Origin of the sequence: Ramlibacter sp. WS9 (assembly GCF_003797765.1) — a bacterium.
Classification (GTDB): domain Bacteria; phylum Pseudomonadota; class Gammaproteobacteria; order Burkholderiales; family Burkholderiaceae_C; genus Ramlibacter.
Window position 1 is genome coordinate 1 of record NZ_RKMB01000008.1, and the last position, 228190, is coordinate 228190.

A 228190-nucleotide genomic window follows, 5' to 3' on the forward strand; every position below is an offset into this window, starting at 1 on the left:
ATCTTCCCCACGCCCCCATCCGCCTTCGCTACAAGGCGGACCTGCGCTATGACGTGCGCTCCGCCGCCTGCGACTTCGTCTTCAACGTCCAGGCGACCCGCACGCCGCACCAGCGCATCGTGTCGGAGCGGCTGGAGATCAGCCCGCCAGTTCAGACCCACACCTACGTCGACCCGGTGAGCCAGGCGCAGTACCTGCGCTTGCGTGCCAACGAAGGCCCTCTGCGGGTTGTCTGCGAAACCGTGGTCGACTTGGCGCATCACCGCGCGGCGCCCGCGTCGCTCGGCGAGGTCTGGATCAGCGAACTGCCCGCCCCGGTGTTGCCTTATCTCTACCCGAGCCGCTATTGCGAATCGGACCGGTTGCAGCGCGTCGCGTTCGCGGAGTTCGGGCACCTGAGCCAGGGCTACCAGCGCGTACAGGCCATCCATGACTGGGTACTGGCGCATGTCGCCTTTCTGTCGAACACCTCCGACGGCAACACATCCGCGTGCGACACGCTCGTCACCAAACAGGGGGTGTGCCGCGACTTCGCGCACCTGATGATTGCGCTGTGCCGCGCGGTGAACATTCCGGCGCGGTTCGCGACCGGCATCGACTACGGCGCCGACCCGAACCTGGGGCCACCGGACTTCCATGCGTATGTGGAGGCGTATGTCGGGCACCGCTGGTACCTGTTCGATCCTTCCGGCACGGCCATCCCCATGGGCTTCATCCGGCTGGCCACCGGCCGCGACGCGGCCGATGCCGCGTTCGCATCGATCTTCGGCGGCGTGGAATGGCAAAGGCCGCTGATCGAGATCGAGGCTATTGCGGGGGAAGACGGGGTGCGGCGAGTGCCTGTGCGGTGTGACGATGCGTTGTCTACGGATGCCGGGCCGGCGGAGCAGCTCACTCAGCCTTGAACTCGACTCGCAAGGCAGACTGCGGCACCAGCACGAGATGGCCAGGATAGACAAACAGATGAATTGCGCAGCACTCTTCCTCTGGATACTCCCCCAAGCGGCTGCAATCGCGCGGGAAACTGAAATATACGAACGTGCTGACCAGTAGTCGACCTTACAGGCGCGTTGAGCACATTCACTCCGTCCACCCGGTGACCTTGGCAACGTACCAAATCAAAAGCGTTACCGCGGGCAGGCCGACGAAGCAAAACAACAATACATAAATCGCGGGGTGACGGCTCGACTTTGCAGCATGGTACGCACGTTGATAGGCCTGCTGGACTTCTGCGGCGAGGCTCTCGCTACCCGGCTGAAGTGGAAGGCGCAATACCATGTGCAGCGGCGGACCATCGGCCTTGGGGATGATCTGATAAAACTCGATCCAATCGGCGCGGACGGTGATCCCGACATCCTTCTCCAATGGCCGGAAGTCCTCGCCGATCAGGATGCCGTCTCGGGTGACGACGACTTCGATACCGGCCTGGCCAGGAGGTTGTGCGAGGTCGGCATCGTTGGGGCGCACGTTTTCCAGCTTGTCCCACTCGTTGCTGTGATGACGAAACCACGCCCATCGCGCCGGATCGATCATCCATCGCGCGAGCACGCCCTCGCCGGAGCGAAGGCGCATCAGCCGCCTCGCTTCGTCCCACCGAACGATCAGCCACACCCCACTGATCAACATGGCGCCGAGACTCAGGAACAGGATCATCTTCCTGACCACGAGATCCTCACCCGACCGCGGCATGACAAGCGCCGGCACAAACACGGCCAGCGAAATCATGAAGACCACTGCTGCCCGGTTGCGAGAACGGATGTAGTCAAACATGAAATGGATCTGCCTTTGACGAGTCGGGATGACAAGAAAAAGCCCCCACCTGTTGCCAGAGCGGGGGCCTTGTGCGTGTCACCCCGGCGAACCGGGGAGCCGTCTTGCCTTTACAGGAAGAAGGTGTCGTCGGTGAAGTCCTTCTCGTAGCCGAAGTCGGCCACACCGATCAGCTGGACCGTGTCGTCAGCAGCGCCGGCCACCGTCGACGTCACCAGGCTGATGGTGTACACGCCGTCGTTCGTTGTGCTTTCGGTCATGGTGATCCAGCGGGTTGCCACGCCGTTCGCCGTGCCGACGATGCCATTGGCTTCGCTGCCGCGGATGTCGTTGACCTGGTTGCTGTCGTTGATCACAACGCCCGTGACATCGTACGACGTGAAGTCGATATAGTCGAAGTTGGGTGCCTCGCCAGGCGGAATCACCACCAGCTCACCAGGCGTGGCGTCCACACCAACCGTGCCTGCCACAGTGCCAACGATGTTGTTGGTACCCAGGTCAAAGTCAGCGGCGGTGCCGATCGGCTCGTCGCCAACCACGGTCGACTGGAACGCAACAGCCGTGCCGTCACCCGACAGAGAAACCGACCAGCCAGCAACCGCAAAGGCCGCTGCGTTTGCTACCAGCGTCGCAGCCAGGGTCACCGAGCCGTCGCCAGCCAGATACGGGGTGTTCACACCGTCGAAGACGAAAGCACCAGCAGCAGCAGCAGCCGTACCAGCCGTGTCGAAGTCGACGATGAAGTTGGAGAACGTGCCCGGCACCACGGGGTCAACACCCTCCGAGATTGTGCCGACCAGCACCGTACCGTTGCCGTTCGCGGCGCCGAAGTAGGTACCCGTGAAGTCCGCGGGTGCCATATTGGGCGTGACGTCCCCGTACAGCTTGGCCACGAGGCTGACCGAGGTGCTGACACCCGGCGTGAACGGACCATCAAATTCCCAGTTGGCCGAGCCGTTGCTCGCCGTCCACTGCTGGTAGAACTGGAACGCGACGTCTTCGGCGGGGATGACACCCATGACCGCCGGGGCAGCCAAGGTGACGGTCTTGCCGTCGAAGATGATCGTCTGAGCAGCCGGGCTGCCATCCGAGTCGCTGAAGGTGACCGTGATTGCCTCACGGACACCGCCCGAGCCGGTCTGGTATTGGCCGCCCGGAAAGTAGTTGTCCTGGAAGTTGACGATGCTGTCGGTGCCGTTGGCAAAGCCGTTGTACACCAGCGTGTCGTTGCTCCAGATGCCGGTGGCCAGCACGATGACGTCGTTGCCCGTGCCGCCTTCGACCTCGTTGTCGGCCACGTTGTCGCTGTCGGCGCCGTCAAGGATGATGCTTTCGTCCGAACCGTACGTCGCGTCCGTCGTCGGGTTGTAGCCGTCCAGCAGCGCGCCGGTCGGGAGAGCAGCAGCCGAGAACAGCACCAGGGCCGGGTTCGTCTGAGCAGCCGTCAGGGAAGCGGTGGAGAAGCGGACCGTCAGCTGGTCGACCGCGTTGGTGGTCAGCGAATCGATGCCGTAGTCAGCCCAGCCGTCGTTCATCTGGCCGTCGATCAGCGAACGCACGATCAGGGTGTGGGCCGGGCCGTCTTCCGCCACCAGCAGCTTGCTCAGCACCGGGTCGGAATTGATGGCCAGCTTGATCGCCTGGTTGATGTGCAGGTCGGTGATCGCGACGTTGGCGAGCTTGCCCACGCTGTCGGCGATCGCAACCTTCTTGCTGTAACCCATGAAGTTCACGGTCAGTTCGGCATTGACGGCCGAGACGCTGGCGCCGTTTTCCGACAGCAGGTCATTGACCTCGGTGTTGACCGAGTTGAACACCCAGGTCGCCTTGCCGTCGTTGAACACGTCGCTGGTGGCCAGCACGCTCACCGAGTCATCGCCGAAGGGGGGCGGGAAGATAGAGAAAACGTCCTCGCCACCGGTGTTGTCGAGGTAGATGGCGTCGTTGCCGGAGCCGCCGTCGATCACCCAGTTGCCGCTGGCCAGCGTGCGGATCGTGTCGTCGCCTGCATCGCCGTTGATGTTCAGGTTGGCGTTGATCGCGCTGTTCAGGTACCAATTCTCGAAGGTGGGGCCAATGACAATCGCGGCCTGTTGTTCGATCTGGAAGGTTGCGGCGCCGTCGCCGATTCGTGTCACGATTTCGTCGTTGCCGGCGCCGCCGTTGATGGTCAGTTCGAAGTCTTCGCGGGTCGTGGAACCGGCCTTGGCCAGGTTGTAGTCGCTCAGCCACAGGTTGATGTAGTCGTTGCCCGTACCGCCGGTGTACACGAACTCGACGTTGTCCAGTTCAGGCGCGTCATTGGCTTCGTCCACCAGCGTCATGTACTTTTCGGTCACGTCGTTCGTCAGGCCCGCGTACAGCGTCAGGTCACCCTTCAGGCCGCTTGCGTCGAAAATACGCACGTCCTTCAGAGCACCCTGGTTGCGCCAGCTCGGATCCACCACGTCGCCCAGTTCCATCGAGTCAGGCAGGCTCAGGAAGGGGGAGTTCTGGTTGCCGATGGTCAGGTCGGCGTAGCTGCCGGTCTGGGCTGCATTGGTGTCGACATAGACTTCGCGCAGGTTGTTGCCCGTGGAGTGCATGTAAGACAGCGAGCTCGGCTTGTCGGCTGCGCCGGAAACCGTGACGTCGAAAATGTCGATGCCCTTGCCGGCGTACTGGTCGGTCCACTGGTTCTGGCCGTCCTTGTACATGCTGCCGATGAGCAGACCGCCGCCGTCACCTGCCAGGCCGACCTTCTCGAGTTCGACGTTGATGCGCAGCTCTTGGCTTTGATCGGACGGGGTGGCATCAGCGCGCTCGTAGCGGTTGGAGTTACCGATCGGCAGGCCGGTGTCGGGGTTGATCGGCGAGTTGTTCGCCTTGAGCAGCTGCAGGTCGTCTTCACCGACGATCAGCGTGTTGGCGACGCCGCCCGTGGTGCCTTCAACGCTCAGCGTGACGCTTTGGCCAACGCGTTGCATGCCGGTGGAGGGGCTGATGTCCGACAGGAAGTCGGCGCCGAATTCGGCCGTGACGGATTGCAGGGCCAGGTCGCCCGGGTTGGCGGCCTTCAGGACCACGAGGGCGTCCTGGATTGCGGCCAGCAGCTCGTCGTACGTCTCGATGTCGGTGCCACCGTTGTTGAAGTCTTCGTCGATGATTTCGTCGAGGTCGTAGCTCACGCCGTTGAGCGTGAAGTTCAACTCAGCGACGTAAACACCGGTCAGCGGACGGAAGTCGGCGGTGTTGACGGTTTCGTCGTACGCGTCTTCGTTCATCAGACGGATGTCGATGCTGGGACGGGTGCGCACGATCGACGGGTTCAGGTAGTCCTGGTCGAAGTAGACGGACAGGTCGGACTCGGCCCAATGCGAGTCACGGTTGCCGGTGTAGCCCATCACGACCGTGAGGTCGGACAACTCACGGGCGGTGCCGGTGTTGTCTTGGGTCGTCATGTTCTGGATGACCAGGTTGGCATCGGAGTGCCAGGAACCGATCATGTCCACGCCCAGCATGTCCTTGGCGTTGATGTAGACGTTGGTCTCACCCAGGCCGAGGTTGCCGAGTTCGCCCAGGCCGGGGATGTTCAGGCCCATGATGCCGATGCCGGAGTTGACGGCTTCGATCTTCACGTTCTCGATGCCGGTGGTCATCGGCTGGATGGGCATGGTCTGCGAGCCCAGGAGGCCGCCTGCGCTGCCGGCGAAGACGCCTGCAGTGACCTTGGCATTCAGCGCGTCGGTGCCGGCGCCGCCGGCCAGGACGTCGCCAGAGCCCAGCGTGTTGACCTGGTGGCCCAGGGAGTTCTGCACCACGAAGGAGGTGAAGGTGTCGTTGGCGTCGCCGCCGGCCTTCACGTCTTGGCCCACTTCCAGGAAGATGGACTGGGGCGTGTCGGGCGATTCACCCACGGTGCCTGCATCGATGTCGGCGATGGCTGCGTCGACGGTGGCCGGGTCGGCGGTGACGTCAGCCAGGACGATGGTGGCGTTGCCGGCGGTGCCGCCGTCTTCAGCGTAGTACTGGGCGACTTCGACCTTGTTGTTGAACAGGGCCGCGCTTGCCAGGCCGTCCGGATCGGTGCCGTTGTAGTTGGCGATGGCCGTGATCATTTCGGTGATGACGGAACCGGGGGTTGCACCGGCGGCGTTGAGCTTGCCGGTCCAGAAGGCCAGGCCTTCGGCGTCAGCCGTGCGGCCCAGAACGTTCGAGTAGAACGAACCGATGATTTCCTGGTTGGTCATCCAGGTGGGGAAGTAAGCGCGGGCGGGCGCCGTCGCGAACATGGCGTCCGCGATCTGCGTCATCGACTGACCGCTGTTGCGCTGCGAGACCCAGAAACCCAGGCCCTCGCTGTCGGGTGCACGCCCAAACAGGGCGACGTACAGCTGAGAGACTTCTGTACGCATTGCTACGGTGATTGCCATTCAAAACTCCTGAAGAAAAGGGATGTGTCTGGGATATCAGAGCAAATGCACCCAGCTCTGCCATTGCGGAGTATAGGTCTTACGGATGCACTTCTTGTGATGCGCATCACACTCATCAAAAAGACTTGCTTCGGCCCGGATTGCGGGATCGAGCCCGCAACGACGATTTCAAACCTCAACTGACCGCTGAAAAAGTCGGAATTCGGGCGTTGGGCAACGGCCGGTAGCCTGTGTGCTCAGCAAACAAACCGAGCCCGGCGGAGGCGACGAGTGTTCGCAGCGCAGCCGCGGCAATCTCGACGGCGATCGACTCCCCGGGGCAAGCATGCGCACCGGCACCAAAGCCCAGTCCGCGGCGAACGGCGCGGTGGGCATCGAAGGCATCGGGATCGTTGTTCAGTCCCGGGTCGCGGTTGGCGCTGGCCAGCAGCACCAAGACGCCCTGCCCTTGCGTGATGGTCTCGCCAGCCAGCACCAGGTCGGTTGCCGCAAAACGCCGTGTGTTCTGCACAGGCGGGTCCCAGCGCGCGACTTCGGAGACGACGGCCCGCCACTCTTCGGGTCGCGCACCGGGCGCCAGCACTTCCGGCCGGCGCCGCAGGGACAGCACCGTGTTGCCGATCAAGCCGGCTGTCGCGTCGAGCGATTGCTGCATCAGCGCGATCCGGTTGGCCGAACGCACCGGGTCCAGGCCCTGCGCTTCGCCTTGCGCCACCAGTTCCGCCACGGCGTCGTTCGCGAGTGCAATCATCTGCCCGCTTGCATTTGCACCGATGCCTTGCACAAACGCCTCGACGCAGGCGACGGTGCGATCCAGCGATGCCGGCGGCACGCCGAGCAGCCGTGCGATGCTCTGCACCGGTACCGCGCTGAGGAAGGCATTGGCATTGACACGTGGCGCCAGGTCACGCACCGCCTCCTCCGCCGCCCCGGCCACGTCTGCCAACGTGAACCGCGCTGCAGCCCGCTGCACATCCGGCCTGTGCCGTGCGTGAAACTCACCGTCATTCATCCGAACCAGCCGGGCAAACACTTCGCCCACCGGCGTGCCCACCAGCGCCTTCGGCACCGGCTCAGCCGCCGGGCGCACGCGCAGCGCCGGATGCGCCAATGCGGCTTGCACCGCATCGGCGGTGGCTGCGACCCACAAGCCCAAGCCGGAGTCGTAGCCCACCGGGCTTTCCCGCCGCAGGCGCGCGTAATACGGGTACGGATCGGCATGTGTGGCCGCGGCGACGGGATCTCTTGGAATCATGAAGTGGGTATCGAAGTTGTCTGGACCCAAGTGTCGGCAGCAACGCCCCACTTGTCGAGCATCTGAAGCGCTTGCTCGAAGACGGCCTGCTGGAGTCCGCATCGCAAGGCCGCCACAAGTACTTCCGCTTCGCGTCGGAACATGTCGCGCAGCTCGTCGAATCGCTCATGCGTGTGGCACCGCCGCGCAAGACTGCGGCGGCCGCGAAGGCACCCGAGCCGATCCGCGCCGCACGTTACTGCTACGACCACCTGGCCGGAAGTTTGGGCACGGCACTGCTGGCGGCGATGCTGCGCAAGAGCTGGGTGAAGGATGCGGGCACCGACGCAAAGCAGCTGGAACTCACCGCCAAAGGCGAGAAAGCATTGGCGCTGCTCGGCCTCGACGTCGAAGCAACGCGCAACCGCCGTCGCCAGTTCGCCTGCCGCTGCCTCGACTGGTCCGAGCGTCGCGACCACCTGGGCGGTGCGCTCGGCGCGGCGTTCGCGGAACATTGCAGGGGCGCGGACTGGATCGAGCGGCAAAAACACAGCCGCGTGGTGCGCGTCACCGAACTGGGCGGCGAGGCGTTCAGCCGCCTCGGCCTGAAGCTCGGCTGACCAGGCTCAGAAGCCGAGCCGCGGATCAGGCAGCCTTGGTGCGGCCGCCCACTGTGCCCGTGCCTCTGCAAGCCGGGCATTCGTTCCCGGCGCGGCGGCCCGTTCCGCCGCATTCGGAACACGGCTTCTTCTCCGCACTCGGCGCAACGGCCACCACGTCCATGGCCGCCCCCGGGTCTTCTTCACCCGCGGCGGATTGCGACAGGTCTTCAGGCTTGGGCAAGGGCGTATTCATGATCAGCCCATGTTATGCAGCAGCAGGTGTCGCCCATGTAGGACGCCACCGGCTTCAGGATCAACGGCCGCGCCAAGCGGGGCCGCGCTTTTCGGAGAACGCTGTCACGCCTTCGCGGAAATCCTCGCTGCCGTAGGCGCGCACGATCAGGTCTTGTGCATCAGGCAAGTCCCGCAACACCAGGCGACGCAGCGCTTCCTTGGTGACTGCTTGGGTCACGGGCGCGAACGAAGCGAGCCGTCGGCACAGGTCCGCGGCCGCGCTGTCCAGCGCATCCGGCTCGACCACGTCAGCGAGGTAGCCGCAGCCTCTTGCCTCCTCGGCCGTGAGAATCTCGGCACCGACCAGCATGCGCTGCACGCGGGGCTTTCCGAATGCGGCCACCAGCCTCGCGATATTCGCCATCGACAGGCAATTGCCAAGCGTCTTGGCGATCGGCACCCCCAAACGCGCCGTGGGTGTGCCGATCCGGATGTCGCAGGCCGTAGCAATCGCCAGCCCGCCGCCCACGCACCAGCCTTCGATCACGGCCAGCGTCGGGATGGGCAGCGCTTCGAGGCGCCCGATCCCTTCGTCGATACGCTCCTCGTAGGCAACGCCGTCCTGCCCGCCTTGGAAGACCTTGAACTGCTCGATGTCGGTTCCCGCCACGAACGCTTCGCCGCCAGCGCCGCGCAAACACGCAACGCGAACAGTGGGCTCGTTGCGCAGGCGATCGCAGATTGCCGCGAGCTGCTCGTACATCGTCCACGTCATCGCGTTGCGCGCCGCGGGACGGTCGAACACGATCGACGCAATCGCGCCATCGATCGAAAGACGCACAGCTGCCTCGCTCATGCCGCGAACGCGCCTTGCGCCTCCAGCTGGGCACGCTCTTCATCGCCGATGCCGAGTTCCGCCAGCACCTCGCTGTTGTGCTCACCCAGGAGCGGCGGATGCCGGCGCACCTGCTGCGGCGTGCCCGACAGCTTGACCGCGAAGCCGATGTTGGGCACCTTGCCCTCGATCGGGTGGTCGATCTCCATCTTCATGTGGCGAGCGGTGCCGTGCTCGCCTTCGAACGCCTCCGGGTAGCTGAGGATCGGCCCGGCCGGGATGCCCGCTTCGAGCAGCGTTTCTACCCAGTAGTCCTTGGGCTTCTGGCGGAAGGACTTCTCAAGTTCCACTTCGAGCGCGTGGCGGTTGGCCAAGCGCAGTGAAATGGTCGAGAAGCGCTCATCGGCCAGCAGCTCCTTGCGGTCCATCAGCGTGCAGAGCTTGTCCCAGAGCTTCTGGTTATTGGCGCCCATCACGAAGTAGCCGTCCGACGAAGCCATCGCCTGGTACGGCGCCGTCATCTTGTTGGAGGTGCCCAGCGGCTCGGGCGGCTTGCCCGTACCCCAGTAGTCGCAGATGTCCCACACCGAAAACGCGAGCGCCGAGTCGAAGAGCGATGCGTCGACGTACTGCCCCTGCCCGCCCGCCTTCACGCCGATGTAGGCAGCCAGCGTGGCATAGACCGCGAATAGCGCGCAGCCGATGTCGGCAACGGGGACACCGGCCTTCACCGGCGGGCCACCCGGATAGCCGGTGACACTCATCACGCCCGACATCGCCTGCGCCATCAGGTCGAAGCCCGGCCGGTCGGCCCAGGGGCCCGTTTGGCCGAAGCCCGAGATGCTCGTGTACACGAGCTTCGGGTTCACCGCCTTCAGATCTTCGTACCCCAGGCCCAGCCGCTTCATCGCGCCGGGACGGTAGTTTTCGACCAGGATGTCGGCGTCCTTCGCCATGCGCAGCAACAGTTCGCGCCCGGCTTTGCTCTTGAGGTTGAGCGTGACGCTGCGCTTGTTGCGGTTCATGTTGAGGAAGCCCATGCTGTCGGGCCCCTTCATCTTGAACCCCATGGAGCCGCGCGTCTGGTCGCCCGCACCCGGCGGCTCGATCTTGATCACGTCCGCACCCAGGTCGGCCAGCAACATGCAGGCGTAGGGTCCCGCCATCACCTGGCTGATGTCGAGGACGCGAACGCCCTCCAAAGGAAGCTTGTTCATGTGACGTGCCGGTCAAGCTTCGCCCTTGACCCCGCCGTCCTTGATGATCTTCGCCCACTTGATCTGTTCGGCATGCATGAACTCGCCGAACTTCTCCGGGGTGCCACCGCCGTCTTGCGCACCGGACGCCGCAAGCTTCTCCATCACGTCGGGCATCTGCATCACCTTGTTGATGTCCTCGTTCATGCGCTTGGCCATCGCGGGGGGCATCTTCGCCGGCCCCGCCAGGCCGTACCACGTCGTCGCCTCGAACCCGGGGAAGCCCGACTCGGCCATCGTTGGCACGTTCGGATACGCCGGCACGCGCTGCTGGCGCGTCTGCGCGATGGCGATCGCCTTGCCGCTCTTCACGTGAGGCGTCGCGGCCGTCATCGTGTCGAAGCTGTACTGGATGGTGCCGCCGATCAGGTCGGTGAGCATCGGGCCCGATCCCTTGTAGGGCACGTGGATCGCCTTGACCTTGGCGGCCAGCATGAACATTTCCAGCGCCAGGTGTTGCGCGCTGCCGGTGCCGGCCGAGCCGAAGCTCACCTTGCCCGGGTTGGCGCGGCACAGCTCGACGATGTCCTTGACGGTCTTGGCGGGCTGGCTCTCGTTGCAAATCAGCAGGTTGGGCGTCACGCCCACGAGGATGATCGGAGCGAAGTCCTTGGCCGGGTCGTAGTTCACTTTCTGCAGGCCGGGCGTGATGGCCTGGCTATTGATGTGCGCCATCAACAGCGTGTTGCCGTCGCCGGGCTGCTTGGCCACGTAGTCGGCCGCGATGGTGCCCGAGGCGCCCGCCTTGTTCTCGACGATGACCTGCGTTTTCCACATGTCGCCGAGCTTCTGCCCGATGACGCGCGCAAGGATGTCGGTGCCTCCGCCGGGCGCGAAGCCGACGATGATGCGCACCGGCCCCGGCGGCAGTGTCTGGGCGAAAAGCATGGGAGCGGCGAGCGTCGCCGCGGTGGCGATGGTGAAGGTTCTTCGTTGCATATGTCCTCCGGACAAGGAGAAAACGGGGTCCCTTCGGGACGCCCGTCCTTGGGGTTAAGCCGCCTTTTGCAAGGCGACCGGCGCCGGATGCCCGGCAAAGAAGTCCATCGCCGCCTGCACACCCGACCCCGCGAGCTTCACGCCCGCGAGCTTCAAGCCCATCTCGCAGCCGGCCAGTGCGCCCATCAGCGTGAGGTCGTTGCAGTCGCCGAGGTGGCCGATGCGGAACATGCGGCCCTTGACCTTGCCCAGGCCGGTGCCCAGCGAACAGTCGAAGCGCTCGTAGATGAGGCGGCGCACCGCGTCGGCGTCCACGCCGTCCGGCACCATCACGCCCGTCAGCACCGGCGAATACACGGCCGGGTCGGCGCACTGGATTTCGAGACCCCAGGCTCGCACCGCCGAACGAACGCCCTCGCCCCAACGCACATGCCGCGCGAACGTGCCCTCCAGGCCGCCGTTCTCGGGCGCGAGCAGCATGTCGCAAGCCTCCGCCAGGCCGTACAGCAGGTTGGTGTTGGGCGTGTAGGGCCAATAGCCCGTCTTGTTCATCTCGATGATTTCGTCCCAGGCCCAGAACGCCTTGGGCAGCTTCGCGGTCTTGCTCGCCTCGATGGCCTTGGGCGACACCGCGTTGAAGCTGATGCCGGGCGGCAGCATCAGGCCCTTCTGCGAGCCGCTGATGGTCACGTCCACGCCCCATTCGTCGTGCTTGTAGTCGGCAGAGGCCAGGCCCGAGATGGTGTCGACCAACAACAGGGCCGGATGCTTCGCCGCATCGATGGCCTTTCGCACGGCAGCGATGTTGCTGGTGACGCCGGTCGATGTTTCGTTGTGCACCACGCACACCGCCTTGATGGCGTGCTGCGTGTCGGCTTTCAGGCGCGCTTCGATCATGTCGGCCTGCACGCCGCGGCGCCAGCCCGCTGCGTCGGGCAGCCTGTCGTCCTTGCCGGTCAGCGTGAGCACTTCGGGCTTCAAGCCCAGGCGGGCCGCCATCTTGATCCATAGCGACGCGAAATGGCCGGTCTCGTACATCAGCACGGGGTCGCCGGGGCTCATCACGTTCGCGAGCGCCGCTTCCCATGCGCCGGTGCCGGACGCCGGATAGATGATGACCGGGTGCCGGGTCTGGAAGATCTGCGCGATGCCCTTGAGCACGCGCAGACCGAGCACGCCGAATTCCGGACCACGATGGTCGATGGTGGGCAGGCTCATCGCACGCAGGATGCGGTCGGGCACGGGGGACGGGCCGGGAATCTGCAGGAAGTGCCGGCCGGTGGGATGGAAATCGAGCGTCAGCATGGTGCGGGTCCAAGTTGCAAGGTCGCCATTTTTTGCATACAAAATGCAAATGTCAAGCTATTCCCTACTGAAGAGTGAATTTGACGGGCCTTCTTTTTGAATACAAAATACCGGCATGACTGCTGAAATCATTTCCATCCCGCGCGCGAACCTGCACGAGCAGGTCACGCGCCGGCTGCGCCAGATGCTGGTGGAAGGCCGCATCGCGCCGGGTGCCAAGCTCAATGAGCGCGAGCTGTGCGAGGCGCTAGACGTGTCCCGCACGCCCCTGCGCGAAGCGATCAAGATGTTGGCCGCCGAGGGCCTGGTGGAGTTGTTGCCCAACCGCGGAGCGATCGCGGTGCAGCTGACCGAAGACGACGTGCGCAACACTTTCGAGGTGATGGCGGGGCTGGAGGGGCAGTCGGGCGAACTGGCGGCGCAGCGCATCACCGACGCCGAACTGGCCGAGATCCGCGCGATGCATTTCGAGATGCTGGCCGCCTACACGCGGCGCGACCTGTCGAACTACTACCGCCTGAACGCACTCATCCACAGCGCCATCAACGCGGCTGCCAAGAACCCTGTGCTCAGCGCCACCTATGACCGCGTCAATGCGCGGCTGCAGGCGCTGCGCTTCCGCTCCAACCAGAACGAGGAGAAGTGGAAGTCCGCGATGCGCGAGCACGACCAGATGATCGAAGCGCTGACCGCGCGCGATGCCGGCGCCATGCGTGCGGTGCTGGCAAGCCACCTGAAGAACAAGCTCGACGTGGTGCTGGAGCAGTTGCGCAACGGCACTGGCGATATGCCGGGGGAGAAGGCACGATGAACGCGCCCCTGCCTCTCAAGGTGGCCCGCGATGTTCCGGGCAACCCCTACGACACCGTCGCGCATGCCAGCAACGAGGTGGCGGGCCGGCTGGCGCAGCGCCTGGCGGCGGAAACTCGGGGCCAGGTCTTGTTCTCCGCCGCTGACCGGGGCCGCTACGCGACCGACGCCTCGATCTACCAGGTGATGCCCGTCGGCGTCTTCGTGCCGCGCGGCAGCGACGAAGTGAAGACCGCGCTGGACATCTGCCGCGACCTGCGCGTGCCCATCGTCCCACGCGGCGGCGGCACCAGCCAGTGCGGCCAGACGGTGGGCGCCGGGCTCGTGATCGACCATTCCAAGCACGTGCGCAGCATCGTGCATTTCGACCCGGCAACTCGCACCGCCGAGGTCGAACCCGGTATGGTGCTGGACCACCTGAACCTGGCGCTCAAGAAGCTCGGCCTGTGGTACCCCGTGGACGTGTCCACCAGCGCGCAGGCCACGCTGGGCGGCATGGCCGGCAACAACTCGTGCGGCAGCCGCAGCATCGCTTACGGCAACATGGTGCACAACGTCCTGGGCGCCAAGGCCTGGACGGCCGATGGCGAGTTGCACAGCTTCGAGCGCTACGAGAACTGCACCGGCAAGGCGCGGGAAATGGGGCGGCGCGTCAGAGATCTGGCCGCGGCGTTGGTGCCCGAGATCGAACAGCGCTGGCCCAAGGTGATGCGCCGCGTCGGCGGCTACAACCTCGACATCTTCCACAACCAGAGCGAGCGGCCGTGCACGACCGACGGCGACGTCAACCTGGCGCACCTGCTGATCGGCAGTGAAGGCACGCTCGCGCTCACGAAATCCCTGACGCTGCAGTTGGCGGAATTGCCGAAGGCCAAGGTGTTGGGCGTCGTGAACTTCCCCACCTTCTACAAGGCGATGGACACCGCCCAGCACATCGTGAAGCTGGGGAACGGAGGCGGCGCCGGCGCCGCGGACGGCACGTTGACGGCGGTGGAGCTTGTCGACCGCACGATGATCGACCTGTCGCTGCAGAACCCGGCGTTCGCTCCGATCATCCGCACTGCCGTCATCGGCAAGCCCGATGCGGTGCTGCTGGTGGAATTCTCGGGCGCGGACAAAACGGCCCTTGAAGGCAAGCTGCGCCAACTGGTGGAACTGATGGGAGACCTCGGCCTGCCCGGCTCCGTCGTCTGCATGACCGACGAGGCATCGCAGAAGAACCTGTGGGAGGTGCGCAAGGCGGGCCTGAACATCATGATGAGCCTGAAGGGCGACGGCAAGCCCGTGAGCTTCATCGAAGATTGCGCCGTTCCGCTGGAGCACCTGGCCGAATACACCGACGCGTTGACGCAGGTGTTCCGCCGGCACGGTTCGCGCGGCACGTGGTACGCCCACGCGTCGGTCGGCACGCTGCACGTGCGGCCCATCCTCGACATGCGCACCGACGGCGCGGGCAAGATGCGCGAGATCGCGGAGGAAGCCTCGGCCCTCGTGCGCCAGTTCAAGGGCGCGTACAGCGGCGAGCACGGCGACGGCTTGTGCCGCGGCGAGTGGATCGGCTGGCAGTTCGGCCCGAAGATCAACGAGGCCTTCGCCGAGATCAAGACCCTGTTCGATCCGGCCAACCTGCTGTGCCCGCAGCGCATCATCGACCCGCCGCGCATGGACGACACGCGCCTGATGCGCTTTCCGCCCAGCTACCGCGTCATTCCGCTGCAGACCGCGCTCGACTGGAGCGCCTGGGACGTGCAGAACGATCCGGTGACTGAGCGCACCACCCCGCCCGGCACGGGCGGCGACCCGGCGGGCGGTTTCGCCAAAGCGGTGGAGATGTGCAACAACAACGGCCACTGCCGCAAGTTCGACGCGGGCACGATGTGCCCGAGCTATCGCGTGACGCGTGACGAGCAGCATCTGACGCGCGGCCGCGCCAACACGCTGCGGTTGGCGCTGTCCGGGCAACTGGGTCCGGACGGGCTGGACAGCGAACAGGTACGTGAGGCCATGGACCTGTGCGTCGGCTGCAAGGGCTGCAAGCGCGAGTGCCCCACGGGCGTGGACATGGCCAAGATGAAGGTGGAGTTCCTGCACCACTACAAGACGAGGCATGGCTACACGCTCAAGGACAAGCTCGTTGCGCGGTTGCCCGACTACGCACGCCACGCCAGCCGCATCGCGGGACTGTTGAACCTGCGCAACCGCAGCCCTTTGCTGAGGGCGTTGAGTGAAAAAATGCTGGGCTTCTCCGCCAAGCGCCGCCTGCCCGCATGGAAGTCGGCACACTTCTTCAACGCCGGACACGCGACGGCCTCGGCCGACGAGGTGATGGCGGCGGCAAAGCCCGTGGTGTTGTTCGTCGACACTTTCAATGGCTTCTTCGAATCGGCGAACGCCGCCGCCGCGCTCAAGGTGCTGCGCGCCGCGGGCTATACGGTGCACGTCGCGGCCAAGCGGCAGGCGGACGGGAAGCACCTGTGCTGCGGCCGCACCTACCTGGCCAGCGGAATGGTCGAAGAGGCGAAGGCCAAGGCACGTGAGGTCATCGATTCGCTGTTGCCCTTCGCGCAGAAGGGCATTCCCATCGTCGGCCTGGAGCCCTCCTGCCTGCTGACCCTGCGCGACGAGACGCTCTCCATGGGCCTGGGCGCCGCTGCCCACACGGTTGCCGGACAGGCGCTGCTGCTGGAGGAATTCCTCGCCCGCGAAGCACAGGCCGGCCGGCTGGACCCGTTGAAGTCGAGACTGCGTCCGCTCGACAAGCGGGTGCTGCTGCACGGCCATTGCCACCAGAAGGCGTTCGGTGCGGTGCCGGCCATCGTCGATGTGCTCAAGCTGATCCCGGGCGTGCAGCCCGAGCTGATCGAGACGAGCTGCTGCGGCATGGCGGGCAGTTTCGGCTATGAGGCCGCGCACCACGACGTGTCGATGCAAATGGCCGAACTGAGTTTGCTGCCCGCCGTGCGCAAATACCCCGGCGCGATCGTGATCGCCGACGGCACCAGCTGCCGCCACCAGATCGCCGACGGCGCGCAACGGCAGGCGGTGCACGCGGCGGTGTTGCTGGCGGCGCAGTTATAGCCACGGCACAATACGGGCGATGGATGCCCCGACGACGATACGCTCTGCCCTGCCTGGCGACGAAGCCGCCTGGCGCGGGCTCTGGCACGGCTACTGCGAGTTTTACGGCGCGAACCTCGGCGAGGAAGTCACCGCCCGCACCTGGAAGCGCATCCTCGACCCCGACTCCGCCGTGATGTGCATCGTCGCGGAAGTGGACGGCCAGGTGTACGGCTTCGCCAACTGCGTCGTGCACGAAAACACGTGGGAGATCCAGCCGGTCTGCTACCTCGAAGACCTGTTCGTGCTGCCCTCGGCACGTGGCCACGGCATCGGCAAGGCTCTGATCGAGTGGCTGCGCAACTCGATGCGCGCCGAAGGCTGGGCCCGCCTCTACTGGATGACTCGCGAAGACAATGAGCGCGCGCGCCGACTCTACGACCAGTTCGCCGAGGCCGACGACTTCGTGCGCTACGTGATCAAGCAGCGCCAGCCCATCACCTGAGACCCCATGGACCAACCCCACCCCGCTCATTCCGTCCGTACCCTGGAGCAGCTGCAGTCGCTGTTCGGCCCGGTCGCCCAAGCCTCGTCGCGCAAGGAAGTGGACTTCATCCACCCGAAGTACCGCGCCATGATCGAAGCGTCTCCGTTCGCGATCCTGGCCACAGCCGGCCCCGACGGCCTGGACGCATCGCCGCGCGGCGATCCGCCCGGCTTCGTCATGGTCCAAGACGACAAGACATTGTTGATGCCCGAGCGGCGCGGCAACAACCGCATCGACAGCTTGCGCAACATCCTGGTGGACCCACGCGTCGCGCTGATCTTCCTCATCCCCGGCGCCGGGGAAACCCTGCGTGTGAACGGCAAAGCCACGATCACCACCGACCCTGCTTTGATGCAGCGCCTTGCCATGAACGGCAAGCCACCGCAGTGCGTGATCGAGGTGAAGGTCGACACGGTGTTCTTTCAGTGCGCGCGAGCCATCCAGCGGTCCAGGCTCTGGCAGGCACCGCCCGCCGAAAGGGCGATTCCGACCGCGGGCGCGGTGCTGGAAGCGCTCACCGATGCAGCCATCGACGGCGCGAAGTACGATGCCGACTTGCCCGCGCGCCAGCGCGCCACGCTGTACTAACCGGAGCCACCCTGATGCCCATCGACACCCTCGCCGCCTGGCACCGCCTGGTCGAAACCCAGAACGCAAACGGCCTGGACATGTTGCTGGCCGAAAACGCGACATTCCATTCGCCTGTGGTGCACAAGCCGCAGGTGGGAAAGGCGCTGACGAAGATGTACCTGGCGGCGGCGTTCCAGGTCTTCTTCAATCCCACGTTTCGCTATGTCCGCGAGATCGCCGGCGCGCGCGACGCGGTGCTCGAGTTCGCGACCGAGATCGACGGCATCGCCATCAACGGCGTCGACATGATCCAGTGGGACAGCGAAGGCCGCATCACCGACTTCAAGGTGATGATCCGGCCGTTGAAGGCCGTCAACCTGATCCACGAAAAAATGGCCGCCATGCTGCAGGCGGCACAGCAACAACAGCAGTAACACAAGGGAGCCCATGTACCGCCTGCACTGCTTCGCCCAATCGGGCAACAGCTTCAAAGTCGCCTTCCTGCTGCGCGCGCTGCGCCAGCCCTGGGAGGCAGTGTTCGTCGATTACATGAACGGCCTCACGCGCGAAGCGTCGTGGCGCGACCAGACCAACGAGATGGGCGAAGCGCCCGTGCTCGACGACGGCGAAAAGAGGCTCACGCAGTCCGGCGCGATCATGACTTACCTGGCGCGCAAGCATGGCGCCTTCGGTGGCCGCAACGAGGACGAGCAGCTCGAGGTGCTGCGCTGGCTGCTGTTCGACAACCACAAGTTCACCAGCTACTTCGCGACGTACCGGTTCACGAAGTCCTGGGGCGCGGCCGAGCCGAATCCGGCGGTGATGGCCTGGCTCAAGACCCGCATCGACGGCGCCTTTGCGATCGCAGACAAGCACCTGGCCACGCGCCAGTTCATGGTGGGCGACGCACCCACCATCGCCGACATCTCGATGAGCGCCTACCTCTGCTACCCGAAGGAAGAAAGCGGCTACGACCTCCCCGCGCAGTTCCCCAGTATCGCAGCCTGGCTGCAGCGGGTCCAGGCAATCGACGGTTACGCGCCGCCGTACGAGGTGTTGCCGGGAGAGCGCATTCCGCCGAAATGGTGAACGCGGCCTGTCATGCCGGGCTTGACCCGCCATCCATGGGACGCTGGGCAAGGTGCTGGTTCACGTGGCATGGAAGTTGGATCGTGCGAGGGTGTCAAGCGCTGCCTTCGTGACGGTTCCACGGCCGCCGGGTGGCCGTGGAGCGGGGCAGGCTCGTTGTTCATCACTGTGCAACATCGTAGGGTGGGCAACTTGTTGCCCACCCTACGGGATCTGGTGGAACACCACCGCTGTGTCCTCATGCGCCGCCTTCCTCGAATCAGGAAGTGCCGGCGGGCCAGGTGAAGGTGGCCTGCACCGGTTTGCCGGAGCCTGCCGTGATCTGCTTCTGCCGCGTCTGGCCGTTGGATTGCGCTGTCACGTTCCAGGTGCCGGCCGAAGGCAGGTCCACCAGCATGATGGGGCCACCGCATCGGGTGGACAGCACCGTGGCGCCCTTGCTGTCGCGGATCTGCACGTCCACATCGGCAAGGTAGGCACCGCTGGAGAGCGCGAACGTGAGCATGAGGTGATGTTGCGGCGCCTGTGCCTTGATGGCCTTCTGGTCGGCATCGCCCACACCGCCACACACGAACGTGGCGGAGTTCTGCGCAAAGGCCGATGTACAGGCCTGGCAGGCAAGCAGCAGGAGTGCGGCTCTGATCATGGTGCGTCCCTTTTTGGATGAGAGGGCACCCCAGTGGGTGCCAGGCTCGAGCGTTGCGCCGCGGACGAGCGCGAGGCGTCAGTGACGCTCAGGGATCGCTGTAGGACGAAACGGAATCTGCGGTGGCCCGCTTGTTCAGGCCGGCACAGCCAGGCACCCCATCAGCGCGGTGAAATCCACCGGTTTGACGAAGTGGAAGTCGAAGCCCGCCTGTTCGGCCAGCCGCCGGTCGGCGTACTGCCCCCAGCCGGTCAGCGCGATCAGGGTGATGCGGTTGCCGCCGGGCTGGCTGCGGATCTGCCGGGCGGCCTCGTAGCCGTTCACCCGGGGCATGCCGATGTCCATCAGCACGACGTCGGGCGTATCTGCGCGCGCGGCTTCGACGGCGGCCGCGCCGTCATACGCCAGCGAGACCGAAATGCCCTGGAGCGTGAGCAGCGTGCCCAGCGTGTTGGCGGCGTCGACGTTGTCGTCCACCACCAGCACGCGGGCGGGCATGCGAGCCGCACCTTGCAGCGGCGCGCCTTGGCTGACAGGCGGTGGCTCCGCTCCGCTCACGACCGGCAGGCGCAGCACGAATTCGCTGCCCCGCCCCAACCCTTCGCTGGTGGCGCCAAGCGTTCCCCCGTGGAGTTCCGCGAAGCGTTTGGCCAGATTCAGGCCGATGCCCAAACCCGTGCCGGGTTCGCCCGGCGATCGCGCCTGGGCGAACATCTCGAAGATCGTCGAAAGCGATTCGGCCTCCAGGCCCCTGCCGTTGTCACGCACGCGGAACTCGACGCAGGGGCCATCGATTCGAACGCGCAATGAAATCGTTCCGCCGATGGGCGTGAACTTGGCCGCGTTCACCAGCAGGTTGGCCAGGCTCTGCACCACACGCACGTGGTCCGCGTGCAGCCGGTACTCGTCGCGGGGCTGCTCGACCACCAACTCATGGTTCTTCTCGGTAATTGCCGCACTCGCGATCTCCGTCGCGTTGGTCACGATCGAGCGCACGCTCGTGTCCTGCAGTTGAAGCACCACCTTGCCGTTGCTGATGCGTGCCATGTCCAGCAGGTCATCCACCAGCCGGGTGAGGTGAGCCACCTGGCGTTCGACCATCGAGATCAGTTTCACCAGTTCCGGCGACAATTTCGTCCGCTCGAAGATCGACATGGCCGTGCGGATCGGCGCGAGCGGGTTGCGCAACTCATGCGCCAGCGTCGCGAGGAACTCGTCCTTGCGGCGGTCGGCCTCACGCACCTGGTACTGGCGGTCGCGCGCGCGCAGAGCCGAGCGGGCCGCGCTCACCAACGCCATGGTTCGCACCGGCCGCTCCAGCAGCGTGACATTGCCCAGCAGTTCAACGGCACGCTGCGCTTCCACCGAATCGGAGCCGTGCTTGGTCAGCACCAGGATCGGCAGGTCGGACCAGGGCGGCTGGCGTTCCAGAAAGCGCAGCAACTGGGGCGCAACGCCGGTGATCATCTCCTCGACGATGAGCAGGCCGCCCGCGCCGCCTTCGAGCTGGTCGAAAAGCTCCGCCGCGCTGCGGCACAGCGACGTTTCGATCCCCATGCCGCCCAGCACCTTGCCGGCCAGCACGCCATCCTGTTCACTGAAGGAATGGATCAGGATGCACCGTTCCCGTCCCGCCATCAGTGGGCTCCGCGCGCGTCGGATGCCTGCGTGAGCGGAACCGGCACGCCGGTGAGAATCCCCCGGTAGCCGCGCAACGTCTGGCCCACGTGGATCCCCTTGGAAGACATCGAGAACGCGCGGATGGTTCGTTCGTGCACGCTGCCCCGCTTCTTGAACACCGACACCGCCTGCTTCACTTCGCCGTCGTGCTCGTAGTAGCGCAGCATCAGCACGTTATCGGCCAGGTAGCTCGCGTCCAGCGCGCTGCTCATGGGGCCGCCGAGCATGCCCTGCTGCACTCCCACCAAAATGGTCACCACGCCTTGCTGGCTCAGATAAGTGAGCAGTTCGCGCAGGTGCGTGGTCATGAAGCGCTCGTCCGGTACGGCGTTCATGTATCCGTTGAGGCTGTCGATCACGACAACGCGGGCGCCGTTTTCGGCAGCCGAGCAGGCCGCGCTTGCGAACTGTCCCGGCGAAAGCTCGGCCGGGTCTACTTGCTGCAGGGCCAGTTGGCCCGCGCTCATGGCTCCGCGCAGTTCCATGTTCAGGCCGTCGGCGCGGTGCAGCAGGTTGCTGATCGACTCTTCGAAAAGGAACATGGCCGCCTTGTCGCCACGCGCCAGCGCGGCCGAAACGATCTGCGCGGCGAGCGACGATTTGCCCGTGCCCGGCGGGCCAACGACCAGCGTACTGGTGCCTTCTTCGAGCCCGCCGCCCAACAGGGTGTCGAGCTCTTCCAGCCCGGTGCTGAGCTGTTGGCGGTCTTGCAGGGAACGCGTGCCCGCGGCCACCAGCCGCGGATGGATCACGAGGCCTCCCTTGACGATGTTGTAGTCGTGCAGCCCGCCCATGAAGTCGCGGCCGCGGAACTTGATGATCCGGACGCGGCGCCGCTCCGCGCCGTAGTCCTTGACGGACTGTTCGAGCTGGATCACGCCGTGCGCGATGCTGCGCACCTGCAGGTCGGCTGACGACGAAGTGCGGTCGTCCAGCAGCATGACCGTGCAATGGCGCGTCGAGAAGAACTGCTTGAGTGCCAGCACCTGGCGCCGGTAGCGCAGGGCCGTGTCGGCCAGCAGCTGCAGCTCGGAGAGCGAGTCGAGGACCACGCGGGCGGGCTTGCACTGTTCGACGCCGGCCAGTATCTGCTGGAGCGTCCCCGCCATTTCCACTTCGGAGGGGTGGAACATGGTGTATTGCTGCTCGGGCCTGAGCATCTCCTGCGACGGCAGGACTTCGTGGATGTGGATGCCGGTCATGTCCCAGTCATGAGAGCGGGCCACGGCACGCACTTCCTCTTGGGACTCGGCCAGCGTGATGTAGAGAACGGACTCGCCGTGCCGCACGCCCTCCTGCAGGAACTGCAGCCCCGTGGTCGTCTTGCCGGTGCCGGGCTCGCCTTCGACCAGGTAGATGCGGCCGGGCGCGAGGCCGCCACCGAGGATGGTGTCGAGTCCGGGAATGCCGGTGCCGAGGAAGCGCTCGGCGGTCGGGAGTGACATGGACTTCCTTTCAGAGTCTCGGGGCCGGCCACCGCGGGAACGCGGGTGGCAACCGAGAGGTTACAAAGCTCGACCGTACGTGCGTGTAGGCGAAGGCCTCAACTTGGGCCCTGTACCGCAAGCGGCAAGGCGCCGCACGTCCGAAGCAGAGTTCGATGCACACCTGATCAAGCCGGTGGAACTGGCGTCGCTCATCAACCTGCTCGAGCAGCTGCCCAGATAGGCGCCTTGCGCTTTCCTCGCTACCATTGCCCAGGAAGAAGGGGTGTCGCATGAAATTCGACCCGAACGGGCCGCGGCGGGCCGTGCCGTGAGCATTGCCCTTCCCGCGGCCATCGGCAAATACAGCGTGGAGCGCGTGCTCGGGCGGGGTGCTAGCAGCACTGTGTACCTGGGATACGACCGTTTCAACTCGCGCCCCGTCGCCATCAAGCAGATCCACGCCCACCTGCTGCAAAACGTGCAAGAGGCCGCGCGTTACCGCCGCCGGCTGCGCAACGAGGCCGCTATGGCGGGCCAGCTCGATCACCCCTGTGTCGTGCGATTGCTGGACGCCGACGAAGACGCCGACCCGCCCTACCTCGTGCTCGAATTCGTGGACGGCCAGCCGCTTGCCGATTTCACCGAGGGCGACAAGCTGCTGCCTGTCGCCCAGGTCCTGGACGTGGCGTTCAAGGTCTGCAGCGCCCTGGAGCATGCACACCAGCACGGCCTGGTGCACCGCGACATCAAGCCGGCCAACATCATCCTGCAGGAGGGCGGCGGCGTGAAGGTGACGGACTTCGGCACCGCCCTGTCGTCGCGCACCGATGTCACGCAGCTGGCCGGCCTGGTGGGCTCGCCTTCCTACATGTGCCCGGAGCAGGTGAGCGAGCAGGTCTGCACCCATCGCAGCGACATGTTCTCGCTGGGCATCGTGCTGTATCAGCTGCTGACGGGCCGCAACCCGTTCGAGGGCGACACGGACTTCACGACGATGTTCAAGATCAGCACCGAGATGCCGGTGCCGCCCAGCCTGCTGCGGCCGGAGCTGCCGCCGTCGGCCAACCAGGCGGTCATGCGGGCCCTGGCCAAGGACCCGATGGAGCGATATGCCGACTGGTCCGACTTCGCCGATGCCCTGCTGGACGCGAGCAAGGTGCTGCCCCGGCGCCGCACCCAAGACCGCCAGGGCGAGCATTTCGCGCAGATGCGTTCATTGCCGTTCTTCGGCGAGTTCCACGACTCGGCGGTCTGGGAAGCGCTGCGGCTGGGGACGATGCTGCATTTCGGGCTGGGCGACGTGCTGATGCGCGAAGACAGCAAGGGCAACTCGTTCTACGTGATCCTCGAAGGGCACGTCGCCGTCCGGCGCGCCGGCATCCAGCTCAGCGTGCTCGGGCCGGGCGTGACTTTGGGCGAGATGGCCTACCTGCGAGCCGAGAAGCCCGTGCGCACCGCAACCGCCGTGGCTGCGTCGGACGTGCTGGTGCTGGAAATCCGCAACGACGCGCTGCACGAGGCCTCCGAAGGCCTGCGCACGCGCTTCGATCGCGCGTTCATCAAATTGCTGGTGAACCGCCTGATCGCGACCAACGAGCAGGTCGGTCACTGAAGCCGATTTGTCATTGCGGACTCGTTCCGCAATCCATCCTGCATTGACAACGACTGCTACTCGGTCGGGCTCGGCCGGCTTGGCATCTCGGGCAGCGGCTGCATCTGAATCATCGGCGTTACGGGCATCGCCGGCCCGGCCCCCGCCTCGCCCGTCTCCGGCCTCTCCGGCCTCTCCGGCCTGAGCACCGGGCGCTCACCCGCCGCGCGCGGCGCCACGTCCACCTGTTCGCGAGGAACGACGACGACCTGCCCTTGCCGGTCGCCGCGCAGCGTCACCGGGCCGCGGGCGGTCTCCGGCAAGCGCTGGATCTCGGGCACGTGCTGGAAGGACGGCGGCAGCGGCGGTGGGCTCCCCGGTTGCGCCATCACGGCAGATTCCGCCGGCAAGGATGGCACGGTCACGGCCGGCGGCTCGGCGACCACGGCCGGCTCGGGCAGCGGCTGCTGCATCTGCGACCCGCTGCTGCCGAACATCCCCTGCCACCAGTCGTTCATCTTCCCCATCAACGGGTCCAGCACGCCCTGGTCGCGCGGCGCGGAGAACTTCGCCTTGGCGTCGACCACCTTCGCCTTGAGCGATTGCTGGAAGAAGTCTCCGACGACGTGGAGCGCGTTGTGCGCGCCCTGCCCCCAGGCATCGCCCGTCATCGTGACGCGGTTGTCGTTGAAGCCGACCCACGCACCGCCCACCAGCCGCGGATGCATCAGGATGAACCAGCCGTCGGTGTTGGACTGCGTGGTTCCGGTCTTGCCCGCCACGTCGCCCTGGATGCCGAAGCGGCTGCGGATGCCCGCACCCGTGCCCTTGTCGATCACGCCGCGCATCACGTCGAGCAGGGTCTCCGCGGCTTGCAGCGACAGCGCCCGCTCCGGCGGCTTGGAGCCGAACTCCTCGATCACGCGGTGGTTGCGGTCTTCGATGCGGCTTACCACCACCGGCTCCATGTAGCTGCCTCCGTTGGCGATGCTGCCGAAAGCCGTGACCATCTCCTTGAGCGTGACGGGGCTGGTGCCCAGCGCCAGCGAAGGTACCTGGTCGAGTTTGCTCTGCCGCACGCCCATGTCCCATGCCAGTTTGGCCACGCGCTGCGGGCCGACGCGCTGCATCAGCTGGCTGGTGATCGTGTTCTTTGAATACGTCAGGCCGTCGCGCAAGCTCGTCGGCAGGCCGGTCGGCTCGCCCACGTCGCCCGGCTTCCACACGGTGCGCTCGTCGATGCGGATCTCCACCTCCTGGTCGATCAGGGTTTCGGCCGGGCTGATGCCCTGCTCGAAAGCCGCGCCGTAGACGAAGGGCTTGAAGGTCGAGCCCGGTTGCCGCCGGGCCTGCTGCACGTGGTCGAACTTGTCGTCGTTGAAGTCACGGCTGCCCACCCACGCCTTCACGTGGCCGCTCGTCGGGTCCAGCGCCATGAAGCCGGCTTGGAGCCGCGTCTTCTCTTCCCAGAGCTTGTCCATCACCTGTGCATCGGCCAGCACTTTCTTCACGGCATCACCGTCGGCCAGGCCCGTGCCGACCGCGGCCCGGTATTCAGCGCTCTCGCGCACGAAGGTTTGCGCCAGTTCCTTGTGCGCCTTCCAGCCGCCACGACGCCACGCGGCATCGGCCGATTTCTGCAGCCTGTCGGCCTGCCGCGTGACGGCCTCGGTCGCCATGGTCTGCAGGCGCGAATCGATGGTGGTGCGCAGCACCAGCCCGTCGGCATAGATGTTGTAGCCGCGCCGGTCGGCCCATTCGATCAGCCAGCGCCGCAGTTGCTGTGTGAGGTGCGGCGCCACGCCGATGTCTTCGACCTGGCGCTCGAACTCCAGGTTCAGCGGGCGGGTCTTGAGGGTGTCCAGTTTGGCCTGCGCCAGCTTGCCTTCTCGCGCCATCTGGGCCAGCACGGTGTTGCGGCGCTGGAGCGACCGCTCGGGGTTGAGCACGGGGTTGTAATGGCTGGTGCCCTTGAGCATCCCGATCAACGTGGCGCTTTGCAGCTCGTCCAGCTCGCCGGCCGATTTGTCAAAGTAGGTGCGGGCCGCCATCTCGATGCCATAGGCGTTGTAGAGGAACGGTACGGTGTTGAGGTAGGTCTCCAGGATCTCGTTCTTGCTGTAGACCGACTCGATCTTGAAAGCCGTGATGGCTTCCTTGATCTTGCGTGTGATGGTGGGCGCGCGGCCGATCTCCTCGGGGAAAAGGTTGCGGGCCAGCTGCTGCGTGATGGTCGAGCCGCCCTGAAGGTTGCCGCGGGCGGTGTGCAGGGCGGCGCCGAGGGTGCGGCGAACGTCGAGCCCATGGTGATCGAAGAAGCGGCGGTCCTCTGTCGCGATGAGCGCGGCCAGGACATGGGGAGAGATGTCCGCGAGTTTCACCCACTCGCGATTGGCGCGCTTGAAGACGGCCAGCTCCTGCCCGTCGGCCGACAGCACGACGGTCGGTTGTTCGGTCCGGGCCTTGCGGATATCGCTGATGCCGGGTGTGAAAGGTATCCACGCCAGCACATAAACGACCGGCAACAGCACCAATGCGGTGGCGATCTTCCAGGGGTGCCTGCGCAACCACGCCCACAGGCGGCGGCAGAAATCGGCGAAGGCGGCGGTCATACGGTCCAAGCTCATGCGCGCATCTTCGCGGTGCACTCACGCTCGGGCTGTAGGACTTTGGCGCGACGGGCATGCCTGTTTGGCGCTGAACGCCCTCTCCTGCGCAGCACCCGACGGCCTGCACGCGGATGCGGCCTTGTCCTACACAGCTCTGCAATGGCTGAGCTAACAATTTGAGACCCCTCCAGTGGAGTTCGTTCAATGGCTACTGCAACCGATACCTCTTTCCTGCCGCCCCTGCCCCGCCGGGCGGAACGGCCCGGTATGGACGTGCGCGAGCACCCTGGACGCATCGCCGGGCGCGGTACGGCCGGCCGCATCGTTTACCTGCGCGAGGTTCAGCGCGTCATCATGGAATCCAGTCTGCGCGACCTAATGGCGCAGCGCCGCGAGCACTGAGCGCGGCGGGCGCTTCCATCGTGGCGGCCTAGAATCGGCCGATGACCCCTGACGAGCTGGCGCGTCTTACCCAACAGGTCCTCTGGGCTTCTTTTTTCGTGGCACTTGCCCTGGGTGCGGTGGTGCAGCGAACCGGCTTTTGCACCATGGGCGCGGTCGCGGACGTCGTGACCATGGGCGACTGGAATCGCCTGCGTCAATGGGGCCTCGCCGCCGGCGTCGCGATCATCGGCTTCGGCGTGCTGGCCTGGGCCGGCCTCATCAACCCCGCACACGCTCTCTACGCATCCAACCGCTGGATCTGGCTGTCCGCACTCGTTGGCGGCGCCGTCTTCGGCTTCGGCATGGTGCTGTCGTCGGGCTGCGCCAGCAAGGCGCTGGTGCGGGTGGGCGGTGGCAACCTCAAGGCGCTGGTGGTCGTCATCGTCTTGGGAGTGGCAGCCTTCGCGACCTTGAAAGGGATCACGGCCGTGTGGCGCACCCAGACGGTGGATCGCGTCGCGCACGAGTTCAGCACACCGGCGAGCCTGCCGGGCTGGGCCGCGCAGGCCCTGGGCGCGCAACCGTCCACGATCGGGCTGGTGCTGGCGCTGGCGATCGGTGGCGCGCTTGTCGCCTGGGCGCTGGCGGCCCGCGACTTCCGCAGCGCCACCAACCTGCTAGGCGGCATCGGTGTGGGTGCCACCGTGGTCGCGATGTGGTGGATCAGCGGGCACGTCGGGTTCGTGACCGAGCACCCCGAGACATTGCAGGAAACCTTGTTGGCAACCAACTCCGGCCGCGCCGAAGCCTTCAGCTTCGTTTCGCCTATCGCCTACACGTTGGACTGGCTGATGTTCTACAGCGACACCAGCAAGCGGGTCACCATCGGCATCGTGTCGGTGTTTGGCGTGGTGACCGGCTCGGCGATCGTCGCCCTCTTGCAGCGCAGCTTTCGCTGGGAGGGTTTCGGCAGCACCGCCGACCTGGGGCACCATCTCACAGGCGCGGTGCTGATGGGGGTCGGCGGCGTCACAGCGATGGGCTGCAGCATCGGCCAGGGCGTCTCTGGCGTGTCCACCCTCAGCGCCACCAGCATCGTCGCTGTGGCCGCGATGATCGCCGGGGCCGTTGCGGCGCTGAAGTACCAGAGCTGGCGGCTGGAGCGGGACGCCTGACATGTTCCCCTGGTTGTAGGGTCCGCCCCCATCGCTGCCGAATCGCACTTGCCTTATATTGGCGAAGACCGATAGATCAATCCAGGAGCAAGCGATGAAAGCCGTGAACCGATTACTGCTGGTGCTGGCCGCCGTGTGGCTCTTTGCCGGAGCGGCGAATGCGCAGGACAAGGTGGTCTATCACATCGACAACACCGAAGCCCAGGCCACCAAGGGCCTGCGCAATGTCCGCAACCACCTGGACGTGGCGCCCGACACGAAGATCGTCGTGGTGACGCACGCCGAGGGCGTGGACTTCCTGATGGAAGGCGCCAAGGACAAGAAGAACCCCAACATCGACTATGCGTCGCTGGTCAGCGCTCTGAAGGCGCGCGGCGTGAAGTTCGAGGTCTGCGACATCACCCTCAAGAACCGCAGCCTCAAGCGGGAGCAGTTCATCATGGACGCCGAATTCACGCCTTCGGGCGTGGTGCGCATCGGACAACTGCAGCTGCGGGAAAAATTTGCGTACATCAAGCCCTGAGCGAGCAAGGATGGCCAAGCGCTCCGCCAGCCCCGCACCGGCCCCGGCCCCAGGCCCGACGGAAACCGACGAGGTGTTCGAACTCGCGGCGGAGGTCTTTCGCGTGATGTCGGCGCCGATGCGCCTCAAGATCATCTCCAGCCTGTGCAACGGCGAGAAGAACGTGAGCGAGCTGCTGTCGGAAATCGCCACCACGCAGCCCAACATGTCGCAGCACCTCAACACGCTCTACCAGGCCGGCGTTCTGGGCAAGCGCCGCGAAGGTGTGCAAATCTACTATCGCATCATCAACGACCGCGTCGTGACGCTGTGCCGCGCGGTCTGCACGCAAATTGCCATCGAAACGGACGTTGTCCGCTGAGCTGAAGTACCCCAACCGCAAGGAGAAGCAATGAGAAGAACGAATCTCGCGCTGGCGGCGCTGACGCTGGCGCTGCCGATACTGGGCCATGCCCAGGCACCCGATGCGCTGCACGTGCGCAGCTGGGCCGCCGCGTGCGCCAACTGCCACGGCACCAATGGCAACGCGCAACCCGGCAACGTGGCGCTGGCCGGCATGGGCCAATCCGACATCGTGCAGAAGATGATGGACTTCAAGAATGGCCGCCGGCCGGCAACCATCATGCACCAGCTCGCCAAGGGCTACAGCGATGAACAGATCGCTGCCATCGCCGGCTACTTCGCCGCGCAGAAAAAACAATAAGGGGCGCATCATGAAAAGACGTCAATTCGTCCAGGCCGCCGGTGCGGTGGGTTCGCTCGGCACCGCTGCCCTCGTCGCGGGTTGTGCCGGCATCGGCGGTGCATCCGGCCCCAAAGTCGTCGTGATCGGTGGCGGCTACGGCGGTGCCACCGCCGCCAAGTACCTGCGTATGTGGTCGGACAACACGCTGAACGTGACGCTGGTGGAACCGAACGCCGCCTTCGTCTCGTGCCCCATCTCCAACCTCGTCCTGGGCGGCAGCAAGACGCTGGCCGACATCACCACACCCTACGACAACCTGTCGCGCCGCCACGGCGTGAAGGTCGTGCGCGACATGGCCACCGCCATCGACCCCGACAAGCGAATCGTCAAGCTGGCGAGCGGCACCGAGCTCCCCTATGACCGCGTGATCGTTTCGCCCGGCGTGGACTTCATGTGGGAGACGGTGCCCGGCATGAACCGGCCCGGCGCGCAGGAGCGCGTGCTGCACGCCTGGAAAGCCGGGCCGCAAACGGCAGCACTGCGCCGCCAGCTGGAGGCCATGCCCGACGGCGGCGTGTACGCGCTGACCATCCCGCTCGCGCCCTACCGCTGCCCGCCCGGCCCCTACGAACGTGCCTGCCAGGTGGCGCACTATTTCAAGACGGCCAAGCCGCGCAGCAAGGTGCTGGTGCTGGACGCCAACGACGACGTCACGTCCAAGGGCGCGCTCTTCAAGAAGGCCTGGGCCGACCGCTACGCCGGCATCATCGAGTACCGCCCGAAGCACAAGGTGGTGGATGTCGATGCCGCCACCGGAACGCTGAAGTTCGAGTTCAACGACGACCTCAAGGCCGCGGTGCTGAACGTCCTGCCCGACATGCGCGCCGGCGACATCGCCGCGAAGACCGGCCTGGCCACCGCCAACAAGCGCTGGTGCGAGGTGGACTTCCTCACGTTCGAGTCCAAAGCGGTGAAGAACGTGCACGTGCTGGGCGACGCGATCCAGATCGCGCCGGGCATGCCCAAGTCGGCCCACATGGCCAACCAGCATGGCAAGACGTGCGCGGCAGCCGTGATCGCGCTCCTCGCGGGCAAGGCCGTCAATGCGCAGCCGCTGTACAACAACACCTGCTACAGCTTCGTCAGCGACAAGGACGTGATGCACGTGGCCAGCGTCCATCGCTACGACGCCGCGCAAAAAACCATGGTGACCGTTGCCGGCTCGGGCGGCGTCTCCGCCGCGGCCAGCGAGCAGGAAGGCGGGTACGCCATGGCCTGGGCGCGCAACATCTGGGCCGATACGCTGGCATGACCGTGGCCGTGCCGCGCACCCGCCGGTGGCGCGGCTGGCTGGCGGCCGTGGCGTGCGCCTGGGGCGCGACGCTCGCTCACGCCCAGACGCCGGCACCGGCACCGGCACCGAGCGAACCGGCGATGGTCGCCCGGCAGCTGTCGGCCTCGGCGTGGGCGGTGGAGGGTTTGTCGGCCCTGGGCTCGGCCACCAACCGCAACTTCATCTCCAACGCCGGCTTCGTCGTGACACCGGACGGCGTCATCGTGATCGACGCACTGGGGTCACCCGCCCTCGCCCTGCGCCTGCTTGCGGAGATTCGCAAACACACGGGCAAGCCCGTCACCCACGTCATCGTCACGCACTACCACGCCGACCACATTTATGGCCTGCAAGCCCTGAAAGCGGCCGGCGCGAAAATCATCGCTCACCAGGCGGCGCGCGAGTACCTCAACTCCGACACCGCGCGGCTGCGCCTGGAAGCGTCGCGCACCGAGCTCGCCCCATGGATCGACAAGGACACGCGCCTCGTTCCCGCAGACGAGTGGCTGGACGGCGAGCGCGAGCTGGTGATCGGCGGCGTGACCCTGCGGATCAAACCAGTCGGGCCGTCGCACACGCCCGAAGACCTGGTGGTCTACCTGCCGCAAGAGAAAGTGCTGTTCGCGGGCGATCTGGTCTTTCGCAATCGCATCCCGTTCGTAGGCCAGGCCGACAGCCGCCAGTGGATAAAGGCGCTGGACGCCCTGCTCTCTTTCGACGCCTCGGTGATCCTGCCGGGCCACGGGCCGGTGTCGACCGACGCGCGCAAGGACATGGAACTGACGCGTGACTACCTCGTGCACCTGCGCGGCATGATGGGCAAAGCCGCGAAGAACCTGGAACCGTTCGACGACGCCTACAAGGCCGCCGACTGGAGCCGTTTCGAACAACTTCCGCTGTTCCGCGTGGCGAATCGGATGAATGCGTACAACACGTACCTGCTGATGGAGCGCGAGGGCGATTGATGCGGGTCCTGTCTCGCTGCGCGCGGTGGTCGCGGGCGTTGATTGGATGCGACGCCCGAAAACCGGAGATGCTTCCTGGATCGGGGTGGTAGGGCGTTCCCTGCAGCGAAGTAAAGGAGGAGGCGCCCTCCCGGCGCCGGGGGACATGAGCGGAGGGGAGCGCCCTGCCGCCCCGATCCCGCCCACCCGCTCCGAGCAACAGCGCCCCGCGACCTCGCGTAAACCCCAACGCACAACAGCACCGCCGCGTATATATTCGTGAATCTGCATATACGAATTCTTACGCTACAATGACCCACGGCCGGCTGCGCAAGGCGCCCGAAAACTTCCTCGACCGCGATGGCGTGTCGCAGGTGTTCGCGCAGGCGCGCAATGGGCGGCGCGACTTTCTGCGCGGGGCTTTTGCCGCGGCTGCCGCAGGCGCGGCGATCCCGACAGCCCGCGCGGCGCAGGGCGATCCCAACATCCTGGAACTGCCTGAACATTCCAAAGGCCTGGGCCAGGCCGTCGCCACGGACGGCTACGGCAAGCCTTCGAAGTACGAGAGCAATGTGCAGCGGCGGCGCAGTCCGGGCTTGACCCAGACGCCGCAGGCTTCTGTGTCTTTCGCTCCGCTGCAATCGCTCTTCGGCATCGTCACGCCCAGCGGGCTGCACTTCGAGCGGCACCACCAGGGCTGGTGGGACATCGATCCTTCCAGGCACCGCTTCATGATCAATGGCATGGTGAAGACGCCGAAGGTCTTCACCATGGACGAGCTGATGCGACTGCCGGCCGTGTCGCGTTTTCATTTCATCGAGTGCGGCGCCAACACCGGCATGGAATGGGGTAACGTGGCCGTGCCCACGTGCCAGTACACCCACGGCATGCTGTCGTGCAGCGAGTTCACCGGCGTGCCGCTCATCAGGCTGCTCGAGATGGCGGGTGCCGATTTCACCAACGGCAAGTTCGTGCTGGCCGAAGGCGCGGACGGCTCCTCGATGACGCGCACCATTCCCATGAGCCTGATTCGCTCCGGCGAAGTGCTGGTGGCGTACGGCCAGAACGGCGAGATGCTGCGGCCCGAGAACGGCTATCCGCTGCGTTTGATCGTTCCCGGCGTGCAGGGCGTGAGCTGGGTGAAATACCTGCGCCGCATCGAGGTCGGCGACCAGCCGTACGGCACCAAGGACGAGGTGATCCACTACGTCGATCTGATGCCCGACGGTTTGCACCGGCAGCACAGCAGCATCCAGGAATGCAAGAGCGTGGTCACGACGCCTTCCGGCGGCCAGGCGCTGCTGGACAAGGGTTTCTTCAGCGTGACGGGCCTGGCGTGGTCCGGCCGCGGCAAGGTCAAGCGCGTCGACGTGTCTGTCGACGGCGGGCGCAACTGGCGCGCGGCGCGGCTGGAAACGCCGGTGCTCAGCAAGTGCCTGACGCGCTTTTCGTGCGACTGGGTGTGGGACGGCAAGCCCGCGATCATCCAGAGCCGCGCCGTCGACGAGACCGGCTACGTGCAGCCCACCTATCGGCAATTGCGTGCGGTGCGCGGCAAGGGCTCGATCTATCACAACAACGCGATCCAGTCGTGGCTGGTGGAGGAAAGCGGCGAGGTCAAGAATGTCCAAATGGGATAGCTCCCCCCCGAAGCGGGCTGCGCCCGCCCCCCCCTCAAGGGGGCGCCACCAGCGGCCCGGCGGAGCCGGTTCCGCGGTGGCCCCGAAAGCGATCGCGGCCGTCATCGCCTGTATCGCGGGCATGGCCTTGGCGCAAGGTAAGTCGTACCCCGGCATCGGCCGTGCCGCGACACCACAGGAAGTTGCGGCCTGGGACATCGACGTGCGGCCCGACTTCAAGGGGCTGCCCACCGGTTCGGGCAGCGTGGCCAAGGGCCAGGAAGTGTGGGAAGCGAAGTGCGCGTCGTGCCACGGCGTGTTCGGTGAATCCAACGAGATCTTCAATCCGCTGGTGGGCGGCACGACGGCGGAAGATGTGAAGAACGGGCGCGTGGCCAGCCTGAGGCCCGGTGGCTATCCGGGCCGCACAACGCTGATGAAGGTCGCGCACGTGTCGACGCTGTGGGACTACATCAACCGGGCGATGCCATGGACGCAGCCCAAGTCACTGACCGTCGAAGAGGTGTATGCAACCACCGCCTACTTGCTGCACCTGGGCGGGGTGTTGCCCGCCGACTATGCGCTCTCCGACAAGAACATCCGCGACGTACAGCAGCGGCTGCCCAACCGCAACGGCATGACGACCGCACATGCGCTGTGGCCGGGGAAGGAATTCGGTGGCAGCGCAAAGCCCGACGTCGCCGCACAAGCGTGCATGAAGGATTGCAGCGCGGAGACAAAGGTGGCCTCGGCGCTGCCCGCATTCGCCCGCAACGCCCACGGCAATCTTGCCCAGCAGAATCGGCTTGTCGGCGCGCAGCGCGGCGTAGACACCACCGCTGCCGCGCCGGAAACACCTGCGCTCGCCGTGAAATCTGCCGATGCTGCCTCTCCCGCTCCAGCGGAGGACGTGCAGGCTTTGGCGCAGAAGAACAGTTGCACCGCCTGCCACGCACCCGACCGCAAACTGGTGGGCCCCAGCTGGAGGGACATCGCCGCCAAGCACCAGGGCAAGGCGGATTACCTGGCTGAGAAGATTCGCACCGGCGGCTCCGGCACCTGGGGCGCCATTCCGATGCCGCCGCAGCCGCTGAGCGAAGCCGATGCGCGCACGCTGGCCAGCTGGCTCGCCAGCGGCGCAAAACCCTAACGAAATAATGCCGCAGGGATATCCCCCATGCGGTGCATCCGGCCATATATTAGTATCGACTTAACCATAGGAGAGCCCATGAGAACCCGTCGCGAAACACTCAAGCAAGGCGCCGCGGTGGCCGGCCTGTTGGCAGCTACCGGCCTGTTCCCACGCTACGCTTCGGCTGCGTGGAACAGCAACGCGTTCGAAGCCAAGACCGTCGCGGACGTGATGAAGGCTTTCGGCGCAGGCGCACCCGCTGCGAGCACCGCGGTGACGCTCACCGCACCGGACATCGCCGAGAACGGCGCCGTCGTGCCGATGGGTGTGGCCACCACCCTCACGGGCGTGAAGCATCTTCTGGTGCTGGTCGAGAAGAATCCCAGCCCGCTCGTCGCCAAGTTCGACGTGAGCGACGCGGTCGACGCCAACTTCCTCACGCGCGCCAAGATGGGCCAGTCGTCCGACGTGTATGCGGTCGCGATCACGACTGACGGCAAGGCTCTCTTCTCCAAGAAGGAAGTGAAAGTCACCCTCGGCGGCTGCGGCGGCTGATTGCAACCCACAAAAGATTCAGGAGCACACCATGTCCGACCCGATGCGCATCCGCGCCCAAGCAGCCGGCGCCAACGCCACCGTCCGCGTGCTGATGAGCCACGAAATGGAAACGGGCCAGCGCAAGGACGCTGCCGGCAAGACCATTCCCGCATGGCACATCACCGAAGTCACGGCCAGCCACAACGGCAAGGCCGTGCTCACGGCAGAATGGGGCCCGGCCGTTGCCAAGAACCCGTTCCTCCAGTTCACCGTCAAGGGTGCCAAGGCCGGCGACAAGATCGCCGTGACCTGGAAGGACAACAAGGGCGACACCCGCACCGACGAAGCCGTGGTGACCGCATGAGGCGGGCACTGCTCGCGCTGGCGCTGGGCGGCCTGGCCCTCGGCGCGTTTGCGCAGAAATCGGCCACGCAGTCGATCGAGGAATACCGCGCGATGCTGGCGGACGGCAACCCGGCCGACCTGTTCGAGGCCAAGGGAGAGGCGCTGTGGAAACAAAAGCGCGGGCCGAAGAACGCGTCGCTCGAAGCCTGCGACCTGGGCAAGGGCCCCGGCGTGGTGAAAGGCGCTTTCGTCGAACTGCCACGCTACTTCCCTGATACGCAGCGGGTGCAAGATCTCGAGTCGCGCCTCGTGTCGTGCATGGAAACGCTGCAGGGCCTGGACGGCAAGCAGATCGCCGGGACGCCGTTCGGCCGCGGTGAGCAGGCCAATGTGACGGCACTTGCAACCTACGTCGCCGCCGAGTCGAAAGGCATGAAGTTCAACCTGCCACAAGCCCATGCACAGGAACGCGTGATGTACGAAGTGGGCAAGCGGGTCTTCTACCTGCGAGGCGGCACGCACGACTTTTCGTGCGCGTCCTGCCACGGTGAGGACGGCAAGCGCATTCGCCTGCAAGACCTTCCCAACCTCACCAAGAACCCGGGCGCGGGCCAGGGCTTCGGCGCATGGCCTGCCTATCGCGTCTCCAACGGACAGATGTGGAGCATGCAGTTGCGCCTGAACGACTGCTATCGCCAGCAACGCTTCCCCTACCCCGGCTTCGGCAGCGACGCCACGATCGCACTGGGCGTCTTCCTCGGTGTCAACGGCCAGGGCGGCGTTTCCACCGCCCCCTCCATCAAGCGCTGAGCATGAACCACACCATGAAGATCAGAACGCGCCACATCGCCACCAGCCTCGTCATGGCAGCCGCTGTGGCGGGCTGCGCATCGCTGCCCGGTTCGGCCGAGCTGGACCAGATCACCGCGCAAACCGTCAAGGCATCGTTTCGCGACGAAGGCTGGGTCAAGGTCGACCGGCTGGTGCAGGACGACTCCAATCGCGAGTGCAGCGCCGCCGAGGTCGCGGGCAAACCACTGGCACCCGCACGCGCCAAGGCCATCGAAGAGGCGAACCTCAAAACCGTCAAATGGCCCAGCGACGGCAAGTTCCTGGGCGACTGGAAGGCCGGCGAGCAGATCGCGCAGAACGGCCGCGGCCTTACCTGGACCGACACCGCCACTGCGGCCAACGGAGGCAATTGCTACAACTGCCACCAGATCAGCAAGGAAGAAATTTCCTTCGGCACCATCGGCCCGAGCCTCTACCAGTACGGCAAACTTCGCGGCGTTACCGACCCGAACAGCGCCGCTGCCAAACCCATCGTCGAATACACCTGGGGCAAGATCTGGAACGCCAAGGCCTACAACGCCTGCTCGAACATGCCGCGCGCAGGCCATGCGGGCATCCTGAACGAACAGCAGGTCAAGCACATCGTCGCGCTGCTGCTGGATCCGCAGTCGCCGGTGAACAAGTAAGCACGCAGTGAACCTGACCAAGCGCGAGTTCCTCCAGGTCCTCGGCGCGGCTTCGGTGTGCGGCATGGCTCTGGGCCGCTCCGCCGGTGCCGATGCCGCAACCGCCGCCGAACAGCTGTACGACATCCCGAAATTCGGCAACGTGTCGTTCCTGCACATGACGGACTGCCATGCGCAGTTGAAGCCCATCTACTTCCGCGAGCCCAGCGTCAACCTGGGCATCGCGGGCATGGAGGGCAGGCTGCCTCATCTCGTCGGCGAACACCTGCTGAAGATCGCGAAGGTCCCGGCCGGCTCCGACTATGCCCACGCCCTCACGTGCCTGGACTTCGAACAGGCCGCGCGCCGCTACGGCAAGGTCGGCGGCTTCGCGCACCTGGCCACGCTGGTCAAGCGCCTGAAGGCGAGCCGTCCCGGCGCGCTGCTGCTCGATGGTGGCGACACCTGGCAAGGTTCGGCCACGGCGTTGTGGACGAAGGGCCAGGACATGGTCGACGCCGCCAAGCTGCTCGGCGTGGACATCATGACGGGCCACTGGGAATTCACGCTCGGCATGGACCGCGTCAAGGAGATCGTCGAGAAAGACTTCGCGGGCAAGATCGAATTCCTGGCGCAGAACGTCAAGACCAACGACTTCGGCGATGCGGTGTTCAAGCCCTATGTCATGCGCGAAATCAACGGCGTGCCCTGCGCAATCATCGGCCAGGCCTTTCCCTACACGCCGATCGCGAACCCCCGCTACCTGATGGCCGACTGGGGCTTTGGCATCCAGGAAGAGAGCATGCAGAAGGTGGTGGATGAAGCGCGTGCCAAAGGCGCGCAGGTGGTCGTCCTCCTGTCGCACAACGGCATGGACGTGGACCTGAAGATGGCGGGCCGTGTGACCGGCATCGACGCCATCCTGGGCGGGCACACGCACGACGGCATGCCGGTCGCCACCGTCGTCAAGAACAAGAGCGGCCAGACGCTGGTGACCAACGCGGGCTCGAACGGCAAGTTCGTCGGCGTGATCGATTTCGACGTCAGAGACAAGAAAATCCGCGACTTCCGCTACCGCCTGCTGCCGGTGTTCGCGAACATGCTGCCGGCCGATAAAGAGATGGACGCGTTGATCACGAGAATCCGCGCGCCGTACGAAACCAGGCTGGCCGAAAAGCTCGCTGTGACGGAAGGAACACTCTACCGCCGCGGCAACTTCAACGGCAGCGGCGACCAGCTGCTGCTGGATGCGCTGATGGACGTGCAGGGCGCCGAAATTGCTTTCTCGCCAGGCTTTCGCTGGGGCACGTCCCTGCTTGCGGGCCAGCCCATCACGCGCGAATGGCTGATGGACATGACGGCGACGACGTACTCCTACGCCACGGTCAGCATGATGTCCGGCGAGACCATCAAGACCGTGCTGGAAGACGTGTGCGACAACCTGTTCAACCCCGACCCGTACTACCAGCAAGGCGGCGACATGGTGCGCGTGGGCGGGCTGGAATACAGCTGCAATCCCCTGGCCACGATGGGCAAGCGCATCGACAACCTGCGCCTGAACGGCAAACCGCTGGAGGCATCGCGCCAATACAAGGTGGCAGGTTGGGCGCCGGTGGCCGAAGAAGCGCGCAACGCCGGCAACAAGCCGGTGTGGGAACTGGTGGAGCAATGGCTCAAGGCGCGGGGCGGCGTGGTCGCGCAGCGCCGCGTCAACATGCCGCAGCTCACGGGCGGACTGCCCAACCTCGGCTACACGGCGGCGCAGGCATGAAAGCCTTGGTCGCGGCCGCCGCCCTGCTGTTTTGCGCAGCCGCGAGTGCGCAGCAAGCCACGCACGCCGTGCGCACGCTCACGCCCGAAGCGGCGTTGCGCGCAGCGCGGGCCGCGATGGCCAGCTGCGTCAAAAGCGGGTATCAGGTGGCGGTGGTGGTGACGGACCGGTCGGCGATCCCGCTCGTGATGCTCAGGGACCGCCATGCCGGACCGCACACGCCCGATACAGCCAAGAACAAGGCCTACACCGCGCTGACTTTCAAGACCGACACCCTGGCGCTGGCGCGAGTCACCCAGGCAGGCCAGTCCATGTCGGGCATTCGCGAACTGCCGGGCGTCGTCACGATCGGCGGCGGCCTGATGATCGAATCGGCCGGCTCGCTTGTCGGCGCGATCGGCATATCCGGCGCGCCGGGCGGCGAGGCCGACGAAGCGTGCGCACGCGCCGGCATCGCCGAGATCCGCGACGACCTGGAACTCTGACTGTCGCGTGCTAATCTGGAGCCTCGCCATGGATCCAGACCTCACCTCTCCCATCGACCCGGCCGTCACCGCCCCTTGGGCCGCGACGCTGATCCAGCATCGCCAGACCATCCTGCCCAAGCGCCTGGCCGAACCCGGCCCGGACGCCTTGCAGCTGGAACAGATCTTTCGCGCCGCCGCCGCGGCCCCCGACCACGGCGAGCGCCTGCCATGGCGCTTCGTCCTGATCCCCGCAACGGCGCGCGAGCGCCTGGCCGAAGTGTTTGCCGCTTCCTTGGTGGAGCGCGACGCGCAAGCCACAGCCGAACAGGTCGCGCAGGCGCGGGAGAAAGCCTTCCGCTCGCCGACGCTGATGCTGGCCGTGGTGGATGCCGGCCCCGCCGGTGACGAGATCCCATTCGTAGAGCGGCTGGTCTCCGCGGGATGCGCCATCCAGAACATGCTGCTGATGGCCACGGCGCTGGGCTTCGGGTCGGCGCTGACCAGCGGCAAGGCCATGGAGTCGAAGGGCCTGCGCGGGCTCTTCGGGCTGCAGCCGCACGAACATGCAGTGACCTTCATCAGCGTCGGCACGGCGGGCAAGCGCAAGGCCGCACGGCTGCGTCCCGAGCCGGTCCGGTTCGTGACGACACTGAGCAGCGGCTGACGGTCAGCCTCAGATGGGACTCTTACGCTGCTTCGACCAATTGGCGTACGTGCATGTAGTGGTCGTCCAGCATGACGCCGCACCTCTTCAGGAAATCGATGATGCCTACCAGCTCACCCTTCATCTTCACGATCTGTTCGGTCAGCTGTTCTTCCGTGATCGCGTTGACCAATGGGTCCTGTGAGGCGTCCTTCTTGGCATAGACGGCCTTCCATCTCGCGAAGTACTTGTTCATGCTCTGCTCGTAGGTCTGCACCAACTCGAGATCCGCGGGCGACAGCACCTTCGACAACTCAGCGGCCGTGACCGTCTGCACGGTCCGATCTTCCTGCTTGACCACGATGGCCGTCCCCTCGGGGCGGACCTTGAAGCGCCACCGATCGTCATCCCCCTCCGCCTCCTTGGGACGCTTCGTCAGGACGGTCTTGATCTGGCCGGCGATCTTGTCGAAGATGTCGACGGCGCCCTTGGTCGCGGCAATGAGCGCTGCAATTTCAACTGGACTCAGCATAGAACCCTCCTTTGCGAAAGGCCCGAACTTACCGCATCGCGCCGGCGGTCGCCTCCCCAGTGTTGGGGAGGCACCAGCCCGCCGCCGCTAGTCTTTCAGCCGCGTGATCTGCACGCTCGCCACACGCCAGACGCCGTTCTTGCGGACGTAGACGTCGATGTACCGGTAATGCGTGTTGAACGCTTTGCCGTCGTACGCCCCCGTCATGCGCGTGCGCCCGCTGAGCAGCGCCACGTCGCCATAGACCCGGACTTCGAAGTCCTCCACCGTGTACGGATCGATGCGCAGCTGGGGCGACAGCACATCTTCCAGGAACGAGGCCTTGTTCTCGATGTTGCCGGCCGCATCGATCTGGCGGAAGTCTTCCGTCATGTTGCCGGCAATCGCTTCGCGGTCCTTGCGGACGATCGCCTTGTCCCATGCGTCCGCCTGGCGAGTGAGTTGGTCGATCAGCGCCTTGGCGGCGGCGTCGGCCGCGACGGCGGCTCCGGCTCCCGCTGCGGCAAACGCGAAGACGGAAGTGAGGATCAGGCAGCGAAAGAGATGGGACAAGGTGTTGCCTTCCGGGAAGCGGTGTTTGAGATGGCGGCCCTCACCGCTTCCTGTGATAGGTGAGCGCCGCGGCAATGCAGAAGCGAAGCGCATCCACCGGGACAGACTCGCGCTCATCGAACACGATCGCACGGTTTCCTTCGTACTTGAAGTCTTTCGGGAACAGCGTCCGAAAGGTCTCGACCAGGTTCGTGTTGCAGTTGAAGTACATGGCGTACTGCGCGGGCTGGGCCTTCTTCCAGTCGATGCGCACCGTGCTGCCGCTTCGCGTCTGCGAGGTGACGTACGCCGGCTCGCTCCACTTCAGCGTCTCTTCCAGCTCGCCCACGCCATCCGTGGCAGCCGCCGTCTCGAAGATCAGCGCGCGAAGCACCAACATCTTGCGGCGGATTTTCGGCGGATAGGCTTCGAACTTGCTCGCCACACCCGGATTCTGGAACGGCTTCATGTTTCCATGTCTCGTGCCTCGGTCGGCCGAATCTACCATTTCGCGCCGCGCCATTTCCGCTCAGGTCCGCTCGGCCTTCTCGTCGGCCGGCACCGATTGCTCCTGGCGGGCTTTGGTCGCCTGAGGCGGCGCAAAAGGAGGCGGAAAGCCGACGAACGCCAGGAACACCAGGATCGGGAGCAGGCAGTAGAACAGCGGTCGCTTCCAGTTGAGGTTCATTGCAACTGAAGCTGAGGGCTCCGTTGCGCCGTTCAAGCAGGTCAGAATTCAAGTCAGGGTTTGCCTGGGTTCGTTCGAACTTGCTTGCTGATTCCAATGGCCTCCCCCATGAACCCCGGCACTGCCTTGCGAAACTCCTCCATGAATCCCTCGCGAAGCCAGAAACGAAACGCCCGTTCGTTCATGGAGTCGACGGCGGCCGAGATCGCCGCGCAGCGCCAACCTCGTGCCTCCTCTTCGATGCGCCTCAGGACGGCACGTCCCAGCGATTGGCCTTGCGCCGAATCGATGATCAACAGCAATGCCAGGTAAGCAGTCTGCACATCCGGATATCCCCGCACCAGGACATAGCAGCCGATGAGGTCAGTTCCATTCGATATCGAGTAGGCGTACATCTCATCCGCCGACAGCTGCCCGGGAACGCGGCCGAGCATCTCCGCGACCTCTTCATCGGTGGCCGGCCTGCCCCCGGTGGGATAGACGAATGACGGCGCCATGCGAAAAACCCACTGGCACTCCGTCAGGTCGGCAGGGTCAGAAGGATTGAAGCGCCTGTAGGTCAGCATGGTTTGCGAGGCCCTGATCGGTCCCCCGTACGCCTAGCGACCGTTTCGAGTCCGTCCGGCCGCCAGCGCGGCGAACCACTGCGCGCCCGCGCCGGTGAACAGCATCCAGCACGCCACAGCTTCCACCGGGATGCTGATGGCGTCGATGATCGCGGCGATGGGCGAAAGGTAGAAGTCGTCGGCCAGGCTCGGGCCGGCCAGGGCCCAGCCGGCGCCGAGATACACGAGCATGGCCCACCTCGCCCAGTTCCGCCCTTGCAGGATGCGTGAAGCCAGCAGGAGCGTGAGCCCGCCGAACACCACGACGAGCACCAGCGTGAACAGGAACGGCACCTCCGCGTCGCCGGCCGCCGGTTCGCGAACGCCCGGGAACAGCGTGATGATGCCGACCACCAGCGTCGCGATGATCATCTGGCAGGCGAGCTTCACCTGCGGCGGCACCGGGAGTTGTTGGGAGACCGGATCGGCGACTTCAGCGCCAGGGGGAGCAAAGGGGTTGCGGGCCATCGCGGAGTTATAGCACTGCACCCGCTGCGCCATTCAAGCCACGACAGTCACCCGCACATCCGCGTCCTCGCGCATCACCTCGATGCCGACATTGCGCTCATAGCGCTGCAGCAGCAGGTCGACACTCGGCCCCGGCGCACCCAGCCGCGTGATCTGGATCCAGTCGATGAAGCGCGGAAGGCGCGGGCGATGCAGCACGATCTCGGACTGCCGGGCGCGGATGTCGAGTCCCAGGCAGGCCTGCAGCATGCCGAACACCGCCGCCGCGGCCCAGGCCTGCGGCGAGCAGGCGACGGGATACAGCGTCGGCCCCGCGCCCGGCCGGCGCGGGAAGCCGCAGAACAGCTCCGGCAGGCGATGCGAATCGAAATGCAGGCTGGCATCGAACGTCGCCGACAGCAACTCCATCGCGCTTTCGGTACGGCCGTAGCGTGCCATGCCTGCCGCGATCAACGCGTTGTCGTGCGGCCATATCGAGCCGTTGTGGTACGACATGGGGTTGTAGCGCGCGGCGCCGGCCGCGATGGTGCGGATGCCCCAGCCGCTGAAGAACGCCACGCCCATCAGGCTGTCCATCATGCGGGGCGCATGCTCGGGCGACGCGATGCCGTTCCAAAGCGTGTGGCCGGCGTTCGAAGACGGCACCTTGCATTGCCGCTTGCCGCCATCCAGCGCGATCGCATAGCTGTCGATCTCGTCGCACCAGAAGGCGGCATGAAATCGCTCCCGCAGTTCCTTCGCCTGCTGAACCAATCGATCGGCCAACGCGGGCTCGTCCATCATGCGGGCCAGCCCGGCCGCCGCGAGCTTGCCTTCGTAGACGTAGCCTTGCACCTCGCACAGCGCGATGGGCGCCTGCGCCATCGTTCCATCGGCATGGAAGATCGAATCGTGCGAATCCTTCCAGCCCTGCTGCACAAGGCCTTCTTCGCTGCGGCGCGCGTATTCGACGAAACCATCGCCGTCGGCGTCGCCCCATTGGTCGATCCATTGCAGTGCCGCGAGGATGTTGGGCCAGATCGCGCGGATCAGGCCAGCGTCACCGGTGCGGTGCAGATAGGCCCCGGCCAGCACCAGGAACAGCGGCGTCGAGTCCACCGAACCGTAGTAGCGGCCGAAAGGGATTTCGCCCGTCAGCGCCATCTCGCTGTGGCGCGCCTCGTGCAGGATCTTGCCCGGCTCGGCATCGTTCTGCGGGTCCACGGCCTTCGCCTGGGTCTCCGCCAGGAAAGTGAGCACACCGCGGGCCAGCGCGGGATCGACCCACAGGTACTCCAGCGCGGTGATGATGCCGTCGCGCCCGAACGTCGTCGAATACCACGGCACGCCGGCGAACGGATAGGGCCCTGTGGGCAGCATCGTCGTCAGCATCGACAAGTCCGACACGGAACGATCCAGCCACAGGTTGACCAGCGGGTTCGACGTCACCACCGTGCAGTGCCCCCCGCGTGAGGTGCGGCGCGCGGCATTGTTCTGGCGCAGGGCATCTTCGTACGAGATGCGAGCGCGGGGCGCGTCATTTTCCGTTTCGCAGATCACAGTGCAGTAGAGATGGTGCTCGGTGCCCGGGTCCAGGTCCAGGTCGAAGGCGGCGCGGCCAACGTCGATGGCCGTAGGCACTGGCTCGAAGTGCAATCGCGTGCGCCGCAGCAGGTGGTCCAGCCCGCCGTAAGGCAAAACGACTTCGGCCGTCCCCACCTCCGGCGGCAGCCGATCTCCACGCTTGTCGCGCTTCATGCCACGGACTTCGAACAGGTCGACGAAGTCCCCGTCGAACGTGAACTCCAGCCGCACCTGAGTGGACTCGCTGCCGTGGTGCGTCACGCGGATGTGCTCGTGGCATACACCGTGCCACAACAGCTTGGCGCGGAAAATGTGCAACGTGCCCTTTGCCAGCGGAGCGCGGCCTTCACGGGCCGGCAAGTCCGGGTTCATCAGGTCGATCACCAGCAGGCTGTTGGACTCTTCTACCGACGAGCCCAGATGCAGCGGGCGCACGCCGTCGATCGTCAGCTCCTGGTGCGACAGGTAGCGCGTGTCGTTGTGGTACAGGCCTTCCTTGCCCGGAGCGAGCACCTGGATGTCGCCGAAGCGGTCGAACATCGCGAAGGTCTGGTCGTTCTTCAGGACCTGCGGCTGCTCCTCGGCACTGGCCGCGGTGGCCGCGACGTACCACTTGTCGCCGATCTGGATCTTCTTGGGCATGCGTATCGCTTTCCGCCGGATCGCGCCGGCTCAGGCCGCTTGGGCAGGCGCTCGCGTGTTGACCAGCTCCCGGTAAACGTCCAGGTAATGCCGCGCCATCACCGGGGCGGCGAAACGCTGCTCGAACTCCTGGCGGCAGCGGCGCCGATCGATGCGGTCGATGTTCTTCGCCATTGCAATGGCGTCTTCCTGGTTCTCCACGACGAAACCCGTGATGCCGTGATCGACGATCTCCGGCACCGAGCCGTGCCGATATGCGATCACCGGCGTGCCGCAGGCCATCGCCTCGATCATGACCAGGCCGAATGGTTCGGGCCAGTCGATGGGCATCAGGAGCGCCCGCGCGTTGCCGATGAAATCGTTCTTCTCGTGGTCCCCGATCTCACCGACGTAGGTCACGAGCGCGTCGTTCAGCAGCGGCTCGATGGTGGACTCGAAGTAGGCCTGGTCGGCGGGGTCGACCTTGGCCGCGATCCGCAGCGGCACGCCGCACGCCTTGGCGATCTCGATCGCGCGGTCGCAACGCTTCTCAGGCGAGATGCGGCCGACGAAGGCAAAGTAGTCCTGCGGCTCCAGGTGCAGCGAGTACAGGCCCAGCGGAAGCCCGTGGTGCACGGTGGCGCGCCAGTTGACCCAGGGCGCGGGCACGCGCTGGCTGTTGGAGATCGACGTCATCGGGTGGTTGCCGAAGCGCTGGAACAGCGGCTTCAGGTCGGGCAGGTCCAGCCGGCCGTGCGGTGTCGACACGCAGGGCGTGCGGCACTGGCCCACCAGCGAGAGTTGCAGCACGTCGGTGTGGAAGTGGATGATGTCGAAGTCGGACGCTTCCTTGAGCACCATGTCCATCATGATCGTGTGCCACACCAGCGGGTCGGGCTTGCGCTTGTCCAGCCGCAGGCCCATCGGCACGACGGCGACGAGGTCCGCCATGGTGACCGAATCGCCGCTGGCAAACAACGTCACGTCATGCCCCATCTCCACCAGCGTCTCGGTGAGATAGGACACCACACGTTCGGTGCCGCCATAGGCGCGGGGAGGCACGCTCTCGTACAGGGGAGCAACCTGGGCAATCTTCACGGCAGTCCTCTCCTTGCGGGGTGCTGCTGTTCAGCCAATGAATGCTGCGCAGCACCATGACTGCCCACCATAACTTTGGGGGGAATTCGAAGCTGTAGGACAGGTTCTTGAGTCGAGCGCCTTCGCGAGACCCAGCCATTGCCCAGTGATGAGCTACGTGTAGAGCTGCTTGTGCTGCTCGCGCAACAGATTCTTCTGCACCTTGCCCATGGTGTTGCGCGGCAGTTCCGAAACCACGAAGCAGCGCTTGGGAATCTTGAAGTTCGCGAGCTGCGCCTTGAGTTGGGCGACGATCTGGTCGCCATCGATGGTCGCGCCCGGTTTGGCGATGACCACGGCGATGCCGACTTCGCCGAAGTCGGGGTGCGGCACGCCGACCAGCGCGCTCTCGGCCACGCCCGGCATGTCGTTGATGTACCCCTCGATCTCGGCCGGGTACACGTTGTAGCCGCCGCTGATGATCAGGTCCTTGCTGCGCCCGACGATGGTGACGTAGCCGCGCTCGTCGATCTTGCCGACGTCGCCGGTCTTGAACCAGCCGTCGGCGGTGAATTCTTCCTGGGTCTTTTCGGGCATGCGCCAATAGCCCTTGAAGACGTTCGGGCCCTTGACCTCGATGGCGCCGATCTCGCCGGTGGGCAGGTTGTTGCCGTCGTCGCCGCGCACCCGAACGCCAACGCCCGGCAGTGGGAAGCCCACGGTGCCGCCGCGCCGCTCGCCGCCTTTGGCTTCATAGGGGTTGGACGTGAGCATGATGGTCTCGCTCATGCCGTAGCGTTCCAGCAGCGTATGGCCGGTGCGCTCCTGCCACGCAGTGAACGTTTCGAGCAGCAGCGGAGCCGAGCCGGACACGAAGAGGCGCATGTGCTTCGTCGACTCACGGTTCAGCGACGGCTCTCCGAGCATGCGCACATACAGCGTCGGCACGCCCATGAACACCGTCGCCTCGGCCATCTTCTCAATGGCGAATTTCGGGTCGAACTTCGCCATCCAGATGATCTTGCTGCCGTTCAGCAGCGCGCCGTGCAGTGCCACGAACAGGCCGTGCACGTGGAAGATGGGCAAGGCGTGGATCAGCACGTCGCCCGGCTTCCAGCCCCAGTAGTCCTTGAGCACGCGCGCATTCGACAGCAGGTTGCCATGCGTCAGCATCGCACCCTTGCTGCGGCCGGTGGTGCCACTCGTGTAGAGGATGGCGGCCAGGTCGTCGGGCGCCCGGTGCGCGATCTCGTGCCGGTCGCCGCAATGGGCGGCGCGGTCCAGGAGCGAGCCGGTGCGGTCATCGTTCAACGTGAAGACATGGCGCGTGCCGGCCTTGAAAGCGATCTTGCTCACCCAGCCGAAGTTCTTGCCGCTGCACACCACCACGGCCGGCTCCGCGTTGCCGATGAAGTATTCGATTTCGGCGCTCTGGTAGGCGGTGTTGAGCGGCAGGAACACGTAGCCCGCGCGCAGCGTCGCGAGGTACAGCATCATCGCCTCGACCGATTTTTCCACCTGCACCGCGATGCGCGAGCCTTCGGGCAAATTCAGGCCAGCCAGCAGGTTGGCGATCATGGCGGTGGCCCGCTCGAGGTCGCGCCACGAGTAGTGAAGGCCGGCATCGGTCTCGACGGCGGCCGCATCGATGCTTTGAGGGAATGCGGCCCGCAGCGCGGCAAAGAGGTTTTCGTTTTTCATGAGGCGTCCGGAAAGACCGGTTTTCTTTTTTGGAGGAAGGCGGAGATGCCTTCATTGTGTTCGTCGCTGTCGGCATAGCGATACGCATCGACGATCGCCGGACCGTCCTGCCACAGTTGCCGCAGCGACTGCTTGTTCAGCCGCGCCGCCTGCGGGGCCAGCGCCGCGATGCGCTGCGCACTGGCGATGGCCTGGCCAGCCACCTCGCCATCGGCGGTGACGCGGTTGAGGAACCCGCGAGCCTTCATCTCGGCGGCCGAGAGCACGGCGGCCTCCAGCAGCATTTCGCGCGCGGTCAGTTCGCCGGCGGCACGGGCCACGACTTGTGCCTCGCGCGGCGCCATGGGAAAGCCCAGCTTCGCAATCGGCGCGCCGAAGGTGGCCGATTCGCCGGCGATGCGGATGTCGCAGCAGCTGGCGATTTCCATGCCGGCGCCCATGCAGGCGCCTGCTATTTGCGCGACCACCGGAACGTCGCACTGCAGCATGGCGTCCAGGCCGCCCCAGACGTCCTCTTCATGGAACGCCCGCAGCGTCGCTTCGTCGAAACGGAAATCGGGATACTCGGAAATGTCGCCGCCGGCGCAGAACGCGCCGCCCTCGCCGCGCACCACCACGCAGCGCCACTCGCGGCTGGCCTGGATGCGCGTGAACAGCGTGCGCAGCTGGCGCCACATCGCGCGCGACATGGCGTTGAGCTTGCCGGGATGGGACAGCGTCACCAGCGCGATGGCGCCTTCCGCGGCGAAGTGGACTTGTCCCCCCATGGTGGATTAGTCCAGCTTGGCGCCGGCCGCCTTGACCACCGCGGACCAGCGGGCGACCTCGGAGCGGATGAACGCCGCGAACTGCTGCTGGCTGAAGTTGGGAAAGTCCGCGCCGTTGTTGGCCCAGATCGCCTTGAGCTCGTCGGAAGTCACGGCCTTGCGCATCTCGTCGACGATGCGGGCCTGCGCATCGGGGGGTGTGCCTTTGGGCGCCCACAGGCCGTACCAGGTGGTGACGGTGTAGTCCGGCAGGCCCACTTCGGCGGCGCAAGGCACGTCCGGGAACGCGGCGTTGCGCTTGGTGCCCGACACCATCAGCGCCTTGATGCGGCCGCCCTTGATGTGGGCAGAAGACGAGCCGAGGCCGTCGAACATCATGTCGACGCTGCCGGAGATCAGGTCCTGCAGCGCCGGGCCGGCGCCGCGGTAAGGAATGTGCGTGATGAAGGTCTTGGTCTGCTGCTTGAACAGCTCACCGGCGAGATGATGCGACGTGCCGCTGCCGGCCGAGCCGTAGTTGTAGCGGCCCGGGCTCTTGCGCATTATTTCGATGAACTGCTTGTAGTCCTTCGCGTCAACGCGCTTGGGGTTCACCACCAGCACCTGCGGCACGTTGGCCAGCAAGGTGAGTGGGATGAAGTCTTTCTCGAGGTCGTAGTCCAGCTTGGGGTACATCGACGGCGCGATGGCGTGGTGCACCGCGCCCATGAAAAGCGAATACCCGTCCGGCGTCATTCGCGATGCGAGGCTCGCACCGACGGTGCCGCCCGCGCCGCCCTTGTTGTCGATGATCAGCTGCTTGCCGGTCTGCTTGGCGAACTGCGCGGATAGTGGACGTGCGAAGGCGTCGGTGCCGCCGCCCGCAGGGAACGGCACGATCATCATCACGGGCTTGCTCGGCCAGGTGGATTGCGCGTGCAGCAATGGCGAAACGCCGGCCGCGCTGGCGGCTGCGAAACGAAGAATCTCGCGACGGTTGAGCAGGTTCATGGTTTTGTCTCCAGCTAGTTGTTGGTTAAAGCACGATCATTGTCGGACAGCCCCGCGGTCAGCGCAGCACGGCGCTGGCCTCGGCCGCCTTGACCAGGCGGGCCGCGTCCTCGGCCAGCAAGAATCCCTGCGCCTGGGCGTTGTCGGCGGCCTTGCGCACCGCGGCGACATAGCCGTCGTGCGAGCCGTAGCGCTCCTCCAGCGACAGGCGCGGATCGCCGCTGGCCTGGCGCTGCGCCGCCGTGCGGGCGAACGGCACCATCCCGCCCACGTAGTTGCAGATCTGGCCCTGGTGGAACGGCCGCGCGCCGCCTGCGGTGATGTTCCAGCCCAGGTAGGTGCCCAGCGGGGCCGCCAGCAGCACCACCGGCACGCCGCCCAGTTCGTTGCCGTCGGCGTCTACCCGCGGCGCATACATCGGCAGCACCTGGCGTATCGGCGGCGGCGCCTTCGAAGCGACGCCCGAGCCGTCGGCCGCATTGAAGCCGGGACCCCAGTCGTAGTCCAGCACCGGCATGATGAAGTCGGGCTCGGGCACCGTCGCGCGCAACTGCGGCAGCGTCGGAAAACCCAGGGCCTCCTTGTGGGCCAGGGCCAGCGCGCCACGCGCCTCGCCCGGGCGAGCGGCCAGGGTCGGCCAGCGGCTGGCCGGCGGCTCGGTCCCGCGCATCACCCAGTTGCGAAAGTGGACGCGCAAGGCGTTGACGGTCTCGGTGTGAGGCACCGGATTGGCCGGCAACAGGCCCGCACCGTAGTTGTTGCCGGGGCAGGAGGGACCGGTGGCCGGCAGGCCGACCCCGGGCAGGCTGGAATCGAAACCGCCCGCGCCGCCACCGTGGTTGGAGCTGGCGATGTAGTAGCGGCGCACGTTGGCCGGCAAGGGCAAATCGGCCTTGCCATCGGTGCCCACCCACTCGGGCGTGAGCTTGAGCGCCCAGACCTCGGCCGAACCGAAGTGCTCGATGATTTTGGGGCAGGTGCGGGTGGCTTCGCAGCGGTCGAGGATGCCGGCGGCCGGTCCGCCGCGCACCGGGTCGGGGTGGCGCGACCACCACTGCGGCCCTTCGCTGCCGGCCTGGTACAGCTCCAGCACGCCGTCGGGTTGGGCCCAGCGGAAATTCAGCGCGATGCGGCGGCCGGCGATGATGGGCCACAGGCCGTCGTGCACCTGGCGGCCGGCCTCGTCGCGGTTGAAGCCCAGATGCAGCCAGCCGCGCAAGAAATTGCCCGACTGCGACACGCCTCGGCCGATGCTGTGGGTCACGGCCCGCGCCACGGGGTTGGGCGTGCCGGCGTCGTCGGCCTGCGCGGTCTTGAAGAACTGGCCGAGGTCGCGCCAGGCAGCGAAGCCGATGCCCAGCACATGGGGATCGGCGGCCTTGAACACCACCTGGTAGAGCCTGGCGGCGTCGAAGCCGTTCTTCAGGCAAATGTGGGTGGCGTCGGGCGTGCCGGGAAACGGGTTGGCCGCGTCGCATCGAGCCCAGGCCCAGTCGGTGGCGGCAATCTCGGTCTCGCCGATGGCTTCGCCCCGGGTCGATTCGGCAGTGCGCATCACCAGCTTCGACTGGCGCGTATCCAGGCTGACCGGCTTGTAGGGCACGGGATTGGTCTGCACGATCAGTGGCTGCGAGGCCGGGCCGGCGCGGTTGACGATGCGGCCGAACACCTCGCCGGTGACCGGCGAGCCGTCGGCGTTGCGGGCCACCGGCAGCTGCAGCCAGTGCGGCTGGGCCGCCGCGGCGGTAGGCCGCACGCGGGTGGCCCCGGCGTTGTCGCCCTGCCAGGCGCTGGTCAGGTCGATGTCGCCGAAGGCGCGCTCGGCGGGCACGTTGGGCCGCCGGTTGCCGCGATTGGGCACCTCGTGCCACATCAGGCCGCTCGCCTTGGCAAGGTCGACCGGCTTGGTCAGCACGAAGGTGGCGACATAACGCACCTTGCCGTCGGCGCCCTTGGCCAGGTCGATGTCCTGGATCAGCGCGTTGGCCGCATGGCGCGGATCGAGCTCGCCGAAGGCGCGGCCGGCCACTTGCTCGAAAGCGATGCCGCCTGAGGCTTCAGGCGGCAGCGGCAAGGTTTCGTCGATCACGATGCGCGTCACGCGCGCCTGCGCCGTGCCGGCCAGTACCGCCGCCGTGGCAATGGCCAACGCGGTTCTTGCAGCGGCCTGCCAATGGGCCTTCCACCCGTCTTTCATGCTTGTCTCCAGTCGTTGTGTTCTTCTCGACGGGCCGGACCGTCACCCTTTTGCCTCAGAACAACAGGTCGCCGACCGCGCCGGACACCGCCGCCTCGCCCTGTGCCAACTGCACTCGGTGCCGGTCGAGGCGCTTGAGGTCGTACAGGTAATTGACCATGAGGCCATGCGACTGCTTGAGCCCCTTGGGCGAGGGATCGCCGGCCCAGTTGAGGCGTTCGACACGCGCGCCATTGCCGAGGTGAAATCGCGCGACCGCGTCCACGGGCTTGCCATCGTGAAGCTCGCGGCCAAGGTACTGCGCCGCGCAACGCAGCAGCATTTGGCGCACCGGCGACTTGGCATCGAGCTCCAGCGGTTTGTCGAAAGCGGCGAGCAGCAGCTCCGCCGTGGCTTCGCCGCCCAATGCGCGGCCCAGCTCCGAAAGCTGCCTCGCCGGCAGCCGCTCCAGCATCGCCGCGGCGTTCTTGTGGAGCCAGGCCCGCAGCCCGGGGATGGGCGACAAGGTCGCAAAGCACTTGAGCTTGGGGAACTCCCCCTTGAGCGTTTCCACCACCCTCTTGATGAGCGAATCGCCGAAGCTCACGCCGCGCAGGCCCGACTGCGTGTTGCTGATCGAATAGAAGATCGCAGTCGTGGCTCGGGCGAGATCGCTCGGCGCCGCAGCTTCGTCGAGCAGCGGCGTGATGCAGTCCGCGATCTCGTCCATCAACGCCACCTCGACGAAGATGAGCGGCTCGTCCGGCAGGCTGGGGTGAAAGAACCCATAGCAGCGGCGGTCGCTGTCGAGCCGGTTCTTCACGTCCGCCCAGCTGCGGATGTCGTGCACCGCCTCGTACTTGATCAGCTTTTCCACCAGCGATGCCGGGGAATCCCAGCTGATGCGGCGCAAGTCGAGAAAGGCCACGTCGAACCAGGTGGAGAACATGTACTCCATCTCCACGTCGAGCGCGCGCAGCCGGCGGTCGGATCTGAGCTGGTGCTGCATGTCCGCGCGCACGTCAACCAGGAAGCGGATGCCGCCCGGCGCGGCGCTGAACCGCTGCAGCAGGCGGCGGCGCGGCGACACCGTGGCGCGCCGGAACAGCACTTCCGCCGCCGCTTCGTCGGGCGTGCCCACGGCACGCGCATACTGCGCCTGCGCCGCCTTGACCTGCTGCGGGTCCGAGGTGAACTGCTCGCTCATCAGCAGCCACATGTCGTGACGTTGCTCCGGGGTGGCACGCGCATACCAATGCATCACGCCCTCGGCCCGGCGCCCGCCTTCCACCTCGCTCACGGCCGGGTCGATGACGGCCTGCAGCTCCGTCAGCGTGCGCCGCAGCACCCGGGGCGAAAGCGCCTCCGCGTTGCGGCGCAGGGTGGCTTGCAGGCGCTCGCGGGTCGAGCGCGGGACCACGGCAGTGTCCATCGCGATTCCAATCATGGTGTGAGTCTCGAGCGTTGGTTGCGGGCCAGCTCTCGCAGCGCGTCTCGCTGACGCGTGAGGTGCGTGCGCATGGCCGCGTCGGCGCCTTCGGGGTCGCGCGCCTTCAGCGCGGCAAACACGGCCATGTGCTCCGACAGGCTTTGGTCCAGGCGGCCTGGCGCGTGCAGCTGCTGCAGGCGGGCCAGCTTGACGATCTTGCGGAGATCGCCGATCACCTGGGCCAGCCAGCGGTTGTTGGCCAGCGTGATGATGGCTTCGTGAATCGCGAAGTTGACCGCGTAGTAGTCGTTGATGCGCTTGGCCTTGGCGTGGCGATTGAGCTTGTCGTGCAGCACTTCGAGCGTCGCGAGATCGGCGTCGCTGGCATTCACCGCGGCCTCCCGCGCACACCGGCCCTCCAGCAGCGCGATGACGGGAAAGATTTCGTCCAGGTCTTGCGCCGTCACCTCATTGACGAAGCAGCCGCGGCGCGGCTCGTGGCGCACCAGGCCTTCCGCCGTGAGGACCTTGAGCGCCTCGCGCAGTGGCGTGCGCGAGATGCTCAGCTGCTCGGCCAGGCGCGCTTCGTCCAGGAACGTGCCGGGCATCAACTCCCCCGCGAAGATGCGGTCGCGCAGCTGGGCGGCGACTTCGTCGTGAAGGGAGTTGTGGACCAGGCGCATCGGGTTCGGCTCTCGTAATTTTCAATAATTACGGATAATTATGAACCTGTGCAGGCGCGCTGTGAAGTGTTCGGGGCTGTGGAAACTACCTAGCGGCGGCGGGAATGGCGGCCGACCGGCGGCCGAACCATATCCACAGCGCGATGCCGACGGCGATCATCGGCACGCACAGCCACTGGCCCATCGAGAGGCCGGTGGACTGCTGCAGCCAGACGAGGTGGCTGTCCGGTTCGCGAAAGAACTCGGCGATGAAGCGCAGCACGCCGTAGCCGATGAGGAACACCGCGGCCACCTGCCCTTGCCTGCGCTCTTTGCGGGCATAGATCCAGAGCACGATGAACAGCAGCAGGCCTTCCAGCAGGAACTGGTAGACCTGCGACGGATGCCGCGGGATCATCTGGCCGCTTTGCGGGAAGATCATGGCCCACGGCAGCGAAGGATCGGCGGCGCGGCCCCACAGTTCGCCGTTGATGAAGTTGCCCACCCGCCCTGCAGCCAGGCCCGTCGGCACGCAAGGCGCCACGAAGTCCATCACCTGCCAGAACGGCTTGCCGCGGGAGCGCGCGAACCACCATTGCGAGAAGATCACGCCGAGCATCCCGCCGTGAAAGCTCATCCCGCCCTGCCACACGTAGAAGATTTCGAGCGGATGCGTCGCGTAGTACGCGGGCTTGTAGAACAGGCAATAGCCCAGGCGCCCACCCGCCACCACGCCGAGCACGCCCAGGAACAGGATGTCTTCGACGTCCTTGCGCGTCCAGGCGCCTCGCCCCTGAATGGATGCAAAAGGCTCCTGCCGCAGCCGCCACATCGCGAGCAGCATGAAGAGGCCAAAGGCCGCAAGATAGGTCAGGCCATACCAGTGGATGGCGATGGGGCCCAGGCGCAGGGCCACCGGATCGATATGAGGGAACGTCAGCATGCGGCGTATTGTGCTGCAAGCCCTGGCGCGGCGCAGCCCATCAATGGCGGGCCGCGCGGGTGCGTGCGAACTCCACGAAGCGATCGCGTGTGGGGTTGGCGCGGGCCGGCCAGACCAGAGTGGTTTCGCACCCCGGCACCTCCTGCGCATGCTTCGCCGCAACCTGGCGGTACATCACCCCCGGCCGCTGGAACTGCCGCACGCTGTCCGGCACCCAGGCCAAGCCCAGCCCGGCGGACACCAGATTGACGATGGTTTGCATCTGGATCGCTTCCTGCGCGATGCGCGGCGCGCGGCCGGCGGTGTGATACATGCCGAAGATGGCGTCGTGCAGCGACGGCAGGATGCGGCGCGGAAAGATCACCAGCGGCTCCTCCAGCACGGCGCTGAACGACAGGCTGCGCGCCTGGGCCAGCGGATGCTGCTCCGGCAGCGCGACCGCCAGCGGCTCGCGCGCGATCCGCAAATGCTGCAGCCCTTCCGGCGCGAACCCCGGCGAGTGCAGCATGAAGCCGGCATCGACATCGCCGCGTTCGATGGCCTGCAGTTGCACGTCGCCTGTTGCTTCAATCAGCTCGAACTCGACCTGCGGATAGAGCGCGCGGAACGCCTGCACCCATTGCGGCAGCAGTCCGAAGCCGACCGTAGAAACGAAGGCGAGGCGCAGCCGCCCCACTTCGCCGTGCGCCGCGGCGCGTGCGTGGGCCGGCAGCGCCAGCGCGCGCGCCAGGAGGTCGCGCGCCTCCGGCACCAGCGCTTCGCCCGCAGGCGTCAGCTGCACGCTGCGCTTGGTGCGGTCGAAGAGCCGCACGCCCAGCGACTGCTCCAGGTTGGCAATGGCCTGGGTCAGCGGCGGCTGCGTCATGTGCAGGCGCACGGCCGCGCGGCCGAAGTGCAGCTCTTCGGCCAGCGCAAGGAACTGGCGCCACAAACGCAGCTCGATCAAGGGTTGACTCATATGCTGGACATATTAATACAGGCATGAAAACGGATTGGAAAGAATCACCGGCCCGGCGCATACTCGTGGCCTTTCCCCGTTCCGGAGACCGCCATGGCCACGAAAATCATCCCCATCAACAGCCGCAGCAAGACCATCACCGAAGGCAAGTCGCGCGCCCCCAACCGCTCGATGTACTACGCGATGGGCTATGAGGAAAGCGACTTCAAGAAACCCATGGTCGGCGTGGCCAATGGTCACAGCACCATCACGCCGTGCAACAGCGGCCTTCAGAAGCTCGCCGACGCCGCGATCGCCGGCATTGAAGAAGCCGGCGGCAACGCCCAGGTGTTCGGCACGCCGACCATCTCCGATGGCATGGCGATGGGCACCGAAGGCATGAAGTACTCGCTGGTGAGCCGTGAAGTGATCTCGGACTGCATCGAGACTTGCGTGCAGGGCCAGTGGATGGACGGCGTGCTGGTGGTGGGCGGCTGCGACAAGAACATGCCCGGCGGCCTGATGGGCATGCTGCGCGCCAACGTGCCCGCGATCTACGTGTACGGCGGAACGATCCTGCCCGGCCACTGGAAAGGGCAAGACCTCAACATCGTGAGCGTGTTCGAAGCCGTGGGCCAGAACGCGGCCGGCAACCTCTCCGATGCAGACCTGCGCGAGATCGAGATGCGCGCCATCCCCGGCACCGGCTCCTGCGGCGGCATGTACACGGCCAACACCATGTCGTCAGCCTTCGAGGCGCTGGGCATCTCCCTGCCCTACTCTTCCACCATGGCCAACCCGCACGACGAGAAGATGAACTCGGCCAAGGAATCGGCCAAGGTGCTGATCGAGGCGATCAAGAAGGACATCAAGCCGCGCGACATCGTCACCAAGAAGGCGATCGAGAATGCCGTGGCCGTGATCATGGCCACCGGCGGCTCGACCAACGCGGTGCTGCACTTCCTGGCCATCGCCCATGCAGCCGAAGTGGAGTGGACCATCGACGACTTCGAGCGCGTGCGCCAGAAGACGCCGGTACTGTGCGACCTGAAGCCCAGCGGCAAGTATTTGGCGGTGGACCTGCACAAAGCCGGCGGCATCCCGCAGGTCATGAAAATCCTGCTGAAGGCCGGCCTGCTGCACGGCGATTGCATCACCATCAGCGGCCAGACGATTGCCGAAGTGCTGAAGGACATTCCCGACGAGCCGCGCACGGACCAGGACGTGATCCGCCCCATCACCAAGCCGATGTACGAGCAAGGCCATCTGGCCATCCTCAAGGGCAACCTGTCACCGGAAGGCGCGGTCGCCAAGATCACCGGCTTGAAGAACCCTGTCATCACCGGCCCGGCGCGCGTGTTCGACGACGAGCAATCGGCGCTGCAAGCCATCCTGGACGGCAAGATCAAGGCCGGCGACGTGATGGTGCTGCGCTACCTCGGCCCCAAGGGCGGGCCCGGCATGCCCGAGATGCTGGCGCCGACGGGCGCGCTCATCGGCGCGGGCCTGGGCGAAAGCGTGGGCCTGATCACCGACGGCCGCTTCTCCGGCGGGACCTGGGGCATGGTGGTGGGCCACGTCGCGCCGGAAGCGGCCGCAGGCGGCACCATTGCGTTCGTCAACGAAGGCGACTCGATCACCATCGACGCGCACAAACTGGTGCTCGAACTGAACGTGCCGGAAGCGGAAATCGCGAAGCGGCGGGCGGGCTGGAAGGCCCCCGCGCCGCGTTACACCCGCGGTGTGCAGGCCAAGTTTGCCTTCAATGCTTCCAGCGCCAGCAAGGGCGCGGTGCTGGACAACTACTGAAGCCGCACGCCCCCGTCAGCGCTTTTGACGGGGCTTAAGCCCCAGCTTTTCGCGGCTCTTGTCGATGCGCGCCTGCTTGCGCGCTTCTTCCTTCTGCATCGCTTTCTTCTTGGTGTAGCCCGACCAGTCGGCCCACCACCACCAAGCCACGGCCAGGCCGAACGGCGAAAGAACGACCCACCAGTCCCACAGCGCGACCGGCCCGTACTCGAAGTACTTCAAGCCCATGAGGATGATTCCGAGTACCAGGAACAGCATGGTGTTGACTCCGACGATGAGGGCAATAGGGCGATGGGCCCGGGTGGCAACAAGCGGGTCAACCGCGGTCACTACAATGGCGTTAATTGACTGTAACCCAACTCATGAGGACGAATCGATGAAACGTGCCCTGTTTGCGCTCGTCGCCGCCGCGGCCTGCGCCCCGGTGCTGGCCGACCAGGCGCTGGCCACCGCCAAGAACTGTATGGCCTGCCACGCTGTCGACAAGAAGCTGGTCGGACCGGCCTATAAGGACGTAGCCGCCAAGTACGCGGGCCAGAAAGACGCCGCGGACAAGCTCGCCGTGAAGATCCAGAAGGGCAGCACCGGCGTGTGGGGCCCCGTGCCCATGCCGGCCAATGCGCAGGTCAATGAAGCCGAGGCGAAGAAGCTGGCGGCTTGGGTGTTGGGCCAGAAATAAAGCCGGCTCCCCAACGCAAAAGGCCCGCATCGCGGGCCTTTTTGTTTTACAGCTTCTCGGCCAGCTGCTCCAGGATCGCCGGGTTCTCCAGCGTGCTGGTGTCCTGAGTGATCGCCTCGCCCTTGGCGATGGAGCGCAAGAGGCGGCGCATGATCTTCCCGCTGCGGGTCTTGGGCAGGTTGTCGCCGAAGCGGATGTCCTTGGGCTTGGCGATCGGGCCGATCTCCTTGGCCACCCAGTTGCGCAACTCGTTGGCGATCTGCTTGGCTTCTTCGCCGGTGGGACGCGAGCGCTTCAGGACGACGAAGGCGCACACCGCCTCGCCGGTCAGGTCGTCAGGGCGGCCCACGACTGCGGCTTCCGCCACCAGGTCGGTTTTGGACACGAGCGCCGATTCGATCTCCATCGTGCCGAGGCGGTGGCCCGAGACGTTCAGCACGTCGTCGATGCGGCCCGTGATGCGGAAGTAGGCGTTGTCCTTGTTGCGTACGGCGCCGTCGCCGGCCAGATAGAGCTTGCCGCCCATCTCTTCGGGAAAGTAGCTCTTCTTGAATCGCTCCGGATCGCCCCAGATCGTGCGGATCATGGAGGGCCAGGGGCGCTTCACCACAAGCATGCCACCGGCGCCGTTGGGCACGTCCTTGCCCACCTCATCGACGATGGCCGCCATGATGCCGGGCAGCGGCAGCGTGCAAGAACCCGGCACCGTGGGCGTCGCGCCCGGCAGCGGCGTGATCATGTGGCCGCCGGTTTCGGTCTGCCAGAACGTATCGACGATGGGGCAGCGCTCGCCGCCCACGTGCTTGTGGTACCACATCCAGGCTTCCGGGTTGATCGGCTCGCCCACCGTGCCCAGGATGCGCAGGCTGGTGAGGTCGTAGCGCGCCGGGTGGATCTTCTCGTCGCCTTCGGCGGCCTTGATCAGCGAGCGGATCGCCGTGGGCGCGGTGTAGAACACCGTGACCTTGTGCTTCTGGATCATTTCCCAGAAACGGCCCGCATGGGGGAACGTGGGGATGCCTTCGAAGATGACTTGGGTTGCGCCCGCGGCCAAAGGCCCATAGGCAACGTAGGTGTGGCCAGTGATCCAGCCGATGTCGGCGGTGCACCAGTACACGTCGGACGGCTGGATGTCGAAAGTCCAGTCCATCGTCAGCTTGGCCCACAGCAGGTAGCCGCCGGTGGAATGCTGCACGCCCTTGGGCTTGCCGGTGGAGCCGGAGGTGTAGAGGATGAACAGCGGATGCTCGGCGCCGACGGTCTCGGGCTTGCACTCGCTGGACTGGCCCTGCAGCACTTCGGTGAAGGTCTGGTCGCGGCCCGCCTCCATATTGCAAGCAGTGGCCGTGCGCATGAAGACCAGCACGCTCTTCAACGTGTCGCAGCCGCCCATCGCGATGCCTTCGTCCACGATGGCCTTGAGCGGCAGTTCCTTGCCGCCACGCATCTGGTAGTTGGCCGTGATCACCGCCACGGCGCCGGCGTCGATGATGCGTTCGTTCAGCGCCTTGGCCGAGAAGCCGCCGAACACCACGCTGTGGGTGGCGCCGATGCGCGCGCAGGCCTGCATGGCGATGACGCCTTCGACGGTCATCGGCATGTAGATGATGACGCGGTCGCCCTTCTTGATGCCCTGCGCCTTCAGCGCGTTGGCGAACTGGCTGACCCGGCCCAGCAGCTCCTTGTAGCTGACCTTTGTCACGGCGCCGTCATCGGCCTCGAAGATGATCGCCGTCTTGTTCTCCACCGGCGTGCCGACGTGCTTGTCCAGGCAGTTGGCCGACGCGTTGAGCTCGCCGTCCTCGAACCATTTGTAGAAAGGCGCCTTCGACTCGTCCAGCGTCTTGGTGAACGGCTTGGTCCACACGACGTTGTCGCGTGCCAGGCGGGCCCAGAATCCTTCAAAGTCCTTGTCGGCTTCCTCGCACAGGGCGTTGTACGCCTCCATGCCCGAGATGCGCGCCGCCTTCATGGTGGCCTCGGTGGGAGGGAACACACGGTTTTCGACCAGGACCGACTCGATATTGCTGCTCATGACGAATGTCTCCGCTGGGGGTTGGGTTTCGCGGTAATGTCAGGGTTTGCACTTACAGTGCACTGACGCTGGGCACGCCGCCCTGTTTTGAATTTAACCCCAACCGGGCCGGTGCGCCACAAATCTACAATCGCCCACACCCGTACAAACCCCCTTCCGATGCAAGACCCGAACATTCCGCCCCGCTCTCCCCTGCGCCCCCTGCCCGGCCTCATCTTCGCCAGCCGCTGGCTGCAGTTGCCGCTGTACCTGGGCCTGATCGCCGCGCAGGCGGTTTATGTCTTCCACTTCTGGGTCGAGCTGGTCCACCTTCTGGAGGCCGCATTTGGCAGCCAGACCGCGCTGCAGCAGTTGATCACAAGCATCGGCTACAAGCAGAACGTGCCGATCACCACGCTGAACGAAACGGTGATCATGCTGGTGGTGCTGGCGCTGATCGACGTGGTGATGATCTCCAACCTGCTGATCATGGTGATCGTCGGCGGGTATGAAACCTTCGTGAGCCGCATGGGCCTGCAAGGCCACCCCGACCAGCCCGAGTGGCTCAGCCACGTGAATGCGTCGGTGTTGAAAGTGAAGCTGGCGACGGCGATCATCGGCATCTCGTCGATCCACCTGCTGAAGACGTTCATCAACGCCGACAACTACACCGACCGTGTGCTGATCGCGCAGACCGCCATCCACATCACCTTCCTGCTCTCGGCCATCGCCATCGCCTACACCGACAAGATCATGTCGGGCATCGCGGAGCGCAAGCACTAGACCCGTTCGCTTCCGCACCAACGCGAAGCGCTCCGGGCCTTCGTCAACCGGCTCTCCGGCCAGGCGCCTGCTGGCCGGAGAGCCCGACGCCGCAGCCTAGGATGCGGGTTCCGGCCAGCGCAGGATCCGGTTACCGTCGTACGCCCAGTTTTCCTTGACGGGGTGGAACAGCAGGGGTCCCACTCCCCGGCCGATGAACTCGCCTAGCGCGATCTGCGGCCGCCAGCGCATAGTCGACTGCCGCGCCTGGTCGGCGCATCGATCCTGGCTGTCGCCTAGGTAGCAGGCGGTGGTGGCGCACAAGTCCTGTGCCAAGAGCCCGAGGCGATGGACAACAGTCGGGATCAACGCTTCGAAGTGCCCCTCCCACCCGTCGCGGTGGGCTTGGTCAAGGGCCTCGAGGGCCTGCCGTGAGATGCGCAGGATAGGGAAGAACGCCCGGCGCAGGTCATTGGCGGTCAACGCCGCGGCCACCGGCACGCGCAGGGTCCTCCACCAGGGCCACCGGGGCCAGTCGGCATGGCGGCGGAAATGTGAGGCCAGCAAGTCGGCTTCGCAATTCCGGTAGGCGCCGAGCAATGACCGCCAGTCGCCCCGGTACTCCACGTCCGATTCGATCTGCCAGTAGTGGCCATACTCGTGCGTCTTCGAAAGATGCAGCAAGGGAAAGTGCGTGCTGCCCATGATGCTGCGGTCGAACCACCGGTAGCCCAACCGCTGCAGCAAGTCGTCCGGATCGAACGGCACCAGGGCCTGCGGCGTTCCCCGCCCATCGAGGAAGGCCTTCCATTGCGCGGTGACGCCGCCGTGGTCGTCCTGCAGAAGCACAAAGCAGTCGGCATCCGCACCAAGCTCGCGGCGCAGCCGGTCGAACCGGTGGGCGATCGACTGGCTCCACAGGTGGGTCAGGTAAAAAACCGCGACCGGTGGCCGCAGTGGCGAAGCGGCTTCCAGGCTCGAGGCTGGCGTCACAGAGGGCCGGTCCGCACCATCATTTCCGGCCGCACCCACTGGTCGAACTGCTCGGCAGTAACATAGCCCAGTCCCACCGCCGCCTCGCGCAGGCTGGTGCCTTCCTTGTGTGCCTTCTTCGCGATCTGCGCCGCCTTGTCGTAGCCGATGTGCGGGTTCAGCGCCGTGACGAGCATCAGCGAGCGATCCACCAGTTCGGCGATGCGCTCGCGATTGGCGGTGATGCCCACGGCGCAGTGGTCATTGAAGCTGGCCATGCCGTCGGCCAGCAACCGCACGCTTTGCAGGAAGTTGTGCGCGATCATCGGCCGGAACACGTTCAGCTCGAAGTTGCCCGAGGCGCCGCCGAAGTTGATGGCGACATCGTTGCCGAAAACCTGGCAGCACAGCATCGTCACGGCTTCGCTCTGCGTCGGGTTGACCTTGCCCGGCATGATCGACGAGCCGGGCTCGTTTTCCGGGATGCTCAGCTCGCCGATCCCGCTGCGCGGGCCACTCGCCAGCCAACGCACGTCATTGGCGATCTTCATCATGGCGGCCGCGAGCGTCTTCAACGCGCCGTGGGCGTGCACCAGCGCGTCGGCAGCCGCCATCACTTCGAACTTGTTCGGCGCGGTGACGAAAGGCAACCCGGTGAGCCGCGCGAGTTCCGCCGCCACCTTTTCGGCATAGCCCGCCGGCGCGTTCAGGCCGGTGCCGACGGCCGTGCCGCCCAGCGCCAGCTCGCACAGGTGCGGCAGGCTGCCGTGCAGGTGCCGGTCGGCCTGCTCCAATTGCGCGACATAGCCGGAGAACTCCTGGCCCAGCGTCAAGGGCGTGGCGTCCTGCAGATGCGTGCGGCCGATCTTGACGATGTCCTTGAACTCGTCGGACTTCGCCGACAGCGTGGACCGCAACTTCATCAGCGATGGCATCAGCTTGTTGCGGATGGCTTCCACGGCGGCGACGTGCATCGCCGTGGGAAAGACGTCGTTCGACGACTGGCTCTTGTTCACGTCGTCGTTGGGATGCACCAGCCTTCCTTCGCCCCGCTGCCCGCCCAACAGTTCGCTCGCACGGTTGGCCAGTACCTCGTTGACATTCATGTTGGTCTGAGTGCCCGAACCGGTCTGCCAGACCACCAGGGGGAATTCCTCGCCGTGCTGGCCGGCCAGCACCTCGTCGGCCGCGGCGACGATAGCCGAGGCCTTGTCCTGGTCCAGCAGGCCCATCAGGTGGTTGACCACGGCCGAGGAGCGCTTGACCTGCACCAGCGCCCGGATGATTTCCCGGGGCTGCCGCTCCCCCGAAATGTCGAAGTTTTGCAGGGAGCGCTGGGTCTGGGCGCCCCACAGGCGCTGCGCCGGCACCTCGATGGGGCCGAATGTGTCGCGTTCAATGCGGGTGTTCATGGTCAGCTCGATGTATAGCGCCCCGGGGCCGTCAGCCACCGTAACAGAGTCGCGCCGGCTTGTGTGGCGGCGGTCGATTTGACCTGCGTCAACACATGCCCGTCTTGCGCGCAGTAGCCTGAGCTTGGCGATGTTGCCTGCTGGAGGTTCTCATGAAATCGATTGAACTGGCGGCTTTCCTTGGCGGCCTCGTCCTGTGCAGTGCGGCCGCGGCCAGCACCGAACTCGCGCAGGCCAAGCAGTGTATGCAATGCCACAAGGTGAAGGAAGCCTTCGCAGGCCCGTCCTTCCACGAGATCGCGCAAGCCCGCAAGGGCCAGCGCGATGCCATGACGAAGATGGTGGTCACCATCCGGCGAGGGAGCAATGCCACCGGCGGCCCGCACTGGGGTGCGGCCACCATGCCCGATATGAAGGAGCGCCCGGAAGTCAGCCAAGCTGAAGCGAGGACGCTGGCGAAGTGGATCCTCAAGCAATGAGGTGCCGGGCCGAAGCGTGAACGAAGGTGCTCAACAGGGTCTGGGATAATGGAGGCAAGCCCCCTCCCCTACCGTCCCGAGACCATGACGACAAGCATCAAGTACAACGATCTGGTGGAATCGATCGCCGCCGCGCTTCAATTCATCAGCTACTACCACCCCGCCGACTACATTGCCCACCTCTCCCGCGCCTACGAGCGCGAGCAGAGCCCGGCCGCAAAGGACGCCATCGCGCAGATCCTGACCAACAGCAAGATGAGCGCGACCGGGCACCGCCCGATCTGCCAGGACACCGGCATCGTCAACGTGTTCATCAAGGTCGGGATGGACGTGCGTTTCGAGGGCTTCACCGGCAGCCTGGAAGACGCCATCAACGAAGGCGTGCGCCAGGGCTACAACCACCCCGACAACACGCTGCGCGCCTCCGTCGTGGCCGACCCGCAGTTCGACCGCAAGAACACCAAGGACAACACGCCGGCCGTGATCTTCACCGAGCTGGTGCCGGGCAACAAGGTGGACATCACCGTCGCGGCCAAGGGCGGCGGCAGCGAAAACAAGAGCAAGATGATCATGCTCAACCCGAGCGACTCGGTGGTCGACTGGGTGCTCAAGACCGTGCCGACGATGGGCGCCGGGTGGTGCCCGCCCGGCATGCTGGGAATCGGCATCGGCGGCACCGCCGAGAAGGCGATGCTCATGGCGAAGGAGTCGTTGATGGACGACATCGACATGTACGAGCTGCAGGCGCGCGGGCCGAAGAACAAGACGGAAGAGCTGCGCCTGGAACTGTACGAGAAGGTCAATGCGTTGGGCATCGGCGCGCAGGGCCTGGGCGGCCTCACCACGGTGCTGGACATCAAGATCAAGATGTACCCCACGCACGCGGCCAGCAAGCCCGTCGCGATGATCCCCAACTGCGCCGCGACGCGCCACGCGCATTTCGTGATGGACGGCTCGGGCCCGGTGTACCTGGACCCGCCGAGCCTGGACCTGTGGCCCAACGTCAACTGGACGCCCGACTACGTCAAGAGCAAGAAGGTCAACCTGGACACGCTGACGAAGGAAGAAGTGGCCAGCTGGAAGCCGGGCGACACGCTGCTGCTCAACGGCAAGATGCTCACCGGCCGCGACGCCGCGCACAAGCGCATCGCCGACATGCTGGCCAAGGGCGAGAAGCTGCCGGTGGATTTCACCAACCGCGCCATCTACTACGTCGGCCCGGTGGACCCCGTCAAGGGTGAAGCAGTGGGCCCGGCCGGCCCCACCACCGCCACGCGCATGGACAGTTTCACCGACATGATGCTGTCGCAAACTGGCCTGATCACCATGATCGGCAAGGCCGAGCGCGGGCCGGTGGCCATCGAGGCGATCAAGAAGCACAAGAGCGCCTACCTGATGGCGGTGGGCGGCGCGGCCTATCTGGTGTCCAAGGCCATCAAGACCGCCAAGGTGGTGGGCTTCGCCGACCTGGGCATGGAAGCCATCTACGAATTCGACGTGGTCGACATGCCGGTGACGGTGGCCGTGGACGCGGGCGGCACCAGCGCCCACATCACCGGCCCGGCCGAGTGGCAAAAGAAGATCGCCACCGGCGAGTTCAAAAACATCCCGGTTGCGGCCGCGTAACTTGGCTTCACCCATCGGCGTTTTCGACAGCGGCGTCGGCGGCCTGAGCATCCTAAAGGCGCTGCGCGCCGAGCTGCCGGCTGAAGACTTCGTCTATCTGGCCGATGCCGGCTTCGCGCCCTACGGTGAGCGCGGTGACGCCTTCGTGATCGACCGCACCCGCGCCATCGTGCAGCAACTGCGCGACGAGCACGGCATCAAGGCGCTGGTGGTCGCGTGCAACACCGCGACGGCGGCGGCCATCCATCTGGTGCGGGTGGAGCATCCGGACCTGCCCCTGGTCGGCGTCGAGCCGGCGCTCAAGCCGGCCGTCGCGCTGAGCAAGACCGGCCGCATCGGCGTGATGGCGACGCGCGTCACGGTGGGCAGCGCCAAGCTGCGCGCCCTGCACGATTCGTTAAAGGACCAGGCCGAATTCGTCCTGCAGCCCTGCGATGGCCTGGCCGATGCGATCCAGAACCACGACGACGCGCAGATCGGCGCACTGTGTGCCCAGTACACGCGAGCCATTGGCCCCTTCGGCATGCAGCCCGGCCAGATCGACACGCTGGTGCTGGGCTGCACGCACTACGCCTTCGCGTGGGACGAATTGCAGGCGCTGGTGGGGCCCGACGTGCGCTTGATCGAGACTGGCGAGCCGGTCGCGCGCCAGACCCGTCGCCTGCTCGAAGCCGCCGGCCAATTGCGCCAAGGCGCCATGCCCGGCCGAGTCACGCTGCTGACCACCGGAGAGCAAGCGGCGCTGGAAGCTGCCGCGCTGCGTTGGCTCTCTTTGTAGCGAGTTACGGGGGGCAACCGGCCGCCGGCGGCGCCGGCTGGAAAGTCTCCACCTGCCCCAGCGCCCGGGGCCCGACCAGCACTTCGCCGGCCGGACCAATGACCGTGACCGTCACGGAAGGCCTGAATTCCGGGGTGCCGCTGAACTGCAGCCGCAGCGTCGCATTGACGGCAGGCCCGCCCGCGTGGCTTTGCAGCGAGCCCGGCAGCACCGCCATGCCGTTCGCGTCGATTTCCCAAGCGCCCGCGAAAGCAAATCGGCCGCAAACGGTGACCAGTTCCACCGAACCCTCGTCGAGCCGCAGGTCGATCTGAGTGCAGTCTGTCGTGCACTGGGGCGGAGACCCCGGCTGCGCCCCACCCGGAGGGATTCCATCGCTACTGCCTCCCGTCACCGAGGCGGTGCTGGAATAGCTGGTGGGCCCCGTGCCCGTCCCCCCGCTGCCCGGACCGCAAGCGGTCAACACGAGGATCAGCAGCACGCCGATGAAGGTGAAGCAGGAGACGCGGAGCAGGCGCTCAAGCAGAAGTTTGGTCATGATCGTTGCAAGAGTAGAAGTAGCTCCCGAAGCGGACGCGGTGGGTACGCGCCTGCTCCGGGGCATGGGATCGGTCGTGGTCATAGCGCTCTTGCGCCTCTCGCATCACCGTGTCGAACGCCTGGCGCCAGGCGCGCGCCGCGGCGGCATGGAGGTGCCGAGCAGACTCTTCGGTCAATTCATCTGAAAAGATCGCCTGCTCCAGGTAATTGTGCCCGCCATCGAGGTTCAGGCTCGCGGCCGCGGCGTGGTCGTGCAGGTTGTCTGCAAGCAGCGACGCCATTTCGGGGAAGCCCTGACGGGGCACGAAGCCCGGCGCCAGCAGCCGGACACGGGCTTCTGTTTCTTCCGCGATGCCCAGGCGCACCAGTTCGTCGAGCACGGCGCGCGGCCGCACGTCACTGCTGATGGCCGTAACCAGGGTGTCGATGCTCGGCGCATCGCCGGATCGAGGCAGCACGCGCGGGCGGCCCTTCTTGTCCCGGTACGCAGGGTCGCTCAGCCAACGGGTGACAACCTGGCTGGCCATGTTCATGGGCGCTTCCATTGCCAGCGCAGCGCCGCCCGACAGCGCGAGGTTGCGCACGTCCCGCCGGTGCACGCCCGACAACAGGCTGAGGGCACTGTCGGTTTGCTTCTTGCCTGCGCTGCGCAGTTCTTCGACTGCCGCTTCCAGGAACACCTGCTTGAGCGCCGCGGCGAATGCCGGGTAAGCGACACCGTGGCGCAGCAGCAGGCGCACCAGCGGCCTGCAAGCGCGCAGCACACTGGCGAGGACGACGGCGGGTCGAGACGACATGCGTGGATTGATCTTCCGGCTATCTTGTGGGATATTATCCCACAAATCAAGGAGAAACACCATGCAGATTCGTACGACCCTGCGCGCATTCGCGGGCCGCGCAGCACCTTTCGTGGCGGCCGCCCTGCTGTTCGCTTGCGGCGGCGGCGGCTCGGCGCCCCCGCCGCCTACGGCCGGCAGCGAGGCGATGCGCGCCGCGCAACCCGGAGAACTCGTCGCCTACTTCAGGACGAGCCTCGCCACCCGGAATGCCCAAGGGGCTTACCCGCTCTACGGCGGCATCGGCGGAGGGCTGTCGCCGGTGCCCGCCACCGCCGATGACGCCATTTCAGGAACCCTCCTTCAGGAAGCCGGCGTCGATGAGGACGACCTGCTCAAGACCGATGGCAGCGCCGTCTACTCTTTGCACATCGGGGCGACGACGCCTCGGCTCGAATCGCGCCCCATCCGACCAGACGGCAGCCTCGGTGCGCCGGCGGGCGTGGCACTGGACCCGCAAGCGCAGCCCAGCGGCATGTACCTGGCAGAAGGCGGCGGGCGCATCGCCGTCATCGGCAGCAAGCAGGGCAAGGTGTCTCTCGACACGTTCAACGTGTCCGGAGGGCAGCCCGCGCACGCTACGCAGGTCCTGATCGACGGCTACCTGGTCAGCACGCGCCGGATCGGCAACGTGCTTTACCTCGCCAGCACCTGGACGCCGGATTTGTCCGCGTACTGGTTTCCGGCCGGCACGCCCGCCCCGCAGGTCGAAGCGAGCCTCGCGGGATTGAACGCCTCCGCAGTGCTGCCGACCATCCGCGTGGGCAGCGCGCCGTCTCAACCGCTCGTCGAGGAAAGGGATTGCCAGCTGCAGCCCGCAACCGCTTCGCTGAGCTTGCAACTCACGACCATCACGGCCATCGACCTGTCGACGCCCACGCTGGAGCGGCGCAGCGTGTGCTTCGTCGGCAACGGCGACACGCTCTACATGTCGCCGTCGGCAGCGTATGTGGCCACGTCGAGAAATTATTGGCTCGCGGCCGACATCATGACGTCCGTGCTGCCTCAGCAGACCACGACCGACATCCACAAGTTCGCACTTCAAGGCTTGCAGGTCAGCTACCGCGGATCGGCGGAGGTTGCCGGCCACCTGGGCTGGGACCGCGAGAAGACGCCCTACCGCATGAGCGAGCATCAAGGCAACCTTCGCGTGCTCACCTTCACCGGCAGCACGGGTTGGATCGGCATACCCACGACGGCAGCTTCCACCGCCGCCACCTCAACCCACCCCGAACCGGCTTCACCCGCAACGCTCACCGTGCTGCGCGAGGCGTCCGCATCGGGCGGACTGGTCCAGGTGGCACAGTTGCCCAACCGGCAAAGGCCGGCGCCCATCGGCCATGAAGGCGAGCAGGTGTATGCCGTGCACTTCGCCGGGCCGCTTGCCTACGTGGTGACGTTCCGGCGCACCGATCCGCTGTACGTGCTCGACCTATCGGATCCTGTGGACCCGAAGCCGGTTGGCGAGCTCGCGGTTCCCGGTTTCTCCGACTACCTCTTCCCCCTCGCGAACGGCAAGCTGCTCGGGATCGGCAGGGATGCGACTGAGAGCGGGATGATGCTGGGCCTCAAGATCGCCTTGTTCGACGTCACCAACCCGGCGCATCCGGCGCTCCTGTCCAGCCGCACCCTGGGCGACCGCGGCTCGTCCAGCACGCTGGACTACTCGCGCCACGGCATCAACATCTACGCGCAGGACACTCAGGCACGCATTGCGTTGCCCGTGGAACTCGTGACAGGTCCTCTGGGTGGGCAAGCGACCCAGCGAGGGCTGGCACGCTTCGTGGTGGACACGGCGGCGGGCACGCTCGAGGAGCGCGCGATGATCCCGGCAACCACTTCGGTGGGTGAATTCTTCAGCCCGGCGTACGAGCGGAGCATCCAGTCCGCCAATGCGACGTACTACCTGTCCGGCGGACAGGTGCAGTACATTCCGCAGCCCTGATCAGGCAGGGGCGCCGGCGGCCGCCGCGCGCCCCCGCTGCACGTCCACCTTTTGCAGCAGCAGCAGGCCGACGACGAACAGCACGGTGGTGGACATGATGGCCATCCGCTGGTTGCCACCAGTCGCCCAGGTGATGGCTCCGTAGGTCAGCGGGCCGACGATGCTCGCCAGGCGAATCGCGAACGTCCACAGGCCGTAGAACTCGGCCAGCTGCTTTTGCGGTGCGAACAAGCCCGCCAATGCGCGGCCTGCGGACTGGCTGGAGCCCATGCACAGCCCGGCGATGGTGGCCGCCCACCAGAACTGGCCCTTGGTGGTGGACGACGCGGCGATGACGCACGCGGCAATCCACCCGACCAGCGTGCTGCCCAATGCGATCTTGTGGCCGATGCGGTCCTGCAGGTAGCCCCAGGCGAATGCGCCGCCCGCGGCGGCGAGGTTCAGCACGAAGATCAGCACCATGGTCTCCTGCTGCTGGAAGCCGATCACCGTTTCCGCATAGATTGCGGCCAGCGTGATCGCCACGGCCACGCCGCCCTGGTAGAAGACCGCGCACACCAGCAGCCACATGAAGTCACTGAACTGCCGCGCCTGCGCGAAGGTCCGCTGCAGCTGCTGCAGCGACGCTTTGAAGCCGTTTTCGCGAAGCGCACGGGGATTGGGCTGTGCCCTTTCCTTGAGCAGCAAGAACGTCACGAGAGCCGCCGCGCCGTACAGTGCGGCGGTGATGACCATGGTGACCGGCACGAAGCTGTCGGCCTTGATGCCTCGTCCCTGCGCCCAGATGACGTAACCCAGGCACAGCCCCAGCGCGAGCATGCCGCCGAAGTAGCCGAAGCTCCAGCCCCAGCCGCTGACCTTGCCCATGCCGTCGGGCCGCGCCAGCTCGGGCAGAAAGGCCGCCGTGAGCGACTCACCGTAGGAATAGAACGTGTTCGAGATGATGATGAGGAGAATCGCGAGCGGCACGCTGCCCGGCCCCGCGAACGCGAGCGCGGCGGTGGACAGCACGCACCCCACGGTAAAGATCGCCAACAGCCGCTTCTTGGCGGCACGCAGGTCGGCATAGGCGCCGATGCTGGGCATGGTGAGCATCACGATGGCGTACGAAGCGCTGAGCGCCGCCGTCCACGCGAAGGTCGCCCATTCGGCTTTGCCGGCGATGCCGCCCACGAAGTACGCGGCGAACACCGCCGTGATCACCACCGTGGTGTAGCCCGAGTTGGCAAAGTCGTACATGGCCCAGCCGAACACCTCGCGCTTGCGCACGCCTGGGTTCAGGGCGTCCTGGGAAAAAAGTGCCACGATGACCTCGCTCCGCTCGATGAACTGCGGCGCTGCGCGCCTGCAATGACAAATGACAAATGACCTCAGCGGATCATTTTGTCATTGATGCGCAGCGAGGTCATGCGCGAAGCGCGTCATTTGTCATCAGTGCAAATGCCGCGGCCGGCGCCCGCCACCGTGCCCGGGGCCGCTGCCGCCCGAACCGCGCGGTGGCCGGCCGATCTCCAGCGAATTCACCAGTGCATCGAAGCGCTGCGCGAACAGCTTGTCGATCTCGGCCACCACGCCGCCCAGCTCCGCGCCATCGAAGTGGCGCTCCATCAGGTTGACGACGTCTTCCACCAGCAGGTCGCGTTGCACCTGCATGATGGCGGCCGGGTTGGGCCCCACGAACAGCATGACGAAGTCGTCGCGCGATTCCGCGTCGGGGGACGCTTCTTCCTCGTCGAACTCGGCGTCGTAGAACGTGACTTCGATGGCCGCGCCCTGCTCGGCCAGCTCGTTGAGGCTCATGCACATCTCGTCGAGGGACTGGCGGAAGTCTTCTTCCCCGGGCACCGTCCAGCACATGCGCAGCAGGTGCTCGGTGGCGTCGAACTTGATGCCCGGCTCTTCCTCGTAGGCACTCTCGGCGGCGCTGGCCAGCGACTTCGCGCCGGCGTACTTCCACAGCGGCTTGAGCGCCTCCTGCAACTGCTCGTAAGTGACGTCGGGGCGCAGCGGCACGTCGCCGTGGACGTGGATTTCGAAGGGGGCGTTGTAGCTTGACATGGATGTACCGGACTTTCTTTACGTCGAGCCCATTTTCCTACGAAAACGGGCGCTCGCCCGCGTTGCGAAACATGGCTTGATGCCGGGCAACCCGTCCATGGGCACCGTCCGCGCAAAGCTATCATGCCAACGTGCGCGGGTGGCGAAATTGGTAGACGCATCGGGCTTAAAACCCGCCGCCAACCCGGAAGGGAGCGTACGGGTTCGAGTCCCGTCCCGCGCACCATCATTTCACGTTCCCGCTCGCAGCCGCGAGTTGCCGCGTCAGCGCGCCGGCACTGGGGCCGGTGCGGGCGGCGGCGGCCTGAACTCGGGCGGCGGCTCAACGCCTGCAGGGAACCCGGAGTCATCGCCCTTGTCCTCTTCCACAAACGCCTCTCTTTCCATCGGGTCGCTGCGGTAGTCCTTGCTGCTGGTCTTGAAATCCTCGCGTTCGGCTTGCCATGCCGAGATCGCCCGCAAGCCCACGCGATTGGCTTCCTTCAGCAATTCGCTTTGGCAAAGCGCCAGGCGTCTTTCGGTCGTTGCCCGAGGCGCGCAGCCAAAAGCCGCCGTCTGCTGGATGCCTTGCAGGGCCGCCCTGAAGACATTGCCCATCTGCTGGGCGTGGACCGCCTCATGCGCGGCCTTGGCGCGCATGCCTCGCACGTAGGTGATGTTCACGTCGATATCCATGTGCACCCACTCGTAGATGACCCTTTCGCAATCGCCCCGGCAATCGCCCTTGACGGCGATACACCCGCCTTGCGCCCCCCCGATTGCGCCGAACGTGGTGACCCCGCTGACCAGGCCTGAGTTTTCGCCTAGCCTGATACGCACCGGGGCAGCGGCGGCGGTCCAGTTCGGGTTCACGTGCACTTCGACGCGAACGGCAGAAGGCGCGGCTGCGGGCGGGGGTGGAGGCGCATCGGGTCCTTTGGCGCCACCGCCCTTGCCTCCGCCTTTTTCCCCACCCTTCCCCACGATTTTTCCTCCGCCTTTGTCCGCGTCTTTATCGGCACCTTTCCCGCCGCCTTTTCCACCGCCTTTTCCTGCGCCCTTGGTCTCGCCCTTCTGGAACATCACTTCGTTTTTCGGCGACGCCGGGGCTTCGCAGTCACATGTCTCCTGCACCATCGCGATTTGCGCGCCAGAGCGCACTGTCCTTCCTGGCCCCACGCAGGAGCCCCCGGCCACCGTATCCGCCTGCTTCTCTTGCGTGCGCAGCAGCGCCCCCATCCGGCCGATGGCGGCATCTGCGTCCTTGCCGTCCTCGCTCGGTGCGGCCATGACTGGCGGCACTGGTTGCGCGACGGGCGGGGACGAAGGGATTCGGACGGTGGGACCCGCACGCGCGCGCTCGCGCGTCGACCTCGGTTGCGGCTCGGCCGGCTGTGGGGCGGCCTCCGCCGCTCTGCCCGTCGTCGGCGGCACCGTGGGTGCAGGCCCGGCAACCGGGGGGGCAGCGGGCGCAGACGGCACGGCCGGCGCTGAGGGCGCCACAGGCGCGGCTGGTGGTGAGGGCGGCTGCGAAGCGATCGGAGGCCGCGCTGGCGCGGGAGGTGCCGCGGGTGGCGACGCCGGTGCGGGCGCTGAGCATGTTGCGAAGCGGGTCGCGGGCACGAAAATCTGTTGACCCGCCGCCGAACCCCACAGGGTGCCATCGCGCACGAACTCGAGGCTCCTGCTCCCTGGCGGCAACCCAGTGGGGCATGCGACCGAGGCGCCTTGATGGGTACAGCAGCCCGCTGGCTGGGCCAGGGCCGAAGAGCCCACCGCCATACACATCCAGAGCGGGCCATATCGGAAAAAGCGGACGTCCATCGCGATGCTCCTTGCGCCCGGGCGAGTTGCCTATTTGCCGACAAACCGGACCAGGTCGCCGCGCTTGGCCTGGAACGCCTCCCGCATTCGCGCAATGCTGAACTTCTGCTGCACGCTGGTCACCTCGATCACGCCAAGCGCCTGTTCTTCGATGCCGAGCAGCGCGCCCGAGTCCGGGTCGGTGAGTTCGCGGATCACGCTGCTCACTTGCAGCGTGTGCCCCGGCTGGATGTTTTCGCCGGAACCCGCGTTGAAATAGACCTGGCCGCCGCTGACTTCCACCACGCGGCCGGTCCACGGCACGGGTTCCATCGCCTGCACGATAAGGGCCACCGCCTTTTCGATGACCTGCCGGGTCGCCTGGCCCAGCTCGGTCTTGTTGAAGCTTTCGCCGCCGAAACTGAGCTGGCGCACGTTGATGTCGGCCGCCACGCCCCGGCTCGAAACCTTTTCCTGAACCTTGTGCGATTGCAGGACCTGGCCCGTCGTGGTGTCGATCAGGCGGATATCGATGCCGACGACCCCCTCGGACGACTGGGCGCCCAGCCCCAACCCTGCGCTGGCACGGCCCAGGCCGATGCGAAAACCTTCCCCACCCGTGCGCTGGTCAAACTCGGTCACCGAGCCGCGAACGAGCAGTTGTGCCCCGGTGAGCCGACCCGCCTGCGCCGCCGTTTCGCGAGAGACGACCTTCTGCAAGCCCATCTCCTGCTCGCGCAGCACGCTGGCCAGTTCCGCCCGCTCCACGACGATGAATCGCCCCGATTCCACCAAGGCCGTGGTGAGCTGCGCGGCCAGACCGCCGCCGATCTCCCAACTGCCGTATTGCGAAACGAAGCTGCCCACCGCATCGAACTTGGAGACGGCGATGCGCTTCTTGGGGCCGCTCTGGGAGGGATCCGAAGCGCTTGCGCCAGGCGCGAACAAGCACATGGATACGAGTAACGCGACGGAAGCGGTCCACATGATGCGCTCCTCTTTGGCAGCCGGCCGGCCGCTGGGATTGCCGCTTTGCTGGCTCGCAACCCGCCAGCTCATGCCCTCACCAGCTCGTCCGATGGAAACAGAATGTTTTCATCATAGTCTTGCTGAGTTCGGAAAGATATACCCACCGCGGGGCCGCGGTTCAGCCCAGAACGCAAAAACCCGCCGGTGTTGATTCGGCGGGTTGGTCTTGAACGACGACGGATTCTGGAGGCGCGACCCGGAGTCGAACCGAGCTAAACGGATTTGCAATCCGCTGCATAACCGCTTTGCTATCGCGCCGAAAGATATGAAAAAGGGAAGCCGTAGCCTCCCTTTTTCGAAATATGGAGCGGGAAAAGAGTCTCGAACTCTCGACCTCAACCTTGGCAAGGTTGCGCTCTACCAACTGAGCTATTCCCGCATTTCGAGCCTCGAATTATAGCCTACTTTTTTCGGGCTCGTTCACTCTCTCAATGTTTTGCTGCACGCGCCGGCTGCGATTCTTCAACAACCGGCGTGATCGGTGCCGCGGCCGCGACCGGCTCATCGTCCGCCAACGGTGTCGGCTGCCGCTCGAGAGCGATCTCCAGCACCTTGTCGATCCATTTTACCGGCACGATCTGCAGATCGTTCTTCACGTTGTCCGGAATGTCCTGCAGGTCCTTCGCGTTTTCTTCGGGGATCAGCACCGTCTTGATGCCGCCGCGCAGGGCCGCCAGCAGCTTTTCCTTCAGGCCGCCGATGGCCGTCACCTCGCCACGCAGCGTGATCTCGCCCGTCATCGCGACGTCGCCGCGCACCGGGATGCCCGTCAGCGCCGACACGATGGCCGTCGTCATCGCGGCGCCGGCGCTCGGACCGTCCTTCGGCGTGGCGCCGTCGGGCACGTGGATGTGCATGTCCTTCTTCTCGAACACTTCGTCCTTGATGCCCAGGCCCCGCGCGCGGCTGCGCACCACGGTGCGTGCGGCAGCAACCGATTCCTTCATCACGTCACCCAACGAACCGGTGGTGGTGATGACGCCCTTGCCGGGCATCAGCGCGGCTTCGATCGTCAGCAGGTCGCCGCCGACTTCGGTCCATGCCAGGCCAACCACCTGCCCCACCTGGTTCTGGTTCTCCGCGCGGCCATAGGTGTACTTGCGCACGCCCAGGAAGTCGTTGAGGTTCTCGGCGTTCACAGTCACCAGCGGCGTGTACTTCTTGAGCAGCAGGCCCTTCACCACCTTGCGGCAGATCTTGCCCAGGTCGCGCTCGAGCGAGCGCACACCGGCTTCGCGCGTGTAGTAGCGGATGATGTCGCGCACCGCGTCTTCTGTGACAAGCAGCTCGGTATCTTTCACGCCGTTGTTGACCATCTGCTTGGGCAGCAGGTACGTCAAGGCGATATTGGTCTTCTCGTCTTCGGTGTAGCCCGAGAGGCGGATCACTTCCATCCGGTCCAGCAAGGCCGGCGGGATGTTCATCGAGTTCGACGTGGCCACGAACATCACGTCCGACAGGTCGAAGTCGACCTCGACATAGTGGTCGCCGAATTTGTGGTTCTGCTCCGGGTCGAGCACTTCGAGCAACGCGCTCGACGGGTCTCCACGGAAGTCCGTGCCCAGCTTGTCGATCTCGTCCAGCAGGAACAGCGGGTTGCGTGTGCCGGCCTTGTTCAGGTTCGACAGCACCTTGCCCGGCAGCGCGCCGATGTACGTGCGGCGGTGGCCACGAATCTCGGCTTCGTCGCGCATGCCGCCCAGGGCCATGCGCACGTACTTGCGGCCGGTCGCCTTGGCGATCGACTGGCCCAGCGACGTCTTGCCGACGCCCGGAGGGCCGACAAGGCACAGGATCGGCGCCTTGACCTTGTCGACGCGCTGCTGCACCGCGAGGTATTCGAGGATGCGGTCCTTGACCTTGTCGAGACCGTAGTGATCCTGGTTCAGCACGTCTTCGGCGTGCCCGAGGTCGTGCTTGATCTTGGTCTTCTTGGCCCACGGCAGGCCCGTGAGCACCTCGATGTAGTTGCGCACCACGGTGGCTTCGGCCGACATCGGCGACATCAGCTTGAGCTTCTTCAGTTCGCCGTCGGCCTTCTTGCGCGCTTCCTTCGGCATCTTGGCGAGCTTGATCTTCTTTTCGATCTCCTCGATGTCCGCGCCCTCTTCGCCTTCACCCAGTTCTTTCTGGATGGCCTTGACCTGCTCGTTCAGGTAGAAGTCGCGCTGGTTCTTTTCCATCTGGCGCTTCACGCGGCCGCGGATCTTCTTGTCGACGTTCAGGATGTCGACTTCGCGCTCGATCTGTTCGAACAGGTTTTCCAGGCGCAGCTTCACGTCCGACAAATCCAGCACGATCTGCTTGTTATCGAGCTTGAGCGGCAGGTGCGCGGCGATGGTGTCGGCCAGGCGGCCCGGGTCGTCGATGCTGGAGATCGACGTGAGGATCTCTGGCGGGATCTTCTTGTTCAGTTTGACGTACTGGTCGAACTGCTGCATCACCGCGCGGCGCAGCGCCTCGATCTCGCTGGATTTGGTCTCGCCGGCGATTTCCACCGGGCTGACGTTCGCGGTGAAATGGTTCTCACCGTCTTCGATGCGGTTGACGCGCGCGCGCTGCTGGCCTTCGACGAGCACCTTCACCGTGCCGTCGGGCAACTTCAGCATTTGAAGGATGGTGGAAACACAGCCGACTTCGAACATGTCGGCGACGGACGGCTCGTCCTTGGCGGCGGCCTTCTGGGCGACCAGCATGATGCGGCGCTCGGCTTCCATGGCGGCTTCGAGCGCCTTGATGCTCTTGGGCCGGCCCACGAAAAGCGGGATGACCATGTGGGGGAACACGACCACGTCGCGCAAGGGCAGCAGCGGCAGGTCGATGGGGTCGGCGGGCAGTGCAATGTGTCCGGACATGTGAATCCTTTGGGTCTACCGTTCGAATATGGACCGGAATAGGGGATTTTCAACCCATTCGGGCGCATGACAAATGACTTCGCTTCGCTTCAATGACAAATGACACAGCGGGCTGCCTTTGTCATGCTCGGCACAGCCGGCGTCATCTGTCATTTGTCATCAGCAATCAGGCCTTCTTGGCCGCTTCGCGATAAACCAGCAAGGGCGGCTTGTTTTCGTCGATCGTAGACTCGTCCACCACGACCTTGTCGACATTGGCCGTGTTCGGCAGCTCGAACATCGTGTCGATCAGCGACTGCTCCAGGATCGAGCGCAGGCCCCGCGCGCCGGTCTTGCGGGCCAGAGCCTTCTTCGCAATAGCGCGCAGCGCGTTCGGGCGGATTTCCAGGTCCACGCCTTCCATGGCCAAGAGCTTGCCGTACTGCTTGACCAGCGCGTTCTTGGGCTCGGTGAGGATGCGCACCATGGCTTCTTCGCTCAGCTCGGCCAGCGTCGAGACGACCGGCATGCGGCCGACCAGCTCGGGGATCAGGCCGAACTTGATCAGGTCTTCCGGCTCGACCTCGCGGAACATGTCCGAGAGGCTGCGCTGGGCCTTGCTCTTGACGGCCGCGCCGAAGCCGATGCCCGATGCTTCCGTGCGCTGCTCGATCACCTTCTCGAGGCCCGAGAAAGCGCCGCCGCAGATGAACAGGATGTTGGTCGTGTCGATCTGCAGGAAATCCTGGTTGGGGTGCTTGCGCCCGCCCTGCGGCGGCACGCTGGCCATGGTGCCTTCGATCAGCTTCAAGAGTGCCTGCTGCACACCCTCGCCCGACACGTCGCGCGTAATCGACGGGTTGTCGGACTTGCGGGAGATCTTGTCGATCTCGTCGATGTAGACGATGCCGCGCTGGGCGCGCTCGACTTCGTAATTGCAGCTTTGCAGCAGCTTCTGGATGATGTTCTCGACGTCTTCGCCGACGTAGCCGGCTTCTGTCAGCGTGGTGGCATCGGCCATCACGAACGGCACGTCGAGCATGCGCGCGAGCGTCTGGGCCAGCAGCGTCTTGCCCGAGCCGGTGGGGCCGATCAGGAGGATGTTGCTCTTGGTGAGCTCGACTTCGTCCTTCTTGGCTTTTTCCTTGTGGCGCAGGCGCTTGTAGTGGTTGTACACGGCGACCGACAGCGCGCGCTTGGCCGTCTCCTGGCCGATCACGTAGTTGTCGAGGTTGGCCTTGATCTCGCTCGGCGTCGGCAGGTCGCCGCGCGCCTCCCGTGTCTCGTCGCCCGCGGGCAGCTCGTCACGGATGATCTCGTTGCACAGGTCGATGCATTCGTCGCAGATGAAAACCGAAGGCCCGGCGATCAGTTTCTTCACCTCGTGCTGGCTCTTGCCGCAGAAGGAGCAGTAAAGCGTTTTCTCGCTGGAAGAGCCTTTTTTCTCGGCCATGTGTCTGCCTATGTGACTTGAGATTCAATGATAACCAAATAAGGGGGCCGCCAAGGCTGAGCTGCCACCGCGGTTTCATCACAGCGAACCTACCTGTGAAAAAAACAACGGCGCCCCTGTTTTCAGGAGCGCCGTGCTGCAGTGCACCTGAAAGATCAGGGCCGTTTCGCGATCACCTGGTCGACCAGGCCGTAGGCCTTGGCTTCCTCGGCGTCGAGGAAGTAATCGCGTTCCGTATCGCGTTCGACCTTTTCGATCGGCTGGCCGGTGCGCTCGGCGAGAATGCGATTCATGACCGCTTTGGTCTTGAGGATGTCGCGGGCATGGATCTCGATGTCCGTCGCCTGGCCCTGCGCGCCGCCGAGCACCTGGTGGATCATGACCTTGGAATTGGGCAGCGAGAAGCGCTTGCCCTTGGCGCCGGCGGCCAGCAGGAAGGCGCCCATGCTGGCGGCCATACCGGTGCACAGCGTCGAGACGTCGGGCTTGATGAAATTCATCGTGTCGTAGATCGCCATGCCGGCGCTAACGCTGCCGCCGGGGCTGTTGATGTAGAACGAGATGTCCTTGTCCGGATTTTCGCTTTCCAGGAACAGCAGCTGGGCCACCACCAGGTTGGCGGTCTGGTCGTTCACCGGGCCCACCAGGAAGATCACCCGCTCGCGCAGCAGGCGCGAATAGATGTCGTAGGACCGCTCGCCGCGGCCGGACTGCTCGATGACCATCGGCACCATGCCGAGGGCTTGCGTTTCAAGTGCGCTCATGGGGGGAAAACTCCGGTTGCTTGGCCTGTACTTTATGCCAAAAGCAGATGGGGCCTGGACGGTCTTTGACAAGACCATCCGGGCCCCAGGATTCATGCGGCGACGGTTACTGGTCCTGCTGGCCCATCAGCTCGTCGAACGAAACGGCCTTGTCGACCACCTTGCCCTTGGACAGCACGAACTCCGTGACATTGTTCTCGATCACGATCGCCTCGACCTCGGCCAGGCGGCGGTTGTCGCTGTAGTACCAGCGCACCACGTCGGCCGGCTTTTCGTAGCTGGCGGCCAGTTCTTCGACATGCTGCTTGATCTGCTCGGGCTTGGCCTGCAGGTTGTTCGTGCGCACCAGCTCGGCCACGACCAGGCCCAGGCGCACGCGGCGCTCGGCTTGCGGGCGGAACAGGTCGTCGGGCACCGGCACCTTGTCTGCGTCCTTGATGCCGCGCTGCTTCAGGTCGGCGCGGGCGCCTTCGATCATGCGGTCGACTTCGGACTGGATGCTCGACTTGGGCAGGTCGAGCTCGGCCTTCGAGACCAGCGCGTCCATCGCGGCCTGCTTGTTCTTCGACAACAGGCGGAACTTGACTTCACGCTCGAGGTTCTTGCGGATGTCGGCGCGCAGCGCTTCCACCGTGCCGTCGGCAATGCCCAGGGACTTGGCGAGCGCCTCGTTCACTTCAGGCAGGTTGGCCGCTTCGATCTTCTTGACGGTGACCATGAAGTCGGCCTGCTTGCCGGCGACGTCCTTGCCGTGATAGTCGGCCGGGAAGGCCAGCGGGAAGGTCTTGCTTTCGCCGGTCTTCATGCCGCGCACGGCACCTTCGAATTCCTTGAGCATCTGGCCTTCGCCGACGAGGAACTGGAAGTCCTCGGCCTTGCCCCCCTGGAAGGGCTCGCCGTCGATCTTGCCTTCGAAGTCCACGGTGACGCGGTCGCCTTCCTGGGCGCCGGCATCGGCCGGGCGCTGGGCGAACGTGCGGCGCTGCTTGCGCAGGATCTCCACGGTCTTGTCGATGGCGGCGTCAGTCACTTCGGCGCTGAGCTTCTCGACTTCGACACCGGCCAGGTCGCCCATCTTCACTTCCGGGAAAACCTCGAACACCGCGTCGAAGGCCAGTTCGCCCTCGGGCGCTTCTTCCTTCTCGGTGATGCGGGGCTGGCCGGCGACACGCAGCTTGGCTTCGTTGGCGGCCGCGGCGAAAGCTTCGCCCACCTTGTCGTTCATCACCTCGTAGTGCACCGAGTAGCCGTAGCGCTGGGCCACGACGCTCATCGGCACCTTGCCGGGACGGAAGCCGTCCATCTTGACGGTGCGCGCCAAGCGCTTGAGGCGGGAGTCGACTTCAGACTGGATGACGGTGGCGGGCAGCGTCAGCGTGATCTTGCGTTCCAGCTTTTCGAGGGTTTCTACATTCACGGCCATGATGGTCTCTCTCTTGTTCCTAAAAGGTGTTCTGCTGGTGCGCGGGGGGGGACTCGAACCCCCACACCATTGCTGGCGTCAGGACCTAAACCTGGTGCGTCTACCAATTTCGCCACCCGCGCTGAGCTGAAATAGGCGCGGGCGGTCAGGTGACCCTGACCGCCCGCTCCAAATTCGGTCAACAGAAGATTTTAACTGACTGGACCGTCATCCCCGCGCAGGCGGGAATCCAGGGCTTCACGCCGGTTGTGGGACGCCCTGGATTCCCGCCTGCGCGGGAATGACGGAGCCCGGCCGCTTCACCCGGAACCAGGCCGCGTACATCGCCGGCAGAGCCAGCAACGTGAGCACAGTGGCGACGACCAGGCCGCCCATGATGGCGACGGCCATCGGACCCCAGAACACCGAGCGCGAGAGCGGGATCATCGCCAACACTGCTGCGGCTGCCGTCAACACGATGGGCCGCAAGCGCCGCACCGCGGATTCCACGATCGCGTCCCATGCCGGGATGCCGCGCGCACGGTCCTGCTCGATCTGGTCGATCAGGATCACCGAGTTGCGCTGGATCATGCCCATCAGCGCGATGACGCCCAGCAGCGCGACGAATCCGAACGGACGCCCGAGCAATATCAAGGCGCCCGCCACGCCGGCGATGCCCAGCGGCCCGGTAATGAACACCAGCATGGCGCGGCTGAAGCTGTGGAGCTGCAGCATCAGAAGCGTGAACGTGATGAACAGCATGATCGGCACGCCCGCCGCGATCGAGCCCGTTCCCTTGGAACTCTCTTCCACCGCGCCGGCGACCTGGATCGCATAGCCCAGCGGCCACTTCTTCTCGACGGCCTTGAGCTGCGGCAGCAATTCAGCGGTCACGGTGGCGCCCTGCATGCCTTCGACAATGTCGCTTTGCACCGTGATCGCGTAGTCGCGGTTCTCGCGCCACATCACGCCGGGCTCCCAGGTGAACACGGGCCGGGCGATCTGGGTGAGAGGGATCGACTTGCCCGACGCCGTCGGCAAATAGGCGTTGGCGATGTCGGTGATGGCGTTGCGCTCGTCCAGCGGCTGGCGCAGCACGATGTCGATCAGCTTGTCGCCCTCGCGGAACTGGCCGACGTTGGTGCCCGCCAGGATGGTCTTGGACGCCTGCGCGATGGACTGGCTGGTGACGCCGAGCGCCCTCGCCTTCGACTGGTCCACTTCCAGCCGCAGCACCTTCACCGACTCGTTCCAGTTGTCGTTGACGCCGCGCGTGTTGGCGTTTTGCTGCATCACCGCTTTCACCTCGTCGGCTCGCTCGCGCAGCGCGATAGGGTCGGGGCCGACGACGCGGAACTGCACCGGGTACGGCACCGGTGGCCCGTTGGGCAGCAGTTTCACGCGGCCGCGGACTTCCGGGAACTCCTGCGCGAGCAGCGCGGGCAGCTTCACGCGCAAGGACTCGCGCACCTTCAGGTCCATCGGCATCACGATGAACTGCGACACGTTGGTCTGCGGGAAGACCTGGTCCAGCGGCAGGTAGAAGCGCGGCACGCCCGAGCCGACCCATGTGCTGACGCCAGTGACGCCGGCCTCGGCGCGCAGTCGGGCTTCCACGCGTTTGGTGGTTTCCTCGTTGGCCGCAAACGATGTGCCCTCCGGGAACCAGATGTCGACCATGATCTCGGGACGGCTCGAATCCGGGAAGAACTGCTGCTGCACTTTGCCCATGCCGACGATGCCGAGCGCGAAGATCAGCACCGTGGCGCCGATGGTGATCCATCGATGCTCGACGCACCAGTCCACCGTGCGGCGGAACGTGCGGTAGAACGGCGTATCGAAGTGCTCGTGATGGTCCGCCTCGCCATTCGCGGGCAGCGGCTTGGCCTTGAGCAGCAGCGTGCCGAGGTAAGGCACGAAGTACACCGACACCAGCCAGCTCAGCACCAGCGCGATCACCGTCACCGCGAAAATCGCGTAGGTGTATTCGCCGACGGTCGACTTGGCCATGCCGATCGGCAGGAAGCCCGCCGCGGTGATCAGCGTGCCCGTCAGCATCGGCATCGCCGTGATCTCGTAGGCGAAGGTGGCGGCGCGCACCTTGTCGTAGCCCTCTTCCATCTTCCGCACCATCATTTCGACGGCGATGATCGCGTCGTCCACCAGCAGGCCCAGCGCGATGATGAGCGAGCCCAGCGAAATTTTGTGCAGGCCGATGCCCCAGAAGTCCATCGCGAGGAAGGTGACGGCCAGCACCAGGGGGATGGTGATACCCACCACCAGGCCGGGCCGCATGTCGACGTACCAGCGCTTCCACAGCGGCAGCATCGCGGCGTCGGGGCGCTTGTGCAGGCCCAGGGCGATGAAGCTCACCGCCAGCACGATGATCACGGCTTCCACCAGTGTGCGGACGAACTCGTTGACGGAGTTGGACACGGCCTTGGGCTGGTCCTGGATCTGCACCAGCTTGATGCCGGCGGGCAGGCCGTCTTCGATGCGGTTGAACGCGGTCTTGAGTTCCTTGCCCAGCCGGATGATGTCGCCGCCCTTGGCCATCGACACGCCCAGTGCGATCACTTCCTTGCCTTGGTGGCGCACCTTCACGACCGGCGGATCGGCATAGCCGCGCTTGATCTCGGCGATGTCGCCCAGGCGGATCTGGCTGCCGCCGGCGCTTGTGCCGGGTCCATATCCAGTGCCGCGGATCGGCATGGCCCGCAACTGCTCGACGGCTTCGAACTGGCCGCCCACGCGCACCTGCACGATGTCCAGCGGCGTCTGCACGGCACCCGCCGATTCCACCGCGTTCTGCTGGCCCAGCTGCCCCAGCACCTGGTTCAGGTCCAGCCCCAGCTGCGCCAGGCGCTTCTGGGAAATCTCGACGTAGAGCTTTTCGTCCTGCACGCCGAACAGTTCCACCTTGGCGACGTCCGGCACGCGCAGCAGGGTCTGGCGCACGTCATCGGCAAAGCTTTTCAGCTCGGCGTAGTTGAAGCCATCCGACTCCAGCGCGTAGATCACGCCGTACACGTCGCCGAAATCGTCGTTGAAGAAGGGCCCCTGGATTCCGGGCGGCAGCTGGAAGCGCATGTCGCCGATCTTCTTGCGCACCGTGTACCAGACGTTGGCCACTTCGCCGGGCTTGGACGAATCCTTGATCTGGAAAATGATCTGCGACTCGCCGGGCTTGGAATAGCTGCGGATCTTGTCGGCATAAGGCGCTTCCTGCAGCGCCCGCTCGAGCTTGTCTGTCACCTGTTCGGCCACCTGCTGCGCGGTGGCGCCGGGCCAGTACGTGCGCACAACCATCGCGCGGAAGGTGAACGGCGGGTCTTCGTCCTGCCCCAGCTGGAAATAGGCCGCGAAGCCCAGCAGCATCAGCACCACCATCAGGTAGCGCGTGAGCGCCGGGTGATCGAGTGCCCACTTGGAGAGGTTGAAACCCTCTTTCGGCTGTACTTGTTGTTCTTGCGTCATGAACTGGAAACCTCCGCGCTATGCGCTGCGTGTATTCGCCTTGGGGCGGCCCGGCGGCTCATGCCTCACTTGGTGGCGGGCAGTGTTGCGGCTTGCGCCGTGCCGGCGGCGCTGGCGACGTTTCTCGTCGCATCCTGGACTGCGGCCGCGGTGCTCTGAGCCGTCTTTTCCTGGTAGATGGTGACCTTCTGGCCGGCCGACAGCACGTGGACGCCGGCGGACACCACTTGCATGCCGGGCTGCAGGCCCGCCGCAACGACGGCTTCATTGCCGTCGGCAGTGGCGATCTGGATCGCCTGCGACTTCAGCGTCATGGTGGATTTGTCCAGCACCCACACGGCAGTGCCCTGCCCTTCCTTGCGCAGCGCGCTGGTGGGCAGCTTGATCACAGGGGCTCCGACCATGCTGAGCGCCTTGGGCGATACGTAAACCGTGGCGCCGATCGGCGGCGTGGCCGCGGCGTCCAGCGAAACCTTGACGGCGTACGTGCGCGTCACCGGGTCGGCGCTGGCAGCGACTTCGCGAATCTTGCCGGGCAGCGTCGTGTTGTCCGTCCAGGAACGCACCGAGACATCCGAGCCCGGCTTGAGGGCTGCGACCTTGTCTTCGGGCACGGAGAAGACGACGTCGCGCGGGCCGTCCTGCGCAATGCGAACTACAGGCGCACCGGCGGACACCACTTGCCCGGGTTCGGCTTCGATCCCGGTGATCACACCCGAGACGTCGGCAACGAGCGTGGTGTAGGCGGCCTGGTGGCCTTGCGACGACAACTGGGCTTTCGCCTGGTCGACTTGGGCCTGTGCTGCTTTCAGTGTGGTCTCGCGGCGCTCGAGTTCGGCGCCACTGATGAAATTCTGGTCTTTCAGAGTGGCATAGCGCTTGAAGTCGGCAGCCGCCAAGTCTCGATTCGTGGTGGCGGCGTTGAGCTGGGCGCGCGCGGCGTCGGCAGCCAATTGGTAGTCCTGCGGGTCCAGTTGCGCGAGCGGCTGTCCGGCTTTCACACGCTGCCCCAGTTCGGCCTGGCGGCGAGTGATCTTGCCTGCCACGCGGAAGCCCAAGCGGGACTCGACACGCGGCCGCACTTCGCCGGAAAACTCATGGCTCGACTGGAAGCTGCCGACCCCGACGGTGAGCAACTTGACGGCGCGCACAGGTTCCAGCGGCGCCTCGGTCTTGGAGCAAGCCGCTAACGCCAGGGAGGCGGCAATGGCCAGGCTGAGCGTGAGGCGCGGATGTGATGAGATAGGCATTTTCGGCATGGCAGACCTGAGCTGAAAGTACGCGGAAGAAGGCGCCAGGACGGCGCTACTGACTGACCGGTTAGTAATCTAGGGTAATTGCGGATGCTTGTCAAGGCGAGAATGCCGAGCTACTGACATGCGCTCGGCCTACCACTCCCCCACCGAATTGCCGGCGCTGCTGCGTGGCGTTTCGCGCTCGTTCTACCTCTCGATCCGGCTCTTGCCGGTGGCACTGCGGCGTCCGATCGGGGTGGGTTACCTGCTCGCCCGTGCAACCGATACGCTGGCCGATACGGCACGGCTGCCGGCCGGCGAACGCCGGGAAAAGCTGGATACCCTGGCGGCTGCAATTGACGGCCGCATCGCCGCAAGACCCGCCATCGCTGCCGTTGTCGCCATCGCCGCCTCGTTCGCGCCATTGCAAGACGACGAACAGGAACGCGCCCTGATCGTGGCCCTGCCGGAATGCCTTTCGCTGCTGGATCGGCTCGATCCGGCAGACCGGGCAGATGTGCGGACCGTTCTAGGCCACATCACCCGCGGACAGGCGCTGGACGTCGACCGGTTCGGGCAAGGCACCCTGGCAGCATTGCAATCCGCCGCCGAGCTCGACGAATACACCTACCTTGTCGCCGGCAGCGTGGGCGAGTTCTGGACCGAGCTGTGCTTTCGGCACCTGCCGGGATTCGCCACCCTGCCCCGCGAGCAGATGCGCGACCTGGGCCGCAGCTATGGCATGGGCCTGCAGTTGGTCAACATCCTGCGCGACGCCGGCGCCGATCTCGCCGCGGGCCGCTGCTATTTTCCGGCGGACGAGTTGGCCGCGGCGGGGATCGTCCCGCAGGATCTCCCACGCGAGCCCGCGCGCTTCGCGTCCGTGCGCGACCCCTGGCTCGCCAAGGCCGCTCTCGGGCTCGAAGCCGGCATGCGCTACGCCGACGCCGTCAACAGCCGCCGTGCGCGCGCGGCCAGCGCCCTTCCCGCCCTGCTGGGCGCGCGCACACTCGCGATGCTGCGCGCGGACCCTGCGCAAGGCCTGCAACACAAGGTGAAAGTGCCGCGCAGCGAAGTGCGGGCGCTGATGGCTCGCCTGGCCTTCACGCTCGCGGGCCGCGCCTCGCTGCGAACACTGTTCGCGCAGGGCGCCGCCGGACGCTGACCGGCGAATGGGACAATCGGCGGCAATGACACCGCAAGAGTACGTCCAGCAAAAGGCCGCCGCATCGGGAAGCAGCTTCTATTACGCCTTCCTCTTTTTGCCCAAGCCGCGTCGCGCGGCGATCACCGCCTTCTACGCCTTCTGCCGCGAGGTGGACGACGTGGTCGACGAAGTGAGCGATCCGGGCGTCGCGCGCACCAAGCTCGCCTGGTGGCAGGCCGAAGTCGCGAAGTCGTACAACGGCGAGCCCAGCCACCCGGTGATGAAGGCGCTGATGCCTTGCGCCGGCGAGTTTGGCATCGAACAGCGCCACCTCCACGCGGTGATCGAAGGCTGCCAGATGGACCTGGAGCAGACGCGCTACCTCGACTTCCAGGGACTGCAGCGCTATTGCCACCTGGTGGCCGGCATCGTCGGCGAGGTGTCGGCGCGCATCTTCGGCCAGGCCGACCCGCTGACCACGGAATACGCCCACAAGCTGGGGCTGGCCTTCCAGCTCACGAACATCATCCGCGACGTGGGCGAAGACGCGATGCGCGGCCGGATCTACCTGCCCGTCAACGAACTGCAGCAGTTCGACGTGAAAGCCCACGAGGTCATCAACCGCAAGCACTCGGAGCGTTTCATCGCGCTGATGAAGTTCCAGGCCGCCAGAGCCCATGTGCTGTACGACGAAGCGCTGGCGTTGCTGCCCGAGGCGGACCGGCGCAGCCAGAAGCCCGGCCTGATGATGGCCAGCATCTACCGCACACTGCTGCGGGAGATCGAAGCGGATGATTTCCAGGTGCTGAACCAGCGCGTCAGCCTCACGCCCCTTCGCAAGTTCTGGCTCGCGTGGAAGGTGCAAGCGCTTGGCAAAATGTGACGGCCGAAGGCGCGGGACTGATCCAGGGCCACCGCGGAACCGGCTTTGCCGGGCCGCTGTTGGCGCCCCCTTGAGGGGGAGAGGGCGCAGCCCGAGGGGGCATCGGACGCAGTCCGCTTCGGGGGTGCTACTCAAATAACGCGGTGAGCTCCGTCAGCGTCGTCAGCGTGACGTGCGGTTCCTGCTCGTGCGGCCAGAGTTGGTCGGAGCGATTGAGCCATCCGGCCTGCATACCCGCGTTGAGGGCGCCCAGCCCGTCCAGCGTCGCGTCGTCGCCGACGTGCAGGATGTTTTCCGGGGCGACCTCGATCGCTCCCGCGGCCGCGTGAAAGATGCGCGGGTCCGGCTTGCCCACGCCGAACTCGCGCGCCGAAATGGCCGCGCGAAAGTAGCGGCCGAGGCCCACACGCTGGATGTCGGCGTTTCCGTTGGAAATGCTGACCAATGGAAAGCGGGCGGACAGCAATTTCAGCGCCGGCTCCGCGTCCTCGTACAGCGTCACGCGCTGCCTTTCGGCGAAGAAGACCTCGAACGCCTCGTCGGCCATCAGCGGGTTCTCACCGGCACGGTAAAGGGCCAGGCGAATCGATTCGCGCCGCACGGCGCTCAGGTCGTTCTTCAACTCCGGGCGGTTGGCGGCCATGTAGTCGCGGATCTCGCGCAGCGCCAACGGGCTCGAGAACAGCGCAGCCGCCATCGGCGCGTGGTCCACCATCCAGTTGTGCAGCACCTTCTCGGCTCTTTCGATGGTGGGCCAGATGGGCCACAGGGTGTCGTCGAGGTCGAGGGAGATCGCCTTGATACGGCTAATTTCAAGCATTCAGTGAGAATAGCGCATGGTCAGCCCTTTCCAATCGGAACCTCCATTTACCCATGGCGAAGCGCCACGCACCGCAGTCCTTTATTGCAACCTGGGCACACCCGACGAAGCAACGTCCGGCGCCGTGCGGCGCTACCTGGCTGAATTCCTGCGGGACCCGCGCGTGGTCGAAATCCCGCGCCTGGTGTGGCTGCCGCTGCTGTACGGCTTGATCCTGCCATTCAGGTCCGGCAAGTCCGCTGCCAAGTACGCCAGCATCTGGACGCCCGAGGGATCGCCCTTGAGGCTGTGGACGGAAAAGCAGGCCAAGCTGCTCCAGGGCTGGCTCGGCGAGCAAGGGCACCGCGTGAAAGTGCGTTACGCGATGCGCTATGGCAGTCCATCGATCGCATCGCAGCTCGATGCGCTCAAAGCCGAAGGCGTGACGCGCATCCTGATCCTGCAGGCCTATCCCCAATACTCGGGCACGACCACGGCGAGCGTGATCGATGCGGTGGCCGCGTGGTCCAGCCGGACCCGCAACGTGCCGGAACTGCGCTTCGTCAACCGCTATCACGACGACCGCGGCTACGTGAACGCTCTGGCCCGAAGCATCGACCGGCAGTGGCGCGAGAAAGGTGTGCCCGATCACCTCGTCATAAGCTTTCACGGCGTGCCGGAGCGCACGCTCAAGCTCGGCGACCCGTACCATTGCGAGTGTCACAAGACCGCCCGCATGCTGGCCGCAAAACTCGGCCTGGAGAGCAACCGCTACACGGTCTCGTTCCAGTCACGCTTTGGCAAGGCCAAATGGCTCGAGCCCTACACCGAGCCGACATTGCGCGCATTGGGCAAGCGCGGCGTGAAGCGGGTCGACGTGGTCTGCCCGGGCTTCACCGCCGATTGCCTCGAGACGCTGGAAGAGATCGCCATGGAAGGCCGGCAGGCCTTCCTGGAGGTAGGTGGCAAGGACTTCCACTACATCCCCTGCCTGAACGACGATCCGGCCTGGATCGCCGCGCTGGGCGCGGTGGCCGGGCAACACCTGGGCGGATGGCCCACTCGCGACGAGCCTGATGCGCAGGCGCTGGCGGCGTCACGGGAGCGGGCGAAGGCGATGGGCGCGGCGCAATAGGCCCGCAATGACAAGACCTTAGGCTGCGAGTGCCGAGGGTTGTTCGTGCTGTTCGATGAACGCGGTCACCAGCTCGAGTTGCTCGGGCACGTTCAATGCCGGAGCATGGCCGCAGCCTTCGATTTCCACGATGCGCGCCAAACCCATCAAGCCCGGCCCCCGCGTCAACATCTCCGCGGTCGCATCGGGCAGCACAAGATCCGACTCCACGCCGCGCAGGCACAGCACCGGGATGCGCAGCGCGTCGTAGTGCGCCCACAAGTCGTAGTCGTTCGGGTGATCGGTGAACTGACGAACCATGGCCGGGTCGTAGTGCGGCGTCACGCGCCCGTCCGGTAAACGGCGCGCCGAGGTTTCGGCCAGGCGGCGCCACTGCGCGTCGCTCAGCCAGCCAAAGGGCTTGTAGACCTCGCGGTAAAAAGCTTCGAGCTGCGCCATCGTGTCGAAGGCCGGCGGATTGCCGGCGTAGGCGCGGATGCGCGCGAGCGCCGCCTCGGCCAGGCGCGGCGCATTGTCGTTGAGCACCAGGCTCTTGATGCGGCCCTTGAGTTGCGGTTGGAACAGTCCCGCCGCGCACACCGTGCCGATGGCACCACCCATGGAAGTGCCGACCCAATGGGCTTCCTTGATGTCGAGACGATCGAACAAATCAGCGGCCAGCTGCGCATAGAACGCCAACGTGTACTCGTTGCGCGGGTCCGGGCTCCATTGGCTCAGTCCCCGGCCCAGCGTGTCCGGGCAGATCACGCGGTAGCGTGACGAGAGATGCTCCGACAGTTCATCCATGTCGCGGCCGGTACGTGCCAGGCCGTGCCACGCGATCACCGTGCGGGCGTGCTGCGCGCCCCACTCGGTGTAGTGAATTTCGCGGCCCGCGCAGGTCGCGTACTGTGAGCTGTGTGGCATGCCGAGCATCCTTCCCCTGTTCTGTTCTCTTCGTGCGAGCCGTTCAGCGCTTCATTTCAGCAGCTTGCCGCTGCTGCCGATGACGGTGACCTCGACATACTGCGAGCCCACGCGATTCGTCGGCGAGTAGTTCACCGTGATGCCGCCCAGGTCGAAATTGCTCATGGACTCCAGCGCCTTCGCGACCTTCGCCCTGGTCGGGTTGGGCCCGGCGCGGCGCAGGGCCTCCACCAGCACCTTCGCCCCGAGAAACTCTTCGAAGCTCGTGTAGTTGACCTGCTCGGTGGGCGCGTACTTCTTCAGCAGCTCCTGGTATTCGCGGATCACCGGCAGGTTCGCCATGTACGGATACGGCACCACCTGGCTGATCCCGAGGCCGTGTGCGTTCTTCAGCCCCGCCAGCTTGACGAGCTCCGCCGGATCCACCACCGAGATATTGAGCAGCTGCGCGCCGCCGCCCGATTCACGGTACTGCTTGACGAAAGCGGCCGTCGGCTTGTTGATGGAGATCATGATGATCGCCTGCGGATCGGCCGCCTTGATCTTCTTCACCGCGTCGTCGACCTTGTCGGTGTTGCGCTCGTAACCCGCCGTCGTCGCCAGCTTGAGATTGCGCCTGGCCATGGCCGCCTCGACACCCACCAGGCCCGCCTTGCCGAAGCCGTCGTCCTGGTACATCACGGCGATGCGGTTCATGCCCAGCGTCGTTAGCTGCTGCACCATGTGCTCCGCCTCGTCGGCATAGCCGGCTCGCACGTGGTAGATCCACGGGTTGAACGGCGAGCGCAGCGGCTCACCGCCGCTGTAGGGCGCCACGAGCGGTGCCCCGCCCTCCTCCAACACCTTGTCGGTCAGGAGCTTGCCGATGTTGGCGGTGCCGGCGAAGCCGAACAGCGCGACGACCTCGGGCTTGGCCAGCATCTCCTTGGTGAGGCGCACGGTTTCATCGACCTTGTATGCGTCGTCCGCAACCAGCACCTTGATCTTCTGGCCGTGGATGCCGCCCTTGGCATTGATGTGGTCGAAATAAAGCTTGCCGCCCAGCACCATCTGTTTGCCCGTGCTCGCGAGCACACCGGACAACGGCGCGACTTGCGCGATGGTGATGTCGGCGGCTTGTGCCATGCCTGCCGCGGCGAACACGAGCGCGCCGATTGTTCTCTGGGTCAACGATGTCATGACTGCTTGTCCTCGTTGTGTTGGGGGGATGCGATTGCCCGGGGGTGCCGCTACTCCACGTGGATGGACTTCGCCGTCGGCGTTGCGTCGAACACCAGTGTTTGGGGCCACGCGGGCCACGCCACGCCGAGCGAAACATTGTTCGGATCGCCGTTGCGCGCGAAATTGCCCATGGTCTGCATCATCGCGGCCGACAGTTCGAGGCGGCCGGGCCGGTTGGCGGTGTTGAACCACACGTTGCCGAACAGCGACGGGCCGAAGTTTCCGAACAGGAACGGCAGGTCCACCACGTGCACCGCGCCATAAATGTCATTCCAGGGCGCAGGCTGCTCGTCCCAGTCGAAGCGGTAGTACCAGACGTTGGGCTGCTGCGTTCTAAGCGCGTTCAGCACGTTGTCGCGGCTGTTGAGGAAGAAGACGCGGTTCAGCGCCTCGGCGCGCGCCGTGAAGCCGGTGGTCGCCGCGTTGACAGGCAAATATGACGGCGCGATCCATTGCTCCACGAGGGTCTGCGCCGCCGCGTTGGGGTTGTACGAGAAGTGATTGGTGAACAACTGCGCGTCGGTCACGATGCGCGCGTTGCCGGTTCCGCCCACCAGCGGCAGGAACGACGGGAACAGCTTGCCTTCGTCCCGCGTATTGCCCGCGAGCACCGGCACCTTCACATAGTTGCCCGCGGCGATGGCGGCAATCGGGTCCGCGGCCACCACGGTGCCATCGGGGATGGGCCCGGACCCCGAGAGGCCCAGTGCCGCAAGGCGAGTGAGCAGCGTCGTGAACAGTTGCGGCGACGTCTTTCCGCGCAGGTATTCCGCGATCTGCGCCGTGGTGCGCGAAGCGATGTAGGTTTGTGCGGTCGCCGCGTCGGTGGCCAGGCCGTCACCGATCACCAGGTTCTGCAGCAGCGCGTTGCCCTGCGCGAGGTACGTCGAAGCCGGGCTCAGCGTGGGAATGCTGCCGGGCGGCAGGTTGCTGGCCAGGGATATGCCGCCAGACAGCGGCATCACGCGATGAAACAGCTTGGGATTGGCCGCCGCCATCATCGGCGACGTCTGCAGCGCCCACACGTTGATGGCACCCGCCGACTGACCCGAAATAGTGACGTTGTCGGCGTTGCCGCCGAACGCCCCGGCGTTCGCCCGGACGAACTGCAGAGCCTTGATGCTGTCGAGCATCGTGAAGTTGCCCGAGCTCGTGGCTGCGTCAGCGGTCTTCAGCTGCGGCAGGTTAAGGAACCCCAGGATGCCGAGGCGGAAGTTGGGCGTAACCACGATCGCGTTGGCCGCCTTGGCCAGCGCGGCGCCGTCATACACCGGGTCGGCCGTGTAGCCCGAGACGTTGCTGCCGCCGTGGAAGAACACGATGACGGGCAGGTTCGACTCGCCGGTGGCCGGGCGCCAGACGTTGAGGTAGAGACAATCCTCGCTGCCCACGGCCTGGCCGAGCGTGGTGCCGATGGTCTCGTCGTATTTGTTGTTGCTGCCGGGGCCGTAGATGCGCCCGTATTGCGCGCAGGCGTTGGCGAACGCCGTCGTGGTCCGGGTTTCCGTCCAGGCTTGCGGCTCCTGCGGCGGCTGCCACCGCAGCGTTCCCACCGGAGCTTGCGCGAAAGGAATGCCCTTCCAGGAGTAAGTGGCCGAAGCGGGATCCTCCGCGCCCCGGACCTTGCCCAGGTGCGTTTGGCGTTCGAGAGGGCTGTCGCTCGAGCCGCCGCAGCCCGCCAGCATCATTGGAATGCCGAGCAGCGCGGCATAGAGTCCAGTTCTTATTTTCACTGTGTGTCTCCTGGGGAGTGGTACGGACGAAATCAGGAACCGGAACGCAGGGCGCGCAGGCGCCCCACGATGCCGGTCGGAAAGTAGTAGACGGAGAGAACGAAGAGCAGGCCCAGCCACAGCAGCCAGCGGTCCGGCGACAACAGCGCCGAGAGCCAGGGCAAGCCGGACGTCGCGTCGCTCGCCAGCTTGAGCAGGTCTTGCAGGTAGCTTTGGGCCACGACGAACACACCCGAGCCGATGGCCGCGCCGTAGATCGTGCCCATGCCGCCGATCACGACGATCAGCAGCACGTCCAGCATGATCTCAAACGACAGCGAAGTGTCCGGCCCGTTGTAGCGCAGCCAGATCGCCAGCATCGCGCCCGCGACGGTGGCGAACAGCGCCGAGAGAATGCTCGACGTCGTGCGGTAGACCACCACGCGGTAGCCGATGGCCTCGGCACGGAACTCGTTTTCGCGGATCGCCTGCAGCACCCGGCCGAACGGCGAGTTGACGATGCGCAGCATCGCCAGCAGCGCGATGAGCGCGGTGACGAACAGCAGGTAGTAGCAGATGAGGCGCCCGTCCATCGAGACGCCCAGGAATGGTTCCTCGGCCAAACTGAAGCCGGGCGACAGGATCTCCGGCATCTTGAACGTGAGCCCGTCTTCACCGCCCGTGATGTCCGACAGCTGCGACGCCAGCGTCTGGAAAGCGGCGGCCACGGCCAGCGTGATCATGGAAAAGAAGATCGCTCGCACCCGCAGCGAGAACAGGCCCACCGCCAGCGCGAGCACGAACGACAGCGCGAGCGAGACGGCCAACCCCACGAGGATGGACGACCAGCCGGCGCCCATGCGCGTCGATGCGATCGCGATGCCATAGGCCCCGATGCCGAAGAACATCGTGTGAGCGAAACTCACGATACCCGTGTAGCCCAGCAGCAGATCGAAACTGGCCACCAGCACGATGAACACCAGGATCTTGGCGGCGACGTTGAGCGCCTTCACGCCCGGAAAGATGAAGGGCATGAAGGCGAGTGCCAGCAGCACCACCATCAGCACGACGGCCAGGATGCGGCTGCGCGGGTAGTCGTTGGAGAGGATGCGGTTCAGCATATGCTTCTCGTCTTCACTTGCTGAGCGCATAGACGCCTTGCGGGCGCCACAGCAGGATCGCCATCATCAGCGCGATGTTCGAGAACAGCGCCGCCTTGGGCACCAGGAAGCCGGTGTAGTTGGCCATCAAGCCGACCAGCAACGCGCCGATCAGCGCGCCGGTGGTGGAGCCCAGCCCCCCGATGATCAGCACGATGAAGATCAGCACGTTGACCTGCGCGCCCATTTGCGGGGTGACGTTCTGCTGGTACAGGCCCCACATCACGCCACCCAGGCCGGCCAGAGCGCTGCCCACCACGAACACGCCGATGAACAGGCGCCTGATGCGATAGCCGAGCGACTCCACCATTTCGCGGTCTTGCACACCTGCGCGAATGAGCAGGCCGATCTTGGTACGCGTGAGCACCCAGAGCAGGATTCCGAACACGAGCAGGCCCACCACCACCGCGATCACGCGGTACTTCTCCACGGCGGCATCGCCCAGTAGCAGCGTGCCGCGCATGCCTTCGGGCAGCGGCAGCGGGATCTGCAACGGGCCCCAGATGACCTTGATCAGCTCCTCGCCGATGATCATCCCGCCCATGGTGATGAGGATCTGCTTCAGGTGGTTGCCGTACACCGGCCGCACGATGAAGCGCTCGAAAGCCAGGCCGATGGCACCGGCGACCAGCATCGCCACAACCATCGCCGGCAGCACCGCCATCAAATTGACCCAGAGGCTTGCGGACCCGGTGTAGTCGCCCATCGCGCCCAGCACACTCGTCGCGACAAACGCCCCCAGCGCAATGAACACGCCATGGCCGAAGTTCAGCACGTCCATCAGGCCGAAGACGAGCGTCAGCCCCGAGGCGATGATGAAGATGATCATCCCCATCGCCAGGCCGGCGATGGTGAGCGTGACCCAGGTCGAGCTCGATCCGATGAAGGGGAACACCAGCAGCGCCAGTGCGGGCACCAGGGCCACAGGTTTCCAGTCGAAGTCGATGTTTTTCATATGGCCAGCCCCAGAAGGGAATGTTGCAAGGCCTCGTCCTCGGCCAGCTCCTTCATCGAACCGGCATGGACCACCACGCCGTTGTCCATCACCGCGACGGAGTCCCCCAGCCGCTTGGCGAAGTTGATGTTCTGCTCCACCAGCAGGATCGTCACGCCGCTCGCCTTGAGCTGCGCGAACGCGTCGATCATGTTGTTGATGATCGCGGGCGCAAGTCCCTTGCTCGGCTCGTCGATGATCAGCAGCTCGCGCGGCTCGACGATGGCTCGGGACACGGCCAGCATCTGCTTCTGCCCGCCCGACAGCTTGCCCGCCGGGTGGTTCCAGAATTTCTCCACTGCCGGGAAGAGCGAGAAAATCCATTGCAGTCGTTTCGCGTCGATCTGGTCCGCGGTGCGCGCCCAGCGCGCGGCCAGCAGCATGTTCTCTTTCACGGTGAGGTCGGAGAAGATGCCCATGTTCTCGGGCACGTAGGCCACGTTCATGGATGCGATCTCCGGCGTCGGCTTCGCAGTGATGTCGTTGCCGTTGAACTGGATGCTGCCTTGCGACGCCCTCCACAGGCCCATGACGGTTCGCAGCGTCGTCGTTTTGCCGGCGCCGTTGCGGCCCAGCAGCATGGTGAGCTTGCCGCGCGGGACCGTCAGATCCACTCCATGCAGGATGTGGTACGCCCCGATGTGCGTGTGCACGCCTTTGAGAGTCAAGAGGTTCTCGTTCATGCTGCCTCCTTGGGCGCAACACCTAGATATGCCTCTTGAACGATGGGCGACGCGATGACGTCCGCTGGTTCCCCGTCCGCCACCAACGTGCCGTTGTGCAAAACAATGATGCGGTCGGCCAGTTCGCGCACCACGTCCATCTTGTGTTCCACCAGCAGGATGGTCTTGCTCGCGTCGGCCTTCAGCTTCCGGATCAGGTTGAGGATGACCGGCGCTTCCGCCGCGTTCATGCCCGCGGTCGGCTCGTCGAACATGAACACCTTCGATTCCAGGCCCATGAGCAGCGCCACTTCCAGCTTGCGCTGGTCGCCGTGCGGCAGATTCGCCACCAGCTCGTTCTGCTTGTCCGCCAGGGCCACCGTCTGCAAGATGTCGTGCGCCCGTTCCAGCAAGTCCTTGTGGTCCGTCCAGATGCTCCACAGGTTCAACCCACGCCGGTGTGGCCCTTCACGCGCCGCCTGTACCGCCAGCCGCACGTTCTCCAGCACCGTGAGACGCGGAAACAGGTTGGTGAGCTGGAAAGCGCGGCCCAAGCCGGCCCGGGTTCGCTCGGAAGCGGAGGCACCGGACAGGTCGCGCCCGTCGAGCGTGACCTGTCCGGCGCTTGCCTTGAGCTGCCCGGAGATGAGGTTGAAATATGTGGTCTTCCCGGCGCCGTTCGGGCCGACGATGGCGGTCAAGGTGCCCGGCTGGAAAGCACAGGTCACGGCATTGACCGCCACGTGGCCGCCGAAGCGGATGGTCAGGTCTTTGGTGGCGAGCAGGCTCATTGTTCTCCGTCAGGTTGTCGCGTGTTGGATCAGGGACAGGTCCCGATCACATAGTAGTTTGTGGCAGTCTTCTTCAGCGTCGTGGTCGTGTAGATGTTCCACAGGCCCATGTTCTGGTTCGAACCGTACGCGTAGGTGTAGCCGAACGACGCGTAGGCGCGCCCCGCTATGGTGTGCGCATAGTTGCTCGACGTGTAGCAGGTGACGACGGGCGGCGGCGCGCCGGTGGTGGTCCCGCTGGCAGCAGCCGAAGCCGCGCCTTCGGCGCCGCTGCCGTCCACGGCCTTGACGGTCCACGCATACGTGGTGCCCGCCGCCAGCCCTGTGTCCTGGTAAGACGTCGCGATGACGGGCACGGCGTTGACCTTGGTGCCCGCGCGATAAACGTTGTAGCTGGCCGCACCGGTGACACTGTTCCAGCCGATGTTCATGGTGGTGGTGGTCGCACCCGAGGTGGCGACGCCCGTGGGGGCAGGCAGCGTCGAGACCGGCGAGCCGCTAGAGACCTGGTCCACCATCGCCTTGATGGCCGCCATCTGCGGGCCGGACTTCTTCGAGTAGTTGGCGCTGTCGTAGCCCCACCAGTCCCAGCAGCTGTTGGTGGCGGCCACGCTGGTCTGCGGGTACAGCATCACGATGTTGTTCGTGTCGGCCCAGCGGTTGTAGCCGGTGTTCTTCACGTACTGCTGCTGGACGTCGTTCTCGTTCTGCTTGCAGCCGTGCAACACCACGTGCAGCTTGCATTGCGCCCCCGATGTGCAAGAAGCGGGGACATAGGCCCAGCCGGTCGTCGCCATGCCGTGGTTGCTGATGAACTGGCTCTGGTTGAACTGCACGTAGTTGGCGGCGGGCAGCGTGTTCACGTTGCGCGCGTTCAGCGTGCCATACAGCTGCTGCAAGATGGCGCCGGCCAGGTCGAAGTTGCAGTCGTTGATGTAGGGCGCTCCCTTGAACGAGCAGGCGTTGCCGTAGTCGTCCGTCACCATCGCGTGCTGCGACGCGATGTCCTTCTTGTAGACCACGTTGGCGGCGGGCACGAAGCTGTTGTAGTAGGTCTTGAGCGCGTCCATCACGCCCGGCTTCACCACGTCGTCGAGCGTGCCCGAGAACATGTAGACCTTGGAGCTCTGCAGGTTCGACACCGGGTCGATCAGGCCCTGCGAGGCCCAGTTGTTGGTCGTGCTCACCAGCGTGCTGGTCGGGATGCCGGCCGGGCTGGCCATGCAGCGGCCGGTGGCGTTCACGACGCTGCCTTCGGCGCAGTAGAACGGGCCGCCGGCGACGATGCCGGCGCCCTTCTTGAATGTGGCCGAGTAAGCCACGTGCAACTGGACGGCCATGAAGCCACCCGATGACAAGCCGGAGACTGTCGTCTGGGTCTTGTCGATGTTGAGTGCCGGCAGGTTGACGGCGGCGCAAGCGCCGCCCGCGGCCAGGGCCAGGGCGCCAGCGATCACGCGTAGCGATTTGAACGTCATTGGTTTTGTCTCCAGGTGGTGTTGGGTAAAACAACCCCTCGCCCCCGTGTGCCCGGGGGTCTCTCAAAACAACGGATCAAAAAGAGGGGCGGCCGCCCCTGTGGAAGCGTTATCTTTTATTGCGAATCGGCACGTTCATGTCCGCCGGCTTGATTTCCTTCACGAGGTGAAGGTCAGCCATTGCACCGGGCCTTGCGCCGGGCGCCACGCGGAAGTGATACATCGACTGCATGGCCTGGTGGTCTTCCTTGCGGAAAGTCATCTGGCCTTTGGGCGTCTCGAAGGTCATGCCTTCCATCGCCGTGATGAGCTTTTCAGTGCCCGTGTCTGCGTTGGTTTTCTTCAGGGCGGCGACGATGGCCATTGCGGCCGAGAACCCGCCCGCGGTGAAGAAATCGGGCGGCGACTTGAAGCGCTGATAGTGGTTGGTCACCAGCCAAAGGTTGGCCTGGTTCTTCGCGAAGCCGAAGTAGTAGTAGGCCGCGCCCTCCATTCCGGGGAAATTGTTGTACGGCACCATGGCCGGCAAGATGTTCCCGCCCGTTGCCACTTCGATGTTGAAGCGCTTCTTCAAGTCGAGATCGGCCAGCTTGGCGAACGGCGGCGTCGCACCGGCCCAGATCACGAAGATCACCTTGCGGCCCGGCTGGTCCTTGAGCTTGTCGACGATGCGCTGGAAGCCTGCGGTGAAGTCCGTCGTCGTCTGGGGCAGGTATTCCTCATGGATGATCTTGGACTTGCTGATCGAATCCTTGAAGGCCTTCACGCCGTCGCGCCCGAAGGCGTAGTCTTGTGCGAGCGTCGCGATGGTGGTGCCCGCCTGATCGACGGTCACGGCGTTCGAGATCGCGTCCTGCGAGCTGCTGCGGCCGGTGCGGAAGATGTAGCGGTTCCACTTGTCGCCGGTGATCGAGTCGGCCACGGCCGGCTCCACCAGCAGGACCTTCTTGTATTCCTCGGCGATCGGCAACATGGCCAGCGCCACGCCCGACGACGTCGGGCCGACGGCGAGGTCGACCTTGTCGTCGGCATACGCGGCGGCCAGCAGGGACTTGCCGATGTCCGGCTTGCCCTGGTCATCCTTTTCCATCAGGACGATCTTCCGGCCGTTGACGGTCATGGTGCCGTTGGTGGCGTATTCGAAGCCCATCAGCAGCCCGGCCTGGGTCTGCTTGCCATAAGCCTCGAGCGGGCCCGTACGGCTATAGATGTGGGCGATCTTGATTTCCTTGCCTTGGGCGAAGGTTTGGGGCAAGGCGAAAGCGGAAGCGGCAAGCGCGGCGAGCGCCACCCAGGTGCGACGTTGCATGGACATGTCTCCTTTTATCGTGACTGCGGAATCAGGCACCAATGCAATGCATGAGACATGCCAATTCGCAGATCGTTGATTAAAAAGGATATTTTCCTACCCCATGAACAAATTGTCTGATTTTCAGACAATTCTGACTGTCTGACAATCAGACAACTGTGTGAAATTCAGGCACAAATTCCAGACGCTCGTAGAGCTTGGCCCGAGAGATTCCCAACAACTTGGCTGCCGCCAGCTTGTTGCCGCCCGTGGCGCCCAGCGCCGCCCCGATGGCCCGGCGCTCCACTTCCGCCACTTGCTCGGCCAGCGGCCGCAAGGCATGCGCCAGGGCCGGCGCGGGTGCGGCCATAGCCGATGCGGCCAGCGCGGGCTCGATGTGCTTGACCCCCGACTCGCGCAGCACTTCCTCGAGATCGCGCACCTCGATGTGCTGCGTGTCGCTGCGCATCGCCGCCTGCTCCAGCACGTTGCGCAGTTCGCGGATGTTGCCGCGCCAGTTCTGCGCCGACAGCAGCGCGACCGCGTCGGCGCTGAGCTCGGGCGGCGCGGTGCCGCTGCGCAGCGCCATGTCCTCGGCCAGCACTTCCACCAGCGAAGGAATGTCAGGCCGGCGCTCGCGCAGCGGCGGCACGCGGATCGGCAAGACGTTGAGGCGGTAGTACAGGTCCTCGCGAAACTTGCCCTCGCGCACCAGCGCGGCGAGATCGCGCGACGTTGCCGCAATCACGCGGGCATCGAACGCGATCACCTTATTCGAGCCCAGCGGCTCGATCTCGCCTTCCTGCAGCGCGCGCAGCAGCTTGGGCTGCAGGCTGGGCGGCATGTCCCCGATCTCGTCGAGGAACAGCGTGCCGCCGTCAGCCAGCTTGAACTTGCCGTCACGCCCTCTGCGGTCCGCGCCGGTATACGCGCCGGGCGCGACACCGAAGAACTCCGCTTCGAGCAGCGTGTCGGGAACGGCGGCGATATTGATGCTGACGAGCGGGCCCGACGCACGGCCCGATGCGGCGTGGATTGCATGCGCCAGCAGTTCCTTGCCGGTACCGGTTTCACCCAGCAGCAGCACCGGGCTGGACGAGAGCGCCGCGCGCCGTGCCTGCCGCTTGACTTCCACCGCCGCCGGGCTACCGCCGACGAAGCTGGCGAGCGTGTACTTGGTGCGGCGCTGGCTCGCCAGTTCGCGTCGCGCGTCATCCAGGTCGCGTTGCAGGTGCGCGAATTTGCTGATCAGCGGCTGCAGCGTGGTTTCGGGGTGGTCGAACAGCACGATGCCCATCGCGCCGATCAGCTCCCCGGTGCGCTCGTCGCGCAGCGGCAAGCGGCTGACCACGAAAGTGCCGGCGCGGTTGGTGAGCAGGTCGATCAGCACCGCCTGGCCCGTCTCCAGCACCCGCCGCATCTGTGTGTTCGGCACCACGTCTTCCACCATGTGGCCAAGGAACTGGTCGACCGACGAGAAGCCCAACGCGGGGAGAAAGCGCTTGTAGCCTTCGTTGATCCAGACGATGCGGCCGGTGCGATCGACCAGGAACATGCCCTGGCTGATGCTCGAAAAAAGCTGGAACATTGACCTCGCGGCGAGTTCCAGGATGCTCTGGCCGTCACGCGGCAGGGTATCGTCGGCTTGCATCGGCTGATCCTACCCCTTGCAAAAGCGGTGGAATCCGGGTTTGTCCCAGGATAGTTGACAGGCGCTGACAGCGGATCGACAGTTCGCAGCACCAGCATGATCTTTATCACTACCGGAGACACACCATGCGTCGCGATACCTTCCTCAAATCCCTGGCGGCGCTAGCCGCCGCAGGCACCCTGCCTATGGGCGCACGGGCTGCGCCGGTGCTCAAGATGATGATCCCCGCCAACCCGGGCGGCGGATGGGACTCCACCGGGCGTGCGCTTGGCCGCGCTCTGACGGACGCGAAAGTGGCGGACTCCGTGCAGTACGAGAACAAGGGCGGTGCCGCCGGCATCATCGGCCTGGCCCAGTTCGTCAATGCATCCAAAGGCGACCCCAACGCCATCATCATGATGGGCGCCGTGATGCTGGGCGGCATCATCACCGGCAAGCCGCCGGTGCAGCTGTCGCAGGCCACGCCGATCGGCCGACTGACCAGCGAATACAACGTATTCGTCGTGCCCGCGGCTTCGCCGCTCAAGACCATGAAGGACGTCGTGGCGCAACTCAAGAAGGACCCGGGCAGCGTCAAGTGGGGTGGCGGCTCCCGCGGCTCGACCGAGCACATCGCGGCCTGCATGCTGGCCCGCAACATCGGTGTGGACCCGAAGAAGGTGAATTACGTCGCCTTCCGCGGCGGCGGCGAAGCCGTTGCCGCCATCCTCGGCGGCAATGTCACGGTGGGCGGCAGCGGCTACAGCGAGTTTGCCGAACACATCGAGTCGGGGAAGATGCGCCCAATCGCGGTCACGTCGCAGAAGCGCCTGCCCGGCATCAACATCCCGACGATGAAAGAGCAAGGCTTCGACGTGATCCTGGGCAACTGGCGCGGTGTCTACGCCGCGCCCGGCATCAGCGGCGCCGAGAGGGATGCGCTGACGTCCGGCCTGCTGGCCGCGACCAAGACCAAGGCCTGGACCGACGCGCTCAGCAAGAACGGCTGGACCTCGGCGGTGCTCACGGGCAAGGAGTTCGAGGACTTCGTCGAGTACGAATTTTCGAGCTTGCGCGCGATCATGTACTTGTCTGGGATGGTTTGAACTCACCGTTCTGAGGCCGCGCGGCAAAGCTGTGCGTGGGCGGGCTGCGGCGCGATGGCTACGGCGTTCGGCTTCGGTGCTTTGCACCTCCAGCCGAATTCCTTGCGCCGGGAGACCCCGCGACCCGCGCGAAAAAACTCTCTCCGCTTTGCTCCGTTCAAACAATTTTCGCGAGCATGAAACGGTCGCACGGCTGAAGCCGTGCTGGGTCGCGGAGTCACCCGCCGCAAGCGCCTGTGCTTTATTCGCGCCGCAGCCCGCCCACGCACAGCTTCGCATCACCATCGAGGTGATCCACGAGTGGGTCCCGACGCTCCGTGGCCCGTCACAACGCCGCGCATCACCGCCGGCACTCGACGGCCACACCACAACACCGTGCTCACCGCCGGCGCTACGGCCTCCCCGCAACGCCGTGCATGGCCGGGTCGCGGCGCGAATAGAGCACAGGCGCCCGCGGTGGACGGTCTTGCGGCCCAGCGTCGCTTGCGACGCCACGTTTCATGCTCGCGGCACCTGTTTGAGTCGAAGCGTAGCGGAGGCGAGTTGTGCCGCGCGGGCCGCAAGACCGTTCAGCGCGGGGACTCCGGCAGGAGCTTGCGATAGCAAGCGATGCCGGACGCCGTAGCCATCGCGCCGCGGCCCGGCCATGCACGGCGTTGCCGCACGGCCCACGAGCGTAGTCCCCTCGAGCACCAGAACGCGCTCACCCGAGCCAAAAAAAGGGCACGCCGCAAGCAGGCCCTTTTCCCTTGCACCGCTGACAGATATCAGATCGGCGCAGTCTCCGCCTTGCGCCTCGCCCGAGCCCGCATCACGCGCGGCAAGATCAGGATCGCAAGCACCAGCACGAGCAGTGCAAGCGACATCGGCCGCTGCAGGAACACCGTGAAGCTGCCCTCGCCGATGGACACCGCGTTGCGCAACTGCGCTTCGGCCAACGGGCCGAGGATCATGCCGACCACCACCGGCGCCGTCGGGAAGTCGTATCGGCGCATCAGCACGCCGAGAAGGCCGATGGCGTACAGCAGCACCAGGTCGAAGGCGCTCTGGCGCATGCCGTAGGCTCCCACCGTTGCGAAGATCAGGATGCCGGCATAGAGCTGCGGCTTCGGAATCTTGAGCAATTGCACCCACAGCTTCACCATCGGCAAGTTCAGGATCAGCAGCATCACGTTGCCGATGTACAGCGACGCAATCAGCGCCCAGACCAGCGCGGCCGACGTGGTGAACAGCTGCGGGCCTGGCTGGATGCCGTAGTTCTGGAACGCGCCCAGCAAGATGGCGGTGGTGTTCGATGTGGGGATGCCCAGCGTCAGCAGCGGGATCAGCGCGGCCGTCACCGTCGCGTTGTTCGCGGCTTCGGGGCCGGCCACGCCTTCGATGGCTCCCGTGGTGCCGAATTCCGCCAGGTTCTCACCCTTGGCGAGCTTCTTTTCCGTGGCGTAGCTGAGGAACGTGGGGATCTCGGTGCCACCGGCCGGGATGCACCCGAAGGGCGTACCGATAGCCGTGCCGCGCAGCCAGGCCGGAATCGACCGCTTCCAGTCGCGCCCCGTCATATACACCTTGGAAAGCGTGTTCTGCTTCTCCACGACGCGGCCCTCGTACATGCCTGCGTACAGCACTTCCGCCACCGCGAAGAGGCCCACCGCGATCAACACGATCTCGATGCCGTCCAGCAGCTCGGCCTTGCCCATCGTGTAGCGAGGCTGGCCCGAAATCTGGTCCAGGCCGATGCAGCCGACGGCCAGCCCGAGCAGCAGCGCTGTCATGCCGCGCAGCGTGCTCTTGCCCAGCACCGCGCTGACGGTGGTGAAGGCCAGCACCATCAGCATGAAGTACTCGGGCGGGCCGAGCTTCACGGCGAATTCGGCCACTACCGGCGCGAACAGCGTGACGATGACGGTGGCGATGGTGCCGGCGATGAAGGAGCCGATGGCCGCGGTGGCGAGTGCGGCGCCGGCCCGCCCGCTCTTGGCCATCTTGTTGCCTTCCATCGCCGTGACCATGGTGGCCGTCTCCCCCGGCGTGTTCAGCAGGATCGACGTGGTCGAGCCGCCGTACATCGCGCCGTAGTAGATGCCGGCGAAGAAGATCATCGAAGCGGTGACTTCCACCTTCGCGGTGATCGGCAGCAGCATGGCCACGGCGACGGCCGGGCCGATGCCGGGCAGCACGCCCACAGCTGTGCCCAAAAGGCAGCCGACGAATGCCCATGCCAGGTTGGCGGGCGTGATGGCGGTGGCGAAGCCCTGCAGCAGTGCGTTCAGGATGTCCATGTCTGCCTCCGACGAGCCGCCTCTAGGAGGCTGGCGCCCCCACGGGGGGCAGCGAACAATAGTGAGCGTGGGGGTTTCATAACCATCCCGTGCGTGTGAGGCCTGGCAGGTTGATCGCCAGGAATTGCGTGAACATCCAGAACACCGGCGCCGAGATGGCGAAGCCGGTAATCAGGTCGGCGGCCAAAGCGCCCGGCCTGGCCGCATCCTGGCCGGACGCTCGCTTCAGCCCCTGCACCGCCAGCATGTAGCACAGCGTGCAGCTCAAGATGAAGCCGATGGTCGTGATGAGCGCCGCATTGGCCAGCAGGCCCGCGGAGATCCAGGCAATGGCCGGCCAGTACGCCTGCTGCGCGCCGGACGGCTCGTCCATGGCGCGGAAGCCGCCGGTGAGCGCCTCGCGCACGATGAGCGCGCCGCAGACGACCAGCGATATGGCGACCAGCCAGGGCAGGAAGTTCGGGCCCACGCCCCCATAACCCGCAGCCGATGGAATTGCAACGGCGCCGCCCGCCAGGGCCAGCCCCAGCAACAGCACACCGGCCCCTACTGCTGTTTGAAGTGTCTTCTGAGTTTGTTGTGTCATGGTTTTGTCTCGCAACACACAAAAAAGGCGCCCGGTTGAAACCGGGCGCCCTGGAACAACCGGGTCGGGCTCAGACCATGCCGGATTTGACCATGGTCGCGCGCAGGCTGGCAAAGTCGTCGTCAACAAACTTTTCGAACGCGTCGCCGGCCAACACCGCCGGCGTCCAGTTGTTCTTTTCGAGCGCTTCGGCCCACGATTTGGACTTGAGCGCCGCCAGCACCAAATCGGTGAGGGCCTTGCGCTGCGGCGCGGTGATGCCCGGAGCGCCGTAAACGCCGCGCCAGTTGCCGATCTCGACGTTGATGCCCTGCTCCTTCAGCGTGGGAACGTTGACGCCCTTCAGGCGCGCGCCCGAGGTAACGCCCACCGCGCGCATCTTGCCGCTGTTGATGTATTCGGCGAACTCGCTGTAGCCGCTGCCGCCGATGGTGACGTTGCCACCCAGGATGGCCGCGGTGGCTTCGCCGCCGCCCCGGAACGCGACGTAGTTGATCTTGGCCGGGTCGACACCGACCTCGCGCGCGATCATCGCGGCCGCGATGTGCTCGGTGGAGCCGCGCGAACCGCCACCCCACTTGACGCTGCCCGGGTCCTTCTTCAACTGGGCGACGACGTCGGCCATCGTCTTGAGCGGCGAGCTGGCCGGCAGCACGAACACGTTGTATTCGCTGGTCAGGCGGGCGATCGGTGTCGCCTGCGACAGGTTGACCGGCGGCTTGCCGGTGATGATGCCGCCCAGCATCACGGCGCCCATCACCATCAGCGCATTCGGGTCGCCCTTGCTGCCGTTGACGAATTGGGCCAGGCCGAGTGCACCGGCGGCGCCGCCCTTGTTTTCAAAACTGACGCTGTCCGCCACCTTCGCATCCTGCAGCGCCTTGCCCAGGGCACGGCCGGTGGTGTCCCAGCCGCCGCCGGGGTTGGCCGGGATCATCATCTTGATGTTGGCGGCAGCGCGTGCCGACAGGGGCAAGGCGCCCGCCGCGGCGAGAGCGGCCAGTGATTTGAGGAAAGTGTCGCGACGCATTGCTTATCTCCTTGATATCTTTAAAACAGGGCCATCATGCGCCGTCTCCCTGTCATTCGGCTGTCCGCGGCATTGGGGAAACTACTGAACCGCGCGGCCGGAACCTCCTGTCCGCGGGCGCTAACCTCGACAGCACATGAAACTGCTTCTGGTTGAAGACGATGCGTCGATGCAAGCTGCACTGCAAAGAGCGCTGGGCCGGCGCGGCATGGACATCACCGTCTGCGGTGATGGGGCGCAGGCGCTGGCACGCTGGCATGCCGCTGCACCCGACGTGGTGCTGCTCGACCTGACACTCCCGGGCCTCGATGGTCTGCAGGTGCTCGAGCAGGCCCGCAAGGGCGGCCTCACCACTCCCGTGCTCATCCTCACGGCGCGAGGCACGGTGGGGGACCGGATCATCGGGCTCAACACCGGGGCCGACGACTACCTGGCCAAGCCCTTCGACCTGGACGAGCTGGAGGCACGGCTGCGCGCCTTGCACCGGCGCCGCCCCGCCGCCGGCACCGCCGCGCCTCCGCATGACGTGGGCAGCTTGCGCTACGACCGCGACAGCGGCGCCATCTACCATGGCAACGAGGTGCTGGAACTGACGCCGCGCGAACTGGCGTTGCTGCAGGCGCTGATGGCCAAGCCCGGCCACGCGGTGAGCAAGGAAAGACTTTTTGAGCTGGTCTTTCCGGGCGAATCGGACGTGCAATATGAAGCCGTGGAGGTGGTGGTCTATCGCCTGCGCAAGAAGCTGGGCGCGACGGGCGTCAAGCTGGTGACGCTGCGCGGCCTGGGCTACCTGCTCAAGGCCCAAGGATGACGCCACCGCGGCGTGCCATCTCGCTTAGGCGCTATTTGCTGCTGGGCATCTTGCTGCCCGTCGGGTTGTTCGTGGTGGTCAATGCCGTGAGCCTCTACCGGCAGACGCTGGATGCAGTCAACGTCGCCTACGACCGCACCCTGCTCGCTTCCGCCAAATCGATAGGCGAACTGCTCGACGTGAAGGGCTTCGACGAAGACGCCCAGTTGCGCGTCACCGTGCCGTATGCAGCCCTGGAAGCTTTCGAAGCCGACAACCAGAGCCGCATGTTCTACCGCGTGTCCACGCAGAAAGGTGCACTGGTGTCGGGCTTCGGCGACCTGCCGTTCTGGCAAGGCCGACTGCCTGAGCGCAACACCTATGCCGCGCTGGTGGACTTTTATGACGACAGCTTCCAGGGAGAGGCCGTCCGCGTCGCCGTGCTGTTGCAGCCGGTGGCCGGACAGAACGGCCGCGCCATGGCGGTCATCCAGGTCGCCGAGACGCTGGAGCTGCGCCGCACCCTCACGCGCAAGATCCTGATCGATACGCTCTGGCGCCAGGCCGTGCTGGTGGCAGTGATTGCGCTGGTGGCTGTGGTCGTGGTGCAGCGCGCGACGCGGCCGGTGCGCAGGCTCAGCAGCGAACTGCAGGCACGGCCCGAGGGCGACCTCACGCCCATCTCGGCGGCCGACGCGCCCCGGGAGTTGCTGCCGCTGGTCGACGCGACCAACCAGGTGATGACACGGCTGGCCCACCTGCTGGACAACCAGAAACGTTTCGTCCGTGACACCTCGCACCAGCTACGCACGCCGCTGGCGGTGCTGAAGACGCAGGTGCAATCGGCATTGCGCGGCGACGTCGAGCCGCGGCAAGCCTTGCTGGAGATCTACGACACGGTCGAGCGAGCCACCGTGCTGGCCAACCAGATGCTCTCGCTGGCCAAGGTCGAACAATTGCGCCAGCAGCCGGACGAATCCGTGAACGACTTCGACGAGGTGGTTCGCTCGATCGCGCTGGAGCTGTCGCCCCTGATCGCCGACAAGGACATCGACTTCGAGATCGCGACCATGAGCGCGCCCGTGCGCTCGCACGATTGGATGCTGCGCGAACTCACCCGCAACCTGCTGCACAACGCCATCAAGCACTCGCCGGTCGGCGGCGCGCTGGCCGTGCAGGTCGTCACCGACGCCAACTCCGTCGCGCTGACGATCGCGGACAGCGGGCCCGGCATCCCCGCTGAGCTGCGAGCCCGGCTGTTCCAGCCGTTCTCACCCGGCAACGCGCGCAGCGGCTCGGGGCTGGGCCTGGCGATCTGCCATGAGATCGTACGCGCGCTCGGCGGCACGATCACGCTGGAAAATCGTGAAACACATGGCCACATCGACGGCCTGGACGCCACCGTGCGGCTGCCGCTGGCGGAGAATATCCAGTAAATGGAAAAACTGCGTATCGACAAGTGGCTGTGGGCGGCGCGCTTCTACAAGACCCGGACGCTCGCCAGTGACGAGGTGGTCAAGGGCCGCGTGGAGGTCAACGGCCAGGAGGTCAAGGCGGCGCGCGAAGTGAAGGTCGGCGACACAGTGGCGGTGCGGCAAGGCCCGGTCACGCGCACCGTGGTGGTCAAAGGCTTGTCCGGCATGCGTGGCCCCGCCCCCGTGGCGCAGCAGCTCTACGAGGAAACGCCGGAGAGCCTCAAGGCGCGCGAGCAAGCCGCGGAACAGCGCCGCCTCTCGCCCGAGCCCGCCCATTCGATAGAACAAGGCCGGCCCACCAAGCGCGGTCGGCGTGAACTGGATGATGCTCAGCGCGGTTGGGGCGACCGGTGGAGTGCTTCGGTGGACGAGGACAAGGCGTAGTCCTCGGGATTGTCGTGCCGGACTTGATCTGGCATCCATGACTTTCGGTCTTCCTCGCGTCGCGCCAGGCGGTGCCCGGCAGAGCCTCACACTGCGGCGGTCGACGCGTCGCGCCGACTTCGCTGAGATTCTTGGCCCGGAGCCGGCGCCGTACAACTCACAGATCGCCTAAGGCCGATCTGTTCGGACAAGTCCGGCGAGTCAGTCAACGAAGCGCGCAAGCGCGCCCGGCCCCGGTCCAAGAATCTCAGCCACCACAGAGATCGGCCCTGCCGGGCACCGCCTGACGCGACATCCAACGTGTGGGCGGGCGTTGCATTGGAAACCCTCACTCGATCGAGACTCGCCGGCGCGTGATCATCGCGCGCCAGCAATCTCCCAGAGCGGCAGGCGGTGCCCGGCAAGGGCGATCTGTGTGAGCGGCTGGGATTTCCGGCCTGAGGCCGGAGCGCGCCTTGGCGCGCCTCGTCAACTGACTCGCCGGACTTGTCCGAGCAAAGCGGCCTTAGGCGCTTTGCGAGTTGTACGGCGCCGGCCTCAGGCCGGAAATCCCAGCGAAGTCGGCGCGATAGCGCCGACCGCCACACCGTGAGCCCTTGCCGGGCACCGCCTGCCGCGACGCGAGGATGAACGAGTGCGGTCCCGCCCCACCATGGATGCCGAATCAAGTCCAGCATGACAATCCTTCGAACTGCCTAGGCAACAGCCGCAAGTTGCGCACGCCTGCGCAGCCGCAGACCTTGCGTCCACCACACAGCCAAGCCCAGCAAGGCCGCCGGGATGAACACCCAGTGCTGCGACGGACGGTCGGGGTTCGGCAATTTCAGTTCGGCGATCTTGTAGCCCTGTTCCAGGCCGAGCTTCTTGGCCCGGCTGCCGAACTTGACTTGCGCCACTTCGAGCTCGCTGCCCAACTGGCTGAGCGTCACGCCCGCGTCCCGCAGGCGGTCACGTCCCGTGGCGCCCTTGCCCATCGGAATCGCGACGGTCTTGGTCTGCGGCTTGCCGTCCAGCGTTTCGCCGGCGATGCCGACCACCAGCCATTCGTCTTCGGCGAGGCCATCGGCAACCTTGTAGATGTCGGCGGCGGGCGCCTTCACATATTTCGGCGAAAAGCGGTCGATCACCCAATCCGGCCGGAAGAAGAGGAACGTCGCCACCAGCAGCATGCCGACTTCGAGCCAGGTGCACCGCGTGCGAAACCATCGCATTGTCGCGGCGGCGAAGAGCAGCGAAGCCGCCATGCCCGTCACGCAGACCAGCACCACTTCGGCCGGCGACCCGACGCCGATCAAAAGAATCTGCGGGTTGAAGATGAAGACGAACGGAAGCACTGTGGTGCGCAGGCTGTACCAGGTCGCCTGCCACCCGGTCGCATTCGGGTCCTCGCCGGAAATCGCGGCCGCGGCGTAGGAGGCCAGGCCAACCGGTGGCGTTACGTCGGCCAGGATGCCGAAATAGAACACGAACAGGTGCACCGCGATCAGCGGGATCACCAAGCCACTGCGCGCGCCGAGTTCCACGATCACGGGCGCCATCAGCGTCGCGACCAGGATGTAGTTGGCCGTGGTCGGCACGCCGGCGCCGATCAACAGGCAGATGAACGCCGTGAGGAACAGCATCACCAGCACGTTGCCGGCCGACACCAGTTCGACGAAGTCCGTCATCATGAGGCCCATGCCCGTGAGGGTGATCGCGCCCACGATGAGGCCCGCGCTCGCACAGGCCACGCCGATCCCGATCATGTTGCGCGCGCCCAGGACCAGGCCCTTCCACAAGTCCCGCACGCCGCGCATGAACGCTGCCGCGACCGGATCAGCCAAGCCGGTTGGCCTGAAGACCGACAGCATCACGGGCTGCAGCAACACCATCGCAATCGTGGTGACCGTCGCCCAGAAGGCCGACAGGCCCGGCGACAACTCCTCCACCATCAGCGCCCACAGCAGTACAACGACGGGAATGAAGAAGTGCAGCCCCGCGCGCACCGTGGGCCAGGGCAGCGGCAGCTTGACGTCCGTGGCCAGCGGGTCGTCGATGGGAACATCGGGATAGCGCGAGGAGTACGCCATCGACGCGACATAGGCCACGCCGCACAGTGCCGCCAATGCCCACCCGGCCTTGTCACCCGCGGCCCATTGCACCGCGGTGATGACGTAGTAGATGGCCGCGCATGCAGCAGCCGTGCCCGCGAGACCCAGGGCCCAACCGATGCCGCGCTCGTGCCAGGTGGGTTGGCGCTCGCGGGTCAACGGCTTCAGGTCGTACTTCAGCGCTTCGAGATGCACGATGTAGAACAGCGCCACATACGAAATGATGGCGGGCAGCGCCGCGTGCTTGATGATCTCCGAGTACGGGATGCCCACGTACTCCACCATCAGAAAGGCCGCCGCGCCCATCACCGGCGGCATGATCTGGCCATTGATGGATGACGCGGCTTCGATGGCCCCGGCCTTCACGCCGGAGTAGCCCGTGCGCTTCATCAGCGGGATCGTGAAGATGCCGCCGGACACCACGTTGGACACCGACGAGCCGGACACGATGCCGTTGAGCGCGGAAGAAACCACGGCCACCTTGGCTGGGCCGCCGCGCAAATGGCCCAGGGTCGCGAGTGACACCTGCAGCATGTAGTTGCCCGCGCCCGCGATGTCCAGCAGCGTGCCGAACAGCACGAACAGGAAGATGAACTGCACCGAAACGCCGAGCGCTACGCCGTACACGCCTTCCGTCGTCAGCCACATGTGCGAGATGAAACGCGAGAGCGACACACCGCGATGCTGGATCGCTTCGGGCATGTAAGGCCCGAGGAACACGAACGCGATGAACACGCCGGTAGTCACCAGCATGCCGAAGCCCATGGCCCGACGGGTTGCCTCCAGCATGATCGCCACACCCGTCAGGCCCACCACCACGTCCATCGTGGTGGGCGAACCGGGGCGCATCGCCAGTTCCTTGTAGAACAGGAACAGGTAGGCCGCACAGAACGCGCCGACCAGCGCGAGCAACCAATCGCTCCATGGGATGACGGTGCGCGACGATTGCTTGAACGCGGGGAAGGCGCAGAACGCCAGGAACACCGCGAAGGCCAGGTGGACCGCCCTCGCCTCCGTGTCGTTCAGGATGCCGAAGCCAAAGGTGAACGGCAGCGGCGACGCATACCAGACCTGGAACAGCGACCACAGCGCCGCGAGGATCGCCAGCCCGATGCCGACGGCGCCGCCCGGTTCGCGCCCGCCGAGGTCGGCCTCCTTGACGAGCTGGTCGAGGTCCTCGGCGGAGTGCTTTTCAAGCTGCGCCATGGCCGAGCGCGCGCCTTACTTGATCCAGCCCTTTTCCTTGTAGTAGCGCACCGCCCCCTCGTGCAGGGGCGCGGACAGTCCATCCTTCACCATGCTCTCGGGCTTCAGGTGCGCCAGCGCGGGGTGGAGCTTCTTGAACTCGTCGAAGTTGTCGAACACAGCCTTGACCACCTGGTAAACCGTATCCGGCGGCGTCTTGGCAGACGCCACGACGGTGGCCAGCACGCCATAGGTGTTGGTCGCGTCCGGGTTACCAGGGTACAGGCCACCGGGGATCGTGGCCTTGGCGTAATACGGCTTTTCGGCGATCAGCTTGTCGACCGCCGGGCCGGTCACCGACACCAGCTTGGCGCCGCAACTCGTCGTCGGATCCTGGATGTTGGCACTGGGGTGGCCCACGCCATAGAAGAAACCGTCGATCTTGCCGTCGCACAGCGCCGGGCCATGTTCGTCGGCCTTGAGTTCGGAGGCGAGCGAGAAGTCGCTCAGCTTCCAGCCCATCGAGGCGAGCAGTTCCTCCATCGATGCGCGCGTGCCCGAGCCGGGGTTGCCGACGTTGAAGCGCTTGCCCTTGAAATCGGTGAATGCCTTGATGTTGGCCTCTTTGCGCGCGAGCACCGTGAAGGGCTCGGGATGCACGGAGAACACCGCGCGCTGGTCGCCCCAGGCGCCCGCGTCCTTGAACTGGCCCAGGCCCTTGGTCGCGTTGTATTGCACGTCCGATTGCGTGAAGCCCAGGTCGAGCTCGCCGGCCTTGATGGTGTTGACGTTGAAAACCGAACCGCCCGTCGATTCCACCGAGCAGCGGATGCCATGCTTGGCGCGGTCCTTGTTCACGAGGCGGCAGATCGCGCCGCCGGCCGCGTAGTAGACGCCGGTGACGCCGCCGGTGCCTATCGTGACGAACTTCTGCTGCGCGAAGGCGGGCACGGCGGCCAGCGTGGCCGACAGGGCGGCCGCGGTGGCCAGCGCATGGAACACGAATTTGCGGGACATGTGAACGACTCCTGGGTTGAACAATCAGATGGATTGGGTGGCGGCCTGGATCGCGGCGGCGAGTCGCTGCGCGATGAGCGTCAGGTCGGCATCGCCGGCGATGAAGGGTGGCGCCAGCAATACGTGGTCACCATAGCGGCCATCCACGGTGCCGCCCATCGGGTAAACCATCAAGCCCCGCGCGAAGGCTTCGCGCTTGATGCGCGCGTGCAATTGCGCAGCGGGATCGAACGGCGTTTTGGCCGCGCGGTCCTTCACCAGCTCGACGCCCCAGAAGAGGCCGCGGCCGCGGATGTCGCCGACGTGGGGATGACCGTCGAAAGCATCGTTGAGCAGTGCTTGCAGCTTCGCGCCGCTCTCATGCACGCGTTGCAGCAAGCCGTCGCGCTCGATGACCTTCTGCACGGCGAGCGCCGCGGCGCACGCGACTGCGTGCCCCAGGTAGGTATGGCCGTGCTGGAAGAAGCCGGATCCCTCGGCCATCGCATCGACTACTTTCTTCTGCGCCAGCACCGCGCCGATCGGCTGGTAGCCGCCGCCGAGTCCCTTGGCGATGACCATCAGGTCGGGAACCACGCCCTCCTGCTCGCAGGCGTGCAGCGTGCCGGTGCGCCCCATGCCGCACATCACCTCGTCCAGGATCAGCAGCACGCCGTGCCGGTCGCACACTTCACGCACTGCCTTGAAGTAGCCGGGCACTGGCGCCAGGACGCCCGCGGTCGCGCCGCCCACGGTTTCGGCGACGAAGGCAATCACGCTATCAGGCCCCAGCCGCTGGATCGTGTCGTCGAGCTCGCCCGCCAACCGCGAGCCGTACTGTTCGGGCGTTTCGCCTTCGTGCATTTCGCGGTACGGGTAGCACGGCGAAACGTGCGTGGCGGGGATCAGGATCGGCGCGAACGGCTCGCGCCGCCACGCGTTGCCACCCACCGACAGCGCGCCCAGCGTGTTGCCGTGATAGCTCTGCCGGCGTGCGATGAAATGCCTTCGCTGCGGCTGCCCGATCTCCACGAAGTACTGGCGCGCCATCTTCATCGCGGCTTCGACGCCCTCGGAGCCACCGCTGACGAAGTAGGCATGGCTCATGCCCGCCGGCGCGCCCGCCACGAGCCGCTGCGCCAGCTCCTCAGCCACGTCGGTGGTGAAGAAGCTGGTGTGCGCGTACGCCAGCTTGTCGATCTGCACGTGCATCGCGGCGACCACGTCCGGGTGTCCGTGCCCAAGGCAGGAAACCGCCGCGCCGCCGGAGGCATCGAGGTATTGCTTTCCGCTGCTGTCCGTGAGGTACATGCCGCTTCCGGCGCTGGCGACAGGCGGTGTGTGGCGCAGGTGACGGTGGAAGACCTGAGTGCTTGTCATGGGCGAGGCCTGTCGATGCGGCGCAGTTTATGCACAAGCGCTGCGGCACGCGATGCCTTTTTCCCGCGAGCTCATAACGCCAATGCATGGGCGCCCCATGACTTTGCGCTATGGGGCATGCGGCCAAAAGCATTTCCCACGGCGGGCGCACTCTCCTACATTCGATGCGTCACACAACGGAGGCATTGCATGCGGGTTTGCGTATTGGGTGCCGGCATCGTGGGCTTGGCCACAGCCTGGCAACTGCTGCAGGAAGGCCACGACGTCACCGTCGTCGACCGGGCGGGCGCGGGCGCCGGCGCGAGCGGCGCCAATGGCGCCCAACTGAGCTACGCCTATGTTCAGCCGCTGGCCGATCCGGGAATCTGGGCTCAGTTGCCGCGCCTGCTGCTGGCCAAGGATTCGCCGCTTGCGCTGCGGCCCCAGTGGGACGTCGACCAATGGCGCTGGGGCATCAGGTTCCTCGCGGCCTGCCGCACCGAGGTGTCGCAGCGGGGCACCACGCAACTGCTCGCGCTGGCGGCGGAAAGCCGCAGCGCCTTCGACGCGCTGCGAGCAGCGCACCACCTGGACTGCGACTTTTCGGCCACCGGCAAGCTCGTGCTCTATGCAGACGAGCGCAGTTTCGCCGCGGCGCGCCGGCAACTGGCCTTGCAACAAAGCCTGGGCACGCAGCAAACGGCCGTGAGCGCGGCGGAGGCGCTCGCCATCGAACCGGCCTTGCAACACCATCGCTCCCGCATCGCGGGCGCGATCCACACGCCGGGTGAATGCGCGGCCGACTGCTACAAGGTCTGCCAGGCGTTGCTGCGCCTGTTGCAGGCGAATGGAGCTCGTACGGTGTTCAGCGCCAACGTGTCGGGCGTGGTTGTCCGGGCGGGCCGCGCGGTCGCGGTGGAGACGGACACAGATGCGATCGACGCCGACGCCTTCGTGGTGGCGCTGGGCTCGGCCTCCAGCCGACTGGCACGGTCACTGGGTTTGTACCTGCCCGTCTACCCGCTGAAGGGGTACAGCATCACACTGCCCGCTTCCGGCACCGCCGCGCCACGCGTCAACGTGACGGACGCCGCGCGCAAGGTGGTGTTCGCACGGATAGGCCAGCGACTGCGGGTGGCGGGCATGGCCGAACTGGCGGGCGACGATCTATCGATCCCGTCCGCGCGCATCGGCAGCCTGGTCGCGGCGGCGCAGTCCGTCTTTCCCGGCTGCGCCGATTTCTCGCGCTACGAACCCTGGGCCGGGCTGCGGCCCGCGACGCCCGACGGTGTGCCCGTCATCGGTCCGCACGCGCGAGGCCCGGCCAATCTGCTGTTCAACACCGGGCATGGCGCCTTGGGCTTCACGCTCGCCTTCGGCAGTGCGCGGCGTGTCGCGCGAATGCTGGCGGCCCAGCCGCATGCGCGCTTCAGTCCAGTTGCGCCAGCGCCTGCGCCATGCAGCGTGTGAAGGCCCGCGTCACCAGCGAGTGAGGTTTGGCGGTCGGCCGCAGCACCTTCACCGTCACCGGGATCGGTGGCTCCAATGCAAACACGTCCACCTTGCCGCGATCGGCGGACGCTGCGGTGCAGCCTTCAACCATCGCCACGCCTACGCCATGGTGCGCCAGCGCGAGGGCCACGTGATACGTTTGCACGGTGATCACGGGTTTGAGGCCCGGCACCTGCTCTCGCAGCACATGGGCCAGCGTCACACCCAGCGGATCGCGGTTGTCCAGCGCGATGACGGGCAGCGCGGCGAGCTGGGCCAACGTCACCTTGCCGCCGCGGGTGACCCGCGGGCCGAGCAGCCCCTTGGGCACGATGCACATCACCTGCCGCTCGCCGATCTGCTCCTGTGCGAGCGCGGGGTGGCTGATGGCACTGAAGACGAAGCCCACGTCCGCTTCCTGCAGCACCAGGGACGAGACGATCTGCGGTGAATGCAGGGCCTCGTGCATGACCTCGATTTCGGGATACTTCTGCCGGAACAGGTGCATCGCTCGCGGGAACACCTCGTAGCTCAGAGCCAGCACGGTGAGGATGCGCAACTGGCCCTGGCTCGCGCGCCCGCTTTTCAGGTTCGCGGCCAGGCGCTGCACTTCATCGAGCTGCGCGAACAGCCGCTCGATATGCGGGTACAGTGTTTGCGCCTCCGCCGTCGGCACCAGGCGCCCCCGCACGCGCTGAAACAACGCGAACCCAAGCTGGATCTCCGCGTGCTGCAAGGTGCGGCTCACGGCCGGCTGCGTCACGCTGATCAGGCGGGCTGCAGCACTCACGCTGCCGGTGAGCATCACCGCGTTGAAGACTTCGATGTGCCGCAGTCGCATGGTGCGGATTATGGGCCGGCTCATCCATTGCCGGAATCCTCCCACCCGGCTTGGGGCCTTGATCCGTCACGAGCCCGCCACACTCGCTGCCCATACTCGCAGACTGTTGCAAAGCACGGAGAACAAAGAGTGATGAACGAACCCAGGACCGCATCGATGTTGCAGCGTTTGCCGGTGATCCTCGCGGTGACGGCCGCCTCCTACGGGCTGGTGTCGCAAGCCCAGGCCCAGCATACCCAGCGCGACAGCCGGGCGCGCCAGGCCGTGGCGGGGGCGGCTTCTGCCGCTGCCGCTGCGGCTACGGCGCCGGAAAGGATGCGCGGGGAAGTGGCGCTGCAGGACTGAAAGCTCCTTAGCGCGCGAAGAGAGCCGCCTTTGGGCGGCTTTGCACTTTCAGCGGCCGGAGCTCTTGCGCTGCCTGGCGCGCCGCACCTGCCGGCTCTGGCCTTTGGCCGCTTCCAGTGCGGCTTTGTCCGCCCGCTTCTTGCGCCACTTCTTGCCGAGCACCCGCGCCACCGCAAAGGTAACGACAAAACTCAAAAGAGCGAAAAGGATGGCGGCGATACTGGGTGTCATGGGGTCGCTAGCGTACACCCAGCGGGTCGGCCCCGGAACCATCCCATTCACATTCAGCTTCCACGGCTTCGAGTCCAGACATAATTGGCGAACGGACAAGCGGCCATCGGGGTTCGCGGCCCCCTGGAATGGAAATGTTCGAATGGTTTACTTGATCAGACAACTGGCGTGCCTCGTCGCCGCCCTGCTTCCCCTTGCATCGAACGCCCAGGGCCGGCCTGAACCCGGTGACGCCGCTGCGCCTGCGGCGCACAGGCTCGTTGTGCCGGTCGAACCCGGCGGTGGCATCGATGCCGTGGCGCGCCTCCTGGCCAACGCCTGGTCGACCGAGATGTCCTTGCCGACCATCGTCGTCAACAGGCCCGGCGCCAGCGGGAATATCGGGACCGCCAGTGTCGCCAAGAGCAAACCCGATGGGCAGACCCTCCTTGTGACCGGTGTGGGGCACATCACCAGCGCCATGCTGCATGAGAACCCTGGCTACCACCCCTTCGAGGATTTCACGCCCATTGCGCGATTTGCCACCGCGCCGAACGTGATGCTCGTGAGCGATGCACTCAAAGGCATGCCCCTCGCGCAGATCCTTTCGGATCCGCGATCGAGAAACCAGGGATTCTCGTACTCGTCCGCCGGCTATGGCCACAGCTCCCACATGGCCGCGCACATTTTCGCGACGCAGACGGGCGTGAAATGGCTCCATGTGCCCTTCAAGGGCACCAGCCCCGGCCTTCGAGCGCTGCTCGCCGGCGAAACGCACATCATGTTCGTGACGCTGGGTTCGGTCCAGGCCGCGTTGGCCACCCATCGGGTCCATGCCGTGGCGGTGACCCATCACGAGCGGCTGCAGGTGTTGCCGGACGTCCCCACCCTGTCGGAACTCGGGATCAAGAACGCCGAGTTTGCCCAATGGTATGGAATGTTCGCGCCGCGAGGCACGCCCCCTTCCGTGGTCAAATCGTTGTCCGAAGCGGCGGTGGGCGCGTTGAAGGGTTCCGCAATGACCCCGCAGTTCAAAACGCAAGGTCTCGAGCCGGCACCGTTGCGCCACGATGAATTCGAGCGATTCCTGAAGGCCGAAAGCCGCAGGCTCGAAAAGATGCTGGACAACCGGACGATCGACCGCCCCGTGAATTGACTCTTCCTCGCAATCCGCAAATGAACACCTGGTCGACCCGGCTGCAACAAACCCTGGCAGATGCTTCCCAGTTCACGCCGATGGAGGCCATCGGCAAACTTGCGGACCTGGCGTTCGAAGTGAGCGAGGAGGAAGCCGATGCCTTTCTGGATGCCCACCCGGAATGCTTCGAGCACTTTTCCTTGCTCAACCGGTTTTATTACCAGCACATCGTTGCAATGGAAACCGAGGAGTGCGAACACATCCTGTCGCAAGCCGGGCGAGGCGGCAAGACATTCAGGGAACTCGCCGGGGAACGGGGCCTCGTCTCGTACGAGCGAAACGCCGACATGTTCAACCATGTCGACCTCACGAACTGCGAAACCTTCGTCATGGTGGGTTGCGGCCCGCTGCCGGTCACCGCGCTGCAGGTCCTGGATCGCTCCAGCGTCCAGAACGTCGTGTGCCTGGACGTGTCCGAAAAGGCCATCGACGCGGACAACCGGCTCAAGGCGGCCCTGGGCCTGGACAGGTTGCACCCCCGACTGTCGAACGGTACGGATTTCGATTTTGGGCCGGCCAGCGTCATCTACATCGCGAACATGGTGATGCCGAAGCTGGACGTCGTGAAGCAGGCACTGCGAACGTCCGCGGCGAACGCCCAGCTGGTCGTGCGCGAACCCTACAGCCTGGGCCGGTTGTGGACCGAGCGCGTGGAACCTGAGCTGGCGGGCTTGGTCAAAGTCACCGGTAAGGGCCCCGTCTCGCGGCACCTGTCGAGAGACGTTTACATGCAAAAAGGCGGGTCGCGGCTGCCCACCCCGCTGCCGCCGCCTGAGAAGCCGTCTTGAACGCGCCCCACGCCGCCGCGCGGCCGGCACCGAAGACCGTCACGATCGAGCGCCAGAGCGACCTGTTCGGCCTCGACAAGTCGTTTGCGCAGCCCAGCGTTGTGTCGGTGCTGATCGTGGCTGACGTGCCGGTAGCCCGTGGTGGCAAGTCCAGGCTGACAGCGTTGCTCGATCGACTGCGCGGCGGTGCGCCTGCTGCTGCGGCGCGACGGGATCGCTCTCTGCCCGAGATGATCTGCGACGCGGCGTGCGATCTGTTGCGCGGGCAGGGGCTGCCTGTTTTCGCCAAACCGCAATGCCAGAGGATCGCGCAGCGCAAGTTCCAGCTGCGCATCCCCACGGTAAGCGGTGCCCATGCGCTGACCCGCGCACTGGTGACCGGCTTGGCGAGCCTGGCCAACGCGGCCCTGGCCGGAAACCCGACGGCCGACGTCGTGCGCAATCTTGAAGAGCTGCTCCGGCAGATCAAGGCGATCACGCCCAAGGGCCGAAACGCCATGCCGTTGCTGGCCACGGCCGATGCGCGAGGCATCCCCTGGGACCGCTTGGCTGGCAACGTCTACCGTCTTGGCCAGGGCGCCAAGTCCCGATGGTTCGACAGTTCCATCACCGATCGCACCCCGAGCATCTCCGTGGGACTGGCGAGGGACAAGCAAGCAACCGCGTCCGTGCTGCGCAGCCTGCGACTGCCCGTTCCGGACCACATCCTGGTTCACACGGAACCCCAGGCGCTGGCGGCCGCCGAGAAAATCGGTTTCCCGGTGGTCGTCAAGCCTGCCAACCTGGACCGGGGCTTGGGCGTGGTGTCCGGCTTGCGTGACAACCGCGGTGTGGCCAAAGCGTTCCAGGCGGCGGCGGCGTTGAGCAAATCCGTCCTGATCGAAAAGCACTTCGAGGGCCAGGACCACCGGGTGCATGTGTTCGAGGGCGAGGTCTACAAGGTCAGGCACCGCATTCCCGGCGGCGTGACCGGCGACGGCCTTTCCACAATCGAAGACCTGCTGCGCCAGCTCAACGCCGATCCGGCAAGAGGCCCGCGCGGCAGCGGGTCGAACAAGGTGATCATCGACCTGGACGACGAGGCCCTGGACCTGCTCGGGCAGCAGGGCCGCGAGCCCACTTCGGTTCCGCCGGCCGGCCAGTTCGTTCAATTGAGGAGGATCGCCAACGTCTCGGTCGGGGGTGTTTCGCATGCTGTTCCGATAGAGAACGTCCATCCGGACAATCTGGCGATGGCGGTGCGCGCCGTGCAGGCCCTGAGGCTGGACCTCGCCGCGGTGGACTTGCTCATCCCTGACATCAGCCGCTCCTGGGTCGACGTGGGCGCGGCCATCTGCGAGGTCAACGCGCAGCCCCAGTTTGGCGAGGATGCGCCCGAGTTGATCTTCGCGAAGATCTTCCCGGACGGCGGGCGAATTCCGATTGCGGTCGTCGTCGGAAACCCGCTCGACGTCGACTGGGTCTACGAACTGCGCAAGCGCGTTCAGGCGGCGGGCAAGCGCCTGGGGTTCTGCTCGCCACTGGGGCTGTGGATCGACGAACAGTCTGTCGATACGGCGTCGCCGCTGGATGTTTTCAACGCGGCGGCGCTGTTGATAGGCAACCAGGCCGTCGACGCGCTGCTGTTGATTGCGGACGATTCGCTGCTGCGTCACGGCCTTCCGTCGGCGCATCTGGACGCCGTGGCGCTGACGGGAAAGAGTTCGTCCGCACGGTTGCCGCAACTCGTCGCCATGCTGTCGCAGCACAGCAAGCAGGTATTGGCAGACCCGGAAGTCGAGCCGACGCTTTGGGCTGAATGCCGCGCGCGCTGCGAAGATTGCAGCAGTTCCACCGTCGATGAGATATCCAACCGGCTGCTCGCGCTGTTGAGCGGGAGCGATTTGCGTCTGCCAGATCGGCTCTGAAAGAGCCGGCACTGGCGAGCGCCGGTGGATCGTTAGCCGCCATAGCACCAACATCCTGGTCATCTTCGACTTGGTAGAGCGAGAGTCCCCAACCGCCTGCCGGATCGTCCACCGGGCCATGGGCGACGACCACTCCCTTTTGGAGGAGATCGTTGAGGAAGGCTCTGTGCTCCTGCATCAGACTGACTTCCGCATGGGTCATGGTGGCGAGAAAGTCAGCGCGGGGTGGAAGGAATTTGGCCAGGCAGTATTTCATGTCGGTTTCCAAGTGAACAGAGAATGTTTGCGAGCGAACTTCCCGCCTCTGCCAAAACTGAAGGGTTCCTCGTTACGCGAGCGCTTACCAGCGCTCCTTCGTACGTCATCAAAATCATCTCCGCCATCTCCGCCATCACCGCCATCACCGCCCTCCGCGCCGGGCGAGTTTCGAGCAGGCAACTCTCGATCGTGTTTCGCCAAGTCGCATAAATGCTTTCGCACTGCGTTCGAATCGCATCGTCGCCGCCGAAGTTGTCAAGCGCGACGGCGGCCACCGGGCATCCATATGAGGAAAGGTCTGCGTTCATCGAGCTGGCCAGCTGCCCGAACAGTGCTACGACCTTTTCCTGGAGAGGTCTCTCGCCGGCAAATGCGTGGCGCAAAAGTGTGGCGGTTTGAGCCCTTGCGATCTCGAGACCCGCGGCGACTATTTCCGCCTTGCCACCGGGAAAATGGTAGTACAGCGACCCGCGCGGCGCACCGCTGGCCGCGATCAACTCGTTGAGGCCCGTCCCATGGAAGCCATTGCGCCCAAGCAACTCGTAAGCAACACGGGCCAGCGACGCCTTGGTGTGGAATCCCTTGGCCAAAGAGGCTCCGCGGCGAAGACCGAGGCGCTTGGTCATGGATTCGTTGCTGACATGCGCGCCGAGCAGTCCTCAAGGAGCGCGTGCATCGCACTCACATTTCGGCCTCCGAGCAACTGATGCACTCTGGCCTGCGCGCTGTTCCAGCGAGGCAGGCCTTCCGCACACTTCCTGCGGCCGGCGGCGGTGATCGACACGCTTCGTGTGCGTCCGTCAATGCCCGGGGCCAGAGCCAACCATCCGGTCACGATGAGCGGCTTGAGGCTGCGCGTCAACGTTGACGGGGAAAGCGACATCGCTTCTGCCAGGTCACAGGGGCGCATCGGCCCATGTGACAGAACTTCGGTCAACAACGAGTACTGCGTGGTTCCGAGACCTACCTTGCCGAGCTCGGCGTCATAGTAGTGCGCCACGACGCGCGCTAGTTGGTGCAGCTTTGTGTCCGTGCAATCCAGCGACGGGAGAGACGTCAATGCCATCATTGCGATACGGTCGTTCAGCAATCAGTCGACATTCAGCGACTCCAAGGCGGTCGCGCGCCGTCAGGACGCTTTGGATGGCTTTGCCGGAGCCTCGTCCAGCAAGTGCGTTTGGTCGATGAAGCGGCGGCTCGAGGCCAGGATTTCTTTGCGGGTACGCTCGGATTCAACGGCCCGGGACAGGACCAGTGCGCCGACGCACTGGGCAATCAGCGCCCACGCCGCATCAGGGTCGCCGATGCGCGAGCTCCAGCTTTTTTGCAAGCGCTTCAAGCCCTCTTCGACCGTCGTACGCACCTCGGGTCCCGCTCTTGCGATCTCCGGTCCCAACGCAGGCAGGACACATCCGGATTCCGGGTGCAGGGCGTGAGACGAACTCAGATAGCTGCGCAACCGTTTCGCGACGTGGTCGGGCGGCGAGTCCTCGTCGCCCGCCAGCATGTCGGCGCTGTTCGAGATCTCGTGTTCAATGAGCTCGGCAAATAGCGCTTCCTTCGACGGGAAATGACCGTAGAAGGCGCCCCCGGTCAGGCCGATGCTTTTCATCAAGTCATCGACGCCCGTGGTCCCGAAGCCGCCCTTCTTTGCGATGGAACGGGCATTCGCGAGCAGCTTCTTGCGGGTTTCCTCTTTGTGCGTGGTCGGATAGCGCATGGATGAGCCTCAGCAGAATCGTGGAGTACCCATCATAACATACCGATCGTTTGGTAAACGCGCGTATTTCCAATTTGGACTGGCCAGACGTGACACCTAGGGTTTTCCCCTGCACAAGACATCGCCAGACCAAGTTGACTCTGCCCCGCCGCACGCCTATAGTTCGGCATCGTTTAGTAAACGTTCGTTAGTTTATCTAAAACGACGATCGACGAAACGCGCCCCACCTGAACCCACTGGAGTCTGACCATGAGAGAAGCCGTCATCGTTTCCACCGCGCGCACAGGCATCGGCCGCGCTTTTCGCGGTGCATTGAACAACATCAAGTCGCCCACACTGATGGGCCACGCCATTCGCCACGCGGTCCAGCGGGCTGGTATCGATCCCGGTGAAGTGGAGGATGTCGTCATCGGCACCGCGATGGCCGCCGGAACGGCGGGCATGAACATCGGGCGCCTGGCTGCGCTCGCGGCAGGGCTGCCGCAGTCGGTTCCGGGACAGACGATGGACCGGCAGTGCGCGTCCGGCCTGATGGCCATCGCGACGGCGGCCAAGCAAGTCATCGTCGACGGGATGGACGTCACCGTCGGCGGCGGCCAGGAGAACATTTCCGCCGTGCAGAACCCGTTCGTCAAATGGGTGGGTGAAGACGCCGATGCCAATCTCATTTCGCAGGCTCAGCATGCCTACATCCCGATGCTGAACACGGCTGAGATCGTGGCGAAGAAGTACGGGATTTCGCGCGAGTCGCAGGACGAATATTCCGCGGAGGCGCAGCGTCGCACGGCGTTGGCGCAGGAGCGCCACCTGTTCGATGCCGAAATCGTGCCTATCAGGGCGAGCATGGCCGTTGCAGACAAGGAAACGGGTGCCATCTCTTACCGCGAGGTCACCCTGGATCGCGATGAAGGCAATCGCCCCGATACGACGCTCGAAGGCCTTTCCAAACTCAAGCCGGTCGTCGAGGGCGGTGTCGTCACAGCCGGCAACTCGAGCCAGCTGTCGGATGGCGCATCGGCCTGCGTCCTCGTGGAGCGGGCGGTCGCAGAACGCCGCGGGCTCAAAGCGCTGGGCACGTACCGCGGCATCGCGGTGGCCGGGTTGGCGCCCGAAGAAATGGGAATCGGCCCGGTCCTTGCCGTACCCAAGCTGCTGAAGACCCACGGACTGAAAGTGAGCGATATCGGCTTGTGGGAGTTGAACGAGGCCTTCGCTTGCCAGGTCCTGTACTCGCGCGATCGTCTGGGCATCGATCCGGAGAAGTTGAACGTCAACGGGGGCGGAATCACGATCGGGCATCCCTATGGCATGACCGGTTCGCGCCTGGTGGGACATGCACTCATCGAGGGCAAGCGGCGCGGCGCGCGCTTCGTCGTCGTGACGATGTGCATCGGCGGCGGCATGGGTGCCGCAGGCCTGTTCGAAGTTGCTTGAAGAAAGAAGCGTCACCATGACTTACCAAAGCCCATCGCGCGACATGCAATTCGTATTGCAGGAGCTGCTTCAGGTGCCGGCCATGCTGGCTTCATGCGGCAAGCCGGAGTTCGACGCCGAGACGATCGATCAGGTGCTCACCGCCGCCAGCCAATTCGCATCCAAGGTGATTGCGCCGCTGAACGAGCTGGGAGACGAGCACGGTTGCAGCATGCCGGCGCCCGGTGTGGTGCAGACGCCACCGGGCTTCAAGGAAGCCTACGACGAATTCACGAAGAACGGCTGGCATGGCCTGGCTTGCAGCCCGGAGCACGGCGGCCAAGGCTTCCCTTCCGTCGTGGAAAACGCGGTGTACGAAATCCTCGGCGGCGCGAACATGGCATGGTCGTCTTATCCGGGCATGTCGCATGCGACGTACGTGAATGTGGCTACCAACGGGTCTCCCGAGCAGAAGGCACTTTACCTTCCGAAAATCGCTAGCGGCGAGTGGGCAGGCACCATGTGCCTGACCGAGCCGAACGCGGGCACCGACCTGGGCCTGATGCGAACCCGGGCCGTACCGCAGGCCGATGGCAGCTACCTCATCACGGGGAGCAAGATCTTTATCTCGGGCGGCGAACAAGACCTGACCGATAACATCATGCACCTGGTGCTGGCACGCATGCCGGACGCGCCTCCGGGCGTGAAGGGCATCTCGCTTTTCATCGTTCCGAAATTTCTGCCCGATGCACACGGGGTTGCCGGCGCGCGCAACGCGGTGGTCTGCGGCTCCATCGAGCACAAGCTGGGTATCCACGGAAACTCGACTTGCACCATCAATTTCGATGGCGCGACAGGTTGGTTGCTCGGCGCGGCCAACAAGGGGTTGGCGGGCATGTTCGTCCAGATGAACCACATGCGTGTTCTGGTCGGCGTGATTGCGATCGGGTTAATGGAATCGGCCTACCAGAAGGCGTTGGCCTATGCGAAAGAGCGCTTGCAAGGCCGCATCAGCGGGACAAGAGCATCCGGCGAGAACGCCGACCCGATCATCGGCCATGCCGACGTGCGCCGCATGCTGCTCACGCAAAAGGCGAACATCGAAGGAGCGCGTGCGCTCGCGTTATGGACGGCGCAGCTGAGCGATCTGCAGCGCATTCACCCTGACGCCGCCAAGCGCGAAGAGGCCGTCGAGCTGCTAGGTCTGCTGACCCCGCTGGTCAAAGCGCTGTCCAGCGACCTCGCGGTGGAATCCACGCTGCTCGCCATGCAGGTGTTAGGCGGGCACGGCTACATTCGTGAAAACGGCGTCGAGCAGCATCTGCGAGATGTACGCATCGTCGGGCTCTACGAGGGCACGAACGGCGTGCAGTCTATGGACTTGCTCGGGCGCAAAGTGCTGGGGGACGGGGGCCGGCAAATGGGCAAGTTCCTGGACATGGCCGCCGCATTTACCGAAACGTGCAGCCCGCGTAAAGCGATGCGCGAGTTTGCGGAGCCGCTCGCGCAATTGATCGCTGACGTGAGGCAGCTCACGAGCGAGCTCGTTGGTACGTCCGCGGATGACCCGCACGCGGCTGGGGCCGCCGCAGTGCCTTATCTGCGTCTGGTGGGACATCTGGCCCTCGCCTGGACGTGGGCTCGCATGGCGGAAGTCGCGCTCAAGCACTCCGAATCGACAGACTCCATCTACGCGTCGAAGATTGCCACTGCCCGCTTCTACTACCAGCGGCTTTTGCCGCAGACGGCGGCACTCTGCGGGGAAATTCGAGCAGGATCGTCCGCATTGATGGAACCGGCGATAGACCTCTTCTAGTGGCGCAGTCGCTGCTGAATCGCCGCCATGACGCTCAATGCCATAAGCCCCCAGACCGTTGAACCTAGCGCCGCCCTGCTGGGCTTTTCGGCGCTCGTGGCGCAGCTGCGATGCGAGGGGGTTGCCCTGTCCGACCTCTTCGCGCGCACGGGGCTGCAGCCCGGCGACATCGACAACGCATACGTCCCCCTATCGCAGGCCCAGCGGTTGGCGGTCTTTGCCAATGCGCAAAAGCTGTCGCCGGAGTCCGAGGTGGCCCTGCGCGCCGGGGCACGCCAGCGCATCGGCGACTTCGGCATCTGCGGCTTCGCGATGGCCAGCAGCGCCACGTTCCGCGACGGACTTGATTTCGGGCTCGCGCATATGCAGCCTGCCATGCCGTTTCTGCAGCCCACGCTGCGCGTTCAGGGTGACGTGGCCGTCTTGGCCTGCGCGCCCGCCGAGCGATTTGGCACCGTCCTCCCGTTCGTGGCGGAATTTTGGCGCAGCTCGCTCAACGCCCTGTTTCAGCGCGTACTCGAGGCGCCCTTCCCCACCCGGCGTCTCGTATGCAATTACCCGGCCCCACCTCATTGGCGGTCCTACGCGCAGGTGTTCGGTTGCCCCGCGGAATTTGACGCCGACGTACTCGAGTGGCATTTCGATGCAGCGGTCTTGGATGCAGCCTGCCCGGGTGCCAATTCGATCACGCACGAGTTGTGCAGGCGGCTGTGCGCCGCCCCCGCTTACGAAGAGCATCAGGGCGGCGGCTGGGCAGGGCGCGTTCGCGGCGCCTGTCTGGACGATGCCCACTGCATGGTTTCGGTCACGCGCCTGGCCGAGCGGCTGGGTGTGTCGATACGCACGTTGCACCGGCGTCTGGCGGACGAGGGCGTGACATTCAAGAGTGTGGTCGATCAGGCTCGCAAAGAACTCGCGATCGGCTACCTCAGCAACTCCAAGCTGCCGGTCGTCGACATCGCCGAGCGGGTGGGCTTCAGCGAAGCGACCAATTTCCGCAAGGCGTTCAGGCGCTGGACCGGAAAAGTGCCGAGCGACTACCGCGCCGCAGCCTGAGCAGCGCGGCAAGGCCCAGGACCGCACCGTCAGCAGACAGGCCCCCATGGCACAAACAAACCCCAGACTGGCACGACCAAACCTCGCGGGTCGAAGACGTCCCTCAGAGAATCCACCGACACGAGGCACACCGACGTGCTCGCGTGGAAACAGCATCACACCAAGGAGTGGGCATGGATCTGGGGATCAAGGGAAGACGCGCCATTGTCTGCGGCGCAAGCAAGGGGCTGGGCAAGGGCTGCGCCCTGGCGCTCGCGAGCGAAGGCGTTGAGCTGCTCATCACCGCGCGCGGCGTGGACGCGCTGGAGAGCACGGCGCACGAAATCCGCAAGAGCACCGGCGCGGTGGTAAACACAGTGGGGGCCGACATCGCAACGCCGCAGGGCCGCCAAGCCGTGCTTGCGGCCATGCCGTCGCCCGACATCCTGGTCAACAACGCTGGCGGCCCACCACCGGGCGACTTCAGGGAATGGGACCGTGACGCGTGGATCGCCGCCCTGGACGCCAACATGCTGGCGCCGATCGAACTGATGCGCGCCACGGTGGACGGCATGATCGGCCGCAAGTTCGGGCGCATCGTCAACATCACCTCGAGCGCTGTCAAGTCGCCAATTGATTTTCTCGGGCTTAGCAACGGCGCGCGCCTGGGGTTGACCGGCTTTGTCGCCGGACTGTCACGGCAAATCGTGAAGCACAACGTGACCATCAACTCCCTGCTGCCCGGATTCCACGCGACCGACCGTCTGCTCCTGGGCTTGCCCATGCTGGGAAGGCGCAGCGGCAAGAGCGCGGACGAAGTACGCGACGCCATGCTGCTGCAAGTGCCCGCTGGGCGCTTCGGCACGCCCGAGGAATTCGGCCAGGCCTGCGCTTTTGTGTGCGGCGCCCAAGCCGGCTTCATGACCGGGCAGAACCTGCTTCTCGACGGCGGCGCCTTCACGGGCACCCTGGGCTGAACGCGGTGGTTGCCATGCACCCTCCCCTGACCATCGAGTCCGTCGACGTGCGTGCCGTGATGGTGCCACTCAAGCGCACGCCGGTGCTCAAGCACATTTCGCTGCCGCCTCGCTGGCCCATCATCCTGATCGACCTGCACATGGAGGAAGGCGTGGTGGGACGCAGCTACCTGCAGCCCTACCTGCCAACCGGCGTGCGCTACGTCGCCACGGTCATCCACGACCTGGTCGAACGCTTCAAGGGCAAGCCCGCCAATCCGGTCGACCTGTTCCAACACATGCGCCGAAGCTTGTCGCCCCTGGGGCTGGAAGGCGTCACGCTGGCTGCCGTCTCCGGCCTTGACATGGCGCTCTGGGACGCGCACGCCAAGGCGGCACAGTTGCCGCTCGCCCGCTACCTGGGCGGCAGCGTGGGCGCGGTCAAGGCGTACAACAGCAACGGCCTGTGGCTGATCGATCCTTCGGAGGTGGCACGCGAGACGGAGGAGCTTATCGCGGAGGGGCAGTTCACCGCCCTCAAGGTGCGGCTGGGACGCGACAGCCTGGCGCAGGATGTCGCGTCCATCGCGGCAGCCCGGCGCGTCGGCGGCGCGTCGCTGCAGCTCATGGCCGATTTCAGCCAAGTCTTCACCATGGACGAAGCCATTGCGCGCTGCCGCGCGCTGGACGGCGAAGGGCTCTACTGGATGGAAGAGCCGATCGCGTGCGACAACCTCGCGGGACTGGCGGAGTTGCGCCGCCGGCTGGCGACTCCGATCCAGGTCGGCGAGAACTTCTGGGGTCCGCGCGCCCTGCAAATCGCACTCGAACTGGACGCCACGGACTTCGTGATGCCCGACCTGATGCGCATCGGCGGCGTGACCGGCTGGATGCGCGCGGCGGGGATCGCGGCAGCCAAAGGGGTGCCAGTGTCCACGCACCTGTACCCCGAGTTCTCGGCTCACCTGATGCGAGTGACGGAAACCGCGCACTGGGTGGAGTGGTGCGACTGGGCCGAAGTGATCCTGGCCGAGCCCTTCGAGGTCCGCAACGGCGAAGTACAGATCCCTGAACGGCCCGGCAGCGGCATCGACTGGAATGAAGGCGCGATCGCCAAGTACGCCCACAGTTTCTGAAAGCGCAACAGCGATGAAGAACCCAACTAGAACGGAGACATTTTTCATGCACATCAAGCAATCGATCTTTCTCGGGGCGTTCATCGCCGCCGCGGCCCTCGGCTCGAATTCGTGGGCGCAGGCCTACCCGACGAAGCCAGTCACGATCCGGGTGGCCTTTCCCGCGGGCGGGCCCGCCGACGTCTTCATCAGGCAGACCCTGCCCAAGATGCAGGCCGAACTGGGCCAGCCACTGATCATTGAGAACCTGTCCGGCGCCGGCGGAACTATCGGTGCCGCCAATGTCGTGAAGGCGCCGGCTGACGGCTATGTCGTGCTCGGGCACACCAATGACCTCGTCATCGCCCCCCTGGCAATGGCTTCGGCTCAATACAAGGCCGAGCAGCTTCGGCTGGTGGCGCCACTGGGATTCAGCGATATGCTGCTGGTGGCACGGCCTTCGATGACAGCCCGTACCCTGGCTGAGCTTGTGGACTACAGCAAGACATTGCCAAACGGCCTGTCGCTCGCCCACCAGGGCCCGGGGTCGACCACGCAGCTCGCGGGCGAGGATCTGAAGGCGGTCAGCGGTGTCAAGGCAACAGGTGTACCGTACAAGGGAACCGCGCCGATCGTGCAGGATATGCTAGGTGGGCACGTGGACTTCGGGTTCGTCCCGCTGGGCATGGCCACCGTGGCGATGGTTCAGCAAAAGAAGCTGATCGCCATCGGCATCGCGGCCGCCAAGCGCAATCCCATGCTGCCCGATGTGCCCACGCTGTCCGAAGGGCGCCCCGAGCGGCCGTTCCTGCACAGGCAATGGATCGGCCTGCTGGTGCCCCGAGCCACGCCTGAAGCCGTAGTGCAACGCCTAAACAAGGCGCTGACCGAGGCTGTACAGAGCCCCGAATTCCAAAAGTTCTCCACTGACGGCGGAGTCGTCACCGTGACGATGTCGGCCAAGGAAGCTGAGGATTTCTACCACGCCGAAATTCGCAAGTACGGCGAACTGGCGCGGCAGACCAACCTGCAGCCGCAGTAGCAAACCACAAGGGCAACGCAATGAAAAAATTCCTGTTCGCCGTGGCTGTCGCCGCTTCTTGTTTCCTTCCCGCCGCCCACGCACAAAACGCGAGCGGCAAGCCCCTCAACATTCGAGTTGCCTGGCCCGCCGGTGGCGCGGTGGACGCGACGTTCCGGCAGATACAGCTGTCCTTGCAGGACAGCTTGGGCCGGCCGGTCGTCATCGAAAACCTTCCGGGCCTGGGCGGCGCGCTGGGCGCGATGAACGTGGCGTCGGCGACGCCCGACAACGCTGTGGTGCTGGGCACGAGCGGGCCCGACCTGGTGCTCGCGCCGCTGAGCATCGCCACTGCGAAATATTCGCCCGAGTCATTCAAGCTGGTGGCTCCGCTGGGGGCGACGGACTTCATCTTGGTGAGCGCGCCCAAGCATTCCTTCAGGAACGTCGACGAGCTCGCGGCCTACCTGCGCGTATCCGGCAACCAACCACTGACGATGGGCAACATCGGCTACGGGTCCTCAGGCCACATTGCGGCTGCCGACTTCGAAACGCGTATCGGCGCAAAGCTGATGGCGGTGCCTTACAAAGGGACCACCGCGATGGTGCCCGACCTGGTGGGCAGCCAGATCGATCTGGCGTTCCTTCCCATCGTCGGACCGGTAGTCGGCCTGCTGAAGGCCGGCAAGCTCAAGGCGATCGGCATTGCGAGCGAGCAGCGCCACCCCACCCTGCCCGACGTGCCGACCTTGAACGAAGGCAGTTCACTCAAGGCGTTCAATCACTCGGTCTGGAGCGGCCTGTTCGTCTCGACCCGCGTTCCGGACGCCGAGGTGGCGCGCCTGAACCGCGCCAGCACCGAGGCGCTGAGCAAGCCCGAATTCCTGCGCTTCGTGCGCGAAAACGCCTCCCGGCCCCTGGGCCCGATGGACGCCGCACAGGCGGCAAACTTCTTCAGGGACGAGACCGCCAAGATCCGGGCCGTGGCCAAGTCGATCAATTTACAAGCGCAATAAACCGAGAAATTATCATGAAAATTCTAGTCTTGGGAGCCGGTGCCACCGGCGGTTATTACGGGGCCCGCCTGCAACAGGCCGGCGCGCAAGTGCATTTCCTCGTGCGCGAGCGGCGCCGTGGGCAACTGCGCGAGCACGGGCTGGTCGCGCGTAGTGCTTTGGGCGACATGAGCTTGCCTGTTGCGACGCTCGTCCGTGATGAACTGGCTGGGGCTGCGGCGCAGGCCGATGTAGTGCTCTTGACCTGCAAGGCCTTCGAGCTCGACGAGGCAATGGACACGATCGCCCCCGCAGTGGCAGCGGGCGCGCTGGTGCTGCCCGTCATCAACGGCATGGAAGCCTATACACGGCTGGACCAGCGCTTCGGCCGCGAGAAGGTGCTCGGCGGAATTGCTTACATCGCCACCATGCTGATGCCCGACGGGGGGATCCAGCACTTCGGGCCCAACGACGTGTTTGTCGTCGGCGCACGCGCTGCGTCGCAGGAGGCCGCTGCAAAGCGCTTTCACGAACTCATCGCGCGCACGCCCGGCATGCGCAGGCTCTCCGCCGACATCGAGCAGGAGTTGTGGGAAAAGTGGGTGATGCTCGCCTCCGGGGCCACGGCGACCACACTGATGCGCGCGAATGTCAGCGAGATATTGCGCGTCGCAGGCGGGGAGGTAGTGATGCGGCAGTCGATCGACGAGGTGACACGCGTCGCAAGCCTGTCCGGCCACCCGCCGGGCCCGGCCTCGGTCGCCATGGTCGAGCGCGTCCTGCTGGACCCCGCCTCGCCCTGGGCTGCATCAATGGCGCGCGACATAGCGGCGGGTACACCCCGCCTGGAGTCACAGGCCATCCTGGGGGACCTGATTGCGCAAGCAAAGCTCGTGGGCACAGCGGTGCCCCTGGTGCAGACCGCTTACTGCAATCTGCAGGTCTACGAGGCGCAGCGCGCGGCAGCTTCCGCACGATGAGCCCGACGCCCGACACCACCGATCTCGCGCGACCACCGGTCGAAGCCGGCGCGCTGCGATCGCTCGCCAGCCTGGACGAGCGCTTCAACCTGGCGCAGGGCTCGGCGTTCCTGACCGGTGCGCAGGCGTTGATCGCCGTGCTGCTGATGCAGCGGGAACGCGATCGCCGCGCGGGCATGTCCACCGGCGGCTACATCAGCGGCTATCGCGGTTCGCCGCTGGGCACCTTCGACCAGGCACTGTGGGCGGCGGCGCCGCGCCTGAAGGCGGCGGGCATCGTTTTCGATCCGGGAGTCAACGAGGACCTGGCCGCGACAGCGGTGTGGGGTACGCAGCAGCTGGACGCGCTGGGTCCCGCCAGCGTCGATGGTGTGTTCGCCATGTGGTACGGCAAAGGGCCTGGCGTCGATCGCTCGGGCGACCCTTTCAAGCACGCCAACTACACCGGCACGCATCCGCGCGGCGGCGTGTTGGCGGTGTTCGGCGACGATCACCCCGGCAAGTCCTCGACGGTCGCGCATCAAAGCGAGCAGGCGATGGCCGCCAACTCGATTCCGGTGCTCTATCCATCCAACGTTGAGGACATCGTGCGCTTCGGTTTGCTGGGCTTCGCGCTATCGCGCTACGCCGGCTGCTGGGCCAGCCTCAAAGTGGTCAACGAAACCATCGAGCAGACAGCTACGGTTGACGTCGACCCCCAGGCGCAGCACATCGCCCTGCCCGATCCGGCCGATCTGTTGCCGCCCGAGGGCGTGCATTACCGTGGCGCGTTCACGCCGGCGCGCGACGAAACCATCCTGATGCATCACCGCTTGCCGCTGGTGCTGCGCTTTGCGCGCGCCAACCGCGTCGACCAATGCACGATGGGCGACAACAGCGCGCGGTTCGGCCTGGTGTCAGCCGGCAAGGCCTACCAGGACACGCGCCAGGCGCTTTCCTATCTCGGCATCGACGACGCGCGGGCGCGCACGCTCGGCTTGGCGCTGTACAAGGTCGGCATGGTGTGGCCACTGGAGCCGCTCGGGCTCAAGGAATTTGCTGCCGGCAAGGCCGAGCTGTTCTTCATCGAGGAAAAAGCCGCCTTCGTCGAGCGGCAGGCCGCTGGCGTGCTGTACAACGAGCCCGCGCGCCCGCGCATCGTCGGCAAATACGACCAGCACGGCGCCGCGCTGGTGGCCCTCGAGAAGCAACTCGAACCCTTGGACCTCGCGCTGGCGATCGCCGCAAGGCTTCGCGCGGCGGGCCTGGTCGATGAAGCGCTACAGGCCCGCGCGGCGCTGCTGGCCCCTCGCCGTGGCGGTGTAATTTCGTTGGCCACCGCCCAAGACAGCCGCCCTCCCTATTTCTGCTCGGGCTGCCCACACAACACATCCACCAACGTGCCGGAAGGCAGCTTCGCATTGGCGGGCATCGGCTGTCATAGCATGTCGATGTTCTACAAACCGCGCACCCTGCTGTCCACGCAGATGGGCGGAGAAGGGATGAACTGGAGCGGCCTGCACCATTTCACCAAGACGCGCCATGTGTTCCAGAACCTTGGCGACGGCACTTACTACCACTCCGGCTTGTTGGCTCTGCGCGGCGCGGTTGCCAGCAAAGCCAACATCACCTACAAGATCCTCTACAACGACGCCGTGGCCATGACGGGCGGTCAGCCTGTGGATGGGCCTATCTCGGTCAGCCGGGTGGCCCGCCAGGTGTTGGGCGAGGGCGTGAAGCAGGTGGTGCTGGTGTCGGACAACCCGGATCTGCACCGGTCCGACGCTGCCATGCCCAAAGAGGTGACGATACGTCACCGCAACGATCTCGATGCCGTGCAGCGCGAGTTGCGCGAAGTGGAGGGCTGCACCGTCCTCATCTACGAGCAGACCTGTGCCGCTGAGAAACGCCGTCGGCGCAAGCGCAAGGTCATGGTCGATCCGCCCAAGCGGCTGTTCATCAATCAGGCCGTGTGCGAGGGCTGCGGGGACTGCTCCGCGCAATCCGGGTGTATCAGCATCGAACCCGTGGAAACCGCCCTGGGCCGCAAGCGCGCGATCAACCAGTCCTCGTGCAACAAGGACTATCGCTGCGCGGAAGGCTTTTGCCCATCGTTCGTCACGGTTACCTCGGGCAACCTGCGCCGGCCCGCGCAGGGCGACATACCCGAGGCGCTGCTGCAGAACATTCCGGCACCGCCGGTGCGGCCGGTTGGCGAAGGCTTTTCAGTCATGGTGGCCGGTATCGGTGGCACCGGCGTGATCACCATCAGCGCCGTGCTGGCCATGGCGGCGCACCTGGAACACAAGGCCGCCTCGGTCTACGACATGACCGGCGTGGCCCAGAAGAACGGCACGGTATTCAGCCACCTGCGCATTGCGGCGGCGCCATCGGGCATCGCCAGCCAGCGCATCGGGCTGCGCGAAGCCGACCTGATGCTGGCCTTCGACATGCTCGCCGGTCTGGCGGACGAGGCGTCCCGCACGCTGGATGTGCAACGCAGCCGTTTTCTCGGCAACGACCGCGTGCCGCCGAGCGCGATTTTCACCAGGAACCCGGACCATCGCGTCGAGGTGTCGATGCTCCAGCGCAAGGTCGCGAGCGTCGTTCGCGCCGAGCATGCGGACTATGTCGACGCGACCGGACTGGCCACCGCGCTGTGTGGCGATGCGGTGGCGGCCAACACGTTCCTGCTTGGCGTGGCGGCGCAGAAGGGCTGGCTGCCGGTGGGCGTGGCCGCCATCGAACGGGCCCTGGAGCTCAATGGCGTTCAGGTCGAGTCCAACCGTCGCGCTCTGCGCTTGGGCCGCCTGTGGGTCACGAACCGTGCCGCGGTCGAGGCGGCCTCGGCTGGTATCTCGCCGCCCGCGCCGAAGCTGCCGCAGGGACTGCAGGAGGTGCTGGCGCACCGCACCGAACTGCTGACGCGCTACCAGAACGCCGACTACGCCCAGCGCTACCGTGCGCTGGTCGAAAAGATCGCGCAAGCCGAGGCCGCAGCGGCGCCCGGCAGCCAGCGGCTGGCGCTGGCCGTCGCAGAAAACCTCGCCAAGCTGATGGCCTACAAGGACGAATACGAGGTGGCGCGCCTGCACACGGCGCCGGAGTTCCAGGCCGCGCTCGCCGCGCAATTCGAGGGCGGGCAGCGCCTGCGCTTCAACCTGGCACCTCCCCTGCTGTCGCGCCGCGACCCGCTGACCGGACAGTTGAAGAAAAGCGAATACGGCCCGTGGATCCTGCCTGCGATGCGCGTGCTGGCTCGTCTTCGATTTGTGCGCGGAACGCCATTCGATATTTTCGGCTACACCGCCGAGCGCCGTGACGAACGCCAGCTAATCGCCGGCTACGAGTCACTGCTGCAACGCCTGGCAAGTGAACTGTGCGCGGACAACCTGGAGGCTGCCATCCAGTTGGCCCAAATCCCGCAGCGCATCCGGGGCTATGGCCACGTGAAGGAGCGCAGCATGGCCGAAGCAAAGACCACCCGGCAGGTCCTGCTGGCCGAATTCGAGGCCTCCTCTGCGGCACCGGCAACAGCGGCGCGGGTGGCCGCCTAAATCAATCTTGGAAATCACCAAATGAAAATCACCTCCTTCCAGGTCCGCTGCGTCGCCGTTCCCATGCCCGAGCCCCTGCGCATCGCCGCCGTCGGCACAATCGGGGTGTCGCCTCTCGTGCTCCTCACCATCAACACGGACGCCGGCACACAAGGCCATAGCATCCTCTTCAGCTTCGGGATCGCCGCGCTGAAGCCGTTGGCCGAGCTGATACGCAATCTCGAGTCGGTCGCCGTCGGCCAGGCCCTGGCGCCCGCCGATCTCTCGAGCAGGCTGCATGGGCACTTCCGGATGCTCGGCACCGAAGGCTTGGTCGGGATGGCACTGGCCGGGATCGATATGGCGGTATGGGACGCTTTCGCTCGCGCACACGAGATGCCGCTGTCCGCCATGCTGGGCTCAGCACCGCGACCGATCCAGGCCTATGCGGGCATCGGCTTCGACGGCGAGCTGGGCAGCGGCCAGTCCGCCGAGAAGTGGGCGCGCAAAGGCTTCAAGGCGGTCAAGGTGAAGATCGGCTACCCGACCGTCGCGGAAGACCTGGCCGTCGTGCGCGCCCTGCGCTCGGCGATGGGCCCGGACGCGGCCATCATGGTCGACTACAACCAGTCGCTTCGCACCAGCGAGGCGGCGGCCCGCCTGCGCGCCCTGGAGGGCGAAGGGCTCGCCTGGATAGAGGAGCCCATCGTTGCCCACGACTATGCCGGGCTGGTGCAGTTGGCAGCGGCTACCACCACACCGTTGCAAGCTGGCGAGAACTGGTTGGGGGCCCTCGATTTCCGCCACGCCTTCGACGCGGGCGTGCGCGGCCTGGCCATGCCCGACGCCATGAGATGCGGCGGCGTCACCGGTTGGCAACAAATTGCCGCCCTGGGGCAGCTTTATGGTGTGGCGCTGTCCAACCATTTCTGGCCGGAAGTCAGCGCCCATCTGCTTTGCGCAACGCCGACCGCGCATTGGCTCGAGTACATGGACTGGTGGAACCCGATCCTGAAGGAACCGCTTGAAGTGCGTGACGGGATGGCATACACCAGCGAGCGGCCAGGTTCGGGCGTCGAGTTCAACGAAGAGGCCGTTCACCGATACCTGGTGTGAACGCAAGGGCCGGCATGGCCCTGTGTCTCCACCACGTTTAGCATTTCATCGGGCCGATGAGGCGGCACAGCGGCGCTCCTTCAGCGCAGAAACTTTCCGTCCCCTGCCATGTACACGAGCTCGGTGAACGTAGAACCAGTGTTCGAGGTACCCGTGAAATCGACATCCAGCCCGCCAAAACGTCCTTTCACCCGCTTGAGAGCCGCATGGAGTTTCGCCGGCGATAGATCTTTGCCGGCGCGTTTGAGCATCTCCACAAGAATCGAAGCGTTGATGTAGCCCTCGAGGCTGGAGTAGCCGACCGGTACCGAAGCGGCTGTCGCGAGGCTCCGAAATGCCTGCAACGCGGGATTCTCTTTAGCCCAGGGATATGGAATAACCTGGGTAATGATCAGGTTACGCAGTTTCGGACCGAGTGATTTAGCAGTCAATTCGCCGGGCACAACCGACATCCCGTAGTAGTTAGGGAATGCGCCCAGCGCATTGACCGCTTCTATGAGCTTGCCTGGCAAGCCGCCGGCCAGGAAAATGACCACGGCTTGCGGCCTATCCTCCGCCAGAGCGGTGGCGCAAGCAGCGATGTTGCTTCCATCGACATTCACCGCGGTAGTCACGCCGGGAGTCATGCCTAGTTTCTGAAGGCTTTGCGTGAAGACTGTTTTGAACTCTTCACCCCCCGTGTTGTTGAAGTGAGCAAGCGCAATGCGACGGATCCCGATCGTCGTGATCTGCTGCAACGTCTTCTGGACTTCGCGCCCATAACCGGCCCGCACGAAATACACCAGATCGCGTGTTTTTTCGCGAGCACTGTCAGTCACGCCGATGCATCCGACGACGGGTACACCGGTTTTCTCGAGCAGCGGCAGCACGGTGAGCAGGTTGCCGGTACCCAACAGGCCGTATAGCGCCACGACACGGTGCTCCTGCAGGAGCTGCTCGCAGTTCGCAAGGGTCTTGGCCGGTTGAAACTCGTCGTCCAGCGAGATCAGCTCGATAGGCAGGCCATTGATGCCTCCGCTTCGATTGACGGCGTCGAAAACCATCGCCACGCCGCGGTTGCCGAGTCGGAGCTGCTCTCCCAAGGGACCCGAAAGAACGCAGGACTGCCCGATCTTGATGCTTGCGGTTACCGCACCCCAAGCGGGAAGCTTCAGCGCGGATCCGAATGCTATGGCAGTTGCCCCAGCAGATCTAACCAAGGTACGTCTTTTCATCTGTTCTCCTCACTCGGCCATCGGCAGCCACGCGAAACGGCGGGGACGATGGCGGTCTTGCGCAGCCATCGTTGTCTCAGGACGTCGGCGTCATCTTCAACACTTCGGGTCTGCCATCGATGTACTGGCCCAGTTGCCGGCCAAGTGTGCGATAGTGATCTGTCTTGAGATGGGCCGCCGCGGAATCCGCGTCCTTGTACCGTTCGAGGAAGGCAAAACGGTTATCACCTTCCGCAAGCAACTCGTACCCGATAACTCCGGCTTCCTTGCAAGAGGCCTGGACCAGCTGTCCTGCTGTCTGCAAAAATTGCTCGGAAGTTCCGGGCACGATTTTGAGTCTGGCTAGTACGACGATCATTTGCATTTCCTAAGTTCAGGTGTGTTAACGATGGCGATCAACTGGTGCCATGACTGGAAGGGCTGCTGACGTCCGCAAGCCGGTTGATCTGAAAGACGGTTTCGGGCGTCACCTGGACGTAGTCATTCAATCCACCGGACCGCATGATCGGATACGCGTCAGCTGTCTGGTAGACGCCATCCTTAAGGAGCGACTTGTCGATGTAGACAGCCACTACCTCTCCCAAAGCCAGCCAACCGCCCACCTTTTCGCCAGCCGTATTTCGAAACTGAACGATGTCGATGACCTTGCACTCCATGGCAGCCCGGCTTTCCGCCACTCGTGGAACATTGACGACCCGACCCGGAACGGCCGTGAGGCCGGCCAGCGGGAACTCGTCCACGCCATGCGGGTGCGGAGCTGAGGTCTGGTTCATCTTGTCGCCCAGCTCACGGGTCACCAGGTTCCAGACGAATTCACCTGTTTCGGAAGCGTTTTGTACGCTGTCTTTCCAGGCGATCGAGGAAAATCCGATGATCGGCGGGTCATAGTTGAACGCGTTGAAGAAACTATAGGGCGCAAGATTGACTCGCCCCTGAGCGTCTCGCGACGAGATCCAACCAATTGGCCGCGGCGCGACTAGGGCATTGAGTGGGTTATGGCTCAGGCCGTGGCCCTTGGAAGGTTCGTAGTAGTGAAAGTCTGTGACGGCCATGGTGTTCGATCTGTTGGCGCCGCGCGAGCCATTACTCGGGTTGAAGCTTGATCAATCGCGCGATGTCCGTCAGGCGTTTGGTTTCGGCTTTGAAGTACTCGTCGGCCTGCGCGGGCGTCATCGGATCGAAGGTGCGGCCGGGTTGCTCCGCTGCGAACTTGGCGAACTCCGGCGTCCTGGTGACCGCGTTGATCGCCTGAGCCAGCTTGGCCACCTCGACGCTGCCAACTTTGCGGTCGGCGAAGACACCGGTCCAGATCGCATGCTCGAATCCTTTGATCACCTTACCCTCGTTGAGGGTCGGCACGTCAGGCAAGCCTGCGACGCGCTTCGCGGCAGATACCCCGATGGGAATGACCTTGCCGCTCTTGATCAGGCCCATCGTCGGGCCGGCGAGAGGAAGGAAAGTAAGGTCCACTTGCCCGCCAATCAGATCGGGAATGATGGGCGCAACGCCCTTGTAAGGAACCTCGAGAAAACGCAAGTTCCCGCGATTCTGGAAGTCGGCCCCGGCGATGTGCGTGGTCGATCCACGTCCCCAGTGGGCAATCGAGAGTTCCTTGTTGCCCGGCTGCTGAGCATAGGCCAAAAGGTCGTCCACGCCTTTGAACGAGTGGCGCGGAGAGCTGACGAGCACGAAATCCGTGCTCAGCAACGGCGCGACCAGCCGCAGCTGGCCCGGCTCATACTTCGCGGTGGCAAGGGCCAAGGGCGCCAGGATCATATCCGTCGCCGTGTGCCCCACGACGTTGTACCCGTCGGCGGGCAGGCCTAGCACTTTCATCACGCCAATCGAGCCACCTGCACCCGGCAGGTTGTCGATGACAACCGTTTGGCCGAGTTGCGCCTGAAGCCCCGGTTGCAGTTGGCGAAACCCGGCGTCCGCCGGCCCGCCGGCGGGGAACGGCACGCGGATGGTGACAAGCTTGCTAGGGTAGGTTTGAGCCGATGCGCTCAATGCAGGCACCAGCAGTGCCACGGCAAAGGCCAGCTGGAAAAGAAGTTTTTTCATAAATTTGTCTCCTGTTTTAAGAATGTCGGCGTCAGATTGCGCCGGGCGGATCTTGTTTCTTTGCATCACTGTCTCCGGTTGTTTGCGATCACTCGTTCAAGCTAGTCTTGAAGGTGCGACGCGAGATCGCTTCGCTCTCACGTCAACTAAGCCCACATGGCAAAAGCGGCTGCGGTGCTGGTCGCGGCCAACAGAGCCCACCACCATTTACTTGCCCAGGACCGGGTCTCTCCCTGAACTGCGGACCGATTCGCCGGCGCCGATCGCAACTGAGCCTCGAAAGCCGAAAAGAAGATCTTGAGGAGGATCGCTGACACGGCCTCGATCAGCGTTGATCCGACCAAGCTCAAGGGGCCGCGGATCCTGGCCTGGAGCACGTAACGCACGCGTGTCTTCCGGCCCTCTTCGACCAGCAAAATGTTGGCCGCACCCTTGGTGCCGCCGGGTCCGTCGAACGCCAGCACGTAACTGGTTGGAATATCGAGGTCTCTCACTTGGAGCGTTCCCCTCATACGCGCCTTGACGGGCCCGATGCCCAGAGCCAGCACGGTCGTCAGGCTGTCCACCCGCAACTGATCCAATGCTTCGCAAGCGAAAATGCAGGGCTTCAGTGACTCCGCATTGTTCAGCGCATTGAAAGTGGCAAACAGCGGTGCGGGCACCAGTCTTTCTCCCACCAGTTTTATCGGCGTGCCAGCAACGGTTGGGCGCGAGTTTGCCGACGCGGTGGCCTTGCCGAGGACCATGGGCTGATCCAACCTCGCTTCCGGCTTTGCGGACCGCGACCGAGCCTCGGTAGTCTTCAGCGTGGCAACACCAACCTGGCGTGATGTGGCCCAAGCGTGCGTCCTTCCGGCGACGGCAGGCTCATGCCCGCTTGTCGCTTCGGTCGTTGCCAGCCGCAGCCGGTTTTCGAAGGCTGAAAAGAAATCCTCGGTGACCTTCGCCGCGGCGGCATCGACAAGGCGTGAGCCGACCTGCGCCAAGCGCCCGCCCACCTGGGCTCGGGCGTCGTAACGCAGAAGCGTCTGATGGCCCTCTTCCGTGAGCGACACGTTTGCCGACCCCTTGCCAAAACCGGCAATCCCGCCCTGACCTTCGAAGGTCACCACATAGCTGTGCGGCGGCAGTAGGTTGCTCAACTTCAAAGTGCCTTTGAAGCGGGCGCTGATGGGCCCGATCCGCGCGACCAGCACGGCCACCAGCGTGTCCGGCTGCATCCATTCCAGCGAGTCGCAGCCGGCAATGCAGGACTTGAGGACCTCGGGGTCGTTCAGCGACTGCCAGGTCGCCGAGATCGGTGCGGGTATCAGCCTTTCGCCAACAAGTTCCATGCGTTCAGCCCAAGGGCTCCAAAAGAATGATTGAGTAAAACGGGAACCTTACTTGCCGACGTCCATCAGAAGTTCCTTCAGCGCGGCGTCCAGTTGACCAGCCACGCTGTTGATAGAAGCGTTGCCTAGTAATCCGAACATCGAAGAAGGCCTGTCGTATTCGAATACTGCGGTACCGTCGGCGCCCTCGTACAGAATCACACGGATGGGCGCGTAGAGACCGGCGGCCACGTCGTGCTTGTTCATGGAGACGGCGGTCAGGACATTGCCAATGCCATATCCAACTGCCTTGCGGGGCCTCCCGTCCATGGCCAGCGCAGCGCCGTGATTCAGTGAGTACAGGATCGACAATCCGGTTGGCGCTGCCAGCCGCTCCAGTTCGGCGCGCGCACCGGCCATGTCCTTTTTTTGCAGGTACGGAATCAGCAGATCGACCTGGACAAAACGGACCCGCGACTCAAGTGCGGTCTTCACGTCGTCAAACGATCTCTTTGAACTGATGCGGATGTGCTCCACCGTCAAAGGCCGCGTGCTCACGCGTTCCTCCTGGGTTGCGGCTGCCGCAAGACCGTGCGCTGTCAACAGGCCGAAGGTTTCCAGCCCAATCAGAGCGGCGCTTGCGAATGACCGCAAGTGGCTCGTGGCGGTTGGTTTCGTCGTCATGGTTGTCTCCTTCTTATCCTTGCTCAAACGGGGGAAATTGCATCGACCAGCGCGCGACGAAGCATCGTGCGCCCCAGCTGAGTGCGATAGTCGGCGTCGGCGAAGCGGTCCTCCAGAGGTGAGGCGCCCGTAAACGCCAGGTCGATCAGGCGTTCCGTTTGGTCGGGCTGGCCGGCATATCCGGCCAACGCGGCTTCGGCGGCTTTGGCACGGAATGCATGGGCCGAATGACCTGTCACCGCAATCCGTCCGCCACTGCAGCGATTGGCCTCGTAGGCCAGAACCACGGCCACGCCGACGACGGCATATCCCGATGCTGGATGGCGGAACTTGCGGTAAGCCCCGCGCTGGTTCGACCCCGCCGGGATGCGCACGCGTACGACGATCTCATCGAGCCGCAGGTCGGTTTCGAACAGGCCCTTGAAGAACGAAGCGGCGGGAATCGAACGCTGGCCTTTGGGCCCGATGACCTCGACCGTCGCGTCAAGTGCCAACATCGCCGCCGGCCAATCGGCCGAAGGATCGGCGTGCGCCAGGGAGCCGCCAATGGTGCCGCGATTGCGCACGGTCGGGTCCGCGATCAGTCCGGCGATGCTCGGAAGTAACGGCATTGCCTCGGCCAGCTCAGCGTGATGTTCAAGCTGGGCGTGGGTTGTCGCCGCGCCGATGACAATCTCGTTTGTGCCGATCATGATGCCTTGAAGTTCAGGCAGTTCGGCGATGTCGATCAGCGTCCCGGGCGCGGCAAGCCGCAGTTTCATCATTGGCAGCAGCGAGTGGCCGCCACTCATCAACTTCGCACCATCGCCCCCTTGCGCGAGTTGAGCGAGTGCCTCGGACAAACTGCCGGGTCGGATGTACTCAAATGCACTCGGGATCATCGGGTCAACTCCTCTTTCCCGGACGCGTGTGCGGCACGGATGGCACGCCACACCTTGGGTGGCGTCAAAGGCATGTCGATGTGGCTGATGCCGAAGCTCTTTAGCGCATCGCACACCGCACTGACGATGACCGGTGGGGCGCCGACACAGCCGGCTTCGCCGATGCCCTTGACACCCAGCGGATTCACCGGGGTTGGAGTCACCTGAAAGCTGGTTCGCATCGTCGGGATCTGATCGCTTTTAGGCACGGCGTAATCGAGCAACGAGCCGCTCAGCAGCTGCCCGGTCTCGTCGTATTCGACCCCCTCGTACAAGGCCTGGCCGATGCCCTGGGCGATGCCGCCGTGCATCTGTCCATGGCACAGCATGGGATTGATGAGATTGCCCACATCGTCCACGGCGACATAGTCGAGAATCTTCACTTCGCCCGTCTCGATGTCGACCTCGACAACGGCTGCGTGACTGCCGAATGGCGCCACCATTTTTTCGGACTGGTAGAACACGGTTTCTTCCAGACCCGGCTCCATGCCCAGCGGAAGATCGGAGCTGACATACGCCATGCGCGCGACCTGGCCGAAGCCGACGCTGCGCGCTTTGCCCTCGCCGGAGACGCTGAACGTCCCCCCCGCGTAGTTGACGTGTTCCGGCTTCGAGTCCAGCATGGTGGCGGCAATGAGCTTGGCCTTGGCGAGCACTTTTTGCGCCGCATTGTGAGCTGCAGTGCCGCCAACGACCATGGAGCGCGAGTTGAACGTGCCATGGCCGAAGGGCACACGGTCCGTATCGCCCTGGACGACGTCAATATCGTCCATCGGCAACTGCAGCACGCTGCCCACGATCTGCGCGTAGCTTGTCGCGTGCCCATGGCCTTGTGGCATGGACCCCGAGAAGAGCGTGACCTTGCCGTCCGAATGGACGCGCAGCAATGCGCTTTCCCAGCCGCCGCGGTTGAACCCAACCATCTTCATCGCGGCCGAACTGCCGACGCCGACCAGTTCCATGTAGCAGGTGACGGCGATTCCGACATAGCGTCCCTGCGCCCGCAGGGCGGCCTGCTTCTCGCGCCATCCGCTGTAGTCAATCTCCTTGACCGCGGCCTCGAGGGCACCTTCGTAGTTGCCGGTGTCCCACACGAAGAGCGGGTGCCCGTAGGGCCGGTAGGGAAACTGATGCTTGCGAATCAGGTTGATCCGACGCAGTTCGACCGGATCCATGCCCAATTTGGCAGCGACCGCGTCCATGGTCCGCTCGATGAGGTACGCGGCCTCGGGGCGGCCGGCGCCGCGGTAGGCGTCCACCGGCGTGGTGTTGGTCGTCACCAGCCGCATTTCGCCGTCCAGCGCGGGGATGTCATAGTTGCCGCAGGCGAATGACACCGTGTTGACCGTCGGGATGCCAGTTGCCATGTTCGACAGGTAGGCGCCCAGGTTGGCGAACGAGCGCATCTTGATGCCGAGCACACGGCCTTCTTTCGTGACCGCCGCTTCCACGTTCTCGATGTGCGCCCGGCCGTGCGTGGTGGCCATGTGCGCTTCGCTGCGCGTCTCGGTCCAGCCGACCGGCCGCTCGAAATGCTTTGCGGCGAACGCGACCAGAATTTCCTCGGCGTAGAAGTGCATCTTGGCGCCGAAGCCCCCGCCAATGTCGGGCGCGATCAGGTGAATCCGGTGCTCGGGCCAGCCCAAGGTTTCGGCCAGCCAGCGCCTGGACATGTGAGGCACCTGCGTCGGCAGATAGAAAGTCAGCTTGTCATTGGTCGTGTCGTAGATTGCTCGCACGGCCCGCGGTTCGATCGGGCTGGGGATCAACCGGTTGTTGACAAGCCGCACCTGAACCAGATGGTCCGCCGCCGCGGCCGCTGCCGCGTAGTCACCGCCGCCGCCCCTGAAAACGCAGATGAGGTTGCCCGGCACATTGTCATGCAACTGCGGCGCGCCTTCCTGCAGGGCCGCTTCCTCGTCCACCACGGCAGGCAGCACTTCATAGTCGACGACGATGGCTTCAAGCGCATCGGCAGCTTGCTGGCGCGTCTCGGCCACCAACAGCGCGACCGATTCGCCAAGGTAGCGCACTCGGCCGTCGGCCAGCGGGGGGTGGGCTGGGACGATGGAGCCGCCCACCACCCAGTTGGGGCGAATGTCGCCGACCTTGCCACGCAGGTCTTCATAGGTCAGGATTCCCACCACACCGGGCATCGACGCGGCGGCCGAGGTGTCGATGGACTTGATCAGCGCGTGGCCGTGCGGTGAACGCAGCACCATGGCGCAGGTCAGGCCTTTGATCGCGATGTCGTCGGTGAATCGGCCGCGGCCGGTCAGAAGCGGCGGGTCTTCGCGTCGGGTGATGGATTGGCCGATCGGGTTGACATGTGCAGCGACATCGAGCTTGGTCATTGCGCGAGCTCCCCATTGCCTGAAGCGCGGCCTGTGTTACCGGCACGGGTGGCAGCCAGCATGACCGCATTGACAATGTTTTGATAGCCGGTGCAGCGGCACAGATTGCCATGCAAGGCTTCACGCACCTGCTCTTCGGTCGGATTGGGAACCCGGTCCAGCAGCGCCTGCCCCGCGAAGACCATGCCCGGCGTGCAAAAACCGCATTGAAGCCCATGCACCTCCGTGAAGGCCTGTTGCAGCGGCGTCATCTTCTTTGGCGTGCCCAGCCCCTCGATGGTCGTGACGCGGTGGCCTTGCGCCTGAACCGCCAGCACCGTACAGGACTTGGCCGTCTTGCCGTCGATCTGCACAGTGCAAGCCCCGCATTGCGAGGTATCACAGCCGATGTGCGTGCCCGTCATGCCCGCGTGGTCCCGTAGGAAATGCACCAGCAATTCGCGCGGCTCGATCTCCGCACTGACCGGAGCTCCGTTGACTTCGACGGTCACTGTTCGCGGCGTCATCTCGCATCCCCCACGATTTGGCCTTTGCACTCGCCGAATCCGATCGGCTTGTAGCCATCCCGCTCGCACACGCCGCGCAGCCACACCGTGTCGCCGTCTTCGAGGAAAAGCCGCATTTCACCCGAAGGCAATGTCAGGGCCTGCTTGCCCCCGGCATTGAACTCGATCAGGCATCCCGAGTCCTTGCGTTCCGGGCCCGAGACGGTTCCACTGGACAACAAGTCGCCGGTGCGCAGGCTGCATCCGTTGCTGGCGTGGTGGGTCAGCATCTGCGTGAGCGTCCAGTACTGGTCGCTAAATTGCGGCTGCGAAATCACGGCCGGCGCCATGCCGCTTTTTTGCATCGCCGCCGTCTGCAGCAGAACCTGCAGCGAGATCGAGATGCCACCCTGGGCCACATGCTTGGCCGATGTGAGCGCCGCCGGCACCGGCGTCTCGCCCGCGTCTCGTGTCGGCGCCGGCATGCGATACGGCGCCAGCGCTTCCAGGGTCACCACCCACGGCGACGCCGTCGTCATGAAGCTCTTGGCGAGGAACGGCCCCAAGGGATAGCTCTCCCACATCTGAATGTCCCGCGCCGACCAGTCATTGACCAGGCAGAGCCCGAACATGTGGTCGTCGGCGTCGTCGATCGAAATGGGCTGACCCAGGGCGTTCTCGCGGCCAACGAAGCAACCCACCTCCAGTTCGAAGTCCATGCGTTGCGACGGCGCGTAGACCTGAGCTGCTCCTTGTGGATCCCCAAGCTGTCCCCGCGGCCGGATACAGGGGACCCCGCTCTCGACCACGGTGGACGCACGGCCGTGGTAGGCAATCGGCATGTTCCGAAAGTTGGGTGCCACGGGCATCTCGGGCCGCATCAGTTCGCCCGTACGCCGCACATGGTGGATGGAGGTAAAGAAATCGGTGAAATTGCCGATCTGTGCCGGCAGGTGCATCTGCGCGTCGCGCATCGGCACCAGGCAGGCACCGGCCGCTGCCGCGTGGCCACTGTCGGTGCGCAGCAGTGTAAAAATCGCGTCCCGCACCGCTTGCCTTGCGGCGCGTCCACTCGACATCAGCAAGTTAAGACTATTCCTGCGTAACGCGGGCGACAGGTCATTCAGGCCCGGCAGCAGACCCCCGTCCAGGACAGCGCTCAGATCGAGGATTTGGTCGCCGATAGCGACGCCGATCCTGCGCACTTTCGCACCCGCCGTGCTGAACACACCGAGAGGCAGGTTCTGGATGGGAAACTCAGTGCCGGGCGCGTTCGCGCTGGTGACCCAGCTTTGAACACTCGCATCGTGGGTGTGATCGGTTTCGAAGATCATGGCGATCAGGCGCTCACTGGGTCGGCTGGTGCCTCGGTCGTTGCCGGGACCACGACAGAGGGAATCGCCTGCTCGTGCTCGACCAGCATGCCCGCCGCAGCCGCTGCCTTGATCGCTTCCTGGCTCATGCCCAAGGCCGCAAAGACCTCAGCATTGTTCTCACCCCGGAACGAAGGCGCCGTGGGCGCGGGAAGCTTGTCCTCCGAGAAGCGCCAGGGCCGGCCGTGCAAACGGTAAGAGCCCCCGCGGCGGTCCGGCACGTCCTGCACCGCGCCCCAGTACTCCGCCCATTCGGAATTGGCAATTTCCTCGGTCGTCCGAATCTGGCCCATGGCAATCTTGGCTTCGTCCAACTGTGCATCGAGCGTTGCCATGTCGCGGAAGGTGAGCACCCAGGCCTGCACGATCGCATGGAGCGCGTCGTAGTTCGCCGCTCGCGCTTCTGCCGTCGCGAAGCGGGGGTCACTCGCCAAGTCGATACGGCGCATCGCGCCCAGGTACTGCGGGAACGTGCCGCTAAACACCAGACTCTGCGGCGTCAGGAAGCGCTCGCCCCCGGGCCCGACGAAGAAAGCACCATCGGTGGCGCCCAGAATTCCCGGCTCAGCACCCAAGTCGACGCCGGCCATATCGATGTGCGCGCGCTCATTGACGGCCAGCATGACTGCCGCCATGGCGACATCGATGTATTGGCCGCGACCGGTCACATCCCGGCTCCTTACGGCCGCCAGCACGGCGATCGTCGCTTGCAAGCCGGCGTAAACGTCGGCGTGCGACAGCGGATCAGGGCGCTGGCGGCTGAGCGCGTCCCCGTAGTGGCGCATCGTGTTGTGCGTGAACCCGACCTCTGCTTGTACCGTTGGCGCATAGGCCATGCGCGACGACCAAGGGCCGCCCTGACCGTAGCCCGAGATCGACACGTAGATCAGACGCGGATTGCGCTTTGCGACAGTCTCATAGTCGAGCCCAAAGAACTTGAGCGTTCCAGCCCGAAAATTCTCGACCACGATGTCTGCCTGGTCGATCATCTTCAAGACCAGATCCACAGAGCCCTGGACGTTCAGGTCGATGCTGACGTTGCGCTTGCCGACGTTCTGCTGGGCGTAATAGCCGGACATGCCGTCGACGAACGGCCAAGACATCCGGGACACGTCGGGACGAGGAGGCTCAATCTTGATCACCTCAGCGCCCAGGTCCGCCAAGGTCCGGGCGCACAGAGGCCCAGCCAGCACGCGGGAGAAGTCGACGACTTTGAGGCCTTGCAGGGGTCCGGACATGATCAGCACCCCTCAAACTTGGCGAGACCGGGGCCCTGCTTGAGGAAGGATTCGAGTCCCACCCTCACGTCGTTCGAAGCCCATATCGGCTTTTGCAACTCAGCCATCGCCAGGTCCGCTGCTTCAACGCCTTGATTGGCGGCGATCCGGGCAATCTGCTTGGTGATTGCATGCGCAATGGTCGGCCCGGCGGCCAACTCCTGGGCCACCATCATGGTGGACTCCTCCAGCTTGTCGTCTGCTACGACCAGGTTGATCAGCCCCCAACGCTCCAGCGTCTCGGCATCGTAGCGGCGGCCGAGCATCGACATTTCCTTGGCGCGGGCCACACCGATGCGCTGAACCTGCCGCTGGATGGCGCCCATCAGAGGGTGCAGGCCGAGTGCACTTTCCACCGAGCCAAACTTGGCCGACCGGGTGGCGATGATGTAGTCACAGGCCAAGGCGAGCTCAACCCCACCGCCCAGGCAGGCGCCGTGAACGCTGGCCACGATGGGCACGGGCAAAGTCTCGAACGCATTCAGTACCTCCACCGGATCCCACATCGGTGCAGTCGCTGATTTGCTGTCCTTCTTGCCCTGCTCCAAAAGCGCTTCAAACTGGGTGACGTCCGCACCCGCGCAGAAGTGCCGCAGGCCGCTGCGTAGAACGATGGAGCGACAGCCCTGAGCAACGGCGTCGCGCATCTTCGCAATCAGCGGATCGAACAGCGTCGGCCCCATCAAGTTGTAGGGACGGTAGTTCATGGTCAGCACGGTCACATTGCCATGCTTTGCCGCAACAATGATCTCTTCACTCATCAGGGTGTCTCCTAGTGGATAGCAAGCACATTTCGGGCGCCGTGGCGCTCGTTTCTGGGTGCGATTGTCTGAGCGCAAGGCCTGAAGAGAAAGGTGATTTAATGCCAATATGCGGGTTGGTTAGTGCCACCCTTGCAACCAACGGGGTCACGATGACACTACCCAAGCTGACTTTCATCCACCGCCCAGGAGATCGCAATGCGCCGCAACTCAGCCTGTTCGGGTTGAACGCACTCGTCGATGAAATGGAGAGCCAGGGCGTGTCTTTGCGGGCCCTGCTCAGTCGAACAGGGGTTCCAAGCGAGCAGTTCGACGACCATTCAGCGCTGATCTCCCGGGGCCAGCGCTTGGCCATCTATCGCAATGCGCAGCGCCTCGCGAAGCGATCGGATGTGGCGCTGCGCGCGGGGGCGCGGCAGCGCATCAGCGATTTCGGCATCTGGGGCTATGCCTTGGCCAGCAGCAAGACACTCGGTGATGCGATGGACCTGTCATTTCGGCAGCTTCGGCATTTAGGACCTGTTCTGCAGATCACCTCACGCGTCGAAGGTGGAGCGATCAAGTTGCGCAGTCATGATCCCGCGTCGCTGGGCGAACTCCTGCCATTCGTTGCGGAGTTCTGGCGCAGCTCGAACCATGCCTTCCTCAGCCACATGCTGGAGGCGCCGCTTCCTTCCGCGCGAATGTTGCTGCCTTACCCCGCGCCGCCTCATTGGCGAACCTACAGCCAGATGTTCAACTGCCCGGTCGAGTTCGCAGCCGAAACCATGGAGTGGCACTTTCCCGAATCGGCCTGGAGCTTGCCTTTGCCCAACGCGAACCCCGTGCTGGCCAAGGTTTGCCAACGCTTCTGCGAACAGGTCTTGTCGGAGCAACCCCCGGCGTCGGAGCTCGCTGACTCCATCAGAGTCATTCTCGTGAATCAGCCGGGGCGCTTTCCCAATATCGATGAGATTGCTGCCGACCTTGGCACGTCGCTGCGCACGCTCAACCGCAGACTGGCTTCAGAGGGACTGTCCTACCAGTCCATCATCGACGATGTTCGCCGGACGCTCGCAGTGGAGTACCTCGAACGTACCGCGCTCTCGGTCGAAGAGGTCTGCGAGCGTGTTGGCTTTTCGGATCCGTCCAACTTCCGGAAGGCGTTCAGAAAGTGGACGGGGAGATCGCCAACCCATTTCCGAGCCGAGACTGCGGCAACCAAGACGTAGGGGGAGGAACGTCGCGCCGGGGATTGACAATGTACGGTCGTTTGTCTAACGTTCGTAAAACAATGCGGAGTGCGATGCCGGCCGAACGCTCATGCCGTCACCGCGTCGTGCACCCGCTTCGAGCAAGTCTTGCCAACATAGCGATCGGCCTCCAATGTCGCCATTTCAGATCACAGAGAACACGTTCCGAAGTGGCCGCAGCAGTACTTTTTATTTCGCAAGCGGCCCGAGCCAAGGGACACCGATCATCTTTGTTCATGGCTGGCCTGAACTTGCGTTGAGCTGGCGGCATCAGCTTCCGGTATTCGGTGCGCTCGGCTTCAGGGCGATTGCTCCGGACTTGCGAGGCCACGGAAGGTCGTCGCTGTACAGCACGCATGACGCGTATGCCCAACGCGAAATTGTTGCCGACATGATCGAACTGCTCGACTCCCTCGGCCAGGAAAAGGCGATCTGGGTGGGGCACGATTGGGGCGCATCGGTCGTCTGGAACATTGCCAGTCACCATCCGGACCGTTGCGTTGCGGTGACCAACCTGTGTGTGCCCTACGCGACGTTGGAGCGGGGACTTGATGTGTTGGTCGGGCTGGTCAATCGCGATCTGTACCCGCAAAGCGAATACCCGTTCGGGAACTGGGAGTACCAGCGCTTCTACGAAGAGCACTTCGCGAAGGCCACGGGCGCGATGGAGGCAAACGTCGCAGGAACCTTCAAGACACTTTTTCGCGCGGGCAATCCCGAGGGGAAGGGCAAGCCGGCGCTTTTGTCCAAGGTTCGCCGTGAAGGAGGCTGGTTCGGTGGAAAGGGAATCGCGCCAAACCCTCCCTGTGATGAGCGAGTCATCACCGAAAATGACCTGCACGCCTATGCCTCCGCCTACGAGCGAACGAGCTTTTTCGGCACGGACTCCCTGTACATGAATCATGCAGCCAATGCCCGCTATGCGTCCGAGGCGTTGAATGACGGCTATCTCGACATGCCAGTTCTATTTCTGGAAGCGGCATATGACTACACATGCGACTGCGTGAACTCGCCTTTGGCTGAACCAATGAAGAAGCTTTGTCGCGATCTGACCATTGCGCGGATCGAGTCAGGACACTGGATGGCACAGGAAAAGCCCGCGGAGGTCAATGCAAGACTCGCGCAATGGCTAGGTGCCAGGATCCCGCATGCCTGGGGTGGTTAGGTGTGGATTGCGTCAGCGAAGACCACGCCGTCCGGACTCTGCCATTTCGCCGCCGTGCCTTTGCAACTAACTTACGATTTGTTCGGCGACAGCTTCTTTGAGCCCGGTTGCTGCTTGGCTGGCAAGAGCACCGGCCGCTGCTTGTGAGTCTTGAAATTCCTCAAGCGCATAAACTCTACCCCAGCGTAGGGTGAACACATGGAGACCACGATTGACATATGCATCCCCGTTGCGTAGCGTTGCCGTTCCGTCCCACTCGACAAACACATTGGTATTCCACGGCCAACCCACTACCCAGACTTTGTTGACCTTGAGATGCAGATTGGGCTGAACACGGCCGATGCGTTCAAACCAGCGGCGCAGACCCGCTTTATCGTGGCGCTCACCACCAAGCGTGTGTGTGCCAGAAACACGGTGATGGATATTTGGCGCGACTGCTTCCACTGCCTCATCCCAGCGATGATTGTTGACGTGGTCAAAGGTCTGACGGATTTTTTTCCGAACAATGTAGCCGTATAACATCAGCAATTCTCCAATTGTTTGTCGCCTGGGTCAGTCAGGCGCCGATGCCGCCGCACGCTGCTGTGCGAACGCCACGAACCAGTCCAGGCTGGAAGGGTTGGCCATTGCGTCCTTGTTCACCACCTTGTCCAGCGGCTGCCCCAGCAATAGCTTCTTGATCGGCAGCTCCTGCTTCTTGCCGGACAGCGTGCGCGGAATCTCGGCCACCTGGAACATCTCGTCGGGCACAAAGCGCGGCGAGAGCGCGATGCGCAGGCTGGCTGCGATGCGGGCGCGCATGGCCTCGTCGAGCACGGCGCCCGGACGCAACACCACGAACAGCGGCATGTAGCTGTCGCGGCCCAGGTATTCGAGGTCGACCACCATGGAATCGAGCACCTCGGGCAGCGCTTCCACCGCGCTGTACAGCTCGCTGGTGCCCATGCGCAATCCGTGGCGGTTGATGGTGGCGTCGCTGCGGCCGTAGATGATGCAGCCGCCATCGGGGGTGACCTTGAGCCAGTCGCCGTGGCGCCAGATGCCGGGGTAGGTATCGAAGTAGGAGGACAGGTAGCGTTGGTTCCCTTCGTCACCCCAAAAGTACAGCGGCATCGAGGGGATAGGGCGCGTGCAGACCAATTCGCCGACCTGGTCGACGACCGGCTGGCCCTGTTCGTTCCAGGCTTCCACCGCGCAACCGAGCAGCCGGCACTGCATCTGCCCCGGTATCTGCGGCAGCTCGCGGTTGCCGCCTATGAAAGCTCCTGCGAAATCGGTACCGCCGGCCATGTTGCACCACCAGATATCCCCCCCGCGCACCTCTCGCATCTCTTGCGTGCCCCAGCGCTGCACCTCCTCGCTCAAGGGCGAGCCAGTGGTACCCAGCGAACGCACGCGGCGCAGATCGCCACACTGGGCGACCTCCAGCCCCGCCTTCATGCAGTTGGCGAAGAAGGCCGCGCCAGCGCCGAAGAACGTGGTCCCGGTCTCTGCGGCAAAGCGCCACAGCACGCCCCAATCGGGCTTGTCCTTCGTGCCGCCGGGGTTGCCATCGAAGATGCAGCACGTGGTGCCATTGAGCAGGCCCGCCACCTGGGCGTTCCACATCACCCATCCGGTGGAGCTGTACCAGTGATAGCGCTCGCCCAGGCTATTGGGCTGGTAGCTGCACCCCAAGTCGTTGTGCAGCACCATAAGGCCCAGGTGCACGAGGACCATGCCGCCATGACCATGGACGATGGGCTTGGGCAGGCCCGTAGTGCCACTGGAATAGACGATCCACAACGGGTGATCGAAGGGCAGCCACAGCGGCTCGAAAGCCGCAGTCCTCGTATCGTCTCCGGCACAGGCCTGGGCCAGCGACGTGAAGGGCTGTAGCCGCTGCGTGACCTGCGGTGCCACCCCGGGATCGGCCAGCAGCAGAAGGTGCTGCACGCTGGGCAGGCCGTCGCGAAGCTGCGCCACCACGTCGATGCGAGTCGCCTCCCGGCCCCCGTAAGTGATGCCGTCGCACGCAATCAGCACCTTCGGTGCGATCTGGCGGAAGCGGTCCAGTACGGCGTTGCTGCCCATGTCGGGCGCGCACAGGCTCCAGACGGCCCCGATGCTCGCGGTCGCGAGAAACGCGACGATGGCTTCGGGCACATTCGGCAGGTAGGCCGCTACCCGGTCGCCGGGCAGCACGCCCTGGGCCTGCAGGTGCAGCGCCAGCGAAGCCACCTGTTGGCGCAGCTGCGGCCAGCCGAGTTCACGCCGCAGGCCCTGTTCGTTGTAGCTGACGATGGCAGGAGCACCGGCCGCCTGCGCTGCGTCCACATGGCGCAACACCTGCCGGGCATAGTTGAACTGCGCGCCTTCGAACCACCGCGCGCCGGGCATGCGGGCATCGGAAAGAACCGCGCGGTGCGGCGTGGGAGACTGCAAGTCGAAGTAGTCCCACACGCTTTGCCAGAAGGCTGGCAGGTCGTCGGTGGACCAGCGCCACAGGGCGTCGTAGTCGCCGAATGCCAGGCCGCGCTGCGTGCGCAGCCAGTCCTGGTAGAGCCGGATCTGGGGAATGAAGGGTGCCGCAGTCAAGGGCTATCCCGGCGAGCGTGCCGTGCCGGTGACGCGCCAGATCACGTTGCCGACGTCGTCGGCCACCAGCAGGGCGCCGCGCCGGTCTTGCACCACGCCGACCGGGCGGCCGCGCGCCTTGCCATCTTCGGAAAGGAAGCCGGTCAGCAGGTCCACCGGCGGACCGGCAGGCTTGCCCGCGCCGAACGGCACGAAGATGACCTTGTAGCCGCTGTACGGACGTCGGTTCCATGAGCCATGCTGCCCGATGAAGGCGCCGGCACCGAAGGTGGCGGGCAGGCTCAGGCCCGGCTCGGCGAACGCCAGGCCGAGCGAGGCGGTGTGCGCCCCCAGTGCGTAGTCCGGCGCCAGCGCCTTGGACACCAGGTCGGGCCGCTGCGGCTTGACCCGCTCATCAACGTGCGAGCCGTAGTAGCTGTACGGCCAGCCATAGAAGCCGCCGTCGCGCACGGAGGTCAAATAGTCGGGCACCAGATCGCTGCCGATCTCGTCGCGCTCGTTGGCGACGGTCCACAGCGTACCGGTCACCGGCTCGAGCGCCATGCCATTCGGGTTGCGCAGGCCGGTTGCGAACAGGCGCTTGGTGCCGCTCCTCAGATCGATCTCCCAGATCGCGGCGCGGCCCTCCTCCTGGTCGATGCCGTTCTCGCCGACGTTGCTGTTGGAGCCGACCGTTGCGTAGAGCTTGCTGCCGTCGCGGCTGGCGATGATGTTCTTCGTCCAGTGATGGTTCAGCGGCCCGGCGGGCAGGCCGGTCACCGGCGTGCCGGGCGCATCGATGTGCTGTGCACCGGGCGTGTAGGGGAAGCGCAGCACGCCGTCGGTGTTGGCGACGTACAGGTTGTTGCCGACCAGCGCGATGCCAAACGGCGAGTTGAGCTTGTCGATGAAGACGCTGCGCGACTCGGCGACGCCGTCGCCGTCGGCATCACGCAGCAAGGTGATGCGGTTGGCGCTCGGCACGCCGGCGCCGGCACGCGCCATGATCATTTTGGCCACCATGCCCCTGATGCCATCCCCGGCCCCCGACTTCGGCGGGGCATTGCTCTCGGCCACCAGCACATCGCCGTTCGGCAGCACATGCAGCCAGCGCGGATGGTCGAGCCCGCTCGCGAAGGCGTTGACCCGCGTGCCCGGTGCGGGCGTGGGCTGGGCGCCGCCGGTCCAACCCTCGGGCAGTGCGATATTGACGGTAGGCAGCAAGGTTTGGTTCGGTGCGGGCAACTCCGGCTTTGCGCCAAAGCCTGCTTCCACCGGCAGCCTGGCGGAGTCGCCGCAGGCGCCCAGCGCGGCCAGCGCTATGGCCGACAGCATCAAGGGAAGGAGTTTCATAACGTATCTCCGGAGCGAGCAGGTCTAGTTCTTTGCCTGGGAGGGCGTGTCGCCGAGCCACTGCATGAAACTGCCGACATGCTGAGCCCAAAGGGCGGGGATCGTCATCGCGAAATGGCCGGGTGACCTTGCCGTTCCGGGTTGAACCACGTAACGGCCCTGTTTGAGTTTTGGCACGGTGTTCTGAAGCACCTGCAGCTCGTCAGGATTGAACTCATCGTCTGAAAAATTCAGCGCGAAAACCTTCGTTTTGATCTCCGAAAGTCTAGGTTCGGGATCGTAGTTCAATGACGATTTCAGGGAGTAAAGCATGTCGTTGGGGTCAACGCTCTCGGCCTGCATGCGGGTGGTCGCCAGAAATTTGTCCGCTGCCGCGCCATTGGGAAGTTGTTGTTGAAGCGCTGGGGCGCTGTCGATCATCATCCGCAGCACCCTGAAGCCATTGACCCAGCCGCGCGGCGTTTGCGTGTAATCCCCGCCCTTCCAGTCCGGATCGGAGCGGATCGCGTCGATCACCATGCGCCGCCACAAGAGGTTGCGGCCCGAGACCGAGATCGGCAGCGAGACCACCGGCATGACCCCGTCCATCATGTCGGGATAGGCCTGCGCCCACTGCCAGGCATTCATGCCGCCCATGGACATGCCAAGGATGGCGTGGAGATGCTTGATGCCCAGCGTCTCGGTTACCAGCTTGTGCTGGAGATCGACGATGTCGCCGTAGTCGTAGTCGGGAAATTTCGTCTTCTGGCCGTCGCTTGGCTTGCTCGATTGGCCATGGCCCACGCTGTCAGGAAAAATCAAGTAGTAGCGCTTGGCGTCCAGCGGACGGCCTGGATTGAAGAATGCCTGGGTGAAGGTCGGGCTCAGAAGGGCCCGGCTGTCTCCGCCGGTCCAATGCAGCACAAGAACGGCATTGTCGATGTCGCCTTTGGCGTCTCGATGGGGCGTACCCAGGGTCGCGTAATGAATCCTCACACGATCAAGCGTTCCCCCGTTTCGGAATTTGTAATTCTGGAACCAGGCATCGGCCTGAATGGCGTCCGAATTGACCCGCTGGTCCCAAGGCGATGCCGTCCCGCTGGCGGCGGGTGAAGGAGTCGATTGGGCAAATGCTGAACCTGCAAGCGTTGTTGCGGATAGCAGCACTCCGAGCAGCACGCTGGCTGCAGTGCAGGCAAGTTGAGATTTCATGACGATTTTCTATACTCCGTTTGGGACAGCGGACAGAACCCGCGGGGCTCTTGAAATCCGCACACGCACATGTGGGACAGTGCTCTAGGCCAGCGCAGGTTCGAGGAATCCGGCGAGCCGTCGTGTGATCAATTGCTCGGCCTCATCCATGATGCGATCCATCAGCTCTTGAACTGTAGGAATGTCGTTGATCAGGCCGACCACCATGCCGCAGCTCCAGGCGCCGGCGTCCATTTCGCCTTCCAGCATCACGCGCGGGTAGACACCCGCGACCTGGTCGATGATGTCTTCGAACTTGAGCGCGTCGCCTTTTTCCTTCTCGGTCCGGATCAATTGCTCGACGGCGGAGTTGGTCAAGACGCGCTCCGTGTTGCGCAGGCTGCGCATCACCAGTCGCGTGTCGAGCTCGGTGGCCGCGACGATCGCATCCTTGACGTTCTGGTGAACCGGCGCTTCCTGGGTAGCCACGAAGCGAGTGCCCATGTTCATGCCCTCCGCGCCCATCGCGAGGGCCGCCACCAGGCTGCGGGCGTCGGCCATTCCGCCTGAGGCCACGAACGGAATCGTCAGCTCCTCGGCTGCCCGGGGCAAAAGGATCATGTTCGGCATGTCGTCCTCGCCCGGGTGGCCACCACACTCGAACCCGTCTACGCTCACGGCGTCGCATCCGATCGCTTCGGCCTTCAGCGCGTGCCGCACCGACGTGCACTTGTGGATGACCTTGATGCCGGCTTTCTTTAGCGCGGGCATGTAAGCCTCAGGACTGCGCCCCGCTGTCTCGACGATGCGCACCCCCCCTTCGGCAATCGCGGCGATGTACTCGGGGTAGGGCGGCGAAGACAAGGTCGGCAGGAAAGTGAGGTTCACGCCAAAGGGTTGGTCGGTCATTTCGCGGCAGCGGCGAATTTCCTTGGCCAGGAGCTCGGGTGTCCTTTGCGTGAGGCCCGTGATGAGCCCGAGTCCGCCGGCATTGGACACGGCCGCGGCGAGTTCGGCGAAGCCGACGTAGTGCATGCCGCCCTGGATGATCGGGTGACGAATGCCGAAGAGTTCAGTGATGCGTGTTTTCATGTGTCTTTCACCAGGTTTCCATGTAAGGGCGCAGGTCCATCTCGAATGTCCAGGCATCTCGAGGCTGGGTATGCAGGTACCAGTAGTTTTCCGCGATGTGCTCTGGGTTCAGGATGCCGCCCTGCTCCTTGAGCGCATAGCGTTCGGGGAAATTGGTCCGGATGAATTCCGTGTCGATGGCGCCGTCGATGACGAGATGTGCCACGTGAATGCCCCGCGGGCCGAGTTCGCGCGCCATGCTCTGGGCGAGCGCGCGCAGCGCATGCTTGGCGCCTGCGAAGGCGGCGAAATTGGCCGAGCCGCGGATGCCCGCCGTCGCGCCGGTGAAGAGAATCGTGCCTCGCCCCCGCTCGACCATCCTGCGGGCGACCTCACGCGCATTCAGGAATGCGCTGAAGGTGGCCATCTCCCAGATCTTCATGTACTTGCGGCCGGTCTCCTCGAGGATGCTGCTGGGCACATTGGCGCCGATGTTGAACACCATCACCTCGATGGGGCCGCGCTCCTTTTCGATCTGGTCTATGAGCGCGACGACGTCTTCCTCCTTGCGTGCATCGCTGCCGTAGCCGAACGCCTGGCCGCCTGCCGCGCGGATGCGCTCGATGGCCGGCTCCAGCTTGTCGGCCGATCGCCGCGTCAGGCACGCGACGTAGCCCTCACGGGCGAAGCGCGCGCCGATTGCGCTGCCCGTGGCGTCGCCCGCGCCGACGACGAGAGCCACACCGCGGGGGTTGGCTGATTTGTCCATGCGTTCTCCTTAAATAACGGTCGTTCAGTCATCTGAACATTAATCAATTAACGATCGTTTGTCAATAAAGACTGAGATCGAGTCAAACCCCGTTGACAGACGCTCTGGAATCACATAGCGTTCGTTCATCTAACGACCGTTAATTTAAAGGAGCCCGTTGATGAGCAAGTCAGTTGATTTTTTCTTTGATGTCGGAAGTCCGTCGTCATACTTGGCGTGGACGCAGCTGCCGGGCTTGTGCGCAAGCCATGGCGCGGAGCTTGTCTACCGTCCGATGCTGCTCGGCGGCGTCTACCAAGCCACTGGCAACGCCTCGCCGGCGACCATCCCCGTCAAGGGGCGCTATACGCAAATGGACTACGAACGCCATGCGCGCCGGTATGGCGTCCCGTTCAGGGGCAATCCGCACTTCCCTGTCATCACGCTGTTTCTCATGCGTGCGGTCACCGGGATCCAATTGCGCCGCCCCGAGCAGCTGCAGCAATTTCTTGGTTGCGTCTTCAAGGCGCTCTGGATCGACGCGCTCAACCTGAATGATCCGCAACTCACGGCGAGCGTCCTGACCGATGGAGGCTTCGACCCTGCCGAGATCGAGCGGCTGACTCAGGATCCCGAAACGAAAGCCGCGCTGAAGGCGACGACCGAGGAAGCGGTCAAGCGCGGCGTTTTCGGCGCGCCCACGCTGTTCGTCGGCGACGAGATGTTCTTCGGCCAGGACCGAATGGACTTCGTGCGCGAAGCACTGTCCTAAGCGAACCCCAAAAGGAGACAACGTGGAACAACGAATCTGGCATGCATCCTATCCGGCAGGGCTGCCCCGCGACCTTGTGTACGGTGAGCACGACACCCTCGTCACCCTGCTCGAAGGCGCTTTTGCGCGACACGCCAGTCAGACGGCCGTGACATGCAATGGCGAATCGCTCACGTTCGCCGAGCTCGAAAATGCATCGGCTCGATTCGCAGCATTCCTGCAAGCCGCCGGTCTGCGGCCCGGCGATCGCGTGGCGCTGCTGCTGCCAAATCACCTCCTCTACCCCGTCGCCTTGGCCGCGATTGCGCGCGCGGGCTTCGTGGGGGTGACGATGAACCCGCTCTACACCAGTCGCGAGGTGGAGTACCAGTTGGTGGATTCCGGCGCGGCCGCGCTGGTGGTTGCCGATCCGTTCACAGCACTCGTCGCCGAGGTCTTCGAGCGGACAGAAGTTCGGCACGTCATCACAGTGCCGATGCATGACGTCAAGCGATCGCTGCTCGCGCCCGCCGGTGATCAGCCGGTTCGGTCCCGAGGCCGAGAGGTGCAACTCGTACCGCTGCACGCCGCGATCGCGTCGGTGCAGGAGGCCGACTTCAGCGCGGCGAAGGTGAGCCCTTCCGATCTCGCGTTCCTGCAATACACCGGGGGCACGACCGGCGTGTCAAAGGGGGCCTGTCTCACGCATCGCAATGTCCTCGTGAGTGTGTTGCAGATGCAGTCCTGGTTGCGACTGACCCTCGAAGTCGAGAACTTCGAACTGGTCACGCCGCTGCCCCTGTATCACATCTTTCCGCTCGGCATGGCGCTGATGGCCCTCGTGAGCGGCGGGCATAACCGTCTTGTCATGAATCCGCGAGACATCAAGGCTCTATGCGCCGAGATGCACCGGGCGCCCTTCGACGTGCTGATTGGCGTCAACACCATGTTCAACGGCATGGTGAACATGCCCGAACTGGCATCGGTCGACTTCTCGCGTTGCGGCATGGTGATTGGGGCGGGCGCCTCGATCCAGGCAGCGGTCGCGCGCAAATGGGAAGCGGCGGGCGGGCCGCCGATCACCGAGGCCTATGGGCTCACCGAGACGTCGCCCAGCGCTACTTTCAATGCGCCAGGCTCCAACGGGACCATCGGCGTGCCGGTGCCCTCCACTGACGTGCTGATCGTGGACGACGCGGGTGAGCCGGTTCCGCAGGGTACGCCCGGTGAATTGCTCATCAAGGGCCCGCAAGTGTTCGCGGGCTACTGGAAGCGCGAAGACGAAACCCGCAAGGCATTCACCAGCGACGGCTGGTTTCGCACGGGCGATGTCGTCACGATGGATACGAAGGGACTGATGACCATCGTCGACCGGAAGAAGGACATGATCCTGGTGTCCGGGTTCAACGTGTACCCGAACGAGATCGAGGGCGTGGTCGCGCTGCACCCGGACGTGCTGGAGTGCGCGTGCGTCGGCGTGCCCGACGAGCGCTCCGGCGAGGTGCCTCACCTGTTCGTCGTGCGCCGCTCACCGGGGCTGCAGGAGGATCACGTCGAATCACACTGCCGCAAGCTACTGGCGCCCTACAAGGTGCCTCGCCACATCACCTTTCTCGAGGCCCTACCGAAATCGACCGTGGGCAAGATCCTTCGCAAGGAACTGCGGACACCAGCATCAGCCTGACGGCGGGATGGGGCTTCAGCCTGCAGCGGAGCGCAGGCGCTCCATCCCGGCGTCGCGTATGCCGAGCGTCTCGAGCTTTTGAAGCGTGGCATCGAAGTACTCGCGGCAGGTACCGAGGGTGCCCGCTCCTGTGTTGATCATTCGGGCCATCTCATGCAGGGAGAGCGCTTTCGTGTAACGCGGATGCGATCGATTGACCGCAAAGGTGATCGCCCTCACCGGTACCCCGTCCACATCAGCGTTCACCCATCGCGGTTCGTACACCTCGGTCAGCATCTCCCTGCGCCAGAGCACCCGCAGCTCGTCGCGCACTTTGCGCGGCTCGATCTGCAGCAGCAATCCCTGGCACGCGCCACCCCGGTCGAGGGCGAGCATCAGCCCGGGGCGCTCTTGGGACCCACGCCCGATGACCGAACGAAGGCAGAAGGAGCGGTGCCAACCGTGGACTTTTGCCGGACGCGCGCCAGTGTGCTCCAGCGCGGGGTTCCACATCAGCGATCCATATCCGAACACATGAACGGCAGCATCGCCATCGTGCCGCGACAGGGCGGTTTCGATCGACGCTTCAAGTTCCTCTGCCGTGCGCAGCCGTGTGCCGGGGGGGAGCTGCGCATAGACCTGCGCCATGAACGCGTCGTCGAGGAGCCCTTCGCGAGTGACTTGCGCGGTTGACACGGCAGCGATCTTAACATAGGCTTCGTTTACTAAACGATATCTATCTATTGGAAAGCCCATGAATCAGGAAATTCGGATTCGCGCTGAGGGCAGTGTTGTCACAGTCACATTCAACCGGCTCGAGCGAAAGAACTCCATCACCGCCGCGATGTACGCCAATGTGACCGCCGCGCTGACTGGCGCTGCAAGCGATCGCGTTGTGAGAGCGGTCGTGCTGGAAGGCGATGAATCCATTTTCACCGCGGGCAACGACATGGGCGACTTCCTGAGGCATCCCGGTGATGGCGAGCACTCGCCCGCACACGCTTTCATGCTTTCGCTTGCGAACTTCCCGAAACCTCTGATCGCGGCCGTGTGCGGGCCAGCGATCGGCATCGGCACGACCATGCTGCTGCATTGCGACCTCGTCTACGCGGGCGACAACGCCATGTTCTCGATGCCGTTCGTCGACCTGGGGCTGTGTCCAGAGGCCGGCTCAAGCCTGCTCGTGCCACGGATGTTCGGCCATCACCGCGCCGCTGCCGCACTTCTCCTGGGAGAGCCGCTGAATGCCCAATCCGCGTTCGAGGCAGGTCTTGTCAACAAAATCCTGCCGGCCGGGGAGGTCAAGGCGTTTGCGCAGCAGCAGGCTCGCAAGGCGGCTGCAAAGCCCCTGAGCAGCCTCATGGAAACCAAGCGCCTGATGAAGCAGGGCCAAGCGGCAGAAGTCCTGCGTCAGATCGACGACGAGGGCGTGAGTTTCGCGCGAATGCTGGCCGAACCTGCGGCGAAGGAGGCCATCAGTGCCTTCCTGGCAAAGCGCAAGCCCGATTTCTCGATGCTGTGACGCGGGTACCCATCTTGAAAGACGCCGTCCATCCTCCGCTCGCCGACGAGGCATTCATCGGCCTGAATGCCGCCGAAATGGCTGCGCTCCGTGCGAACGACTGGTTCAACCCGCTTCCCCTGCAGTTGCAGCGAGCCCTCCTCCAGCATTGTGCGATCTGGCATGTGCCGGCGCATCAAACCGTGGCGACGCAGGGTTCGGTGCCCGATGTCTGGTTCGGCGTGGCCGCGGGCGCGGTCAAGTTGTCGATCTGCCCACCTTCGGGGCGCGAAACGATCGTCGACCTGCTGGAGCCAGGTCAATGGTTTGGGGACGTCCCACTGCTGTCCGGATTGCCGGCCCCGTATGAAGCAAGGACTTGGGCACCCTCCACCCTGCTGCTGATGCGGCGAAGCACTTTGCGCCAGCTTCTGGCTGCACACGAAGACCTGGGTCCCGCGCTGCTGCGCCTGAACTGGGAACGATCCGCGCGCCTGATGGATCGGCTCGTCGACCAAGGCGAACCGCTGCTCGAACATCGGGCGCGGCGACTCCTTTCCAGGCTGGCAAGCCAGTTCGGCGTCGCCCACCGTGATGCCACGCGAATTACGCTGTCGATGACGCAATCACAGCTCGGGCTTTTGCTCGGCTCAAGCCGCCAGCGCGTCAACGAACTGGCCAACAAGCTGGAACGGCGAGGAGAAATCCGCCGATCGCAGCAGTACATCGACTTCGTCATGGCGGGCGACGGGCCTGCTTGAGGAGGTCATCTTTGCGCACGGGCCGCTGACAAACCTTCAGGCGGCCCGTGCGTAGGCTGCCATGAACACCCTGACGCCCTCGCGAAGCAGCGCCCTGTTTTCCTGGGCGGAGGGCATGTCGAGCATGAGCAGACCCCGCACGTGCCCATCACCCATGAACATCGACAGGAAGAGGTCCGCCGCCAGCCGCGGACGTGGCACCTTCAGCGTCTTTGCGGCGTCAGCGCGGCGCAGGTACGTGGCCAGTTCGTCGATCAGTCGCTCAGAGCCCTGCCGGTAGAAGGCCCGGCAGGCTTCGGGTTGCGAACCGGCCGCGCCGTAGACCGAGCGGAACTTGCCTAGCGCATCCTCCTCACGCGTGAGCATCAGGAATTTCTCGCCGACGGTGAGCAACTCCTGTTCGGGTTGCTTCGGATCCAGCGTTTGGGCACCTGCGGCCCCGCCCATCACGCGTTCCGTGCGCCCTTGGATGACCGCCTCGAACAGCCCTTCCTTGGATCCGAAGTGGCTATAGACGGTCATTTTTGAAACGCCGGCGTCGGCCGCGATGGCATCCAGGCTCGCGCGCTCCAGGCCGTGCGAATAGAAGTGGCTGCGCGCCGCTTCAAGGATGCGCTCCCGGCGCTCGGGGTCCCGCGGCCTGCCGCGCCGCGGCTTGGGAGCCGCGCTCTCGTCCTTCTGGGACATTGCTGCCTTTAATGTACTTGACAGTTCAGTATATCCGCCTGACAATTACTGGACTATACAGTACAGTTTATGACGACGTTCACCAGATCACTCGCGCCTCGCGCGGCCCTCCGCCCTCTTGCGCTGGCAGCACTCGCCCTCCTGTCCGCGTGCTCGATCACTCCCGTTCAGCCTCTGTCGCCCAGCACGCCTCTGTCGGCCGCCTACAGCCAGGGAGCGCGGGCGGCTGCGGCCACCCGGGACGTCGATGCCGCCTGGTGGATGGGATATGCCGATCCGGTACTGACGGCGTTGGTCGATGAAGCGATGGCCGCCAACCAGGACGTGTCCGTCGCGCTGCAACGTGTCATCCAGGCGCGAGCAGGCAGTGATGCCCAGGGCTCTCGCCTGTGGCCTACGGTCGGTCTGCAGGTTTCGGCTTCGCGCAGCGAAACCGGTCTGCCCGCTCCGGTCAAGCAGGGCCTGCCGGACACGGGTGCGCTGCGGGCCGGCGTCGAGGTGGCTTGGGAGATCGACCTTGCGGGCGGCGTGCGCGCCGCTCGAGACGCAGCAAGGGCTGATGCCGCGGCCGCGGTGGCAGGCGTAGCAGGCGCGCGACTGCTGGTGGCCAGCGAGGTGGCTCGGCAGTATTTCGTGCTGCGCGGCGCCGACGAGCGGCTGCGCATCGTGCAGGCCCTGGCCGCGACGCAGCGCGAAACGGCTACTCGCGTGGCCAGCCGCGTGCGCGAAGGCCAAGCCAGCGCCTTCGATCTGGACCGCGCGCGCGCCGAGGCCGACGCGCTCGATGCCCAAGTGCCTGCGCTGCGAACGCTGGCTGGCATCTCGCAGACGCGGCTCGCCGTGCTGCTCGGTCGCAACCCCTCGGTACGCGTCACCGACGACACGGCGTCGTATTCATGGCCCGGGACGCGCGAGATTGCCACCGGACAGCCCAGCGAACTATTGATGCGCCGACCCGACCTGATCGCCGCCGAGGCGCGCTTCGCGGCCGAGACGCTCCGTGGCGAGGAGGCCCGCGCCCAGTGGTGGCCCAAGCTCTTCGTCAGCGTCCTGCTCGGCAGCCAAGACCTGCGGCTGAACGCGCTGAACCTTGCGCCTGTGCACTTTTCCAACGTCGCCCTCGCGTTAGCCGCGCCGCTCTTCAATGCAGGTCGGATCGACGCCGGCATTCGCGCGCAGTCCGCGCGCGCCGAAGAGGCGTTGCTGGCCTGGCAAAAAGCGGTGCTGGTGGCGGTTCAGGAAGTGGAAGACAGCCTTCTCGCACGCGGTGAAGAGGCCAGGCGCGGCGCAGCGCTGGCCACCGCCGTGGAACACCGCCGCCGCTCGCTGCAGCGCGCCCAGTCACTGCAGCGTGAAGGCCAGATCGATTTGCTGGTGTTGCTGGACGTTCAGCGATCCGTGCTGGCCAGCGAACTGGCCTTGTCGGACAGCCGCCTTCAGCAGGCGCTGGCCGACGTGCAGCTCTTCAAGGCATTGGGCGGCGGCTTCGCCTCCGCGCGGGCCGCTCTCCCGTCGACTTCTCTTGCTGATGGAACCGCTCGATGAACAGAATTCCCGTTTTAGCGTCCCGCACCGCCCTGGCCGCCGCTTGCGCACTGGTGGCCGCCTGCAGCGGCCCGCCCGCACCCGTCGCCGCCGCCAAGCCGGTCTTCGTGACCACCGTTTCGCAGGCATCACTGGGCCAGACGCGCGCGTTCACCGCCGTCGTGCGCGCCCGTGTGGAAACGGAACTGGGGTTTCGAACCGGGGGCAAGGTGACTGAGCGGCTGGTTGAAGTGGGGGACCTCGTCAGGGCCGGCCAGCCGCTCGCCCGGCTCGATCCGGCCGACTATCAACTGGCCATGCGGGCCGCCGCTGACCACGTGCAGGCCGCCTCCGTCGATGCGCAGCAGGCCGCATCAGACGAGGCACGCTTCGGAAGGTTGCTGGCGGACGGCTCGGTCGGCGCGGCCGACCATGAACGCCAGAAGGCGCGCGCCGACGGGGCTGCGGCCCGGCTGGACCAGGCACGCCGCCAGCTCGAACTGGCGCGCAACCGCGAAGGCTACGCGACGCTGGTGGCGCCCTACGCCGGGCTGGTCACCGCGCTGCGATTCGAGCGTGGCCAGGTGGTCACCGAGGGCCAGCCCGTGCTATCGATCGCCCGGGACGGCGAGCGCGAGATCGTCGCTGACCTTCCAGAGGAATGGGTCGGCCGGGTGCGCACGCTCACCGCTGTGGCCACGCCCTGGCACGACGCGAAGTTACCGATGCAGCTGGTGCTGCGTGAAGTCTCGCCGCTGGCCAGCGTGCAGGGCCGCACCTTCCGCGTGCGCTACGCGGCGGCCCCGCAGTCACGCCCACAGGTTGCTGCCCTGCCGCTGGGCAGCACCATGCAGCTGACGCTGTCCGGACCGCCCGCGGGGCCGGCAGCCGCCGTCCTGCCGGTCACCGCGCTCGTGAAGGCCAGCGGAACGGCGGGCGTGTGGATGCTGGACGCCAAGGGCTCCGGCCTGGTCTTCAAACCCGTGCAGGTGGTAGGCACGGACGACGCCTGGGTGCACGTCACCGGCCTGGCCGCAGGCAGCCGCGTTGTCACCATCGGCGCGCAGAAGCTCGATGCCGGCATCACCGTGCGCGCCGTCGAACGCGCGCCGGATGCCGAACCCGCCTCAGCCACCAAGAGCAACTCATGAGGCGCTTCAATCTCTCGGAATGGGCCGTCACGCACCGGCCGATGGTGTTGTTCCTCATCATTGCAACCCTCATCGTCGGCAGCATTTCCTTCAGCCGCCTGGGCCGCCTGGAGGATCCCAATTTCGACGTTCCGCAGATGACGGCCATCGTGGTGTGGCCGGGCGCCACCGCTCAGGACGTGCAAGACCAGGTGCTCAACCGCATCGAGCGCCGGCTGCAGGAGCTGGATCACTTCGACTACGTGCGCAGCTTCTCGCGCCAGGGCTACGGCGGCATCACGCTGTGGATGAAGGGCGGCAGCACCAAGGCCGAACTGGACAACGCCTGGTACCAGGTGCGCAAGAAGATCGGCGACGTGCGCCAGGAGTTCCCCGAGGGCGTGCGCGGGCCGTTCTTCAACGACGAGTACAACGACCGCTACAGCGTGCTCTACGCGCTGAGCGCGCCCGGGCTGTCGATGGCGGAGTTGCTGGCGGTGACTGAAGACGTGAAGTTGCGCATCCAGGGCGTGACAGGCGCCGGCAAGGTCGATGTGCTGGGCAAGCAGGCCGAACGCGTCTACGTGGAAATTTCCACGCGGCGACTGGCCGCGTTCGGCCTCGCGCCGTCAACGGTCTTCGACGCATTGGCGCGCCAGAACCTGGTGGCCCCGGCCGGCTCGGCCGATGCCACGCACGACCGTGTGCAGGTGCGCGTGGACGGCGGGCTGCGCAGCGCCGCGGACGTCGCCAACGTGAAGCTCGAGGTGGGCGGGCAGTTGCTGCGGCTGGCGGACATCGCCACCGTGCACGCCGGCTATGAGGACCCGCCGAGCATGACCATCCGCCACAACGGCGTGCCGGTGCTGGCCATCGGCGTGACCATGCAGGCCAACGGCAACGTGCTGGACTTCGGGCGCGCTCTGGACAAGCGACTGGTGCAGCTGCGGCAGGAGCTGCCGGTGGGTGTCGAGATCCAGCAGTACGCCGACCAGCCGCGCGTCGTGGCGGAATCGGTGTGGGAGTTCGAGCGCGTGTTCCTGGAGGCGCTGGCCATTGTGCTGGCCGTGTCCTTCCTGTTCCTGGGTTGGCGCACCGGCATCGTGGTGGCCGCCTCGGTGCCGCTGGTGCTCGGGCTGGTGGCAGCGGTCATGTACGCCGCGGGCTGGAACCTGGACCGCATCTCGCTGGGCGCGCTGATCATCGCGCTGGGTCTGCTGGTGGACGACGCCATCATCGTCGTGGAAACGATGGTGGTGAAACTGGAGGAAGGCTGGGACCGGCTGAGCGCGGCCAGCTATGCCTACACATCGACTGCGCTTCCGATGCTGACCGGCACGCTCATCACGGCCGCCGGTTTCATGCCGGTGGGTTTCGCGAAGTCCATCGCCGGCCAGTACGCGGGCGGTATTTTCTGGGTCGTCGGGGTGGCGCTCATCCTGTCGTGGCTGGTGGCCGTGATTTTCACGCCGTACCTGGGCATGATGCTGCTGCCGAAGAAGCTGGCGGACGGCACGCACCACGACGTGTACGACCGGCCCGTCTACCACCGGCTGCGCGGCGTCGTCGACTGGGCGGTGCAGTATCGGGCCTGGGTGCTGGGCATCACGGTGCTGGTCTTCGCCATCGCCGGCGCCGGCATGCTGACCGTGCAGCAGCAGTTTTTCCCCACCGCGTCGCGGCCGGAACTGCTGGTCGAGCTGCGACTGCGCGAAGGGGCGTCGTTCGCCGCCACAGAGCGCCAGGTGAAGGCGCTCGAAGCGCAGCTGGCGAAGGACCCGGACGTCGAATTCTTCACCGCCTACACCGGGGCCGGCACGCCGATCTTCTATCTGTCGATCCTGCCGGAATTGCCCAACCCGGGTTTTGCGCAGTTCGTCGTCAAGACGGCGGGTATCGAACAGCGCGAACGCGTGCGCGCCCGACTCATGGAAATGTTCGCCAAGGATGAGGTTCTGCCCGACGTCAAGGCCCGCGTCACCCGTCTGGAGTTTGGACCGCCGGTGGGCTTCCCGGTGCAGTTCCGCGTCATCGGGCCCGACAAAGTGCAGGTGCGGGAGATCGCCTACCGGGTGCGCGACGCGGTGCGTCAAAGCGCGCTGGTGCGCGATACGCAACTGGACTGGAACGAGCAGGTGCGCTCGGTGCAGGTCCGCGTCGATCAGGACAAGGCACGCCTGCTGGGCCTGTCGAGCGCCGACATCCAGGGCCTGGTGCAGACGGCGCTGGACGGAGCCCCGGTGACGCAGATCCGTCGCGGCGAAGAACTGGTGGACGTGGTCGTACGGGCCACGCCCGAGGAGCGCAAACGCATCGGCCAGCTGGGCGACCTGCAGGTCTTCACGCGCAGCGGCGTGACCGTGCCACTGTCGCAGCTGGCCCATGTGGAGCCGAGCTTCGAAGAGCCGGTGCTGTGGCGGCGCAACCGCGACATGGCACTCACCGTGCGCAGCGACGTGGTCGACGGCGTGCAGGGGCCTCACGCCACCGCCCAGATCCGGCCGTCGCTGCAACCCATCATCGATGGTCTGCCCGCGGGCTACCGCATCGAGGAAGGCGGCGCGATCGAGGAAAGCGACAAGGCCAACGAGGCGCTGTTCGCGGTGTTCCCTGCCATGTTCGCGGTGATGCTGACGCTGCTGATGATCCAGCTGCAGAGCTTTTCCAGGGTGTTCATGGTCTTCATGACGGCACCGCTGGCGCTGATCGGGGTGGTGCCGGCGCTCTTGCTCTTCCAGGCACCGTTCGGCTTCGTCGCGCTACTGGGCGTGATTGCGCTGGGCGGCATGATCATGCGCAACTCCATCATCCTCGTCGACCAGATCGACCAGGACATCGCGCGCGGCGCGGCGCCCTGGACCGCGATCGTCGACGCGACCGTGCGGCGCTCCCGCCCCGTGGTGCTGACAGCCGCCGCCGCGGTGCTGGCGATGATCCCGCTCACGCGCAGCGTTTTCTGGGGACCGATGGCCATCTCGATCATGGGCGGCCTGGTTGTGGCCACGGCACTCACACTCGTCTTCGTGCCGGCGCTCTACGCTGCCTGGTTCCGCGTTCGGCGCGACTCCCCCGCGCAGAAGGAAACGGCAGGACCGATCACTTTCGTAGCCCCAGGCGCGGGCGAAAGGTCCCATGCTTGAGCTCGCAAACGCCGGCGGCCGGCGCCGCAAGCAGGAACGCCCTCGAGAACTGCTCGATGCCGCACTGGCTGTCTTTGTGGAAAGAGGTTTCGCTGCAGCCCGGGCGGAAGAAATCGCCTCGCGCGCTGGCGTTTCCAAGGGAACGCTGTACCTCTACTTCAACAGCAAGGAAGACCTGCTCAGGACGCTCATCTCCGAGGGCTTCTCCAGCCGAATCGAAGGGTGGGCGGATCAGATGGCAACGAGCGCGGGCGCAAGCAGCGAGCTGCTCCGCCAGGCGCTGACGAGGTGGCAGGCTTCGTTGGCGCAAAGCCAGGCTGGGGGCATCTTCAAGCTGGTCCTGACAGAGGCGCGGCACTTCCCGGGACTGGCGGACTGCTGGGACCGCGAGGTGATGCGCCCGGTGCGCGCGCTCGTTTCGCACATCCTTGCGCGCGGCATCGCGCGGGGGGAGTTCCGCACATTCGATGTCGACCTCGCAGTGCACGCGCTGATCCTGCCGATCGTGATGGCGTGCTTGCACCGGCACACGATCGGGTCCCTCGTGCCGGACGACTTTCTGATGCACACCCCCGATCTTGTCGGCCGCCATATCGAACTAGTCCTGGATGGCTTGTACCGGCATTCAGATCGCGGCCGGGAAGGCGGCGCCGCAATCACGGTCATCTAACTTTTTCTTCACACAGGAGCAACCCATGTCCAATCGACAAAAACAGCAACCCACCCCCGTGGCGATAGTGACGGGAGCATCGGGCGGTATCGGAGAGCTGACCGCGCGGGCGCTGGCGCAGGCCGGATACCGCGTGTTCGGCACCTCGCGCAAGCGCCCCTCGCAGCCAAGCACGGGGGTAGAGCATGTGGTGTGCGACGTGGTCAGCGATGAGTCGGTCACGGCCGCGATCGCGGAGGTCCTCGCCAAAGCCGGCCGCATCGACTTGCTGGTCAACAACGCCGGGGTCGGCCTTATCGGAGCGGCCGAGGAATCATCGATCGAACAGGCGAAGGCGCTCTTCGACGTCAACCTGTTCGGCGTCATTCGAACCATCAAGGCCGTCCTCCCGGTGATGCGCCGTCAGCGTTCGGGCCGCATCGTCAATATCAGCTCCGTGCAGGGATTCATCCCGGCCCCCTACTTCGCGCTGTATGGGGCGAGCAAACACGCGTTGGAAGGCTACTCGGAATCGCTGGACCACGAGGTCCGGGATGCAGGCGTCAGGGTGATACTCGTGGAACCCGCCTACACGCGCACCTCGTTCGAGAGCAATTTGATCCAGGCCGACCAGCCGTTGGGCGATTACGCCCCCGCGCGTTCCAATGCGGAAACCGTGACACGCGAGGTGATGCTGACTGCCGACTCGCCGGATGTGGTCGCAAAGGCTGTCCTGAATGCGGCGACCGCGGCGAAGCCAAACACCCGGTACACCGCGGGTGGCTTCGCGAGGCAAGTGAGCCTGTTGCGCCGTTTCGTTCCACGGTCCGCGTTCGACAAGAGCCTGCGCAAACAACTGCGGATGCCCGCCTAGGCCGCGGTGTCCGGGCAAAGACGCCGACTCACGTTCTGCCTCACCCTCGTCCGTCAGCTCTCATCCCTTGCGACTGTGAGCGACCTTTTGCAGCAATTGAAGGAGCATGAGCCGCTCTGCCTCGGTCAGGTCCCTCAGGATCTCTCGATCGGCCTCGAGCAGCGCCGTGAGAGCCTTTGAGACGAGCGCTTCACCTTTACGGGTGATACGCAGATCCTGGGTGCGTCGATCCACGGAGCCGCGCTCGCGCGCAATGAGTCCGCGCTGCTCCAGCTGATCAAGCCACACCTTGACGCCGGGGGTTGTCACGGCCAGTGACTTGGCGACCCGGGCGGCGGTCACCGGCGCATTTGCCCGGACGAGCTGCAGGATGGTGAACTCGACCTTCCGAAGGTCAAGCGGCTCCCCGACCGAGCGGGTAAAGGCCTCGCTGGTAAGGATCGCGGCCTGGGCCAGCTGGTAACCGAGCAGGTCATGCATGCCGCCCTCTGCGAGCGCACCCTGCGGCGTGAGGGTCTCTTCGGTCTTCATCGGTCGAGTCTAACGGCTGGGTCGATGGGGACAGGTTTGGTCGCCTAATCGTAACTCTACTTAATCACTTTTAGCAAAGAACACCAGGGAATCCCCTAGTGTCAGAAGATATAGATCATTAACTAAACTAACGATTAGTCAAACCGCCGCAGCAGCCATCGGGGCCGCGCGGGGCGCGACCGACCCACCGCTGGAAAAGCCTTCAACGTATGACTCTTTCATTCACGACATCTCGCCGGTCTTGACCGGCGCACGGAGAAACCCATGAAGAAGATTCCGAATAGCCCCTGCCCTGCCCGCCCCGCCGGGACGGCGTCCCATTGGATTGCCGCCGCCTGCGCGGCCTTGCTCGCCGGCTGTGGCGGTGGTGGCAGCAGCGACGGGCTGCCACAGCTGGCCGCGGCCACAGGCGCGCAACTGGGCGCCTGTGCCGACCTGGCCAGCAAGTTCTCGTTCGCCAATACCACCATCACCTCGGCCGCTCCGGTGGCCGAGGGCCCACTGCCGGCCGCGACCGCCACCGCGGTGGCCGGCCCCGTGGTGGGCGCGCACTGCCAGGTAAAGGGTGAGATGTTCCGCCGCACCAGCCCGCAGGACACCAAGAGCTACGCCATCGGCTTCGAGATGCGCATGCCCAATGACTGGAACGGCCGCTTCTTCTACCAAGCCAACGGCGGCCTGGACGGTAACGTCGGCACGGCCCTTGGGGCCATCGGCGGCAGCGCACCAAACTTCTCCAACGCACTGAAGATGGGCTTTGCTGTCATCAGCAGCAATGCGGGTCACGACACACCGGGGCCCTCTTTCGGCATCGACGCCCAAGCCCGGCTGGACTACGGCTACAACGCGGCGGTCAAGCTCACGCCCATGGCCAAATCGCTGATTTCCTCGGCCTATGGCAAGGGACCTGATCGATCCTACTTCGGTGGCTGCTCCAACGGGGGCCGCCACACCTTCGTGGCCACGACCCGCTTGCCCGACCAGTACGACGGCTTTTTGGCCGGTGCACCGGGTTACCGCCTGCCGCTGGCGGCCACCGCCAATATGTTCAGCGCCAAGCAGTTGTTGAAGGTGCCGGGGACCACTGTCGCAGACCTGAGCGTGGCTTTCCCAACCCCGGAACGCGTCGTGGTCTCCAAAGCCATCCTGTCCAAGTGCGACGCGCTAGACGGCGCGACTGACGGCATCGTTCAAGACGTGGCCGCCTGCCAGAAGGCCTTCGACCTCAACCGCGACGTGCCCACCTGCAGCGGCGCGCGGGACGGCACCTGCTTGTCGGCCGATCAGAAGACGGCCCTCGCGCCCATCTTCTCCGGCGCGACCGACAGCACGGGCAAAAAGTTCTATGCCAGCCTCGCGTATGACGCTGGTATTTCAGGCACCAGCTTTGCCACTTGGAAATTCGGTGCCTCGAAGAACCTGGACACAGGCGCCGTTGCCACGGTCTGGGGCGTACCGCCGATCAGTCAGACAGGCTTCGACGGCCCAACGTACTTGACGAGCACATCGGTCGACACCATGCTCGCGTCCATCGCCGCGACCAACAGCACCTACCTCGAATCCGCGCTGTCGTTCATGCAGCCGGTGAATCCGAGCAACCTGAGCACCCTGAAAAACCGTGGCGCCAAGGTGATGGTCTATCACGGCGTCAGCGATCCCATCTTCATGCACGATGACACGGTGACCTGGTACGAGAACCTGCGCAGCGCCAACAACGGCAACGCCGCTGACTTTGCGCGCTTCTACGCGGTGCCGGGCATGGGCCACTGCGCTGGCGGCCCTGCCACCGACCAGTTCGACATGCTCACGCCCCTGGTCAACTGGGTGGAAAAGGGCCAGGCGCCTGACTCGGTGATTGCCACCGCGCGCGGCGCTGCCACCACCGCCGGCGCTGCCAACGTTGACGTTCCGGCCAGTTGGGCCCCCGGCCGTACACGGCCGCTGTGCTCCTATCCGCAAGTCGCGCGCCTCAAGGCCGGCGCCACCGACCTTGAAAGCGCCAGCAGCTTCAGCTGCCAATAGTAGGAGTCCCCCGTGATCCGTCGTCCCTTCTCGCTAGCCTTCTGGATCGCCACGAGCGCCGCCACCCTTGCAATGGTTGGCTGCGCGAACAAGGCGGGGGTTGCAGTCGATGCAAGCCGCTCGACCGCAACAACCGTAACGACCGAAAACGGCAGCGTCAAAGGTCTTGCGAAAGGAAGCGCGGAGGTATTCCTCGGCCTGCCTTTCGCAGCGCCACCAATGGGAAGCCTGCGCTGGGCACCCCCCGAGAGAGCCGCTTCCTGGCAGGGCGTACGAGACGGGACGGTCGCGGGACCGAGTTGCCCGCAGATGGGCGGCTCCCCGGTCATCGGTCGGACCGAGAACGAGGACTGCCTTCTTCTCAACCTCTATCGTCCCGCCGGCACTGCTTCGGGCGCATCGCTCCCCGTACTTGTGTATGTTCACGGTGGGGCCAATACCGTCGGCGGCGCAGTCCAGATCGACGGCGCTCGCATGGCGACAGAAAACGGGGTTATGGTCGTTGCCATCAATCACCGCCTGGGATCACTCGGTTTCTTGAATCATCCCGCGCTCGCCCAGCAGGCCAAGGATCGCCTGGCGGGAAACTATGCATTGCTTGACATCAAAGCAGCGCTGGAATGGGTTCAACGCAACATCGGTGCATTCGGCGGCAATCCCAAAAAGGTGACGTTGGGAGGAACCTCGTCGGGAGGAACCAACGTTTGCCCGCTCCTTGTCAACCCTGGCACCGCTGGACTCATTCATGCGGCGATCATTTCCAGTGATGATTGCTTGCGGGACGTCGACACGGTCGCGCAATCGGAGGCGCGCGCGACGGCGTTCGCGGCCAAGCTTGGATGTACGAAACCTGAGAATGTCGTGACCTGCCTGCGCTCCAAGAGCGCCGGCGAGTTGGTGACTGCGGGCGGCGCCTGGAATCCACATGTCGATCCCAAGGGCTTTCACCGCAAACCTGCGATCGACACGATCGCGGCAGGCGAATGGAGAGCCGTGCCTGTATTAATGGGCAGCACGCGGGAAGAAGGTCGTGGTTCCGGCGGGGCCTTCGCCAACTTCACGGCGCAGGCGTACGCGACCTGGGTCACCCGGCTGGTCGGGGCTGACCGCGCCCCAGCGCTGCTGGCGGCCTATCCAGCGGACAAATACTCGGGCCAGTACGCGCTGTCCTATGTGGTCGGAGACCTCATTACCGACAGCGGGATGCGCGGTCTCGGCGGTTGCACCAACCTGGCGCTGGCAAGATCTATCGCCCGGCAAGCACCCACTTACTACTATCAGTTCGAGGATTCAAGCCCACCGGCGCCCTCGACGCCGCCAGGCTATGAGTTTCGCGCCTCACATGGGCTCGATACGCCGTTCACGTGGCCCGATTCTCCTCACATGGCCCAGTCCTCCTCACGGTTTAGCGAAGCGCAGCGGCAGTTGTCGAAGGAGATGACCCGCTACTGGGCCGCTTTCGCCAAGAACTTCAACCCGGAGGTTCCGGGGCAGGCGGAGTGGCCTCGAATGATCGCCGACGGATCGTTGATGTCGCTGCGGCCAGGCGGACAGAGCCGAGCTACGCCTGTCGCACAGTTTGCAGAAATGCACAAATGCGCTTTGTGGGAAAAGATGCCTTGGGTGCTCGATCGCGGCGAACGCTGACCTGCTGCCGGTGATCGCTGGTGCGGGCACGCTGCAGTCATCAGGGCCCACCTGAGCCGCACGGTCAACTGTACCGCCCCAAACAAAACCTGACAGGCCGCAGACCGTGTCCTTGGCGATGGCGATGGCGATGGCGATGGCGATGGCTTCTTGTTCGCTGTCATTGGAATCGTCGTCAACACCGGCCGGAAGATTTCCCCCTGAGCGATACGTCCGTTATTGTTTGATGCACTGAACACGGTCGGCTTGGCGAAATAGCCGCGCGCCATCCGTCAGGACGACCCGTACCCCCGGCAGCAAGTTTTGCTTCCTCTTCGATGCCGGTCTGGATCATGGCCTGCACGCGGCGGTACTGTCGCTCATTGGAGATGGGACCGGTGGCGGTCTTCGCATCCTATTGGTCACCTACGATCAGCGTGGCAGCGGCCGCTGCGGTTATGCGTTCAGCCTCGGCCAACCTGGATGCGGGGACCAGCATGCGCGAAGGCGCGTTGCAGCTCTGACCGGTGTTGCTCATCATGCCCAGAACGCGAGCGGTGACGCTTTCCTGCAACGGCGCATCTTCTCAAATGATATTGGCCGACTTGCCGCCCAGATCGAGCGATACAACTTTGATCGTGTCGATGGCGATGCTGGTGTGGACTTGTTGTAGGAGATCGAGTCTGGCGCGCCTCGAGCCTGCAGTGATTTTCTTCAAGCATCAGAGCGAGGAATAGGATATGGTCGCGCTCGACATCGCTCAGCAGCTTTCCTTGCGTGTCGGCGGTTTCGATCGCGTGAGCCAGCATCACCCGCGCGCCGTCAGCTCGTCGATGCTCACGCGTGCTCCCATTGCGCGTTATGTTGCGCGGGCTCTTCGTCAGGGCCCGCAATTCGGTTGTTTCTCGGACGTGCAAAGCGCCCCTTTTGGTGTAGCGTTGGCCCGGTGCAAGTTCGCCAAGGGTCAGGTGGCGCTGGGGAGCTCCGTCGTCGCCTTCTGCCTTGTCAAGCCGGTTCGCGACGAGCACGGCGTCGTCGTCGATCTGCGATGGGACTACCTCATGTGGGTTGGAGATTCGCGCTGCGCGGATCGATCAGTATCTTGGCCTGCTCTTCGGGGTCGCCGAGGGCTGCAAAGGCATTCGCCACCCCATCCAGGCCGACCATGCCGGTCACCATGAAAGCGCAGCTGACCTTGCCTTCGGCAATCATGTGCAGAGCATCGCGGTATTCGAGCGGCGAGTAACCCATCACGAAACGCAAGTCAATTTCCTTGTGGATGCCGAGTGCCGGCTCAATGCGGTCTTCCTGCATGCAGACGCCCGCTACCACCACGCGCGAAAACAGCGGCGCGCCGTCGAGAATGGTCTGCAGGATGCCGGGCACGCCGACGCATTCGAAGATCACCGGGCGCTTCGGTTTCAGGCCGAGTCCTTCCGCAATGCGCCAGACATGCCACCAGGGCAGCGGCAGCTTGCCCAGCCTTTCGCGCGTATCGACGGCCAGTTCCAGCAGGCCGCCGAAGCTGGCAATGTGGCCGTATTGCTGCCAGTTCGCATACGGCGACTCATCTTTCGGGTCGATTACCAGGTCGGCGCCGCAGTTCTTCGCCAGCGCCCGCCGGCCGGCGGAAAAATCGCTTGCCACCACGGTGCGCACGCCCTTGGCCTTCAGCATGCAGATCACGCCCAGGCCAACCGGACCGCAGCCGATCACGATCGCCACGTCACCCTGCTTCACTTCGGCGCGATTGACCGCATGCAGGGCGACGGCCAACGGTTCAGTCAGGGCCGCCTGGTCTTCATGCAAGCCGTTCGGAATCGGCATCATCATGTTTTCATCAACCAAGATGCGCTCGGCATAGGCGCCGGGGGCAAGGGCGGAAAGCCCGAGCAGCTCGATATTGTCAGCCTGGCGCGTGACCGGCACCACCGCTACGCGCGTGCCGGCGCGCTGCTTGCGCGTCGTGCCGGGTCCATGTTCGAGTATCTCGCCGCAGAACTCATGGCCGAACACGATCTCTTCTTCGGCGCGCAGGGAGTTCTTGTAGCCGATACGGGTCAGGAGATTGCCCATGTGGCTACAGTGATGGCGCACATGCAGATCCGAGCCGCAGATGCCGCAGCGCAGGACGCTCAGCAGCACCTGGCCCTTGCCCGGGACCGGTTCGGGACGCTCTACCACCGCGAGTTCGGCGTTCTTGCAAACGACTGCTTTCATGACAGGATTTTTTTCAAAAGATTGATAGTGAATTTCAGGCAGGACGCCGGTGAGTCTTCATTTGGACTCCGTAGGTGAGCTATGCAAGAAATCGAGCAGCAGCGCGTTCACGCGCACGGGATCATCGAGCTGCAGCCAATGGCTGGCGCCGTCGATGCGCTCGTAGCGCCAACTGCCCTCGACCAATTTTTCGCAGTCGAGCATCTGCTTCTCGGCCAGGAATTTATCGCCGCTGCTCCAGATGCCAAGGACGGGGACCGTCACCGGCGGATAAGCGCGCGGCATGAAGATGCCGAGGTTGGCGCGGTAATAATTGAGGGCCGCCGTCAGCCGTCCGGGCCGGGCCAGCCATTGGGTGGCCAGCACGCATTCCGGATGCTGCCCGGTCGCGGCGCGGAACAGGGACCAGTCAAACGAGCGCAGCGCCCATTCTGCGAGACCGCGCAGCTGAAACAGCAGGACGTAATACCCTTTGATTTTTTGTTCCAGCGGGCCGCGCGCATAGGCATTCGGATGGCCGACCGACAGCGCCGCGTAGCGCTCGACCCGCTCCGGATGGCGCATGCAGAATTGCCAGCAGATCGCCGCGCCCCAGTCATGCCCGATCAATTGCGTGCGCGCCACGCCCAGCGCATCGAGCACGCCGACCAGATCAGCTACCAGAAGGTCAATGCGATAGTCGGGCCTGGCCGCGGGCGCGTCCGACCTGCCGTAGCCGCGCATGTCTGGCACGATTACCTGGTAACCGGCGATCACCAGCGCGGGCACCTGCCGCCGCCAGACCGCCATATCGTCGGGAAAACCATGCACCAGCAACAGCGCGGGCCCCTCGCCATGCACTGCAACATTGAGCTCGATACCATTGACACGGAGCTTCCGGCTGGCCGCCGTGACGGCTGCCGCGCCAATTTCCAAGAACTGGGTCATGTCTCCCCTTTTCATTAGTATTTGGACGGTGTCCAATACCTGTTACCAAGACCGGCAAACATCTTTAATTTGTAGGAATGATAGAAATAGAAGCTTTTAAATACGATGTCCGACGCCGCCAACTCCATGTCATTTCCCGACAGCCGGCCGTAACGATGAAAGGCGGGCCGCAATGAAGCCGCAGTCGCGTCGCATCCCGGTTCGTTACCTGCTGCAATTGCGCGACATGCTGCGCGAATCCGGCGTCGACACTGACCGCCTGCTGGTCATGGCCGGCATCAACGAGCCGCGGTTCAATGACGCCAGCTCTCTGCTTTCGGCGGCCGAGGTGGAAGCCTTTGTCTCGTCTGCGCGTCAGCTGACCGGCCGTACCGACCTGGGCTTCGAAGCCGGTCGCCTGATCAAGATGAATTCCCATGAATTGCTCGGCTATGGCATGCTGAGCTGTCGCAATGTGGACCAGGTCCTGCAACTGGTATCGCGCCACTATCACCTGATAACCGAAACTTTCACTCTGCGCTACCGGCGCGAGGACCGTTGCGGCGAAGCGATCTACACGCCGGCGATGCGCATGCCGCTGGAAACGCTGAATTTCTACTACGAGGTGCTGGTCACCGCGCATTGCAATCAGATCCGTCTTTTGCTGGGCAACGATGTACCACCCTACGACTGCTATCTGTCGATGGCCGAACCGGCGCACGGCAGGCGTTACCTGGCACTGGCGCCGGCGCGCTTTCATTTCGAGGAAAAAGCACTACCCGGCGTGCGCGTGGTCATGGGCACGGACTTGCTGAACCTGCCTTTGCCAATGGCTGACCAGCGCATGGTCAAGCAAATCGATGCACGCTGCGACGCGCTGGGCCAGCGCCCGCCGGCCGACGATGAAGGATGGGGCGACTACGTCAGCATGATGCTGCGCCAGGCAAGCGGCGAAATCGTCACGCTGGAAGACCTCGCCCGCCGCATCAATATTTCGCCGCGCACGCTGGACCGCCATCTCAAAAAGGAAAAGCTGCAATTTCGAGACCTATCGCAGCAAGTGCGCTTCGAAAAGGCCCGCGAGCTGCTCAGCGCGCCCGGCGCCACGGTGGTTCAGGTCGCGCTATCGCTCGGCTTCTCCGACGCAGCGAACTTCAGCCGAGCCTTCCGGCGCACCGTGGGCATCTCGCCCAGCCAGTTTCAGCAGGACCTGGCCGGTGACAGTTCCAGCACCTGAGTCTGTGAGATTCCATAGACCCGCCCGTTGTCAGCCCAGCAAGGCATTAAAGAAAATTCGCGGAATTTTCAGAAAGCTCGGTCGGTACTGAAACGCTACCAGCAGCCGCCCCAAAATATGCCCCTTGCGGTTGGTGACGAACCATGGCGGACGGGGCAGCAGGGTAAACGACAAGCTCAGCAAATTGCGGGGAAACGGTCGGAACGGCGCTTCGACCACGGTGCGTTCCGGCCGATCAAACAAGGCGGTGTTATGCACGACACCAATCCCGCTCTGCACGTCCTCAAGCGTGTGTCCGGGAAAAGCGCCCCAGGTAGCTTGCGGTGTTAAAAACCCCAGACCAGTCCACGCATTGATGGCGATGGTGCCGTAGCGCAGCTCGATCAGGAGCTCTTCCATGCGCACCCTGCCGATTTGCGCGATGGTCGCCGGATGGATCACGATATTGGCGCCGAGCGTGCCATGCAATTCCGAATTGACGTAGGCAATGGCGGCCTTCAGAAAGGCCTCCGGATCGGCGGCCGATAGTTCAACCTGACTCATCGCAGGGGCAAATACTTCGGTGGTCCTGTCATAGGCGTTCTCTTTCCCCATCGGCGCGATCAGTACCGGTTCACCCCCGCGCCTTGGCACCCTTTTGGCCTTTGGATTATTTTTGGTGAATTCGGTGATCCTGTCCTTGGCGCCCGGGTAATAGAGACTACGCGCCTGGGAAGCCGAGATGACGTCTTCCAAGGCGCTGACGAAATCGGATTTCTGACTCCATTCCCTCGGCAAGACCAGCACCTGGCAAGCGACACAATTAAATCCGCTGTTATGCAATTTTTGTGTTGCCACCTGCTCGGCCTGGAATTCGATATCGGCGGCCGTCCACGGTCCTGGCACGACGATGGTCGGGCAGACGGCACCCAGTTCCGACGTGATGGTGCGGCTGTTTCTGGGTTTGCCGGCAGCCTTGCTGGCCTTGGCCTCATCTCCCGTACCCCAGACGATGGCATCGTGCGACGCACCGGACCCGGTGATGTGAATTTCGTCCACCAACCTGTGATTGCACAAGTACTGGCCGCAGTCGGCGCCCCCCCGGACAATTCGCACAACGCCGCGTTCGATCAGCGGTTGAAAGACCGGCGTGAGAAATTCAATCAGGTAATCATTGACCGGATTCATTTTGAGAATCACGACCTGGTTCTCGCTAAAGAGCTTTTGAAACACATCCAGTGGCGCGATCGCCGCAATATTGCCCGCTCCCAGCACCAGCGCCACTTTGCCTTTCTTATGGGCGAAGCTCAATGGATCGTAAATCGATGCCGTATTGGCGCGCAGCGTCGCCGGCGTAATTCCGGGTTGCATCCATACATCGACCTTGACGCCACTCAACAGCAAATGGTCCCATATCGAATGCGGCAATACGCGTGCGGCAACCTGGCCATTGGGAAGCTCGCGTACCAGCGTATGGTCCAGATGCTTTTTCCCCTTCACCTGCGATAAGGTCGCAATCATTTGATTACAGTAGCCCATCACGGTGTAGGGACCGGATATCCATTCTTCGCCGACCAGGGGAGAACCATTGGCGATGTCTTTCTTGCGGGCCGCTGTTTCCGCCCAGCTTCTGGCAACCGGCATCAGCCGGTCCTTGATTTCCTGCAGGATGCCGATGCGCTCCGCTACAGTCGTTTTAAGCCAGCGATCCTTGTTTCCAGCAAGAGTGTTTAATGCCTGATCGAGTTCGTCATAGGGAATCGAGGGAATCGAGGGAATCGATTGTTGGGACAATTTCGGGGAAATCATGATTTGGCTTTTCCGGCAGCGAGGGCAGCCTGATCCTTTTCGGCACCGAGAGGGTCGATGCAAATAAAGGAAGGAACATGGTCTTCAATCGCGTAGGCCGGCATGTTCGATGAACTTGAACATACACGCCCATCCCTGGTGAACGACATGTCACGCAGGACGGTCACGCGGGTCGGGCTCGGATAACTCTGAAACGTTTTGCTGACCGGCGAAAAGCGCACGACGCGATCCGAATTATTTGCCGTGATCCACACGTCGCCGGTGCTTTTGTGCACGTTGAGCGCATAGGGCGTCTCGTATTCGCCAGCTGCCACGCCAGGGATTTTCCAGGTTTCGAAATGTTTGGCGCTCGTGTCAAAACTCATCAGGCCGCCCTCGTCAAAGGAAGGAATCCAGAGCACACCCTTGCTATCGAATCGCGGTCGACGCGGCCCCTTCATGGGCGTATCGAATTCGGTGATTTCCATCGTTTCTGCATCGATGCGGCCGATTTTCCCCGCGTACAGCTTGGCGTACCAGATGCTGCCATCGACTGGATTGACATCAATTCCATATGGGAAGGCCAGCACCTGGTATCCCAGGAACTTATGGTGCGAGAAATCCAGCAGCAGAGCCTTGCCCGGGAACCAGGACGAAATCCTCAGAAGTGTCGGAAACAGCATGTCGCTGACCCACCGAAAAAATCCATTGGAGGGCAAGGCCATCACTTTCATCGATTCGGTCTTGGGGTCAAAACGCGCGACCATATTGGATGCGGCAATGGTGAACCAGACGATGTCGTGCTTGTCGACGCGTATCGTGTGCGGATAGAGGGCGTCGTTTCCGACCGGATAAGTCTTGAAGACCTTCGTTCCCGGGTCGAAGGACATCAGGGTGCTCGACAAGGCGTTGGTGATCCAGATACGGCCGTCGGAAGTTTGCGCCATGCTGTGCGGGCCGTGCTTGCCGCTGAACATGCCGATCGGCAGCTGCATGCCGGAGAATTTGCCGCCGCGCGGCAGGTCGATATCGGGCAGCGGATATTTTTCTACATTCCCCGATTGTCGATCCAGCACCCAGACGAGATCGTGTCCTTCGTCGGTGCCGTACAGCTTCTGGTCTTCCGCGACATCGAGGTCGTGGATGAAAGACATGGCATCACCGACCAGCCATTCCTCGGTCTTGGCGCGCGCCAATTCTGCCGTGGGGCCGTAATTGTGCTTGGCCTCAACCGGCTTGTTGGTAAAGCCGCGGCTCAACACATCGGCTATCGTATTTACTTCACCGGATGACAGCATGGCCACCATGCCTTCCATCTTCGTGATGGTGCCGATCCAGGCATCGTGACTGCGCGGGATCCGCGTCGTTGAATTACCCATCTGATGACAGTAATTGCACTGGCTGACAAATGGTCCGCGATCCTCGATCTTTTGCCAGGGCAGCAATGCATTGTGGGCAGAAGCAGACAATGCATCCGATGCGTCCTGTACGTTGGCGAATGTCTTCAGTCGCAAATTCAGCGCGCTGTGCTGATCGGCGCTCACCTGCACAGTGGAGCGGTTGTCTTCATAGTTTGCCATGCGCACCCGCACACCGAGTTTGCCCTCGAAAGGAGTACGTATCGTGTAACCTCCATTGGCATCGGCATACACCGTTTCGCGCCGGTTGGCCGCTTCGTTAAATACCGTGACCATGGCGCCGAACGCCGGCTTGCCATCGGGCGTAGTGACTTGACCGGTAAAGGAAGCCGCGTAGGCTGCGGGAATCCACATTACACTGCCGAGCAAAAGAAAGGCAAGTCGCGCCTGGCGGGTAAGAGCGGGGGGATTCTTCATAAGTTGTCTCTTTTGAAATTGCCGACCGAATTGATAGCTTCAGGCTTGTTCCCACAGGGGCAGGGGATATGCCTTTCCCTGCACCTTGCGCTGCGCGCTGCCTAACCAGACCGGCAGCGTATGACTGAAATGAAAGGATGCAAGGAGGCCGATCGCCAGGATCGACATCAATGGGCCACCAAATAGCAAATTCCCGAGCAGCATGACGCCGGAAATATCGAGCTTCGGCAAATGCAGCGCATCACCCAGCCACAGCACCACGATCAGCAGCAGGCCGGTAAGCTGGTTGAGTTGGAGGATCGACTTGAACAGCCGGAACCCGGTGCCTTTCCACATCAGGATTGCTTGCAAAAGCAGGCAGGCACCCGGCACGTAATAGGCACTGGCGCTCATGCCTAGCAGTGCCATGAAAATACTGGAGGCAAGCAGCAGTGCGGTGAACACTTTGGCTTGGGTTGGTCTGGTTTCTATTTTCATGTAATCACCTCTCGTTTAATGACAATGCCGCAGGTGTACGGGACTCTGTTTCAAGGCATGCACGCTGCTGTTTCTTCTTGCTGGAAATTTGAGCTTCCGCCTCAGAGATATCCGGCCTGGCGGGAAAAGCGCAGCATCATCTTGCGCATCAGCCGCAGCGACAGACGTCGCAGGTGATACGTCAGCGCCGCTCCGGGCCCGCTGAGCACGATGTCGCCGTCGTTCATCACCGCCCTGACCATGTCTTCACCGACCACGTCAGGCGAGCAGCCCTTCGTCGCGTAAAAGTTCTGCAGCTTCGCCAGCGTGGCAGCGGTGACACTGGCTGCGACCAGCGCGTGCGCCTTGACAATGGGCGTATTGATGATGCCTGGACAGATGGTGCTGATATGCGCAGGGGTATCCGCCAGCTCCAGTTTCAGTACTTCGCTGAAACAGAGCACCGCCCCCTTGGACGCCGCATAGGCCGCCATCGACGGGCCGGGATAGTTTGCCGCGCTCGAAGCAACGTTGAGGATGTGCCGTGGTCCGCCGGCGGCCAGCATCTGCGGCATGAAGGCGTGACAGCCATGCACCACGCCCATGACATTGATGGACATCACTCGGCGCCAGTGATCGAGATCGCCCTCCAGGAACTTGCCTAGGTAGCCAATGCCAGCATTGTTGATCAGCACATGGGCAGCGCCGACACGCTCTTGTACCGCAGCCGCGAAGGCGCGCACTGCCGCCTCGTCGGAGACATCGAGCACGCCAGTCAGGCACTTTGCACCCAGGGCTTCGATTTCCCGTCTGACCTCCCCGAGCGCGGTTTCGCTGATGTCTGTGGCAACGATGTAGGCGGTGCGACGCGCAAAGGCGAGCGCTGCAGCGCGGCCGATGCCGGAACCGGCGCCGGTGATGACGACGATCTTGTCCTTCAAATGCTTGATGGCCATGGTTTGTCTCCTTATTTGAATTTCTGATAGAGGAAATCCAAGTGAGCTTGCCGCAATGTGCAGGCACTGATTTCGCTTATGGAGAGATGATAGGAAGCGAATCACATCGCGGCCATGTTCGATGCCGCCACCTTCATGTCATTTGCCGACAACCGGAGATGGGCCAAGCGGACTTCTGCGCGGCCCCTAACAATCAGACCGTCGGCAATCGATGTGCGCAATACAGTTCGCGCAACTTGGTCTTCTGCATCTTCCCAGTCGCACCGAGCGGAATCGTATCGGCGAACACCACGTCATCCGGCGTCCACCACTTCGCGATCTTTCCGTCGAAAAATTCCAGCATCTGCTCGCGCGCCAGCTCCGCACCAGGCTTTCTGACGACCACCAGCAGCGGCCGCTCATCCCATTTCGGATGCACGATCCCGATGCAGGCCGCCATCGCCACGGCCGGATGCGCCACCGCGACGTTTTCGATGTCGATCGAGCTGATCCATTCGCCGCCGGACTTGATCACATCCTTGGCCCGGTCGGTGATCTGCATGAAGCCGTCGACATCGATATTGGCCACGTCGCCGGTCGGGAACCAGCCATCGATCAACGGATTGCCGCCCTCGCCCTTGAAATAGCGATCGACGATCCACGGTCCACGCACCAGCAGTTCGCCGCTGGTCTCGCCGTCCCACGGGATTTCCTTTCCCAGGCTGTCTACCACTTTCATATCGACGCCGAACACGACACGGCCCTGTTTCGCTTGCACGGCATAGCGCTCGGCGCTGTCTTGTTCGAGGTTCCTGGCCTTGAAATTGCAAACGGTGCCCAGCGGACTCATTTCCGTCATGCCCCAGACATGCAGCACAAATACCCCGTACTTTTCCTGGAAGGTGCGCATCATCGTCGGCGGACAGGCCGAGCCGCCGATGATGGTGCGCTTCATCGTCGAGAATGTCAGGTTGTTCGATTCCACGTACGCGAGCAATCCCTGCCACACTGTCGGCACGCCGGCCGACAGCGTGACGCGCTCGCCTTCGAACAGGTCATGCAGGGACTTGCCGTCGAGCGCCGCGCCGGGAAACACCAGTTTGGCGCCGACCATGCAGGCGATATACGGCAAACCCCAGGCGTTCACATGGAACATCGGCACGACCGGCAGCACCGCGTCATGCGCAGAACAATGCAGCGCATCAGGCAAGGCGGCGGCATAGGTGTGCAGCAGGGTCGAGCGATGGCTGTACAGGACGCCTTTTGGGTTGCCGGTGGTGCCGCTGGTGTAGCACAGGCTGGAGGCACTGTTCTCGTCAAACGATGGCCAGGCAAACTGGTCGTCTTGCGCATCGACCAGGTCTTCATAACACAGGAGTCCGTCGATCTTCGATGCCGGCATGTGAGCGCGATCGGTCATGACGACAAAATGCCTTATCGTCTTTACGCGCGAAGCGATCGCTTCCACCAATGGCAGGAAAGTCAAATCGAAGAACAGCACCTGGTCTTCGGCGTGATCGGCGATGTACACGACCTGGTCCGGATGCAGGCGCGGATTGAGCGTGTGCAGGATCGAACCCGATCCCGACACTGCGTAATACAGTTCCATGTGACGGTAGCCGTTCCAGGCCAGGGTCGCAACCGTCGCGCCCGCCTGCACGCCCAGCGCCGCCAGGGCGTTCGCCATGCGCCGTGAGCGAGCCGCAAGATCGCGATAGGTATAACGGTGGATATCACCTTCGATGCGGCGCGATACGATTTCCTGCTCGCCATGGTGGCGTTCAGCGTATACCAGGAGGCTCGAGATCAGCAGCGGCTGCTGCATCATTTGTCCGTTCATTTTTTCACTCTTATGTGTTGGTCGTGGCTTTTTTCCGCAAGTCAGGGCGTATCGATGGTGTGGATTCTTCTTGCACGGATAGTCTTCTTGGTTTTTCTAGGGGGGTGGAAATACATCAAACCTGATCAGGCTTGCGTTCCGCTGCATGCGGGCGAAGTACACGAACTCAGGAAAACGCCGTCAGATCGCGCGGCGCGATGCCATGCCAACGGCAATGCGCCAGGTAGCGTTCCATCGCGGTCTTCCAGTTTTCGATGGCCAGAATCTTTCCATCCTCATCCTGGAAAAGCAGTTCGCCGACGACCACATCCAGCAACAGGACTTCGCCTTCCGTGATTCCAGTTTCAGGGGTATGGCGCGATGCAGCGGGCTCGAAGACCACACTGCCGGGGCCAGCGATCCATTCGTATTCCCTGAACTTCCAGCGGCCTTCGATGGTGTAACTGATCACGGTGCCGGACTGGTAATGCTGTGGCAACAGAACGCGCGCGGGTACGCGCATGAGCGCGATCATCTCGCCGCGTATAGGATCCAGCTTGAAGTACTTGACGAATACGCCGTCCGAATACGGCAGGAACGGTATCCACGGCAACGATTCATTGTCGATCAGTGCGGCCTGGACTTTTTCATATTGCATGGCATCTCCATTTGGCATCTTGATCGGTGCGATCCGGGCTACGCCTTGTTCACAGGTACCCTGCCTGATTCTTGTTGACGCCATCATAGAAAAGGGAGCGATCGGCGACGATGTCTGTAGCCGCCATCTGCATGTCAATTTCTGACAGGGTGCGGGAATTGATGAACTGACCTCCATCACATCGCGTCGGCTCGCGGAGGCGAGCATCGCGCCGCCTCGCTCCGTCAAATTCTCAGGCGGCCTGCCCGATGCGCGCTGGGGTGAGTCGGTGCATGCCGTAGTCGTCGCACGCCACGGGTCGGACGCGGAGCCGGAAGTACTGAAGGCTGCGTTGCTGGCCTGGTGCCGCACACACTTGGCCAGCTACAAATGCCCGCGAAGCGTGAGCTTCGTGGCCGCGATGCCTTTGTCGGCCGCGGGCAAGATCCTCAAAACCGCGTTGCGGGCTGCGCACAGGGCCGGGGTGACTGAGTGAGCGACGCCTTGCCCCCGGGCGCCATCACTTTCTCGACGGTGCCCTTCATGCGCCTGCTGGGCATCCGCCGCGAGTTCTCGCGCGACGGCCATGCGCGGCTGATCGCCGAGGCCCGACGTGAGTTGGAAAACATGATTCATGCGATGCACGGCGGGGTGGTCGCCACGCTGGTCGATGTCGTGATGGCCAGTGCGGCCGTCTCGAAGATCAATTTCGCCAAGCTGCAGCAGCCTCGGGGCCGCCGTCACTGGCCACTGATCACACATCGACAAAAAGGAATCAGGCATGAAAGTCACTGCCGCGCCCGCAGGGGCTATGAAGTCGCCAACCAGGTCGCCACGCTGACGCTGAACGACCCGGCCACCCGCAATGCACTCGGGTCGCCGATGCGCGATCTTGTCGCCGAGGCTCTGCGTGCGATCGAGCAGGACCGCAGCGTTCGTGCCGTCGTCATCAAGGGCGCCCATGCCCATGTGCGCGGCTGGGTCACCCGACTCGTCGGGGCTGACCGTGCTTCAGAACTGCTGGCCGCCTATCCAGCGGACAAATACTCGGGCCAGTACGCGCTGTCCTATGTGGTCGGAGACCTCATTACCGACAGCGGGATGCGCGGTCTCGGCGGTTGCACCAACCTGGCGCTGGCGAGATCTTTTTCGCGTCAAACGCCAACCTACTATTACCAGTTCGAGGATCCCAACCCGCCGGCGCCCTAGCCGCCGCCCGGCTATGAGTTTCGCGCCTCACATGGTCTCGATACACCGTTCACGTGGCCCGATTCGCCTCACATGGCCCAGTCCTCCTCACGGTTTAGCGAAGCGCAGCGGCAGTTGTCGAACGAGATGACCCGCTACTGGGCCGCTTTCGCCAAGAACTTCAACCCGGAGGTTCCGGGGCAGGCGGAGTGGCCTCGAATGATCGCCGACGGATCGTTGATGTCGCTGCGGCCGGGCGGACAGAGCCGAGCCACGTCTGTCGCACAGTTTGCAGAAATGCACAAGTGCGCTTTGTGGGAAAGATGCCTTGGGTGCTCGATCGCGGCGAACGCTGATCTTTTCCCAATGAAAAAGCCCCGATTGGGGGTCCAATCGGGGCTTCTCAGAAGAGTATCTGGCGGAAACGGAGGGATTCGAACCCTCGATGAGGCTCTACACCCCATACTCCCTTAGCAGGGGAGCACCTTCGGCCACTCGGTCACGTTTCCTGTCGCTCGCAATTATGCCCGAAACGGGCCGCCGGCCCAGCCAAGGGCCGATCAAAATGGCTCAGCTGGCCGGTTGATCCAGGTCAAACGCCCGGTGCAGCGCCCGGACGGCCAGTTCCATGTACTTCTCGTCGATCACGACCGATGTCTTGATTTCGCTGGTGGAGATCATCTGGATGTTGATGCCCTCTTCCGACAGCGCGCGGAACATCTTGGCCGCGATACCCACGTGGCTGCGCATGCCGATGCCGACGATGCTCACCTTGCAGATGCGCGTGTCGCCCTCGATGTGGTCCGTGCCCAGCGACGGCAGCACCTTCGACTTGAGCAGGTCCACGGTGCGCGCGTAGTCGTTGCGGTGCACGGTGAAGCTGAAGTCGGTCTTGCCGTCCTTGGAGATGTTCTGGATGATGACGTCGACTTCGATGTTCGCGTCGGCCACCGCGCCCAGGATGTTGTAGGCGATGCCGGGCTTGTCGGGCACGCTCAGGATCGAAACCTTGGCCTCGTCGCGGTTGAAAGCAATGCCGGAAACGACTGCTTGTTCCATTTGTGCGTCTTCCTCAAAAGTGATCAGGGTGCCGGACTTGGCTTCCTCTTCGATGGCGATGTCCCACGGCGTGAAGCTGGAGAGCACGCGCAGCGGCACCTGGTATTTGCCGGCGAATTCCACGGAGCGGATCTGCAGCACCTTGGAGCCCATCGACGCCATTTCGAGCATTTCCTCGAAGCTGATGCTGTGCAGGCGGCGCGCTTCGGGCACCACGCGCGGATCGGTGGTGTAGACGCCATCGACATCGGTGTAGATCAGGCATTCGGCGGCCTTCATGGCGGCGGCCACGGCGACGGCCGACGTGTCGCTTCCGCCGCGGCCCAGCGTGGTGATGTGGCCCTTGTCGTCCACGCCCTGGAAGCCCGTGATGATCACGACCTTGCCGGCGGACAGGTCGGCGCGCACCTTCTTGTCGTCGATCGATTCGATGCGGGCCTTGGTGTACGCGCTGTTGGTCTTGATCGCGACCTGCCAGCCCGCGTAACTCACGGCCTCCAGGCCTTCGGCCTGCAGCGCGAGTGCCAGCAGCGCGGAAGAGGCCTGCTCGCCGGTGGCGGCCAGCATGTCCAGCTCACGGCACATGGAATCGGTCTGCTTGGCCGGCGACAGTTCCTTGGCCAGGCCCAGCAGGCGGTTGGTCTCGCCGCTCATGGCGCTTGGCACGACGACCATCTGGTAGCCGGCGCGGTGCCACTTGGCCACGCGCTTGGCGACGTTGCGGATGCGCTCGGTCGAGCCCATGGACGTGCCGCCGTATTTGTGAACGATCAATGCCATCGGAGGGTAGAAAGTGATTGGCGCGGCGAAGAAGATCGAGGGCACCGCACGAGCGGAACCGGGGCCGCGAAACCCCGGGATTATACCTAGGCAGAGGGTGCGACCCGGAACGCGAGCGTGTCGCCGGTTCGCTCGACGAAGCCGGCGCCGACCTTGATGCGGATGTGATGGCCGCGGGTGGAACATGCCGCCACTTGAGCGAGCAGTTCGTCCAACTGCGCCGCGTTGGGCTGGGTCTGGTGCGCCATGCGCAGCCAGTGCCGCAACAGGTTGGCCTGGCGCGGCCGATCGAGCGCTCGCAAGGCCGCGATGCGGGGCGGCTCGCCCACCTGCGCCAGGTCGCCAGCCGCCACGGCAGTCAGCAGTTCCTGCGCCTGCGCCGCATGACGCGCCGAGCGCGCAAATGTCTCGCGGAACTGCGGAAAGGCCTTCTCCAGCGCGGGCAGGAGTTCATGGCGGATGCGGTTGCGCGTGAAGGACGTGTCCGCGTTGGTCGTGTCTTCGACGAAGGCCGCGTTTCGTTCGCGCAGCCACTCCCGGATCGCGGCGCCGCTCGTGCCCAGCAAGGGCCTTTCGAACCGCATGCCATGCCGCTCGAAGCGGGCCGGCATGGCCGCCAGCCCCGGCAAGCCCGCGCCCCGGCTCAACGCCAGCAGGATCGTTTCGACCTGGTCGTCGGCATGCTGGGCGAGCCACACGCTCTTGAGCCCCGCGGCCGATGCGGCCTGTGCCAGCGCGGTGTAGCGGGCCTTGCGCGCGGCTTCTTCGGGGCTCTGGCCGGGCGCGTTGCGCGCGTCGACCATGGCCACATGCAAGGGCACGCTCAGAGCGTCGCAGGTCTTCTGGCAGTGGTGCGCAAAGTCGTCAGCGGCCGCCTGCAGGCCGTGATGCACGTGGATGGCGTGGATCTGGCCTGGCCACGCCTGCGCCGCCGCCCACAGCAATGCGGTGGAATCGGCGCCGCCGCTGAAGGCGACCGCCGCCGGCAAGTCGGGCTGGAAAGCGGGGCTGAGCAGCATGGGCAGATTATCCGGGCCGGGGGGTTCGGACAGACGGCATCCACATTTACCCGGGGTGGGCTTTGCGGGACCCGCCCATAGAATCCCGGGCGCATCAAGAGGTAACGCATGCAAAAGCAGACTATCGGCGCCAGGGCCCACAAGGCCCGCAGCGTCTGGGTCCTGATCGCAGGACTGGGTATTGCAACCGGGGGGATGGTCACAGGGCCCAGCACTTGGGCCCAGGCGCAGGCACCCCTGCCAGGCTCCGCAGCCAGTGACGCGCCAAGCGAAGCAGCGCGGCGTGCGGCGTCCAGCCCTTACCGCTTCATCCTTCTGAATGCCAACGCGCCTTCGCGCAAGCCGGCGCCTGCGCCCGAAGCGAAGGCCGAGCCCAAGCGGCCCGCGCCGGCCCCGGTCGAGCAGGCGGCCCTGCAGCCGCGCGTCGCTCCAGCTGCGCCGCCTGCTGTGGAAGTGCCGGCCCCGCAGCCCGCACCCGAACCTGTGGCGGCCCTTGCACCGAAGCCGCCGGCGCCGGCACCCATCGTGGCCGTCCGCCGCGAGATCATCCCCATCCGCACCGACGAGCCGCGCCTGTCCTCCGCGCTGATGCGTGAGCGGCCGTCGGGGGTGGTGAAAGTGGCCTTCGATGTCATGCCGGACGGCTCGACGGGCGCGGTGAGGGTGCTTGCTAGCACCAACCGAGACCTCAACCGGGCATCGGTCGATGCGGTGTCACGATGGAAATTCCAGCCGGTCGACGAAGTGCTGACCGTCGAAACCGAGCTGGCCTACAAATATGAGTAACACCCCCGAAGCGCCCGCGGCGATGCCCCCTCGGGCGTTGCCCTCTCCCCCTCAAGGGGGCACCACCAGCGGCCCGGCAAAGCCGGTTCCGCGGTGGTTCTGGCGAAATCAACGCGCTTCGGCCTTGGTGTCGGTAAATCGGCCGTAGCTTTGCAGGCGCTCGTAGCGCCGGTCCAGCAGCTCACGCACTTTCAGGTCGGCCAACTGGCGCCACGCGTCGTTCAACGCGCGCTTCAGGAAAGCGGCCATCTGCTTGTGGTCGCGATGCGCGCCGCCCACCGGCTCGTTCACGATCTTGTCGATGAGGCCCAGCGCTTTCAAGCGGTGCGCCGTGATGCCCATGGCGTCCGCCGCATCCTGCGCCTTCTCTGAAGTCTTCCAGAGGATCGACGCACAGCCCTCGGGGCTGATCACCGAATAGATGGAGTACTGCAGCATCAGCACCTGGTCTGCCACCGAGATGGCCAGCGCGCCGCCGGAGCCGCCCTCGCCGATCACCGTGGTGATGATGGGCACTTCCAGTTGCGCCATCTCGAAGATGTTGCGGCCGATCGCTTCGGACTGGCCGCGCTCTTCGGCGTCGATTCCCGGGTAGGCGCCGGGCGTGTCGACGAAGGTGAACACCGGCAGCTTGAACTTCTCGGCGGTCTTCATCAGGCGCAACGCCTTGCGGTAGCCCTCGGGCCGGCTCATGCCGAAGTTGCGCAGGCCACGCTCTTTCGTGTCGCGGCCCTTCTGGTGGCCGAGCACCATGCACGCATTGCCGTTGAATCGTGCAAGGCCGCCGACGATGGACAGGTCGTCCGAGAAATGCCGGTCCCCGTGCAGCTCGATGAAATCGGTGAAGATTTCATTGATGTAGTCCAGCGTGTACGGGCGCTCCGCATGCCGCGCGATCTTGGTGATCTGCCACGGCGACAGGTCGCTGTAGATGTCCTTGGTGAGCTGCTGGCTCTTTTTGGAGAGCTGGTCGATCTCTTCGGAGATGTCGACCGCCGACTCCGTCTGCACATAGCGCAGTTCTTCGATCTTGCCTTCGAGTTCCGCGATCGGCTGCTCGAAGTCGAGGAAGGTCTTCTTTGCCAAGGTTTGCTCCTTGTCTTTTATGGGCGTAGCCGCTACGAGTCAATACTCGACGGGTAACGGGTCCAACGAGCGCCAAATATACCAAGTTGCGACACTGCAATACGGAATCCAGGCGGCGGCCACTTCGCGGGCGTCGCTGCGGCTGACCGGGTCGCCTGAAAAGTAGTTGCGGCTGATGCCGTTCAGCAACCCGATGTCGTCCAGCGGCAGGACGTTGGGGCGCATGAGGTGAAAGATGAGGAACATCTCGGCCGTCCAGCGGCCGATGCCGCGGATGCCCACCAGCTCGGCAATGATTTCGTCATCGGTCATCGCCTGCCAGGCCTCGACGTGGATGGCGCCGGAATCGAAATGCAAAGACAGATCGACGAGGTACTCGATCTTGCGCGCCGACAGGCCCGCGGCCTGCATGTCGTCGACCTTGAGCTTGAGCACGTTGGCCGCCGTCATCTTGCGCGGCAGCTTGGCGAAGCGGTCCCACACGGTTTGCGCCGCCTTCACCGAGATCTGCTGGCCCACGATGCTGCGCGCCAGCGTCGTGAACGGGTCGCCGCGCGACTGCAGGCAGGCATCGCCGAACTGCGGGATCAGCCGCTTCATCACCCTGTCCTTGCGGGAAAGGTGGCGGCAGGCCTCGTCCCAGTACTCGGGCGTGGCCTGCACGATGTCCGCAGGAGCGCTCAAGAGGCGGCCTCCCAGGTGGTACCGGTGGGCGAGTCCTTGAGGACAATGCCTTGTGCCAGCAGGTCCTTGCGGATCTGGTCGGCCTTTGCGAAGTCTTTGGCGCTTTTCGCGGCGGCGCGTTGGGCGATCAGGCCGTCGATGGTGGCTTCGTCGAGCTGCGTGCCGGCGCGCAGGAAGGCCTTGGGATCGCCCTGCAGGATGCCCAGCGTGCCACCCAGCGCCTTCAGTAGGCCGGCGTGCTGCGGCGACTTCGTGCGGTTCACTTCCGCTGCCAGCTCGAACAGGACGGCGACTGCATCGGGCGTGCCGAAATCGTTGTCCATCGCGGCCTTGAAGGGGGCGGCAAACGGTTCCGCCCAGTCGATCCGCGCGTCGGCGGGCGCGACGAGGTCCAGCGCCGTGTACAGGCGCTTCAGGCTCGCTCGCGCGTCGTCCAGGTGCTTGTCGCTCCAGCCCAGCTCGCTCCGATAGTGCCCACGCAGAAGGAAGAACCGCACGGTTTGGGGATCGTAGAGCTCAAGCACTTCCGGCAGCGAGAAAAAGTTGCCGAGCGACTTCGACATCTTCTCGCCGTCGATGTTCAGGAACCCGTTGTGCATCCACACATTCGCGAGCGCGTCGCCGAACGCGCCTTCGCTTTGGGCGATCTCGTTCTCATGGTGCGGGAAGACGAGGTCCGTGCCGCCGCCATGGATGTCGATCGGCTGGCCGAGGATGGCGCGCGCCATCGCCGAGCACTCGATGTGCCAGCCGGGCCGGCCGGGGCCGTACGGGCTTTCCCACTTTGCATCCTGCGGCTCCGTGGGCTTGGCGCTCTTCCAGAGCACGAAGTCGAGCGGGTCGTGTTTGCCTTCAAGCACGGCAACGCGCTCGCCGGCACGCAGCTCATCGAGCGACTTTCCGGAGAGCTTGCCGTATCCCGGCAGCGCGCGCACCGCGAAATTGACGTCGCCGCCGTCCGCGCGGTATGCGAGGTTCTTCTTCTCGAGCTGCTCGACGATGCCGATCATCTGCGGAATGAAATCCGTGGCACGCGGGTCATGCGTGGGCCGCTGGATGCCAAGCGCGTCGTAGTCGGCGTACATCAGCGCGGTCATTCGCTCGGCCAGCGTGCGCACCGGCTCGCCGTTTTCCACGGCACGGCGGATCATCTTGTCGTCGATGTCCGTGATGTTGCGCACGAAGGTGACGCGCAGGCCGCCGGCTTCGAGCCAGCGCCGCGCCACGTCGAACGCCACCGCCGAGCGCATGTTGCCGATATGCGGGCGGTCGTAGACGGTGACGCCGCAGACGTACATGCGGACGTGCCCGGGCTCGATAGGGGAAAATTCTTCCAAGGCACGCGTCAGCGTGTTGTAGATGCGCAGGCTCATGGATGGGTGGCGGGGGCCGGTCCGTGGAAACGTGCTCGGATCGGCACTTTGGAATTGTCTTGCAAGTTCGGGGGTTGCCGGGGCTGCGCACGCAGAGCCGGCGGCTACAATGCGTCGCAGTATATAGCCCCGAGTAAGGGCTGTCACAAGCCCCGATTCACCCGAGGTTCATGCCGCATCCACACCCTCCCCTGCGCCGCGCCGTTCGCCTCGTTGCCCTGGCGTTGGCCCTGTGCGCGACGACCGCTTTTGCCGACGATTACGCCGACGTCTCGCAACTGATGCGTTCGGGACAGCATGCGCAGGCCATGGTCCGTGCCGACCAGTACCTGGCCGCCAAGCCGCGCGATCCGCAGATGCGCTTCCTCAAGGGCGTGCTGCAGACGGAAATGGGACGCAGCGCGGATGCGCTCGCCACATTCACCAAGCTCACCGAGGACTACCCCGAGCTGCCCGAACCGTACAACAACCTGGCCGTGCTGCACGCCGCGCGAAGCGATTTCGACAAGGCGCGCGCGGCGCTCGAAATGGCCATCCGGACCAACCCCGGCTACGCCACCGCCCACGAAAACCTGGGCGACGTCTATGCGCGGCTCGCCGCCCAGTCGTACGGTCGGGCACAGCAGTACGATGCCGCCAACACGACCGTCGGCCCCAAGCTGGCGCTCATCCGTCAATTGTTCCCGCCGGCAGCGCGCGGGGCAGCCCAGCCGGCCAAGGCTGCGGGTTCATAACTCGCGGCCCCGGTGGCGAGACATCGCCGCTACCATGGGCCATCGATTCCTGAAGGAGTAACCAGCCGATGAAGTTCATCAATAGCCGCCACGCGGCCCTCGCGCTCGCACTGGGCGTGGCGCTCGGTGCGGGCACCGCACAGGCACAAGATGCTCCGAAGGTGAAGTTCGCCACCAGCGCGGGCGACATCGTCGTCGAGGTGTATCCCGACAAGGCGCCGAAGACTGTCGAGAACTTCCTGCAGTACGTGAAGGACAAGCACTATGACGGCACGGTGTTCCATCGCGTCATCGACAACTTCATGATCCAGGGCGGCGGCTTCGACGCGAGCTACGTCCAGAAACCGACGCGCCCGTCCGTCCAGCACGAAGGTCAGGAAGCGCTCGCCAAGGGCGGGCCAAAGAACCTGGCCGGCACCATCGCCATGGCGCGCACCAGCGAGCCGCACTCGGCCAGTTCGCAGTTCTTCATCAACGTGAAGGACAACCCCAACCTCGACCCGGTGGTCATCCCGCCCGGCGACCCGGTGCCGCGGTTCGAGTTCAAGGGCCGCGTGTACGAAAACGTGCCGCGCTCCCAGCTCGCCGGCAATCCGCAGCTGTACGGCTACACCGTGTTCGGCAAGGTCGTCTCGGGCATGGACGTGGTGAACAAGATCAAGGGCGTAGGCACCGGCCCCGCCGGCCCGTTCCCCGGCGATGTTCCGCGCCAGCCCATCGTCATCACCTCGGCCACACTCGTTAGCAAATAACATTGCGGGACAGATCTTCAGCTCTGTCCCCAACTGATCAAGGAACCCATATGAGCAACCCCAAAGTCGAACTCCACATCGTCAACTACGGCGTCATCACCCTCGAGCTGGACCAGGAGAAGGCGCCCAAGACGGTGGCCAACTTCCTCGCCTACGTGAACAAGGGCCACTACGACCGCACGATCTTCCATCGCGTGATTCCCGGCTTCATGGTCCAGGGCGGCGGCTTCGAGCCCGGCATGACCCAAAAACCCACCGACGCGGCGATCGAGAACGAAGCCAACAACGGGCTGAAGAACGACAAATACACGGTGGCGATGGCGCGCACGCAGGCCCCCCATTCGGCCAGCGCGCAGTTCTTCATCAACGGCGCGAAGAACGACTTCCTCAACCACACGGCGCCTAGCATGCAAGGCTGGGGCTACGCCGTGTTCGGCAAGGTCGTGGGCGGCACCGAGGTCGTCGACAAGATCGCGGCCGTGAAGACCGGCAACAAGGGCGGCCATGGCGACGTGCCGACCGAAGACGTCGTGATCGAGAAAGCCGTCGCACTCTAAGGTGCGCATGCCGGCCGTACCCCCCATCGCGGAGCTGCAGGCGCCGCCTTCGTGGCGCACGGTCGACTTCATTTCGGACCTGCACTTGCAGTCGTCCGAGCCCGAGACATTCGAAGCCTGGCGCGCCTACATGGGCAGCACGCCGGCGGACGCAGTCTTCATCCTGGGCGACCTGTTCGAAGTGTGGGTCGGCGACGACGGCGCGCAGGAGCCGGGCTTCGCGGCAGACTGCGCGGCCGTGCTGCAAGCGGCTTCGTCACGCCACGCCCTGTTCTTCATGCATGGCAACCGCGACTTCCTCGTCGGCGAGGGCTTCATGCGCGCATGCCGCACCACGCTGCTGCAAGACCCGACGGTGCTGGGCTTCGACGGCAAACGCTGGCTTCTCACACATGGCGACTCGCTGTGCCTGGCCGATACCGACTACATGAAGTTTCGCGAGCAGGTGCGCGCGCCCCAATGGCAGCGCGAGTTTCTGGCGAAGCCGTTGGTTGAGCGCCGGGCGATTGCACGAGGTATCCGCGAGCAAAGCGAGTCGCACAAGCGCTCGGCGGAGGAATACGCGGACGTCGACAGCGCCGAAGCGCTGGCATGGATGGAAGCCGCCGACGCCCAGGTGATGATCCACGGCCACACCCACCGGCCCGCCGAACACGCGCTGGGCCTGTGGAGGCGCACCGTGCTCAGCGACTGGGACGCGGCCGCGGTCCCTGGGCGCATGGAGGCGCTGCGGCTCACGCCCGGCAGCGTCCAGCGCATCGCTCTTTCCTGATGTTCGGCTGGCTGCGCAAACGCCAGGCGCCGCCGTCGATTCCCGACGGCTTGTGGCAAAGCGTCCTGGCGCGCTACCCCTTCATCGCCGCGCGGTCCACCGAAGAACTCGTGCGGCTGCGCGAGCTGGCGGCACGGTTTCTCGCGGACAAGGAATTCCACGGGGCGCACGGTTTCGTGATCACCGACTCCGTCGCATTGGCGATCACGGTGCAGGCGGTGCTGCCGGTGCTGAATCTCGGCCTGCATTGGTACGACGACTTTGTCGGTATCGTGGTGCACATCGATGAAGTGGTCGCGCGCCGCACCGAAGTCGATGAGGACGGCGTCGTGCATCACTACGACGAGGTACTCGCGGGCGAGGCGATGGAAGGCGGGCCGGTGATGCTGAACTGGCGCGACGTCGACGAGGCGGGAGCGAGCGCCGAGGCCGGCTACAACGTGGTGATCCACGAATTCATCCACAAAATCGACATGCGAGACGGACGGCCCGACGGCTGCCCGCCATTGCCCTCGCGCGCTGCGCGCGAACAATGGCTGAACATCATGCAGGTGGAGTTCGAGGCGTTTCGCGAGAAGACCATCGTCGCCGAACGCTTCGGCGGCGAGCCCACCTGGCTCGACCCGTATGGCGCGACGTCGATCGACGAGTTCTTCGCCGTCGCCTGCGAGGCCTACTTCGTCAATCGGGGGCGGTTCGACACGGAGTTTCCGTCGCTCCCGCCCCTGTTCGACAGTTTCTTCGGGGCTTGAGGCCCCGGCCGGTCAGCGGCGCAGCAAAGTCTTCAAGACCCCTTGCAGCCTGCGAGCCGAGCCCGCTTCGAACGGGCTCTCCAGCACCTTTGCCGCATCCTCGCCCCAGGTCTGCGCCGGCGAAGGATCGTTGCGCTTGGTGAGCAACTTCAATTGCAGTGCTCGCCGCGCGTTGATCTGGTCTGCCGGCGTGGGCGCCTCCGCGGCGATTTCCAAACGCAGCAGCGCCTCGGCGGCATCGCCCGAAGGCGCGGCACCCAACGCCTTGACCCACGCGCCGCGCACAACCGGCGCGACACCCTTGCCCAATTCCTGCTGGCTCGGCACCTGCTCCGCGGAGCGCTGCTCCCACGCTGTCATGAGCTGCGTCAGTGCTTCGCCGTGCGCCTGAGCGGCCAGCTTCTTGAGCGTGCTCTGCGCATGCTCCAGTGCTTCGCGTTGCGCCCGAAAGGCGACGTCGCCAAGGCGCGGGCCACGGTCTTCCATCGCGGGCCGGTCGCCGAAGCGCCCGCCACCGAAGCGGCCGTCGCCTCGCGCGTCGCGCGGGGCGCCGCGGTCGTCACGCCGCTCGCCGAACTTGCCGCCGCCGGGGGCGCCCTTGCGGTCGCCGAACTTGCCGCCGCGTCCGGGCGCCATCGGCTCAGCCCTCTTCCCGCCGGGACGATCGTCGCCGCCCCGCATGGCGATGACGGGCTTGGGCGCCGGCTTCGGAGGCGCAGCCGGTTCCGGCACCGCGGTATCTTCGGATTCGGCCGCCGCAGATCCCTCGGCGGCCTCGGCGTCACCCGAAGCTCCCGCCGATTCGTTTGTGGCGGACGGGGCAACTTCATCGGACGGGGCATCGCCGGCGGGCGCCTGCGACTCCGGCGCCACCAGCGCGGGGCCGGCCGCCTGCACAGCGGCCGCTGCCTGGGCTTGCCCATGCAGCGCTGCTTCCAGGGCTGACATGGCGGCTTTGATCTTCTGCGCGTCGCCGGTGGCGTTGGCTGCCTCCAGCGCCTTGGATGCTTCGAGCACCACGCGGTCGCGATCGCTCAGCGCCGTGGTGGCCTTTTCGCGCTCTTCGGTCTTGCGGTTGAACGCCTCGTCGATCGGCTTGCGGAAAGCGTCCCACAGCTTCTGTTCATGCTTGCGGTCCAGCGGAATCGTCTGCGCCTCGGCCTGCCAGTGCTGCTGCAGTGCGCGCACCGCGTCCACGCGCAATTGCGGGGCGGCGCCCAGCGCCTTCGCCTCGTCGATCATGGCGTGGCGGCGCTCGAGGCTTTGCTTCTGCTCGGCTTCCAACGGCGCGGCGGCGCCCTGGATCGCAGCCTTCCACAGCGGCTGCATCTCCGCGAATGCTTTCTCGCTCAGGTGGCCGGCCTCGCGCCAGCGGTTTTCGAACTGGTGCAGGATGCGGTTGAAGCCCTTCCAGTCGCCGTCTTTCGCGGTGGCGTTCTCGGCCGCCCAGGCTTTCACCTCTTCGATCAGCGCCAGGCGCTGCGCCTTGTGCTCGGCCGACTCGGCCTTGACCTTGTCGAGCCACGCTTCCACAACCTTGTACGCCTCATTGCAGGCGTCGTCGAAGCGCTTCCACAGCGCGTGGTTCGGCACGCCGCCCTGGTCGGTCTGCTTCCACTGGTCGCGCAGCGCCCGCAGCTGCTCTTGCATCTTTCGGCCGCCATAGCGGGGCTTACGCGCCCCGCTTTCCGATCCCTGGGGCTTGGGCGGCTGCGGCTCCTGGCCTTCCACCGGAGCAGGGTGCTCGAACAGCGATTCGGCCTTGGCCACCAGTTCCTGGCGCAGCTGGTCGGCACGCCAGCGCTGCCAGCCTTCGAGTTCGCCCGCTGCGGCGAGCGCCGCGTGCGCCTGGTTTTCCAGCTTGTCGTCGATCTGCTTGCCGTGCTCCTTCAATGCGTTGCGCAACGCGGCGGCGGCGCCGGCGCTGGCTTTGCCATGGCCTTCGGCGATTTCCTGCTCGAGCTTGGCGAGGACTTCACGCACCGCGTCGTTGGCGCGCTTGCGCAACTCCGGATCGACCTTGGGCCGGGAAGGCTTGGGCGGCGCTTCCACGGCGACACCACGCGCGGCGCGCAACTCGTCGGCCCAAACGGGTACTGGCGGCAACGGTGCGGCAGCGTCCTGCGCAGCAGCGACGGCTTGCGCCAGCGCGCTCTGGAAAGCATCCCACACCATCTGCAGCTGCGTGCGCGACGCTTCCAGCAGCGGAGGGAATTTGGTGTCGACGCTGCCCCAGTTGGTGTCTTGCAGCAAAGCCTCGGCCTGCGTTTGCCAGGCCGGGACGTCGCCGGCCAATGCCTCGGCCGCGCCCTGGGCGTCACGCCAGGACTTGGTGGACAGCACTTCGATGCGCTGGGCCAGCAGCACGGCGGCTTCACGCTGAACCTGCACCCGATGCTGCAAGTCTTCGATGCCCTTGATGCGTTCGGCCAGTTGGGCTTTCAACCCCGCCAGCGGTTCACGGCTGAGCGGCGCACCGGCCTTGGCTGCATCACGCTGCCAGGCCATCGCGTCGGCGATGTTCAATTTGGATTGGGCCAGCAACGCGCCCGCCTTCTCGGCCCATTCGGCGGCGATGGCCTCCTGGCCGCGGCTGCGCTTGATCTCGTCGAGCCTTTCGCGCAGCAGCTTGGCGGCGCCCTTGTCCCGCCCGCTCAGCTCACGGAACACCTCCTGCATCTGCTCGACGCTGGGATCGGAGGCCAGCCAATCGCGCACGCGTGCAGCGCGCTCGCCGGACGTGGGTGCGGTAAACGCGCCCCCGGTGAGGGTGTCGAGCGAGCGGGTGTCGTTGGGTTTCAGGGTAGCTTGGGTCACTGGGATACTTGGAGTGCGTTGAAAGATGCCCTCGCAAGGAGGGCAAACCGCTATTGTCGCCGCGAACCGCCGTCCGGCGCTGCCGCCACAAACGAGAAAGCCCGGACAGGTAGCTAAACCGCCTGCCGGGCTTGACGGCTGACTTGAAGTCTTTCGCCGCCTGGGTTCGCAACCTAGGAGTTTTGACGTCCCGGGTTGCGCCGGAAGCAAGAGATTGCTTCCAAGAGGGGCCGGGGCTACCGCACGAGGCGGCCCTACCGGCTAATGCTCGATTGCTCGAGCCCCATTAAGTTAGGTGACCCGTCATCCCTTTTCAATGCAGCGTTTTCAATGGCGCAGCGCAGCATGATTGCGGATATTGCCTTGACAAGCTTGCTGGACGGGGGACCAAAACCAGAGGCATTGCCGGATCACCGTCGGGCAGTTAGAGGACCCTGCCAAACCTTGTTACCCGCCTGTTTCTGGACGAGCGGTCAGTGGACAGTGTTTTTTTGCAATGTGGAAGTGGCAGCCCGGGCTGGTTTGACGTGTCAAACCAGCGAATTCGCCTACAGGCCTTTTCCACTCTTTGTTTGACGCTCTCTTTTTAGGAGCGGTAACCTGGCGGTCGCGATCCTGTCAGGCAGTTCCGACAGCCGAAAGCGATGGAAACCGACGTGAAATAGTGCCCCAAACGCGGTAAATTGATGATTCATTATGTAATTTATGAATTAAAAATCGGATTGATATTCTTGACCTGTTATTAGCTGGGCACCTAGAATTCGCCCGTCCCCAGCAAAAGTACTAGGGACAACCCGAATCCGCTGCCGAACCCGGCTAAGTCGAATTCGCTGCGATGAGCCCCTAAGTGGCTCCCGGCAAATTTCGATGGCGTACCAATCCAAACGAGGAGCCTCGCGGTGTGGCACTGCCAACAGCAGTGTCGCGACGCAGGCCCGCGCGTAGAAAGGAAGTGCTATGACAGCGTTAGGAAAAACAGCCCAGGGCCTGCGAACCTTCGCATCCGATATCGCCCAAGGCTTTTTTGAGATCACGCACAACGGCTTTGCCCTCGTCGGCCTCGCCACCGTCTTTTGTGTGATCACCCTGACTGCCCGTCCTGACCTGCGTCAGGCCGGCGAGACCAAACTCATGAGCTGGCTGCAAGAGCGCCAGGCGGCTGCCGTGGGCATGCCGATCGAACTCGATGCGATCGACCGCGCCACTGCGGCCAATCCCAGCGACTTGCCCAAGCAGCAAGCCGCCGTGGCCTATTGGCTCAGCAAGAAGTACCGCGTGGCGCCGGAACCCCTCAGCGCCTTGGTCGCCGAGGCGTATGACATCGGTTCGCGCGAAAAGCTCGACCCGACGCTGATCCTCGCGATCATGGCCATCGAGTCCGGGTTCAACCCGTTCGCCCAGAGCCCGGTGGGTGCCCAGGGGCTGATGCAGGTGATGACGGGTGTCCACAAGGACAAGTACGAGAACTTCGGCGGAAAGCACGCGGCTTTCGACCCCGTGACGAACCTTCGGGTGGGAGTCAAGGTGCTGCAGGAGTGCATCCAGCGCTCGGGCTCGCTCCAGGCTGGCCTCAAGTTCTACGTGGGCGCCGCCAACATGGAAGACGACGGCGGCTATGCCGGCAAGGTCATGGCCGAATATGCGCGCCTGAAGCTAGTGGCCGCCGGACGCGCCGTGCCGCTGGCACAGCCGCAGCCGCCGGTGGTCCGCACTGTGGCGCCGGTCGAGCCGGCCCCCGCCCCCGTCGAAGAAAAGGTCGCGGCGGTCTCGTCCTGACCGATTTGCCGGCGCTCCGCTACACTTGCGGGGTGCGCGACTGGCGATAGGCCCGGAGCCCCAAGGGGCGCCCGTGCTGACGTGGAGACTACCGCAGGGCTACCTGCGACACCACTGGGAAGCGTGCCGCCGAATGGTTTTCGTTGACCATTTGGTGTTCAGCCGTTCGCCTGGGCAGCCCTTGTTTTCATACAGGGACCACCGTCTTAAAGGACTGCCATGTACAACCGCAACATCCTCGTCGAGCAAACCGATCCCGAACTCTGGGCCGCCATCCAGTCGGAGAACAAGCGCCAGGAAGAGCACATCGAGCTGATCGCCAGCGAGAACTACGCCTCCCCGGCCGTCATGGCCGCCCAGGGCACGCAGCTCACTAATAAGTACGCCGAGGGCTACCCCGGCAAGCGTTACTACGGTGGCTGTGAATTCGTCGACATCGCCGAGCAGCTGGCCCTGGCCCGCGTCAAGGAACTGTTCGGCGCCGAAGCGGCCAACGTGCAGGCCCATTCCGGCGCCCAGGCCAACGAAGCCGTCTTCCTCGCCTTCCTCAAGCCCGGCGACACCATCATGGGCATGAGCCTGGCCGAAGGCGGCCACCTCACCCACGGCATGGCTCTCAATATGAGCGGCAAGTGGTTCAACGTCGTCTCCTACGGCCTGAACGAGAAGGAAGAGATCGACTATGAAGCGATGGAGCGCAAGGCGCACGAATCCAAGCCGAAGCTGATCATCGCCGGCGCCTCCGCGTACTCGCTGCGCATCGACTTCGAGCGCTTCGCGAAGGTGGCCAAGGCCGTCGGCGCCATCTTCATGGTCGACATGGCCCATTACGCCGGCCTGATCGCCGCTAGCGTCTACCCGAACCCGGTCCCTCACGCCGACGTGGTGACCTCCACCACCCACAAGAGCCTGCGCGGCCCGCGCGGCGGCATCATCCTGATGAAGCCCGAGCACGAGAAGGCGATCAACAGCGCCATCTTCCCCGGCCTGCAGGGCGGCCCGCTGATGCACGTCATCGCGGCCAAGGCCGTGGCGTTCAAGGAAGCGCTGCTGCCGGAATTCAAGACCTACCAGCAGCAAGTCGCCAAGAACGCGCAAGTCGTCGCCGAAACGCTGGTCCAGCGCGGCCTGCGCATCGTGAGCGGCCGCACTGAGAGCCACGTCATGCTGGTCGACCTGCGCGCCAAGGGCATCACCGGCAAGGAAGCCGAGGCCGTGCTGGGCGACGCCCACATGACCATCAACAAGAACGCCATCCCCAACGACCCGGAAAAGCCGATGGTCACCAGCGGCATCCGCCTGGGCACGCCGGCCATGACGACCCGCGGGTTCAAGGAAGAAGAAGCGCGACTCACGGCCAACCTGGTGGCCGACGTGCTCGAGAATCGCGACCCGGCCAACATCGCCGCGGTGCGCGAGAAGGTCAACGCCCTCACCCGCCGCTTCCCCGTCTACAAATGACGGGCCGCTGACATGAAGTGCCCCTTCTGCAGCAACGCCGACACCCAGGTGGTGGAAACGCGCGTCGCGGAGGACGGGGACTTCATCCGCCGCCGGCGCCAGTGCGCCCATTGCGAAAAGCGATTCACCACCTACGAGCGGCCCGACGTCACCTTCCCGGCCGTCGTCAAGAAGGACGGTCGACGCATCGACTACGAGCGCGCCAAGCTGCAGGGATCGTTCAATCTGGCGCTGCGCAAGCGCCCGGTCAGCACGGAGCAGATCGACAGCGCCGTGGAGCGCATCGAAGAGAAGCTGTTGAACCTTGGCGTGCGCGAGATCCCGTCGGCACGCATCGGCGAACTGGTGATGCGGGAGCTGAAGAAGCTGGACAAGGTGGCTTACGTGCGGTTTGCGAGTGTCTATCGCAGCTTCGAGGACATCGACGAGTTCAAGACGCTGGTGGATGAGGTGCGGCGGTAGGGCCCCGGCACCCTCGTCGTTGTCATTCGCAAGTCGCTACCTGCGACTTCTGCACGCGAGCCCGCCCTGCGGAGCTGAGGATAATCTGGCGTGCGGGCCCGCTGTCTGGAGACTGATTGCACAGCGTGATGGTGCCCGCCTGGAAGCCGCCACCCACCAGTTTGGTCGTTCCGTTCGGCGCATACGAGATGTAGCGCACAACGTTCAGGTTGCCCGTGACCCGCAAGTTGCCAGCCAAGGCCTGCTGCCGATGGGCGATTGCTTCACCTTCTTCGCGCATCCCGTTGTTGTTGGCGTCGTGAAAGACCAGCCAGCCCTGCTCCCAGCCGCCAGTGGTGGAACATGTCAGGCCGTCAGACGACTTGCAGAGCACCACGCGACTGTGCCGCTTGACCGCCTCGCTGCGGGCAATCAGGAACCCCGCCAATAGGTCGTTGGACGCCGAGCTCAGTTCGACTGAGCGAACCATGGACTTCATGGTTGGCACGCCGATTCCCGCCAGGATGGCCAGAACAGCCATGACGATCAGCAGCTCGATGAGCGTGAATCCCCGGTTACGCCGGCGCGGCGTGCGCGAGGCAAAGAAGCTGGCCGGGGTACGAACGAAGGATGATGTGGAGGTGTTCATGGCTATGAAGATTAGCCAGAACAACCTCAATCAACATCGGAAAATTAACCTATTAGTTCTGTGAACTATTGCACGGTGGCGCCTGCGAATCTCATTTCTTGTACCAGTACGTACGCTTCAAATTCGCGGGAATGGTGACGAGCGGCGTGCAGTTCTGCAGCGAGGCATTGCCGGCACAGCTGGTCGGAACGTCGTCGGGCGTTCCCGGGGGGTTCGGCAGGCCGCATCCGATACAGAAGCGCTCCTCGTTCGTTACCTCCCCCCCCCCTACGGTCGTCGTAATGCTCACCAAACCCGCCACCGGACTCGGCGGAAGGCCCCCTCCCGATAGAACGTTGGTCGACGACTCACCCGTGAACGGACTCACAGCGTAGGCACGCGCGGTTCCGAGATTCGCGGCGCAGGTCGCAGACGAGTCGGAAGGCTGGTTCGTCGAGAAGAAGACGCTACCGTTGACCACGAGGGGCGCATTGACACCCTTCTCACCCGTAAGGAAATTCATCTTGAAGCCGTGGTTGCCAGTTGTTGGAACCCACTCGACATTTCCGCCGGCGGTCGCGTCAAGCGTTGCCGGCGTCACGCCGCTGGTCAAGAAGGTAGCGGGACCCACTGCCGTAGTCTTGTCCATGACCATGAAGAACTTGTCTTCCGTGAAATGCGCGGAACTGGTGTTGCTGCTCTTGAGCGGATGCTCCCGGTCGCCCGAGACCATCGAGATCGCGTCATAGGAGCCCGTCACACCCGATACCTTGATGCTCAGTACCGCAGGCGGGAAGAAGAATTTCCGTGGCGTCGTACCTGGAGAGCATTCTCCCGCACTGCAGCCGAGCGCAGCAATCTTGGTCACGGCCCAATTGGCGCGGCTCGCGGCCGCCACGTCAATGCGCCAGATGTTTCCACCCAGGTCGCCAACGTAGAGCTTGTCCGTATAGCCATCGCTGTTGCGATCGACGAATGCGACGTCCGAAGGTATGGCGTACTTCATGTCGGGCACCTGCAAGCACGTGTCCGACGTAGTGCACGACGGCGTCGCGGACCAGATCAGCGCGCCGGTCACAGCGTTGACAATATAGATCCCACGCCCCATGGTGTCCGTCCCAGGGGGTTCGCTGTCCTGGTTAGGGTCGTAGCCCGCGCCGAAAATCAGCACCGGCGTCGTCCTGTATCCGCTTGACTGCAGCAAGGTGAAGCGCGGACGCGACCACGTCTGACCTAACTCCTCGAACCCGACGGTTTCCGCATTGATCTTCCACAAGACTTGGGGCGCGGCGGGCGTTGTCACGTCGAGGCCGTAAATGAAACGGCCGCCACGGCGCATCGTAAGATAGATGTACGCGGTATTGATCGTCCCATCGGCATTGAGCTTCTGGTATGCGCCTGTCGGCCCATCGACGAAGTAATCCTTGCTCTCCGCCGATGCCAGCGCCGTGGTCGGGAACTTCAGCTCCGGCGTCGCAAGGCGCTGGCGGTTGATGTAGGAGTAGTGCTCGGGCAGCACCATGCTCCATAGTTCTCCGCCCGCCGGCACCGAGCCGATCGCCGTCGACTGGTTGCCGTTCGTCGCGTGGAACACGCCGTCATTCGTGCCGTAGTACACGACGATCTGGTCGGTGTTGCCGCCGTAGTTGATGACGAGCGGCCGGGAGTGGAGCACGTCGGCGTGAACCGACGGCCGCACCGTCACCGTCCCGCCCGGCCCAAGCTCGTCTCCGTAGTTGTCCGAGCCGCGCAGCCACTTGATGATCGTGTCGCGATCGGGCGCCGTGGTGGCCGAATACACCGACATGCTGGATCCGGATCCCGGCGTCGTGGGCGTGAGCGGGAAGCCACTAAAGCTGAACGTGGAACAAGGTGACGTGCAGGAGATCGTGAAATTCCCGACGTAGGCGGACTCCGTGCCCACCGCCGAGGTGCCGGATTTGACGGCGATGCTCACCGAGTCGCCGTTCGCGAAGGTGCCGGACGAAATCGTCTGGACCGCACTTGCCGAGTTGCTCCCAGCCGAACGCGTGATTGCCCCTGCTGCGATCGAGCCCGTAGACGATGGGACAGAGATCGTCGCCCCGTTGACGCCGACGGTTCCAGGAGAAGTGGGCGAGATAGCGACGCTGTAGGTGAACGTAGTGCACGAAGTGTTGGAAGCGGGCGTGCAGGACATTGCGATGGTCAACGACTGCTTTTTATAGCCATCTTCGTTCGTCGCCGACCCACCGAGCTTTTCGATGTTGACCACGTCACCGTTCGCGAACCAGTTTGAGGGGAACGTGGCCGTGGCTGTGGTGCCGCTCCGCGTCAATGTGACCGTCTTTGGCGTCTGGTCGTTCGTCACCGTTCCGGTGGACGCCGTGGTCCCGGTGTTGCCGACCGGAATAGTGAACTGACTTGAGGAGCCGACCGCAGAGATAGTCCACGTGGCACAACCGGTGCCACCATAGATCGAGACATTCGTGCCGCATGTCTTGACGGATTGACCGAGGTGAAAACCATGCGCCGAGGTCGTGGTGACAATGGCGACCTTGTTGGATCCGTTCCCGCTCGTGGCGATGCCGCTGATGTTGCGTGTCAGCGCGTTGGCATAGGCCGCAGTGTAGGTATTCTGCGCGGGAGTCGGCGGGCTGAGCGTTACACCGTAGGACAGTGTCGTTCCCGACTGCGCCGTGACGGTGAAGGTACCGTTGTACTCCGACTGATTGAACCCTCCGATCGCGACGCTCGATCCCACTGGGAAAGCACTCAAGCTCGAACCACTGGATACCGTAGCTGTGGTGCCGCTGAGCGTGACGTCCGTCAGAATGGTGGACGTCGACGACTTGGACACCGTGTACTGGCCTTGCGACGTCGTGTTCGGGTACTCCGCTGCGATGCTGTAAGTGAACGAGTTGCCGGACGCCGACACGAGCGTAAACGTGCCGTTGTATTCCGACTGGGTGACCCCGCTGATCTGTACCGACGCACCGGCCGACATACCGTGGGTGCCGCTGGTCGTCCCGGTCACCGTGGTGCCGCTACGCGTGATGCTCGTGACTTTCTGGGTCGACGACGTGCCGAATGCCGACGCGGAGATGCTGCCGTTCGTCGTGGAGAAGTCGTTGCTGGTGTGTGTGAGGCTCGCGTTGCAGCTGCTGCCTGCCGGGCAATAGGTATACATGCGCCGCGGATTGGTGCCCGACGTGTTGCTGGCGCCGGCGAAGGTTGCCGTCAGGCCTTCCTTGCGCAGCTGCTGCGCGGCCCCGCCCTTTTCGACCACTTCGCCGTCGGGCGAGTCGAATCCGCTGAGGGGCGTGCCCTTCTGATCGTTCTTGAACATGCCGCCAAGGCTGTCGGGCGAGACGCTGACGGTCTTGGTCGTCCAATAGCTGACCGAAGTCGGTGTGATGAAGCCGGTGCCGGCGGCGCTGATGGCGGAATTGCCTAGGGCATCACCGAGGACCAGGTTGCCGCTGGCGTTCTTGACGAGCTTGAACTGTTTGAGGTTGCCCATCCATCGCGGCGAAGCGCTCGCGTCCGGACGGAACATCCCGAGATAAATCTGGTTCAGGTACGTGCCCTGCGCGTTGACGGAAACCGGTAGCGAGGCCGACGAGAATACGCTGTTCACGGCCTGCACCTCGTTGAGAACTGCATTGAACGCGTCGGTCAGATCGGCCACGCTCGAAGTCAGGAAGAAACTGCCATGGCCTTGCGCCGCCATTGACGACATCATGCCCAGCGTGTCCATGGAGCACTTGTTCGGCGGGCCAAGAATGGCAATCGCATAGCTCGTGATGTTCTGAGTGCCAAAATTGCCGCTCGCCCCGCCGTCGTTCTGGTACATGAAGCGAGCCCATTCGTCCGCCCAGTTGTTGCCTGTGGCAAGCGCGTACGTGGGCGAAGCGGGTGACACGGCATACGGAATTTCGCAGACCGACTGGTTGAATTTCACCGTACCGGTGATGCCCGTTTGCTGTGTGCTGCTGGCGCCCGCGGTGGCCAGCGCGGAGGCACCCGGGCTGGGATTCGCTTCGTTGGCGGGGTTTTTCTGGGTGTTGCTGATGTAAACGATGAAATTTTTCTGGCAACCGCTCTCCAGAAGCGACGGGGAATAGGTCCTGCCGGACAAGCCTGTCCTGCCGGCGTAGTATGCCCACGCCTCCTGCATGGAGGTTGCCTGGGTGGACGAATTCACCTTGATATTGAACCCGTCGGCATCGCTCTGGGCCGTCTTCTTCCAGCCCTTGATGAACGCGATGAGGTTCGCCTTGGCCGCGGCATCCATCAACGTGAGGTTGAGCAGCACGCAGCCACCGATGCCACTCGCCTCGCACGGCTCGTGGTAGCCGCCCTTGGTCTTGTTGGTCGTCGCCTGCGTTTCTCCGAAGTTGTTCGCATTGCTGACCACGAGACCAATCTTCACCTTGCTGTCGCCAAGCGAATTGATCGCGTTGACCAACGCGCACTGGAGAATGCCAGACTCGGCATCCGTCCCCAGCGATGGGGCCTCCGTCGTGCCGGTGTACGCAGAGCACCCTTCCCCATTCGTACTCGAGCTGAAGTTCGCGCCGTTGTCCAGGACGAAAAGGACGTTGGGCACTTCCCCTTCGACCGTGTTCGACACGTAAATGTCCGTGTCTTCGGCGTGGAGGCTGGCCGAATAGCCAACGAGGAGGGTGGCCAGCATCAGGGCCAGCAGTTGGAACTTCTTCATGGTTTTTACTCCTAGCTCGTCGGGCATGCAACTTCGGCACTGACCCGCAGGCCCGCACCTTGCAATACTGTGGTTTTGGCGCCGGTGGATGAATCTCCGATGCTCGCCGAGATGTCCCAGCGCTGGTCTTTGCACGCGGAGGGCCCTTGGGTGATCGTGCCGGTTGCTGTTTCCTGCCCGTCTTTGTCTTGCTGGCCGTAGCACAGCAGGTCGTTCTCGTTGCTCGGATCCAGCGTCGACGTGTCGACGTTCTGCGTGAGCTTGCAGATTGGCTTGGCGACCGTCACGCTGTAGCTCATGCCGCCGGTGGACACGCTCGCGGTTGTGGTGATCATGGCGCTGAGGCTCGAGCCGGCAACGGCTGAAGCAATCACCTTCTCGATTGCAACCTGTGCCGCGGCCCCCGATTCGGCCTGCGTCTGCGCATTGCCGGTGATCTTCAGGTTGATGTTCCCGAACCGGATGGCTGAAACCACGAGCAAGGTCAACACGATGAGCATGATCAGGCTCACCACCAGCGTTATGCCGGACTGCGCGCGACGGCTCACGACGATCTCCTCAGGCTCGGGTTGGCAATCCGCACGGACTGCATGAAAAGGTGGCGTTTGTAGGCGTCGTTGGGGGCTGCCACGGACGCCGTGCCCATGGAATACGCTTTGCCGTCGACGAAGCCGATCGACTTGTCTATGTCGCGCGCGAGGAGGTATATCTTGGCGCTCATCACGTTCTTCCAGGTGTCTGGCGTGGCGAACCCTGTGTTTGCCGCGTTGTAGTCGGCGTCGGGTGCACCGTCGCCGTCCGCGTCGTAGCCATAGTCGATCTGCAGGTTCTCGATGCCTTCGGCGATGGCAACGGTGCTGATTTGCGGGACCCCCGAGGCGACGCCCAGATCCACGCGCTTGAGTGTCGGGATCGTGTCCGCGCTGCCGCCCGTGCACACGTCACACGTCGCGACGTAGTAGATGTGGACGATCAATGGCCGGATCTGCGCGAGCACGCCGCCTTGCGTCACGAGATTGAATGTCGTGGCATTGTCCGCAGACGCACCGGGGGCCAGTGAATAGGCAAACGTCGTTCCGGTTGCACTGGTCAAACCTGTTTGCAGATACATCTGCCCGTTGACGAGGCTGGCCAGCGCGACTGCGTTGGGATCGGCGCGCCGCACCACAAGAATATCCGTGCCCGCCTTCCAGTTCGTAACGCAGCTCAGGTCGCCGGCAGTATAGGTACTCCCATCGTAGCCCTGGATGTATAGGAAGGTTCCTTCCTTTAATCCCTTGCTCGCCGCGTCTTCCGGCGAGTTGACGGTGACGCTGCAGGGGTTGGGCAACGAAGTGAAATCGGCGGCAAACATGCCGGTGGGTGCGTCCGGGTTGATGTAAATTTCCCCCCAATAGCCGGCCATCTGGAGGTCTTCCACCATCGTAGTGATCGAATAGCGCCCGTTCTCGATGAGGCGGCCGGCGCGGTCGATCTCGCCGCGAGCCGCGCTCTGGTTGCCGATCAAGACTGCCATGGCAGCCACGATCACCATGCCAAGCAGGATGGCGACCATGAACTCGATCAGCGTCAAGCCGGCCTGGGCCGATCGATTCGAGAAAGTTTGGAATTGGCGTCGCATGATCGTTCCGTTCACATCAGGACAGTGAGGGCCACGGCACGCCGCGCAGTGTCAGTCGTGTCGCTGTTGTACAACCCCAAGCCGCAAGTGATCCCGCCCGGGGGGGCCGACAAGGCAACACTGCCCTGCCACACGACGCTGACCTGGTAGATGCCGGTCGTCGCGCTCTTAGTGATGCAGCCGCGTGCCTTCGGCACACCACCCACATTCGAGGAGCCACTCTTTTCACCGCTACCTTCCAGCAGTGCGAGCCACTCGCCGATGTCGGTACTGAAACGCGCAGCCTGCGACACGGTCGCCCCCGCACAAGCGCTCGCATCCGGGACTGTGGTCTCGTCGACTCCCAGATAGGTGGCCGTGACATAGCAGTTGGCGGCCCCCTTGTTCACCAACATGCGCGCGACCATGTCCTGCGCGATGAGCAGCGCCTGCTCGCGTTGGAAAGATTCAAGCTGCGCGCGCTGGCTCTGGACCATGACGCCCACGAGGCCGAGGAGCCCGAACATGAGAATCAGAATCGACACAAGAACTTCGATGAGCGTCGCGCCGCTCTGCCCGGGGCGCGAACTTTGCACGTGTTTCATGGACAAGCCCCCGATGCGGTACTGGCAATGCCGGCGGTATCAAGTCGCACGCAGCGCGTGCTGTCCGCCCCCGCAACCTCCCAATTGCTGACAGATGCCGCGGTCGGCCGGCCTGTGCCTTGGAAGATGATCTCAGCAGGCGTCTTTGTGATCGTGATCCCGCTCGTCTGCGCCTGGTTTTGAAGCACCGTTCCACCGGCATTGATCGTGACGTTCCATCCAGTACCCCAGTCGGTGCCGGCCGCAGGCGCTACCTTAACCTGTGCGTTGCGCTTGATCGCCTCGCTGCGTGCGAACAGGAGCGAGGTCGAGACTTCGTAAGAAGCGGACTTCACGCGCTGCTGGGCGATGAAATTCCGGAAAGATGGAACGGCGATGCCCGCAAGGATGCCGATGACGGTCATGACCACGAGCAATTCGATGATGGTGAAGCCGCGCGATGTCCGCATGACCGTCACTTCCAGCAGTTCGCGACCGTGCCGGTCCCGCTCTTGTCTTTGACGCCCGTATTGGTCAACGTGAGCGTCCCGCATTCCGGATCCGAGAAGTTGGTCGTCGGTGTAGCGGTCAGGGTGTAAGTGGGAGGCGTCGCAGCATTCGACGCCGTGATGGTGATCGTGTAGTTGTTCGACACCTCGGTGGGCATCGTAATAGTGGGCGGTGCGCACGCAGCATCGGTCGGATAGCTGAAGTAGCAACGCGTGTTGAGCATCTGTTGCTCCTCCTTGTTGCCGAGTGTCTGCATGAAACTTTGCGCGGCAGTACGCTTGCCCCGCTTCACGTAACTCGAGTAACTGGGAAACGCGACGCTGGCAAGAATGGCGACAATGGCCACGGCAATCATCAGCTCGACGAGCGTGAACCCCCTGCTGCTACTCCTGTTTCTGCTTCCCACGCATTTCCCCTCACGAGCCGCGTTGACTCATGACTGAGCATAGCCGCGCAACTCGGCAGCGACAGCAAAGGGCCGACGGCCGGTCGGGCCGGTCCGCTCAGCGGCGGCCGTTCCAGTGGCGCACAATCCACGCCGATGGATCATCGCAACCCTCAAATGGACCAAGCCCTCGCCATGGCTGCCCGGGCGGTGGGTGTGTCTGAACCCAATCCCCGCGTCGGCTGCGTGATCGTTTCCGCCGACGGTAATCAAGTATTGGGCGAGGGGCACACGCAGCCCGCCGGGCAGGCCCACGCGGAGGTCATGGCGTTGCGGGACGCGGCGGGCAAGGGCAACGTCGTCACAGGTGCCACGGCTTACGTCACCCTGGAACCCTGCTCCCACCACGGCCGCACGGGTCCCTGCTGCGATGCCCTTGCCGCCGCCGGCATCGCCAGGGTCGTGGCCGCCCTGCCCGACCCCAACCCGCTCGTCGCCGGTCAAGGCTTCGCCCGCCTGCGCGCAGCCGGCGTTGCCGTCGAGGTCGGCTCAGGCGCAGCCGAATCCCGCGAGCTCAACATCGGCTTCTTCAGCCGAATGATCCGCGGCATCCCGTGGGTGCGGATGAAAGTCGCCGCCACTCTGGACGGCAAGACCGCCCTGGACAACGGCACCAGCCAGTGGATCACCTCAGAAGCCGCGCGCGCCGACGGCCACGTCTGGCGGGCACGCGCCGGCGCGGTGCTGACCGGCATCGGCACCCTCCTCGAAGACAACCCCCGGCTGGACGTGCGCCTCGCGCCAGTGGGCCGCCAGCCCGACGCCGTGGTGGTCGACAGCCGGCTCGACACCCCGACCGACGCCAATATCTTCTTGCCCGGCCGGCGCCTGTTCATCTATGCGGCGGTGGAGGACGCCAAGCGCCAGGCCGCCCTGGAAGCGCGCGGCGCCATCGTGATCCACACGCCCGGCCCCGGCGGCAAAGTCGACCTGGCCGCCATGCTGCGCGACCTGGCCCAGCGTGAGGTGAACGAATTGCACGTCGAGGCCGGGCACAAACTCAATGGCTCGCTGATCCGCGAGGGGCTGGTCGATGAAATGCTGGTCTACCTGGCGCCCAAACTGGTCGGCCAGGGGCGCGACATGGCCAATTTCGGGCCGCTCGCGGACCTGGGCCAGGCCGTGAATTTCGAATTCGTTTCCAGCGCAATGGTCGGCCCCGACCTGAGGTTGATTGCCCGCATTCCCGGCCGAGACAGGTTCTAGGCGAAAATACGCCCCATGTTCACCGGAATCATTACCGGCGTGGGGCGCATCGCCGCCGTCCACGACCTGGGAAGCTCTTTACAGCACGGCAAGCGGCTCGAAATCGAAGCCCCTGCCGGCTACCTCGACGACGTGGGCCTGGGCGACAGCATCGCACTCAACGGCGCTTGCATGACGGTGACCCAGCTCGACCTGCCCCACCGGCAATTCACCATCGAGATATCGGCCGAATCCCTGGACAAGACAGCCGGGCTGGCGGCAACCGGCCCGATCAACCTCGAAAAGGCCCTGCGCGCGCACGACCGCCTGGGCGGCCACATCGTAGCGGGCCATGTCGACGGCATCGGCACCGTCACGCGCTTCGAGCAGGTTGGCGAAAGCTGGGAGCTGCGCGTACTCGCGCCACGCAGCCTGGCCAAGTACTTGGCCTACAAGGGCTCGATCACCATCAACGGTGTCAGCCTCACCGTCAATTCGACCGTCGATTCGCCCGAGGGCTGCGAAGTCAGCATCAACCTGATCTCCCACACCGTGCAGAACACCGCCCTGGGCCAGCTCAAAGCCGGCAGCCGCGTCAACCTCGAGATCGACCTGATCGCCCGTTACGTCGAGCGCATGCTCACGGCAGACTCCACCCTTTCGAAAGCCAGTGCATGAGCGCGTCCCCCAGCAGTTCCCCCGTTGCCATTTCGCCGGTGGAAGACATCGTTGCCGACATGCGAGCAGGCCGCATCGTCATCCTCGTCGACGAGGAAGATCGTGAGAACGAGGGTGACCTGGTGCTGGCCGCCGAACACGTCACGCCGGAGGCCATCAACTTCATGGCCCGCTACGGCCGGGGCCTGATCTGCCTGACGCTGACGCGCGAGCGCTGCGAGCGCCTGCGCCTGCCGCCCATGGTGGCGCGCAACGGCACGAAGATGGGCACGGCATTCACCGTGTCCATCGAGGCCGCGGAGGGCGTCACCACCGGCATTTCCGCCGCCGACCGCGCGCGCACGGTGCAGGCCGCTGTCGGCAAGACCGCCCGCGCCGAGGACCTGGTGCAACCGGGCCACATCTTCCCGCTGCAGGCTGTCGACGGCGGCGTGCTGATGCGCGCGGGCCATACCGAGGCCGGCTGCGACCTCGCCGCCATGGCCGGGCTGACGCCTGCCGCCGTGATCTGCGAGATCATGAAAGACGATGGCACGATGGCCCGCCTGCCCGACCTGCAAGTGTTCGCTGCCGAACACGGCCTGAAGATCGGCACCATCGCCGACCTGATCGAACACCGCAGCCGCAACGAGTCGCTGGTGGAAATGGTGGGGGCCCGGCCGCTCCACACCGCGTACGGCGAGTTCATGGCACACGCGTTCAAAGACAAGCCGAGCCAGGGGCTCCATCTGGCTTTGGTCAAGGGCGCCTGGTCGCCCGAAGACACGGTGCCGGTGCGTGTGCACGAGCCGATGTCGCTGCTGGATGCGCTGGAGATCGACCGCTCCATGCATTCCTGGAACCTCGACGCCAGCCTGAAGCACATCTCGCGCGAGGGCAAGGGCGTCTGCATCCTGCTCAATTGCGGCGAGGACGCGCAGCAGCTGCTGGCGCAATTCGAAGGCACGGCCCGGGCCGCGCAAGCGCCGGAACGCGGCCGGATGGACTTGCGCACGTACGGCATCGGCGCGCAGATCCTGCGCGAATGCGGCGTGCACAAGATGAACCTGATGGGCAATCCCCGGCGCATGCCCAGCATGGCCGGCTATGGGCTGGAGATCGCGTGCCACATCACGCCCGACCGGCCCGATCAATAAGAACCACACGAAAGAAACACATGTTCGGGGCAGAAAAAGGCAAGGCCGACAAGATGGACGGCAAGGGGCTGTGCATCGGCATCGTCCAGGCGCGCTTCAATGAAAGCATCACCAACGCGCTGGCGCAGGCGTGCCGCGCAGAACTGAATGCGCTGGGCGTCGCCGATGACGACATCGATCACGTCTACGTGCCCGGCGCGCTGGAAGTGCCGATCGCGCTGCAGGCCTTCGCCGAGAAGGGCGGCTACGACGCCCTCGTCGCGCTGGGCTGCATCATCCGCGGCGAGACCTACCACTTCGAGCTGGTGGCCAACGAGTCGGCCGCCGGCGTGACCCGCGTGGCGCTTGATTACCAACTGCCCATCGCCAACGTGATTCTGACGACGGAGAACACCGAGCAGGCCGTGGCCCGCCAGACAGACAAAGGCCGCGACGGCGCCCGCGTCGTCGTCGAAATGTGCAACCTGCTGGATCGTTTGGGATGACCGAAGACAACAAGCCCGATCGCCCGGCCCGCCAAAGCCGCACCGGCCCGACTGCAACCGGCGCACGCAAGGCCTCGGCCAAGTCGGCCCGCAGCCGCGCGCGCGAATTCGCGCTGCAGGCGCTGTACCAGTACATCGTCGGTGGAAACGACGCGCAGGCTATCGACGTGTTCACACGCGACCTCGCGGGCTTCCACAAGGCCGACTCCGTTCATTACGACGCCTTGCTCCACGGCTGCGTGAAAGAGGCGGCCGAACTCGACGCGCTCATCCTTCCGCTGCTCGACCGCAAGATGCAAGAGATCTCGCCCATCGAGCACGGCATCATGTGGATCGGTGCCTACGAGTTTCGGCATTGCGCCGACGTGCCATGGCGCGTGGTGCTCAATGAATGCATCGAGCTGGCGAAGGAATTCGGCGGCACCGACGGCCACAAGTATGTCAACGCGGTGCTCAATGGCCTGGCGCCGCAGTTGCGCACGGCCGAAGTCGAGGCGGACAAGGCGTCCGGCAAAGCCCGATGAGGCCACCGGTGCGTGTCGCCAGCCTGATCGGAAAGATCGAGCCCTTCTACGTGATGGAAGTGGCGAAGGCCGCGGCCAAGCTCGCGCGCGAAGTGGCCGGCACCGACCGCCCGATGATCTTCCTGAACATCGGCGAGCCGGATTTCACCGCGCCGCCGCTGGTGCAGGAAGCAGCTGCTCGTGCCGTGCGCGACGGCCTCACCCAATACACGCAAGCCACGGGCCTGGAGCCGCTGCGCGAGCGCATCAGCCAGTGGTATCGGGACCGCTTCGGCGTCGACATCCCGCCGCGCCGCATCGTCGTCACCGCGGGCGCATCGGCGGCGCTGCAACTCGCCTGCTTGAGCCTCATCGAGCGAGGCGAGCAGATCCTGATGCCGGACCCGAGCTATCCGTGCAACTGCCACTTCGTCACCGTGGCCCAAGGCGAACCGATCCGCTTGCCGGCCACCGCGGCCGAGCGATATCAGCTCACCGCCGCGAAGATCGAAGAACATTGGGGTCCGAAGTCGCGAGGTGTTTTGCTTGCGTCTCCGTCCAACCCCACCGGCACCTCGATTCATCCGGACGAGCTCCGCCGCATCCACAATTTCGTGGGCAACAAGGGCGGCATCACGCTGCTGGACGAGATCTACCTCGGCCTGAGCTACGACGAAACCTTCGGGCACACGGGCCTCGCGATCGACGACCAGGTCATCAGCATCAACAGCTTCTCCAAGTACTTCAACATGACGGGCTGGCGGCTGGGCTGGGTCGTCGCGCCCGAACCGGTGGTGAACGCGATCGAGAAGCTCGGACAGAACCTGTACATCTGCCCCAGCGCCGTGGCGCAGCATGCCGCCCTGGCCTGCTTCGAGCCCGAGAGCCTGGCCGAATACGAGCGGCGGCGCGCCGAATTCAAGGCGCGACGCGACTGGTTCATTCCGCAGCTCGAATCCATCGGTTTGCCGGTGCCTGTGGTTCCCGACGGCGCGTTCTACGCGTGGGCCGATTGCACCGAAGCCTGCCGCCGGTTGGGTGTGAACGACAGCTGGGAATTCACTTTCGAAGTCATGAAGCGCGCTCACGTCGCGGTGACTCCGGGCCGTGATTTCGGAGTCGCCGAGACGCAGAACTTCATCCGCTTTTCCACGGCAAGTTCCATGGCGCATCTGCAGGAAGCAATCGCCCGATTGCGCGCCGTCCTCTGTTGACCCCGATGTTCGAATTCCCCGTCCGCGTCTACTGGGAAGACACCGATGCGGGCGGCATCGTGTTTTACGCCAACTACCTGAAGTTCTTCGAAAGGGCGCGCACCGAGTGGCTGCGCTCGCTCGGCGTCGAGCAGAGTAAGCTGCGGGAAACCTCGGGGGGTATCTTCGTGGTGGGCGAAACGTCGGTTCGCTACCATCGCCCCGCTCGCCTGGACGACGAACTTCTTGTTACGGCCAGCATCCGCGAAGCGGGCCGGGCCTCTCTGATAATTGCCCAGCAGGCTTTGTTGCGCGCCAGTAAAGCCCTGCTGGCCGAAGGAACCATCCGCATCGGCTGGGTCGAAGCACAGAGCCTGAAGCCTGCGAGAATCCCGCCCATCATCCTGGAAGCCCTCAAACAATGAACCAACCCGACCTGTCGATCCTCCAGCTTGTGCTCAATGCCAGCCTGGTGGTGCAGCTTGTCATGGTGCTGCTGGTGGTGGTGTCCGTTGCCAGCTGGGCCGCCATCTTCCGCAAGCTGTTCGCGCTGAAGCGCCTGAACGCGCTCAATGACGATTTTGAAAAGGACTTCTGGTCCGGCACCAGCCTCAACGACCTGTTCGCCGCCGCGGCCCAGAACGCCAAGCTCGCCGGCCCGATGGAGCGCATCTTTGCCTCGGGCATGCGCGAATACCAGAAGCTGCGCGAGCGCCGCGTGAGTGACGCGAGCGCCCTGCTCGACGGTGCGCGGCGCGCCATGCGTGCCAGCTACCAGCGCGAGCTCGATACCGTGGAAACCAACCTCTCGTTCCTCGCCTCGGTGGGCTCGGTGTCGCCGTATGTCGGCCTGTTCGGCACCGTGTGGGGCATCATGCACGCATTCACCGGCCTCGCCAGCCTGCAGACTGTGACACTCGCCACCGTGGCGCCGGGCATCGCGGAGGCGCTGGTCGCCACCGCCATCGGCCTGTTCGCGGCGATCCCGGCCGTCGTCGCCTACAACCGCTTCGCGCGTGACATCGACCGTGTCGCCATCAAGCTGGAGACCTTCATCGAGGAGTTCTCCAACATCTTGCAGCGCAACCTGGGCGCGCACTCCGCCTCGGGCCACTGACCATGCCATCCATGATCACCCGCGGCCGTGGACGCCGCACGATCAGCGAGATCAACATGGTCCCGTTCATCGATGTGATGCTGGTGCTGCTGATCATCTTCATGGTGACGGCGCCCCTGATCGCGCCGAGCGTGATCGACCTGCCAAGCGCCGGCAAGGCGTCGCGACCGCCTGACGTGAAGATGGAAGTGATCATCGGCAAGGACGAATCGCTCGACCTGAAAGTGGCCGACAAGACAGCGCGCCTGCCGCTGGATGCGATCGTCGCCGCCATCATCCAGGCCCAGGCAGGTCAGCCACCGGGTTCCAGCGCGGTGATCATCAGCGCCGACAAGAACGTGCGCTACGAAAATGTGGTCAAGGTGATGTCGTCCCTGCAGCAGGCGGGCGTCCAGCGCGTCGGTCTTTCGGTGCAGCTGGCCAAGTAGCAAGCCATGAACGCCAGCACCGACCGCCTCGAGTTCGCGCCGCCACCGCAGCCCGGCCCGGTGCGGGCCTTCGTGCTGGCGGTCATTGCCCATGTGCTGCTGATGCTGGCCCTCACCTGGGGCATCAGCTGGAATCGCGAATCGGAGAACCAGGCGGCGGAAGCCGAGCTCTGGTCCAGCGTGCCGCAGCAGGCGGCACCGAAGCTCGTGGAAGCGACGCCTACGCCGCCTCCACCGCCTGCTCCTGTGCCAAGGGTTGAAAAGAAGGTGGAAGCGCCTGTCGCCCCTCCCCCGCCGCCCCCAGTGGCGAAGGAGCCCGACATCGCAATCGAACGCGAAAAGAAGAAGCAGCAACTGGCCAAGCAACGCCAGGAAGAGCTCGAGAAGCAGAAAAAGCTCGAAGCGAAACTGGAAGCCAAGAAGAAGCTCGAGGAAGAGAAACGCGAGCAGCTGGCCGAAAAGAAGGAAGCGGAAGAGCGCAAGAAGAAGGAAGAGCTGGCCAAGGCCGCGAAAACGCAGAAGCAGCAACGCGAACAAGACGCGAAGCTCGCCGCGTTGCGGGCGGAGCAGATGCGGCGAATCCAGGGGCTGGCCGGCGCGACCGGCGCGGCGAGTGCCACAGGCACCGCGCAGCGCTCCGCGGGCCCGTCCGACAGCTACGCCGGCCGCGTCCGTGCTCGCGTACGGCCGAACATTGTTTTCAGTGACGACATCTCGGGCAACCCCACCGCCGAAGTGGAAGTGAGATTGGCGCCCGACGGCACCATCACCAACCGCAAGGTGGTGAAGTCCAGCGGCGTGAAGTCCTGGGACGAAGCAGTGCTGCGGGCCTTGGACAAGACCGAAGTCCTGCCGCGCGACGTGGATGGGCGCGTGCCGCCGCACCTCATCATCGAGTTCAAGCCGAAGGGTTGACTCGAGTGGGGTGCCCACCAAGGGGTTTGCGGCAACGGTCCCGCCACCGATTTACTAGGGGTTGCAGCGATCCTGTGTGGCGCCGTTCGCCTCAACGTTATACATCTCACTGAATACTCCGCCCATCACTGCCGACCCCCCAACCACTACCACTGGAGGCGTGATAGGACCAACCACCCAAGGCGAATATGAATAGCCGCCCTCCACAGTCGCGTCCGGAGTAAATTTCAGGGCCATCACCGCCCGTCCGTCATAGCGCATAGTCAACGTGAGTGGTGAACTGACCGCACCGGGAAGGCCGCGGGAGATTGAGAATGCCTCGCCACAGGACCCTCGGGTTTTGAACAACCAGACAACCACAATTTTGTCCTTGTCCGCGGATGCGGAGGGACACAGCAGTGCCCCGTTGCTCGGGTTGGTCTGGCAATTTGAAGTTAAGTTCTGTCCGGCTTGGAACGAGAACCTTGATGCCTGCAACGTACCATCGTCGAGCTTCTTGAAGATTCCCGTCTCCCCGTGAAGGTAAAGGTCCAACCGTTGACTCGTATACAGCGGTTCGAGCGTTTTCCAATCCCATGCGTAAAGCTCGGTCTCGTAGTAGCTCTCTACCTTGAACCTGAATGGGTTGATCACGAGCGAGGTGACAGCCCCAACCGACTCAGTCCCGCCTCGCTCCTCGCCCATGTCGCCGCGAAACACCAGGATGTATTGGCCCGGAACCGCGGGCTGCGGCGAACTCTCGGGAATGATAGGTAGGTCGATGTCGTCCTTGAACGCCTGATCCGCGATAGATGCTTCCCACTTGGCATTGGGCACGAGGTGACGCTTTCCGTCCTTGTCGTCGTAGTAAAGCTCGAACGTTCCGCGAATCGCTTCCCCGCTCTTATTCCAGATGCGGAAGCGGCCCAAGTGAGCAGGATCGTCGTCCCAATCCAACTGCCCCCGAAAGAAATGGTTGATGAGGCCCGCCGAATAAGCCACGGCCCGGGGCACTAGCTGGTCAGCCATTGCATCGATGTTAATGCGATTGAGCATGTAAGCCGAGCGGCCCGTTGTCTGGTGCAGGAATTCGTCCCACGCGCTAAAGGCGGCCATCGGAAAGCACTCCACCCGCGCCTGCGGATTCAAGGGGTCCTCAATGGCTCCGTACAGCAACTCATGGCTGCTGGGCGGCTCGCTGCTGGTCGCATCACATTTGGTTTTGTACGCAGCCGGGTTTGGGTCTGGCAGTGAGTATTCGGTGTTGTGAAGGTTCTTCGCTGCCGAGAAAAACGTCCTATTCGAGTAGTCGGCCAAGCCCGTCCGACTTGGCACGTCTGTAGTCTTGTCGCGAGCAGTCCAAAATTCCCTATAACTTTTGAACTTCGGGATCGGATAGCCGACTTCGATCAACGGCGAGGTACTTACGAGAGCGCCGGTTTTTGGATTTGTGAAATGTTTCCCTAGTGCACGTTGCTCTAGATACAGTTCGAAGAGGCTGGCGTGCCCACTAACCCTGGCTTGCAAGTCCTCAGGGCCGAAGCCAGAATGGGCTTCGTTGCGAGTATGCTGAGGCTGGGCCATGTCTTGAACTAGATGAACAATATCACCCAGCGCCCGGAACATCGTGGCCGTATAACTCTTTCGCGCGGCCTCTTGAGTAGTTAGAGTCCCGTTGGTTTCTATGGCATCGCCTTTGGAGTCGCGACCGGTCAACGCCCGGTATTGAGCTTCGCGCGCGTCCTCAACACCAAATCGGTTGAACCTGCTCCGCCCCGTAGCCCAGTCTGGGCTTCTTTCGCACGCGAGTGCTCCCCCGAGGCCCCCAAAGGCTTGACAGGGCGCTAGCAACTGCGGTCCGATAAGTAGCGGCCGGTCATAGATTGGGTCGTAGAAGTGGTTGAAGACCCTCAATTCCCGATAAGGCGCGTCATCCCAAAAAGGAGCCGGCGCATCGTCCTCTCGTATCGCCCCCCGTGCCATCCAACCGAGGGGGCTGAACATATCGACGAAAAGAAAATCGCGCACGAGTCGATTTTCGTCTTCCGTTATCGTTTTTCTCTCTTTTGGTGTACCCCAACGCATACCATCGAGATATACAGTCGTGGTTCCGTTGAGATCAGGCAAACCCGGTGCCACCGCCGAAAGTCCCGCGCCCAATTTTGAACTTCGGAACGCGGCGCGCGTCATTGCCGCGTGAGTCCCGGTTTCAAACCCCAGTACAGGGTCCAGTGTCAGGAGCGCAATGGCCCCGCAGAGAAACTGCCGTTTCATTTTTCTGCGCCTCCAAGTTGGGCCACAGAGTGCGCCACCCGACGAAGAAGCTCTTTCTGAGCCTCTGATGACGGCAGCTTCGTGGCCTCAACGCCTACATCGGTCATTGTTCTCAACAGTTGCGCTCTCGCCGTGTCGCTCATGATCTCGCGGGAAAATCCGCACGTAGAAGCGGCTGCTTTTGCGAAGTCTTGAAGTTCCGAAATTCTTCGGTTTTGATCACTAGAATTTGTGGATGTCATCGCAACTTGAATGAAGCGGGGCTCACTGCTTCCTCGGCGAAAGGACTCGTAGTCGGGTCTGTACGCAGGAGCGTAGAGCGCCGTCAGACTGTCAAGCTGTTGCTGCGCATTCGGGGTCACGTCAGTATGCATACTCCAATTCGGGATACTGAACTGACCTTTGTCGTTGGTTCGCACCACGTCCGTTCGAATGCACGCTGACCTACCGTCCACAAACCCGAGATTGACACGCCCGGTCCATGACCAGATGACAGTGGCGCCTGCAATTGGTTTGCCACTCGCCCCGTCCACGACAATTCCGTTGACTTCCTTGCCGCTATAGCTAGCGCCAAGAACAGCGCATGACGACAATGTGAGGACTGCGGCCAGCACAGTGGAAGCCGTCGCAAATCGGCTTCCGCCCACTTCTCGTGCCCATATGGTTCGTAAAACGCAGTTCACTACATTGCCTCGATTCGCCAAATGCCATCGTCGCTGCGGACGAAATAGATGAAAAATGAACGCTCGCCACTGGGCGTGGCCCTGCTGATCACGTATTCGGCGAGGTCGGCCGAAATCCGGCCTTCACCGAGCACGCCGAGCTTGGGAATGATGGAAGGCAGATTCGCGCCAAGCGTCTGAAAAAGGGTGCGAAATCTCTCACGCGAATTTCCATGCACGAAAGCCAAACCGCCTTCTATGTCGCGGTTTGCCAGCCGCTCCAGCATGCCGCTGAAGATTGCACGAAGCATGGCGTCAACCGCAGTGACGTCCTGAACCAGAATCGCTTTGCTGACGATGGTGGAGTTGCCCTGTTGATCGGTCACCTCGAAGCGCGGCTGGTAAACGCCGGCTGCCCCGTAGATCGTCTTGAGCGCGCCCGCGCCCAGCACTGCCTCGAACTGGCCACTTCCACCAAAATCGGCGCGCACCGACTGTGGTTGTGCGGAACCCGTGACTCTAATGGCGAATCTCACCTCCAGAGGCGCGAAGCCGACGTCAGCAGAAGGCACGATCTGGAACGCGGGAACGCCGTCGCGGTGAACAGTGATGTCCTTGCTGACGGCCTGGCCGTTTTGCAAAGTGGCCGTGATGGTCAACTTGTTGCCTCCGGGCTGCAGTGCAATTTCCGCGAAGAACCGGTCGCCGATCTTGGTGGCCACCACATCATTCACGGTCACCCCGACCTGCTCGGTGACAGAGAGACCAATCCCGACGAGCACCGCATCGCCGATGACGGTCGCGCCGTCTTGCGGAGAGAGGATGTCGAACTTGAGTGTGTCCGGCTGATAGGTGACGCCCACGTTGCGTGACGCGGTATTGCCCGCCTTGTCGATGGCGGTGAGCACGAATGCATTGAGACCTCGGTTGAGCACGACAGGCAACTCATAGCTCAGTTCGCCGCCGACCACCTGCGTAGCCGCAGTACCCACCCCTTCGAGCAGCACGGTCGCGCCGATGTCGTCGACGCGGCCGGCCAGCGTGGCCTGCGGAACGCGCACGACTGCGCCGTCCGCAGGCGTGCTTGACAAGAACCGCGGAGCGACCGTGTCCAGCGTGAAGCTGCTGGTGACAGTATTGGATAGGTGGCCAAAGCGATCTCTCGCCTGCGCCGTCAGCACGTTGACACCCTCGTCCAGACGAAGCGATGGCGTGTGACTGGCCTCGGCGGTCGCACGGTCAAACAGGAACGGGGCCAACGTTCGCTGGTTAGCCCGCGCAGTGAGCCCGTAGCCCGCGAGGAAGTCGGGGCCGATGTCGCACGGCGCGTTGTTGCACAACGCGTCGTAACGATAACTGATGGTTGGCCGCGGGTCGTTGGTGATGCCGTTGTTGATCGGCCGGGTCAGGGTCAGCGCCGGCGTGATGGCGAGCGGCGCTGCGGCGAGCAGTCTGCCCGCGCCGGCCGGGGCCACCGGAGCGCTCAAACCGCCCCCTGGTGTCAGACGGTGGATGGACTGTGCCATGCGCACCCATAGCGTCTTGGTAGCGGCATCGAAGCTGAGGTTCTGGACATCTCCCGCGCCGCCTTGCGTGACATCAATGCTGCGCCACAAGGAACCGTCGCGCTCGAACGACATCAACTGACCTGGCAATGCCACCCACATCCGCCCTGAAATGGAATCGAGAGCAATGTCTCGCACCACTTCCGGCAAGGGGATCACCTGGGCTGGTTGGGTGGGTTGGGTGATGTCGAGGCGAGTCAACTGCTTCTCACCTGCGAGCCACAGCACCGCTCCGATGCTGTCCAGTGCAATCAGCTTAGGCTCAGCTGCCAGTCGGCCGCTCAAATCGTGGACGGACAACAAGCTGCCGTCTTCTTTGTAGTGCCAGAGAACCTTGTTGCCAAGCGCCCACAAAGTTTGGTCAGCCGCGACCGCCAATCTGCGAATCGGGCCGGGGGCAGTCCAACTGGCGAGGGATTGGCCGGTGCGGGAAAGCCGGACAATGTTTTTTTCGTCCGCTAGCCACAGATCCGCCGTGTAGGGGTTGACTGCCAGTTCGGGCGCGCCCTCGATCTGGCGGGCCAAAGTGCGGAGGTCCCAGACTGACAACGGCGTCGCGGTTGCATCGAAGTGGTGGAGTTTGCGGTCGGCAAAGACCCAAGCACCGCATTCGCCAGCCACTGCTGCGAGCGACTTCGCCCCTTCCAACCGCACACTTCGGACCTCAGCCGTTTGGGTATCGATGTGTCGCACGGTGTCCGCATCGGCGAACCAGACGCAGGAAGCGCCAGCGTGACTTGTCGACAAAGCCAGGAGAAGAGTAGCAACTGACGTTCGCGCCAGAATGGCTGGTCGCAGGCAGATACGCATGATCGATGGCGCCTCCGTCTCGCCAAATGCCACCAACTGGGTACATCCCAGAAGTTATGGCAGCCTATTTAATTATTTGTGAAAAAGTGTACCACCGGTTTGCGGGCAAACACGATGCGCCTGGGTGCATTTGTGGGCGTGCGCGCCACTTAGATGCTGGGTCAAACCGAAATGACATCCCTCGGGGGTCGATGCCGGACCGCGTGCGCGATGAGGAGGCGCTACTCGTAGACGATCTGCGCCAGCCCCTGGTCGGCCTGCGCCATCCAGCTGGCCAGCGCCGCGTCGCTGGGGAAAAACTTCGCTTGCTCACCCAATTGCAACTCGGCCGTGGCCGCATCCCGCCGCAGCGACAGGCGCACGTTCAGGCCGCGAACCAGTTCACCTTGCTCCGACAGCTCCCGCTTGGGTGGGAACTCGCGCACCAGCCGCTTGATGTCCGGCGCCTTGCCGTTCACGGCCACGCGCAGGAACTTGCCGAAGCGGCATCGCGCCGTGGCCAGGTCCCACACCTGGTTCACGCTTAGACGGAACCCACCCGAGAAGCGGTCCGGCTGCAGCTTGGCCATGACGATGATCAGCTCGTCGTCCTTGAGCAGGTTCCGGTTGGCGTTGATCACGCCTTCATCGGCCGTGCATTCGATCGCGCCCGACTTGTCGTCGAGTTTGAATAGCGCGAGCTTGCCGCGCTGGCCGTTGATGACGCGGAAATCGTTGACGATGCCGGCGAGCAGTTGCGGCTCGCGGCTGTCGATCAGCTCCTCGACCTGCCGCTTGACGAAGCGGCGAACCTCCAGAGCCACTTCATCGAACAGGTGGCCCGACAGGTAGAAGCCGATCGCCGTCTTTTCGAACGTTAGCCGCTCCTTCACGCCCCAGGGCATGGCTTCGACCAGCGGCGGCTCCTGCGTGCTCGCGGCGTGTGAGTCGCCCATGTCGAAGAGGCCGCCCTGGTTGGCGTTGGCCTCAGTGGCATTGGCGAAATCGAAGGCGCGATCGACCGACGCGATCAGCGACGCGCGATTGAGTTGCAGCGCGTCGAAGGCGCCGGCCTTGATCAGCGCTTCGACTGTGCGCTTGTTGATCTTGGTCCGGTCTACGCGCACGCAGAAGTCGTAGAGGCTCGTGAACGCCCCGCCCTCTTCGCGCGCCCTGACGATCGCATCGATCGCCTGCTGTCCTGTGCCCTTCACCGCGCCCAGGCCGTAGCGGATCACTTTGTCCGAGATAGGCTCGAAGCGGTAGACGCCGCGGTTCACATCGGGAGACTCGAAAACGATGCCGAAATTCTTTTGGGCATCCTCGAACAGAGCCCGGAGCTTGTCCGTGT

204 protein-coding genes, 5 tRNA genes, 2 pseudogenes and 1 riboswitch (1 of these 212 cut by a window edge) are annotated in these 228190 nt (G+C 64.6%); of the genes and pseudogenes, 92 read left to right on the forward strand and 119 right to left on the reverse strand.

Translation table 11 applies throughout. The features are described 5' to 3' along the window. The coding region (locus EEB15_RS13820) for a transglutaminase family protein (protein WP_370283586.1) at positions 1-905 on the forward strand (905 nt) is incomplete at its 5' end. 175 nt (positions 906-1080) lie between these two features. Here EEB15_RS13820 and EEB15_RS13825 read toward each other — a convergent pair. The 3 genes from EEB15_RS13825 to EEB15_RS13835 all read right to left on the reverse strand — a co-directional run bounded on the left by EEB15_RS13825 (position 1081) and on the right by EEB15_RS13835 (position 7437). Then, entirely contained in the window at positions 1081-1770 is a 690-nt protein-coding gene (locus tag EEB15_RS13825) for a hypothetical protein (protein ID WP_141510456.1), read from the reverse strand. Between the two features lie 110 nt (positions 1771-1880). After that, positions 1881-6182: a DUF4214 domain-containing protein gene (locus EEB15_RS13830; protein ID WP_141510457.1), complete on the reverse strand. Its 4302-nt coding sequence runs from the start codon at positions 6180-6182 to the stop codon at positions 1881-1883. Between the two features lie 175 nt (positions 6183-6357). After that, complete coding sequence (locus EEB15_RS13835) at positions 6358-7437, reverse strand: cytochrome P450 (protein ID WP_158290104.1); 1080 nt, start codon at positions 7435-7437, stop codon at positions 6358-6360. Between the two features lie 71 nt (positions 7438-7508). Between EEB15_RS13835 and EEB15_RS13840 the strand changes: the two genes are divergently transcribed. Then, positions 7509-8036: a transcriptional regulator gene (locus EEB15_RS13840; RefSeq protein ID WP_141510459.1), complete on the forward strand. Its 528-nt coding sequence runs from the start codon at positions 7509-7511 to the stop codon at positions 8034-8036. A 25-nt stretch (positions 8037-8061) separates the two neighbouring features. Here EEB15_RS13840 and EEB15_RS13845 read toward each other — a convergent pair whose 3' ends face one another. From EEB15_RS13845 to EEB15_RS13865, 5 genes are read right to left on the reverse strand one after another with little or no spacing between them, the layout of a single operon-like run. Further along, positions 8062-8271, reverse strand: coding sequence for a hypothetical protein (locus EEB15_RS13845; RefSeq protein WP_141510460.1), 210 nt, complete (start codon positions 8269-8271; stop codon positions 8062-8064). 60 nt (positions 8272-8331) lie between these two features. Further along, positions 8332-9108, reverse strand: a complete 777-nt coding sequence (locus EEB15_RS13850; protein ID WP_141510461.1) for an enoyl-CoA hydratase/isomerase family protein — start codon at positions 9106-9108, stop codon at positions 8332-8334. Next, positions 9105-10304 (reverse strand): CaiB/BaiF CoA-transferase family protein, encoded by a 1200-nt coding sequence (locus EEB15_RS13855; RefSeq protein ID WP_141510462.1) that lies wholly within the window; start codon positions 10302-10304, stop codon positions 9105-9107. Before EEB15_RS13855 ends, EEB15_RS13850 begins: the two co-directional genes overlap by 4 nt. A gap of 12 nt (positions 10305-10316) precedes the next feature. Continuing rightward, positions 10317-11282: a tripartite tricarboxylate transporter substrate binding protein gene (locus EEB15_RS13860; RefSeq protein ID WP_141510463.1), complete on the reverse strand. Its 966-nt coding sequence runs from the start codon at positions 11280-11282 to the stop codon at positions 10317-10319. A gap of 54 nt (positions 11283-11336) precedes the next feature. After that, positions 11337-12587 carry an alanine--glyoxylate aminotransferase family protein gene (locus tag EEB15_RS13865; protein ID WP_141510464.1) on the reverse strand — a complete coding sequence of 417 codons (1251 nt, stop codon included), beginning with the start codon at positions 12585-12587 and terminating at the stop codon, positions 11337-11339. 115 nt (positions 12588-12702) lie between these two features. Here EEB15_RS13865 and EEB15_RS13870 point away from each other — a divergent pair, with 115 nt between their 5' ends. Genes EEB15_RS13870 through EEB15_RS13895 form a run of 6 tightly spaced genes read left to right on the forward strand, consistent with a single transcriptional unit; the run spans position 12703 to position 18660 of the window. Then, positions 12703-13398: a GntR family transcriptional regulator gene (locus EEB15_RS13870; protein WP_141510465.1), complete on the forward strand. Its 696-nt coding sequence runs from the start codon at positions 12703-12705 to the stop codon at positions 13396-13398. Then, positions 13395-16475: an FAD-binding and (Fe-S)-binding domain-containing protein gene (locus EEB15_RS13875; protein ID WP_141510466.1), complete on the forward strand. Its 3081-nt coding sequence runs from the start codon at positions 13395-13397 to the stop codon at positions 16473-16475. Before EEB15_RS13870 ends, EEB15_RS13875 begins: the two co-directional genes overlap by 4 nt. A 19-nt stretch (positions 16476-16494) precedes the next feature. Next, the gene (locus EEB15_RS13880; RefSeq protein WP_141510467.1) at positions 16495-16959 is read left to right on the forward strand and encodes a GNAT family N-acetyltransferase; all 465 of its coding nucleotides are present in this window, start codon (positions 16495-16497) and stop codon (positions 16957-16959) included. A gap of 6 nt (positions 16960-16965) precedes the next feature. Beyond that, on the forward strand, positions 16966-17589 hold the full coding sequence (locus EEB15_RS13885; RefSeq protein ID WP_141510468.1) for a pyridoxamine 5'-phosphate oxidase family protein: 624 nt from the start codon (positions 16966-16968) through the stop codon (positions 17587-17589). A gap of 14 nt (positions 17590-17603) precedes the next feature. After that, positions 17604-18005, forward strand: coding sequence for a nuclear transport factor 2 family protein (locus tag EEB15_RS13890; protein ID WP_141510469.1), 402 nt, complete (start codon positions 17604-17606; stop codon positions 18003-18005). Between the two features lie 13 nt (positions 18006-18018). Continuing rightward, the gene (locus EEB15_RS13895) at positions 18019-18660 is read left to right on the forward strand and encodes a glutathione S-transferase family protein (RefSeq protein ID WP_141510470.1); all 642 of its coding nucleotides are present in this window, start codon (positions 18019-18021) and stop codon (positions 18658-18660) included. 259 nt (positions 18661-18919) lie between these two features. On the opposite strand, the gene EEB15_RS13900 is transcribed toward EEB15_RS13895, so the two are convergent. The 3 genes from EEB15_RS13900 to EEB15_RS13910 form a co-directional block, all read right to left on the reverse strand. Beyond that, positions 18920-19306: a carboxypeptidase regulatory-like domain-containing protein gene (locus tag EEB15_RS13900; protein ID WP_141510471.1), complete on the reverse strand. Its 387-nt coding sequence runs from the start codon at positions 19304-19306 to the stop codon at positions 18920-18922. Between the two features lie 135 nt (positions 19307-19441). After that, a complete protein-coding gene (locus EEB15_RS13905) occupies positions 19442-20944 on the reverse strand; it encodes a response regulator (protein WP_141510472.1) in 1503 nt (500 codons plus the stop codon). Beyond that, a complete protein-coding gene (locus EEB15_RS13910) occupies positions 20944-22431 on the reverse strand; it encodes an ATPase domain-containing protein (protein ID WP_141510473.1) in 1488 nt (495 codons plus the stop codon). The genes EEB15_RS13905 and EEB15_RS13910 overlap by 1 nt, the downstream gene beginning before the upstream one ends. A gap of 79 nt (positions 22432-22510) precedes the next feature. Between EEB15_RS13910 and EEB15_RS33680 the strand changes: the two genes are divergently transcribed. Further along, the gene (locus EEB15_RS33680; protein WP_158290105.1) at positions 22511-22654 is read left to right on the forward strand and encodes a hypothetical protein; all 144 of its coding nucleotides are present in this window, start codon (positions 22511-22513) and stop codon (positions 22652-22654) included. Between the two features lie 87 nt (positions 22655-22741). Further along, positions 22742-24025 carry a protein kinase gene (locus EEB15_RS13915; protein ID WP_141510474.1) on the forward strand — a complete coding sequence of 428 codons (1284 nt, stop codon included), beginning with the start codon at positions 22742-22744 and terminating at the stop codon, positions 24023-24025. Between the two features lie 56 nt (positions 24026-24081). Here EEB15_RS13915 and EEB15_RS13920 read toward each other — a convergent pair whose 3' ends face one another. Beyond that, positions 24082-26631, reverse strand: a complete 2550-nt coding sequence (locus EEB15_RS13920; RefSeq protein ID WP_141510475.1) for a penicillin-binding protein 1A — start codon at positions 26629-26631, stop codon at positions 24082-24084. A gap of 186 nt (positions 26632-26817) precedes the next feature. On the opposite strand from EEB15_RS13920, the gene EEB15_RS13925 reads away from it, so the two are divergent. From EEB15_RS13925 to EEB15_RS14000, 16 genes are all read left to right on the forward strand, one after another. Beyond that, complete coding sequence (locus tag EEB15_RS13925) at positions 26818-27015, forward strand: hypothetical protein (RefSeq protein ID WP_141510476.1); 198 nt, start codon at positions 26818-26820, stop codon at positions 27013-27015. A 41-nt stretch (positions 27016-27056) separates the two neighbouring features. Further along, positions 27057-28172 carry a YeeE/YedE family protein gene (locus EEB15_RS13930; protein ID WP_141510477.1) on the forward strand — a complete coding sequence of 372 codons (1116 nt, stop codon included), beginning with the start codon at positions 27057-27059 and terminating at the stop codon, positions 28170-28172. A gap of 94 nt (positions 28173-28266) precedes the next feature. Beyond that, entirely contained in the window at positions 28267-28695 is a 429-nt protein-coding gene (locus tag EEB15_RS13935; protein WP_141510478.1) for a DsrE family protein, read from the forward strand. Between the two features lie 10 nt (positions 28696-28705). Then, positions 28706-29056, forward strand: a complete 351-nt coding sequence (locus EEB15_RS13940) for a helix-turn-helix transcriptional regulator (protein WP_255466328.1) — start codon at positions 28706-28708, stop codon at positions 29054-29056. Positions 29057-29086: 30 nt separating this feature from the next. Next, the gene (locus EEB15_RS13945; RefSeq protein ID WP_141510479.1) at positions 29087-29398 is read left to right on the forward strand and encodes a c-type cytochrome; all 312 of its coding nucleotides are present in this window, start codon (positions 29087-29089) and stop codon (positions 29396-29398) included. Between the two features lie 10 nt (positions 29399-29408). Further along, on the forward strand, positions 29409-30692 hold the full coding sequence (locus EEB15_RS13950) for an NAD(P)/FAD-dependent oxidoreductase (RefSeq protein WP_141510480.1): 1284 nt from the start codon (positions 29409-29411) through the stop codon (positions 30690-30692). Next, positions 30689-31678 (forward strand): MBL fold metallo-hydrolase, encoded by a 990-nt coding sequence (locus tag EEB15_RS13955; protein ID WP_370283590.1) that lies wholly within the window; start codon positions 30689-30691, stop codon positions 31676-31678. The genes EEB15_RS13950 and EEB15_RS13955 overlap by 4 nt, the downstream gene beginning before the upstream one ends. A 290-nt stretch (positions 31679-31968) precedes the next feature. Beyond that, positions 31969-33297, forward strand: a complete 1329-nt coding sequence (soxC, locus tag EEB15_RS13960; RefSeq protein ID WP_141510481.1) for a sulfite dehydrogenase — start codon at positions 31969-31971, stop codon at positions 33295-33297. A gap of 121 nt (positions 33298-33418) precedes the next feature. Next, the gene (locus EEB15_RS13965) at positions 33419-34426 is read left to right on the forward strand and encodes a c-type cytochrome (protein WP_141510651.1); all 1008 of its coding nucleotides are present in this window, start codon (positions 33419-33421) and stop codon (positions 34424-34426) included. 78 nt (positions 34427-34504) lie between these two features. Then, entirely contained in the window at positions 34505-34963 is a 459-nt protein-coding gene (gene soxY / locus EEB15_RS13970; RefSeq protein WP_141510482.1) for a thiosulfate oxidation carrier protein SoxY, read from the forward strand. 31 nt (positions 34964-34994) lie between these two features. After that, complete coding sequence (soxZ, locus tag EEB15_RS13975) at positions 34995-35309, forward strand: thiosulfate oxidation carrier complex protein SoxZ (protein WP_199236530.1); 315 nt, start codon at positions 34995-34997, stop codon at positions 35307-35309. Continuing rightward, on the forward strand, positions 35306-36100 hold the full coding sequence (gene soxA / locus EEB15_RS13980) for a sulfur oxidation c-type cytochrome SoxA (protein WP_141510483.1): 795 nt from the start codon (positions 35306-35308) through the stop codon (positions 36098-36100). The genes soxZ and soxA overlap by 4 nt, the downstream gene beginning before the upstream one ends. A gap of 14 nt (positions 36101-36114) precedes the next feature. Then, positions 36115-36768, forward strand: coding sequence for a sulfur oxidation c-type cytochrome SoxX (gene soxX, locus EEB15_RS13985; RefSeq protein ID WP_141510484.1), 654 nt, complete (start codon positions 36115-36117; stop codon positions 36766-36768). 7 nt (positions 36769-36775) lie between these two features. Beyond that, positions 36776-38518 (forward strand): thiosulfohydrolase SoxB, encoded by a 1743-nt coding sequence (soxB, locus tag EEB15_RS13990; RefSeq protein WP_141510485.1) that lies wholly within the window; start codon positions 36776-36778, stop codon positions 38516-38518. Further along, on the forward strand, positions 38515-39003 hold the full coding sequence (locus tag EEB15_RS13995; protein ID WP_141510486.1) for a heme-binding protein: 489 nt from the start codon (positions 38515-38517) through the stop codon (positions 39001-39003). The genes soxB and EEB15_RS13995 overlap by 4 nt, the downstream gene beginning before the upstream one ends. Before the next feature lie 28 nt (positions 39004-39031). Further along, positions 39032-39649 carry a nitroreductase gene (locus EEB15_RS14000; protein WP_141510487.1) on the forward strand — a complete coding sequence of 206 codons (618 nt, stop codon included), beginning with the start codon at positions 39032-39034 and terminating at the stop codon, positions 39647-39649. 22 nt (positions 39650-39671) lie between these two features. Here the strand turns inward: EEB15_RS14000 and EEB15_RS14005 are convergent, their stop codons facing one another. From EEB15_RS14005 to EEB15_RS14075, 16 genes are all read right to left on the reverse strand, one after another. Continuing rightward, the gene (locus tag EEB15_RS14005; protein WP_141510488.1) at positions 39672-40160 is read right to left on the reverse strand and encodes a hypothetical protein; all 489 of its coding nucleotides are present in this window, start codon (positions 40158-40160) and stop codon (positions 39672-39674) included. Positions 40161-40247: 87 nt separating this feature from the next. After that, entirely contained in the window at positions 40248-40712 is a 465-nt protein-coding gene (locus EEB15_RS14010; protein WP_158290106.1) for a nuclear transport factor 2 family protein, read from the reverse strand. 40 nt (positions 40713-40752) lie between these two features. Continuing rightward, positions 40753-41160 (reverse strand): DUF1801 domain-containing protein, encoded by a 408-nt coding sequence (locus EEB15_RS14015; protein WP_141510490.1) that lies wholly within the window; start codon positions 41158-41160, stop codon positions 40753-40755. A gap of 60 nt (positions 41161-41220) precedes the next feature. Continuing rightward, positions 41221-41379 carry a hypothetical protein gene (locus EEB15_RS33970; protein WP_199236531.1) on the reverse strand — a complete coding sequence of 53 codons (159 nt, stop codon included), beginning with the start codon at positions 41377-41379 and terminating at the stop codon, positions 41221-41223. Between the two features lie 53 nt (positions 41380-41432). Further along, positions 41433-41945, reverse strand: coding sequence for a GNAT family N-acetyltransferase (locus EEB15_RS14020; RefSeq protein WP_141510491.1), 513 nt, complete (start codon positions 41943-41945; stop codon positions 41433-41435). 33 nt (positions 41946-41978) lie between these two features. After that, on the reverse strand, positions 41979-42452 hold the full coding sequence (locus tag EEB15_RS14025; RefSeq protein WP_141510492.1) for a hypothetical protein: 474 nt from the start codon (positions 42450-42452) through the stop codon (positions 41979-41981). A gap of 33 nt (positions 42453-42485) precedes the next feature. Then, entirely contained in the window at positions 42486-44657 is a 2172-nt protein-coding gene (locus EEB15_RS14030; protein ID WP_141510493.1) for an amylo-alpha-1,6-glucosidase, read from the reverse strand. Between the two features lie 30 nt (positions 44658-44687). Continuing rightward, a complete protein-coding gene (locus EEB15_RS14035) occupies positions 44688-45734 on the reverse strand; it encodes a glycosyltransferase family 4 protein (protein ID WP_141510494.1) in 1047 nt (348 codons plus the stop codon). A gap of 153 nt (positions 45735-45887) precedes the next feature. After that, on the reverse strand, positions 45888-47414 hold the full coding sequence (locus tag EEB15_RS14040; RefSeq protein ID WP_141510495.1) for a malonyl-CoA synthase: 1527 nt from the start codon (positions 47412-47414) through the stop codon (positions 45888-45890). Continuing rightward, on the reverse strand, positions 47411-48181 hold the full coding sequence (locus EEB15_RS14045) for an enoyl-CoA hydratase/isomerase family protein (RefSeq protein ID WP_141510496.1): 771 nt from the start codon (positions 48179-48181) through the stop codon (positions 47411-47413). Before EEB15_RS14045 ends, EEB15_RS14040 begins: the two co-directional genes overlap by 4 nt. A gap of 6 nt (positions 48182-48187) precedes the next feature. After that, entirely contained in the window at positions 48188-49171 is a 984-nt protein-coding gene (locus EEB15_RS14050; protein WP_141510497.1) for a tripartite tricarboxylate transporter substrate binding protein, read from the reverse strand. Positions 49172-49229: 58 nt separating this feature from the next. Next, positions 49230-51368, reverse strand: coding sequence for an alpha/beta hydrolase domain-containing protein (locus tag EEB15_RS14055; RefSeq protein WP_141510498.1), 2139 nt, complete (start codon positions 51366-51368; stop codon positions 49230-49232). A gap of 55 nt (positions 51369-51423) precedes the next feature. Continuing rightward, positions 51424-52794, reverse strand: coding sequence for a malonyl-CoA decarboxylase (locus EEB15_RS14060; RefSeq protein ID WP_141510499.1), 1371 nt, complete (start codon positions 52792-52794; stop codon positions 51424-51426). Next, positions 52791-53459 carry a GntR family transcriptional regulator gene (locus EEB15_RS14065; RefSeq protein ID WP_141510500.1) on the reverse strand — a complete coding sequence of 223 codons (669 nt, stop codon included), beginning with the start codon at positions 53457-53459 and terminating at the stop codon, positions 52791-52793. Before EEB15_RS14065 ends, EEB15_RS14060 begins: the two co-directional genes overlap by 4 nt. An 85-nt stretch (positions 53460-53544) precedes the next feature. Beyond that, complete coding sequence (gene lgt, locus EEB15_RS14070; RefSeq protein WP_141510501.1) at positions 53545-54381, reverse strand: prolipoprotein diacylglyceryl transferase; 837 nt, start codon at positions 54379-54381, stop codon at positions 53545-53547. A gap of 40 nt (positions 54382-54421) precedes the next feature. Beyond that, the gene (locus EEB15_RS14075; protein ID WP_141510502.1) at positions 54422-55339 is read right to left on the reverse strand and encodes a LysR family transcriptional regulator; all 918 of its coding nucleotides are present in this window, start codon (positions 55337-55339) and stop codon (positions 54422-54424) included. 93 nt (positions 55340-55432) lie between these two features. Here EEB15_RS14075 and ilvD point away from each other — a divergent pair, with 93 nt between their 5' ends. Beyond that, positions 55433-57127 carry a dihydroxy-acid dehydratase gene (ilvD, locus tag EEB15_RS14080; RefSeq protein ID WP_141510503.1) on the forward strand — a complete coding sequence of 565 codons (1695 nt, stop codon included), beginning with the start codon at positions 55433-55435 and terminating at the stop codon, positions 57125-57127. A gap of 15 nt (positions 57128-57142) precedes the next feature. Here ilvD and EEB15_RS14085 read toward each other — a convergent pair whose 3' ends face one another. After that, a complete protein-coding gene (locus EEB15_RS14085) occupies positions 57143-57385 on the reverse strand; it encodes a TIGR04438 family Trp-rich protein (protein ID WP_141510504.1) in 243 nt (80 codons plus the stop codon). Positions 57386-57503: 118 nt separating this feature from the next. Between EEB15_RS14085 and EEB15_RS14090 the strand changes: the two genes are divergently transcribed. Next, a complete protein-coding gene (locus tag EEB15_RS14090; RefSeq protein ID WP_141510505.1) occupies positions 57504-57806 on the forward strand; it encodes a c-type cytochrome in 303 nt (100 codons plus the stop codon). 46 nt (positions 57807-57852) lie between these two features. Here EEB15_RS14090 and acs read toward each other — a convergent pair whose 3' ends face one another. Further along, a complete protein-coding gene (gene acs / locus EEB15_RS14095; protein WP_141510506.1) occupies positions 57853-59841 on the reverse strand; it encodes an acetate--CoA ligase in 1989 nt (662 codons plus the stop codon). A gap of 159 nt (positions 59842-60000) precedes the next feature. On the opposite strand from acs, the gene EEB15_RS14100 reads away from it, so the two are divergent. Next, positions 60001-60603: a YqhA family protein gene (locus EEB15_RS14100; protein WP_141510507.1), complete on the forward strand. Its 603-nt coding sequence runs from the start codon at positions 60001-60003 to the stop codon at positions 60601-60603. 96 nt (positions 60604-60699) lie between these two features. Here the strand turns inward: EEB15_RS14100 and EEB15_RS14105 are convergent, their stop codons facing one another. Both EEB15_RS14105 and fumC read right to left on the reverse strand, forming a co-directional pair. Next, positions 60700-61575 carry a DUF3405 domain-containing protein gene (locus EEB15_RS14105; protein WP_141510508.1) on the reverse strand — a complete coding sequence of 292 codons (876 nt, stop codon included), beginning with the start codon at positions 61573-61575 and terminating at the stop codon, positions 60700-60702. After that, on the reverse strand, positions 61572-62966 hold the full coding sequence (fumC, locus tag EEB15_RS14110; protein ID WP_141510509.1) for a class II fumarate hydratase: 1395 nt from the start codon (positions 62964-62966) through the stop codon (positions 61572-61574). The genes EEB15_RS14105 and fumC overlap by 4 nt, the downstream gene beginning before the upstream one ends. 152 nt (positions 62967-63118) lie before the next feature. Here fumC and EEB15_RS14115 point away from each other — a divergent pair, with 152 nt between their 5' ends. From EEB15_RS14115 to murI, 3 genes are all read left to right on the forward strand, one after another. Continuing rightward, a complete protein-coding gene (locus EEB15_RS14115) occupies positions 63119-63445 on the forward strand; it encodes a c-type cytochrome (RefSeq protein ID WP_141510510.1) in 327 nt (108 codons plus the stop codon). 84 nt (positions 63446-63529) lie between these two features. Next, positions 63530-65071 (forward strand): fumarate hydratase, encoded by a 1542-nt coding sequence (locus EEB15_RS14120; protein WP_141510511.1) that lies wholly within the window; start codon positions 63530-63532, stop codon positions 65069-65071. Between the two features lies 1 nt (position 65072). Next, on the forward strand, positions 65073-65849 hold the full coding sequence (murI, locus tag EEB15_RS14125; RefSeq protein ID WP_233259483.1) for a glutamate racemase: 777 nt from the start codon (positions 65073-65075) through the stop codon (positions 65847-65849). Between the two features lie 4 nt (positions 65850-65853). On the opposite strand, the gene EEB15_RS14130 is transcribed toward murI, so the two are convergent. Continuing rightward, the gene (locus tag EEB15_RS14130) at positions 65854-66387 is read right to left on the reverse strand and encodes a hypothetical protein (protein ID WP_141510513.1); all 534 of its coding nucleotides are present in this window, start codon (positions 66385-66387) and stop codon (positions 65854-65856) included. Next, positions 66368-67186, reverse strand: a complete 819-nt coding sequence (locus EEB15_RS14135; protein ID WP_141510514.1) for a DUF6502 family protein — start codon at positions 67184-67186, stop codon at positions 66368-66370. The genes EEB15_RS14130 and EEB15_RS14135 overlap by 20 nt, the downstream gene beginning before the upstream one ends. 61 nt (positions 67187-67247) lie before the next feature. Here EEB15_RS14135 and EEB15_RS14140 point away from each other — a divergent pair, with 61 nt between their 5' ends. Beyond that, positions 67248-69170 carry a beta-propeller domain-containing protein gene (locus tag EEB15_RS14140; protein ID WP_158290107.1) on the forward strand — a complete coding sequence of 641 codons (1923 nt, stop codon included), beginning with the start codon at positions 67248-67250 and terminating at the stop codon, positions 69168-69170. On the opposite strand, the gene EEB15_RS14145 is transcribed toward EEB15_RS14140, so the two are convergent. Together EEB15_RS14145 and EEB15_RS14150 are read right to left on the reverse strand one after the other, a co-directional pair. Further along, the gene (locus EEB15_RS14145) at positions 69171-70475 is read right to left on the reverse strand and encodes an MFS transporter (RefSeq protein ID WP_141510516.1); all 1305 of its coding nucleotides are present in this window, start codon (positions 70473-70475) and stop codon (positions 69171-69173) included. Positions 70476-70601: 126 nt separating this feature from the next. Then, positions 70602-71228 carry a DUF6806 family protein gene (locus EEB15_RS14150; protein WP_141510517.1) on the reverse strand — a complete coding sequence of 209 codons (627 nt, stop codon included), beginning with the start codon at positions 71226-71228 and terminating at the stop codon, positions 70602-70604. Between the two features lie 133 nt (positions 71229-71361). Here EEB15_RS14150 and EEB15_RS14155 point away from each other — a divergent pair. After that, positions 71362-71454, forward strand: a tRNA-Leu gene (locus EEB15_RS14155). Between the two features lie 38 nt (positions 71455-71492). On the opposite strand, the gene EEB15_RS14160 is transcribed toward EEB15_RS14155, so the two are convergent. The 11 genes from EEB15_RS14160 to EEB15_RS14210 form a co-directional block, all read right to left on the reverse strand. Next, a complete protein-coding gene (locus tag EEB15_RS14160) occupies positions 71493-72497 on the reverse strand; it encodes a hypothetical protein (protein WP_141510518.1) in 1005 nt (334 codons plus the stop codon). 564 nt (positions 72498-73061) lie between these two features. Further along, entirely contained in the window at positions 73062-74069 is a 1008-nt protein-coding gene (locus EEB15_RS14165) for a CsgG/HfaB family protein (RefSeq protein WP_141510519.1), read from the reverse strand. Positions 74070-74223: 154 nt separating this feature from the next. Continuing rightward, a tRNA-Cys gene (locus EEB15_RS14170) sits at positions 74224-74297 on the reverse strand. Between the two features lie 45 nt (positions 74298-74342). Then, positions 74343-74418: transfer RNA gene (locus EEB15_RS14175), tRNA-Gly, on the reverse strand. Between the two features lie 49 nt (positions 74419-74467). Continuing rightward, positions 74468-76894: an endopeptidase La gene (gene lon / locus EEB15_RS14180; RefSeq protein ID WP_141510520.1), complete on the reverse strand. Its 2427-nt coding sequence runs from the start codon at positions 76892-76894 to the stop codon at positions 74468-74470. Positions 76895-77060: 166 nt separating this feature from the next. Next, the gene (gene clpX, locus EEB15_RS14185; RefSeq protein WP_141510521.1) at positions 77061-78326 is read right to left on the reverse strand and encodes an ATP-dependent Clp protease ATP-binding subunit ClpX; all 1266 of its coding nucleotides are present in this window, start codon (positions 78324-78326) and stop codon (positions 77061-77063) included. A 155-nt stretch (positions 78327-78481) separates the two neighbouring features. Then, positions 78482-79090, reverse strand: coding sequence for an ATP-dependent Clp endopeptidase proteolytic subunit ClpP (gene clpP, locus EEB15_RS14190; RefSeq protein ID WP_141510522.1), 609 nt, complete (start codon positions 79088-79090; stop codon positions 78482-78484). Positions 79091-79196: 106 nt separating this feature from the next. Further along, complete coding sequence (tig, locus tag EEB15_RS14195; RefSeq protein ID WP_141510523.1) at positions 79197-80513, reverse strand: trigger factor; 1317 nt, start codon at positions 80511-80513, stop codon at positions 79197-79199. Between the two features lie 35 nt (positions 80514-80548). After that, a tRNA-Leu gene (locus EEB15_RS14200) sits at positions 80549-80635 on the reverse strand. Between the two features lie 115 nt (positions 80636-80750). Continuing rightward, positions 80751-83969 carry an efflux RND transporter permease subunit gene (locus tag EEB15_RS14205; protein WP_141510524.1) on the reverse strand — a complete coding sequence of 1073 codons (3219 nt, stop codon included), beginning with the start codon at positions 83967-83969 and terminating at the stop codon, positions 80751-80753. Positions 83970-84034: 65 nt separating this feature from the next. Then, complete coding sequence (locus tag EEB15_RS14210; protein WP_141510525.1) at positions 84035-85228, reverse strand: efflux RND transporter periplasmic adaptor subunit; 1194 nt, start codon at positions 85226-85228, stop codon at positions 84035-84037. 118 nt (positions 85229-85346) lie between these two features. On the opposite strand from EEB15_RS14210, the gene EEB15_RS14215 reads away from it, so the two are divergent. Together EEB15_RS14215 and hpnD are read left to right on the forward strand one after the other, a co-directional pair. Next, positions 85347-86369: a phytoene/squalene synthase family protein gene (locus EEB15_RS14215; RefSeq protein WP_141510526.1), complete on the forward strand. Its 1023-nt coding sequence runs from the start codon at positions 85347-85349 to the stop codon at positions 86367-86369. 25 nt (positions 86370-86394) lie between these two features. Continuing rightward, positions 86395-87234 (forward strand): presqualene diphosphate synthase HpnD, encoded by an 840-nt coding sequence (hpnD, locus tag EEB15_RS14220; protein ID WP_141510527.1) that lies wholly within the window; start codon positions 86395-86397, stop codon positions 87232-87234. A gap of 127 nt (positions 87235-87361) precedes the next feature. On the opposite strand, the gene EEB15_RS14225 is transcribed toward hpnD, so the two are convergent. Next, positions 87362-88054 carry an HAD family hydrolase gene (locus tag EEB15_RS14225; protein WP_141510528.1) on the reverse strand — a complete coding sequence of 231 codons (693 nt, stop codon included), beginning with the start codon at positions 88052-88054 and terminating at the stop codon, positions 87362-87364. 16 nt (positions 88055-88070) lie between these two features. On the opposite strand from EEB15_RS14225, the gene hemH reads away from it, so the two are divergent. After that, on the forward strand, positions 88071-89168 hold the full coding sequence (hemH, locus tag EEB15_RS14230) for a ferrochelatase (RefSeq protein ID WP_141510529.1): 1098 nt from the start codon (positions 88071-88073) through the stop codon (positions 89166-89168). 18 nt (positions 89169-89186) lie between these two features. Here hemH and EEB15_RS14235 read toward each other — a convergent pair whose 3' ends face one another. The 10 genes from EEB15_RS14235 to EEB15_RS14280 form a co-directional block, all read right to left on the reverse strand. Continuing rightward, positions 89187-90074 (reverse strand): alpha/beta fold hydrolase, encoded by an 888-nt coding sequence (locus EEB15_RS14235; RefSeq protein WP_141510530.1) that lies wholly within the window; start codon positions 90072-90074, stop codon positions 89187-89189. A 51-nt stretch (positions 90075-90125) separates the two neighbouring features. After that, on the reverse strand, positions 90126-91253 hold the full coding sequence (locus tag EEB15_RS14240) for an ABC transporter substrate-binding protein (protein WP_141510531.1): 1128 nt from the start codon (positions 91251-91253) through the stop codon (positions 90126-90128). Positions 91254-91303: 50 nt separating this feature from the next. Further along, positions 91304-93028: a carboxylesterase/lipase family protein gene (locus EEB15_RS14245; RefSeq protein WP_370283595.1), complete on the reverse strand. Its 1725-nt coding sequence runs from the start codon at positions 93026-93028 to the stop codon at positions 91304-91306. 32 nt (positions 93029-93060) lie between these two features. Continuing rightward, positions 93061-94128 (reverse strand): branched-chain amino acid ABC transporter permease, encoded by a 1068-nt coding sequence (locus EEB15_RS14250; RefSeq protein WP_141510532.1) that lies wholly within the window; start codon positions 94126-94128, stop codon positions 93061-93063. A gap of 13 nt (positions 94129-94141) precedes the next feature. Then, positions 94142-95122: a branched-chain amino acid ABC transporter permease gene (locus EEB15_RS14255; protein ID WP_141510533.1), complete on the reverse strand. Its 981-nt coding sequence runs from the start codon at positions 95120-95122 to the stop codon at positions 94142-94144. Continuing rightward, entirely contained in the window at positions 95119-95844 is a 726-nt protein-coding gene (locus tag EEB15_RS14260; RefSeq protein ID WP_141510534.1) for an ABC transporter ATP-binding protein, read from the reverse strand. The genes EEB15_RS14255 and EEB15_RS14260 overlap by 4 nt, the downstream gene beginning before the upstream one ends. Further along, positions 95841-96608: an ABC transporter ATP-binding protein gene (locus EEB15_RS14265; protein ID WP_141510654.1), complete on the reverse strand. Its 768-nt coding sequence runs from the start codon at positions 96606-96608 to the stop codon at positions 95841-95843. The genes EEB15_RS14260 and EEB15_RS14265 overlap by 4 nt, the downstream gene beginning before the upstream one ends. 35 nt (positions 96609-96643) lie before the next feature. Beyond that, positions 96644-98092 (reverse strand): PHB depolymerase family esterase, encoded by a 1449-nt coding sequence (locus tag EEB15_RS14270; RefSeq protein ID WP_141510535.1) that lies wholly within the window; start codon positions 98090-98092, stop codon positions 96644-96646. Between the two features lie 109 nt (positions 98093-98201). Beyond that, positions 98202-99401 carry a substrate-binding domain-containing protein gene (locus EEB15_RS14275; RefSeq protein WP_141510536.1) on the reverse strand — a complete coding sequence of 400 codons (1200 nt, stop codon included), beginning with the start codon at positions 99399-99401 and terminating at the stop codon, positions 98202-98204. 148 nt (positions 99402-99549) lie between these two features. Then, positions 99550-101031 carry a sigma-54-dependent Fis family transcriptional regulator gene (locus tag EEB15_RS14280; RefSeq protein WP_141510537.1) on the reverse strand — a complete coding sequence of 494 codons (1482 nt, stop codon included), beginning with the start codon at positions 101029-101031 and terminating at the stop codon, positions 99550-99552. Positions 101032-101156: 125 nt separating this feature from the next. On the opposite strand from EEB15_RS14280, the gene EEB15_RS14285 reads away from it, so the two are divergent. Beyond that, entirely contained in the window at positions 101157-102116 is a 960-nt protein-coding gene (locus EEB15_RS14285) for a tripartite tricarboxylate transporter substrate binding protein (RefSeq protein WP_141510538.1), read from the forward strand. Positions 102117-102883: 767 nt separating this feature from the next. Here the strand turns inward: EEB15_RS14285 and EEB15_RS14290 are convergent. From EEB15_RS14290 to EEB15_RS14300, 3 genes are all read right to left on the reverse strand, one after another. Further along, positions 102884-104395, reverse strand: coding sequence for a tripartite tricarboxylate transporter permease (locus EEB15_RS14290; protein WP_141510539.1), 1512 nt, complete (start codon positions 104393-104395; stop codon positions 102884-102886). Between the two features lie 76 nt (positions 104396-104471). After that, entirely contained in the window at positions 104472-104981 is a 510-nt protein-coding gene (locus tag EEB15_RS14295; RefSeq protein WP_141510540.1) for a tripartite tricarboxylate transporter TctB family protein, read from the reverse strand. Positions 104982-105051: 70 nt separating this feature from the next. Continuing rightward, positions 105052-106011, reverse strand: a complete 960-nt coding sequence (locus tag EEB15_RS14300; protein ID WP_141510541.1) for a tripartite tricarboxylate transporter substrate binding protein — start codon at positions 106009-106011, stop codon at positions 105052-105054. A gap of 136 nt (positions 106012-106147) precedes the next feature. Between EEB15_RS14300 and EEB15_RS14305 the strand changes: the two genes are divergently transcribed. From EEB15_RS14305 to EEB15_RS14315, 3 genes are read left to right on the forward strand one after another with little or no spacing between them, the layout of a single operon-like run. Next, a complete protein-coding gene (locus EEB15_RS14305) occupies positions 106148-106822 on the forward strand; it encodes a response regulator transcription factor (protein ID WP_141510542.1) in 675 nt (224 codons plus the stop codon). Continuing rightward, positions 106819-108237 (forward strand): sensor histidine kinase, encoded by a 1419-nt coding sequence (locus EEB15_RS14310; RefSeq protein WP_141510543.1) that lies wholly within the window; start codon positions 106819-106821, stop codon positions 108235-108237. The genes EEB15_RS14305 and EEB15_RS14310 overlap by 4 nt, the downstream gene beginning before the upstream one ends. Beyond that, on the forward strand, positions 108238-108660 hold the full coding sequence (locus EEB15_RS14315; protein ID WP_141510544.1) for an RNA-binding S4 domain-containing protein: 423 nt from the start codon (positions 108238-108240) through the stop codon (positions 108658-108660). A gap of 695 nt (positions 108661-109355) precedes the next feature. Here the strand turns inward: EEB15_RS14315 and EEB15_RS14320 are convergent. The 3 genes from EEB15_RS14320 to EEB15_RS14330 are packed head-to-tail and all read right to left on the reverse strand — an operon-like array spanning position 109356 to position 114311. Next, positions 109356-111956 (reverse strand): TRAP transporter permease, encoded by a 2601-nt coding sequence (locus EEB15_RS14320; RefSeq protein ID WP_141510545.1) that lies wholly within the window; start codon positions 111954-111956, stop codon positions 109356-109358. A 15-nt stretch (positions 111957-111971) separates the two neighbouring features. Further along, the gene (locus EEB15_RS14325; protein WP_141510546.1) at positions 111972-112952 is read right to left on the reverse strand and encodes a TAXI family TRAP transporter solute-binding subunit; all 981 of its coding nucleotides are present in this window, start codon (positions 112950-112952) and stop codon (positions 111972-111974) included. Positions 112953-112976: 24 nt separating this feature from the next. Beyond that, complete coding sequence (locus EEB15_RS14330; RefSeq protein WP_141510547.1) at positions 112977-114311, reverse strand: aspartate aminotransferase family protein; 1335 nt, start codon at positions 114309-114311, stop codon at positions 112977-112979. 189 nt (positions 114312-114500) lie between these two features. On the opposite strand from EEB15_RS14330, the gene EEB15_RS14335 reads away from it, so the two are divergent. Further along, entirely contained in the window at positions 114501-115760 is a 1260-nt protein-coding gene (locus EEB15_RS14335) for a D-amino acid dehydrogenase (RefSeq protein ID WP_141510548.1), read from the forward strand. On the opposite strand, the gene EEB15_RS14340 is transcribed toward EEB15_RS14335, so the two are convergent. Next, the gene (locus EEB15_RS14340) at positions 115720-116622 is read right to left on the reverse strand and encodes a LysR family transcriptional regulator (protein WP_141510549.1); all 903 of its coding nucleotides are present in this window, start codon (positions 116620-116622) and stop codon (positions 115720-115722) included. The genes EEB15_RS14335 and EEB15_RS14340 overlap by 41 nt on opposite strands. Before the next feature lie 132 nt (positions 116623-116754). On the opposite strand from EEB15_RS14340, the gene EEB15_RS14345 reads away from it, so the two are divergent. Beyond that, positions 116755-116967, forward strand: coding sequence for a hypothetical protein (locus tag EEB15_RS14345; protein WP_141510550.1), 213 nt, complete (start codon positions 116755-116757; stop codon positions 116965-116967). 48 nt (positions 116968-117015) lie between these two features. Here the strand turns inward: EEB15_RS14345 and EEB15_RS33685 are convergent, their stop codons facing one another. Then, complete coding sequence (locus tag EEB15_RS33685) at positions 117016-117198, reverse strand: hypothetical protein (RefSeq protein ID WP_158290108.1); 183 nt, start codon at positions 117196-117198, stop codon at positions 117016-117018. Positions 117199-117349: 151 nt separating this feature from the next. Between EEB15_RS33685 and EEB15_RS14350 the strand changes: the two genes are divergently transcribed. The 3 genes from EEB15_RS14350 to EEB15_RS14360 are packed head-to-tail and all read left to right on the forward strand — an operon-like array spanning position 117350 to position 121070. After that, positions 117350-118333, forward strand: coding sequence for a tripartite tricarboxylate transporter substrate binding protein (locus tag EEB15_RS14350; protein WP_158290109.1), 984 nt, complete (start codon positions 117350-117352; stop codon positions 118331-118333). 20 nt (positions 118334-118353) lie between these two features. Continuing rightward, complete coding sequence (locus tag EEB15_RS14355; RefSeq protein ID WP_141510552.1) at positions 118354-119163, forward strand: class I SAM-dependent methyltransferase; 810 nt, start codon at positions 118354-118356, stop codon at positions 119161-119163. Beyond that, positions 119160-121070, forward strand: a complete 1911-nt coding sequence (locus tag EEB15_RS14360) for a cyanophycin synthetase (protein WP_141510553.1) — start codon at positions 119160-119162, stop codon at positions 121068-121070. The genes EEB15_RS14355 and EEB15_RS14360 overlap by 4 nt, the downstream gene beginning before the upstream one ends. Positions 121071-121092: 22 nt before the next feature. Here EEB15_RS14360 and EEB15_RS34595 read toward each other — a convergent pair. The 4 genes and pseudogenes from EEB15_RS34595 to EEB15_RS14380 form a co-directional block, all read right to left on the reverse strand. After that, positions 121093-121326, reverse strand: a pseudogene (locus tag EEB15_RS34595) (YciI family protein); the annotation flags it as partial. After that, complete coding sequence (locus EEB15_RS14370) at positions 121286-121954, reverse strand: TetR/AcrR family transcriptional regulator (protein ID WP_141510554.1); 669 nt, start codon at positions 121952-121954, stop codon at positions 121286-121288. The gene EEB15_RS14370 and the pseudogene EEB15_RS34595, both read right to left, overlap by 41 nt. Further along, positions 121951-122418 (reverse strand): MarR family winged helix-turn-helix transcriptional regulator, encoded by a 468-nt coding sequence (locus EEB15_RS14375; RefSeq protein ID WP_370283597.1) that lies wholly within the window; start codon positions 122416-122418, stop codon positions 121951-121953. Before EEB15_RS14375 ends, EEB15_RS14370 begins: the two co-directional genes overlap by 4 nt. Positions 122419-122457: 39 nt before the next feature. Continuing rightward, positions 122458-123048, reverse strand: a complete 591-nt coding sequence (locus EEB15_RS14380) for a TetR/AcrR family transcriptional regulator (RefSeq protein ID WP_141510555.1) — start codon at positions 123046-123048, stop codon at positions 122458-122460. Between the two features lie 249 nt (positions 123049-123297). Here EEB15_RS14380 and EEB15_RS14385 point away from each other — a divergent pair, with 249 nt between their 5' ends. From EEB15_RS14385 to EEB15_RS14430, 10 genes are all read left to right on the forward strand, one after another. Next, positions 123298-124482 (forward strand): acetyl-CoA C-acyltransferase, encoded by a 1185-nt coding sequence (locus EEB15_RS14385; protein WP_141510556.1) that lies wholly within the window; start codon positions 123298-123300, stop codon positions 124480-124482. Positions 124483-124498: 16 nt separating this feature from the next. Beyond that, a complete protein-coding gene (locus EEB15_RS14390; protein WP_141510657.1) occupies positions 124499-126277 on the forward strand; it encodes an acyl-CoA dehydrogenase C-terminal domain-containing protein in 1779 nt (592 codons plus the stop codon). Positions 126278-126304: 27 nt separating this feature from the next. Continuing rightward, positions 126305-127333 carry an AraC family transcriptional regulator gene (locus EEB15_RS14395; protein ID WP_141510557.1) on the forward strand — a complete coding sequence of 343 codons (1029 nt, stop codon included), beginning with the start codon at positions 126305-126307 and terminating at the stop codon, positions 127331-127333. A gap of 173 nt (positions 127334-127506) precedes the next feature. Then, a complete protein-coding gene (locus EEB15_RS14400) occupies positions 127507-128289 on the forward strand; it encodes an SDR family oxidoreductase (protein ID WP_141510558.1) in 783 nt (260 codons plus the stop codon). Positions 128290-128303: 14 nt separating this feature from the next. Then, positions 128304-129404 carry an enolase C-terminal domain-like protein gene (locus tag EEB15_RS14405; protein ID WP_141510559.1) on the forward strand — a complete coding sequence of 367 codons (1101 nt, stop codon included), beginning with the start codon at positions 128304-128306 and terminating at the stop codon, positions 129402-129404. Between the two features lie 46 nt (positions 129405-129450). Continuing rightward, entirely contained in the window at positions 129451-130425 is a 975-nt protein-coding gene (locus EEB15_RS14410) for a tripartite tricarboxylate transporter substrate binding protein (protein WP_158290110.1), read from the forward strand. Between the two features lie 20 nt (positions 130426-130445). Continuing rightward, positions 130446-131420, forward strand: a complete 975-nt coding sequence (locus EEB15_RS14415) for a tripartite tricarboxylate transporter substrate binding protein (RefSeq protein ID WP_141510561.1) — start codon at positions 130446-130448, stop codon at positions 131418-131420. A gap of 14 nt (positions 131421-131434) precedes the next feature. Continuing rightward, positions 131435-132379, forward strand: a complete 945-nt coding sequence (locus EEB15_RS14420) for a 2-dehydropantoate 2-reductase (RefSeq protein WP_141510562.1) — start codon at positions 131435-131437, stop codon at positions 132377-132379. Then, positions 132376-135915, forward strand: a complete 3540-nt coding sequence (locus EEB15_RS14425; protein WP_141510563.1) for an indolepyruvate ferredoxin oxidoreductase family protein — start codon at positions 132376-132378, stop codon at positions 135913-135915. The genes EEB15_RS14420 and EEB15_RS14425 overlap by 4 nt, the downstream gene beginning before the upstream one ends. A gap of 21 nt (positions 135916-135936) precedes the next feature. Continuing rightward, on the forward strand, positions 135937-137010 hold the full coding sequence (locus EEB15_RS14430) for an enolase C-terminal domain-like protein (RefSeq protein WP_141510564.1): 1074 nt from the start codon (positions 135937-135939) through the stop codon (positions 137008-137010). Positions 137011-137090: 80 nt separating this feature from the next. On the opposite strand, the gene EEB15_RS14435 is transcribed toward EEB15_RS14430, so the two are convergent. The 12 genes from EEB15_RS14435 to EEB15_RS14490 all read right to left on the reverse strand — a co-directional run bounded on the left by EEB15_RS14435 (position 137091) and on the right by EEB15_RS14490 (position 149455). After that, positions 137091-138224 carry an ABC transporter substrate-binding protein gene (locus tag EEB15_RS14435; protein ID WP_141510565.1) on the reverse strand — a complete coding sequence of 378 codons (1134 nt, stop codon included), beginning with the start codon at positions 138222-138224 and terminating at the stop codon, positions 137091-137093. 76 nt (positions 138225-138300) lie between these two features. Then, complete coding sequence (locus EEB15_RS14440) at positions 138301-138582, reverse strand: putative quinol monooxygenase (protein ID WP_158290111.1); 282 nt, start codon at positions 138580-138582, stop codon at positions 138301-138303. A 37-nt stretch (positions 138583-138619) separates the two neighbouring features. After that, positions 138620-139276 (reverse strand): flavin reductase family protein, encoded by a 657-nt coding sequence (locus EEB15_RS14445; protein WP_141510567.1) that lies wholly within the window; start codon positions 139274-139276, stop codon positions 138620-138622. Between the two features lie 31 nt (positions 139277-139307). Further along, the gene (locus EEB15_RS14450) at positions 139308-140354 is read right to left on the reverse strand and encodes a tripartite tricarboxylate transporter substrate binding protein (RefSeq protein ID WP_141510568.1); all 1047 of its coding nucleotides are present in this window, start codon (positions 140352-140354) and stop codon (positions 139308-139310) included. Positions 140355-140434: 80 nt separating this feature from the next. Then, positions 140435-141622, reverse strand: coding sequence for a CoxG family protein (locus tag EEB15_RS14455; protein WP_141510569.1), 1188 nt, complete (start codon positions 141620-141622; stop codon positions 140435-140437). A 48-nt stretch (positions 141623-141670) separates the two neighbouring features. Further along, on the reverse strand, positions 141671-142285 hold the full coding sequence (locus EEB15_RS14460; protein ID WP_141510570.1) for a DUF302 domain-containing protein: 615 nt from the start codon (positions 142283-142285) through the stop codon (positions 141671-141673). A gap of 23 nt (positions 142286-142308) precedes the next feature. Beyond that, positions 142309-143166: a xanthine dehydrogenase family protein subunit M gene (locus EEB15_RS14465; protein ID WP_141510571.1), complete on the reverse strand. Its 858-nt coding sequence runs from the start codon at positions 143164-143166 to the stop codon at positions 142309-142311. Then, a complete protein-coding gene (locus EEB15_RS14470; protein ID WP_141510572.1) occupies positions 143163-145559 on the reverse strand; it encodes a xanthine dehydrogenase family protein molybdopterin-binding subunit in 2397 nt (798 codons plus the stop codon). Before EEB15_RS14470 ends, EEB15_RS14465 begins: the two co-directional genes overlap by 4 nt. Further along, complete coding sequence (locus EEB15_RS14475; RefSeq protein WP_141510573.1) at positions 145556-146065, reverse strand: (2Fe-2S)-binding protein; 510 nt, start codon at positions 146063-146065, stop codon at positions 145556-145558. Before EEB15_RS14475 ends, EEB15_RS14470 begins: the two co-directional genes overlap by 4 nt. Then, positions 146062-147378 carry a fumarylacetoacetase gene (gene fahA / locus EEB15_RS14480; RefSeq protein WP_141510574.1) on the reverse strand — a complete coding sequence of 439 codons (1317 nt, stop codon included), beginning with the start codon at positions 147376-147378 and terminating at the stop codon, positions 146062-146064. Before fahA ends, EEB15_RS14475 begins: the two co-directional genes overlap by 4 nt. Positions 147379-147383: 5 nt before the next feature. Continuing rightward, positions 147384-148655 carry a CaiB/BaiF CoA-transferase family protein gene (locus EEB15_RS14485; RefSeq protein WP_141510575.1) on the reverse strand — a complete coding sequence of 424 codons (1272 nt, stop codon included), beginning with the start codon at positions 148653-148655 and terminating at the stop codon, positions 147384-147386. Between the two features lie 2 nt (positions 148656-148657). Continuing rightward, positions 148658-149455: an enoyl-CoA hydratase/isomerase family protein gene (locus EEB15_RS14490; RefSeq protein WP_141510576.1), complete on the reverse strand. Its 798-nt coding sequence runs from the start codon at positions 149453-149455 to the stop codon at positions 148658-148660. A gap of 152 nt (positions 149456-149607) precedes the next feature. On the opposite strand from EEB15_RS14490, the gene EEB15_RS14495 reads away from it, so the two are divergent. Both EEB15_RS14495 and EEB15_RS14500 read left to right on the forward strand, forming a co-directional pair. Beyond that, complete coding sequence (locus tag EEB15_RS14495; RefSeq protein ID WP_141510577.1) at positions 149608-150666, forward strand: AraC family transcriptional regulator; 1059 nt, start codon at positions 149608-149610, stop codon at positions 150664-150666. 154 nt (positions 150667-150820) lie between these two features. After that, positions 150821-151852 (forward strand): alpha/beta fold hydrolase, encoded by a 1032-nt coding sequence (locus EEB15_RS14500; RefSeq protein WP_199236533.1) that lies wholly within the window; start codon positions 150821-150823, stop codon positions 151850-151852. A gap of 66 nt (positions 151853-151918) precedes the next feature. Here EEB15_RS14500 and EEB15_RS14505 read toward each other — a convergent pair whose 3' ends face one another. The 6 genes from EEB15_RS14505 to EEB15_RS14525 all read right to left on the reverse strand — a co-directional run bounded on the left by EEB15_RS14505 (position 151919) and on the right by EEB15_RS14525 (position 158771). Next, positions 151919-152374, reverse strand: coding sequence for a nuclear transport factor 2 family protein (locus tag EEB15_RS14505; RefSeq protein ID WP_141510578.1), 456 nt, complete (start codon positions 152372-152374; stop codon positions 151919-151921). A 30-nt stretch (positions 152375-152404) separates the two neighbouring features. After that, the gene (locus tag EEB15_RS33975; RefSeq protein WP_199236534.1) at positions 152405-154429 is read right to left on the reverse strand and encodes an acetoacetate--CoA ligase; all 2025 of its coding nucleotides are present in this window, start codon (positions 154427-154429) and stop codon (positions 152405-152407) included. 3 nt (positions 154430-154432) lie between these two features. Beyond that, entirely contained in the window at positions 154433-155761 is a 1329-nt protein-coding gene (locus EEB15_RS33980) for a sorbosone dehydrogenase family protein (protein WP_199236535.1), read from the reverse strand. Positions 155762-155785: 24 nt separating this feature from the next. Further along, positions 155786-156952, reverse strand: coding sequence for an alpha/beta fold hydrolase (locus tag EEB15_RS14515; protein WP_141510579.1), 1167 nt, complete (start codon positions 156950-156952; stop codon positions 155786-155788). A gap of 84 nt (positions 156953-157036) precedes the next feature. Further along, a complete protein-coding gene (locus EEB15_RS14520; RefSeq protein ID WP_141510580.1) occupies positions 157037-158023 on the reverse strand; it encodes a nitronate monooxygenase family protein in 987 nt (328 codons plus the stop codon). 7 nt (positions 158024-158030) lie between these two features. After that, positions 158031-158771, reverse strand: coding sequence for an SDR family oxidoreductase (locus tag EEB15_RS14525; protein ID WP_141510581.1), 741 nt, complete (start codon positions 158769-158771; stop codon positions 158031-158033). Positions 158772-158931: 160 nt separating this feature from the next. Between EEB15_RS14525 and EEB15_RS14530 the strand changes: the two genes are divergently transcribed. Then, positions 158932-159522, forward strand: coding sequence for a 2-hydroxychromene-2-carboxylate isomerase (locus EEB15_RS14530; RefSeq protein ID WP_141510582.1), 591 nt, complete (start codon positions 158932-158934; stop codon positions 159520-159522). Between the two features lie 22 nt (positions 159523-159544). Beyond that, positions 159545-161185 carry an AMP-binding protein gene (locus tag EEB15_RS14535; protein ID WP_141510583.1) on the forward strand — a complete coding sequence of 547 codons (1641 nt, stop codon included), beginning with the start codon at positions 159545-159547 and terminating at the stop codon, positions 161183-161185. Between the two features lie 15 nt (positions 161186-161200). Here the strand turns inward: EEB15_RS14535 and EEB15_RS14540 are convergent, their stop codons facing one another. Beyond that, positions 161201-161860 (reverse strand): gamma-glutamylcyclotransferase, encoded by a 660-nt coding sequence (locus EEB15_RS14540; protein ID WP_233259484.1) that lies wholly within the window; start codon positions 161858-161860, stop codon positions 161201-161203. A 58-nt stretch (positions 161861-161918) separates the two neighbouring features. Here EEB15_RS14540 and EEB15_RS14545 point away from each other — a divergent pair, with 58 nt between their 5' ends. Further along, positions 161919-162686: an enoyl-CoA hydratase gene (locus EEB15_RS14545; protein ID WP_141510585.1), complete on the forward strand. Its 768-nt coding sequence runs from the start codon at positions 161919-161921 to the stop codon at positions 162684-162686. A 14-nt stretch (positions 162687-162700) separates the two neighbouring features. Then, entirely contained in the window at positions 162701-163426 is a 726-nt protein-coding gene (locus EEB15_RS14550; RefSeq protein ID WP_141510586.1) for a Crp/Fnr family transcriptional regulator, read from the forward strand. Between the two features lie 36 nt (positions 163427-163462). On the opposite strand, the gene EEB15_RS14555 is transcribed toward EEB15_RS14550, so the two are convergent. Next, positions 163463-164113, reverse strand: a complete 651-nt coding sequence (locus EEB15_RS14555) for a TetR/AcrR family transcriptional regulator (protein ID WP_141510587.1) — start codon at positions 164111-164113, stop codon at positions 163463-163465. A gap of 69 nt (positions 164114-164182) precedes the next feature. Between EEB15_RS14555 and EEB15_RS14560 the strand changes: the two genes are divergently transcribed. Genes EEB15_RS14560 through EEB15_RS14580 form a run of 5 tightly spaced genes read left to right on the forward strand, consistent with a single transcriptional unit; the run spans position 164183 to position 171430 of the window. Continuing rightward, entirely contained in the window at positions 164183-165658 is a 1476-nt protein-coding gene (locus tag EEB15_RS14560; RefSeq protein ID WP_141510588.1) for an efflux transporter outer membrane subunit, read from the forward strand. After that, positions 165655-166788, forward strand: coding sequence for an efflux RND transporter periplasmic adaptor subunit (locus tag EEB15_RS14565; RefSeq protein ID WP_141510589.1), 1134 nt, complete (start codon positions 165655-165657; stop codon positions 166786-166788). The genes EEB15_RS14560 and EEB15_RS14565 overlap by 4 nt, the downstream gene beginning before the upstream one ends. Beyond that, positions 166785-169907: an efflux RND transporter permease subunit gene (locus EEB15_RS14570; RefSeq protein ID WP_141510590.1), complete on the forward strand. Its 3123-nt coding sequence runs from the start codon at positions 166785-166787 to the stop codon at positions 169905-169907. Before EEB15_RS14565 ends, EEB15_RS14570 begins: the two co-directional genes overlap by 4 nt. Next, positions 169900-170577, forward strand: a complete 678-nt coding sequence (locus tag EEB15_RS14575; RefSeq protein WP_141510591.1) for a TetR/AcrR family transcriptional regulator — start codon at positions 169900-169902, stop codon at positions 170575-170577. The genes EEB15_RS14570 and EEB15_RS14575 overlap by 8 nt, the downstream gene beginning before the upstream one ends. 25 nt (positions 170578-170602) lie before the next feature. Beyond that, positions 170603-171430 (forward strand): oxidoreductase, encoded by an 828-nt coding sequence (locus EEB15_RS14580; protein WP_141510592.1) that lies wholly within the window; start codon positions 170603-170605, stop codon positions 171428-171430. 60 nt (positions 171431-171490) lie between these two features. On the opposite strand, the gene EEB15_RS14585 is transcribed toward EEB15_RS14580, so the two are convergent. Beyond that, entirely contained in the window at positions 171491-171961 is a 471-nt protein-coding gene (locus EEB15_RS14585; RefSeq protein ID WP_141510593.1) for a MarR family winged helix-turn-helix transcriptional regulator, read from the reverse strand. Between the two features lie 264 nt (positions 171962-172225). Between EEB15_RS14585 and EEB15_RS14590 the strand changes: the two genes are divergently transcribed. Both EEB15_RS14590 and EEB15_RS14595 read left to right on the forward strand, forming a co-directional pair. Beyond that, positions 172226-173983 (forward strand): tannase/feruloyl esterase family alpha/beta hydrolase, encoded by a 1758-nt coding sequence (locus tag EEB15_RS14590; protein ID WP_141510594.1) that lies wholly within the window; start codon positions 172226-172228, stop codon positions 173981-173983. A gap of 12 nt (positions 173984-173995) precedes the next feature. After that, entirely contained in the window at positions 173996-175630 is a 1635-nt protein-coding gene (locus EEB15_RS14595) for a carboxylesterase/lipase family protein (RefSeq protein ID WP_141510595.1), read from the forward strand. A gap of 394 nt (positions 175631-176024) precedes the next feature. Here EEB15_RS14595 and EEB15_RS34600 read toward each other — a convergent pair whose 3' ends face one another. The 4 genes from EEB15_RS34600 to EEB15_RS14610 all read right to left on the reverse strand — a co-directional run bounded on the left by EEB15_RS34600 (position 176025) and on the right by EEB15_RS14610 (position 178756). Beyond that, complete coding sequence (locus EEB15_RS34600; protein ID WP_199236536.1) at positions 176025-176183, reverse strand: aldehyde dehydrogenase family protein; 159 nt, start codon at positions 176181-176183, stop codon at positions 176025-176027. Positions 176184-176195: 12 nt separating this feature from the next. After that, a complete protein-coding gene (locus EEB15_RS34465; protein ID WP_255466330.1) occupies positions 176196-176327 on the reverse strand; it encodes a hypothetical protein in 132 nt (43 codons plus the stop codon). A 341-nt stretch (positions 176328-176668) separates the two neighbouring features. Beyond that, entirely contained in the window at positions 176669-177754 is a 1086-nt protein-coding gene (locus EEB15_RS14605) for a zinc-binding dehydrogenase (RefSeq protein ID WP_233259485.1), read from the reverse strand. A 132-nt stretch (positions 177755-177886) separates the two neighbouring features. Beyond that, on the reverse strand, positions 177887-178756 hold the full coding sequence (locus EEB15_RS14610) for an alpha/beta fold hydrolase (RefSeq protein ID WP_141510597.1): 870 nt from the start codon (positions 178754-178756) through the stop codon (positions 177887-177889). Between the two features lie 172 nt (positions 178757-178928). Between EEB15_RS14610 and EEB15_RS14615 the strand changes: the two genes are divergently transcribed. Continuing rightward, positions 178929-179972 (forward strand): AraC family transcriptional regulator, encoded by a 1044-nt coding sequence (locus tag EEB15_RS14615; protein WP_141510598.1) that lies wholly within the window; start codon positions 178929-178931, stop codon positions 179970-179972. 30 nt (positions 179973-180002) lie between these two features. On the opposite strand, the gene EEB15_RS14620 is transcribed toward EEB15_RS14615, so the two are convergent. From EEB15_RS14620 to EEB15_RS14645, 6 genes are all read right to left on the reverse strand, one after another. Then, positions 180003-181760, reverse strand: a complete 1758-nt coding sequence (locus tag EEB15_RS14620; RefSeq protein ID WP_141510599.1) for an aldehyde dehydrogenase family protein — start codon at positions 181758-181760, stop codon at positions 180003-180005. Next, positions 181757-183574 carry a carboxypeptidase regulatory-like domain-containing protein gene (locus EEB15_RS14625; RefSeq protein WP_199236537.1) on the reverse strand — a complete coding sequence of 606 codons (1818 nt, stop codon included), beginning with the start codon at positions 183572-183574 and terminating at the stop codon, positions 181757-181759. Before EEB15_RS14625 ends, EEB15_RS14620 begins: the two co-directional genes overlap by 4 nt. A 39-nt stretch (positions 183575-183613) precedes the next feature. Further along, positions 183614-184051, reverse strand: coding sequence for a hypothetical protein (locus tag EEB15_RS14630; RefSeq protein ID WP_141510600.1), 438 nt, complete (start codon positions 184049-184051; stop codon positions 183614-183616). 101 nt (positions 184052-184152) lie between these two features. Continuing rightward, entirely contained in the window at positions 184153-184986 is an 834-nt protein-coding gene (locus tag EEB15_RS14635; protein WP_141510601.1) for an SDR family NAD(P)-dependent oxidoreductase, read from the reverse strand. 193 nt (positions 184987-185179) lie between these two features. Then, a complete protein-coding gene (locus tag EEB15_RS14640) occupies positions 185180-186805 on the reverse strand; it encodes a 3-(methylthio)propionyl-CoA ligase (protein WP_141510602.1) in 1626 nt (541 codons plus the stop codon). 166 nt (positions 186806-186971) lie between these two features. Continuing rightward, complete coding sequence (locus EEB15_RS14645) at positions 186972-187442, reverse strand: 2,4'-dihydroxyacetophenone dioxygenase family protein (protein ID WP_141510603.1); 471 nt, start codon at positions 187440-187442, stop codon at positions 186972-186974. Positions 187443-187683: 241 nt separating this feature from the next. Between EEB15_RS14645 and EEB15_RS14650 the strand changes: the two genes are divergently transcribed. From EEB15_RS14650 to EEB15_RS34605, 3 genes and pseudogenes are all read left to right on the forward strand, one after another. Continuing rightward, positions 187684-187917: a hypothetical protein gene (locus EEB15_RS14650; protein WP_255466332.1), complete on the forward strand. Its 234-nt coding sequence runs from the start codon at positions 187684-187686 to the stop codon at positions 187915-187917. After that, positions 187914-188630, forward strand: coding sequence for an enoyl-CoA hydratase-related protein (locus tag EEB15_RS14655; protein ID WP_141510604.1), 717 nt, complete (start codon positions 187914-187916; stop codon positions 188628-188630). Before EEB15_RS14650 ends, EEB15_RS14655 begins: the two co-directional genes overlap by 4 nt. 30 nt (positions 188631-188660) lie before the next feature. Then, positions 188661-188915 (forward strand): annotated as a pseudogene (locus EEB15_RS34605) (carboxylesterase family protein); the annotation flags it as partial. A 110-nt stretch (positions 188916-189025) separates the two neighbouring features. Here the strand turns inward: EEB15_RS34605 and EEB15_RS14665 are convergent. The 3 genes from EEB15_RS14665 to tilS form a co-directional block, all read right to left on the reverse strand. Further along, positions 189026-189118, reverse strand: a tRNA-Ser gene (locus tag EEB15_RS14665). A gap of 61 nt (positions 189119-189179) precedes the next feature. Beyond that, complete coding sequence (locus tag EEB15_RS14670) at positions 189180-190448, reverse strand: aspartate kinase (protein ID WP_141510605.1); 1269 nt, start codon at positions 190446-190448, stop codon at positions 189180-189182. Between the two features lie 86 nt (positions 190449-190534). Next, complete coding sequence (gene tilS / locus EEB15_RS14675) at positions 190535-191467, reverse strand: tRNA lysidine(34) synthetase TilS (protein ID WP_141510606.1); 933 nt, start codon at positions 191465-191467, stop codon at positions 190535-190537. Positions 191468-191575: 108 nt separating this feature from the next. On the opposite strand from tilS, the gene EEB15_RS14680 reads away from it, so the two are divergent. After that, positions 191576-192253, forward strand: coding sequence for a TonB family protein (locus EEB15_RS14680; protein ID WP_141510607.1), 678 nt, complete (start codon positions 191576-191578; stop codon positions 192251-192253). Between the two features lie 108 nt (positions 192254-192361). Here the strand turns inward: EEB15_RS14680 and EEB15_RS14685 are convergent, their stop codons facing one another. From EEB15_RS14685 to cysS, 3 genes are read right to left on the reverse strand one after another with little or no spacing between them, the layout of a single operon-like run. After that, positions 192362-193339, reverse strand: coding sequence for an acetyl-CoA carboxylase carboxyltransferase subunit alpha (locus EEB15_RS14685; protein WP_141510608.1), 978 nt, complete (start codon positions 193337-193339; stop codon positions 192362-192364). A 39-nt stretch (positions 193340-193378) separates the two neighbouring features. Then, a complete protein-coding gene (locus tag EEB15_RS14690) occupies positions 193379-194023 on the reverse strand; it encodes a DNA-3-methyladenine glycosylase (RefSeq protein ID WP_233259487.1) in 645 nt (214 codons plus the stop codon). After that, the gene (gene cysS / locus EEB15_RS14695; protein ID WP_141510609.1) at positions 194020-195396 is read right to left on the reverse strand and encodes a cysteine--tRNA ligase; all 1377 of its coding nucleotides are present in this window, start codon (positions 195394-195396) and stop codon (positions 194020-194022) included. The genes EEB15_RS14690 and cysS overlap by 4 nt, the downstream gene beginning before the upstream one ends. A 170-nt stretch (positions 195397-195566) precedes the next feature. Between cysS and EEB15_RS14700 the strand changes: the two genes are divergently transcribed. The 5 genes from EEB15_RS14700 (at position 195567) to EEB15_RS14720 (ending at position 198963) form a co-directional block, all read left to right on the forward strand. Continuing rightward, positions 195567-196130 carry a tetratricopeptide repeat protein gene (locus EEB15_RS14700; RefSeq protein WP_141510610.1) on the forward strand — a complete coding sequence of 188 codons (564 nt, stop codon included), beginning with the start codon at positions 195567-195569 and terminating at the stop codon, positions 196128-196130. Between the two features lie 68 nt (positions 196131-196198). Next, complete coding sequence (locus tag EEB15_RS14705; RefSeq protein ID WP_141510611.1) at positions 196199-196882, forward strand: peptidylprolyl isomerase; 684 nt, start codon at positions 196199-196201, stop codon at positions 196880-196882. Between the two features lie 50 nt (positions 196883-196932). Then, entirely contained in the window at positions 196933-197439 is a 507-nt protein-coding gene (locus tag EEB15_RS14710; protein WP_141510612.1) for a peptidylprolyl isomerase, read from the forward strand. 7 nt (positions 197440-197446) lie between these two features. Beyond that, positions 197447-198211, forward strand: a complete 765-nt coding sequence (locus tag EEB15_RS14715) for a UDP-2,3-diacylglucosamine diphosphatase (RefSeq protein WP_141510613.1) — start codon at positions 197447-197449, stop codon at positions 198209-198211. Next, positions 198211-198963 carry a zinc-dependent peptidase gene (locus EEB15_RS14720; protein WP_141510614.1) on the forward strand — a complete coding sequence of 251 codons (753 nt, stop codon included), beginning with the start codon at positions 198211-198213 and terminating at the stop codon, positions 198961-198963. Before EEB15_RS14715 ends, EEB15_RS14720 begins: the two co-directional genes overlap by 1 nt. Before the next feature lie 12 nt (positions 198964-198975). Here EEB15_RS14720 and EEB15_RS14725 read toward each other — a convergent pair whose 3' ends face one another. Next, a complete protein-coding gene (locus tag EEB15_RS14725) occupies positions 198976-201780 on the reverse strand; it encodes a DUF349 domain-containing protein (RefSeq protein WP_141510615.1) in 2805 nt (934 codons plus the stop codon). Between the two features lie 957 nt (positions 201781-202737). Here EEB15_RS14725 and EEB15_RS14730 point away from each other — a divergent pair. From EEB15_RS14730 to nrdR, 3 genes are all read left to right on the forward strand, one after another. After that, the gene (locus EEB15_RS14730) at positions 202738-203556 is read left to right on the forward strand and encodes a lytic transglycosylase domain-containing protein (RefSeq protein ID WP_141510616.1); all 819 of its coding nucleotides are present in this window, start codon (positions 202738-202740) and stop codon (positions 203554-203556) included. A 26-nt stretch (positions 203557-203582) separates the two neighbouring features. Then, a riboswitch (ZMP/ZTP riboswitch) is annotated at positions 203583-203739 on the forward strand. 36 nt (positions 203740-203775) lie between these two features. Continuing rightward, positions 203776-205017 carry a serine hydroxymethyltransferase gene (gene glyA / locus EEB15_RS14735; protein WP_141510617.1) on the forward strand — a complete coding sequence of 414 codons (1242 nt, stop codon included), beginning with the start codon at positions 203776-203778 and terminating at the stop codon, positions 205015-205017. A gap of 12 nt (positions 205018-205029) precedes the next feature. Next, positions 205030-205479 (forward strand): transcriptional regulator NrdR, encoded by a 450-nt coding sequence (gene nrdR / locus EEB15_RS14740; protein ID WP_141510618.1) that lies wholly within the window; start codon positions 205030-205032, stop codon positions 205477-205479. 22 nt (positions 205480-205501) lie between these two features. Here nrdR and EEB15_RS14745 read toward each other — a convergent pair whose 3' ends face one another. From EEB15_RS14745 to EEB15_RS14775, 7 genes are all read right to left on the reverse strand, one after another. Further along, complete coding sequence (locus EEB15_RS14745; RefSeq protein WP_158290112.1) at positions 205502-206107, reverse strand: GspH/FimT family pseudopilin; 606 nt, start codon at positions 206105-206107, stop codon at positions 205502-205504. 91 nt (positions 206108-206198) lie between these two features. Beyond that, the gene (locus tag EEB15_RS14750; RefSeq protein ID WP_158290113.1) at positions 206199-210791 is read right to left on the reverse strand and encodes a PilC/PilY family type IV pilus protein; all 4593 of its coding nucleotides are present in this window, start codon (positions 210789-210791) and stop codon (positions 206199-206201) included. Positions 210792-210802: 11 nt separating this feature from the next. Then, complete coding sequence (locus tag EEB15_RS14755) at positions 210803-211339, reverse strand: hypothetical protein (RefSeq protein WP_141510621.1); 537 nt, start codon at positions 211337-211339, stop codon at positions 210803-210805. Further along, entirely contained in the window at positions 211336-212427 is a 1092-nt protein-coding gene (locus EEB15_RS14760) for a PilW family protein (protein ID WP_141510622.1), read from the reverse strand. Before EEB15_RS14760 ends, EEB15_RS14755 begins: the two co-directional genes overlap by 4 nt. Further along, positions 212424-212996, reverse strand: coding sequence for a type IV pilus modification protein PilV (gene pilV, locus EEB15_RS14765; protein WP_141510623.1), 573 nt, complete (start codon positions 212994-212996; stop codon positions 212424-212426). Before pilV ends, EEB15_RS14760 begins: the two co-directional genes overlap by 4 nt. Next, positions 212993-213445, reverse strand: a complete 453-nt coding sequence (locus tag EEB15_RS14770; protein WP_158290116.1) for a GspH/FimT family pseudopilin — start codon at positions 213443-213445, stop codon at positions 212993-212995. The genes pilV and EEB15_RS14770 overlap by 4 nt, the downstream gene beginning before the upstream one ends. A 5-nt stretch (positions 213446-213450) precedes the next feature. After that, positions 213451-213891: a type IV pilin protein gene (locus EEB15_RS14775; protein WP_255466331.1), complete on the reverse strand. Its 441-nt coding sequence runs from the start codon at positions 213889-213891 to the stop codon at positions 213451-213453. Between the two features lie 156 nt (positions 213892-214047). Between EEB15_RS14775 and ribD the strand changes: the two genes are divergently transcribed. The 10 genes from ribD to tolA are packed head-to-tail and all read left to right on the forward strand — an operon-like array spanning position 214048 to position 221570. Further along, positions 214048-215136 carry a bifunctional diaminohydroxyphosphoribosylaminopyrimidine deaminase/5-amino-6-(5-phosphoribosylamino)uracil reductase RibD gene (gene ribD, locus EEB15_RS14780; protein ID WP_233259488.1) on the forward strand — a complete coding sequence of 363 codons (1089 nt, stop codon included), beginning with the start codon at positions 214048-214050 and terminating at the stop codon, positions 215134-215136. Between the two features lie 15 nt (positions 215137-215151). After that, positions 215152-215793: a riboflavin synthase gene (locus EEB15_RS14785; protein ID WP_141510626.1), complete on the forward strand. Its 642-nt coding sequence runs from the start codon at positions 215152-215154 to the stop codon at positions 215791-215793. Next, positions 215790-216929 carry a bifunctional 3,4-dihydroxy-2-butanone-4-phosphate synthase/GTP cyclohydrolase II gene (ribBA, locus tag EEB15_RS14790; protein ID WP_141510627.1) on the forward strand — a complete coding sequence of 380 codons (1140 nt, stop codon included), beginning with the start codon at positions 215790-215792 and terminating at the stop codon, positions 216927-216929. Before EEB15_RS14785 ends, ribBA begins: the two co-directional genes overlap by 4 nt. Positions 216930-216949: 20 nt before the next feature. Continuing rightward, the gene (gene ribH / locus EEB15_RS14795) at positions 216950-217414 is read left to right on the forward strand and encodes a 6,7-dimethyl-8-ribityllumazine synthase (RefSeq protein ID WP_141510628.1); all 465 of its coding nucleotides are present in this window, start codon (positions 216950-216952) and stop codon (positions 217412-217414) included. Next, entirely contained in the window at positions 217411-217938 is a 528-nt protein-coding gene (gene nusB / locus EEB15_RS14800; protein ID WP_141510629.1) for a transcription antitermination factor NusB, read from the forward strand. Before ribH ends, nusB begins: the two co-directional genes overlap by 4 nt. Positions 217939-217991: 53 nt before the next feature. Then, positions 217992-219131 carry a pyridoxal phosphate-dependent aminotransferase gene (locus tag EEB15_RS14805; RefSeq protein ID WP_370283607.1) on the forward strand — a complete coding sequence of 380 codons (1140 nt, stop codon included), beginning with the start codon at positions 217992-217994 and terminating at the stop codon, positions 219129-219131. 5 nt (positions 219132-219136) lie between these two features. After that, on the forward strand, positions 219137-219535 hold the full coding sequence (gene ybgC / locus EEB15_RS14810; protein WP_141510631.1) for a tol-pal system-associated acyl-CoA thioesterase: 399 nt from the start codon (positions 219137-219139) through the stop codon (positions 219533-219535). After that, positions 219532-220227 carry a protein TolQ gene (tolQ, locus tag EEB15_RS14815; RefSeq protein WP_141510632.1) on the forward strand — a complete coding sequence of 232 codons (696 nt, stop codon included), beginning with the start codon at positions 219532-219534 and terminating at the stop codon, positions 220225-220227. The genes ybgC and tolQ overlap by 4 nt, the downstream gene beginning before the upstream one ends. 2 nt (positions 220228-220229) lie before the next feature. Continuing rightward, positions 220230-220655, forward strand: coding sequence for a biopolymer transporter ExbD (locus EEB15_RS14820; RefSeq protein ID WP_141510633.1), 426 nt, complete (start codon positions 220230-220232; stop codon positions 220653-220655). Between the two features lie 6 nt (positions 220656-220661). After that, positions 220662-221570, forward strand: coding sequence for a cell envelope integrity protein TolA (tolA, locus tag EEB15_RS14825; RefSeq protein ID WP_141510634.1), 909 nt, complete (start codon positions 220662-220664; stop codon positions 221568-221570). Positions 221571-221624: 54 nt separating this feature from the next. Here the strand turns inward: tolA and EEB15_RS14830 are convergent, their stop codons facing one another. From EEB15_RS14830 to dnaE, 4 genes are all read right to left on the reverse strand, one after another. Then, positions 221625-223823, reverse strand: a complete 2199-nt coding sequence (locus EEB15_RS14830) for a hypothetical protein (RefSeq protein ID WP_141510635.1) — start codon at positions 223821-223823, stop codon at positions 221625-221627. Further along, positions 223820-224197: a hypothetical protein gene (locus EEB15_RS33690; protein WP_158290114.1), complete on the reverse strand. Its 378-nt coding sequence runs from the start codon at positions 224195-224197 to the stop codon at positions 223820-223822. Before EEB15_RS33690 ends, EEB15_RS14830 begins: the two co-directional genes overlap by 4 nt. Before the next feature lie 308 nt (positions 224198-224505). Further along, positions 224506-226860: a hypothetical protein gene (locus EEB15_RS14835; RefSeq protein WP_158290115.1), complete on the reverse strand. Its 2355-nt coding sequence runs from the start codon at positions 226858-226860 to the stop codon at positions 224506-224508. A 221-nt stretch (positions 226861-227081) separates the two neighbouring features. After that, positions 227082-228190, reverse strand: the end of a protein-coding gene (dnaE, locus tag EEB15_RS14840; RefSeq protein WP_141510637.1) for a DNA polymerase III subunit alpha. Its footprint extends 2350 nt past the window's final position; 1109 of the gene's 3459 nt are visible here — the last part of the coding sequence; the start codon falls outside the window, past its right edge — the gene reads right to left on this strand; the stop codon is at positions 227082-227084.

Excerpts from the sequence above, each read along its gene's own strand:
- hemH (WP_141510529.1), top strand. The coding sequence starts at position 88,071 with ATGGTCAGCCCTTTCCAATCGGAACCTCCATTTACCCATGGCGAAGCG.
- soxY (WP_141510482.1), top strand. The coding sequence starts at position 34,505 with ATGAGAACCCGTCGCGAAACACTCAAGCAAGGCGCCGCGGTGGCCGGC.
- hpnD (WP_141510527.1), top strand. The coding sequence starts at position 86,395 with ATGACACCGCAAGAGTACGTCCAGCAAAAGGCCGCCGCATCGGGAAGC.
- EEB15_RS13855 (WP_141510462.1), bottom strand. The coding sequence starts at position 10,304 with ATGAACAAGCTTCCTTTGGAGGGCGTTCGCGTCCTCGACATCAGCCAG.
- ribBA (WP_141510627.1), top strand. The coding sequence starts at position 215,790 with ATGAGCGCGTCCCCCAGCAGTTCCCCCGTTGCCATTTCGCCGGTGGAA.
- EEB15_RS14115 (WP_141510510.1), top strand. The coding sequence starts at position 63,119 with ATGAAATCGATTGAACTGGCGGCTTTCCTTGGCGGCCTCGTCCTGTGC.
- EEB15_RS14750 (WP_158290113.1), bottom strand. The coding sequence starts at position 210,791 with ATGAAGAAGTTCCAACTGCTGGCCCTGATGCTGGCCACCCTCCTCGTT.
- clpP (WP_141510522.1), bottom strand. The coding sequence starts at position 79,090 with ATGAGCGCACTTGAAACGCAAGCCCTCGGCATGGTGCCGATGGTCATC.
- EEB15_RS13900 (WP_141510471.1), bottom strand. The coding sequence starts at position 19,306 with ATGATCAGAGCCGCACTCCTGCTGCTTGCCTGCCAGGCCTGTACATCG.
- ilvD (WP_141510503.1), top strand. The coding sequence starts at position 55,433 with ATGGCCACGAAAATCATCCCCATCAACAGCCGCAGCAAGACCATCACC.
- EEB15_RS14405 (WP_141510559.1), top strand. The coding sequence starts at position 128,304 with ATGCACCCTCCCCTGACCATCGAGTCCGTCGACGTGCGTGCCGTGATG.
- EEB15_RS14820 (WP_141510633.1), top strand. The coding sequence starts at position 220,230 with ATGCCATCCATGATCACCCGCGGCCGTGGACGCCGCACGATCAGCGAG.
- EEB15_RS14090 (WP_141510505.1), top strand. The coding sequence starts at position 57,504 with ATGAAACGTGCCCTGTTTGCGCTCGTCGCCGCCGCGGCCTGCGCCCCG.
- EEB15_RS14425 (WP_141510563.1), top strand. The coding sequence starts at position 132,376 with ATGAGCCCGACGCCCGACACCACCGATCTCGCGCGACCACCGGTCGAA.
- EEB15_RS14270 (WP_141510535.1), bottom strand. The coding sequence starts at position 98,092 with ATGACGTTCAAATCGCTACGCGTGATCGCTGGCGCCCTGGCCCTGGCC.
- EEB15_RS33690 (WP_158290114.1), bottom strand. The coding sequence starts at position 224,197 with ATGCATACTGACGTGACCCCGAATGCGCAGCAACAGCTTGACAGTCTG.
- pilV (WP_141510623.1), bottom strand. The coding sequence starts at position 212,996 with ATGAAACACGTGCAAAGTTCGCGCCCCGGGCAGAGCGGCGCGACGCTC.
- EEB15_RS14730 (WP_141510616.1), top strand. The coding sequence starts at position 202,738 with ATGACAGCGTTAGGAAAAACAGCCCAGGGCCTGCGAACCTTCGCATCC.
- EEB15_RS13920 (WP_141510475.1), bottom strand. The coding sequence starts at position 26,631 with ATGAGCTTGGACCGTATGACCGCCGCCTTCGCCGATTTCTGCCGCCGC.
- lgt (WP_141510501.1), bottom strand. The coding sequence starts at position 54,381 with ATGCTGACGTTCCCTCATATCGATCCGGTGGCCCTGCGCCTGGGCCCC.
- fahA (WP_141510574.1), bottom strand. The coding sequence starts at position 147,378 with ATGATCTTCGAAACCGATCACACCCACGATGCGAGTGTTCAAAGCTGG.
- EEB15_RS14450 (WP_141510568.1), bottom strand. The coding sequence starts at position 140,354 with ATGCAAAGAAACAAGATCCGCCCGGCGCAATCTGACGCCGACATTCTT.
- EEB15_RS14000 (WP_141510487.1), top strand. The coding sequence starts at position 39,032 with ATGGATCCAGACCTCACCTCTCCCATCGACCCGGCCGTCACCGCCCCT.
- EEB15_RS14370 (WP_141510554.1), bottom strand. The coding sequence starts at position 121,954 with ATGACCAAGCGCCTCGGTCTTCGCCGCGGAGCCTCTTTGGCCAAGGGA.
- EEB15_RS14715 (WP_141510613.1), top strand. The coding sequence starts at position 197,447 with ATGCCGGCCGTACCCCCCATCGCGGAGCTGCAGGCGCCGCCTTCGTGG.
- fumC (WP_141510509.1), bottom strand. The coding sequence starts at position 62,966 with ATGAACACCCGCATTGAACGCGACACATTCGGCCCCATCGAGGTGCCG.
- EEB15_RS14590 (WP_141510594.1), top strand. The coding sequence starts at position 172,226 with ATGAAGAAGATTCCGAATAGCCCCTGCCCTGCCCGCCCCGCCGGGACG.
- EEB15_RS13895 (WP_141510470.1), top strand. The coding sequence starts at position 18,019 with ATGTACCGCCTGCACTGCTTCGCCCAATCGGGCAACAGCTTCAAAGTC.
- nusB (WP_141510629.1), top strand. The coding sequence starts at position 217,411 with ATGACCGAAGACAACAAGCCCGATCGCCCGGCCCGCCAAAGCCGCACC.
- EEB15_RS14055 (WP_141510498.1), bottom strand. The coding sequence starts at position 51,368 with ATGAAAGACGGGTGGAAGGCCCATTGGCAGGCCGCTGCAAGAACCGCG.
- EEB15_RS14120 (WP_141510511.1), top strand. The coding sequence starts at position 63,530 with ATGACGACAAGCATCAAGTACAACGATCTGGTGGAATCGATCGCCGCC.
- EEB15_RS14410 (WP_158290110.1), top strand. The coding sequence starts at position 129,451 with ATGCACATCAAGCAATCGATCTTTCTCGGGGCGTTCATCGCCGCCGCG.
- EEB15_RS14440 (WP_158290111.1), bottom strand. The coding sequence starts at position 138,582 with ATGATCGTCGTACTAGCCAGACTCAAAATCGTGCCCGGAACTTCCGAG.
- EEB15_RS14275 (WP_141510536.1), bottom strand. The coding sequence starts at position 99,401 with ATGCAACGTCGCACCTGGGTGGCGCTCGCCGCGCTTGCCGCTTCCGCT.
- EEB15_RS14770 (WP_158290116.1), bottom strand. The coding sequence starts at position 213,445 with ATGCGGACATCGCGCGGCTTCACCATCATCGAATTGCTCGTGGTCATG.
- clpX (WP_141510521.1), bottom strand. The coding sequence starts at position 78,326 with ATGGCCGAGAAAAAAGGCTCTTCCAGCGAGAAAACGCTTTACTGCTCC.
- EEB15_RS14240 (WP_141510531.1), bottom strand. The coding sequence starts at position 91,253 with ATGACATCGTTGACCCAGAGAACAATCGGCGCGCTCGTGTTCGCCGCG.
- EEB15_RS14645 (WP_141510603.1), bottom strand. The coding sequence starts at position 187,442 with ATGCAATATGAAAAAGTCCAGGCCGCACTGATCGACAATGAATCGTTG.
- EEB15_RS14455 (WP_141510569.1), bottom strand. The coding sequence starts at position 141,622 with ATGGAACTTGTTGGCGAAAGGCTGATACCCGCACCGATCTCGGCGACC.
- EEB15_RS14300 (WP_141510541.1), bottom strand. The coding sequence starts at position 106,011 with ATGCGTCGCGACACTTTCCTCAAATCACTGGCCGCTCTCGCCGCGGCG.
- EEB15_RS13835 (WP_158290104.1), bottom strand. The coding sequence starts at position 7,437 with ATGATTCCAAGAGATCCCGTCGCCGCGGCCACACATGCCGATCCGTAC.
- EEB15_RS14470 (WP_141510572.1), bottom strand. The coding sequence starts at position 145,559 with ATGACCAAGCTCGATGTCGCTGCACATGTCAACCCGATCGGCCAATCC.
- EEB15_RS14380 (WP_141510555.1), bottom strand. The coding sequence starts at position 123,048 with ATGCGCTATCCGACCACGCACAAAGAGGAAACCCGCAAGAAGCTGCTC.
- EEB15_RS33980 (WP_199236535.1), bottom strand. The coding sequence starts at position 155,761 with ATGAAACTCCTTCCCTTGATGCTGTCGGCCATAGCGCTGGCCGCGCTG.
- EEB15_RS14705 (WP_141510611.1), top strand. The coding sequence starts at position 196,199 with ATGAAGTTCATCAATAGCCGCCACGCGGCCCTCGCGCTCGCACTGGGC.
- EEB15_RS14060 (WP_141510499.1), bottom strand. The coding sequence starts at position 52,794 with ATGATTGGAATCGCGATGGACACTGCCGTGGTCCCGCGCTCGACCCGC.
- EEB15_RS14640 (WP_141510602.1), bottom strand. The coding sequence starts at position 186,805 with ATGAACGGACAAATGATGCAGCAGCCGCTGCTGATCTCGAGCCTCCTG.
- EEB15_RS14050 (WP_141510497.1), bottom strand. The coding sequence starts at position 49,171 with ATGAACCTGCTCAACCGTCGCGAGATTCTTCGTTTCGCAGCCGCCAGC.
- EEB15_RS14020 (WP_141510491.1), bottom strand. The coding sequence starts at position 41,945 with ATGCTGACCTACAGGCGCTTCAATCCTTCTGACCCTGCCGACCTGACG.
- EEB15_RS14630 (WP_141510600.1), bottom strand. The coding sequence starts at position 184,051 with ATGAAAATAGAAACCAGACCAACCCAAGCCAAAGTGTTCACCGCACTG.
- EEB15_RS14100 (WP_141510507.1), top strand. The coding sequence starts at position 60,001 with ATGCAAGACCCGAACATTCCGCCCCGCTCTCCCCTGCGCCCCCTGCCC.
- EEB15_RS14040 (WP_141510495.1), bottom strand. The coding sequence starts at position 47,414 with ATGAAAAACGAAAACCTCTTTGCCGCGCTGCGGGCCGCATTCCCTCAA.
- EEB15_RS14530 (WP_141510582.1), top strand. The coding sequence starts at position 158,932 with ATGAGCAAGTCAGTTGATTTTTTCTTTGATGTCGGAAGTCCGTCGTCA.
- EEB15_RS14295 (WP_141510540.1), bottom strand. The coding sequence starts at position 104,981 with ATGACACAACAAACTCAGAAGACACTTCAAACAGCAGTAGGGGCCGGT.
- EEB15_RS14565 (WP_141510589.1), top strand. The coding sequence starts at position 165,655 with ATGAACAGAATTCCCGTTTTAGCGTCCCGCACCGCCCTGGCCGCCGCT.
- EEB15_RS14580 (WP_141510592.1), top strand. The coding sequence starts at position 170,603 with ATGTCCAATCGACAAAAACAGCAACCCACCCCCGTGGCGATAGTGACG.
- EEB15_RS14500 (WP_199236533.1), top strand. The coding sequence starts at position 150,821 with ATGTCGCCATTTCAGATCACAGAGAACACGTTCCGAAGTGGCCGCAGC.
- EEB15_RS14520 (WP_141510580.1), bottom strand. The coding sequence starts at position 158,023 with ATGAAAACACGCATCACTGAACTCTTCGGCATTCGTCACCCGATCATC.
- EEB15_RS14210 (WP_141510525.1), bottom strand. The coding sequence starts at position 85,228 with ATGCCGAAAATGCCTATCTCATCACATCCGCGCCTCACGCTCAGCCTG.
- EEB15_RS14025 (WP_141510492.1), bottom strand. The coding sequence starts at position 42,452 with ATGGCCCGCAACCCCTTTGCTCCCCCTGGCGCTGAAGTCGCCGATCCG.
- EEB15_RS13890 (WP_141510469.1), top strand. The coding sequence starts at position 17,604 with ATGCCCATCGACACCCTCGCCGCCTGGCACCGCCTGGTCGAAACCCAG.
- EEB15_RS14045 (WP_141510496.1), bottom strand. The coding sequence starts at position 48,181 with ATGGGGGGACAAGTCCACTTCGCCGCGGAAGGCGCCATCGCGCTGGTG.
- EEB15_RS14570 (WP_141510590.1), top strand. The coding sequence starts at position 166,785 with ATGAGGCGCTTCAATCTCTCGGAATGGGCCGTCACGCACCGGCCGATG.
- EEB15_RS13870 (WP_141510465.1), top strand. The coding sequence starts at position 12,703 with ATGACTGCTGAAATCATTTCCATCCCGCGCGCGAACCTGCACGAGCAG.
- EEB15_RS14435 (WP_141510565.1), bottom strand. The coding sequence starts at position 138,224 with ATGAAAAGACGTACCTTGGTTAGATCTGCTGGGGCAACTGCCATAGCA.
- EEB15_RS14325 (WP_141510546.1), bottom strand. The coding sequence starts at position 112,952 with ATGTCCCGCAAATTCGTGTTCCATGCGCTGGCCACCGCGGCCGCCCTG.
- EEB15_RS14400 (WP_141510558.1), top strand. The coding sequence starts at position 127,507 with ATGGATCTGGGGATCAAGGGAAGACGCGCCATTGTCTGCGGCGCAAGC.
- EEB15_RS14710 (WP_141510612.1), top strand. The coding sequence starts at position 196,933 with ATGAGCAACCCCAAAGTCGAACTCCACATCGTCAACTACGGCGTCATC.
- EEB15_RS14700 (WP_141510610.1), top strand. The coding sequence starts at position 195,567 with ATGCCGCATCCACACCCTCCCCTGCGCCGCGCCGTTCGCCTCGTTGCC.
- EEB15_RS14135 (WP_141510514.1), bottom strand. The coding sequence starts at position 67,186 with ATGTCGTCTCGACCCGCCGTCGTCCTCGCCAGTGTGCTGCGCGCTTGC.
- EEB15_RS14015 (WP_141510490.1), bottom strand. The coding sequence starts at position 41,160 with ATGAAGCCGTTCCAGAATCCGGGTGTGGCGAGCAAGTTCGAAGCCTAT.
- EEB15_RS33685 (WP_158290108.1), bottom strand. The coding sequence starts at position 117,198 with ATGACACCCAGTATCGCCGCCATCCTTTTCGCTCTTTTGAGTTTTGTC.
- EEB15_RS14065 (WP_141510500.1), bottom strand. The coding sequence starts at position 53,459 with ATGCGCCTGGTCCACAACTCCCTTCACGACGAAGTCGCCGCCCAGCTG.
- nrdR (WP_141510618.1), top strand. The coding sequence starts at position 205,030 with ATGAAGTGCCCCTTCTGCAGCAACGCCGACACCCAGGTGGTGGAAACG.
- tig (WP_141510523.1), bottom strand. The coding sequence starts at position 80,513 with ATGGCCGTGAATGTAGAAACCCTCGAAAAGCTGGAACGCAAGATCACG.
- EEB15_RS13935 (WP_141510478.1), top strand. The coding sequence starts at position 28,267 with ATGAAAGCCGTGAACCGATTACTGCTGGTGCTGGCCGCCGTGTGGCTC.
- EEB15_RS14575 (WP_141510591.1), top strand. The coding sequence starts at position 169,900 with ATGCTTGAGCTCGCAAACGCCGGCGGCCGGCGCCGCAAGCAGGAACGC.
- EEB15_RS13885 (WP_141510468.1), top strand. The coding sequence starts at position 16,966 with ATGGACCAACCCCACCCCGCTCATTCCGTCCGTACCCTGGAGCAGCTG.
- tolQ (WP_141510632.1), top strand. The coding sequence starts at position 219,532 with ATGAACCAACCCGACCTGTCGATCCTCCAGCTTGTGCTCAATGCCAGC.
- EEB15_RS14785 (WP_141510626.1), top strand. The coding sequence starts at position 215,152 with ATGTTCACCGGAATCATTACCGGCGTGGGGCGCATCGCCGCCGTCCAC.
- EEB15_RS14205 (WP_141510524.1), bottom strand. The coding sequence starts at position 83,969 with ATGACGCAAGAACAACAAGTACAGCCGAAAGAGGGTTTCAACCTCTCC.
- EEB15_RS14250 (WP_141510532.1), bottom strand. The coding sequence starts at position 94,128 with ATGCTGAACCGCATCCTCTCCAACGACTACCCGCGCAGCCGCATCCTG.
- EEB15_RS14720 (WP_141510614.1), top strand. The coding sequence starts at position 198,211 with ATGTTCGGCTGGCTGCGCAAACGCCAGGCGCCGCCGTCGATTCCCGAC.
- EEB15_RS14395 (WP_141510557.1), top strand. The coding sequence starts at position 126,305 with ATGACGCTCAATGCCATAAGCCCCCAGACCGTTGAACCTAGCGCCGCC.
- EEB15_RS14260 (WP_141510534.1), bottom strand. The coding sequence starts at position 95,844 with ATGAACGAGAACCTCTTGACTCTCAAAGGCGTGCACACGCACATCGGG.
- EEB15_RS14465 (WP_141510571.1), bottom strand. The coding sequence starts at position 143,166 with ATGATCCCGAGTGCATTTGAGTACATCCGACCCGGCAGTTTGTCCGAG.
- EEB15_RS14085 (WP_141510504.1), bottom strand. The coding sequence starts at position 57,385 with ATGCTGTTCCTGGTACTCGGAATCATCCTCATGGGCTTGAAGTACTTC.
- EEB15_RS14160 (WP_141510518.1), bottom strand. The coding sequence starts at position 72,497 with ATGGCCGCACCGAGCGAGGACGGCAAGGACGCAGATGCCGCCATCGGC.
- EEB15_RS13875 (WP_141510466.1), top strand. The coding sequence starts at position 13,395 with ATGAACGCGCCCCTGCCTCTCAAGGTGGCCCGCGATGTTCCGGGCAAC.
- EEB15_RS14490 (WP_141510576.1), bottom strand. The coding sequence starts at position 149,455 with ATGAGTGAAGAGATCATTGTTGCGGCAAAGCATGGCAATGTGACCGTG.
- glyA (WP_141510617.1), top strand. The coding sequence starts at position 203,776 with ATGTACAACCGCAACATCCTCGTCGAGCAAACCGATCCCGAACTCTGG.
- EEB15_RS14355 (WP_141510552.1), top strand. The coding sequence starts at position 118,354 with ATGAACACCTGGTCGACCCGGCTGCAACAAACCCTGGCAGATGCTTCC.
- EEB15_RS14330 (WP_141510547.1), bottom strand. The coding sequence starts at position 114,311 with ATGACAAGCACTCAGGTCTTCCACCGTCACCTGCGCCACACACCGCCT.
- EEB15_RS14140 (WP_158290107.1), top strand. The coding sequence starts at position 67,248 with ATGCAGATTCGTACGACCCTGCGCGCATTCGCGGGCCGCGCAGCACCT.
- EEB15_RS13880 (WP_141510467.1), top strand. The coding sequence starts at position 16,495 with ATGGATGCCCCGACGACGATACGCTCTGCCCTGCCTGGCGACGAAGCC.
- EEB15_RS14680 (WP_141510607.1), top strand. The coding sequence starts at position 191,576 with ATGCAAAAGCAGACTATCGGCGCCAGGGCCCACAAGGCCCGCAGCGTC.
- EEB15_RS14340 (WP_141510549.1), bottom strand. The coding sequence starts at position 116,622 with ATGCGACTGCGGCACATCGAAGTCTTCAACGCGGTGATGCTCACCGGC.
- EEB15_RS14130 (WP_141510513.1), bottom strand. The coding sequence starts at position 66,387 with ATGACCAAACTTCTGCTTGAGCGCCTGCTCCGCGTCTCCTGCTTCACC.
- EEB15_RS13860 (WP_141510463.1), bottom strand. The coding sequence starts at position 11,282 with ATGCAACGAAGAACCTTCACCATCGCCACCGCGGCGACGCTCGCCGCT.
- EEB15_RS14255 (WP_141510533.1), bottom strand. The coding sequence starts at position 95,122 with ATGAAAAACATCGACTTCGACTGGAAACCTGTGGCCCTGGTGCCCGCA.
- soxA (WP_141510483.1), top strand. The coding sequence starts at position 35,306 with ATGAGGCGGGCACTGCTCGCGCTGGCGCTGGGCGGCCTGGCCCTCGGC.
- EEB15_RS14280 (WP_141510537.1), bottom strand. The coding sequence starts at position 101,031 with ATGCAAGCCGACGATACCCTGCCGCGTGACGGCCAGAGCATCCTGGAA.
- EEB15_RS14515 (WP_141510579.1), bottom strand. The coding sequence starts at position 156,952 with ATGAAATCTCAACTTGCCTGCACTGCAGCCAGCGTGCTGCTCGGAGTG.
- EEB15_RS13830 (WP_141510457.1), bottom strand. The coding sequence starts at position 6,182 with ATGGCAATCACCGTAGCAATGCGTACAGAAGTCTCTCAGCTGTACGTC.
- EEB15_RS13845 (WP_141510460.1), bottom strand. The coding sequence starts at position 8,271 with ATGAATACGCCCTTGCCCAAGCCTGAAGACCTGTCGCAATCCGCCGCG.
- EEB15_RS14235 (WP_141510530.1), bottom strand. The coding sequence starts at position 90,074 with ATGCCACACAGCTCACAGTACGCGACCTGCGCGGGCCGCGAAATTCAC.
- EEB15_RS14615 (WP_141510598.1), top strand. The coding sequence starts at position 178,929 with ATGAAGCCGCAGTCGCGTCGCATCCCGGTTCGTTACCTGCTGCAATTG.
- EEB15_RS14495 (WP_141510577.1), top strand. The coding sequence starts at position 149,608 with ATGACACTACCCAAGCTGACTTTCATCCACCGCCCAGGAGATCGCAAT.
- EEB15_RS14385 (WP_141510556.1), top strand. The coding sequence starts at position 123,298 with ATGAGAGAAGCCGTCATCGTTTCCACCGCGCGCACAGGCATCGGCCGC.
- EEB15_RS13950 (WP_141510480.1), top strand. The coding sequence starts at position 29,409 with ATGAAAAGACGTCAATTCGTCCAGGCCGCCGGTGCGGTGGGTTCGCTC.
- EEB15_RS14545 (WP_141510585.1), top strand. The coding sequence starts at position 161,919 with ATGAATCAGGAAATTCGGATTCGCGCTGAGGGCAGTGTTGTCACAGTC.
- EEB15_RS14390 (WP_141510657.1), top strand. The coding sequence starts at position 124,499 with ATGACTTACCAAAGCCCATCGCGCGACATGCAATTCGTATTGCAGGAG.
- EEB15_RS14420 (WP_141510562.1), top strand. The coding sequence starts at position 131,435 with ATGAAAATTCTAGTCTTGGGAGCCGGTGCCACCGGCGGTTATTACGGG.
- lon (WP_141510520.1), bottom strand. The coding sequence starts at position 76,894 with ATGTCCGGACACATTGCACTGCCCGCCGACCCCATCGACCTGCCGCTG.
- EEB15_RS14225 (WP_141510528.1), bottom strand. The coding sequence starts at position 88,054 with ATGCTTGAAATTAGCCGTATCAAGGCGATCTCCCTCGACCTCGACGAC.
- EEB15_RS13940 (WP_255466328.1), top strand. The coding sequence starts at position 28,706 with ATGGCCAAGCGCTCCGCCAGCCCCGCACCGGCCCCGGCCCCAGGCCCG.
- EEB15_RS14150 (WP_141510517.1), bottom strand. The coding sequence starts at position 71,228 with ATGTCAAGCTACAACGCCCCCTTCGAAATCCACGTCCACGGCGACGTG.
- EEB15_RS14215 (WP_141510526.1), top strand. The coding sequence starts at position 85,347 with ATGCGCTCGGCCTACCACTCCCCCACCGAATTGCCGGCGCTGCTGCGT.
- EEB15_RS14030 (WP_141510493.1), bottom strand. The coding sequence starts at position 44,657 with ATGCCCAAGAAGATCCAGATCGGCGACAAGTGGTACGTCGCGGCCACC.
- ribH (WP_141510628.1), top strand. The coding sequence starts at position 216,950 with ATGTTCGGGGCAGAAAAAGGCAAGGCCGACAAGATGGACGGCAAGGGG.
- EEB15_RS14345 (WP_141510550.1), top strand. The coding sequence starts at position 116,755 with ATGAACGAACCCAGGACCGCATCGATGTTGCAGCGTTTGCCGGTGATC.
- EEB15_RS14625 (WP_199236537.1), bottom strand. The coding sequence starts at position 183,574 with ATGAAGAATCCCCCCGCTCTTACCCGCCAGGCGCGACTTGCCTTTCTT.
- EEB15_RS13995 (WP_141510486.1), top strand. The coding sequence starts at position 38,515 with ATGAAAGCCTTGGTCGCGGCCGCCGCCCTGCTGTTTTGCGCAGCCGCG.
- EEB15_RS33970 (WP_199236531.1), bottom strand. The coding sequence starts at position 41,379 with ATGAACCTCAACTGGAAGCGACCGCTGTTCTACTGCCTGCTCCCGATC.
- EEB15_RS14335 (WP_141510548.1), top strand. The coding sequence starts at position 114,501 with ATGCGGGTTTGCGTATTGGGTGCCGGCATCGTGGGCTTGGCCACAGCC.
- EEB15_RS13865 (WP_141510464.1), bottom strand. The coding sequence starts at position 12,587 with ATGCTGACGCTCGATTTCCATCCCACCGGCCGGCACTTCCTGCAGATT.
- soxC (WP_141510481.1), top strand. The coding sequence starts at position 31,969 with ATGACCCACGGCCGGCTGCGCAAGGCGCCCGAAAACTTCCTCGACCGC.
- EEB15_RS13965 (WP_141510651.1), top strand. The coding sequence starts at position 33,419 with ATGGCCTTGGCGCAAGGTAAGTCGTACCCCGGCATCGGCCGTGCCGCG.
- EEB15_RS14555 (WP_141510587.1), bottom strand. The coding sequence starts at position 164,113 with ATGTCCCAGAAGGACGAGAGCGCGGCTCCCAAGCCGCGGCGCGGCAGG.
- EEB15_RS14560 (WP_141510588.1), top strand. The coding sequence starts at position 164,183 with ATGACGACGTTCACCAGATCACTCGCGCCTCGCGCGGCCCTCCGCCCT.
- EEB15_RS14415 (WP_141510561.1), top strand. The coding sequence starts at position 130,446 with ATGAAAAAATTCCTGTTCGCCGTGGCTGTCGCCGCTTCTTGTTTCCTT.
- EEB15_RS13945 (WP_141510479.1), top strand. The coding sequence starts at position 29,087 with ATGAGAAGAACGAATCTCGCGCTGGCGGCGCTGACGCTGGCGCTGCCG.
- EEB15_RS14165 (WP_141510519.1), bottom strand. The coding sequence starts at position 74,069 with ATGAGCTGGCGGGTTGCGAGCCAGCAAAGCGGCAATCCCAGCGGCCGG.
- tolA (WP_141510634.1), top strand. The coding sequence starts at position 220,662 with ATGAACGCCAGCACCGACCGCCTCGAGTTCGCGCCGCCACCGCAGCCC.
- EEB15_RS14305 (WP_141510542.1), top strand. The coding sequence starts at position 106,148 with ATGAAACTGCTTCTGGTTGAAGACGATGCGTCGATGCAAGCTGCACTG.
- EEB15_RS14475 (WP_141510573.1), bottom strand. The coding sequence starts at position 146,065 with ATGACGCCGCGAACAGTGACCGTCGAAGTCAACGGAGCTCCGGTCAGT.
- EEB15_RS14745 (WP_158290112.1), bottom strand. The coding sequence starts at position 206,107 with ATGAACACCTCCACATCATCCTTCGTTCGTACCCCGGCCAGCTTCTTT.
- EEB15_RS14445 (WP_141510567.1), bottom strand. The coding sequence starts at position 139,276 with ATGGCCGTCACAGACTTTCACTACTACGAACCTTCCAAGGGCCACGGC.
- soxZ (WP_199236530.1), top strand. The coding sequence starts at position 34,995 with ATGTCCGACCCGATGCGCATCCGCGCCCAAGCAGCCGGCGCCAACGCC.
- acs (WP_141510506.1), bottom strand. The coding sequence starts at position 59,841 with ATGAGCAGCAATATCGAGTCGGTCCTGGTCGAAAACCGTGTGTTCCCT.
- cysS (WP_141510609.1), bottom strand. The coding sequence starts at position 195,396 with ATGAGCCTGCGCATCTACAACACGCTGACGCGTGCCTTGGAAGAATTT.
- EEB15_RS13825 (WP_141510456.1), bottom strand. The coding sequence starts at position 1,770 with ATGTTTGACTACATCCGTTCTCGCAACCGGGCAGCAGTGGTCTTCATG.
- EEB15_RS14290 (WP_141510539.1), bottom strand. The coding sequence starts at position 104,395 with ATGGACATCCTGAACGCACTGCTGCAGGGCTTCGCCACCGCCATCACG.
- EEB15_RS14610 (WP_141510597.1), bottom strand. The coding sequence starts at position 178,756 with ATGACCCAGTTCTTGGAAATTGGCGCGGCAGCCGTCACGGCGGCCAGC.
- EEB15_RS14075 (WP_141510502.1), bottom strand. The coding sequence starts at position 55,339 with ATGAGTCAACCCTTGATCGAGCTGCGTTTGTGGCGCCAGTTCCTTGCG.
- ribD (WP_233259488.1), top strand. The coding sequence starts at position 214,048 with ATGGACCAAGCCCTCGCCATGGCTGCCCGGGCGGTGGGTGTGTCTGAA.
- EEB15_RS13850 (WP_141510461.1), bottom strand. The coding sequence starts at position 9,108 with ATGAGCGAGGCAGCTGTGCGTCTTTCGATCGATGGCGCGATTGCGTCG.
- EEB15_RS14805 (WP_370283607.1), top strand. The coding sequence starts at position 217,992 with ATGGAAGTGGCGAAGGCCGCGGCCAAGCTCGCGCGCGAAGTGGCCGGC.
- EEB15_RS14635 (WP_141510601.1), bottom strand. The coding sequence starts at position 184,986 with ATGGCCATCAAGCATTTGAAGGACAAGATCGTCGTCATCACCGGCGCC.
- EEB15_RS13905 (WP_141510472.1), bottom strand. The coding sequence starts at position 20,944 with ATGGCGGGACGGGAACGGTGCATCCTGATCCATTCCTTCAGTGAACAG.
- ybgC (WP_141510631.1), top strand. The coding sequence starts at position 219,137 with ATGTTCGAATTCCCCGTCCGCGTCTACTGGGAAGACACCGATGCGGGC.
- EEB15_RS13955 (WP_370283590.1), top strand. The coding sequence starts at position 30,689 with ATGACCGTGGCCGTGCCGCGCACCCGCCGGTGGCGCGGCTGGCTGGCG.
- EEB15_RS14315 (WP_141510544.1), top strand. The coding sequence starts at position 108,238 with ATGGAAAAACTGCGTATCGACAAGTGGCTGTGGGCGGCGCGCTTCTAC.
- EEB15_RS14285 (WP_141510538.1), top strand. The coding sequence starts at position 101,157 with ATGCGTCGCGATACCTTCCTCAAATCCCTGGCGGCGCTAGCCGCCGCA.
- EEB15_RS14835 (WP_158290115.1), bottom strand. The coding sequence starts at position 226,860 with ATGCGTATCTGCCTGCGACCAGCCATTCTGGCGCGAACGTCAGTTGCT.
- EEB15_RS13930 (WP_141510477.1), top strand. The coding sequence starts at position 27,057 with ATGACCCCTGACGAGCTGGCGCGTCTTACCCAACAGGTCCTCTGGGCT.
- EEB15_RS14320 (WP_141510545.1), bottom strand. The coding sequence starts at position 111,956 with ATGGCGCAGCTTGAAAAGCACTCCGCCGAGGACCTCGACCAGCTCGTC.
- EEB15_RS14005 (WP_141510488.1), bottom strand. The coding sequence starts at position 40,160 with ATGCTGAGTCCAGTTGAAATTGCAGCGCTCATTGCCGCGACCAAGGGC.
- EEB15_RS14830 (WP_141510635.1), bottom strand. The coding sequence starts at position 223,823 with ATGAAACGGCAGTTTCTCTGCGGGGCCATTGCGCTCCTGACACTGGAC.
- EEB15_RS14670 (WP_141510605.1), bottom strand. The coding sequence starts at position 190,448 with ATGGCATTGATCGTTCACAAATACGGCGGCACGTCCATGGGCTCGACC.
- EEB15_RS13925 (WP_141510476.1), top strand. The coding sequence starts at position 26,818 with ATGGCTACTGCAACCGATACCTCTTTCCTGCCGCCCCTGCCCCGCCGG.
- soxX (WP_141510484.1), top strand. The coding sequence starts at position 36,115 with ATGAAGATCAGAACGCGCCACATCGCCACCAGCCTCGTCATGGCAGCC.
- EEB15_RS14460 (WP_141510570.1), bottom strand. The coding sequence starts at position 142,285 with ATGACGACGAAACCAACCGCCACGAGCCACTTGCGGTCATTCGCAAGC.
- EEB15_RS14620 (WP_141510599.1), bottom strand. The coding sequence starts at position 181,760 with ATGATTTCCCCGAAATTGTCCCAACAATCGATTCCCTCGATTCCCTCG.
- EEB15_RS14485 (WP_141510575.1), bottom strand. The coding sequence starts at position 148,655 with ATGTCCGGACCCCTGCAAGGCCTCAAAGTCGTCGACTTCTCCCGCGTG.
- tilS (WP_141510606.1), bottom strand. The coding sequence starts at position 191,467 with ATGCTGCTCAGCCCCGCTTTCCAGCCCGACTTGCCGGCGGCGGTCGCC.
- EEB15_RS14430 (WP_141510564.1), top strand. The coding sequence starts at position 135,937 with ATGAAAATCACCTCCTTCCAGGTCCGCTGCGTCGCCGTTCCCATGCCC.
- EEB15_RS14505 (WP_141510578.1), bottom strand. The coding sequence starts at position 152,374 with ATGTTATACGGCTACATTGTTCGGAAAAAAATCCGTCAGACCTTTGAC.
- EEB15_RS14585 (WP_141510593.1), bottom strand. The coding sequence starts at position 171,961 with ATGAAGACCGAAGAGACCCTCACGCCGCAGGGTGCGCTCGCAGAGGGC.
- EEB15_RS14310 (WP_141510543.1), top strand. The coding sequence starts at position 106,819 with ATGACGCCACCGCGGCGTGCCATCTCGCTTAGGCGCTATTTGCTGCTG.
- EEB15_RS14525 (WP_141510581.1), bottom strand. The coding sequence starts at position 158,771 with ATGGACAAATCAGCCAACCCCCGCGGTGTGGCTCTCGTCGTCGGCGCG.
- EEB15_RS13910 (WP_141510473.1), bottom strand. The coding sequence starts at position 22,431 with ATGTCACTCCCGACCGCCGAGCGCTTCCTCGGCACCGGCATTCCCGGA.